Consider the following 229568-nt stretch of genomic DNA (forward strand, 5'->3'; position numbering starts at 1 on the left):
GCGCGCCTCGGCTTCCGTGAGCATAAACCGGCCGCAATCCGATAGCACGTTGCGCATCGAGGGCTCGTAGTCAAAACGGCCGACCTTCAGTTGCTGATAGTGGATGCCCTGCAGCTGCGGCTGGACGTCGTAGGCCGGTGCGAGGTTCCAGCGGCCGTCCCGCCACAGAAATGCGTGATTCTTCTCGTGATCGTCCGTATTTTCCATCGCGACGTTGAACACCATCCGCTTGAAGATCTCCCGCGCCTCCTCCTTCGGAGCCCGCGAGAAGCGACGCGCCGTGTCCGCAATATCTGAATAGGCGGCATTCGCGATATCCACGCCTTGCGCGATCAGCAGCGTCCGCGCGCTCGCGAAATGAATCCGGCTACCGGCCTCATCGCGGTCGAATCGCTCGACTAGCAGGACATTGCGGCCGCCAACATCCACGAGGCGCGAGTCGGCCACCGTTATACCGCACGCAGCTGCGAGACGAAGCGAGGCCTGTTCGATCGCGCAAACGTCGACCGAGTCCCCTTCCGCTGGAAACTTGGCGAGCCAGTGGCACCCGTCGTCCCGAATGATTGCCTTCGGACGCGCCCCCCCAGCGCTGGCGCCCGGTCGCAGCAGCCGGCGCATATCGTCATCGATCGGCATGTGTCGCTCGATTGCCTGAGCGGCGCTGAGCAACGCCGCAAGATCAGCCGTGTGCAGCGCCTGTTCGACAACGACGTTGTAACGGCCGGATTCGAGCGAGAAGGCCAGTGCACCGATGCGATCCTCGCCCGCAACCGCGAGGTAGTCGATCTCTGAGCTCCGTCGCAAACGGAACACCCGATCGATGATCTGCCGTCCCCAACGATCCGGGCCCGCGTCCGCGAAGATGGGGTGAATGTTGAGCCCCGCATCCGGCTCGAACTTACCAGCATGCAACGGAAGATCGGGGGACAACTCGAACGCGTCAGCACGCGCGAGCCATGCTGGCGCATACTCGAAGCGACACAGCCGGCCGCGAATGAGCTCCAGTACGCCGCAATGCACCGGGTCGGCGGAGGACTCCGGATAGATCCAGACGGACAGTTCGTTGTTCGTCCCGATCTCGATACTTCCATTCATCGCTGGGCTCCCTTACCGCCTGATTTCAGGTTCTGCAATTCAAGTGCGAGCGCCGTTTGGTCGGCGGCTGGATCGGCAATTCGGGGAGAAACTGTACCCGGCCGACCAGCCACAGCGCCATCGCATAGACCGAAATGGAAACGGTAGGGTCGCCCGCCTCCATCTTGCGCAGCGTCGGGACAGACACCTGCATGCGCTCGGCGAACGACTGCATGGTCTCGCGGCGGCGCTTGCGCGCGACCCGCAGGTTCTCCCCGAAATCCGCAAGGGCACGCTCCACGGGGGAAGGGAGCATATCGGCGGCGTTTGATCGTCTCGGCATGGAAATAATAATTCCCTTTTTTCCGTAAAATGGCAACTATTTTTTCCTTTTTGACGTTCCGAATTGTTGCGACGACCGCGCCGGCCGTCGAAGCCAGCAGATGAGCGCGACCGATGCCTTAAGCTGTTTTTAAGATCGACCTCCTAGCCTCATTTCGCGCCCCACCGGCGAACCCATGAAAGCGCACAAAGCGCTTCGCGTAAGTCACACGGGCGCTACGGCAAACTTCGTTTTCTTTCAGACAATGAGGTGCAGCCATGTCCTCAAGCCCCATTCGCTCACTCGGCGCGACCTGCCTGTTGTGCGCGCTGCCGCTCCTGGCACAGGCCACCGAACCCGAGCCGTTTTCAATGCCGACCCCACTCGGCCCGCAAATTCGTCACGATGGCTTCTCGATGCAGCGCATCAAGGCTGGCGGCATAGGCAACGGCAAAGCCGGCGCGTCAACGCTGTTCGGTCCGGAGATTTTGCCGAATTGGCAGCCGAAAACCGGAGATACCCCCGCGCGGCGCCTCCAGGGAAACCGTTTCGAATTTCGGTGAGCGGAATAATGGCTCGGCCCTGCGCTGCATGACCCCGCGCGCCCATCGATCCATCGGCCGCGCACAGATTTTCTGACTATACGGTCAACATCCTCAGGTCAGCGAGCGCAACGCCAGATTGATGACGTCGGCCAGTTGGCTCTCCTCGTCGACCACTTTGCTCATGACGCGCAACCCCTGCGTCACACAGAGTAGATATCGGCCGACCTCGCCTTCATCGAGCGACGCATCGAACTCGCCCGCCGCCTGGCCCCGGATGACTGCGGCGGTCAGCAGCGTTGTCGTGCGCCGGTGGAACGATTCGATCTTCTCGCGCAGCGCAGTGTCGTCGGCCTGCATCTCGAGCGTCGTATTCGTAATGAAGCAGCTGCGCTGCCCCGAGAGCGCATTGGTGATTTTGGCGTAATGCAGCAGCGCCTCGCGCAGCGACTCGGTTGGCGAGCCCTCAGCACTCAAGCGCTCGGCCAACCGCGCAATGACCCCATCCGAGTAATGCTCGACAGCGGCCAGCAACAGGCCATGCTTGTCGCCGAATACTCCATACAGGCTACCTCTGAGCACGCCCGTTGCCTCGCAAAGGTCGTCGATCGAAGTCGCGTGATAACCGTGGTTCCAGAAGGTCCGGCTCGCGCGGTCCAGTACTTCGTCGACGTCGAACTCGCGTGGGCGGCCGCGCGCTGCTCGTGGCTCGGCGCGAGATTTGCGGGATGGGATAGCGGTGGTCATACGGCGATAATATGACTCCTCAGTCAATAATTCAAGTCGCACCGCATCGCCGCAGGACAAAAATGACGCCATCCATTATTCGCTGAAAGGCGGTGAACCGCGGTCGGGCATCGTCACTTCAAACACATTCAATGTCATGGCAACGAGTGTGTAATAGCCCAGCAAGCCCACCAAATTGACTGTCGTTGTACGTCCAAGCCGTGAAAGCGCGGCCTCGAACGTTCGATCGGAAACGCGTCGGTTTTCGTAAAGTTCGGTCGCGAAAGCGAAGATCAGTTCATCGTCCTCATCGTCGAAACGCGGGGGTTCGCCTGCCCGCAACGCCTCGGCAATCGCTGGCGACACGCCCGCATCGATGGCTATCGGATAATGAATCTGCCACTCGGCCTGGGCATGCCAGCGCGCCGCCGTCACAAGAATGGCCAACTCCGAAAGACGTTTCGAGAGCCCCGTTTCGTAGCGACAGAACGCGCCCAGCCGCTGGGCGTGTTGTGCGAACGCAGGACTGGCGATCCACGCCAGAAACGGCCCGTCGAGATTGCCGCGCGGGCCGGAAAGGATCTCGCCAAGTACGGCTTGCTGCTCGGCACTCGCTGTCGCGGGATCGAATGCTGGCAATCTGGGGGCACGGACGGTCGGATCGTTCAACGTGATTCCCCCGTGATCGGAAGCGCGGCACCGCTCGATACCAGCGCTGCATCGATGGCATCCGCGAGTCGCTCGCCGATACGCTGAATGTCGTCGGATGTGCAAATGAACGGCGGGGCAAGCAGAACATGGTCGCCGAACTTGCCATCGACGGTGCCGCCCATCGGGTAGACCATCAGTCCGCGCGCCATCGCCTCACGCCGGATGGCCGTATGAACCTTGAGCGCGGGATCGAACGGCGCCTTTGTCTCGCGGTCCTGAACGAGTTCGATACCGACGAACAGGCCGCGCCCACGAATATCGCCGATGAACGGATGCTGCTTCCAGCGTTCGCCCAACAGCGAACGCAGCTGCTTGCCGCGAGCGCGGACATTGTCGAGCAGGCATTCGTCGGCAATCACACGCTGCACCTCGAGTGCCGCGGCACACGCCGTTGCGTGCCCCATGTAGGTATGCCCGTGTTGAAAAAACCCCGAGCCGCTGACGATCGCATCGTAAATTCGATCGTGCACCAGTACACCGCCAATCGGCTGATACCCAGCACCGAGCCCCTTCGCGATGACGAGCAGATCCGGCACCACCTCCTCGTCGTCGCAGGCGAACATTTGGCCCGTGCGTCCCATCCCACACATGACCTCGTCGAGAATCAGCAGTACGCCGTACTTGTCGCACACCGCGCGGATTTTCTTGAAGTACTCACACACTGGCGGGACGGCGCCGGCCGTGGCGCCAACGACGGTTTCCGCAACGAATGCGGCCACCGTCCCGGGACCCAGTGTCAGGATTTCTCGCTCCAGCTCGTCTGCCAGCCGTTGCGCATAGACGGTCTCGGACTCCTCCGGCCGCATCTCGCGGTAGGCGTAGCAGGGACTGACATGCTGCGTTTCGGCCAACAGCGGCAGAAACGGCTCGCGCCTCCACGCGTTACCGCCTATCGCGAGCGCGCCGAGGGTATTGCCGTGATAGCTTTGCCGGCGCGCAATGAAATGACGGCGCCGCGGCTCACCGAGCTCGACGAAGTATTGCCGCGCCAGCTTCAGCGCCGCTTCGATTCCTTCCGATCCGCCCGAGACGAAGTAAACGTGACCCAGCCCAGCGGGCGCCGATTCGACGAGCTTTTGCGCGAGCGCTTCGGCCGGCTCGCTCGTAAAGAAGGACGTATGCGCATAGGCGAGCGAGCGCGCCTGGCGTGCCACGGCCTCGGTCACGCGGCGATGACTGTGGCCAAGGCACGAAACGGCCGCACCGCCGCTTGCATCGATGTAACGTTGCCCTTTCGAATCGATGATCTCGATGCCGTCGCCCGTCACCGCGACGGGCAGCGTTTGCTTAGGCATCCTATGAAAGACGTAAGACATGGAGTAAGCCTCGTGTCATGAAATGTATGAGCGCTCGACGAACCGTTCGAACACGACATGACCGCTTCGATGAACGCGCATCGCGACGCCGCTGTTTTCGATACGCAGCAGGGTCGTAGCCAACGTGTTTTCTCCGTCGGGGTCGCGCGGATCGTCGCGATAGATCGGCAACCCCTCGGGAGCGCGATCGCGAAGCGTCCTTAGCAACGCTTCATCGTTCACATCGCTTTGCTCTCGGGGCAACAGCTGCGCCAGCCGCGCCAGCCGCGCCTGCCTGTCGCGTGACGAGGCGGTCACGATCTGTGCGTCGCCGGCATGTTCGGGATGGATCAGATGGTTCGCGTGACCGTACACGCCATGAACCTGCAGCACCGAGCTGCGGCGCGCCGTCGCTTCGACGCTGACGATTCGCGAATCGCCTGCGCACCCAACGGTATGGTGAAAGCCGCTCGCGGACGGCGTCGCCCGCAACAGCGAAAGCGCTGCATCGAGCGAATCGGCGTCCAGCACGGCGCGTGCCAGGATCATCCTCGGCACACCGGGGGCGGACTCGACGATGCGAACATTATTGATCGTCTGAGCCAAGCCCGCGCGCGTCACCGCAAACGTATGCCCTGGTAGCGAGCCTGGATAGCAAAAGCTGATAAAGCCCGGCCGGCCCGACGGCTTCACATCGACTAAAAAGCATCGTCCCGGCCCCAGTAAGTACGGATCGCCATCCTCGTTGTGGGCGATCGCCCGGTGCGATGCTGTGGCAACCGCCAGCGTCGTACAGCCGTCAGCCGTCCGGTGGATCAACTCGCCGCGGCAGTTCCAGATGAACAGATCGTCAGCGGACCACCCCAGCCCGCGCGCCATGCCGTCGAGTTCTGCGACGTATTCGGGAAACGCGGTTACCGCCGCGGCTCGCAACGCGGCCACGAACGGATGGCCGCGCCAACGGCGCAACTGCTGCCACGTTGGACTTTGCGCCATATAGGCGTCGAAATGAGGCCGGGCGAATTCGCCCAGACGACGTCCAATGCGGTGCGAATCGCCCTCGATCGAAAAGCATTCCAACTGCGACATAGCGGACATAGGCGAGAACAGGTTGCCGCGTTACGCGACGTGTTTGAGAAAGTTCTGCAAGCGCAGCGTCGGCGGGCGATCGAGCAGCGCGGTGGGCAGTCCATCCTCGATGATCCGCCCTTCGTCCATGAACACCAACCGAGTGCCGACACGCCGCGCAAAGCCAATCTCGTGCGTGACGACGATCATCGTCATGCCTTCGGTTGCGAGATCCTGCATAACCTTCAGCACCTCGTGTCGCAACTCGGGATCGAGTGCCGAGGTCGGCTCGTCGAACAGCATCAGTTTCGGCCGAATTGCAAGCGCACGCGCAATAGCGACACGCTGTTGCTGCCCACCGGAAAGCTCCGAGGGGTAGTGCCCGGCGCGCTCGGCCAGTCCCACCTTGCGCAGCAAGGCTAGCCCTTGTTCGCGGGCCACCGTACGCGTCGCACCGCGAACCTGTATAGGCCCGAACATGAGGTTTTCGAGCGCTGTCATCTGTGGGAACAAATTGAATTGCTGAAACACCATGCCGGCTTCGAGCCGAATACGATGGATATCCGCGCCCCGCCCTTTCACGCTGAGACCGTCGACGAGAAGATCGCCGCCCGAAATTTTCTCGAGCGCGTTGATGCAGCGAAGCAGCGTGGATTTGCCCGACCCCGACGGTCCGAGCACGACAACGACTTCCCCTGCATCGATTTTCAGATCGATACCGTTCAGCACCTGTACCGCGCCGAAGTGCTTTGTCACGGATTTGAATTCGACCATGCTCATAGCATCCGCATCCTTTTTTCGACGATTCGCAGAACGAACGTCATCGCGCCCGTCAGAACGAGATAGATGCAGGCCACTGCCGTCCATATCTCGACCGCGCGAAAATTGCCCGCGATAATTTCCTGGCCCTTGCGCGTGAGTTCGCCCACACCAATGACAATGAAAAGCGACGTGTCCTTCAGGCTCACGATGCACTGATTGCCGAGCGGCGGAATCAGGCGCCGGAATGCAAGCGGCCCCACAATTTTCATCAGCACGCGCGGCATGGACAAACCCATCGCCAACCCTGCCTCGGTCAGCCCGCGCGGAATCGAAAGGAACGCGCCGCGCACCACCTCGCCCAGATAGGCGCCAGAATTGACGGCGATCGCCACGATCGCCGCTGTCATCCCGTCGATCCGCACATGCGCCAAAAGCGGCAATGCAAAATAGAGAAACATCACCTGTACGACGATGGGCGTGCCGCGAATCAGCTCGATATAGGCTTGAGCAAGCACATTTAACGCGAGCGGCCCGTAAGCGCGCGCAAGACCCGCCAGCAGGCCGATCGCGAAACCACCCACGAGGCCCGCCACCGCGATCCATATCGTCAGCTTCACGCCTTCGAGCAGATCGGGAAGCGCTCCCCAGATCACCGACCAATCGAACTCCACGTTCATGCTCCCGTTGTTCGTGGACACAATTGCGCGCCCACATACATGACATAGCGCGGGAGAGACTTCGCCCGCCGCGGCTTCGTCGCGTTTTTGCAGATGCCGCGCGCCTCGCTCAGGACTTCGGCGGCTCGGCGCCGAACCACTTGCGATAGAGCGTCGCGTACCGGCCATCGGCTTTGATGCGCTTGAGCTCTTCGTTCACCTGCGAAACGAGCGAGCTGCCTTTCGGAAATCCGATGCCGTATTTGTCACCGCTGACCGGTGTACCCGCCACCTTGACCTTGCCCTTGCCCGCGGTATTCACGAAGAACTGAACGTTCGGCGTGTCATGCATCGCGGCATCCACGCGTCCGGCCTCGAGCGCCATATAGGCCTCGTCCGTATTCGGGAACTGGCGGATTTCCTTGGGCTTGAGGTGCGCCTTGATCCAGTCGATCGTCGCCGTTCCCGTTTTCGCGGCAATAACCTTGCCGTTGAGATCGTCGATCGAGCGCACGGCTGTGTCGTCTACGCGCACCATGGCGGCCAGACCGCTGTCGTAATACGGATCCGAGAAATCGATCACCTTCCTGCGCTCCTCCTTGATCGTCATGCCGGAGAGCGCGACATCGATGTTATGTGTCTGCAAGGCTGGGATGAGCCCCGCAAAGTCCATCGGTTGCAGCTTATAGGTCAAATGAAGGTCTTTCCCAATTTCGGCCCACAGGTCGATGTCGAAACCGACGTATTTGTCGCCCTGCTTGAATTCGAACGGCATGAACGACGTATCGGTGCCCACCGTCAGCGCTTCACCCGACCAGGCGGGGAGCGCCGCCGATCCCAACGCGAGCACCGCAATCAATGACATCAAGAACGAACGACCTTTCATGTTGGCCTCCACTGCCGGTTGAATAGCTGCGATCAAGGCGGCAAGGCAGCCTCGCGCATTTCGAACGACACACGCTGTAAGCGAAGTCGGCATCGCCGCATCCTCAACGCTTGATGTGCGATTCGCCCTCTTAACAACATATGTTGTCAGCGCGAATGCTATAACAACAAAAAGAATCGTCAAGGGGGATTTACCTGATAACCGCTGAAGCGAGGCGGTTGGTGTGACGATTTAGCTGTTTACAACAAACGTTGCAAACCGGCCCCCGATAGCTTGGGAGGGTGGTGGAGGTGTGAAAGGAAGCTGAGCAGGCCGGGCCGATCAGGCGACGTATGCGCCTTTGGCATGCAGCGCACGCTCGGCTGCTTCGAGCTCCTCGACGGCGTGTGCGCCCTCGAGCGCCAACAATTGCGCGACGAGCGATTCGGCAAGGGCGGTGGCCGCGAGCAGGGAGGGGAAAAACGATGGACTTTCGTGGGAAAAGATCAGCACCTGGGCTGCGTTGAGCGCGATCGGCGAAACGGCGCTGTCGGTAATCGCGACGAGGCGGCTGCCGTTTTCGAGCGCCGCTTCGGCTACACGCGCCGCTTCTGCCGAATACGGTGCGAAACTGATCACTATCGTCGCACTGTCGTGCCCGATGCTTCGTAACTGCATCTCGAGCGTGCCGCCTTCGCCGGATAACAATGAAACGGTCGGTCTGAAAAGGCGATAACCATAGACGAGACTGAACGCGACCGCATAGCAGGACCGGAAACCGGCGACATGGACGTGCTTGGCGCGCCGCAAAAGCCGCGCCGCCTGTGCGAGGCCGCGTTCGTTGTGTGCGGCAGTGGAAACCAGGTTATTCTGCTGCGCAACCAGCAGATCGTGAGCGAAGGTGTCTCTTTTCGCCCCCGCGACGAGCGATCTCGCCCGGGTGGTCATCGGCTCCGGCCGCCTGCGCAGGCGCGCAACGAACAGCTCGCGCAACTCGTTCCAGCCGGGAAAGCCGAGCAACTGCGACAAACGCACGAGGGAAGCGGGCTGGACCTGCGCACGCTCGGCCACCTTGCGCATCGACAAGACGGCGACCTCGTCCGCGTGATCGAGCAGGAACGCGGCACCGGTTTGAAACTGAGGGCTCAGCTCGGTGAAACGCGCGCGAACGAGCGCGGCGAGTTCGTCGAAAGTTTGCGGCATGCGGTGGTGTCCGAACGACTGGCGGCGGCAACAAATGTTACCACCGTCCGCCGCTCATGCGGGCGCCCCCCCGATCACAACACCGCCGCCATCCGCACATCCGACTTGTCCGCCGACGCGACGATCTTGCCGCCCACCCGGCTAAACGTGATCGTGACGGTCTTGCGGCCCACACGCAGGTTGCTCACTTCGAGCCAGTCGATCCCCTCGGGCAATGCCGGCTGCTCGATCAGAATCTGCTCGCGCTCGGCATCGATGGTCAGTCCAAGGCAGGCCTCGAGCATCATGAACGGCGCGCCGGCCGCCCAGGCCTGCGGCAGGCAGGCCACGGGATAGGCCGTGGGCGGCTCGCCGTGCTGACGCATGAAGCCGCAAAACAGCTCGGGCAAACGCATGTCGAAGTTGACGGCCGCCTCGAACAGCGCCTGCAGCAAGCGCACGGCCGCCGGTTTGTCGCCATAGCACGCGAGCCCGCGCGCGCACAACGCGTTGTCGTGCGGCCAGACGGAGCCGTTGTGATACGACATCGGGTTGAAACGCGGCTGGTTCGCGGCCAGCGTACGCACGCCCCAGCCGGTATGAAACTGCGTCGATTCCAGCTTGCTTGCCACTGCCTCGCCACGCTCGCGCGACGGCAGCCCGAATGCAAGCAGGTGACCGGCATTGGAAGCCAGCACGCGACACAGCTCGCCATGACCGTCGAGCGCTATGCCGTAAAAGTTCGCCTCGGGCATCCAGAACAGCGCTTCGACGCGCTCCCGCAAGGTTTCCGAGCGTGCGGCATAACGCGCGGCCGCATCGACGAGCCCGCGCCGTGAGGCAAGCTTCGCCATCGTGTCGAAAGCGGCGCAGGCGTAGGCCTGAACTTCGACGAGTGCGATCGGCCCGTCCGGCATCCGTCCATCGGCGTGGAACACCGAATCGTGGCTGTCCTTCCATCCTTGATTCGCCAACCCGCGATCGGAAGTGGACTGGTAATCGACGAGTCCGTGCGGATTTTTATCGCAGACGCCGGCCACCCACTGCGCGGCTCGCTCGAGCGCGGGCCACAGTTCGTCGATGAACGCCTCGTCGGCCGTACGCGCGAAATAGGCGCCGGCCAGCACGACGAAAAGCGGTGTGGTGTCGACACCCCCGTAATAAAGCGCGAACGGCACCTCCCCCGTTCCGGCCATTTCGCTCTTGCGCATCTCGTGCATGATCTTGCCCGTCGACGCGTCGCGAAAGGCGGAATCCTCGCGCGCCTGATATTCGGCCAGAAAGCGCAGTACACCGCGCGCCAGCCACGGCTGCAGCCAAAGCATCTGCAGCGAGGTCACGACCGCATCGCGGCCGAACGGCGTCGAAAACCACGGGATACCGGCGTACGGATAGGGGCCGGTCGGCAAATCGGTCGTCAGCAGGCCGAGGTCCGCGAACGACCGCTCGAGCCATCCGTTGAAAAGCGGGTTGCTCGTCCGGATGCGGGCCGTCGCCCGGCGCCGCTCGCGCATCGACAAGTGCGCGCTCGCCAGTGCGGCACGCACGGCGGCACGGCCCACGCGCGGGCGCACGGCATCGATTTGCGTCAGATGCGCCGGATGGCTGCTGTGCGGCGGCTGTGCGACCTGCGCACCCGGTGGCTCGGAACAGGTGGCCGCCGCGAGCTTGTGCGCATCGACCGCGACCGACAAATAAATCGACACACAGGCCTGCGCCGGGAGCGTGATCGAATAATCGGCCCGATCCTGCGCAAGCTGATCGGGCTGCGGTGCGAACGCAATCCGAACGGAGCGCTCGACACAATCGAGACCGGTATAGCTGTGCCGCACTTCATCGCGACTCACGAGAGGCGCCGCGATGGTGCCCCGCTTCGGCCGCGAGAGCCCACGCACCTCGAACATATCCTTGAAGTCGCAGCCGAACGAGATCGACAACGGCACGACCGCTTCGGTCGAGCCGTAGTTGGTAAGCGTAATCGCTTCGTAAAGTACCGTACCGGCGAGCACACGCATGCGGTCGACGTGGATGACGCCCTCAGGCGTGAATCCGCCACCCACCGGCGGCAGCGGCCGGTTCGTCAGATGTGCCGTGAACGAAGTGTTGTCGCTGCTGACATTGCCTGACAGCAGCGAAGGCGCCCGGCCGCCGAAGGTCAGGCGAAGCTGCGAAAGTGTGCGGGTGTCGTTGACGAAAAGCCCGTCGTCGAAACCGTTGATGTCGCCCAAAGGGTCGTTGACGACGAAAGTGTCGCCCGATTTCAGTACGTACTGGCTCGTGCGTGCGACGTAAGGGTGCTCGGGGGCAATGAACGCGCCGTCGGGCTGATGTTCGGTCGGACCGCCCGCTCGTGTCACTAAATCCGGAACTTCGGTATCCAGCATCGTGTGGCTCCTGACGTTAGCTCTTCTCGATTGTAGAAAGCGATACGCGAAGGCAAAGAACAAATGTGGGATGGCGCGCCGGCTCCGCCGTGGCGCAAGAGCGATGCCCGCTCGACTATGCCTGCTCGCGGATGAACGCCTCGACGTGTCGATTGAACGCGGCGGGGTGCGCGAGGTTCATGCCATGGGAGGCACCGCGGATCGTATGACGCCGCGTATCGGGCAGCCAGTCGACGAGCGCAGTGACGTTGCGGCGAAACAGCTCGGGACTCTTCTCTCCGTCGATCAGCAACGTCGGGCATGCGATCTGCACGGCGGCATCACGAGTGTACGCCGGCAACGGGTCGGCGAACTGGCGCGGCAACGTATCGGCATTGTCCATCGCCATCGTCCTGAAGGCCGGGGTGCTCTTCGCCCACGAGCCGACGCGGCTGACCGAATCGACGAACAGCTCCAGGCCGGCCTCGGCTTCGCCGGCCTCGATCAGCATCGCCGCATGAGCGCGCAGCGCGTTGACGGTCTCGGGCAGAATCGCGAGCGCCTGTCCGGGCGTCTGCAGCGGGCCGCCGGGATCGGCGAGCGTCAGCGTACGCAGGCGCTCGGGGTACCGCAACGCGAAATGAAACGCGACGCAACCGCCGCGCGAATGCGCGACCATGTGGGCCGGGCCCGCGCCGAGCTTGTCGATGAACTCGGCGAGCTCGTCCGCGTGACGGCTCCAGCTGAAAGGCACCGTGCCGGGCAGCCCGCCCAGCGGCCAGTAATGCGTGAGGCTCACCGCCACGCATCGAAAGTGCGCGGACAATCCGGCGAGCTGCGGCTGCCAATAACGGTAATCGCACAGCGAACCATGCACGAAGAGAAGCAGTTCGCCGGCGCCGCGTTCGACGTAAGGCATGCGCAAGCCATTGCCAAGTTCGATGAAATGCAAATCGGAAGCCGGTGCGAGCATGGAGGGACGGGAGGACATCGGGTCTGGCATCCGCATCAGTTGTCGAAGCGCAGTTCGGGCGACGCGTCGCAGCCTGCGGCGAGCACGGTGCCGGCGCCCTCGACGACAACGGCGTTCTGTCCGAACGTCATTTGCCCGTCGACGCGACTGTCGGCGCGGTAGGCGCTCAACGTATCGGTAGGCTCGTGAGGCCAGCGCGGATCGGGGGCGCCACTGAGTTGATCTATCGTCGGAATCGGGCAGCGCGTGCACGGCTTGACGAACCGCAATCCGATCGGACCGGCACCCGTCTCGAGCCGCAGCGTATCGATATAGTCCTCCTCATACGCCTCGATGCCGCTCAGCACGAGATTGGGTCTGAACCGATTCATCGGGATGGCATCGACGCCCTTCTTCCCGAGCCGCGCGTTGAGATCGTCGAGCGACGCCTGGCCGATCACGAGCAGCGGGTAGCCGTCCGCAAAACGAAGCGGTGCGATCGTGTCTCCGGTCCGGTCGCGATTCGCGATCCGTTGCGCGGCGGGATCGAAGCGTACGAGCCGCAACGGCACACCGAGGAACGCCGAGAACCACTGCGCTGCCTCGCCGCCCACGTCGAGCGCGTTCAACGTACTGCGCCAGACGGTGACTTCGATGCGCTCGGCATCGGACAGTACCGTTGCGTCCAACGGCGTACGAAACGGCGCTTGACCCGGCGCCCGAACGACGAGCTCGCCGCCCGCGAGCTCCGGCTCGATCAGCGCCATACGCGGCATCGTCCGCTGCGTCACGAACCGGCCGCTCGTATCGACGAGCATCCAATGCCGGTCGTATTCGAGCCCGTGCGCGAACATGCGCGCCTCGTCGAGCGCAATGCCCGCGCAGGATTTGATGGGATAAACGTTGATCTGGCTGATCGTTGCCATGGATGGATGTCTGCCTGGCCGCAATGCCGGTGAAAGCGGCGATGGTAACACCGCCGCGAGGCACTAGACCAAGCTGGCCGCCTGCGCATGCTGCATGCCAAGCACCCGTGCGCGGGCTCCGGCAAGCCGTTGCGGGATCAGCCGAACGCGGCGGCGTCGACGCAACTCGCGGCCGCGCTTGCTCCGCGTACGGCGCAGGTGAGCGGCTCGTGGGCGACGCGCACGGCGAGCCCGGTTTCCTCGGCGAGCCGCTTATCGAGGTTGGCGAGCAGTGCGCCGCCGCCCGTGAGGACCATTCCGCTATCGGCGATATCGGTGACGAGCTCGGGCGGCGCGTTTTCGAGCGCGAGCTTGATCGCAGCGACAACCGTACGAAGCGGTGCGGCCAGGGCTTCCGCCACATCGTGGTTCGAAAGCTCGATCGTGCGCGGCAGACCGTCGACGAGGCTGCGACCGATCGCGCGCGCCCGTTCGGTCGGCACGTCGAGCGTCGCGGAGCCGATCGTCTTTTTGACATGCTCGGCCGTTTGGTCGCCCAGCACGACGCCGTAGAGGCTGCGGACGTAGGACACGATCGCGGCATCGAATTGATCGCCCCCGACACGCACGAAGCCTTGATATGCGACACCGCCAAGCGACACCACAGCGACTTCGGTGGTTCCCCCGCCCATATCCACGACCATCGATCCGCGCGCCTCTCCGACGGGCAAGCCGGCTCCGACCGCGGCAGCGAGCGATTCGTCGATGAGGCTGACCTTGGCGGCTCCGGCGGCAAGCGCCGCCTCGCGAATCGCGCGCCGCTCGACCTGCGTCGCCGAGCACGGCACACAGATCGTGAACTCGGCGCGAAGGCCGAAAAGGGAGCGCAAACGGGCCATCTCGACGAACTCGCGGAACATTTGCTCGGCAGCGGCAAAGTCCGCGATCACGCCATGCCGCATCGGGCGGACGGCCTCGAGGTTCGTGGGCGAGCGTCCGAGCAGTTGCCTGGCCTCCTCGCCCACGGCCGCCACCCGCCCCGCGCCCGGGCTCGGCGTCTTCTGAAAACACACCACCGAGGGCTGATTCAGTACGATGCCCTTGCCGTGCATATAGATCAACGTGTTGGCGGTCCCCAAATCGACGGCGACGGGCCTGGGCAGCAGACGGCGGAAAATGTGATGCGACATCGTTGACTCTCTCATAGAGTGACAACAACGGCAAGCGAGTCTTCCAGCGGCAAAATTCGAGTCGCGCACGTTGTGCCGGGTAGGGTTCACCCGACAATCGCTTTACGGCAGCGGTACGTGACACCTTTAGGGTCGGTTGCACTTTTTGTTGTTGTGCGACGCAGCAGCCTCGTTACAGGTAGCCATTCCCCAACATGCTCGTGCCTTACTGCGTGCGCCGCGGGCACAGGCCCGCCGCGCATGGCATCCTTAGCGACTCGTCTTGTCCTGCATTTGTCTGACGCATATCTCATGCGCACTCTGTTTCGCCGCCTGCTCGTCCTTTTTTGCGTGCTCCGCTACGGCACGCGGCTAGTGCTCGCCGCCGCGCCGGGCAACCACAAGCTGCGCTGGATCGTCACCCTCGCCGCCCGTGTGCACGAGCGGCCCAGCGGGCGAGCCGCACTGCATCGCGCCATGCCTCAGCTCGGGCCGCTCGTGAGCGCCTATGCGGCAGGCGTGGCCGCCCAACCCGGGCAGGCGTTACAGACCGTCCATGACATGCTCGATGCCGTAGGCCGCACGCAGACGGAACTGAACACCCCCCTCACTGGGCAAGAAGCGCAAACCGCGTTGCGAGCGGCTATCGGCCGGCCGCTCGAGGAGGTGTTCGCCGCTTTCGATGCGACGCCGCTCGAGAGTGGGCTCGCCGTTCAGGTTCATGCCGCCCGCTTGCGGACAACCGATAGCGCGCGAGGAGAAGCGGATGTCGTCGTGAAGTTGTTGCGCGTACGTCAGGTCCGGCAGATCGGGGACGACCTGTCGGTACTGCAATGGCTCGCGCGTTTCGCGGAACGCTTTTTCCCCGCGGCGCGCGAGTTGGGTCTGCGCACGCTGGCCGAGTCTTTTGCGGCGGACATCGCGCGCCGCTTCGATTTGCCCATGGAAGCGGCGAATCTTTCGCAGACGGGCCGTCATTTCAGCAACGATGTGCGCGTGGCCGTTCCCAACGTTGTCTGGCCGCTCAGTAATGAGCGCGCGCTCGTGATCGAACGTATTGCCACCCTGCCTCTCCTCGATCTCGACGATTTGCGCCGGCATGGCGTGAATCTCGAACAGCTCGCCGAGAACACCGTCGCCATTGCAGTCGAACAAGCATTCGAGCACGGCTTCTTCCATGCGGCACTCACCGCCGAGCGCGCGCGTGTCAGCATCGAACCGGCGACACGCGGGCGGCTCGTCCTCGCGGACTGCACGATCATGTCGAGTCTGACGGAACCGGAGCGGGAGTTCTTCGTGCATGGCGCGACGGCGCTCTTCAAACGCGATTACGGCCGCGCTGCCGAGTTGCATCAGCACGCGGGACACATCGAGCCGCACGCACGGACAGAGCAGCTCGAAGGCGAATTGCGCACGCGCAGCGAAGCGCAATTCGCCTTGCCCGGCGGCAAACGGATGGCGGCGGGGTTGCTTCGCCATCTGCTCGAAGCGGTCGAACCGCTCGGCGGCGGCACGCCTTCGTCGCTGAAACTCGCAAGCGATTCTCTCGCGCGCGCCGAGACGCTCGCGCGCGCGCTCGCTCCCGCGCTCGATACTTGGAGCATCGCCGAACATGCCCTCGCCGCGCTCGCGCGCAAAGACTCCGATCATCGGGGATGGATCAAACGGCTTTCGCGCGAATTCCCGCACTTCGCGGCGATCGTGCCGCGACTGCCGCTCATGTTTGCGCACCACCTCGAGCATATCCAGCAGCGAGGCGAAACAACGGCCTCGCCCGCGTGGCTCGAACGGATGCGGCGCGAGCAACAGCGCACGCGCCGTCTGCTATGGGCGTGTGCGATGCTGGGAGTCGTGCTGGGCGCCGTGCTGACCTGGCTGCCGCATTGGCCCTGACGGCTCCCACGGGTGTCGCTACGCTTTGCGACGCGCCTGAAGCGAGCGGATGCGCTCCATCGCGGGTTTGTCCGCTGTGGTCCTGTCGTAGAGTTTGCCGAGATCGGCCTTGAGCGCCGTCCGAGAACCGCCGTCGAGATAGACCATGTGACCCGACGGGTAAAACGTAGCCGACAAGTTCTCGCGGACCTTCTTGTCGAGCAGCGGCATGACCTGCAAATCGATGACGGTCTGATAGAACGGCGTAACGAAATCGTAGACACCGTTGGCCGACAGTACCTTCAAGTCGACGTTCAATGCCATGACCGCCGCAAGGTCGCCGGCCGTATTGAGAATGACGTTGCCTTTGCCGTCGATGCCCTTTTGCGCGCCGGTCGGATCGGTATGCTTGAAATCCCAGTGCTTGAACGTCTGGTCGTTGAGATCGGTGAAGGCGGAAGTCGACGTGTACTTCAGCTGCTCGTTCAGATAGGTGTTCCACATCGTCGTGTAGACACCCGAGACGGCCGTCATGGTCGGATCGTTGCCGCCCGAGTTCGGATCGACCTGGCCGGCAATGCCGGTGTCGATGCCGGTCACGCGACCGTCGTATGCGCCCAATGCCTGGCCCTTGGCCTTGAGCAGCGACGTCAGAAAGAGCGAATTACCGCGGCTGTCGTAGCCCGCGATATCGAGCCCCCATGCAATCAGGGTCGCCTTGTCGATGCCCGTGTACTGCGAGAGTTTCTCGACGACGGCATCGTCGGTCTGCGGGAATTTACGCAACGCCGCGAGGTAATCGGTGCGCGCGAACTGGGCGACTTCCTCGAGAAAATCGACGAGCTTCGTCGGCGTCGGCGTCACGCCTAGCCGTTTGTGATACCAGGCATCGGCCGCTGCCGTCGGCAACGCGCCAACGGGGTTGCCGGCCTGTGCGTAATCGAGAATCGACGATTGAAGCGTGATGCCGTTCAGGTCGACGCCGTCTTCGTGCAGCAGATAAGCCAGCACGCAACTGCGCGCGGTGCCGTACGATTCGCCGAACAGATATTTCGGCGAATTCCATCGCTGGTTCTTCGTCAGATACCGCTTGATGAATTGCTTGATGGACCGCGCGTCCTGATCGACGCCCCAGAACTCCTTGTTCGTATGCGGAGCGACGGCTGCCGAATAACCGGTACCGACAGGATTGATGAAAACCAGATCGCTCTTGTCGAGCAGACTGTCGGCATTGTCCTCCAGTTGATAGGGCGCCGGCGGCGTGAAGTTCGGCATCGACGTCTTGATACGTTTGGGCGCAAACGATCCCAACAAGACGAAGACCGACGAGGAGCCCGGACCGCCGTTATAGAAGAACGTCACCGGGCGCGATTCCTCCGACTGGCCGTCTTCGGTGAAAGCCACGTAGAACATCTTGGCGTTCGGCTGCGACGTGCTCTCGTCGACGGTGACGAGGTGGCCCGCCGTCGCCGTGTAGGCGATCGAGCGAGCGCCGAGCATGATCGTGTGGTGGGTGACGGCAGCGGCTTCCGTGGTATCGGAGACGGAGTCATCAGGGCCATTGCCGTAGGCGACGGAATCGAAAAACGGCTCGTCCTCGCCCGCTGAACCGCCGAGGTGCAACGGACGCCCCAGCGACGCTCGGCCGGACGATGGCGTCTGGGCATTGTGGTGCGACGTTTGCGGACTTGCGGAACCGGTATCGGGGTTCATCGTGATCGCTCCATATCGAGTGAGCCGGCGCATCGCCTCGCGCGGCCGGCCGTGTTGGCCAACTGTTGTCTGTCCTTGCCTTCTGATCGACTCCATGCTTCTCGCACCGCGATGAAAAACCGTCCATTCATCGCAGCGAAACTTGATGCATCCCGCGCCATCACGTGCCGCCGGCACCGCCCAACGCCGTCGCGATCTTTTGGCCGTCCGGGCTGCCAAGCCCCGTGCAGGCATCCCAGCCACGCGCGGCCGCAAACGTACCGTTGTTGCCCTGCGTGATGTCGTGAAACGCGTCCGGATGGCTATAGAGCTTCGGCTGAACCCAGCCGACCGGTGTTGCGCGGGACGCGTTGATGCGGGCAATGAGTCCCGCGAAGAGCGGCGCGACGGCGCTCGTGCCGCCCACCACCGCCGATTGAGCGGCGACGAGCACGCGGTAGCCCGTGCTCGGCGAAGCGTCGGCGGCCACGTCGGGCACCCCGCGCCCGGTCAGGGAGCTCTGAGGCGAGCCGTCCGTGCGAACGACCTTCAGCCCGCTCTGCCACGTCGGCATCGGGAACCTCGCGCTGACGCCACCGCCCGTCGCGCCGCCCGCGGCTCCGTCGTTCCAGACGACTTCTTCTGCGATCGAAGCGCCGGTGCTGCCCGCGCCGCGCGCCACGAGGTGCGTTCCCCCGCAGGCCAGCGCGTATTGGCTGGACGCGGGGAAATCGACGACGTCCCCACTGCCCGCTTCGTCGCTCGATCCGCTGTCCCCCGAAGCCGCGCAAACAGTGACACCCAGCGCCGCGGCGTCCTTGAGCGTCTGATCGAATTGCGACAACGCCTGGGCCGTCCAGCTCGATTCGGGCGCCCCCCAGCTGATCGAGATGACGGAGGGCTTGTTTTTCGTATCGTGGATGGCCTGCTTGAGCGCGGCGACGAACCCGGCGTCGCTGTTGGGCGCGAAATACACGGCGATCTTCGCGCCGGGCGCGATCGCGCCGGCAATTTCGATATCGAGCGTCACCTCTCCATCGGGCCCGGAAGGATCGCCCGTGGGCGCGTTCGCGCCCGTGCCCACGGCCACGGAAATCACTCGCGGGTTCGGCCGCAGTCCCAATTCGTTGAAGTACTGCTCGAGGTCGGACGCCTGGTAGCCGCCGCCCAGTTCGATGAGGCCGATACATTGACCGCTACCGTCGCTGCCGGACGGGAAATCATAAATCTGCGCCAGTTGCAGCGGCGTGAAGCCCGCCGTGTGCGGCGCTGCGCGGCGCGGCCCGATGGGGGGCACCGACATCCGGAAATGAGGGCGGGCCTGCGGACGATCGTCGAGACCGAGCACGGCCGTCACCACCCCGCTGAGGTCCTGCGGAATGCTCACGCTGCCGGTACGGCCGCGAAAGCCGCCCAGCTCCGGATGCTCGTAATGCGCGAGCTCCACACCGAACGCTTGCTGAAAGCGCTCGACGGTGCCCTCCAGCGTGACGGCAGCGGCCGCGGCGTCGCGCTTTGCCACGCGCAGGCCGTATTCTTTCGCGAACGCCTCGACCTTCGCGAGATCGTCGTCCGCTGCACCGAACCGGGTGGCGAACGCTTCCCGCGTCAACGGCTCCTGCGTTTCGCCGCGCGCAATCTTTTGTACCGTCTGCTCCAGCGCGTGCTCGTCGCGCCGGCGCAATGTGACCACCACCTGCAGCATCTGGCCCGGATCGCATGGACCGAGACGCGTGGAACCCTCAACCGGCTCGCGATGGCTACCGACGAGCTGCTCTCTTGCTGTTGTCATGAATTGACGCTCCTCAGGAAGGATTACGTCGAAGCTCCGACCGAACCGCCCTGGCGCAGTTCCTCTCCGTTTCGGTAGGTGAGGCGCCGGTGGCCTGCGTTCGTCGCCGTCCGGCGCCCAATCGTCGGACGAGTGCTCAAAGTGTAGTGCATGCCGTGCGGATGAGGCATCGCATATGCTCGCGCCTGGCCGAACGGGAGATGGAATCGGGCGGTGCGCCGCGCCGGGCGGGCTCCGAGCAAAGATCAAGCGGGCGGCATATGATGCGAAGCACCCATTTACACGAGGAACCGGGACATGTCTCTTTCCATGTATCAAGCGTCCGTGCCTGTATTCGTCCGGGGGCTGACGAACCTGCGCGCGATCCTGACCAAGGCGCGCGCCCATGCCGAGTCGAAGAAGATCGACCCTGCCGTTTTGCTGGCGAGCCGCCTTTATCCCGACATGCATCCGCTCACCCGCCAAATCCAGATCGCGTCGGATGCCGCGAAGTTCTGCATCGCGCGCTTGGCGGCTGTCGAGCCGCCGAGTTTTCCCGATTCGGAAACGACGTTCGAGGAACTCGACGAGCGCATCGCCAAGACGATCGCCTATCTGGAGGATTTCGACGCCGCCAAGCTCGAAGGCAGCGATGAACGCATCGTCAAGCTGAACATGCGCGACGGCGTGCTCGAGTTCCCGGGGTTGAACTACCTGCTGCACTTCGCGCTGCCGAATTTCTTTTTTCACGTCACGACGGCGTACGACATTTTGCGGCACAACGGCGTGGAGATCGGCAAGTTCGATTACCTCGGCAAGCCCGGCCGCGTCTGAAGACCGCCGAGACGGCAAGACCCCTTCGAGCGCGGGGTTAAAGCATATCGTCTAATTCCGATATATGATTCGCCTCATGGTGATCCGGCTCTGTTGCCGGATCGCGATGGGGTGACCCGCTCGACATGAACATAGACATCGATGCCATTCACAAGGCGCTCGCCAATCCCGTGCGCCGCGAGATCCTGACCTGGCTCAAGGAACCGGAAGCGAATTTTCCGGACCAGGAGCTGTCGTTCGACCACGGCGTGTGCGCCGGACAGATCAATCTGCGTTGCGGCTTGTCGCAGTCGAGCTGCTCGGCGCATCTGGCGACGCTACAAGGTGCGGGGCTCGTTACTGTGAAGCGCATTGGCCAGTGGTGCTTTTTCAAGCGCAACGAGCCGGTCATTCGAGCGTTTCTCGATGCGCTCGGTACGGATTTGTGAATCGGCGAAACCGAAGCCGATGCGTCGAGCCGCCCCCGACCTGCACGAACGTATCCGACTCAACCCAACTTGACAGGCACGCGGCCACAAGCCCCGCCAAAGAAGAGGACTCCAAGTCATGCCAACACTTTTCGATCCGCTCGTCGTCGGCGATCTGACACTGCCCAACCGCATCATCATGGCGCCGCTCACACGTCAACGCGCGGGCGCCGCCCGCCTGCCGAACGCACTGATGGCCCAATACTATGCAGAGCGCGCATCGGCCGGACTCATCCTCAGCGAAGCCACCTCCGTCACGCCGCAAGGTGTGGGCTATGCGGCGACGCCGGGCATCTGGTCCGACGAGCAGGTGGCCGGATGGAAACAGGTGACCGAAGCCGTGCACGAGGCCGGCGGGCGCATGTTCCTTCAGCTCTGGCATGTCGGGCGGGTCTCTCACCCCATGTTCCTGAACGGCGAGTTGCCCGTCGCGCCTAGCGCGATCGCCCCCAATGGCCATGTCAGCCTCGTGCGGCCACAGCAACCCTATGTCACGCCGCGCGCGCTCGAGCTCGATGAAATCCGCGAGGTCGTTGCAGCGTTTCGCAAAGGCGCCGAGAACGCGAAAGCAGCGGGCTTCGACGGCGTCGAAGTCCATGGTGCGAACGGCTACTTGCTCGATCAATTCCTGCAAGACGGCACGAACCACCGCACCGACGCTTACGGCGGCTCGCTCGAGAACCGCGCGCGTCTGCTGCTCGAAGTCGTCGACGAATGCATCGCCGTATGGGGCGCCGGCCGCGTCGGCGTCCATCTCGCGCCGCGCGGTGACTCGCACTCGATGAGCGACTCGAACCCTGCCGCGACGTTCGGCTACGTTGCGGGCGAGCTGGGCAAGCGCGGCATTGCGTTCATTTGCGCGCGTGAATCGCTCGGCGAGAACCGGATCGGCCCGATGCTGAAGGAGGCATTCGGCGGCGTGTACATTGCGAACGAGAAGTTCACGCAGGAATCGGCCCAGCACACGCTCGACGCGGGCGAAGCCGACGCCGTAGCCTGGGGACAGCTCTTCATCGCCAATCCGGATTTGCCCGAGCGCTTCAGGCTCGGCGCATCGCTGAACCAGCCGAACCCATCGACCTTCTACAGTGAAGGCTCTGCCGGCTACATCGACTACCCGTCGCTCGAAACGGCCTAATCGCGACGGTTGCCGCCGCGGTGTGTGGCGGGGTGCGGTCAGCCCCGCGACACACCGGGCGAACGCGTCGATCGCCTCTCCAACTCCCCCCGCACCGACGCCTTGGCGCGCGCACCGCTTGCGATTGCCGAGCGGTTTGAGCATCATCGAGGTCTCGCCCTTTCGCCGCCCAATTCCAGTTAGCCGCCCCAACTGACGCAAAGGAATTGCCCATGACCTCCTCGACCCCAATCGTTTCGAAAGCCATCGTCACCGGCCACACGCGCGGCCTCGGCGCCGCGTTGTCCGAGACGCTGCTCGCGCGCGGCTTTGTCGTCCTCGGCGTTTCGCGAACGCGCCATACGTCCCTCGCGGCGCGTTTTCCCGATGCCGTCGAGGAAGCCGAAGTCGACCTGGCCGATACGGAAAACATCGAAGCATGGCTCGGCACGGGCGCGCTGCAACGCTTTTTGCGCGGCGCTGACCGGGTACTCCTCATCAACAACGCGGGCACGGCCGAGCCGATCGGCCCGCTCGACGCTCCCCATGCACGGGAAGTCGGGCGCTCGGTCGTGCTCAACGTCGCAGCACCGCTGATGCTGTCATGCGCATTCGCCGAGGCAAGCAAAGACGCCTCGGACCGGCGCATCGCGCATGTTTCGAGCGGCGCGGCGCGCAATGCCTATGCGGGCTGGAGCATCTACTGCGCGACGAAAGCAGCGCTCGATCACCATGCGCGAGCCGTGGCGCTCGGCGACGAGCGCGCGCTGCGCATCGCCACGGTCGCGCCCGGTGTCGTCGATACGGAGATGCAGGCCGCACTGCGCGAAACGGATCAGGCCGCGTTCCCCTCGCGCGACAAGTTCGTGGAACTCAAGCGCTCCGGCCAGTTGGCCTCGCCGCAGCAAGTTGCCGAGAAGTTCGCCGACTACCTGCTGAGCAGCAAGTTCGGCGACGCACCGACGGTCGATCTGCGCGATTTGCCGTCGTAGTGCAGTCTTCGCCGATACTTTCGTTTTTCGAACACGGGCCGCGCGAGCGCGGCTCGCGCCGATGCACCGCCAACAACGGAGTCTTTGCCCGATGAACCCCTCTCGCCGCACGTTCGTGATCGCCTGCATCGGCGCAGCATCCTCGCTCGGCCTGCAAGGCCGCGTGCTTGCCGCCGGATCGGCGCCGAAGCTCGAAGAAAGCGATCCGCAAGCGAAGCAATACGCTTATATGCACGACGCCTCGAAAGTCGATGTCCGCAGCAACCCAAATTACAAGGTCGGCCAAACCTGCGCGAATTGTTCTCTGTTCAGCGGCGAATCGGGTCAGGAATGGGGAGGCTGCCTGATTTTCGGCGACAAGCAGGTTGCCGCGAAAGGATGGTGCAACCAGTACACGAACACGTGATCGCTAAATGAGACAACAGGGCAATCGACAACTCGCCACTTGGCTTCAGCAAGCCATCGCCCTGCAGCAAAACGGAGCGCTCTCCGACGCCGAAGAGATCTACCGCGAAATCCTCGCGCAGCGCCCTCGCCATTTCGATGCCCTCCAATTACTCGGCGCGCTCGCGCTGCAAACCGGCCGCATCGAGGAAGGCGCCCAACTGCTGCAGCGGGCCATCGATATCGACGGCACTCGAGCGCCGCTTCATTCGAATCTCGCTTTTGCGCTCAACGCTTTGGGTCGGCCGCGCGACGCACTCGCCAGCGCGAATCGCGCGCTGGCGCTCAAACCCGGCTTTCCCGATGCCCTGAATAATCGCGGTATGGCGCTCGCGGCACTCGATCGTCCGGACGAGGCGCTCGCGAGTTTCGATCAGGCGCTGGCCGCGAAACCGGACTTTGCGGCAGCCTGGAACAACCGCAGTTGCGCGCTGCGCGACCTGGGACTCGCCGCCGAGGCTCTCGCGAGCTGCGATGCAGCGCTGAAACTGGGACCGAACTACGCGCAAGCCTGGAGCAATCGCGGCAACGCGCTGAGCGATCTCAATCGCCCGCTCGAAGCGCAGGCAAGTTACGCGCGCGCGCTCGAACTCGCACCTGATTTTGTCGATGCCTGGAACAACCTCGGGTTGACGTTCGTCGATCTGAACCGGCATGCCGACGCGCTCGAAAGCTATGAGCGCGCACTCGCGCTCGCGCCGCAGGCCGTCGAGACACGCTGGAACCGTGCGCTGTGCCTGCTCCAACTCGGCCGACTCGACGACGGATGGGCCGAATACGAATGGCGCTGGCAACGCAAACGGATCGCGGCGGGATCGCGTGCGTTCGACGCGTCGCAGTGGCGCGGCGATGCGCCGCTCGATGGCAAAACCATTCTGCTTCACGCCGAACAAGGTCTCGGCGACACCCTGCAGTTTTGCCGTTACGCGTCGCTCGTCGCGCAACGCGGCGCACGTGTGATCCTCGAAGTGCAGCCGGAACTGATACGGCTTTTGCGTGATCTCGATGGCGTGACCGAACTGATCGAGCGCGGCGCGCCGCTGCCGCGTTTCGATTACCACCGCCCGCTGCTGAGTTTGCCGCTTGCACTGCATACGACGCTCGACACCATTCCAGCGACCGTCCCTTATCTGCACGCCGACCATGAAGACGCGGAGCGTTTTCGCGTTCGGATCGACGAGGCGATGAATGGGGCGGATGCGGGCGCATTGAAAGTCGGGCTGGTCTGGGCGGGCGGCGCTCGTGCTCATGTGCCGGAGCTGCGCAAGAACGATGCGCGTCGATCGCTCGCCTTCGAACAGCTTGCGCCGATTCTCGATGTGCCTCATGTGCGTTTTTTCAGCTTGCAAAAGGGTGCCGCCGCCACGCAGCTTCGGGAAGCCCAGTCCGGACAGGGAGCGCTGCAAGCAGCGGCCCGACGCATCGTCGATTGGACCGACGATCTGCAAGATTTCGCCGATACAGCGGCGCTCGCGGCCAACCTCGATCTCGTCATCTCGGTGGATACATCGACCGCACATCTGGCAGGCGCGATGAACCGGCCCGTCTGGATTTTGAACCGCCTCGATACCTGTTGGCGATGGATGCTCGAGCGCGAGGACAGCCCGTGGTATCCGAGCGCACGGCTCTTTCGCCAGCCCTCGCTCGGCGATTGGACCACCGTGCTCGCAGCCGTGGCACGTGCACTGCGCGAGCGCGCCACGGCTGCCCGGTGACAGGCGACGTCAGCGGATCAAAACGCGGCGGCTAAGCCGCCCATTGGGCAAGACGGCTACCGAGTTCGCTGCTGGCCGTCGTCATCGGCGCACGCAACTCGTTGACCAGCAGTCCGAGTCCGGCCAGCGCGGCCTTCACGGGCGCGGGATTGGGCTCGGAACCGAGCGCCTGCACGAGCGGCGAGAGCTCGTGGAAGATGCGGCGGGCTTCGATGAGCTCGCCGCGCTCGCACGCGCGATACATCGCAACGAAACGATCGGTCCGAACATGCGCCGCTGCCGAGATCGCACCGCTGCCACCCATGCAAAGCGTGCTGAAAATGGCATCGTCGTTACCGGCCAGCACCTGCAAGCGCCCATCGGCAATCAGCGCCCGGGTCGTCTCGGCCGAGCCCGCGCAATCCTTGATGGCCGTGATGCGAGGATGGGCGGCTAGCGCCAGCACGGTATCGAGTTCGATGCGCACACCGGTGCGGTGCGGAATGTCGTAGAGAACCAGCGGCTTTTCGCTTCGATCCGCCAGCGAGGAGAAATGCTCGATGAGGGCCGCTTGCGACGGACGGATGTAGTACGGCGCCGAAATCAGCAAGCCCGCCAGAGGCAGTTCGTTGAGCCGCCTCACCGCCTCATGCAGTTGCGCCGTTTGATTGCCCGCGACGCCAGCGACAACGGGAGTATCCCCCGCCGCCCGAAGGACCGTATCGAGTACGGCTTCGCGCTCGTCCTGGGCGAGTGCCGCCGGCTCACCCGTGGTGCCAAGCGCAGCGAAGCCCGCCACACCTTGCCGGCGATACCGTTCGACAAGCGACGCGAGTGCGCCATGATCGACCGCACCCGCTGAAAAAGGCGTAACGAGCGCGATCCAGATACCAGAGAAATTCGACATGTTTTCTTCACCTCGATGAACTGACCGAAGAGAATCCGTCGAACGGCGAAGGGGTGGCGTAAGAAGTGAGGCGGCTAGTCGCTGTCCCGTCGATCGCCCGACGGCAACAGCGCGCCGGTCAGACGAGCAGCTGTTTTTTTGCTTTGGAAACCGCGCACGCCACCGCGTTCGCCGGCGCAAGGCGCGCAGCGAAGTCGTCAAAAGCGGCAAGGAGGGGGCGGCGATCGAAATCCATTCGACGCAGTGTACAGGGGACTGCGCCATCGAATCAATCGAAAGCTTGACTTCTTATCGCGGCAACGTAATATACGCAACGCGTATAAATCGATCGAGGAGCCCACGGCATGAGCGTTCCCCAGCAAGCCTTCCTGCGCGACGCCATGCGCCGCCTCAATATGACGCGCGACGCGTTCGCCAGCCGCATCGGCGTCAGTCGCCGCGCGCTCGACACCTGGCTCCTGCCCGACGATTCGCAGGAATCGCGCAGCATGCCCGAGATCGTCGAACGCTTCGTCTCGGAAATCGTCGAGCGTCGGGAGCAGTCGCCCGAATATACGCAAAGTGTAGATTCTCAATCGATCGCCAGCCAGATGCTGTTCGAGGGCAAGCCGCAGCTCCTCTCGGTCGATCAGTTCTCGCGCGATGCCGTGGAGGCACTGTTTCGCGTTGCCGACGTCATGCAGCCCATCGCGCAGCGCAAGAAGATTTCGCGCGTGCTGGAGGGCGCCGTGCTCGGCAATCTTTTCTTCGAAGCCAGTACCCGCACGCGCGTTTCGTTCGGCGCGGCCTTTTGCCGGCTCGGGGGCACGGTGTGCGACACGACGGGTTTCACGTTCTCGTCGATGGCCAAGGGCGAATCGATCTACGATACGAGCCGCGTCATGAGCGGCTATGTCGATGCGCTCGTGGTGCGTCATCCGGAGCAAGGCTCCGTGGCCGAATTCGCGCGCGCGACCAACCTGCCCGTGATCAACGGCGGCGACGGTCCGGGCGAACATCCGAGCCAGGCCTTGCTCGATCTTTATACGATCCAGCGCGAGTTTTCCCGCCTCGGCAAGATCGTGGACGGGGCGCATATCGCGCTCGTCGGCGACCTCAAATATGGGCGCACCGTGCATTCGCTCGTCAAGCTGCTCGCGCTTTATCGCGGTATCAAATTCACGCTGATTTCACCGCCGACTCTCGAACTGCCCTCGCATATCGTCGAGCAGATTTCACGCAACGGCCACGTCATCGAACAAACGCACGATCTGACCGCGGGGCTCGCAGGCGCCGATGTCGTCTACGCGACGCGTATTCAGAAGGAGCGCTTCAAGGACGAGTCTTTCGAAGGCTATACGCCCGACTTTCAGATCAACAAGGCCCTCGTGGATGCCGTCTGCGGGCGGGATACATTGATCATGCATCCGCTGCCGCGCGACAGTCGGCCCGGCGCGAACGATCTCGCGACGGACCTCAATCATGATTCGCGGCTGGCGATCTTCCGCCAGACCGACAACGGCATTCCCGTACGCATGGCGATTTTTGCGGTGCTGCTCGGGGTGGAGAATCAGGTGCGTCATTCGATGCGCGACGCCGCGTGGCGCCCGCCGGCCTATCTCGGCCCGGACGATGCGATCTTTCATGGCATCGATTGAGACGCCACGGATGCGCGAGGCAACTTGGCCTCTGTCCGTTAATTCCGGAGCAACCCGCAAAAGGGGCCGCGCCTCGGCCCCGCGGCCTGAGAGATCGCATTCAACGCGTCCGGTCGATCCGCCACTCGAAGCATGAGAACGATATTGCGCCTCATGTACTTCGCGAGTCGATGCCGATCGCGCTCCGGTAAGCGCTCGAGAACCGGCAACGCATGTTGCAGCGCCTCGCCGCTATTGAGGTGAACCCAGTCGTCCCCGGTGCGGTATGTTTCCGCAAGCGCGTTCGTCACCAATTGGGAGGCAAGTGTCGCGAAACGGGGATGGTCGTGCAGCGCGACTACATGCTCGCATAGCAATGCGAACCGGGCTCGCACGGGTTCGATTGCCTCTGTCAGGTCTGTGTCCGGAAGCTTATATTCGGCAACCGCTCGACCGACGATTTCCGCCCGCAGCGCCTTCGGCAACTCAGTGACACGGCCAAGCGCCGGCGATGCGGCGTCGAGCACTGTGCCCTGGGGGTTCGCGAATACCTGAATTTCGTTTTCGGCGGCGGCTTTGATCGTTGCGACGCGCTCTCTTACGTGCGGTAGAAGTCCGAGCGTCGCGCGACTCGTCATGGCCAACCTCGCCTGCGCGCCGAGATTCAGGTGATCCCCGACGGCAACGGCCACCTCATAGGGCAACCGGCCCTCCGGCCGCGCCGTAGCGCGCGACGACAACGGCGACAGCACCGCCGATCTCGACGCCGCGAAGCGGCTGCCGCGCTGCCCTGGCGTATCGGCCGAACGTTGCCCGGTGGGCGACGAAATATCGTCGCCGGCAATACCGGAGCGGCATCTCGATAGAGAGAGTCCCATGCTGAGTTCCCCGACGGTGTTCCATCGCGTTCAAAGATCCAATACATTGAACGGTCCGGACGACCTGCGCGCGAAGCGCGGCGAAAACGATTGCCTGCGCGCGAACGCCTGCGGCGCTCCGGCTCGGCAGGCTCGCTCCGGACCACGCGCGTCGCAAACGACGCTGCCCTTCGCCGGCGGGCAGACCGACGCATAGCCGCTCAGCAATTTTTCGAGCACTTGCTATAACAGTGGAAATCAGTCGCGCGCCGCACTTCCGCCCTTCGCTATCGGGCATTCGCTTTGCTGCACACCCGCTGGCCGACACCGTGCGGACGCGATACGCGCACACCTATTGCACGCGCGTTTCAGCCAGCTTACCGGAGCCCATTGACTGCTATGTCGAAGCCCACCGCTCCTCCACCATCCTCCCCCATGACGGATCCATCCGCCACGGCGGCGACGCATGCGGCGCTCCCCAATACGGCGCGCCGCCGTTTTCTACAAACAGCCGCCGCCGCGGCAGCGGCCGGTGCCGCGCCGCGACTGCACGCGGAGGATGCCGTCATGGCGCAACCCCCTACTTCCGCATCGGACACGACGCCGCAACGCAGCGCGCTCACACAGCCCGTCAAATTGACGATCAACGGCCACCCCTATCTGCTGCAACTCGAACCGCGCGTCACGCTGCTCGATGCACTGCGCGAATATGTGGGACTCACCGGCACGAAAAAGGGCTGCGACCGCGGGCAGTGCGGCGCCTGCACGGTACTGGCCGGCGGCAGGCGTATCAATGCGTGTCTGGCGCTTGCCGTCATGCACGACGGCGAAGCGATCACGACAGTCGAGGGGCTTGCATCGGGCGAGACGCTGAGCCCGCTCCAACAAGCGTTCATCGAACACGACGCGTTCCAGTGCGGATATTGCACGCCGGGTCAACTGTGCTCGGCAACGGCGTTGCTCGATGAATTCAAAGCGGGCAACGCGAGCGCGGCAACGCGCGACGTCCGCACGCGCCCCGCGGAACTCACCGCGCCGGAAATTCGCGAACGCATGAGCGGCAATATCTGTCGCTGCGGCGCCTATCCGAACATCGTGGCGGCAATCGCCGCTGTGCACACCGGCCGACGCACCAGTTGAGTGCGTCTGCGAGGGAGATTCGATGGAAGCCATTTCCTACGAACGGGCATCCGACGTTGCAACGGCGCTGCGCGCAATCCGCGAACCCGGCGCGGTATTCATCGGCGGCGGGACCAATCTCGTCGACCTCATGAAGGGCGGCGTGCAAAGGCCCCTGAAGCTTGTCGATATCACCCACATCGGCGCCGGGCTCGACACCATCGGCACGCTGCCCGATGGCGGCCTGCGCATCGGCGCGCTGGTGCGCAATAGCGATGCGGCCAATCACGCGCTCGTCCGCGAGGGCTATCCGCTGTTGACTGAAGCGTTGTTGGCCGGCGCTTCGGCGCAGTTGCGCAATATGGCCACAGTCGGCGGCAATCTGATGCAGCGAACGCGTTGTCCCTACTTCTACGACACCGCGTTTCCCTCATGCAACAAGCGTCTGCCGGGCAGTGGCTGCAGCGCGATCGATGGCCGTAACCGGGGTCACGCGATTCTTGGCGCGAGCCCACAATGCATCGCCGTCAATCCGTCGGACATGAGCGTGGCGCTGGCCGCGCTCGATGCCACCGTGCGCGTCGCGGGTCAAGACGGGGAGCGCTTGATACCGATCTCCGAATTTCATCGGCTGCCGGGGGACCGGCCCGACATCGACACGACGCTGCGCCCGGACGAGTTGATCACCGCGGTCGAACTGCCACAGCCCGCATTCACGCAACATGCGTACTACCTGAAGGTGCGCGACCGCGCCAGTTACGCATTCGCGCTCGTCTCGGTGGCCGCCGGCTTACGACTCGATGGCAAGACGGTATCCACCGCGCACATTGCGCTGGGCGGCGTGGCGCACAAGCCTTGGCGTGCGACGATCGCCGAACGGATGCTGACGGGCCGGCCATTTTCCGATGCGACGTTGCGCGAAGCGGCGGCGGCCGAGTTACGCGCAGCCCGACCGCTGCGCGAGAACCGCTTCAAGGTCGCACTTGCGGAACGCTCGATCGTGCGCGCGGTCGAGCTCGCAGCGCGCGGCGACACCGGCCGCACGGGAGCCACGACATGAACATCATCGGTCAACCGCTCGATCGCACCGACGGCGTGCTGAAGGTCACGGGCCAAGCTCAGTACGCTGCGGAATTTCCGGCCGGCCGGCTCGCGCACGCGGTGCTCGTCACGAGCACGGTCGCGTGCGGCTCGGTCGCATCGATCGATTCGAGCCACGCCCGCACCCTGCCCGGCGTCCTCCACGTGATGACGTCCCAAAACGCGCCGCGTCTACCCGGCAACGGACAGCCGAAGGTTTCGCCGCCTGCGCTGCGGCGACTTTCGCTGCTGCAGGACAACGAAGTCCACTATGACAACGAGCCCATCGCCGTAGTCGTTGCCGATACGCTCGAACATGCCGTGCATGCGGCAGATCAACTGCGTGTCACGTACCGGACATCGCCTGCCTCGCTCGACTTCGCGCTGGGCAAATCGACGGGACACCCACCCGCCTCGATGATCGGCGGCCCGGCGGACACGCAAATCGGCGATTTCGACGCCGGGCTCAAGGCCGGCAGGGTGCATGTCGACGCTGTCTATACGACGCCGATGGAGCATCACAATCCAATGGAACCGCATGCCGTTCTGGCCTCGTGGGATGGGCCGCGACTCACGCTCTATGACACGACACAAGGCGTCGCCAATGCGCAGCATGCCGTCGCCACGACGCTCGGCATGCCGCCCGAGCAGGTGCACATCATTTCGCCGTTCGTCGGCGGCGGTTTCGGTTGCAAGGGCTCGGTCTGGTCGCACGTGGTGCTCTGCGCCATGGCGGCACGCGAGGTGGGCCGCCCCGTGCGTCTTGCGCTCACGCGCCCTCAGATGTTCGGGCCCGTAGGCGGCAGGCCGCGCACCGAGCAGCACATCGTTGCGGCGGCGCGCGCCGACGGCACGCTGACCGCGCTGCGCCACGATACGTTCGCGAATACCTCGAAGATCGAGGATTGGACCGAGACCAGCGGCGTCGTGACGCGCATGCTCTACAACGTGCCGAATCTCGCCACGACGCACCGTCTCGTGCCGCTGAACGTCGGCACCCCGACCTTCATGCGCGCGCCTGGCGAGGCAACCGGTTCGTTCGCGCTCGAGTGTGCGATGGACGAGCTCGCCTATACGCTCGACATGGACCCAATCGAGCTGCGACTCAAGAACTATGCGGAAGTCTCCGCGCACGAGCACAAGCCCTGGTCCAGCAAGCAGTTGCGCGAATGCTACCGGCTCGGGGCCGAGCGCTTCGCTTGGGCACGGCGGCCCCGCAGGCCTCGCACGATGCACGCGGGCGATACGCTGATCGGCATGGGCATGGCGACGGCGACGTATCCGGCGCGACGCAGCGAAGCCTCGGCCACGGCGCAAATCCTGCCGGACGGTACCGCGAACGTCGTATCCGGCACGCAGGACATCGGCACCGGTACCTATACGGTCATGACCCAGGTGGCGGCGGACGCACTCGGCTTTCCGGTCGACCGCGTGCGTTTCGGCCTCGGCGACTCGACGCTGCCGCGCGCACCCGTGTCGGGCGGCTCGCAATCGGTCGCGAGCGTCGCACCGGCCGTGCACGAAGCCGCAAGTGCGGCACGCGCGCGATTGATCGAGCTCGCGCGCGCAGACCGCGATTCCCCGCTTTTCGGCGTTGCGGCGGAGGAACTGACGGTCGTCGATGGCTGGGTGGTCAATCGCGCGCGGCCCACGCAGCGCGACCCCGCCGCCGCACTGATTGCTCGCGCCGGATCGCGGCCGATCGAAGCCACCGCGACGGCCCGCAGCGGCGATGAGCGCGAGCACTTCGCTTTCGATTCGTTCGGCGCCGTATTCGTCGAAGCGCATGTCGATGCATCGCTCGGCACGATTCGCGTGCCCAGAGTCGTCGCCGTGTACGACGTAGGCCGGTTGCTCAACGCTAAAACCGGCCGCTCGCAACTGATCGGCGGCATCGTCTGGGGCATCGGCGCCGCGCTCGAAGAAGAGAGCGTGCTCGATGCGCGTTACGGCCGTTTCGTCAACGCCAACCTCGCCGAGTATCACGTGCCGGTCAATGCCGATATCGGCACGATCGATGTGACGGTGCTCGATGTGCCCGATACGCGGTTCAATTCGCTCGGCGCACGCGGCATCGGCGAGATCGGCATCACCGGTGTGGCAGCGGCCGTCGCCAACGCCGTCTATAACGCGACGGGCGTGCGAGTACGCGACTTGCCGATCACGCTGGACAAAGTCCTCGCACCGGTGACGGCCTGAGTCCGACCGGCCCGGGCTCGGCGGGTGCGAGTTCGCGGCCGCACGAGTCGCTCGAGCGGGCGTCGCCAGACCGCGGCTTCGCGCTTGCCAGCGTTTCTTGCCGCGGGTTGCCTCCGCCGCCCTTGCCACTACGGTTGCCGCGAGGTCTGCAGCCGCGCACAATCCAAGGTCACTTTGCCACCGGACCTGCCGATGACCTATGCCTCACTTGCCACCGGATTGCTGCTTGCGGCCGGGCGCGGCACGCGCTTCGATCCGCTGGGCCAGCAAAACAAGCTCCTCGCGCCGCTCGCCGATGGCACCCCTGTCGCGCGCGCGGCCGCGCACACGCTGCTGACGGTATTGCCGCGCGTCATCGCTGTCGTGAGGCCCGGTGCGGAAGCGCTCGCGCATCTGCTCAACGAGGCCGGCTGCGAAGTCGTCTTTGCGATCGACGCCGAGCGCGGCATGGGCGCGAGCCTGGCCGCGGGCGTGCACGCGAGTGCCGATGCGGACGGATGGGTCGTCGCCTTGGCCGATATGCCCTGGATCTTGCCGGCGACCGTCGAGGCCGTGGCTCGCAAGCTCGGCGCAGGCGCGCCGATCGTCGCGCCGGTCTACGAGGGGCGCCGCGGACACCCGGTCGGATTCGGCGCGGTCTACGGCAAAGCACTTGCCGCGCTCGACGGCGACACCGGCGCCCGCGCTCTGCTTGCATCGCCAGGGCTGACGACGATCGCGGTGGATGATCCCGGGGTGCTTGCCGATATCGATACCCCCGAGGACTTGCGCCGCCGATGACGCGCAAGGGTAAGCATCGCTTCGACGCTTGCTCAGCCGACCATTTTCACGACGACCTTGCCGAATGCGCCACGTTCCAGATGTTGGAGCGCCTCGGGCAACTTATGGAACGAATAGGCGGTATCGACGACGGGTTCGATCTTCGCCGCGTCGACCGCCCGCACGAGGGCTTCGAGCGCGCGCCGGTGCCCGACACCGATGCCTTGAATGACAGGCCGCGTCAGAAACGAAGGTACGCTCGGCAGCGTCATGCTGAGTTCGCCGAGCACGCCGATCAGCGAAATCCGTCCGCCTTGCCGTAGCGCGCGCAGCGACGCGCCGAGGTTGTCCCCTCCCGCGAGTTCGAAGACATGATCGGCTCCGCGCCCGCCGGTCAACTCGCGCACGACTTCGTCCCAACGGGGATGCTCCAACCGGTCGATGCCGTGCGTCGCGCCGAGCGCGAGGGCGCGCGCCAGTTTGTCGCGGCTGCTCGAGGTCACGATGACCTCGGCGCCGTGCGCTCTCGCGAGTTGCAGTCCGAACAGCGCGACACCGCCCGTCCCCTGCACTACCACCGTCTGGCCGGCGTGCAATGCCCCTTTTTCGACGAGCGCGAACCACGCCGTCAGGCCGGCGCACGGAAGCGTACTTGCCCGGACCGCATCGAGCGAGCGCGGCGCGTGCACCGCCCAATCTTCGTATAGAACGACGTACTCCGCCAAGACGCCCGGCAGTTTGCCGCCGACGACACGCGCGTGCTCGGGCCAATCTCCATCGATCCAGCCCGCCCAGAACGTTCCGATCACCTCGTCGCCCTCGCGAAAACGCGTGACGTTTTCGCCGGCCGCGACGACCACGCCAGCCATATCGGAACCGGGCGTAAGCGGAAACGGCATCGAAGGCGCACCATCTTCGCCCGCGATTACGCCAAGGTCGCGATAGTTGAGCGATACGGCACTCACTCGGACCAGAATTTCGTTCGCAGCCGGCGTAGGGACCGGACTTTCTTCGATGTTCAGGTGTTGCACACCCGGTTGCGCGACCACCCACTTCTGCATCGTGCGACTCATACCGACTCCTCGTTACGTTGATGGAATGCGACCAGCTTAGCGGCGAATAACGGGAACTAGTGGTGCCATTTTTTCCGCTTGTTGTAGACTTTATGTAACCAATAGGACATGTACCGAGGCTCACCATGACCGATCGTTTGGCGGGTATCGCCCCATTCGTGCATGCCGTCGAGGCAGGCAGCTTCGCGCTCGCCGCCGAGCGGCTGAATCTGACGCGCTCAGCGGTCGGCAAGAGCATCGCGCGGCTCGAGGAACGGCTCGGCACGCGGCTCTTTCAGCGCACCACACGCTCGCAGAGCCTCACTGAAGATGGCGCGGCGTTTTACTCGCACTGCGCGCGTGCGCTTGCCGAACTCGAAGCCGGCGAAACTTCGCTCGCGGCCGCCCGGCATGAACCGCAGGGGCGCCTGCACGTGGGCGTGCCGGTGTTGTTCGGGCGACGATGTGTCGCGCCGCTGCTGCTCGAGATGGCAGCGCGCTATCCGCGCCTGGAACTGCAAATAAGCTTTACCGATCGCATCGTCGATCTCGTCGACGAAGGTGTCGATCTCGTCGTGCGCAGCGGACGGCTTTCCGATGCGCCGGCCGACCTCGTCGCGCGCAAGCTGGGCGAGCAGACCATGGTGCTCGTTGCCGCCCCCGAATACCTGGCGCGGCATGGCACGCCGCGATGCGTCGCCGATCTGGCGCATCATCATGCAGTCGTCTACGCGAGCGGGCGCCGCGAAGCGCCATGGCCTCTTTCCGACCAAGGCGGAACGATGCGCGAGATCACGATGAAGCAACGGCTGCGCTTCGACGATCTTGAGACCATCGCCGAAGCCGCGAAGGCGGCCGCCGGCATTGCGCGGCTGCCGTGCTGGTTGATCGCGGACGCATTGCGTTCCGGCGAACTCGTCAAACTGCTGACCGATACACCCGGACCGCGCGTCGAAATGCATCTCGGGTGGCGCCGCACCCGCCATCTGCCCACGCGCATGCGCGTCGCCATCGATCTGCTGATGATGCGCGTGCCGCCGATGCTGACGATCGGAGCCGAAGCGGAGCAAGAGCGGGACCGGGACCGGGACCGCATCGTCTCGAAGGCCGGTCGGCGTAGCAAGGCGCGCCAAGCCGGCAATGCGGCACGCAGGCTTCGCGCGAATAGCCTATAAAAGAGGAGGCGACGACGCCGTTCATGCCTTCGGTTTTTCGTTCGACTTCCTCCTTTCTCGGGACCGCCCATGAGCTACTGGATGCACACCACACCGAATCCCGATCCGCTCGCCGATCCGACGCGCGACCCGGAGGGCGAACCGCTGGTTCCGCCACCCCCGGGCCATCACAACGACGAACCGCAACGCCCGGAAGGTCCGCCCGATAAAGATCCGGTCTGAGGCATTGCCGTCCCATTCGCTCGGAACGCGACGAGGGCGCGAACACGAATGAGTGTCGGTGCACTCTCGCGCCCCTATCCGTCATACCTATTGCGCTTTCCGCATCAGGGTTTCCCCGCCTGAATTGCACCAAAAAAGTGCCGATAAGACGGTCAGGCACGGCGTGCGCGGCCCAGGCACGTCACCGTGAACGACTCGACTGACCGGTGGAAATACAATGCGCAAGATGTCTTTGAATCAGAAGCTCGGCTCGATGGTGGCCGTGCTGTGGGTTGGACTGATCCTGATCGCCATCGCGGGGGTATGGCGCTACCACGAATCGCTGCTGCAGGACCGACGCGACCAGCTGAAATCGCTCGTCCAGCAAGGCGAGAGTGTCGCCAAGCATTACTACGAGTTGTCGCAGCAACACGTGATGACGGAAGAGGAGGCCAAGAAGCAAACGCTGGAGACGCTGAAAGTCATGCGCTACGGCCAGGACGGCTACTTCTCGATCAACGACTCGAAGTCCGTGATGCTGATGCATCCGATCAAGCCGCAACTGATCGGCAAGGACTTGTCGAACTTCACCGACCCGGCCGGCAATCACCTGTTCCTCGATATCGTGAAAGTCGGAAGCCAGGAAGGCGGCGGCTTTACGAACTATCTCTGGTCGAAGCCGGGCAGCGAAGAGCCCGTGCCGAAAACGTCGTATTCGCTGCGCTTCGCGCCGTGGGACATGTTCATCGTGACGGGGATGTACATGGACGACGTCAACGCCGCCTTCAAAGGCGCCATCATCCGATGGGCGCTGATCACGGGCGTGCTCGGCGCGCTGGCAACCATCGCCATGGTGGTCGTCTTGCGCAGCGTGCGCCGCGAACTCGGCGGCGAGCTCGAAATCGCGATCGCTACGGCACGGCGCATGGCGCAAGGCGATCTGACGGTTCGCGTGCCCGTCAGCGGCAACGACGACGAAAGCCTCATGGCCGCACTCGCGCAAATGCAGAAGGGTCTGGCCGATGCCGTCTCGCGCGTGCGTAGCGGCGCAGAAAACATCAATGTCGGCGCCAGCGAGATCGCGGCGGGCAACACCGATCTATCGCAGCGCACCGAACAACAGGCCGCCGCACTCGTCCAGACCGCGTCGAGCATGGACCACATGACGGCCAACGTGAAACATAACGCGGATAGCGCGGCGCAGGCCGCGAACCTTGCGGAGCAGGCCGCCGATGTCGCGACCCGCGGCAGCAGCGTCGTCGACGATGTCGTCCGGACGATGAGCGAAATCACCTCGAGCTCGCAAAAGATCGGCGACATCATCGGCGTCATCGACGGCATTGCCTTCCAGACCAACATCCTCGCCCTCAATGCGGCGGTCGAAGCCGCGCGAGCGGGCGAGCAAGGCCGCGGCTTCGCCGTCGTCGCCTCGGAAGTGCGCAGTCTCGCGCAGCGCTCGGCAACGGCCGCGAAAGAGATCAAGGCGCTCATCGAATCGTCGACGAATACGGTCGACCAAGGCGCGGCGCTCGTCGCGAATGCCGGCTCGACCATGAGCGAGATCGTGCAGTCCGTGCGGCGCGTCAACGAAATTCTCGAGGAAATCAGCCACGCGTCGCGCGAGCAGAGCGCGGGCATCGAGCAGGTCAATCGCGCGGTGGGCGAAATGGATAAGGTGACCCAGCAAAACGCGGCGCTCGTCGAAGAGGCAGCCGCTGCCGCGCAGTCGCTGAGAGATCAGGCCGCGGTGTTGCGCGAAGCCATCTCCGGATTTGCGCTGCCGGCCTGAGGCAGCGCTCGCTTCTTGCCTGGCTGGTTTTAGCTGTGGCCGCCGCATTCGCGGCGGCCTTTTCATTGGCAGGCTCGGCTCCTCCGTTCCCCGCTCCCCTTCCCGTTCGCGCAAGGCGTCATCTTCGCCGTCCGCGCCAGCCTGAGTGCATCCCTCGTCGCTCCAATTTATTACATTTAGCCTACAATGCCTGGGCGTCGCGGAGCTGGCAATGTCTTGGTGCTGCCTCGCTCCGTATTTGTCTGTGACGGTTTCCCCCGTCTCGCTCATCGCCTGCCATTTCCCCGATGCCCCTGCTCCGCAAACGTCACGTCCCCTATGTATCGATGGAGAGAAACGCCGTACTCGTCCCGCGTCTGCCGGCATGGCGCTCGTCTGTGGTCGTCGCGCTGCTGACGGCAGGCTTCGCCACGCTCGCGGGGCGGGCGCTGTGGGTACAGATCGTCGAGCATGAATTCCACGTCGCTCAGGGCGAGAAGCGTCATCGCATCACGGTCGAGTCGCCGGGCATGCGCGGACCGATCGTCGATCGTCATGGCGCCCTGCTCGCCGTGAGCCTGACGACCTACGAGATCTGGGCCGAGCCTCGGCGCATGGGCAGCCGCGATCGCGCAAAGCTGGCTCGGGCACTCGGCATTGCTGCCGCTGAACTCGAGCGCCGGCTTTCGACGGAGCGCGCTTACGTGCTGCTCGAGCGCCACGTCGACGCGACAACCGCCCAGGAAATCGACGAACTCGCCATCCCCGGCATTACACGTGTCAGCGCATCGAAGCGGTTCTACCCGGAGGGCGAATCCGTCGCGCACGTCGTCGGGTTCACGGATATCGACGATGCAGGGCAGGAAGGCATCGAATTAGCGGCCGATGCCATGCTTGCCGGCGAAACCGGCTCGCGCGACGTCATCCGCGACCGTCTCGGGCGCATCGTTTCCGAACTCGGTACACCCGTGCAACCGCGCAACGGCGGTACGGTTCGCCTGACTATCGATCGCCGCATTCAGCAGCTCGCCTACACCCAACTGAAAGCCGCACTGAGCAAGCACAATGCGCAAGCCGGCAGCGCCGTGGTGCTCGATGCGCAAAGCGGCGAAATTCTCGCACTGGCCAACGCGCCGAGCTTCGATCCGAACCGCCAGATGCACCGCACGGGTTCCGCGCTGCGCAATCGCGCGTTGACCGATACGTTCGAGCCCGGCTCGACTGTGAAGCCGCTCGTCGTCGCGCTCGCGATGGATACGGGGCTCGCGCAGCCGGACACGCTCGTTCATACCGGGCCCGGTTATTACACGATTGGCCCGAACACGATTCACGATACGTCGAATCATGGAACCATCACCGTCGCGCAAGCGGTTTCCAAGTCGAGCAACATCGCGTTGGCGAAGCTCGCGCTGAACCTGCCGGCCGAGCGGATATGGACCATGTACCGCGACTATGGCATCGGCTACCAACCGCCGCTGCCTTTTCCTGGGGTGGCCGCGGGCAAGCTGCGGCCGTGGCAGCGCTGGCGGCCTGTCGAACAGGCGACGATGGGCTACGGGTATGGTCTATCCACTTCCCTATTACAGATCGCCCAAGCCTATACGGCATTTGCCGGCGATGGCATGTTGCAGCCGGCGCGGCTGGTCGTCGCTGAGGGCGACGGCACGGGAGCCACATCCGGCGCCGCGGAAAAACGCCGCGTGACGACATCGGCCAGCGCGGCGGCCATTCGCGAGATGCTCGAAGCTGCCGCACGCACCGCAGGGGTCGAGGGCTATCGGGTCGGCGGCAAGACGGGCACCGCGTGGAAGCATATGGGGACTTCGTATGCGAAGGGCAAGTATCGTTCGCTCTTCGTGGGGCTGGCGCCCATTCACGCACCGCGCGTTGTCGTCGCGGTCATGATCGACGAGCCGTCGGGCGGAGCCTATTACGGCGGAGCGGTGGCTGCGCCGGTGTTTGCGTCGATTGCGGGTGGGGTGTTGCAGTTGTTGGGGGTGCCGCCCGATGCGTAGCGGGTCGACCAACAACGCCTTTCGGACGAACCGAATGGACGACGGGAAGAACCGTTGATTCTAGATAAATAAAGACAGCAATGCTCGCCACAACATCGCCGTTATCGGAAAAATCAAAATCGATTAAAAAAGTAAGTTTCTATAACGCAGTTGACCTATATTAACACCGAGCGGCTTAACAGCGCTCGACGATCCTAATTAGGAGACCATCACCTCAGAACACTTCACTGCGCCGCGCGTCAACATTTACATCCAGCAGTACTTCACTCGTGCCCCGCCAACTATAAGTGGGCAACGTACTAAATTAATCTGCGCGTTCGAATTTAAATAATCCAATAATATTTTCGCCAGTTCGTCGCGCCGCCTCTCCGGTCATATCGCCTATAAATCGCCGACCGGATTTTTATTATTATTAAAAAACCGGACCACCATTCTCCACGCTTCTCGGCCATTTCTCGAGAAACGACGATGATTGTCTTGGAGACAAATATGAAGAACCTAGCTTTGATTACGTTGGCTGCCCTGCTGGTCGCTCCTGCGGCTTGGGCCGAAACGAATCCCGCCAACGGGCCCAGCGGAGCGCATTTTGCAACTGCCGAACCGGTATGTACCGTGGACCAGGCCACCCAGGACGTCAGCTGTACCGGCGCCACCATCGGGGGAGTCGGCCACACTAATGCGACAGCGACTCTGTCGGCGACCTACTCGGGCACCGTACAGTGCACTAACCATGGCGGCCAGGTCGTCGATGTGAAGACGCAGACCACGGATTCCACTTCATCGGGAAAACTGACAGCTTCCAGGAACGGGCAACTGGTAGTGCCGCCGCTCGGTGCGACGGCACCGACCACCCAGGACTTACAAGCCTCTGCCACCTGCCCCAACGGGAACTGGACTAAGCAGGTGATAGCCGGCCCAACCCTGGCGAATTACGTGTATACGATCACCTTCGCGGGCTTCAGCGGGCCTTATTTCAGTCTCACCGGGCCTTGATCGACTTGGCATTCAGGCTTCAGCACTTGGACTGATACATGGCAACGCGACGCTCGCGAGAGCGTCCTGAATCATCGGGGATGGATGGGCGTGCCGGCATCCGCTGGCACGTCTGCAATCGGTGGCGGCACCGTCATTTCGTACGGTGCCGCGCCTGCTTTTTCTGGATCGTCGGATGCGTGGCCATGCGACAAGATGTTCACCTTGATTGCGGCGTGTGGCATGTCCCACATGTACCGCGCCATTTTTTGCGTGCAGGTCCAATGCTGTTGTTCAGTCTGCTGCTTACGGGATGTGGCGGAGGGGGTGCGGATTCCACCCCGACACCGAGCACCCTCGCCGCGCAAAGCACGTCGCCAGGGGAAGAGAGATCGGCACCTTCGGCCGTGAAGGACGAAGCTGCCGTACCGTCGGTAGAGTCTCCCAGTTTCGTGCAACTTAGCGCGCTACCGCACATGTCATCGCTCTCCGACCGTGAGAAAGCGGGGTTGCTCATGCTGTTGCCCTCCAAGTCGCCGGCGCAACGGCTGGCATTGATCAACATGTATCCGAGTCTGGTCAAGCTGCCGGAGCAGCAAAAGGAGCTGTTGCTGGACCAACTGGAAAAAATTGTCCCGGTCACGGTCGGTCAGCGTCAATGACCGCTTTCCGGTGAGCGGGCGTTGTGTCTTTATCGGCCCATGAACCAAAACATGGCGAGCGCTGCCGTTGCCATGGCGATCGTTGCAATCCAGCCTGTAACGCGCAGACGCAACGGAATCACGAAGTTCCCCATGACCTTCGGATTCACCGCCATGAACATGATCAGTGCCATGATCGGCACGGACACCACGCCATTGATAACAGCGCTCCAATAAAGCGCCTTGACTGGATCGATCCGTGTAAAGCCCATAGCGAGACCGATGAGGGTCGACAGTACGATGATGGCGTAAAAGCGTTTGGCCAACCGGGGTTTCAGGGCCAGGCTATTGCGCCACTTGAACGTACCCGCCATTGCATAAGCGGCCGATCCGGCGAGTACCGGAAGGGCCAGCAGGCCGGTACCGACTATTCCCAGACTGAACAGGGTGAACGCGAACCGGCCCGCGATGGGCTTGAGGGCGACAGCGGCCTGCGCCGACGTCTGGATGTCAGTCACGCCGTGTGCGTGCAGAGTGGCAGCAGTCGTCAGGATGATGAAAAAGGCGACGATATTCGAAACCCCCATCCCGATCCAGGTGTCCATCCGGATGCGACGCAAGCTGGCCGGGCCCTGCCTCGGCGCATGCTTGAGCGCACGCTGGCCCGCTTGGCTCCGCATCTCTTCCACCTCCTGCGAAGCCTGCCAGAAGAACAGGTACGGGCTGATAGTCGTACCGAGCACCGCGACTATCGTAGTGAGGTAATCGCGCTTCCATGACAGTTGGGGAGCCAGAGTCCGAATCACCACCGTCTGCCATGGGATTTGAACGACGAATACCGTGGCAACGTAAGCGAATAAAGCGAGCGTGAGCCACTTCAGGACGCGAACATAACTGCGATAGGGCACGAAGACCTGCAGCACGACGGACAATACGCCCAGTGCAACGGTGTACACGTGGGTTGGACCGCCGACCACGAGGTTCAATGCCGCCCCCATCGCGCCTAGGTCGGCGGCAATGTTGATCGTATTGGCGACCAGGAGCAGAAGGACCGAGCCATAGAGCAGCCATGCAGAATAGTGCCGCCTGATATTGGTTGCGAGGCCATGACCACTTACCCGTCCCAGGCGAGCGCTAATGACTTGGATGGCCACCATCAGCGGATAGGTGATGAGGGCGATCCACAGCATGTTGAAGCCGAACTGCGCTCCCGCCTGCGAATATGTCGCAATGCCGCTCGGGTCGTCGTCCGCGGCGCCGGTCACGAGCCCGGGGCCGAGCTTCTCCAGCCACGACGTCACTTCGGGATCCGGCTTGTCCGACTGGTCGATGTCGATGTCCATGTTCGCCTCTGTAGGCAACAGTGATCCGGCAGCGAGCGATGCGTGGCGCTGGTGCCCCGATGGGTGAGCTTTCCATCGGGAATCGGGAACTCACTAGGTCCAAGCAATCTACAAACCAGGCCCCGGCGCGACGCGATCGCCCATCAGTTCGACAATGAAGTCGACAAAAGCTCGGGTCTTTGCCGGTACGTGATGCCGCGATGGGTAGTAGACGTACAAGGGAAACCGCTCGTCTGCCCATTCGGGAAAGAGATTGATCAGTCGGCCGTCGGCAATCAGGGGCTCCGCACCGAGCAGCAACATCTGCGCAATTCCGGAACCGGCGAGGCATGCGTTGAGCAGCGCGCCAGGATCGTTGACCGTGAGGCGTCCCCGGGTGTCGACCGCGATGCGTTTTCGCCGTCGATGGAATTCCCACGGGAACGGCTTGCCTGTCTCCGGGTTGCGAAACTCAAGGCATCTGTGGCTGCGGCTTTCAAGGTCCTCGGGTTTTGCCGGCCGTCCTCGGCAAGCGACGTACGAAGGCGCCGCGACCGTAACAACGCCGGTATCGAGCAGTTTTCTGGCGATCAGGGTAGACGGTCGGGGTTCGCCGAATCGCACGGCGAGATCGAAGCCATCCATGACGAGGTCGCCAAGATTGTCTCGCGCGATGAGCTCGATTTCGAGTTCGGGGTGCGCGTCCATAAACGCATCCAGACGTTGTCCAAGAATGGTCCGGTAAACGACGGGGTCCAGATTGATTCTCAACTTCCCACGCACAGCGGAGGTGCCACCCGCTGCCGCAGCGGCTGCTTCCTCCAGCCCGGCGAGATGGGGCATGACCTGCTCGTAAAAACGGCGGCCCTCTTCCGTCAGCGAAATGGAGCGCGTCGTTCGGTTGAAAAGGCGGATATTCAGCCTTTTTTCCAGCCGCGCAATCGCCCGGCTGACGCCCGGTGGCGTCATTCCTATTGCTTCCGAAGCGGCCGCAAACGTCCCCGCATCCACTACGGCGGCGAACACGCTGATGCTGCCGGAGAGCTTCTCGCTAATGGATCTCATGGGTGCTCGAGTTAAAGGCCGGTGGCAGATCGCGACCGACCAACCGAAGGGCAATGCGCCATCGCTGCACCGTAGAGCGGCGCTGGTCATCTATGTCGAGCATGCCTCATTCATGACTCGTTGTCACTTATCTGATGTCATCCATGTCATTTTGTTTTGTTCTGGGGTCGACCAGAATGCGTCTCACCGAGACATCGGGTCCCTCACCATGGAGAACGAGCAATGTATGCAATAACAGGAATCACCGGTAACGTCGGGGGCGCACTGGCCCGTGAGCTACTGGCCGTTGGTCAGCCCGTGCGTGCCGTTGTGCGGGACGCGACGCGGGCAGCGTCGTGGGCGGAGTGCGGTTGTGAGATTGCGACGGCCTCCATGGAAGACGCTTCATCGCTCGCCGCCGCATTCGACGGCGCGACGGGCGTTTTCATTCTGCCGCCTCCGGAGTTCGATCCGGAGCCTGGGTTCCCTGAAGCGCGGAAGGTGATCGAGGCTGTGGCTGCCGCGCTTCTGACGGCTCGACCTGGAAAGGTCGTTTGCCTGTCGACGATCGGCGCGCACGCTGATGAGCTCAATCTGCTCACTCAACGCACGCTGATGGAGCAGGCACTGCGCGAGATGCCGATGCCGGCGACGTTTCTGCGGCCAGCTTGGTTCATGGAGAACGCCGCATGGGATGTTGCATCCGCACGTGACCATGGCGTCATCGCCAGTTACCTGCAGCCGCTCGACAAGCCTGTGCCGATGGTCGCCACGGCGGACGTGGGCCGCGTTGCGGCCGAACTGCTTCGGCAGACGTGGCGCGGTGTGCGCGTCGTCGAGCTCGAAGGCCCGCGTCGGGCGAGTCCCAACGATCTGGCCTTGGCATTCGCCCGCGTGTTGGGCCGCAAGGTACGCGCGGAAGTCGTCGAAAGGCAGACGTGGGAAACGCTGTTCATCGCGCAGGGCATGAAGCATCCCCAATCACGCATGCGTATGCTGGACGGATTCAATGAAGGCTGGATTGATTTCGAAGGCCGTCCCGACGAAATCATGCACGGCCATGTCGAGCTGGAGAGCGTCCTGAGGGAGCTTGTAGAACGTCCGGTTTGAATGCTTGCCAGCGTCACGCCCGGAACGCAATAGACGTTCTATCTGTTGTCCTTCAGCCTCGACGTTAGCAACGCATATTTTTCCGGCGAGGTATCCGCCAGCGCCGCTTCGCGAGTGCAAGGAGTATCGTCGTACGGCACCGGTTCGGCGAACTGGCTCACCGTGAGATCCCACTTTTTCCCGTCGATCAAATTGTAGAAGTGAGTACCGCCCGAGGTACGCGTCGTGAGAATCTCCCCACCGAAATGGTCCTGCACGACGAGCGCGGTGACGCTGCAATGATTCTGCGCGGGATTCGATGGTGACCACGCATTGGTCGGGCTTGACGTGTCCGCCGACCACACGCGTGAGATGACTCGATACAGATCGAGGGGCGTCGCAAACGTCTTCGATGCGTCGGGCATTTAATTGTCCTCTTTCATTGCAAAAAATTTGTTGTTCATCTCCAGCCAGGCGAGCACTTCAGCCGCGTTCCCATGAGGCGGAAACACCGGATAGAAAACATGCTCGATCACGCCGTCGTTAATGATCATCGTCAAACGCTTCAACAGTGTCATGCCCATAGCGGTGAAGGTCGGCAGCGAAAGGGCCCTCGTCAACAAGAGACGGTCGTCCGACAGTAGTGGGTAGCTCAGATGCAGACGCTCGACAGCCCCTCTTTGATCTGGCGTACGTTGCGTCGAGAGACCAAAGATATAGGTTGCGCCGGCTGCCTTCATGTTCGCCGCGTGATCGCGAAAGGCACACGACTGCGGTGTACATCCCGGGGCGCCGGGGATCGACAACCATCCATCGGGCACCGGCTCGTCCGGACGTTTTTTCCGGGGGTAGGCGTAAATAACGGCGCGGCCTGCGAGTCGACTCAGGTCGACCGCGGCTCCATCCGTCGAGTTCAACCGGATACTGGGCATGCGCAGCCCCTTCAGGTGACTTGCTCCACCGTCGTCTATAGGTGCCGGCATCGTTGACCAATCGATGTTCATCGGATCTTTCATGTTCATCTCACTAGTTGAGCCGACGCTTGACGGGGCGACAACGAAAAAGCCCCGTCGTTGCCGGCGGGGCTTTTTCGCGCATATTGCTGAAAATTGCTAGCCTATGCACTTCCCCGACGGCAGTCCCATGTGGGCATGCGCATGATGGGGAGTCGCAATTGCAAAGGATGTGATGGCTTGCATGGGTAACGAGTGTGCCTTCAGTCTCGGAACTCGTCAACGAATGCATTATGTGGCGTTCGTGCTTAAAATCAGGTCCGCTCGCGACCACCGCTGAGCGCCATGAGCCCCATCTAACCATTCGAACAGCGCAGAGCGCGCATGCTGACATCCTTCAGTTGCTGCGTCGCCGGTTATCTCCCCCTATGAAACGCTTTCTGCTGCCAGCCGCCCTCTTCGCTCTTTCCGCCACGCTGCACGCCGCCGGCCTGCCGGCAAGCATCGCTGCCCAGTTGCCAACGGGCTACGAGCCGATGCTTTTCCGTGCAGGGCCGCTGATCGAAGGCGGCCGGCGAAGCTTGCTCGTCGTTGCTCACCGGCGCGACGACTCTGTGAGCAGCCCATCGCCTCGTCCACTGCTGATCTTCGAGGAACAAGCAAGCAATCGGTACCGGCTCTCCGCGCGCAACGATACGGTTGTGCTGCGCGCCAACGAGGGCGGCCAATGCGATCCGTTCGACAGCGACGACGGGCTCGCAGCCAAGGGCCGCTACTTTACGGTGCAAAACGGCGTCGCGTGCGGCGCACACTGGACCGACTTCATCACATTCCGCTACGACGCCCAGCACCGCGCATGGCTCTTCGATAGCGAGATCGTCACATCGTCCGATCCGCTCAACGGCACGCCGGACAAAACCGACGTGATGCACGCGGATCATGCGAAGCCGGTTGCGTTCGACACTTGGCGCCCAGCACGTTGAAGCGACGCGATGCATGACCAGCGCTGCAGGATCGTGCATGCGAGTGCCCTGTCCGCGCTCTCACAATTCAATTCGGGTTCGGTCTGGCAGGCACAGCCAATGCTGGCTTGCATCGTGTCGTCGCCCACTGTGGAGCATCGCTAAGGGCACGCCGGTCGGCGACTCGAGGCACCCGTCCAGATCGGCCACCAAAATGGCGAGCGTTTCCGCATCTCAAGGGCCTAGGATGGGAAACCTCGTACACCGCTTCCATCGCTGCGGCGGAGCCAGGGGTTACGCAGATGCGGTCCCGCGGCTCATTCCGATGAGCACTCCGCAAGGAGACGGCATATGAACGTAGTAAATGCAAGGATCAGACTAAGCGATCCGAAACCCGTCGCAATGTTCAGCCAAGCCGAGCGTTCGCATTCGGGTGCAGATAACCCTGATGCAGCGAGCAAGGCCGCACCGCCTGCGCGGGTCAAACGCCTTGCGCTTTACGTTGCGTCGGCGAGCGCATTGGCTGTCGGGCTCATGGGTCTCGTCGTGTACGGCGGTGACCAAGTGCTCGGGATCATCCGAGCCGCGTCGCGAGCGCAACATACGGCTTGGTCGGGTCAAATCGCACAACGATCATCGCCTCCCGCTCGCGCAGCCGCGGTTGCCAATGCTGAGGCGGCGCTCCCTACGCCTTCCGCTCCGTCCGCTCAACGCCCCGAATCTTCTTCCGATTCCGCTGAGCCGCCGTCGGTTACACGAGGGCGTAGTCAAGCAAGCGATGCCGCGACACAGAATCGCCATCATTCGGCGCCGCATGTGAGAGCAATCGCGCCGCATGCACCCGGAGTCACTCAATCCATACCGCCAACAAAACGAGCGTCTTCGTCCGATCGTGTCGCGAGACCATCGCCACCTCCTGGCCCGGGAACTGCAATTGACAGTGCGGAGTTCGAGCCACCTGTGCCTGCCGCTTCGTTCGATCAACCCAGCGCACCTTCTCCGAATCCTCCTTTACTGAAGTTGGATCACGAACAGCTTGCAGGCGGTGACGACGCGGGCGGTTCGGGCACAGGCGGCTCGGATGCTGGCGCAGGCGGTCCGGGTGCTGGCGCAGTTGGTTTGGGTGCAGGTATGGGCGGTTCCGGCGCAGGTGGTCGAGGCGGAGTCGGTGCAGGCGTAGGCGGTACGGCTGCAGGTTCAGGCGGTACGGGCGCAGGTGCTGGCGGTACGGGTGCAGGTGCTGGCGGTACGGGTGCAGGTGCTGGCGGTACGGGCGCAGGCGCAGGCGCTGGCGGTACGGGCGCGGGTGCCGGCGGTACGGGCGCAGGCGCAGGCGCTGGCGGTACGGGCGCGGGTGCCGGCGGTATGGGCGCAGGCGCAGGCGCTGGCGGTACGGGCGCGGGTGCCGGCGGTACGGGCGCGGGTGCTGGCGGTACGGGCGCGGGTGCTGGCGGTACGGGCGCGGGTGCTGGCGGTGCAGGTGCGGGTGCGGGTGCGGGTGCAGGCGGTGCAGGTGCGGGCGGTGCCGGTGCGGGCGGTGCCGGTGCTGGCGCAGGTGCTGGCGGTGCTGGCGCAGGTGCTGGCGGTGCTGGCGCAGGTGCTGGCGGTGCCGGTGCTGGCGCAGGCGGCCACGGCGGCGGTCACGGTGGCGGCGGCCACGGTGGCGGCTCGAGGTAATCGGCTGCATTGTTTTGAGCCGCCCTTTATGCGAGACGCAAATCAGGGCGGCTACCGGAGGGGATTGTCGGTGCCCGTCCTTTTCGATTCGATGAGCACCACTGTCACAGAGTTGGAAGCCAATCCGGGCAGCTGCAAGGCACGCCCGAATCGAGCGTTGCCTGGAACTCCCGCGGCGCTAGTGCGAGAACCCCGACGCAGTTTCGCTGAGACTCTTGCCTTTAGTCTCAGGGGCGAGCCATTGGGACACCCCGGCCCCGACTGCCGCGATGCCGGCCGCGATCAGGATGGTCACCGAAGGCCCGAGATTGTTCATCGACCAGGGCATCAGGAACGTGCCGAGCCCGGCCCCGATCCGGCTGAAGGCGGCGGCAAAGCCCGTCCCGATCCCGCGGATTTCAGTCGGGAATACCTCGCCAGGATAGATGCAAGTCAGCGTCCCGCAGCCCGCGTTGAAGAACGAGAACGCGAGGAACAGGCCGAGCACGACCGCCCCGGGCGCGTTCGCCCATATGCCGAGAATCGCGAGGATCACGGTGATGATCCACTGCGGCGGTACCGTCAGAACACGACGACCCGCCTTGTCGATCATCAGAACCGTGGCAACACTGCCGGCCAACGCAACTGCGGATAGCCCGACCCCTCCGGCGAGCCCCCCGCCGAGGCCGAATTTCTGCAGCACGCTGTCGGCGAATGTGGCGATCGCGAAGTACGGCGTGACGACGCAAAAAAAGAACATCGACACGAACAGCGTGACTCGCCAATACCGGCGGGAGAAGAGCATCCCGAAACCTCCTCCCGAGTGAACGATCTCGTGTTCGACGTCGGCCATGTCGGACGCGCTGTTCATATATCGGCGAGCGACGGAACGGGCCTGCTCGATACGGCTCTTACTCCACAGCCAGCGCGGCGATTCGGGCATGCCGATCCGGCCAAGGAACAAAGCTATCGCAATATACGTGCTGGTGCCGAGGATGTTCCGCCATCCGAGGTGCGTATACCGATCGAGCAGATAACCCACGACGAAGGCGAACATGAAGCCGGCGTACCAGGCGATGAGGGTCAAGCCCATCAGCCGCCCTCGGATACGGGACGGGGAGAATTCCGACAGCAGCGGCCAACCGACGGAATATTCCGCACCGATCGCGATACCCATCAGCAGTCGCACCATCAACAATTGCAGCGGTGACGTGATGAAGAACTGCATGGAGCCGACGAAGAACTGCATGAACGATGCGATCACGAACAAGCCCATGTCGAGCAGGAACAGTGGTTTGCGGCCGAACTTGTCTCCAGCCCATCCGCCCAGCGGCGAACCGATGAGGATCCCGAACAACGCGCCGGCTGCGATCAGTCCCTCCCAGACCGGCGATATGGCGAGCTCCGCGGTCATCTTGCCGGACACCGGGCCGACGATCCCGAGAATATAGCCATCCAGAAACGTACCGCCGGTCAGAACAATGATCATCCGGATCATGAAGCGTCGTTTGAACGCTGAGGATGTCTCGTCCCCAGGCGCTTCGGCCAGAACAGTAACTCCCTTCTCTAAAGAAGTCATACGTATCTCCTTTTATTACGACATGTACATACCGATTGGGCGGCGCTGCGTCGAGTCTATGGACGGGGGAGAGTCGAGCTTTCACGCTTACGTCTGCAAATCGGCCGTAAACGACACTTGGCGCGTACGTTCAATGTCGTGTCGGGAGAAGACAATCGTGACCCGGATCGGATCGAAGTGGACTGTCGAGTTTCGTGCCATTGAATACGACTGGGACGCTGCGTCGGCGACAGCGAAGGCGAACGGCCGGCACGACTGGGCCGTCGCTCTTCGCAGCGGTCGGTGCTGAAACAAGGTGCTCACGTCGGAAACCGGCCGGATATCAGACAATCCGCCTCTTCGACAACGAGCTCATGCAGTTAGCGCGGGCCGGCCTACGACGCTGCGATGGCCTCGTTGACGAAGTCGGTGTACTTGCGCAGGGGACGGCCGAGCATGGCTCGCAGGCGATCCGCTGCGCCGTCCGCGCCGTGCATGCCGAACTTCTGAATCCCGGCCATCATCAAGCGCATGTCGTACGCAAGCCAGGACGGGCCGAACGAGGCCATCTGTCCTTCGAAGGCCACCACGTCGTCTCCGCCGTAAGTCACTTCGCGACCGAGCGCGGCACTCCAGATTTTGGCCACCGACTCTCCAGTCAACCGCTCGGGCCCGACCAACTCCAGCGTCACGTGCGGTGACGGCGCGAGCTCGCGGTCCCGGCGCAGCAGTTCGGCGACGGCGATGTCCGCGATATCTCGCGCATCGATCATCGCGACGCCCGTCGAGCCGATCGGCATCGGATAGACGCCGTAACTCTGGATCGTCTGCTGGACCATGCGCTCGTTCTGCATGAAGTAGGCAGGTCGAAGGACGGTCGCCGGAATGTCCAGGCTCTCGATCATTCGCTCAACCGTGTACTTGCCGGTGAAATGCGGCACGTTGGTGAACTGGTCAGCGTGGATGACCGACAGGTAGACGACGCGCTCGATGCCAGCCTCGCGAGCCAGGTTCAGCGCGACGAGGGCTTGCGTCACTTCGTCGGGCGTGACGGCGTTCAGCAAAAACAACGTGCGCACCGACGACAGTGCGGCGCGCAATGAGGCCACGTCGGTCAGGTCGCCGACGACTTCCGTGACGCCCGCCGGAAACAGTTGCTTTCCGGGCGTGCGGACGAACGCGTTGACCTGGGCGCCGGCGGCGGCCAGACCTTGGACAACGAGGGAACCGATGGTGCCGGTGGCACCGGTGACGAGAATGCTCATGGAAATCTCCAGGGGGTATGTGACGAGTTCAGGGATCGGTCGGCGCGAGACGTCCGCGACGACATCGGAGTTGCGATGACGAGAAGATACGTCGTTGCGCAACTAAAACGAAGATGCCAGAATCAAGACGCATCGTTTCAAATTTGGAACACCATGGACCTGAATGCATTGACCGACTTCGCGCTCGTCGCAACGAATGGAGGACTGGGAAAGGCGAGCCGTGCGAGCGGGAGATCGAAGGCGACCCTGTCCCGGCGCATCGCAGATCTGGAGGAGCAACTCGGGTTGCGACTCATCGAGCGCGGCGCCCGGGGGCTCAAGCTCACGGAAGCCGGCCAGATGCTGATGGATCGCACCGAAGGGCCGATGCACGAGGTGCTCGAAGCCATGACTTCGGCTCGCGAGGGCTTGTCGGCACCGCGCGGACGCTTGCGGGTCGCTTCCCCGGTGCTGTTCTCCCAGCTTGCGATGGGCCGCATCTCCGCCGCGTTCTGCGCGGCCTATCCGGAGGTCACGTGCGAGATCGTGGCGGAGGATCGCCTGGTCGACCTGTTCGAGGAGCAGTTCGACGCCGCGATTCGTATCAATCCGGGCCCGGACAGCAGCCTCGTGGGCCGGTGCTTCGCCAAAGACCGGCTGGTGGTCGTGGCCGCGCCCTCAGTGCCTGTACCAACCCGCGGCAAGGTCAGGCCCGTTCCCGCGATCGTTTCCTCGAGCTTTCAAACCGGGAATTGGACGCTCGACGACGGACGCCTGCTCCTGGAGCCGATCCCGAGGCTGATACTGTCCTCATTCATGATGATTCGCGACGCTGCAATTGCCGGTGCAGGCGCCGCGCTGATACCGCAGTCGATTGCGTGGAACCAACTGACTCGCGGAGAGTTGGTTCAGTGGGGCACGGTTTCGGGCGCGGACGTCGCGCTCTGGGTCCTGCATACATCGCGACGACTTCCCGCGCCGAAGGTTCGGGCGTTCGTCGACTTCATGTGTGAGCAATATCCGGAGGGATCTCTCGTACTGAACGGTTAAGCGATCCAGATCGGACAGCGTGCGAAGCCCTCGAGGGCGGCGACGGGTTGCGCATGTGCGGTACCCTTTACCGCCGATGCGCCGCCGCTTCAGCCGCGGTATCGTGGTACTCGGTGAACCTTGTGATCTTTCCGTTCTCGATCGTGAACACGTGCGCCCACTCGTCTTCGTAGGTGCTCCCGGTCGAATGGACCTGCCAGCGCTGCGCGCCGAGCACCACGACCCTATCGCCGCTGGCGATGAACTCGAGCGGCTCGAACCGTTCAGCAGTCTGCATCGACGCAAGGGTCCCGAAGAACGCCGCGACTTCCTTGTGTCCATTTCTTCTGCCGACGAATGGGACGGTGTCCGTCGGCCCCGGTATGAACCAGTCGACGTTTTCCGATAGTGTCTGCAGCACGCCATCGATATCGGCCCTGCCGAACGCCGCGTACGCCTGCTGCACCAGTTGAACGTTGCTTTGCTCGCTCATCGCCCCTCCCGTCTTCGCTCGTTCACGGCCTTGCGCGGCGGACAATTCATCATAGTCGAACCACCGGGCCACACACGTTCGATTTGCGGACGAAGGATGTCGAACCCGACCCATGGCTCGAACGGCTCGCAGGCATCGATGTGGTAATCAACGCCGTCGGCATACTGGTCGAACGAGGCAACCAGATGTTTGACACTGTCCCCGGCAGAGTCCTATCGCGCTTATCGAAGCGTGTAGTCACGCGGGCGTGAAACGAGTAATCCAGATTTCGGCATTAGGCGCGCAAACGGGTGATACGCCTATTTCAAAATAGGTACTGATGCGCCCATGCAAAGATGGCGACAGATATTCGATGGATTGCATCGCTATCGATCGATACGAAATGCGCTCAGGTATTAACCGTGTACGGATCGAATCGGGCATTTTCCAGGCTGGGCAAGCGTCCGGCACCGGACAGACGCAGATTGGGAGTCGGCGCACAAATGCCCTGTTCGATCAAGCTCGCCCGCAATGACCGCAATCCCCTCGGGGAGTCCATCGAATCCGTTCGGAGAACGATTATGAAACTCGTTGCACACCCAACCCAAACCCAACCGCGCGCTGGAATTGCTCTCGCGATAGCGGTTTTTCTCGCGATAGCGGTATTCCCCAATCCTGCGAGCGCTGCCTCGCCAGCACAGACTCAAGCACCTACACGCGTCATGACCGTTGCGGTCCACAACCAGGTCGAAACGCGCATCGATAACCTTCACGTAAGGCTTCAGATCACCGCAGCCCAGGAAGAACTTTGGCAAAAGGTCGCGCAGGTGATGCGCGACAATGCGGGCAGAATGGACTCTCTGAGACAAGAGCGAACCACTAATACCAACAACATGAGCGCTGTCGACGATCTGAAGTCCTATGGCCAGATCGCCGACGCCCATGCGGATGGCATCAGAAAGCTCACTCCCGCGTTTCAGTCTCTGTACGACAGCATGTCCGACGCCCAGAAGAAAAATGCCGATCTGATTTTCCGGACTGGCCATCACCATTCCGCAAAGAAGGGGTGATTTCGACATACCGGTAACGAGAAGCGGACCGGCACTGCAATAAGGGATCCGGATCGCAACAGGAGAACATCATGAAAATCCCTGAAGTGCGAGCCACATACATGAGCTCGAAGAGAATCAAAACCATGACGGCCGCTGGCGCGTTATTGGTCATTGGCGGTATGTCCATGGCGCCCGCGTTTGGCGAGGACCATGGCAACCGCGAGGGCCAACTGCAGCATGGCGCGAATGACGGCTATCGGCATACCCATGACAATCCGGAGCAACATCGCATGGATAACAGTTATCGGCAAGACCAGCGGCATCCGTGGGATCACCGCAATCGCCAGGCTTATGAACATCTCAAAAATGACCACCGTCGCAACGACTACTACGGTGACGACTACGGCAACCGGGACTATGTGTATGCGCCCCCACCCGTGGTGTATGCTCCGGCGCCGGCACCAGGAGTAAACTTGTTTATACCGCTCGAGTTCCGGTAGGACGCACGACTGTCCGGGAGCGTTGTCCGCTCCCGTGTCGCCCTCTGAACTTATGACATCGAACCGCGGAGGTGCACGATGAAAGGGGTTATCACGCTGGTATCGGTGGCTGTGCTCGGAACTGTCCTGATCACGGGAACGCTGCATGCGCAGGGAACGCCACAATCCGTCACGGAGAAGCGCGTTGATGTCGTCCAACTGGCGACGGGGTATCGAGCCTCCAAGATCAACGGATCGCCCGTCTATAACCGCAACAAGGACAAAATCGGAACGATTGACGATTTGATCGTCAGCCCAACCGATCGGGTTCCCTACGTCATCATCTCGGTAGGAGGGTTTCTCGGTATGGGAACTCATCTCGTCGCGGTACCGTTTGGGAGCCTCCAGGTCGTCGATAAACAGATGCGGCTGCCGGACGCGACCAGGGAGTCACTGAAGGCATTGCCTGAGTTCAAGTACGCGCCCGAGTAATGCGGTTGTCGCCGGTTTCATGCGGCGCCGCTCACGCGGCCGTTGTTCGTCCGTTTATTTTGTGATGGTGCCCGAGCCAACGTAAGCAACTGACCGATGATGATCGGCAACATGATGCCGTTCAGATAGCCGTAACGGATAGGCGTCGAAAGCAGATCCGCCACGAAGCCGAGCTTGAACAGACCGACAGCGGCACAGAGGCCGCCGGAAAGGAGTGCGAGCGCGCTGGCAAGCATCACCGCTTGTGCGCCGCTGCGATGCATCGACGCCGTGACAGCTACCGCTATGAGCGCGACAAGCGCAGAGGCGGGCCCTAGCACGAGGATACGGCTCGGCCCGAACAACGCGTACGCGATCAAAGTGCTGCGACAAAGAACAGCGGGCCTGTGGGCCAATTCAAGCCGCTTGCGTCTGGCCGCGTTAGCTGCCCTTGCCGTGCTCGGAGTCTTCGCGCGGTTGGTGCGCCTCATCTCCGTGGCCGGGGAAGAAAACATTCATAACGGCCCGGACCCCTTCGGCGAGCGTCGCCTCCGCACCGATGCTTTCCGTTTCGCCAGACTTGGCCGGGTCGGCGCTCAAGCCGCGCCAATGCGTAAAAACGAGCAAAGGCTTTTCGGTCCATTCACCGTCGCCATACTTTGCGAAGGCGGTATCGCCACTTACAAGTTGAACCTCGTACCATCCATCGCGGACCGGAGCGTACTTGTCCAGCGCAAACCAGTCGGTTGGTTGGATTTCCATGAGTTCCTCACTGAGCTATCGCTGTCTGTCGATCGAAGGGCCGCGCCGGCCAGACTGGCCACTGCCGATGTCATCGCTCTGCGCCGGCGTTGGGCAGGCCATCGGGACGTGGCAAACGGTTAATTATAGAACTCGCCAACTTTGGGGCCACATGTGGCGAACCCCAAGTTCTCGATGCTGTGGGTCGGCTTCCCCTCGCCCGCTTATAATCCGGCATGACTCTCTCCATTCCCGATGTAAACCCTAAGAATCCCACCGGCTGCGCGACTCATCATCTGCCCATCGCGTACCCCTCAGCGGGCCATTCGCCGTCCACGCATTTCGAACGCACACGCCATGAGCGGCACGGGACGATCGTATGAAAATACCCAAAAGGCTCGCGCCGCTTCTCGACGAAGGACTCATCGACGAGGTTATAGGCCAGCTGATGAGCGGCAAGGAAGCCACAGTCTATGTAGTGCGCAGCGGCGACTCGACACGTTGCGCAAAGGTCTATAAGGACGCGAAGCAGCGCAGTTTCCGGCAAGCCGCGTCGTATCGGGACGGCCGCAAGGTCCAGAACAGCCGGCAGGCGCGTGCAATGGAAAAAGGTACGCGGTATGGCCGTCAGATGCAGGAAGAGTTGTGGCAGAACGCTGAAGTCGACGCGCTGTTCCGGCTCGCCAATGCAGGCGTACGCGTACCGCAGCCCTATATCTGCACCGATGGCGTCTTACTGATGGAACTGGTGGTCGACGGAACGGGCGGTGTGGCGCCTCGCCTCAACGACGTCGATCTGACCGAAGCGCGTGCCATCGAACTGCACGCGCTGCTGCTCAACCAGGTCGTCCGTATGCTCTGCGCGGGTGTGGTTCACGGCGACCTGTCCGAATACAACATCCTGCTGGCGGCGGATGGGCCAGTGATCATCGATCTGCCTCAGGCCGTCGACGCCGCTGCCAATAATGAAGCCGCCTCGATGCTCAAGCGCGATGTCGACAATCTGGCCGCGTACTTCGGACGCTTCGCACCGCAAATTCTCGCCACCGGTTACGGGACAGAAATTTGGACATTGTTCGAAGCAGGCCAGCTGCACGCGGATATCGAATTGAGCGGCCGCATCGAAGTCGATACGCGAGCCGTGGACCTCGATAGCGTGCTGCAGGAACTCGAAGACACACGTCTCGAGGAAGACGCGCGAATTCGACGACAGCAGGAACTGAGCGCAGGGTAATACCCCCGATACAGGAGTTTTCGGCGAAATGGCACGGGGACGCCGGTCGCGCGCCGTCAGCAAGGCTGAGCGCGGCCAGCGGGTCGGGCCGGATACGCGAACCGAATTCGAGCAGCGGCGCCACGAAGCGTCATTGGCCGAGCGTATTCATCGACCGGTTCGCACATCGGTCGCAAGCGACGCGTCGTCCACTTCCCCCTCGTTGTCAAAATCGCCAACCCGGACGGTGGGCCCATCTTCCGTACCGCCGATCAAGTCGACAAGCCAACTGCGCAGCGCCACGACCTTCGCGCAGTTGGCAAGATCGCGCGGCGAAACGAGATAAAACGCGCGATTGGTCGCCACCGACTTCTCGAACGGCGCGACGAACCGCCCGGCGCGCAGGTCGTCCTCGACATAGGCGCGCCTGCATAACCTCGACGCCACGCTCTCGCAAAAGTGCCGGACAGCATTATTTGAACGTGTTCGACCAGCCCGGGAGCCAGCCTTCAAGAAACTCCGCGAAGCCGGCAGCAGCCGGCGAGAGGTCTCGCGTCGCTGCCCGGTAGATGCAAACCGTGCGCAGGACCTCGGGTTCCTTGACTCTTTTCATCGACAGTCCGAACGATGCCGCCAAAGCGCCGACATAGGCCGGTGCCAGTGTGATCGCGAGCCCTTGTGCAGCAAGGCCCAGCGCAGTAGAGATGTTGTCGACGACGTCGATGGGTTCGACCCGCTCGCCTTCCGGCATGCTGAGGCGCATCTGACTGACGCTGTGCTCGTGGTCTCGTCCCGCTGCCACGAGCGCGGTCCGCCGAAGGTCGTTCCATTTAAGCGTTTTGCGGCGCGCGAAAGGATGGTCAGGGGAGCACCACAATACCCATAAGCTCTCGAAAATAGTCGTTCGCGACACGGACGAGTCCACGTATCGATCGGGACCGATCGCGAGATCCACATCGCCCACTGAAACGGCGCCAACCAGTTCGTCCACCGACAGATCGCGGATCCGAATCACGACTTTCGGGCGTTCGGCCTGATATTGACGGATCGCGGCGGGCAGCGCCGTGCTGGCGAGCACGAGCGGCGCGCCCACGCGAACCACGCCCGCAGACCGGTTTCGCACATCGCTTGCCGTGCTCTCCGCAGCGCTCACATGCCGCATGATGGTTTCGGCCGCCGGCAGAAAGTCACGACCGGCGCTCGACAGCCGCACCTGGCGCGTGGTTCGATCGAACACCTTGAACGAGAGAATGCCTTCGAGTTCCGCGATCAACTGGCTCACGGCTTGAGGGGTCATGCCCAGACGCTGCGCGGCGCCGGCGAAACTATGCAATTCCGCCACGCAAACGAAGGTTTCCAGTTGTCGGAACGTGAATCGTGTCAGCATCGCCGTCGCGAATTATCAAGTAAAAGTTGATTGTAGGTGAGGATTCATTGTTTGTCCTCAGCCGGCTGAATCGCCAAACTTCTCGCATTCCACGTGGGCCGCATGGTCTCGTGATGGCTGCTCAGGAGACACCCCTTGCTGGATTCAACGACTCACAAGGCGCTGGCGAGCGAACTGGACCGGGCCCAGCGCACGCGCATTCAATCGCGCCAGTTCACGCAGCGCTATCCCGACATGTCGATCGACGACAGTTATGCCATCCAGCGCGAATGGATTGCGCTGCAGTGCGCACAGGGACGCTCTGTCATCGGGCACAAGATCGGCTTGACCTCGCGCGCGATGCAACTGGCTTCTCAGATCACCGAACCCGATTACGGGACGCTCCTCGACAGCATGTTGCTGCGCGACGGGTCCGAGGTGTGCGCCGATCAGTTCATCGTTCCCCGCTTCGAAGTCGAATTCGCATTCATCCTGGCAAGGCCCCTGCGCGGGTGGAACGTCACGCTGTTCGACGTACTGAACGCAACGGACTACGTGGTCCCGGCCCTCGAACTGATCGATGCCCGCATTGAAATCCAGGACCGCGAGACGAAAGTGCCGCGACAGGTCCGCGACACGATCGCGGATAACGCCGCAAACGCAGCCATCGTCATGGGCGGCCGCCCGATGAAGCCCAACGATATCGACTGGCGCTGGGCGGGCGCGCTCCTGTTCAAGAACGGCGCGATCGAAGAGACGGGCCTGGGTGCGGGCGTGCTGGGTCATCCTGCAAACGGTGTGGCCTGGCTGGCGAGAAAGCTTGCGGCCTTCGACGAGGGCCTCGCCGCAGGAGAAATCGTGCTCGGGGGCTCGTTCACGCGACCGGTTGCCTGCGCCGCCGGCGACACCTTTCATGCGGACTACGGCGCACTGGGCTCGATCTCGGTGAAGTTCGCATGAAGACCGGCAACCCGTTCAAGGAGCGACTGCAACGCGCCGAGGCGCAAATCGGCCTGTGGGTCGGCCTCGCGGACCCCTATACGGCCGAAGTGTGCGCAACCGCCGGTTTCGACTGGCTGCTCATCGACGGTGAGCACGGGCCGAACGATCTGCGCAGCATGCTCGGCAGCCTGCAAGCCGTGGCGCCCTACGATGCGCACCCCGTGGTGAGGATTCCTCATGGTGACAAGGCGCTGATCAAACAAGTGCTGGAGATCGGCGCGACCACGCTGCTGGTTCCTATGGTCGACACCGCGGAACAAGCGCGTGAACTGGTGCGGGCGATGCGGTACCCGCCGGAGGGTGTGAGGGGCGTGGGCAGCGGCCTCGCCCGGTCCTCTCGGTGGGGCAGCGACAGACATTACCTGCAAAACGCCAATGAACGAGTTTGTCTGCTGGTGCAGGTTGAAAGCCGTGAAGGACTCGAGGCGACCGGCGAGATCGCCGCAGTCGACGGGGTGGACGGCGTGTTCGTAGGGCCTGTGGACCTGTCCGCCTCGCTGGGTTATCTGGGGCAGCCTGGGCATCCGGCCGTGATCGAGGCGATCGAAGTGGCCTTCCGCGCGATCCAGGCTGCTGGAAAGGCAGCAGGCATCCTGACGGTGGATGAACCGCTCGCTCGACATTACATCGCGCTTGGCGCGCGTTTCGTTGCGGTTGGCGTCGACGCGACGCTGCTCGCCCAGGCGACGCGAGCGCTCGCCGCAAGGTTCAAATCGGACGCAGTAACGACTTCGGCATCAACGGGCTATTGAGCGACGCGGTGAAGGCGGCGAATCGGGTCGAGTACCTGAATAGATAATTAGGTGTGCGAATGAATGGAGAGAGCAGAATGACGCTGGACGTTGCAGGCGTGCGTGTGTCGCCCGATCACTATATCAACGGCGAGCGCGTCGCATCGGCGCAAACCTTCGAGCTGTTTAGCCCGATCGACCAGACGGCGCTCGGGAAGGTCTGCGAGGGTGGCGACGAGGACGTTGACGCAGCCGTGCGCGCTGCGCTGGCCGCGTTTCCTGCATGGGCGGCGTTGAGCGCAGAGGCGCGCAAGGTTTATCTGGACCGCTTCGCCGAAGCGATCGGCAAGCGCGCCGACGAATTCTGCCGGCTGGAAAGCACCGACGCCGGTCTGCTGCTTTCGCGCATGCGGCACGGCGTGGTGCCGCGAGCGATGCTCAACATCACGTGGTTCGCAAAACATGCGCTCGATTTGCAGAACCGTTCGATCGAGACCTCACAGGCGCACCATCGCGTGAGGCACGATCCGGCAGGCGTCGTCGCCATCATCACACCGTGGAATTCGCCGTTGCTGCTCTCGACGTGGAAACTCGGTCCCGCGCTCGCGGCGGGCAATACCTGCATTCTCAAACCGCCAGAGTGGGCGCCGCTTACATGTTCGCTGCTTGCCGATGCCGCCGATGCCGCCGGCTTGCCGCGAGGCGTGTTCAACGTCGTGCAGGGGACCGGCGCGAAGACGGGTGCGACGCTGGTCAGCGATCCGCGTATCGGCCGAGTGTCGTTCACCGGCAGCGTGCCGACGGCGAAATGGATCGCTCAGGCAGCGGGTGCGAACCTCGTGCCGTGCAGCCTCGAACTTGGCGGCAAGAGCCCGTTCATCGTCCTGGAGGACGCCGATCTCGATGGGGCTGCTTCGACTGGCGCGCTGATGTATCGCAATGCCGGCCAGGTCTGTCTCGCGGGAACGCGCTTTCTCGTGCACGAGGCGGTGGCGGATGAATTCCTCGCGAAGATGCGGGCCTACGTAGAGAACCTCGTTGTCGGCGACCCGCGCGAGGAGACCACGGAGGTCGGGCCGATTATCCATCCGCGTCAGGTCGAGCGTGTCGAAGGCTTCGTGAAACGCGCAGTTGCGGCGGGCGCGAAGGTGCTTTGGGGCGGTGAGCGTCACGGCTTCGGCGCCCAGTACTTCCAGCCGACGATGATCGGCGCGGTGAATCAAACCGACGAGATCGTGCAAAACGAAGTCTTCGGGCCGGTGCTCACGATCCAGACCTTCCGCGACGACGACGAAGCGGTCGAACTGGCTAACGGCACGGATTACGGTCTTGGCGGCGTGTGCTATGGCGAGACCGACCATGCGGTTGCCGTCGCCGACCGTGTGCGAACCGGCTTTCTCTGGATCAACAGTTTTGGCATTCGCGATCTCGAAGCGCCGTTTGGCGGCATCAAGCGCAGCGGTGTCGGGCGGGAGGGCGGGGATTGGAGCTTCGAGTTCTTTTGCGACATCAAGGACGTCGTTATCCCGACGAAGCCGTTCCGCGCAAGCTTTAGCCATCGCTGAGGAGTTGAAATGGGTCAGATCGCAGGCTCGGCCATCGTGTCGCATCACCCTGGTTTGATGCAATGTGAAGAATTCCGGCGCGCCATGGGCGCCGGCGAGGACTCGGACCTGATCGCAGGTTACGCGCGCCTGAGAGGCAAGATCGAGGCGGCGAAGCCGGATGTGGTCATCGTGTTCGACAGCCACTGGTTTACCACGGGCTATCACCTCGTGGATGGCGCGGCGCGTTATAGCGGCACGTATGTGTCGGACGAAATGCCGTGGTACCTGCATGGCGTGCCGTTCGACTATCGCGGTCATCCGGAGCTTGCGCTGGCTATCGAAGCCGTGTCACGCGAGCGCGGCGGCTACAACCGCGCCGTGAACCATCCGCAACTCGAGCGTCAATATGCCACCGTGAATCTGGTCAAGCATTTGCGCTTCGAACTCAGCGACACGCCGGTGGTTTCGGTGAGCTCGTGCCAGAACTGCGAATGGCCGCACTTTCTGACTTCCGGCGAGGCCATCGGCGAAGCGATCCGGCGCAGCGGCCTGCGCGTCGTGCTGCTGGCTTCGGGCGCGTTGAGCCACAAATTCAACGGCATCGACTGGAAGCCGAATCACCCGCGCATTTTCCACGAAAGCAACGTCTCGTCGGAAGAAAACATCCGCAGCGACAAGGAAGCGATCGAACTGATGGCGCATGGTCGTCACGATCTGATTCTCGAACGTTGGGACGACGAATACCGGCGCAAACCGTGGGAAGCGTTCGGCGCGCACTACTTGCAAATGCTGGGCGCGCTCGGTGGCCGGGATTGCCGGATCGAAGGCGAGGCGCTTTCGGTGTACGAGAACGCGCGCGGAACCGGCAACATCCACGTCTGGTTCCCGGGCTGATTCAAACGAAACGGCGCCAGCCACGCTGGTTTGAACATTATCTTCGTGAGATTCGCAGATGCACTTCGAATTCCCTTTTACTGCTCTGCCCGCTGTCATGCAGGGTCCCCGCGTCGAGCGTCGTCGTGTGCTCATAGGCGGCAGCGCCTTCTGGGGCACCGTCGTGGAAGCAGGGGTCGACGCGGGCAAGCTGCGCCTCGACGATGGTCGCATGCTCGACGCGCACGAGCAAAGCTACCTGCCGCCGGTCGATCCCAGCAAGATCATCGCCGTGCATATCAGCTATAGCTCGCGAAGCTACGAAACGCGCAACAAGCAGCGTCCCACCGAGACGCCGACGTATTTCACGAAGCCTGCGACGTCGTTGAACGGGCACCGCGGCCAGATTCTCAAGCCTGCCGACTGCCAATATCTGAACTACGAGGGCGAGTACGCCGTCGTCATCGGCCGCACTTGTCGCAACGTAATGCCGGACGAGGCGTGGGATTACATCGCCGGCTTTTGCCCCGCGCTCGACATGGGCTTGCAGGACTTCCGCGACACCGACCAGGGAAGCATGCTGCGGGTCAAGGGAGCGGACACGCTTTTGCCGATCGGGCCGGGCATCGTGCGCGGCGTGAATCTGTTCGAACAGACGCTGCGCACCTACGTCAACGGCCGCGTCGTGCAGGAGGCTCACATCGGCGAAGAAACGATTTGGGGCCCGCACTATGTGATCGCCGACCTCGCGAGGCATATCACACTGGTTGCTGGTGACGTGATTCTGATGGGCACGCCCTGCCACTCCAGAAGTATCGATCCGGGCCAGGTGGTCGAGTGCGAGATCACCGGCATTGGGCGGATTACCGGCACCGTCGTGTCCATCGATGCGCCGCGCGCCGCCGCGCTCGGGGTGGGTCATGCGCCCACCGACTCTGCAGAGGTGCGTCGCGTCGCTCTCGGATTTGACGAACGCGTGCCCGCGTATCTGAAACAGAACCTGAGAGACAGCAAGGAGTACGTAGCATGACGCGAGTCTCAATCGTCGGCGCGGGTGCGATCGGTGGATTTATCGGCGCAAAACTCGCGGCTTCGGAGCAGATCACGGTGTCGGCGCTCGCGCGCGGACAAACCCTCGCCTCGCTCAAGGAACACGGCTGGCGACTGCGTACCGCCGATGGATTCCTGCAATCGCCTGTCGTTGCAAGCGATCGTGCTGAGGACCTTGGCCCGCAGGACGTCGTGGTCATCGCGGTGAAGGGGCCGGCGCTTGCGTCGGTCGCCAGCCAGATTGCGCCGCTGTTGGGGCCGGACACGACTGTCGTTCCGGCGATGAACGGGGTGCCGTGGTGGTTTTCCCACGGGATTGGCGCGCTCGACGGCCGGCGTTTGGAAAGTGTCGATCCGGGCGGCGAAATCGCGCGATCGATTCCCTTCGAACAAGTCGTGGGCTGTGTCGTTCACGCCAGCGCATCGACCTCGGAGCCGGGCCTCGTCGTTCACAAAATGGGTTACGGTCTGATTCTGGGTGCTCCGCAAGGCGGCCATAGCGAACCCGTGGCGGGCGTCGTGGAACTGCTGCGTCACGCGGGTTTCGACGCGAGCCAGTCGGAGAATATTCGTCAGGACATCTGGTACAAGCTGTGGGGCAACCTGACGATGAATCCCGTCTCGGCCGTCACCGGTGCAACGATCGACAAGGTGCTGGCCGATCCGCTGTTGCGCAGCTTCTGCTCGCGCGCAATGGAGGAGGCGTCCGAAATCGGCGCACGCATTGGCTGCGCGATTGCGCAAGGACCGGAAGACCGTCATGCGGTCACGGAGAAGCTTGGCGCGTTCAAGAGTTCCATGTTGCAGGATGTCGAGAGTGGTCGCGCTATCGAGCTCGATAGCATCGTCGTCGCGGTCCACGAACTCGGTTTGCAGCTTGGCATCGCGACGCCGAATATCGACGCGCTGCTCGGTATCGCCCGCGTATTCGGGCGCGCCCACGGCCTGTATCCGGAGGCGCACTGATGAGCAACACCAACGCAGCGCAATCCGTGTTCCGGAATTTCATTGCTGGCGAATGGGTGCTCGGCAGTCATGAAGCGCCCAATATCAATCCCTCCGACACGCGGGACACGATAGGCTTGTATACGCGCGCATCCGCGCAGCAGGCCGAAACGGCCATCGCCGCGGCGGCAGCGGCACAGCCGAGGTGGGCGGCCACCACGCCGCAACAGCGCTTCGACATCGTCGATTCAATTGGCAACGAAATCCTGGATCGACAGCAGGAACTGGGTGATCTACTCGCGCGTGAAGAGGGCAAGACGCTGCGCGAGGCGGTCGACGAGGTAGTCCGTGCGGGCCGGATCTTCAAGTTTTTCGCGGGCGAAGCACTGCGGGCAAACGGCGAACTCGTCGCCTCGACCCGGCCCGATATCGACGTCGAAATCACGCGCGAGCCGATCGGCGTCGTCAGCGTCATCGCGCCTTGGAATTTTCCCATCGCCATTCCCGCGTGGAAGATCGCTCCCGCTCTGGCGTACGGTAATGCGGTGGTCTTCAAGCCGGCGGATGCCGTTCCCGCGAGCGCTTGGGCCTTGAGCGAAATCATCAGCCGCTCGGGCTTGCCGGCGGGGACTTTCAATCTGGTGATGGCACGCGGCCGTGACGTGGGCGATGCGTTGATCGCGAATCCCCGCGTTGCCGGCGTGTCGTTCACCGGGTCCGACACAACCGGCCGCCGGGTTGCGGCGGCGTGCGTGGCGCGCCCCGGCGCGATGGCGAAGTTCCAGCTCGAGATGGGCGGCAAGAATCCGCTCGTCGTGCTCGACGACGCCGATCTCGACGTCGCCGTCGATTGCGCGGTCAACGGCGCGTTTTTCTCGACCGGTCAACGATGCACGGCATCGTCGCGGCTGATCGTAACGGCCGCGATTCACGATCGCTTTCTCGAAGCCGTGATTGCGCGGCTGCGTCAGGTCGTCGTCGGCGATGCGCGTGATCCGGTGACCGTGATGGGGCCCGTCGTCGACGCGGGACAGTGGCAGCAGGACATCGACTACATCGAGATCGGGCGCAGCGAAGGCGCAGAAGTGGTGTTCGGCGGCGCGGCGCTCGAAGAGGTCGCGGGCAAGCCGGGCTTCTACTTGCAACCGACGTTATTCGCGGGCACGCACAACGGCATGCGAATCAATCGGGAAGAGATCTTCGGTCCGGTGGCCAGCGTCATCAAGGTCGCTGATCTCGATGAAGCGATCGCTGTCGCGAACGACACCCTGTTCGGCTTGTCGTCCGGCGTCGTCACCAACTCGCTGAAAAGCGCCCGCCAGTTCAGGAAACCGCGCAGGCCGGGATGGTGATGGTCAACGCGCCGACCGCGGGTGTCGATCTGCATGTGCCGTTTGGCGGCCGTAAAGGATCGAGTCATGGCCCGCGGGAACAGGGACGCTACGCGGTTGAGTTCTTCACCACGGTAAAGACCGCATACGTGAACGCCTGAATGCGGCGGCGGCCTTCGGCGGCGGCACTGTCGTCGGTCTGAGGCGTCGCCTGAATCCAATCGAAATCGGAGACACATGTGAACCCATCCCCTGAGGACAAGGCGCTCAAGCGCACCTTGAAAGACAGGCATATCCAGTTGATCGCGTTGGGCGGCGCCATCGGAACAGGTCTATTCCTCGGCATTTCGCAGACGATCCGGATGGCCGGCCCGTCGGCGATTCTCGGCTATGCCATTGCGGGCGTGTTTGCCTTCTTCATCATGCGCCAGCTCTCCGAGATGGTCGTGGACGAGCCTGTGTCCGGCTCGTTCAGCTATTTCGCGGAGAAGTACTGCGGGGGCTTTTTCGGCTTTCTGTCGGGCTGGAATTACTGGGTGATGTGCGTGCTCGTGGGGATGGCCGAGCTGTCCGCCGTCGGCGTGTATGCGCAATACTGGTTCCCCGGCATGCCGGCGTGGGTATCGGCGGCCGTCTTCTTCGTGGCCGTCAACCTCGTGAACCTCATCGGCGTCAAGTCGTTCGGCGAGACGGAGTTCTGGTTTTCGCTCATCAAGATCGTCGCCGTGCTTGCGATGATCGGCTTTGGCATTTACCTGCTGATGACGGGCACGGCAGGTCCGCAGGCAGGTGTAGCGAATCTGTGGAACAAGGGCGGCTTTTTCCCGAATGGGATCGGCGGCTTGGCGATGGCGATGGCCGGAATCATGTTTTCGTTCGGCGGGCTCGAACTGGTCGGGATCGCGGCGGCGGAAGCCAGCGCGCCGGAAAAGACCATTCCCAAGGCGACGAATCAGGTCATTTACCGCATCCTGATTTTTTATATCGGCGCGCTGCTGGTTCTACTATCGCTCTATCCCTGGGAGCAGGCCGCATCCAGCGGTAGTCCCTTCGTGCTGATCTTTCACGCGTTGAGCAAGAACGGCGTTGCGAATTTCCTGAACGTCGTGGTCCTGTCCGCTGCGCTGTCGGTCTATAACAGCGTCGGCGTCTACGGCAGCAGCCGGATTCTGTTCGGCCTCGCGCAACAAGGTAACGCGCCGTCTGCCTTGCTGGCGGTGTCCAAGCGCGGCGTACCGGTAAAGGCATTGGGCGCTTCCGCGGTGGCGACTGGCATTTGCATCCTCGTGAACTACGTGATGCCGGGTAAGGCCTTCGGTTTCCTGATGGGCCTCGTGGTGTCGTCGCTGGTGCTCAACTGGTGCTTGATCACCGTCATTCATATCGCGTTCCGGCGCGCGAAGGCACGCCGCGCGGAAAAGACCGCGTTTCCCAGTATTGCCTACCCGTTCACCAACATCGCCACGCTGCTTTTCCTCGCCGCCATCCTGGTGGTGATGTATCTGAACGAAGATCTGCGCCTGTCGGTCGTTCTGATTCCGGCATGGCTGTTCGTATTGATTGTCAGTTATCGCGTTGGGGTTCAAAAGCAGTCGTTCGAGCCTTGGCCGAAGTATGGAGAGTGAAATGTTCGATCATGTACAGGCCTATGCAGGCGACCCGATTCTCAGCCTGAACGAAAGTTTCCAGCAGGATCCGCGCGCCAATAAGGTGAATCTCAGCATCGGCATCTATTTCGATGGCGATGGCCGGCTACCCGTGCTCGAGGCGGTGAGAAAAGCCGAGGCGCGGGCGATGCTTCGTATTCCTGTCAAGCCGTATCTGCCGATGGCTGGCATCCCCGCATTCCGCACGGGCGTGCAGCAACTGGTCTTTGGCTCGGCATCGCGTGCGCTCGACGATGGGCGCGTGGCCACGCTCCAGTCGCTCGGCGGATCGGGGGCGCTGAAAGTGGGCGCGGATTTCCTCAAGCGCTACCATCCGCATGCGCAGATCTGGATCAGCGACCCGTCGTGGGAGAATCACCGCGTGGTGTTCGAAGGCGCGGGCTTTCGTGTCAACACCTATCCGTATTACGACGGTGAGACCGGCGGGCTTCGTTTCGACGACATGCTGGCGGCGATCAAGCGGTTGCCGCCGCAGAGCATCGTGCTGCTGCACGCGTGCTGCCACAACCCGACCGGCGTCGATCTCACCCAGGCGCAGTGGAGCGCGCTGATTCCCATCCTCAAGGATCGCGAACTGATTCCGTTCGTGGATATGGCCTACCAGGGGTTCGGCAGCTCGCTCGACGAAGATGCGTTTGCCGTTCGCGCGCTCGCCGAAGCGAGTCTGACGTTCCTCGTGGCGAATTCCTTTTCGAAGAACTTCTCGCTGTATGGCGAACGTTGCGGCGGCCTGAGCGTCGTTTGCAAGAGCCGCAACGAAGCAGAGCGCGTGCTCGGGCAACTGACCTGCACGGTCCGCGCGAACTACAGCAACCCACCCACGCACGGTGCGAGCATCATTGCGCAGGTTCTCGAAAGCGACGAGCTGCGCAGCGAATGGGAAGCGGAGTTGCGGGTCATGCGCGAACGCATTCGGGCCATGCGCCATACGCTTCACGATGGCCTTGAAGGTCACGTCGACGAAGGCGCGCGCAAGCGCTATGTCGAACAATGCGGGATGTTCACGTACACCGGCTTGAGCGCCGACCAGGTGGATCGCCTGCGCGCGAAGCATGGCGTCTATCTGTTGCGCTCGGGTCGGATGTGCGTCGCGGGACTGAATGAGCACAACGTCTCGACCGTGGCCTCTGCGATTGCGGCCGTGATCAAGGAAACGGCGCAAGCTTGAGCGCATCACCCCACCATGTCGATCGGGTATCCGTGAAGCGGGCGCCGTCGATGTCGGGTGGCGACTGCAATCTGGTCGCCAGCCCGAGGCGCCGTTTCGATCAACCCCGACGAGGCTGCCCGCGAACCGTATCCAAGCCGTACAAGCGCTGCGTAGAATTTACCCGCCGCCAGGAAAACCTAGCGCGGTCGCCTTCGCCCGCAACTCGGCGAAGCGTCCCCCCGGTGGCGCAGCCGCTGTATCCGATGCCGAAGTGGGAGCGCTCTGCTGACTATGATCGACTCCGCCGAGCCCCGGTACGATGCCTGCCGTCGAGCACGCGACGCCGAACGTTCCCTGCGTGACGGCAATGGCAGGCGAGTCCGTTCGCGCAGCGTCGGTGAAGTCGAGCGCAAAAGCCATGTTGAAGGTGTTCGGGTCGGTTGCGCGCACACCCAACGGGTCGAGACCGAAACGCCATGCAAGCAGTTGATGAATCGAGCTGGGATCGAACGGGTAGCGCGATACGAGGTTCGCGCGCACGCGCGGCCCCAACAGCATGCACGGCACGCGAAATCCTAGCCGGCCATCATTGCCGAGGCTCCTTTCCGCCGTCGACACCGGCTTGACGGGCGGCACTGCATGCTCCATGAAGCCGCCCCATTCGTCATACACGAGAATCATCAGGGTCGTGCTCCATTGCGGTCCGGTGCGCAGCGCCTCGTAGATCTGGCCGAGCAGCACCTGCCCATTGCGCACGTCGGCATGGGGGTGATCGTCGTTGGATGTACCCTGCGCTTCCCCCGAGAAGCTCGGATCCACCATGCAGAACGACGGTAGGTTGCCGGACGCCGCGTCCGACAGGAAATCCGAGAACAACTTCGAGCGACCGACATAGCGCGTGCCGTACAGCGCAGTGAACGGGACATCGTGGAAGTAGTATGTCGATGAGACGTTCTTTGCGTCGAGCCGATCCCAGATGGTCGACAGCGACGACGTATCGCTGCTGTCGTCGAGACGATCGGTCTCGCCGCTATGCAGATAGAGACGATTCGGAAACGTGGCCGACAAGACCCCGCTCATGAAGTAGTCGCACACTGTGTATTGCGTCACGGCTCCTCGGTAAAAATCGAGATCGGCCTCGCCGAAGTAGCCAATGGGCAGCAGGTCGCCGCGCATGAGACTCGTGCCGGGCGTGAGCAGGAAGCCGTTCATCGCGCCGTTGGCCAATTGGACGCGCCCGCCTTCGTACGTATGGTTCGGGTCGGAGAACGAGCATGCCTGGAATCCGTACGCCGGGTTCGAGGTCAACGCGAACGACGATTGCAGCTGACCGAACGCGTCGGTGAACTGACGAATCTGCAGATGCTCGGCGTTCGGTACCCAGCCGAACATGTGATCGAACGAGCGGTTCTCCATCGTAACCAGAACGATGTGATCGACGCCCGAGGTCGCCGGGTTAGGCAATGCAGGCCGCGGAAGATTCGCGCGATCGGGCGGAATGCCGCTCGTCGCACCGGTGCTGCCGGACGACCCGCCGCCCCCTCCGCCGCAAGCCGACAACGCGACGGTACCCGCGAGCGCGGCGACTATCTTGCGGCGCACGGGATCGGGTGTATTCGAAGGTTGATGATTGTCCATGGCCTTATCTCCGTTGTTGTCAACACCGACCGGGTCGCCGACGCTTGCTCGGTAGCACTTCACGTACCCGCATCCAACCCGAGCGCTCGTGCTGCAGCGCAACGCGCGCGCTGGACAATGGCTGGTGACGTTGACTGTGATGGACGGCCGTATGAGCTAACGCAAGATCAAGGGACTTCCCTTCTTGCCACATAGTGCTCGACGAAACGGAGGATCGCCTTGGACCGGTAATCCCTCGCCAACCGGCAAAGGTGGTCGGCGAAAGGACGATAGCGCTCATCGAGCTCGCTCAGGTGCATGGCGTGTTGCACGATGGCACGCATGTCGCCCATTCGCGCCAGGTGGTGCAGCGCTTCCATTTGCTCCCGCGGCGGTACGACCAAAGTCCCCATGGACGGATCGGTTGCGCGTACAGCCGTTCGGCCCGCGTCGGCCGGTTGCGTCTCCGGCATCTCGTCGTTCCACTCGATGTTCAGCAGAGCCGCGATCTGTGACAACAACTCACTGAAATCGATCGGTTTCGATAAAAACGCGTTTGCACCGGCCGCCAGGCTGTTTTTCGCATGACTCCCCGACGCTCCGGCGGAGACCGCAACGATGGGCAGATCCCCGAACTCCGGCATTTCGCGCAGCCGCCGCGTGGCTTCGAGCCCGTCCATCCCCGGCATGACGACGTCCATCAGGATGAGTTCCGGCCGCCGCCCTTTGGCCTTCTCGAGCGCTTCCAGTCCATCGCCGGCCTCGATGGTGTCGAATCCGAGCTGACCGAGCAGATCGACCACCAAAGAACGGTTTGCCGCTACGTCATCCACTACCAGAATGGTCCTGCGTGGCCCCTTATAGCCAGTCACCGTCCATTCGGGCGCGGCGACAGGTGGCTGAGGCGCCACCACCGGGACGTTCAGCTCGAACGAAAACGTGCTTCCAACGCCGAGGCGGCTGTCGACGTGGATCTCGCCCCCCATCAAGCGCACCAGCTGCCGGCTGATCGCCAAACCTAGCCCTGTGCCGCCAAACCGGTGCTGAGCATCGCTCACCTGTTCGAATGGCCGGAAGAGCGCCTCCAGACGCGCTTCGTCTATGCCAATGCCGGTGTCCTCGACTTCGAACCGCAGCCGCTCGGGCGGCAGGCAACTGACGCGTAGGCGCACGGTCCCCTGTTCGGTGAATTTGATTGCGTTGGAGAGCAGGTTGAGCAGCACTTGGCGCAGCCGCTTTTCGTCGACCCGCACGCCCGCGGGCAGATCGGGGGCCATCTCGCACGCGAAGCCCAGGCCCTTTTCCGTTGCCTTCACCTGAATCGTCTCGGCGATGAAGTCGATGAAGCCGTCGAGCCGAATGTCGGACGGAACGAGTTCCGCCCTTCCGGCTTCGATTTTGGCCATATCCAGGAGGTCGTTGATGATCGCAAGCAGGTGTTCGCCGCTATGCTGGATCACCGCGACCCGCTCGATCTGGCGTTGACCGAGGCTCTTATCGCGCTTGAGGATCTGCGCGTAGCCCAGAATTCCGTTCAACGGCGTGCGCAACTCGTGGCTCATGTGCGCGAGAAAGCCGCTCTTGGCCTGGTTGGCCGCGTCGGCGCGTTCCTTGGCGATGGCCAGTTCGGCCGTTCGCTCGCGGATCATATCTTCGAGGTGCTCGCGATAGCGCCGCAGTTCCTCTTCGGCACGCCTTTGCTCTGTGATGTCGCGCGAGATGCCGAGCAGAAACTGCGGCTCGCCGCGCGCGTCGAGGATCGGGATTTTCATCGTATGCACGAGGCGCAGCCCGTGACGCGTGTGGGCCGGCTCCTCGGGCACGTCGACCATCTGCTGTGACTCCAGCACCTCACGATCCTTCAGCGCGAAGAAGGCTGCCTCCTCCGCCGGAAAAAGATCGTGGACGGACTTGCCGATCAGTTCCTCTCGCCGATACCCGAGCAGTCGCTCTCCAGCCTTGTTGAATCGCACGAAGCGCAGCGTCGCTGCATCCTTGACGAAGATCACGTCGGGAATGTTCTCGATGATGCTGTCAAGGAAATGTTCGCTTGCTCGTGCAGCCGCTTCGGCGTGCTGTCGTTCGACGATCTCGGCCGTCTGGCCCGCAAGCGCCTTGCTGAGTTCGGCCGTGCGCTGTGCGACGCGCGCTTCGAGCTCGGCATTGAGATTCTTCAGCGCATTCTCGGCCTGCTTGCGCTGTCGTCGGTCTTCGAGGAACTGCTCGACAGCGCGCGCCATATCGGCAATCTCATCGCCGCCGTAAACGGGGACACCGGCTGACGCACCGTCGACCTCGCCGTGGCGCAGAAAGTGGCTGACCCGGCGCAGCCGTTCCACGACGTGGCGACCGAGGAACGTCCGGGCAATCAGCCAGGCAAGCAGCAGGCTCACCGCAACTTCGCCACCCACCCACCTGCGCGTGCGGTCCAGGTCCGCAGCCAGATCTTGAACCGCTTTCCGATAATCGCGCGTGAAATACTCGGACTGCTCGTGCGCCGCTGCGGCCAAAGCGTCGGCCTGGCGGCGCAGATCGTCATCGAGGCTGGCCAATGACGCCCCGGGGCGCGGCGCAGCGGCCGGCGCGACTGCGGCGACCAGCGCGGTCTCGCGGACCTGCGCCTCGATGTTGACCGTATTGCGGAAGCGCTGACTCGATCGATGTAGCGCCAACGCGTCGACACCGACGTTGCCACCCGTGGGGGTGGTCGCGGAAGCGAGGCGGTCCACCAGGCGGTCGAAGGACGCCAACTGCTCCATGATATGCCGATGTGTCTCGCGCACCGAGCCCACGGCATCGTCATTCGACAACTCCAATGCGAGGCGTTCGATCATCAGAGTGCGCTGTGCCAGGTCCTGTGCATCTTCCTGGCGAGCCAGCCGCTGTTCCGCCAACTGGCGGATGGCGTAAACCGAACCGGCCAACGAGTAGATGGTCGTGGCACCGACCACCACCACCAGGGTGGCGAGGCAAGAAACCACGAGCGTGAACTGCGCGGTGAGGGACCGTGGGAGCTGAAGTTTCACGGGCGTTGCCAGATGCGGCGATAGACGTCGCGATAGCCGTTGTTCGGGTCGTAGAGCAGGCGATCGCCGCCGTCCGCTGCGACGTTGTCCGCCGTCACGAGATGCACCGGAAACACGTATCCGGTGACGCGCTGCCCGGCAAAGAGCCGGTTCAACTCGTCGATCAACTGCCAGCCGTGCAAATTCACGGGTTCCGCCACGGTGCCCGTCTGGAAGCTGCCCGTTCGGATGCGCAGGAAGGCGGACTCGCTACCGTCGCCGGCCGACAGCATGGCCATGGCAGTGCTCGGCATTTCAGCCTGGGTCAGCACCGGGGCGGCGTAGTCGAAGTAGATGTTGTTGACGGCGAGCGCATATGTCCAGCGCTTGCCATACCGCTCGAGCAAGGCGCGTGTCGTACCCGCCATCAATTCCTGGCTGCGCGCAATCGCCACGTCGCGCACTTCGAGCAAGGTGCAACCGCTGCACGCGCGCACGACGGCCGCCATTTCATTTGCCTTACTTTGCGCGATTTGGAAATTGGAGTCCGTGAAGATGACGACTCCCGCATGCCCGCCGGACTGGACGATGGCCGCCAGCGCGGTCACGCGCGCGACCTCGAGCGGATCCGTCGTCACGTTCATCGCCACGGGCGTGCCGGACACCGGGCCGGCCTGGGCCGCGACATGCCAGCCGACGATTGGAATCTTCCGCTCGGCAAACGGCCGCAACCCGGGCAGCAGGGCGCGTGCGTCGCCACCGACGATGATAAGCCCGTCCGGACGACTTGCCAGCGCGCTTTCAAGCGTCTTCAGCCGCTGATCCGGCATGCCGGCGGAGTCGAAGATCTGCACACTCCAGCCGATGACCTTGGCCGCCTCCAGCACACCGTCGATCACGCCGACGATGCCGCCGTTGCGCAAATCCTCGGCAACGATGGCAATCCGTTTCCCGGGTTGCGCCCGCGGCCCCGTGCGCGGCCCGCTCCAGGGCGCGGCCGGTTGCGCCGCGGCATCGACGACGCGTTTCGCCGCGGCCAGGTAGTTCTCCCCGGCGACCGACGTCCCGGGTACGGATGCAGCCGGCGTACCTTGCGCCGCAGCTACCGAAAGCATGCATGCGCATACCCACGCAACGAGCCAGCCCCTCATCGTTTTCCCCAAGGCCCCGACGCGATTCGCCGACCGCGTTCTCAATGTACCGAAATGCCGCGCAGGTAACCCTGCGAATCAGATACTACACCGCGCCCGCCGCGTACCATCGGAGATGCGTGCGCCGCCTCGCATGAGAATCACGACGGTTGGCCGGTTTCGATTTATGAAGAGAACTGTGGCGATGCTATGGCGATGAACCGAAAAACGCCGCAACAGCGACTTCGCTTCGCGGGCGTCACCATGCAATCGCGATGCGTCATTCAAGGTGCCGTGGATGCGCGAGAAAGAATCGCACCATCTCGGCGCTGGCATCGGGGCCAGCGGCATCCGTGTAGGTCCCGCGGACGCTGCCACCGGCCCACGCATGCGGGGCACCGTGGATGATCCAATACTCCGCATCGATGCCGTTGGCAGCCGTCAGGCGCCGCCGCGTGCATGCGCGCCCCGGGCGGTCCAGTGGCTCGGCGACGGGGGACGTGCTAGCGCTGAATGCCCGCACGAGCTCGCTGCCGTTGGAGGGATGAACCGTCTTGTCCGCGTCGCCATGAAAGACGATCAACGGTCGCTTCGGCATCGTCGACCCATCGTGACCGTCGGCGCCTTGCGCACGCCGTGCCCCCACGGCCCCCTTCATCGCGGCAAGCGCCGACGGCACGTCGTGAGCGCAGCCATATGGCAGACCCGAGTGGATTCCCGCTGCGGCATACAGTTCCGGATAGGTGTGAATCATCACCGCGGCCATCGCGCCGCCCGCCGACAGACCGGCGACATAAACGCGAGCCGGATCGACGCTGTGATTGGCTATCACGTCGCGCGTGATTCCCGCGATCAACGAAGGTTCGCCCCGGTCCCGCTGCTGGTGGCCCGGCTTGAACCAGCTCCAGCAGCCGGACGGATTCGCCCGCTTCGATTGAATCGGATAGGCAACGAGGCAGTGGTGACGTTCGGCGAACGTGTTCATCCTGGTGCCAGCCGCGAAATCGTCCGCGTCTTGCGTGCAGCCGTGCAACATCACGATCAGCGGCAATGGCGCCCCTCGGTACCCGCTCGGCACGTAGAGCTTATAGTTCCGCTGCCCGGCGTTGTTGACGTACGTGAGCGAACTGAAATGCCCACGGTCCTCCACATCGGCCTGCCTGGCGACATGCGGGCGGACGAACCCCTCCGTTGCTCCCGCGCGTGCGGATGGGGTCGCGTCGAGCGCGTCGACAGGTGGCTCAGGCGCCGCGCGCTCAGCGCTGCCATCGCCCCCGCGCAGCGCTCGCTGAATCGCCGCGGTAGCTTCAAGCGGCCCTGCGGTACGCAACAGGTGCATCGCCTCTTGCATCGACGAAAGGAAATCTTCATTCATCTTCATCATCGTTGTCCGTATGGTGGTTCGAGCAGCGGGCCGGGCTAGCTGATCCTTCCTGCCAACGCTGCTTTGACCGAGGGTGAAGCGTGGAATGCGCCGAGCACCACGACCGACGCGATCGTGGCTAGCGCGAGTTCAGGCGTAACATCGGAAGCAATGCTGGCCAGCCCCAGCACATGAATGTTGAGGCGCTGCTTGGCCGCTCGCGCCGACTCCAGGTCCTGCCTGGAAAAGTGCTGTAGACCCAGTACCAGCGCCCGGCGCGTAACCGTTTCATTCACGGTCTGGGCGTGGACCGCCAACTGGTTGCGGATCGCCGTTCGAATCAGATCCGTGCGATTCGAGTAAAAGCCTTCTTCGACCAGCAGATCGATCTGACCGAGGTCGACAGGGCCCAGATTGATGGTGATCTTTTCCGTCTCGCCACCCTTCGGACGGGGCGGCTCCGCGAGTGCTGGGGGGGATTTGCCAGGTCTCATTTCTCCATCCGGTTACCATCCAATGGGATGGTTATAAGATGGGCAAGCCGCCGTGTCAATGTGCGAATACGGGGCCAAATATCTTTTTAGGGAGACGTAGGATGAAACGGGTACTCGTGATTGCCTTCATCGCTACCTTTAGCGCGGCTGCGATGGCCGCCACTTCCATGGGATCCTATTCGAGGAACGGCAGCGACCAGCAGGACGCTTGCCGTTCCGCAATCGCTGCTTCGGAGCAGGACAGGGTCAATTGGCTATCCCAGGGATGGACCTTCGCAGGGACGTCAAGCTGCACCTGCTCCGGGAGTGGAACAAGCTGGACTTGCTCAGTCAACGCGACCTATTTCCGCCGATAAACGCAGAGCGAGGCAGCCCCGCGACAGCATTGCGGCTTGGACAAGGCGCGGGGCTGCATGCAACCGGCAATCGTCGGCTGTCGAACTTTGCGGAGGGTTCCCGTCAGCGGCGGAATGGATGATGACATTGGCCCGATCACTGCACATCGGCGGCGCGCATTGCGCGGTATTCCCTCCGCACGATATCCATGAGCTCCGCCACCGAAGTCAACGCGCTCTTTTGCTCGTACGTCACGCGGCCTCGCTGCATCAACATGATGCGATCCGCAATATCGAGCGTCTGCGCATAGTTGTGCATGATCATGATGATCGACAGCCCGCCTTTTTCCTTCAACCGCATCAGGAGGTCGATGATGAGCCCCGCCTCACGCGCACCCATCGCGGCGAGCGGCTCGTCGAGCAACAGGATCTTCGCATTGGAATAGACGGCGCGCGCCACGGCAATGGCCTGCCGCTGGCCGCCTGAAAGGCGCTCCACGGGCAAATCCACCGAAGGCACGTGCACGCCGACATCGTCGAGACACTGCGCCGCGCGCTCGCGCATCTGCTTGTGATCGACCAGCCTGAACGGTCCGCGCCTGACGATTTCGCGGTTCAGAAACATGTTGTGATAAATGCTCAGCGAATTCGCGAGCGCGAGGTCCTGATACACGCATTCGATGCCGAGCGAACGCGCATGATCGACGGAACGCAGAAGCGTCTCCTGACCGTCGATGTAAAGCGTGCCGCTGGTTTGTTGATGAAAGCCCGTCAGTATTTTGACGAGCGTCGACTTGCCCGCGCCATTGTCGCCGAGTATGCCGAGAATTTCGCCGCTGCCGAGCGTAAGCGAAACGCCGTCGAGCGCAGTCACCGCACCGAAGCGTTTGACGAGGCTCTCGCCGTGCAGTGCGAGCGGCGCATCGGCGGCCGCGTTCGCGCCAGGCGAAGCGGTTTGCGATTCGTCCATCAACTCCCTCCCTTGCGGCGAATGCGTCCAACATGAATGTTGAAGATCATCGCCGCGAGAATCGCGGCGCCAAGAATGATGTTGAACGTAAAGGCGTTGATGCCGATCAGCGTGAACCCGTCGTTGAGAATGCCGAGCACAGCAGCGCCGATGAGTCCGCCCACGATCGTGCCCGAGCCGCCCGTGAGCGGCGTGCCGCCGATCACGGCGGCCGCCACGGCAAGGAACATGATCTGGTTGCCGCCCGCCTGCGGGTCGATCGAGGTAATGCGAAAAGCCTCGAGCATGCCGGTGAAGCCGGCCAGCACCGCCGCGAGAACAAAGTTGCCCAGGCGCAGCCGGTTCACGTGAATGCCCGCCTCGCTCGCGCCGAGTGCATTCGCACCCGCCGCCTGGGTATGCAGACCCCAGCGCGTATGCCGCAGCAGCACGTGCATCGCGAAAGCGATCGCCACCGTCCAGACGATCTCGCTGTAGCCCCACGCGCCCATGAACTCGGAGAACATGGGCGACCCGGGTGTGGCGGCGGGCGTGCCGTGCGAAACGGTGAGCGTGATGCCGTTGATCAGAAACAGCGTGCCGAGCGTGGTGACGAACGACGGCAGCCGCAGCCAGACCGTGACCGCGCCGTTGACGAAGCCGACGGCCGCCGAGGCCACGAGCCCCGCGATCACCGCAAGCCACATCGGCGCACCGGCTTCGTTCGCAAACACCATCATGAACGGCGCGAACGCGAACACCATGCCCGCCGAGAGATCGATATCCCCACCGATCATCAACATGATTTCGCCGAACGCGATGATCGCCACCGGCGCAATGAACTGCGAAAGGTTGACGAGGCTCGCGTTGGTGAGCAGGAAATCGTGGTTCGCGAATTCGAAATAGGCGGCCAGGAGCACGGCCACGAGCAAAATGCGCAGCTCGGCCGCCCATCGCGATGCGAACGGAACGCCCGCGCGCCGTGCCGCGCGGGCCGCTTCGATCTTGCTGGTTTCGTTCACTGTATTCATTACGACCTGATGGCACCCTTCATCGGAACGATTTGCGGCTTGGTGGTCTTGCCTTCATAGCGTGTCGAGGTATTCAGATACGGCTCGACCGTATCCTTCGTCACGAATTTGAGGCCGGTGTTGATGTCGGCCGGTCCCACCAGTCCGCCCGAAGCGAGGAATACGAACGCCTCCATCACAGTATAGAAACCCTGCACGTAAGGTTGCTGATCGATGGTGAAGTCGAGGAAGCCTTCATGGATATGCTGGATCGTGGCCGGAAGCAAATCGAAGCCGCCGCCGTGCACACCCTTCGATGGAAGATTCGACTCCTTCATTACCTGGGCAACGCCCTGTGTACTGCCCGCGTCCACGGCGAACATGCCCTTGAGATCCTGGTGGCCTAGATAAAACGCCTTGATCTTCGAAAGCTCCTCGTTGACGGTCGCGCCGGTAGCCACGGTCTGGATATCGATCTTCTTGCCGGACTTCTTGATGGCGTCCTGCGCACCGTCCAGACGCGGCTGGATATTGAGCTGCCCCGGTGTCGCGATGAAAAGCGCAACCATTCCGCTGTCGATGAGACTGACGATGCGTTCGCCCATCTGATAGCCGGATAGATAGAGGTCCTGCCCGATATAGGCGAGGCGGGGATTCTTCTTGCCGCGCGGCGCATCGGCGTTATAGGCGAACACCGGAATCCCGGCATCGAGCGCGGCCTGGATGGGCTTGTCGAACGCGCCCGGATCGACGATTGGCACGGCGATGGCGTCGGCCTTGGCGGCAATCGCCGAATTCACGGCGCGAACCATTTCGCCCGCGTCCGAATTGGCCGAGCCCGTCCACTGATAATCCATGTTGAGCAACGCGCAGGCGTCCTGAATGCCGTACTGCGTCGGCACGAAGAACGGGTTCGTGGTGACGTGATTGACGAACACGATCTTCCATCTCTTGTGCGACGGGAAAGCCGCCTCGGCAGCCTGCGCGGTGCCGATCAGCCCGCCCGCCCCGCCCAGTGCGCCCATCAGCGAAAGCGCAGCGCCCAACCCGGCCCCTTGCATCAGTCCGCGCCGCGCCGCGCTGAAACCCTCACCGCCGTGTTCCTGGTCGTCATCCCGTTCGTGTGCCATCTCTTCCTCCAGTTCTTTACTTCGTGGGTCGATATGATCGGCGTCGAGCCGATCGCATGCAGATGCCGGATGGCACCGGGAGCGCCGTTGGATTGAGCTTGACCGGGGCATGCACAACTGCAACCTCGGTCGGAGGCGTTCGATGATGCGCCGCGTGGTACCGGCAAAATGTTAGTGCAGTGCGGCTGTGCCTCCTAATCCATGTAAACCCGTAACTAGTCGGACTATTTTGAAGCTGTCGTCGAAATCGATTTGACTGTTCGATCGTGCGTCGCGCGGCGTTACCGAAAGGCTTCTGTAGTCTCGCCGCACCCGCTGACTACGAAAATCGCCAACTAGTCCGACTACTAGGCGCTCAGCCGAGGGACCTTGCGTTCGGCCGCATCGGCAGGTCACCTGTCCTTGTTTTCATCGGAAAACGTACTAACGTTCAAATGGCGGCCAAGAGCCGTCCATACCTAAAAGGGAGACATACGCCCCCGGGTGCTGCCGAACCACGGCCGGCACGGGCGAGGGGTGCCGATCATGAGTACTGCCGCCCGCTTTCAGGTCGAATACACCCGCTATCTCGACCCCGACGGTAACGCGACGCAACCGCTGCCTGCGTTTGCAAACGAAACAGCACTGCTCGTCGAACTATATCGCGCAATGACACTGACGCGAACGTTCGACAACAAAGCAGTTGCGCTGCAACGCACCGGCAAGCTGGGCACGTTTGCCTCATCGCTCGGGCAAGAGGCCATCGGCGTCGGTGTGGCGGCCGCCATGCAGCACGACGATGCGCTTTTTCCTTCCTACCGGGATCACGCCGCCCAATTGTTGCGCGGCGTCACCATGACTGAAAGCCTGTTGTATTGGGGCGGCGACGAGCGCGGGAGCGATTTTGCCGCTGCGCGTTACGATTTTCCGAATTGCGTGCCGATCGCGACGCAGGTCTGTCATGCCGCAGGCGCGGCTTACGCGTTCAAGTTGCAAAAGACGCAGCGCGCGGCGGTCGCGATCGTCGGCGACGGCGGCACATCCAAAGGCGATTTTTACGAAGCGATGAACATGGCCGGCATCTGGCAGGCGCCGCTGGTCATCGTCGTCAATAACAATCGTTGGGCCATTTCCATGCCGTGCGAACGTCAGACGGCAGCCGGCACGCTCGCGCAAAAGGCCATTGCGGCAGGCATCGAGGGCCAACAGGTGGACGGCAACGATCTCATTGCCGTGCACGACGCGATGCGCCGCGCACTCGACAAAGCGCGGCGCGGCGACGGCCCGACGCTCATCGAAGCGCTCAGCTACCGGCTCGGCGATCACACGACGGCCGACGATGCGACGCGCTATCGCGATCCGGAAACAGTCGCCCAACAATGGGCGAGCGAGCCCATTGCACGTCTTCGCAAGTACCTCGTGCAAGCCGGTGTCTGGGACAAGACGCAGGAAGAAGCGCTTTCGCGGGCCTGCCGCGAGCAGGTCGAGAGCGCGGTCGAAGCTTATCTCGCCGTGGCGCCGCCGGACGTCTCGGCCATGTTCGAGCATTTATATGCAACGCTGCCGCGCGCGCTCGACGAACAATTGGACACGGCACTGCGATTCGCGAACGGCGAGAGCGCGGAAGACGACCATGTCTGAGTTGAATCTCGTCGAAGCCGTCAATCGCGCCCTCGCCCACGAGCTGGAGCACGATCCATCGGTTGTGTTGCTCGGCGAGGATATCGGCGCGAACGGCGGCGTATTTCGCGCCACGCTCGGATTGCAGGCGCGTTTCGGCGCCGAACGCATCGTCGATACACCGCTGGCCGAAACGGCGCTTGCCGGCACCGCGATCGGCATGGCCTCGATGGGCTTGCGTCCCGTCGTCGAGATTCAATTCAGCGGGTTCATTTATCCGGCGATCGACCACATACTCAATCATGCCGCGCGATTGCGTCATCGCACACGCGCGAGGCTCACGTGTCCGCTCGTGATCCGCTCGCCCTGCGGCGCGGGCATCCATGCACCCGAGCACCATTCCGAGAGTCCCGAGGCGCTGTTCGCGCACATGCCGGGGCTGCGGGTCGTCATGCCCTCCTCGCCCGAACGCGCCTACGGTTTGCTGCTGGCCGCCATACGCGATCCGGACCCCGTCGTCTTTCTCGAACCGACCCGGCTCTATCGGCTCTACAAGCAAGCGGTCGAAGACGACGGTACCGCTGCGCCACTCGACACATGCTTCACATTGCGTGAAGGCACCGACGTGACGCTCGTCAGTTGGGGCGCCATGCTCCATGAAGTGCAAATGTCCGCCGACGTCCTCGCGGCCGAGGGCGTCGAAGCGGAGATCATCGATGTCGCGACACTGAAGCCGCTCGACATGGAAACCATCGTGGCCTCCGTGGCGAAGACCGGACGCTGCGTCATCGTTCATGAGGCGCCCCGCACATGCGGGCTCGGCGCCGAAATCGCCGCGAATCTCGCGGAGCGCGGGCTCTATTCGCTGCTCGCGCCGATCGAGCGTGTCACCGGCTACGACGTGGTCGTTCCGCTCTTTCGGCTCGAGGCCCAATACATGCCGAGCGTCGCGCGCATCGTGAGCGCGGTCCGAAAAACGCTCGAGGCATCCACATGAAAGTCTTCAAGCTCCCCGACCTCGGCGAAGGCCTGCAAGAAGCCGAGATCATCGAATGGCGTGTCCACGAAGGCGACGACGTGAAAGCGGATCAACCGCTTCTCGCGGTCGAAACGGCCAAGGCGATCGTCGATATTCCTTCGCCGCAAGCGGGCCGCGTCGCCAAGCTGTTCGGCAAGAAAGGCGACATCATGCACCTGGGTGCGCCGCTCGTCGCGTTCGAGGGAGCGAACGACGATACGGGCACGGTCGTCGGCGAGATGCCGCAGATGCAACCGACGCAGCCTTCGACATCTTCCACGCGTCCGGCACCCGCGGGACACATCGCGCGCGACGTATCGATGCGCGGTATCGTCGGGGCCGGCGCGGGCGCCCGGGCTCCCGCGATCAAGGCGACGCCGGCCGTACGCGCGTTGGCCCGCACGCTCGACATCGATTTGGCGATGGTCACGCCGTCGGGCCCCGATGGCGTCGTGACGTCAGCGGACGTGCAACGCACGGCAAAGCTGCTCGTCGAACTGGGCCCGCCCGAGGAGTTGCGCGGGGTGCGGCGCGCGATGGCGCAAAACATGGCGCGCGCCCAAAGCGAGGTGGCCGCGGCTACCGTCATCGACGATGCCGATATCGATGCCTGGCCGCCCGGTACCGATGTCACGATCCGGCTCATTCGCGCGCTCGTGGCCGGATGCCGCGCAGAGCCGGGACTCAACGCGTGGTTCGACGGCCGCGCGGCGCGCCGCCATGTGCTCGCGCATATCGATGTCGGCATTGCCGTCGATCTTCCGGACGGCCTCTTCGTGCCCGTGCTGCGCGACGTGGCACATCGCGATGCGGCCGACTTGCGCACGGGCCTCGATCGCTTGCGCGCCGACGTTCAAGCGCGCAAAATCCCGCCCGAGGAATTGCGCGGCGCAACCATCACGCTGTCCAATTTCGGCATGATCGCAGGCAAATACGCCGCGCCGATCGTCGTGCCGCCAACCGTGGCAATCCTCGGTGCGGGTCGCATTCACGACGGCATCGTGGCGGAAAACCGCCAGGCTGTCGTGCATCGAATCTTGCCGCTCAGCCTGACGTTCGATCACCGCGTGGTGACGGGCGGCGAAGCGGCACGGTTTCTCGCGGCGGCAATCGCGGATTTACGGGCGCTCGACTGACCACTATTCGGGACGCCGTTTAGGCCGAATTTGCCGCCTCCATCGCAAAAAGCGGCAGGGTTCGCTCCCCGCCGCCTTTTGGGGATTGGGCGCCCGGCCGGCACGGCTCTTGCAGAGATCGATCTATGCGGCCTGCATTTCCCCGCATCCTTTTCAATTCGCTCGTGCGAGGTCGATATGTTAGGAACCATTTTGCTCGTCGTGCTGATTCTCCTTCTGATCGGCGCTTTTCCTGCCTGGCCGTATAGCCGCGGCTGGGGCTATGCACCTACCGGTGGTCTGGGCCTGTTGCTCGTCATCGTGATCCTGCTCGTGGTGTTCGGCCAGATATAGCGCTGCAAGCCTGGTTTTTTATTCGCTGACTTGCGTGCCGCGGCATCCTATCCGCCCGCGGCACGCGCAATGCAATGAGGTGCGCGAAAGACCATTGCGTCTCGAGGAGAACGAAATGCACTTCGTTGCGCTCGCAACCGACTATGACAACACGCTCGCCACGGACGGGAGGGTAGTCGAACGCACCTGGTCGGTGCTGGAGAAACTGCGGCAATCGGGCCGGCAGTTGCTGCTCGTGAGCGGACGCGAGCTCGACGATCTGAAGTCGATTTGCCCGCGCCTCGATCTCTTTGCGCGTGTCGTCGCCGAGAATGGGGGCGTGCTCTACCAGCCCGATGGCGGCGAAAAGCGGCTGCTTGCCCCGCCGCCGCCCGATGCGTTCGTCGCCGCGCTGAAGCAACGAGGCCTTCGCGATTTCAGCGTCAGCGAAACGCTCGTCGCGATGATGAAGCCGAACGAGCGGATCGCACTCGAGGCGATTCGCGATCTCGGGCTGGACTTGCATGTCGTCTTCAACGGCGATGCCGTTATGATTCTTGCGCCCGGCGTCACCAAGGCAACTGGCCTGATGGCCGCCCTCGATGAACTGGGCCTTTCGCCTTTGAACGTCGTCGGCGTAGGCGACGCGGAAAACGATCACCCCCTGATCGACGCGTGCGGATTTTCGGTGGCCGTCGGCAATGCGCTGCCCGCGCTCAAAGCCCATGCGAGCATGGTCACCCAGGCTGCCAACGGCCAGGGCGTCGAAGAGCTGGCACGAGCGTTGATCGACGACGATCTGAGTTCGCGTATCTCCAACGTCGAACGCTGCCGGGTGCTGCTCGGCCATCGCCTCGACGACGAGGAGCGCTCGCCGGTTCACCTCGGCGCCTACGGCACGATCGCGCTGTTGGCCGGGCCCTCGGGCGGCGGCAAATCGACGGTGACCGCCGCGGTGCTCGAACGGCTCGCGGACGCCGGATACCAGGCCTGCATCCTCGATCCGGAGGGAGACCATTGCAGCGAAGGCAGCCTCGTCGCGCTGGGCGATCCGCATACCGTGCCCTCGATCGATAACGCATTGCAGTTGCTCGAGCGGCCCGAACAAAGCGTCGCCGTCAATCTGCTGCGCGTGCCGCTGCCCGAGCGGCCGCAGTTTTGCGCGAACTTGCTGCTGCGGTTGCAAGCGCTGCGGGTGCGGACCGGACGACCGCACTGGCTTGTGTTCGAAGAGGCGCATCAGCTCTTTCCTGCGGGCTGGGACCCCGCGGACACGTCGCTGCCGATCGTGCTCGAGACTGCGCTGGCCGTTACGGTCCATCCGGACCAGGTGGCTCGTCCATTCCTGCGGCAAGTCAACACCATGATTGCCACGGGCGCCAAGCCCGCCGCAACGATGAACGCGTTCGCCGAGGCGGCCGGCGTTGCAGCGCCGTCGCTCGCGCTACCCTCGGATGCGCTCGAGCGGGGACAAGTGCTTGTCTGGGAAACGATGCGGCAAGCCGCTCGACCCTACCTGGTGCAAGTCGAGCCCGGCTCGACGCAGCGCCGGCGGCATCATCGCAAGTATGCGGAAGGCTTGTTGATTCCTGAACGCAGCTTTTATTTCCGGGGTCCCGAAGGCAAGCTCAACCTCCGCGCGCACAACCTCGTGCTGTTTCTCGAGATGGCGGATGGCGTGGACGAGGACACCTGGCGCTTTCATCTCGAACGCGGCGATTATTCGCACTGGTTCGGGGAAGTGATCGGCGACGACGAGCTCGCGCAGGAAGCCAAGACGGTCGAACGAGAAACATCGCTCTCGCCCGACGAGAGCCGTGCGCGCATCCGGGCCGCTGTCGAAAAGCGGTATACGCAGCCGGCCAATCCGTCGTTGCCGCCGCTGCGGGCATCGTGACGTGAGTTGCGGCGCTATCCGACTACGCGACTATTCGACCATCTGCCAATGGGTCGCATCCGCGCCCGAGCGCCGGGCCAGTTCGGCGAAGGCCGAGACTTTCGCATCCTGGTCGAACGGTTCGCGCCATCGCACGAGCAAGCGCTCTTCGAACTGCTCGTCACCGCGCCGCCAGGCCGCGCCGCGCCGCGTGACCGAGCAACCGTGAGCCGCCAACTCGTGAACGAGCCGGGACGGACATTCGCTGCCCGCCCCGTACTCGACGGTGAGCCACGCGCTCTTGCGGCGGTGCATGCGCTGTTCGACGTAGTGCAGTCCCCATAGAACGGCCACGCCCGGTACGATCGCGCTGGCCGCCAGCCGATATTGCCCGCCGCCGATACATAAGCCGACGATCGTCACGAACCACAACGTGGCCGCGGTCGTCACTCCGGTGACGAGTCCGTCTTTGCGCATCACCGCGCCCGCGCCGATGAAACCCATGCCCGTCAGTACCCCGAGCGGCAAACGCATCAAGTCGAGCGTCGGAAACGAGTCCGGATGCTTTCCGGCCTGCGGCAGCAAAGCGTTGACTTGCAGCATCGCGATGCAGGAAGCGAGGCACACGAGAATCGTCGTGCGCAGGCCGGCGGTCTTTCCCGATTCGCTGCGATTGAAGCCAAAGATAAACCCGGTTCCGAGCGCAAAGACGAGCCGGATCGCAACAGCTTCCCAATCGAGCACGAGCGGCATCGTATCCATGGCGAGCGCAAGCGCCTCCTTCTGTCGATTCCACCGACCGTCGAGCAAGCGCCGGGCCCGTTCGACCGCCCCGGGGGGTGCGCTGCCTTGCTCGATTGCCAGGCTCCGGCAACATCGACTCATCGCATTGCAAGTCTTACGCAAGCATGCTGCGCAGCCGCAACCCGCCGCACGGACGTGCTTTCGGTGAGAAGCGGTACGTTGTTTGCGGTGCCCTATCGGTACCGCAGCCCCGCGCCTCGTCGGCATCGGGCTGGTTTATTCCCAACCATTCGAGGAGCCGTTATGAAGCGTTCGTTCTTGGCTTTGGCCTGCTGCGCGTTGTCGATCCCCGGGCTCGGCAATGCGCAAACCGAGGCCGCGTCGACAACGTCGGCCAATCCGCTACCCGAACCCGATCGCAACTTCGTACAGGCGGCAACGAAGTCGTCGTCGACCGAAATCGACGCGGGCAAGCTCGCGCAATCGCATTCGAACGACAAGGATGTGAAATCGTTCGCACGTCACATGATGTACGACCACACGAAGATGACGGTGCAGCTCAAGGCAGCGGCGCCTCACGATGTGACGGCGCCGAAGGACAACTCGGACACCGAGCTGCTCGATTCTCTACGCGGGCTCAAGGGTAAGGAGTTCGATCGAGCCTACATCAGCAAGCTCGGAGTGAAGGGCCACGAGGAAGCAGTCGCCGCCTTCAAGAAGGAAATCGAGAGTGGGCAGAACGCGGATCTCAAGAAATTCGCGCAAAAAGAGCTTCCCGTAATCGAAAAGCATTATCAGATGGCCGAATCCCTCGCCAAGAAAAAAGGCGTGAGCGAATAACCGATCGACTGCCCGCACTGGGCGCAGCGGCCGGCACGCGATACGCGTGCCGGTCCGCATCGCTTTACTCCGTACTCGTCCATTCGACGTTGGCACCGACAGAGCGCAGGTTCTCGACGAAATGCGGATGCGCGCGCCGGATCGGCAGGGCGTTCTTGATGACCGATTGCCCTTCGATGCTGGCTGCCACCATGAAAAGCGCGATGGCCACGCGGATGATATAGGGGCTCTCCACCTTGGCCGGCGTGAGCGGGATACCGCCGAACGTGATGAGCCGATGCGGGTCCGAAAGAAACACGTGCGCGCCGAACTTCGATAGCTCGACAGACCAGCCCATTGCACCGTCATACACCTTGTTCCAGAACATGGCGCTGCCTTGCGCGCGCACACCGAGCGCAATGAAGATCGGCAGAAGATCTACGGGCAGATACGGCCATGGCGCCGCCTCGATCTTGGTCAGGATGTTGGGCGTAAACGGCTTGCGCACGCGTAGCGGCCCGTCGCGCCGGGCGCGCGACCAGCCATCGCGATGGACGACATCGATGCCGAACTTGGCGAACGTCCTGTCGATCAACGGGAACTGCTCGGGCGCACTGTTTTTGACCGCGATGTCGCCGCCCGTGATCGCGCCCAGCGCGAGAAACGTGGCGATCTCGTGGAAATCCTCGTCGAATCGGAACTCTCCGCCGCCGAGCTTGCAGCCACCGGAGATGGCGAGCCGCGATGTGCCGATACCGTCGATCGGTACGCCCAGCATCGCGATGAACCGGCAAAACTCCTGCACGTGCGGCTCGGATGCGGCATTGACCAGCGTCGACGTCCCCGATGCGGCCGCGGCGCAGAGCACGAAGTTCTCGGTCGTCGTCACGGAGGCGTAATCGAGCCAGTGATCGTTCGCGCGCATGGCGGCGTCACTGCGTACGATCAGCGAGCCGTTCGTGCGCTCGATGCGCGCGCCGAACCGTTCGAACACCTCGACGTGCGGATCGATCTCTCGTACACCGAGCGTGCAACCCTTGACGTCGTTTTCGAGGCGCGCCACGCGAAAGCGTGCAAGCAGCGGCGGCACGAGCATGATCGACGAGCGCATCTCCTCGGGCAGGTGATGGCAACCCGGGTCGAACACGGTCGCGCGATGATGGAGTTCGAGCACCCCGGTTGCGAAGTCCATCGAGACCTCGCTGCCGAGCGTGCGAAAAATATCGAGGATCTTCCTGACATCGGTGATGTCGGGCACGCCGATGAGCCGCAACGGCGCATCGGTCAGCAAGGTGGCGCAAAGAATAGGCAGAACGGCGTTCTTGTTGGCCGAAGGCGTGATTTCGCCGCGCAGCGGAAGGCCGCCGTGAACGATAAGGTCAGACATATTGGGGATGAGCGGTGAACGAGCGAAAAAGGCCAAGGCGCATATCATGCCATCGTCGGGCGGCGGCCGGTCCGAAATCGGGCATCTCGGCTCGATCGCCGCGAGTCCGCGCGAATCGTTCGAGCTGCTCAGGTTCGTATCGCTGCGATCCACATGCTTTCGCATCAAGCACTTACATGGACTCCCGGCGGGTTATACACAGGTTTGCCCCCAATATCTGGGGATAAGTCTCGTCGGTCTTGGCGAAGCTCGGTCAGCCAGCCGGCCGCAGGCCAGCGCCTCCCGGCCGGTGCGTTAAACTGGCGCCTCCCGCTCTCTTCGCCCACCGATTTGCCCGTCTTCACACTTGCCGCGCCGGTCACGGCCGAACTCGAAATCCGCAAAAGCCGCTTCATCGCGCATGCGCTGCCCGTCGCCGATCGGGACGCGGCAATGGGGGCGCTGCGGCAGTTGCGCGATGCGCATCCCGGTGCTACACACGTTTGCTGGGCGCTGCTCGCCGGAGGGCAGTCCGGCATGTCGGACGATGGAGAGCCGTCCGGCACGGCCGGCCGCCCGATTCTCGAAGTCCTGCGCCATCACGATCTCGATAGCGTGCTCGGCGCCGTCGTTCGCTACTACGGCGGCGTCAAGCTCGGCGCGGGCGGCCTCGTGCGTGCCTATACCGATGCCATTGCCACCGCGCTGGGAGGGGCGCAGCGCGTCGAGCGCATCGCTCAGGCACGGTTGGCCGTCGAGCTCAGCTATGCGGACGAGGCACGCGCGCGACGGTGGATGGAGCAGCACGACGTCGTCCTCGTCGAGAGCCGCCATGGTGCGCAGGTGTGGCTCGCCATGCAGATGCCGGCGAGCGAAATCGAGGCCGCGCGCACTGCGTTGCGCGACCTCACGCAGGGCCGCGCCGTGTTCCCCGAAGACTCCTGATTGCGCTGCGCTCGTCGGGCTGTGCGGCCCGAACGCCGCTCTGGGCAAGGCTTGCGGCCCGTAATGCAGCGTTACCGATCTCGCAAGCCGCTTTCACCTGTGTCAGCGCGTGGCCCCTACACTGGCTCCGTGGTCAAAACAACGCACATGGAGTGCAAGGAGTAGCGCGATGAACAAGAAGCTCGTGGGAGCATTGATCGGCCTGACGGTATTGGGTGTCTCGAGCGCGGCATCCGCGCACGTCGATCTGGCCATCGGCGTCGGCATCCCCGCGCCGGTATATGTGGCTCCGCAACCCGTCTACGTGGCGCCGCCGGCACCGGCCTACGCGGCACCCGTGGCGGTAGGCTATTACCGCGGCGACGACTGGCGCGCGCGCGAGTGGCGCCGCCGCGAATGGCGCGAGCATGAATGGCGCGAACACCAGTGGCGCGAACGCCGTTGGGGCGGTTATTGACGATCAACGGCTCGCTCGTGCAGGCGGACTGGCGAGCCAATGCACGCTGAAAAGCCGGGCCTCGTCTGTCCAGACGGGACCCGGCTCGAATCCCGTCGATACCGCAAGTGCGCGGAAGCCATCGATCGTGAACTTGTGCGAGTTCTCCGTGTGAATGCTCTCGCCCTGATCGAACGCAAAGGCATGTCCGCCGAGCCTGACCGTCTGCGCGCAACGGCTCACGAGATGCATTTCGATACGCTGTCGGCGCGGCTCGTAAAACGCGTAATGCGCGAAACGGCTCAACTCGAAATCGGCTCCCAGCTCTTCGTTGGCACGCCGAAGCAAATTCAAATTGAACGCGGCGGTGACGCCTTGCCGATCGTTATAAGCGCGGTGCAAGACGTCCGGGTCCTTCACGAGATCGACACCGATCAAGAGGCCGCCGCCTTGGAGCAGGTGCGCCGCCCGACGTAGAAAGCCGCGCGCCTCGTCCGGATCGAGGTTGCCGATCGTCGAGCCCGGAAAGAACCCGACACGGCGCTCCGATGCGGCCTCCAGGTCACCGAGCGCGCCCTCCTGCATATAGTCGGCTCCCACCGGGTGTACGTGCAGCCACGGATAGTCGGCATGAAGTCGGCGCGCCGCACCCTCGAGATGGTCCGCTGAAATATCGATCGGAAAGAAACGGCGCGGGGCATGCGCGGGCTCGAATGCATCGAGCAAGCGCCGGATCTTCGAGAGCGATCCTGCGCCGAACTCGACGATGTCCGCGCGCGGACCGATACATTCCGCGATCGCACGAGCATTGCGCTCGAGGATGGCGAACTCCGTCCGAGTCGGGTAGTACTCCGGCAATTCACATATCCGATCGAAAAGCGCAGATCCGGCCGCATCGTAGAAATACTTCGGTGCCACACGCCGCGGCTTCACGGACAGGCCGGCCAAGAGGTCGCGTTCGAAGGCGTTGCTTGCACCGCGCGGTTGCCGAACGTCGCCGACGAATGCCGCGGCGCCCGAGCCGGCGCCGGTCAGCCCCGACGTGTCAGATGTCTCGAACAAGGCGTACTCCAGAGAATTGCCAGCGCGCCGCCGGCGGAAAGAAGTTTCGGTAACTGCGACGGGCATGACCCGGCGGTGTCGCGATACTGCTGCCGCGCAAGACGAGTTGCCCCACCATGAATTTGCCGTTGTATTCCGCTGCAAGGCCCGCCACGGGGCGAAAGCCCGGATATGGATCGTATGACGAGCGCGTCCATTGCCAGACGTGGCCCATCATCTGGTCGATGCCCGGTGCATCGAAGGCTGCCTCCCATTCGAACTCCGTCGGCAATCGCGCGCCGGCCCACTCGGCGTACGCCGCGGCTTCATAAAAGCTCAGCTGCGACACCGGTGTTTCGGCCTTCATCGGCTCGAGACCGCCCACGCCGAATACGAGCCACTCGTCCACGCTCGCCGCATCCGATGCGGCGCCCTGCCTGCGCTGCCGCCAATAGGCCGGCGCGTGCATCCCTTCGCGCTGCACCATCGCCCATCCGTCCGAGAGCCAGAGTTCAGGCCGCTCGTAACCTCCGTCCGCGATAAAGGCAGTGTAGTCGCCGCATGTGACGAGTCGATGCGCGATTTCGTAGGGACGTAGCAAAACTTCATGTCTGGGTGCCTCGTTATCGAAGCAAAAATCACCGCCCTCATGACCGATCCTGACAACGCCGCCGGGCCGGGACAGCCATTCGATCGGCCCGGCATGCGTCGTCGGCCAAAGCGGCGTGCCCACGTCGGGGTTCCGATAAGCCGGCATGAGAGGATTGCACGAGAATGCGTGCAGGGCATCCGTCACGATCAGTTCCTGGTGTTGCTGTTCGTGATGAAGTCCAAGCGTCACGATCGGCTCGATCGTCTCGAGCAAATCGGGCTCGGCGCGGTCGAGCACCGCCAGCACTGCTTCATCGACATGCAGCCGATAGGCATGCACCTCGTCGAGCGACGGTCGAGTGAGCATCCCACGCTGTGCCCGCTCATGGCGAGGCCCGAGCGCTTCGTAATACGAGTTGAAGAGAAACGGATAGCGTTCATCGAAAAACCGGTAACCCGGGACGTGCTGCGCGAGCAACACCGTTTCGAAGAACCAGCTCGTGTGGGCCAGATGCCATTTGGTGGGGCTCGCGTCCGTCATGGACTGAACCTGTTGATCCTCCGCCGAGAGCGGGCGGGTCAGTTCGAGGCTGTATCGGCGGACTTCTTCGAAGGCCTGCCGCAGCTGGGATACATCGCAGCCCATCGGCTTTCGCTCCTTCATCAAGGCAAACACGGTCCGATCCGCGCTACCGGCGCGGCCGATCGTATCGGTGGCGGCCACCGCTTTTGCATGCACTGTACTTTACTCGTGCGAAGCTTGCACGGCATGGGAGCGCGGCTTGCGCCGCGCCGAGCCGGCCGAGGCCAGCGGCGGCGGCGCGTCGCGCTTTCGGAGCGCAACGCCTTCGCGTCCGAGCCACTGCTTCAGGCGCTGAGCGTCGAAAGGCGCCTGTACTTTCTGGTCGTTGTCGAAGTAGCAATAGATATCCCTCGGCGTACGTGTCAGGCGTGTCTTCGCAATACGTCTTGCGTCGCGCGGCTCGCTTCCGCGTGCCCATGTGGCGATACGTCTGGCCCAGCGTTCGAGCGCGGCGTCCGAATAAGCGCCGCTGTATAGCGTTTCGGTGCCATGCAGACGCAAATAGAGAAAATCGGCCGTCACGTCTTCCGTATAGGGCCAGTCGGCCACGGCGTCGGAGACGACGAGCGCAACGCCATGCCGTCGCAGTATTTCCGGAAACTCGGGCGTGCAAAAACTACGGTGCCGGATTTCGACCGCATGGCGTAATTGCCCCGCCCGTCGCGTTTCGCACCATGGCTTCTTCACGCGCGCATCGTGTCGTTTCGCAAGCGTTACGGCATCTTCCACCGTTGGAGGGAGCAGCGCGAGAAACCGCTCGAGCCGTGTCGCCTCGAATGGGAAATTCGGCGGAAACTGCCAGAGAAACGGGCCGAGCTTGTCTTCGAGGGCGAGCACGCCGGAGGCGAAGAAATTCGCGATCGCGGGCAGTGCCGACTCGTCGCGAAAACGCAGCATATGCGTGAGATACCGTGGCCCTTTCACACTGAATACGAAATCCTCGGGCACGGCATCATGCCAGCTCCGATAGCTGTCTATCGTCTGTAAGGAGTAGTGCGAGCCGTTGATTTCGATCGTATCGACGGCTCGCGATGCGTACGCGAGCTCGCTCGCCTGGCGCAATCCTTTCGGATAGAAGACGCCGCGCCAACCGCCGTAGCGCCAGCCGGAAATGCCGATATGAATTGCCATCGCTCGTTCATCAGACCTTTGCTTCATATGGTCGAACGAGCAAGCACCGTTCCTATTCCAGTCGCGATGCCGATAAATGTTCGATTGGCCGCGCGGCCTCGGGGGCGCGCGCAGCCAACGATGGCGCCTCTATTGAACGATTCTCGTGACGCCGCGTCCGCGCGGATCGGCCGCCGGCTCCGGCGTATCGCCGTTGATCTCGATGGCCTGGATGTCGCCGTTGAAGCCCTGCTTCTGCAAGACATAGCCCATGTCCTGCAATTGCTTCGCGAGTTCGCCCTCGATCGGCTTGTACGGCTCCCAGAAGATCGTGTTGGGCGGCAGCAACTGGTGGTGAAAGCGCATCGCCGCAACGGCATCGGGCAACGGCATCTTGAAGTCATAGACGTTGCTGACGACCTGGAAAATCGACGTGAAGATGCGCGAGCCGCCCGGTGTGCCGATGACGAGCGCCACTTTGCCGTCCTTCGTCAAGATCGTCGGCGACATCGACGACAACGGCCGCTTCTTCGGCTCGATCGAATTCGCATCGCTGCCGACCACGCCGAACATATTCGCCACGCCCGGCTTGGCGGAGAAGTCGTCCATCTCGTCGTTCAACAGAATGCCCGTGCCGTCCGCCACAACGCCCGATCCGAAGTAACCGTTGATCGTGTAAGTGTTCGATACGGCGTTGCCCCATTTGTCGATCACGGAGAAGTGGGTCGTCTCCGCTTTCTCCGGCATCGAGGTGCCGAGGCCCGGCTGCACGCTCTTCGTATCCGATGGCTTGTCCGGATTGACTTCGGCAGCGCGCTTGGCGATGTAATCGTCGGAGATCAACTGCGCAACGGGCACCTTGAAGAAATCGGGATCGCCGAGATATTGCGCGCGATCGGCGAAGACACGTTTTTCGATTTCCGCGACGAGGTGTATGTACTTCGCCGAATTGAGCGGCACGCCCTCGAACTTGTCCTTCAAATCGGCCTTCATTTTCAGCAACTGCACGAGCCCGATGCCGCCCGAGCTCGGCGGCGGCGCCGTAATCACGTGATAGCCGTTCCAGTCGGCTTGCACCGGCTGGCGCCATACTGCCTTGTATTGCTGCAGGTCGCGTTTCGTGATGAGGCCGCCGTCCGCTTTCATCGAGGCCGCGATCAGATCGGCCGTCTTGCCGTCGTAGAACTCTTTCGCGCCTTTCTCGGCGATGCGCGTGAGCGTCGCAGCGAGTTCCGGCTGCTTGAACGTGACGCCGGTATTCAGCCCGCCGAAATATTTGCCGAAGTTCGTTTTATCGCCGAAGTCCTTCGCCGCATTATCCCGACGCTCCTGCAATTGATCGCTGACCGCGAAGCCATCGCGCGCGTAGTGGATGGCCGGTGCGAGGACCTGCTTCCATTTCAGTCGGCCAAAGCGCTTTTGCGCCTCCCACATTCCCTCCACGGTGCCAGGCACGCCGACCGCGCGCGGGCCGACGAGACTCATGCCCTTGATCACGTTGCCGTCCTTGTCGAGGTACATGTTCTTCGTCGCCGCCAGCGGGGCCCGCTCGCGGTAATCGAGGAAGTACGGCTTGCCGTCGACGAAGAGCGTCATGAACCCGCCACCGCCGATGTTGCCTGCCTCGGGATAAGTCACGGCCAGGGTGAAGGCGATCGCCACCGCCGCATCGACGGCGTTGCCGCCTTCCTTGAAGATCTGTTCGGCCGCATCGGCGCTGAACTCATCCGCGACCGCCATGGCCGATGCCGTCAATACGGGTTTCGTCGTACCGGTCTTGGCGACGGCCGGTACGCTTTCCATCAGGCCGAGCGATGCCGTTGCCAGCGCAACGACACTCCACCCTGCTGCGGTGGCCTTGATGCGGCTGATTGAACTCATGAAGTCCCCTCCTTGTAAATCATCGTATGCACGCGCTTATATCACGCGGAAATGGTTTGCGAAACGACGAAGTTTCGTAGTCGCATTCCGTGGCGGCAGTTGACGGCTTGGAGCACTCCCGCGGCCTGACTCGCCTTGGCACGCTGACGCCGTCGCAGAGTCCGCGCTGAGCAACCACCCCGAGGGCAAAACGGGTCTCGCCGTCGCAAAAAAAGTACTATTTGAACCAGACAATTACGCAAACGGTCTCCGGCTAAAAGCCGCGAGCACTGCAAGTGACTGGCGGCCCGCTGGTGGATAATTCGCGGCATCGGCACTCGTCAGTCATCTGGGCGTTGTCCTTTCGGAGCCATCATCCATGTACACGCACACCGTTTCCGCTCACCACGGCTCGCAATGGATCGTGGAGGGATGGGCGCTGTTCCGCGTGCGGCCCGCAGTATGGGTCGCGCTTGGCGCAATCGACCTCGTCGTCACGGTTTTGCTCAGCATGATTCCGGTGATCAGCGATCTAACGCCCGTATTCACCGTTTTATGGGCCGGCGGCATGTGCGCCGCGGCCGAAAACTGCCGCACGCTCGGAACCGTACGCGTGGCCGATGCGTTCAACGGCATTCGACGTCACGCTCAGCCGCTCTTTGCCGCCAGCCTCGTCGCACTGGCAGCCGCGCTCGTCTGCGATTTCGCCGCAAGCCGCATGGCAGCATCGTTCAATGCGCTCGCACTCGCTGCCCCCGGTGCGGCAAGTGCAAGCGCGCCGTGGCTCGCCGCGTTACTCTATGCGGTAGCCGTCATCGGCGCCGCGCTCACGCTTTGGCTCGCGCCGGCGCTGATCGTGCTCGAACGCATGCCGCCGCTGGATGCGCTCAAAGCGAGCGCGGTCGCGACCTGGCGCAATCCGCTGGCGGCGCTCGTGTATGGAGTATTCATCGCGGGCCTGGTCGGCGCCGCGCTGGTCACACTCGGCATCGGCCTCATCGTGCTTGCGCCGCTCGCGTATCTGTCGACGTTTGCGGCTTACCGCGATCTGTTCGCGAACCGGCGAACCGGCGCGGATACGCCGGCTTGAAAGTTCAGCGCAAGCCCCACATATCGACGTCATGACGCCCTCTCTCGCTCACGAGGCGCTCGCCGAATTCCACCCCGCGGTCGCCGCGTGGTTCGAGCGCACGTTCGATGCGCCCACCGAGGCACAGTGCCGTGCATGGCCGCCTATCCGGCGCGGCCGCTCGACGCTTGTCGCCGCACCGACCGGCTCGGGCAAAACGTTGACGGCTTTTCTATGGGCGCTCGATGAACTCGTGCGCGACGGGCTCGCCGCGGGCGGCGCGCTGCCGGACGCAACGCTCGTCGTCTACGTCTCGCCGCTCAAGGCGCTGTCGAACGACATCCATGCCAATCTCGAGCGGCCCCTGGCCGGTATCGCGGAAGAACTGGCCCGACTCGAGCTGCCGCCCGTCGATATCCGCACGGCGGTCCGCACGGGCGACACGACGCAACGCGAACGCTCGGCGCAACGGCAGCGGGCCCCGCACATCCTCGTCACGACCCCCGAATCGCTCTACGTGCTGCTCTCGTCCGACTCGGGCCGCCGAATGCTCGCCACGACGCGCACGGTCATCGTCGATGAAATCCACGCTGTCGCCGCCACCAAGCGCGGCAGCCATCTGGCGCTCTCGCTGGAACGGCTCGACGCGCTCTGCAAGCGTCGTCTGTCGCGCATCGGGCTGTCCGCCACACAAAAGCCGATCGAGACCGTCGCGCAGTTTCTGGTCGGGCAGGGCCCGCATGCGCAGTGCGCGATCGTCGACGTGGGCCACAACCGCCCGCGCGATCTCGCGCTCGAGTTGCCACCCGTCCCGCTCGAAGCCGTCATGGCCAACGAGGTCTGGGAACGTGTCTACGACAGACTCGCCGAGCTCGCGGCGGCGCATGCCACGACGCTCGTCTTCGTCAATACCCGCCGCATGGCCGAGCGCGCCGCGCGTCATCTGACGGAGCGGCTCGGCCAGGATGCGGTCGCGGCGCATCACGGCAGCATGGCCAAGGAACACCGGCTCGATGCCGAATCGCGGCTGAAGCAGGGTGCCCTGCGTGTGCTGGTCGCCACCGCCTCGCTCGAGCTCGGCATCGATATCGGCGACGTCGATCTCGTGTGTCAGCTCGGCTCGCCCCGTGCCATCGCGCCTTTCCTGCAACGCGTGGGCCGCTCGGGACACCATGTCGGCGGCATGCCGAAAGGCCGCCTTTTTCCGACTTCGCGCGACGATCTGGTCGAGTGCGCCGCCCTGATCGATTGCACGCGGCGCGGCGAACTCGATGCGCTCGTCATTCCGCGTGCGCCGCTCGACGTGCTCGCCCAGCAGATCGTGGCGGAGGTGGCCTGCGAGGAATGGAGCGAGGATGCGCTTTTCGAGTGCTATCGCCATGCCGCGCCGTATGCAACGCTCACGCGCGAACGCTTCGACGCCGTGCTGCGCATGCTGGCCGAAGGCTACACGAGCCGTCATGGGCCGCGCGGTGCGTACGTGCACCGCGACATCGTGAGCGGCACGCTGCGTGCGCGCCGCGGCGGCAAGCTCACTGCCGTCACTTCGGGCGGCACCATTCCCGATAACGCCGACTATGCGGTGCTGCTCGAGCCGCAAGGCATCAATATCGGCACCGTCAACGAAGACTTCGCGGTCGAAAGCCTCGCCGGCGATATCTTTCAGCTCGGCAACACCGCCTATCGCATCCTTCGTGTCGAAGCCGGACGCGTGCGCGTCGTCGATGCGGCGGGGCAAGCTCCGAACATTCCGTTCTGGCTCGGCGAGGCCCCCGGGCGCAGCGACGAACTGTCCGCCGCCGTTTCGCGCCTACGCGCGCGCATCGACGCGTTACTGAGGTCTCCTGACGATACGGCGCAATCGCCCGTAGCACCCACGCTCGTGGATGAAGCAGTGAAGACGCTCATGCGCGAGCTGACCGTGAGCGAGAGCGCCGCGCGGCAGATCGTCGAGTATCTGGCCCGCGCCCGCGCCGCACTGACGGCATTGCCCACGCAGGACACCGTCGTGATGGAGCGATTCTTCGACGAGTCGGGGGGCGCGCAACTCGTCATCCATTCGCCGTTCGGCAGCCGGATCAATCGCGCGTGGGGGCTCGCCTTGCGCAAGCGCTTTTGCCGCACGTTCAACTTCGAGCTGCAAGCCGCGGCAACCGAGGACGCCATCGTCCTCTCGCTCACGAGCGCCCATAGTTTTCCGCTCGACGAAGTCTGGCGCTATGTGCATTCGAATACGGCCGAGCATGTTCTGACTCAGGCTCTGCTCGATGCACCGCTATTCAACGTACGCTGGCGCTGGAACGCGACGACTTCGCTGGCGTTGCCGCGCTTCACCGGCGGGCGCAAGACGGCACCTCAATTGCAGCGCATGAAAAGCGAGGATTTGCTGGCGGCCGTCTTCCCCGATCAAGTGGCGTGCCTCGAGAACATCGCCGGCGAGCGCGAACTGCCGAATCATCCGCTTGTCGATCAGACGATCGACGACTGCCTGCACGAAGCGATGGATTGCGACGGCTGGGTTGCGTTGCTGCGTCGAATCGAAAGCGGCAGCGTCTCGCTCGTGACGCGCGAGCTCGCGGCGCCGTCGCCGCTCGCCGCCGAAATTCTCAATGCACGTCCCTACGCATTCCTCGACGACGCTCCGCTCGAAGAGCGCCGTACGCAAGCGGTACTCTCGCGCCGTTTCAGCGAGCCCGACAGCGCCAACGATCTCGGCGCGCTCGATGCGCAAGCGATCGATACGGTGCGCCAGGAAGCATGGCCCAGCGTGCGAAACGCCGACGAGATGCACGAGGCGTTGATGACGCTCGCGTGCGCGAGCGAAAGCGAAGTTCGGTCGAACGACGGGTGGGCCGCGTGGCTCGCGGAGTTGGCGCGCTCGGGGCGCGCAACCCGGATGCAGATCGCGCAAGACGACGCGCTATGGATGCCGCTCGAGCGGCTTGCCGCTTTTCGCGCGGTCTATCCCGACGCTGTGTATGAGCCGCGCCTCGTCGTTCCGGCGCAGTTCGATGTGGGCGGGTCGGCCGGCGACGCGCTCGTCGAGATCGTCCGGTCACGTCTGAGCGCCCTGCCGCCATCCACCGTTGCCCAACTGGCGCGCCCGCTTGCTCTGCCCGCCTCGGCCGTTGCCGGGGCGCTCGTCGCGCTCGAAGCACAAGGCTACGTCATGCGCGGCCGCTTTTCACCGGGCGCGAACACAGACGAATGGTGCGAGCGACATCTACTCGCACGGATTCATCGCTATACGATTCGGCGCTTGCGTCGCGAGATCGAGCCTGTCGAGCGTGCCGATTTCATGCGTTTTCTGTTCGAATGGCAGCGCGTTGCGCCCGACGCGCGCGGTATGGGGTCCGACGCGCTCGCGGCCACGCTCGAGCAACTCGAAGGCTTCGAGGCGCCCGCCGCCGCGTGGGAAGAAGACATCCTGCCCGGCCGGATTCGCGACTACACGGGTACGTCGCTCGACGCGCTATGCCGCTCGGGCCGGCTCGTATGGGCCCGGCTCGCGCAAGCGTCCGCCCGCGTATCGAGTACACCTGTGCGCTCGACGCCGATCGTGCTGCTCGCTCGCCGCCATCTGCCGCTCTGGCAGGCGCTGAGCGAGCCGCCTCCCGCCGATGCGTTGTCTGCCCGCGCCCGCGCCGTCTTCGAAGCACTCGCGCGACACGGAGCGATGTTTTTCGACGAGCAGCTTCACGAGACGCGCTCGCTGCCCATCGAGCTCGAAGCGGCCCTCGGCGAACTGGTCGCAGCCGGCCTCGTCAATGCCGACAGCTTCGCGGGACTGCGCGCGCTGCTGCAGCCGGCTGCGGCACGCCAGCGCACCGCGCGCCATGGGCCTCGGCGCGGCGCGCGACACGGGGCGTTCATCGGCGGCATGGCGGATGCCGGGCGCTGGGCGTTGATCAGGCGGCCACCCGTCGGAGAGACCGCGGCCGCGGATGCGCCCGGCATCGGCGATGCACGGCACTCGAGCGCCGCATCGGCGGACGTACTCGAACATGTCGCCATGACATTGCTGCGACGTTACGGCGTCGTCTGCTGGCAGCTGCTCGAGCGCGAGCCGTCGTGGCTGCCGCGCTGGCGCGAGCTGCTGCGTACCTTCCACCGTCTGGAGGGGCGCGGCGAAGTACGCGGTGGCAGGTTCGTCAACGGCCTGTCGGGCGAACAATTCGCCCTGCCCGAAGCGATTCCGGTCTTGCGCGAAACCCGAAAGTGTTCCGTCGACGGCACGTTGGTCTGCGTGAGCGGCGCCGACCCGCTCAACCTCGTCGGTACCATCTTGCCAGGCGACAAGATCCCTGCGCTCGCGGGGAACCGCATCGTCTTTCGCGATGGCGTGCCGATTGCGACGCTGATCTCCGGTCATTTCGATTTCCTTGCGGCGCTCAGCCCCGACGAACGCGAACGGGCGCGCGGGCAATTGACGCGCCGCGTTTGAAGCGCACGGGCCATCGACGCATTGCGGCGCCCAACCCCGACAAAAACGTGTTTCCCCCTAGGGCAAACGCGGGGGTCTATCAATTTTCGGCACTCGCGGCCGTTATCAAGCTGGTAAGCCCCCGGCGCGCCCACGCGTGCCCGGAATCGGGGCCGCAACCCTTGTACCGACAGGTCCAACCTCGAGGAATGCCTCAATGGCCGCAGATCATCACTCGATCGACGAACGCACCAATCTGACCAGCTCGAACAAGTTCGAACTCCTGCTATTCCGGCTCGGCGCGGCCTCCGGCGACGAAGGCGATCCGCACGAACTCTACGGCATCAACGTATTCAAGGTGCGCGAGATCATGACGATGCCGGCCGTGACGCCGATCGCCGGTTCGTCCGTTCACGTACTCGGTGCGGTCGATATCCGCGGCCAGATCATCCCTGTGATCGATCTGCCGCGGCTCATGGGATGCAACCCGACACGGGGCCTCAACATCCTGCTCGTCACCGAATTCGCCCGCTCGACGCAGGCGTTCGCGGTCGAGGAAGTGGACGACATCGTCCGCCTCGAATGGAATCAGGTCCTTTCGGCCGAAGCGTCGGCAGGCGCCAGCTCGGTCACGAGCATCGCCCGCATCGACGGCAATACCGGCGACTCCCGGCTCGCGCAGGTGGTCGACGTCGAGCAGGTGCTGCGCGACGTGTTTCCGGCGCAGCATCCGAGCGTCGACCCGCAGGAAGTCGGCGCTGCCGTGACGGTCAAAACCGGAGCGAAGATTCTGGCGGCCGACGATTCCGGTTTCGCCCGCAAGCTCATCGAGCAAAGCCTGGCCGCGCTCGGCGCCGAATACATCATCGCCAAGACGGGTCAGGAGGCGTGGGACATTCTCAACAAGATCTCCCGCGAAGCGCAAGACGAAGGCGTGCGCGCACGCGACAAGATCGCGCTGGTGCTGACCGACCTCGAAATGCCGGAAATGGACGGGTTCATGCTGACACGTCAGATCAAGGCCGACGAACGCACTTGCGACATCCCCGTCATCATTCACTCGTCGCTGACGGGCACGGCCAACGAGGCGCACGTCAAAAACGCGGGTGCGACGGGGTACGTGGCGAAGTTCCAGGCGGGCGATCTGGCATCCGCCATCCGCCAAGCCCTGGCGGCCTGAGCGCGAACGGCAGGCATTTTCCTTGCGGGGCAAGCCTGCGTCGCCACCGCCGGCTCGCCTCTCCCGCCGCATGAGTCCCTCGCCGCTTTTCGTCGTTTCGCCTCATCTCGACGATGCCGTTTTCAGCTGCGGCATGCTGCTCGCGATGCACCCGGGCTCGATCGTCTGCACCGTATTCGCGGGCGCACCGCGGCCCGCTCTGTCCACACCGTGGGACCAGGCCTCGGGCTTTGCCGATTCGGACGCCGCATTGGAAGCGCGTAGGCGCGAAGACGATCGCGCGCTCGCATCGCTCGATGCCTGGCCGATCCGGCTGGCGTTTACCGACAGCCAATACCGCCAAAGCCCGGCGATCGAGACCGTGAGCGCGGCGCTTGACGAGGCATGGCAACGAAGCGGCCGTCTCGCCTTCGTCGCGCCGATCGGCCTTTATCATTCCGACCACGTACTCGTTGCCGACGCCTGCTGCGCATTGCTCGACTCGGCAAAGATTGCCTCGCTCATCGCATACGAGGAAGCGATCTATCGGCACATCGGGCGTATCGCGCTCGAGCGCCGCGGTTCGCTCGCGTCGAGGGGAATCCTGACGACACCCGACACCGACGAGATTCTCATGCCCGTCCGAAGCGCGCGCGCCGCCGCGCAAAAATGGCGCAGCGTGCGAGCCTATCGAAGCCAGCTGCGCGCGCTCGGCGACGCCCATCCGAACGATCTCGTCGAACCCGAGCGCTATTGGCGTTTATCGCTCGCGCGCAGCGTGTATCGGCGCGCCGACCGAAGCTGCTGAAGCGCCTGCCGTCGGCCGAACGCCGCCAGCTCGGCCTCCCGCACCTGCTCGCACATTCGCACGACGGCGGCGCCCACCGCACGGCGCCTGCGCATAGCCCATCCGATATCGCGCAGCAAAGCGGCAGCATGTCTGAGGAAATCTCGTTCGCCTGCTCGTAGTGCGGCGAATGCGCGGAAGCTCGCGCTCAACGCTTCGCCGCGCGGCAGGCGCAGCCATGCCACGAGCGCCGCGTTGCGCGCGAGCATGCGCCGGCGCAACGGTGCGTCACGCGCAGCCGATGGCCGGTGCACGGTCACGACGGAATCGCAATAGACGATCGCGTGGCCTGCATCGAGCACATCCAGCGCAACGAGCGCTTCCTCGCCGCCGATGAAAAGCCGCGGCTCGTACCCGCCCACTTTCCGGAATACCCCCGCGCGAAATACACAGGCCCCGGCCATGTAACCCACGAGCGCCGGTCCGGGCAAGCCAGCCCGATCGAGCGGGCTTGCCCGCATGCGCGCGCAGGTCGGATCGAGCTCGCGCGATTCGCCGACGAGCACTCGCCCGGAAATCACCGCCACGCGCGGCGCTGAATCGAGTATGCGAACCGCTTCGTCGAGCGCACCGGGTTGCCATTCCGTGTCGTCGTCGCTGAAGGCGATGTAGTCCGTTCTTGCGAGCTTCGCGGCACGATTGCGCCCCGCCGCGCCGAGGTTGGCGCCGCACTCGATCACCTGAACGTCGGGAAAGCGCTCGCGCAGCGCGGTCGCCGTGCCGTCCGTCGAACCGTTGTCCGCCACGATGACGGGCGGTGCTTCGGGTAGCGAAAGCAGATGCGACACCGTACGCGTCACTTCGGGCAGGCGGTTGCGGGTCAACACGACTACGGAGATTCGGTCGTTCATCTCGGCTCTCGCTCCTTGCGGTTCCCGCTGGGAACGACATCGCGGCAGCAAGAAGTGCTCCAGCGATTCCCGCCATCCGGCGGCCGGCAAAGGTGCGTCCTAATTACATCGTTCCGGTAAGAGCGGCGGTGGACGTTCGTTGAGTAAAGAACACAGAAGCGATGCGCCGCTTGACCAGCGCTTCTGAAGCTTTGACCGGATGCGATTGGCACAAGGCATGCTCGGGGGCGGGAGACGGCCTCGCGTGTGTACCTGCCAGGGAGGCCATCGGCGAAATGCCCTGCACCGTCTCCGTATGAAGGACACCAAATGAAAATCGCACTGGTCAGTGAACATGCTTCTCCGCTCGCCATCGCGGGCGGGGTCGACAGCGGCGGCCAAAACATCTATGTCGCCAACGTCGCCCGACAACTTCGGCGTGCCGGGCACGACGTCGATGTGTTCACACGGCGCGATCGCGCCTTGCTGCCTGCAATTTCGGACATGGACGGCGTGCGGGTGATCCACGTGCCGGCCGGTCCCCCGACGCAAATGCCGAAGGAAGCGCTCCTGCCCTATATGCCTGCCTTCGCCGACTTTCTGCTCGGCTTTTGCCGCCGCGAATCGAGGCCTTACGACGTGATTCACGCCAATTTCTTCATGTCGGGTCTGGCGGCGCTCAAAGCGAAACACGCGCAGCGCATCCCGCTCGTCATGACGTTCCACGCGCTCGGCAAAGTGCGCAGGCTCCATCAGGGCGCCGACGACGGCTTTCCCGACGAGCGCTTTGCGATCGAAGAGCAACTCGTGCGGGAGAGCGACATCGTCATAGCCGAATGCCCGCAGGATGCCGCGGACCTTCGCGAGCACTATGCGGTCGATCCGTCACGCGTGGAGATCGTCCCCTGCGGCTTCGATACCGCCGAGTTCGCGCCGATGGAGCGCGAACTCGCGCGCAAGATCCTCGGCTGGCCGAATGACCAGTTCGCCGTGTTGCAACTGGGCCGGATCGTGCGACGCAAGGGCATCGACAATGTCGTTCGCGCCCTGGCGCTGTTGCGCAAACGCAGGGATGTCAATGCTCACCTGTACGTCGTGGGCGGCAACGCCGATCTACCCAACGAAATCGCCACACCGGAAATCGCGCGCCTGCGTGGCGTCGCCGCGGAGTGCGGCGTGGCCGAGCACGTGACGTTCGTCGGGCGGCGCGGGCGAGCCCAGCTGCGTCAGTACTATGGCGCGGCCGATGTGTTCGTGACGACGCCATGGTACGAGCCGTTCGGCATCACGCCACTGGAAGCGATGGCATGCGCGCGTCCGGTGATCGGCGCGGACGTGGGCGGTATCCGCTATTCGGTCGTCGATTCCGAAACCGGCTTTCTCGTGCCGCCGCGCGACCCGATGGCCCTGGCCGAACGGCTCGCGCAGCTCGCCGCCGATCCGGCCCTCGGCGCACGCATGGGCGAAGCGGGGCTCGCCCGCGCTCACCGCGAGTTCACGTGGGCTCACATCGCGGCCCAACTCGAAGCCGTCTATCGCCGCGTGGCGCGCATCCCGGCAGATCTCCCGGTAACGGATCTGCGCCGCGAACGGGCGAAGAAGCAGCAACGCGGCGCACGCGCGGCCGCGGGCCGCGTTTGAGCATGACGCCGCCATGCTCAAGCCCGCAGTATTGCTCGACAAGGACGGCACGTTGCTCGAAGACGTGCCTTATAACGTCGATCCCGCGTCGATGCGGTTTGCGCCCGGGGCGGCCGATGCGCTGCGGCTTTTTGCGGAGCACGGCGTGACGCTCGTCGTCGTCAGCAATCAAGGCGGTGTCGCGCTCGGACGTTTTCCTCACAGTGCACTCGATACGATGCAAGCTCATCTGCGCGATATGTTCGCCTCGTGCGGCGCCGTGCTCGCCGGCGCCTACTGGTGCCCTCACCATCCGCACGGCCACGTCGCCCCTTATGCCGGCCCCTGCACCTGTCGCAAGCCGGCGCCCGGTCTTTTGCTGCGTGCCGCGCGCGAGCACGGTCTGGATCTCGGCACTAGCTGGTTCGTCGGCGACATCCTCGATGACGTCGAAGCGGGCACGCGGGCCGGCTGCCGAACGGTATTGATCGACAACGGCCACGAGACCGAATGGCGCGATGGCCCGCTGCGGCGGCCGACGCTGCGCGTGCACGACATGCGCGAGGCGGCGCTTGCCATCGTCGATTCGCTTCAGCAACAACACTCCCGGGCGCATGCCTCCATCGAGCCAGCGAGGGCCGCAGGATGAACGCACTGCCGTTTTCGGTGGCACCCTCGTCGGCGCACGCGCATGCGCGCGAATCGACTGCGTCGCGCTGGGGCCCCGAGGTCAAGCGCATTCTGTGCGTGCGCCTCGATCACATGGGCGACGTGCTGATGACGACGCCCGCTCTGCACGCTTTGCGCGCGGCGGTACCGGGTCGGCATCTGACGCTGCTGACATCGAAGGGGAACGCGGGGCTCGCGCCGTTCCTCGGCGATGTCGACGAAGTGCTCGGCTACGATGCGCCCTGGCACGGCTGCAAGGACACGCTCGATCCCGAGCCCGATCTCGCGATGGTGGACGCGCTGCGCGCGCGCCACTTCGATGCGGCGGCGATCTTCACCGTCTACAGCCAGAATCCGCTGCCCGCCGCGATGCTCTGCTACCTAGCGGGCATACCGCGGCTGCTGGCGCATTGCCGCGAGAACCCGTATGGCCTCCTGACCGACTGGGTCTGCGAAACGGAGCCGCAACACGGCGTACGGCACGAAGCGGAACGACAGTTGCAATTGGTCGCTCAGGTCGGCGCGACCTGCGGCGATACGCGCATGCGCTTCGACGTGAGTGCTCAGGCACGACGCACGCTCACGCGCCGGCTCGCGGCGCGCGGCATCGCGGCACGCGGCCCGTGGTTCGTCGTTCACCCTGGTGCGAGCGCCGCGTCGCGCCGCTATCCGCCGGAACGCTACGGCGAAGCGGTAGCCCGGCTGGCACGCATGAGCGCACTGCCGATCCTGCTCACCGGCAGCGCCGACGAACGCGAACTGATCCGGTCCGTCATTTCTGCTGCAGGGCCCGCGGCGCTGACGCGCCTGCACGATCTGTCAGGACAACTGAATATCGGCGAACTCGGTGCACTGGTCGAGCGCGCTGCCGTGCTGGTCAGCAATAACAGCGGCCCCGTCCATCTCGCCTCGGCGCTCGGCACGCCCGTCGTGGATCTGTACGCGCTGACCAACCCGCAGCATACGCCGTGGCAAACCGAACACCGTGTGCTCTTTCGCGACGTCGACTGCCGCTGGTGTTATCGCAGCGTCTGCCCGAAAGGCCATCATGCCTGCCTGCTCGGCGTGCCGGCCGCCGAGGTCGCCGCAGCCGCACTCGAGCTCGCGGCCAGACGCACTGCTTCGATGCCCGCCCCCGATGCCGTTCGGTCGATAGCGACTCCCCCTCCCCCGAACGTGTGTCATCGGATTTTTGACGATTGACGAGTGACAGCCATGCATACTCTGGGAATCAATGCCGTTTATCACGACAGCGCCGCGGTGATCGTGCGCGACGGGATAGTGCTTGCCGCGGCCGAAGACGAACGCTTCACGCATGTGAAGCATGGGAAGCGTCCAGTACCGTTCTCGACCTGGCAACTGCCATTCGATGCGATCGATTATTGCTTGAAGGAAGCCGGCATCTCGCTGGCCGACGTGGATCATGTGGCCTATTCCTACGATCCGGCGCTCCTGCCGATCATGCCCGCGGCAACGCGCGCCGGCCGTGCCTCGATCGCGCTGCCGCTCGAACCCGGTTTGGAGCAACCGGGCGATCCGAATACGTCGCCATGGGATCCGCTTTTTTTGAGCTACATCGTCAACGCGCGGGCACAGCTCATCGACGGCGCGCCGCACCACCTGGCCAAACGTTTCCGGGCGGCCAAGGGCGGCCATCGCTTCGCCTGGCACTACGTCGAACACCATCTCGCCCATGAGGCCAGCGCGTTTCTCGCCGCGCCGGGGGGTGATACGGCCGTGCTCACGATGGACGGCCGCGGCGAAGGCGTGACGACGAGCCTCGGCCAATACGTCGGCGGGCAATACAAGCGTATCAAGCAAGTCGAGCTGCCGCATTCGCTCGGGCTGCTCTACGAGGCCGTGACCGACTGGCTCGGCTTTTTACACTCCTCCGACGAGTACAAGGTCATGGCGCTCGCCGCGTTCGGCAAGCCGGTCCATGCCGACGTGTTCCGTGAAATCGTCCGTTATCGCGGCGATGGCAGCTACACCGTCGAAGCGCCACGCCTCGTCGAACGCTTCGGTGCGCCGCGCGAACGGGGCGGACCGCTCGAGGCCCGGCACTACGACATCGCGGCATCGTTGCAGTGCGTGTTGCAAGAGACGGTGCTGCAGTTGGCGCAGTGGCTGCATGAGCGCACCCGTCTACCCCGCCTCGCCATGGCCGGAGGCGTTGCGCTCAATTGCGTGATGAATTCGTTCATCCGCGATCGCGGCCCGTTCGAGGAGGTCTGGGTGCAGCCGGCCGCGGGCGACGCGGGCACGGCATTGGGCGCGGCGCTCTGGATCGACTCGCGCGAGCGCAGCCGCCAGGGCGACCACGAACGCCGGTGGACGATGGATCATGCCTACTTGGGCCCCGCTTATTCCGATGCTGAAATCGAGGGGTTTTTACGTTGGTCGAAACTGCCGTTCAGGCGCTTGACCGATATCGCCGGCGAGACGGCGGAATTGTTGGCGGCCGGCAACGTCATCGGCTGGTACCAGGGCCGTACCGAGTTCGGGCCGCGGGCGCTCGGCGCACGCTCGATTCTCGCGTCGCCGATCGATCCCGGCATGCAGGCAAAACTCAACGAGATCAAGGATCGCGAAGATTTCCGCCCCGTCGCGCCGGTCGTGATGGAAGAGCATGCGGCCGACTGGTTCGTCGGCGCACGCAAGGCACCTTTCATGTTGTTCATCTTCGATGTCCGGCCCGATCGCGCCGAGCGGATTCCAGCGGTCCGTCATGTCGACGGCACCGCCCGCATCCAGACCATCAACCGAACGCAGCATCCCCTCTACTACGACCTGCTCGCGGCATTTCACGCGCGCACGGGCGTGCCGATTCTCGTCAATACGTCGTTCAACACGCGCGGGGAGCCGATGGTCAATTCGCCGCGCGACGCGCTCGAGTCGTTCTGGACGTCTCCGCTCGACGCACTCGTGATCGGACCGTTTCTGATCACGAAGGCCAAGGATGCTGCGAACGGGAGGGCCGGGTGAACGTGCGCGATCCGCAAGCCCACGCCGCCCCGCGCGTCGTGGCGCCGCCCGGCCTCCCCGCGTCGATGCCCGAGATATCGGTGGTGGTGCCCACCTGGCGGCGACCCGATCTGCTCGAACGGTGCCTGAATGCGCTCACGCATCAGACGCTCGCGCCGCACCGCTACGAGATCGTCGTCTGCGACGACGGGCCGGATGACGCCACCTTCGAGCTGACGCAGCGCTTCGCGCGCGCGCAGAGCGAACGCGGCTTGCGCATCGACTACCTGCCGATTCGCGCGACACAAGGTCCGGCCGCCGCGCGAAACGCGGGTTGGCGGCACGCGCGTGCGCCGGTCGTTGCTTTTACCGACGACGACACGATACCCGACGCGCACTGGCTCGAACGCGGCCTCGCCGCGCTGACCGACGGCGTGGGCGCTGCGGCCGGCAAGATCGTCGTGCCACTGCCGCCTCAGCCGACCGACTACGAAGCCGATGCGAGCGGGCTCGAACGAGCCGAGTTCGCCACCGCCAACGCATTCGTGCGTCGCGACGCACTCGTTGCCGTCGGGGGATTCGACGAGCGCTTCACGGCGGCATGGCGCGAGGACTCCGACCTGCAATTTGCGCTGCTTTCCATCGGAGCGCGCATCGCTCAGGCAACCGATGCGCTCGTGCTGCATCCGGTCCGCCCGGCACGATGGGGTGTCAGCCTCGCGCAGCAGAAGAAGAGCCGCTTCGAGGCGCTTCTTTACAACAAGCATCGCGATTTGTACAAGCGCCGCATCGCCGCCAGGCCGCCCATCGACTATTACGTCACGGTGGCGGCAGCGCTCGTCGCGCTGGGCTGCGCCGCGGCCGGTGCGCCGTGGGCCGCCTGCGGTGCCGCGCTGATCTGGCTTGCGCTGACGACGCGGTTTTTCGCCCTTCGTATGCAGGGGCGCTCTCGCGCCTGGCCACATATCGCCGAAATGGCCGCGACATCGGCGCTGATTCCATTCCTATCGATCTACTGGCGTCTTCGCGGCGCCTTGAGCTACCGAACATGGTTCCTCTGAACGACACTGCGCCAGCCGTGCCGATTTTTCCGGCGCCGAGCCGCGTCGCGATATTCCGCGCGCTCCAATTGGGCGACATGTTATGCGCCGTGCCTGCGCTACGCGCGCTGCGCGCTGCCTGGCCGCAGGCCTATATCACGCTGATCGGCCTGCCGTGGGCGACGCAATTCGTGGAGCGCTTCAGCTCGCTCGTCGACGAACTCGTCGTCTTTCCGGGCGCACCCGGCTTTCCCGAGCAGGAGGAAAGCGAGGCCGGCCTGCCGTCGTTTTTCGCGGCCATGCGCCGGCGCCGCTTCGATCTGGCTATTCAGATGCATGGCAGCGGCGGCCCCGCCAATGCGATCGTCGGCCAGTTGGGCGCGAGAGCGTGCGCGGGCTTCATCGAGCCGCACGAAGCGCCCGCACCTGGGCTCCTGGCATGGCCCGACGCGCTACCGGAGCCGCGTCGATACCTGGCCCTCGTGCGGGCGCTCGGGCTTCCCGCGGCCGACGATACGCTCTGGTTTCCGCTCACTGCGCAGGATCGCGCCGAGTATGCCGCGCTCGAAGCACTGCACGGGATCGAGCCGGAGCGGCTCGTCTTGCTGCATCCCGGAGCGCAGCTGCCGTCGCGCCGATGGCCGGCCGCCCGCTTCGCCGAAGTCGCCGATGCCCTCTCGGAACAGGGCTGGCAAATCGCGATCACGGGTACGTCGCACGAAGCGAACATCACCGCGGCGGTACTGGGCGCCATGACGGCCCCGGCGCTCCATCTCGCAGGCGCCACGTCGCTTGGCGGATTGGCCTCGCTCGTCTCGCATGCGCGGCTCGTCGTCTGCAACGACACGGGCATTTCGCATTTGGCGGCCGCCATGTGCACGCCAAGCACGGTCATCGCCTCGGGCAGCGACACGCGCCGTTGGGCACCGCTCGATCACGCGCTTCATCATGTGCTGGCGGACTATCCGCCATGCCGCCCCTGCGCGTTTCGCGAGTGTCCGTACGAGCACGAGTGCGCGCGCAACGTCAGCGTCGAGAGCGTCGTGAGCGAGGCGCTCGCTCAACTGGCGCATCGCATGCGCACGCGCCGGGGCGCGCCCGGCGTGCTGCACATGCGCGGTACACCCGCGAGGGAGGAAAGGCATGCGAACTGAGCGCAGACTGCGTGTGCTGACCTGGCACGTGCACGGCAACTATCTCTATTACCTGACGCAAGCACCTCACGATTTCTGGCTTGTCACGCGCCCCGGCAATCCGCCGGGCCATGCCGGGAGGACAGGCGTGTTGCCCTGGGGCGACAACGTTCATGAGGTCGACGCACAGGAGGTTGCCGCACGCGAATTCGACGTTGTGTTGTATCAGCATCGCGAGCACTGGGAGACGGACCGCCTCGAGGTGTTGTCCGACGCTCAGCGCGCGCTGCCGCGCATCTATCTCGAGCACGATCCGCCCCAGCGCAATCCGTTTTGCGAACGGCACTGGGTCGACGATCCGAGCACGCTCATCGTTCACGTGACGCCGTTCAATCGACTGATGTGGGATTGCGGCGATACGCCGACGCGGGTCATCGAGCATGGCGTCGTCGTGCCCGAGGGTGTCCGTTATACGGGCGAACTCGAACGCGGCATCGTGGTCATCAACAATCTCGCGAGCCGCGGGCGCCGGCTCGGCGCCGACATCTACCGAAGCGTGGCCGAACGCGTCCCGCTCGATCTCGTCGGCATGGATGCGCAAAGCGCCGGCGGGCTCGGCGAAATCGGCAATCTCGATCTCGCCGCGTTTTGCGCCCGCTACCGGCTTTTCTTCAACCCGATCCGTTGGACGAGCCTCGGGCTCGCGATCGTCGAAGCGATGACGATCGGCATGCCCATCGTCGGGCTGGCGACAACCGAGCTCGTCACCGTAATCAAAAATGGCGAGACCGGCTTCATCTCGACCGATGTCGATTCGCTCGTGCAAGGCATGCAGTGCCTGCTGCGCGATCGCGGCGAAGCCAGGCGGCTCGGCGACGGCGCGCGCCGCGTCGCGCTCGAGCGCTTTTCCATCGGCCGCTTCGTCGAAGACTGGTGTCGCGTGCTACGCGAGGTCACCGCCTAACCGGAGAAAGGACGTGAAGGAACTCGATCGAAAGCGAATACTCGTGACAGGCGGTGCGGGCTTTCTCGGCTCGCACCTGTGCGAGCGACTGGTCGACGCGGGCCACGACGTGCTCTGCGTCGATAACTTCTTTACCGGCACGCGCGAGAACGTCGCGCACCTGTTGCCACGCGCCAACTTCGAATTGATGCGCCACGACGTGACGTTTCCGCTGTATGTCGAGGTCGACGAAATCTACAACCTCGCCTGTCCTGCGTCGCCCGTCCATTACCAATACGATCCGGTACGCACCACGAAAACCAGCGTACATGGCGCGATCAACATGCTCGGGCTCGCAAAACGGGTACGCGCGAAGATCTTTCAAGCGTCGACGAGCGAAGTCTATGGCGATGCGCGCGTACACCCTCAAAAGGAAGACTACTGGGGCCACGTGAACCCCATTGGCCCCCGCTCCTGCTACGACGAAGGCAAGCGCTGCGCGGAAACGCTCTTCGCGGACTATCACCGTCAGTACGGGCTCGAAATACGCATCGCCCGCATCTTCAATACGTACGGTCCGCGCATGCACCCGGCGGACGGGCGTGTGGTCTCGAACTTCATGGTTCAGGCGCTGTCGGGCGAGCCTCTGACGGTCTACGGCGACGGCTCGCAAACGCGCTCGCTTTGCTATGTCGACGACATGATCGATGCGTTCATGCGCCTCATGGATGCGCCAGACGGGACGTGCCATCCGGTCAACCTCGGTAACCCGCACGAGGTCACGATGCTGGAGCTCGCCGGGCACGTGCTGCGCGCGACGGACTCGTCGAGCGAGATCACATTTCGGCCGCTGCCGATAGACGACCCGTGGCATCGGCAGCCCGACATTTCCGCGGCGCGCGCATTGATGGGCTGGGAACCGACGACGACGCTCGACGCGGGATTGCGCAAGACGGCCATGCACTTCCGGGAAAGACTGGTGTCGGGCGTGACGCCGAATTGACCGACGACAATGGGTCTGTCAGTAGGCACCGAGCACGAACAAACCGATGTCGGTCGCGTAGGACACCCGCTGTTCAACGGTCAGCGGGAAGTGTCCGGACTCGCTGTCGCTGCGCAGAAGTACGTCGCGCTGGCGCCCCCGTTCGACGTCCTCATGCTGAAGCGCCGCAACGAGTTTTGCAGCCCCCGCCGCTTCGACCCGATTGTCCAGGTACGCAGTCGTGGCCATGATGTTCCCGGCAGCATGGACCCCGGGAAGATTGCGATATACGTCGATCTTCAATTTTCCCTCGAAGCCCTCGCGGGTCGAGACGGTGCCCAGCTCGGGGACGTTACCGGGTCCGTTGGCCGTGAATTCGTGACCGAACGTATCGACCATCGGGTATTCGAGCAGCAACTTGCCCGACAGGTTGGGATCCTCGACGCCCGCGAGCCCCACCGTGGCACCGCCCCGACTGCGGCCGGAGCGTGTCAGTTGCGCTTCGCTCGTGTAGCCTTCTTCGATCAGCTTCTTGGCTGCGGCGTTCACTTCGTCCGCCGCGCCGTCCCAGACGTCCGCGTATGCGAGGACCGTGTTGCGCCGCTCGACCAGCCCATGAACGTCCAGATCGTGAAAAAAGAAGGTGGGGGCGGCACGGACTTCATACCCGCCATACGACACGAGTTTGGCGATGTGTCTATCGTCGCGGCTCAAATCCTTGCGGTGAATGACAATGACCGGTACCGTCCGGCCACCGGGATTGGGCGCATACAGCAACTCGACCGCGATATCGGAAGACGGGCCGGACGCCGCCGATAACGAGGGGATCGGGGCGGCGCGGCCTTCGTGCGTCACCCGCCACGATTGCGGGCGTCCGCTCGCCCACGGCACGGCTTCGACGAATACTTCGTCATGACCCGCACCGGCTTCGGCAGCATGGCCGAATATTGCAGGCAGGCCCGAAACGCTCGAAATCTTGCCGTCGATCGAAAAGATGACGCCGGGCTCGCCATCGTCCAGCGGCACACGCAGCAGCTCTTCGGTCATCGCATTGGCCATGCGCGTGACGTGTAGAGTCTCGTCTATCAGGTACATGCCGGTAATGTCCTGGCCCGTTTCGGGCGCGGCAAGCGTTGCTGTGCCCCAGTCAGGTTCGATCGTGCCTTGCGCGCGCAGTATCCGGCGTTCGCGCTGCGCGCTGCCGCGCACCATCAAAAGCCATTCGTCGCCATGCTTGTCGAAGTCCACGACTCCACGAGACGAATCGATGATTTTTTTCCAGGAAGGCGCGCCGCGCAACAAGTCCTCTTTGGGCGTGGTGAAGACGGTCTGCTCATGCGACACGCCATATCGCGCGGTACCGAAAGCATGGTCTCCGATGATCCGGATGTCCAGGTTATCCATGGGACCAACGGTTGCATCAGCTTGCACGCCATTGCCGAAGACGGGCACGTCGTCTTGCATGTCTGTACCCACCACATGCCGGAAAATGCGCTTATTGCCATAGCGGTCCGTGCGGGCCAAATCCTCGTCGCACGGCGCACAGCGCTGATAGACGAACATCGAATCGTCGAGCCACGCGATACTGCCGTTGCTGATATCCGGCAACGAGCGCTCGAGTATGGACCCGGTTGCGGTTTCGACGACCGCCAGTTCCAGCACTTCGTTACCGTACGACAGCGGCACAGCGACATATTTGCCGTCGGGTGAAACGCTCGATTTCAGTCCCCAAGGCGAATAAAAAGTCCCCCTTCTCTCGCCGCCAACGCGGTTCGTCTCCGGGTCGAAAACCAATCTTTCGTCGCCGTCCAAGCCGGTGCGCATAAACAGTTTCTGCCTGCCTTCCCCGGTTGGCGTGCGCCAATAGAACTGGCGTCCGTCGCGCCATACGACGTTCTCGGGAATCGCAGCCGCTTGCGCCGCCGCATCGCGCATATCGCGCTCGAGTTGCGGCCGCGCCGGCGAGCCGTCCAGCTTCGCACGCGTATAGCCGTTCTGTGCCTGCATCCACCCGACAAGTTCCGCGTTCGAACTCGCGTCGACCGCGCCGGCTTCATTCACTTCGTTCATCCAACGATAGGGATCGTCGACAATATGGCCGTGCAGTGCGAAATGCGCCGACTCATCTCGTCGGGCGGCCGGCGTATCTCGTAGTGCGACTGTTCTTCCGCTCAACGTCAATGCACCGTCCTCATCGACCGACAATTCTTCTGCGCCGATCCGCGGTGTGCCACGCGGTCCCAGCGTCAGCGCGCGATCGCCCACGTAAAATGTCCGGCCATCGCGCATGAGCCGCGCGAGATGATCGAGGACATAGGAGGCTCCGAGCGGCGCACTTGCCGTCCCAGCGTTTGCATCCGCACCGGACCTGTCGGATGGGCGCGGGAACGACGGCATGCCGGGCGGACCACTGAATGCCGGACGCGGCGTCTGCCGAGCCGGGTTTCGAGGTTCCCCCGCCTTTATCGGCTCGTTGCCATCGCCAAAGCGCGCTGGGTCGATTCGCATGATCTTTCTCTCCTGAACCTTTTGAATTCTGACTCGCGCAACACGCTTGCGCGTCCCGACCGGACTCTACGCGGTCGGTGGCCGTACGGAGATACTCGAAACGAAGCGCTTCGTGTGTTGGCGAAGGAAACGACCGAAGCGAATCCAGCGCGAAGCAAGGGAAGGTCCGAATCCGCCGTCCGAACGGTAGCCGTGCGGCCCGTCCTCGTCAGGCATGCGCAGCGAGCCGCTGAATCTCTTCGGCCAGCGCGTCGATCTGTACGGGCTTGACGAGATGCGCATCGAATCCGGCGCGCTGCGTACGCTGGCGCGTCGCGCCGTCGGCATGGCCCGTCAGCGCAATGGCGGGCGGCGGTGTCGCGGTATGCCGTCTGGCCAATTCGCGAATGCGCGACAACACGTCGCATCCGTCCTCATCGGACAACGTGACATCGCATACGACGACCCCCGGCCATTGCGAGGGCGCAGTGCGCTCGAGCCGCGCAAGCGCATCGGTGCCGGTCCCGGCCAACTCGACCGTCGCGCCGTTCGCGACGAGCGCGGCTTCGAGCGCGTCGCGCGCCTCCTCGTCATCGTCGATCGCAAGCACCGCGATACCGTCGAGCGGAAGCAGACGCCGTGCTCCGGCGGCCGGGCCTGGCGCGCGCTCCGTGTCCGGCTTCGTCAGGACCCAAGGGGCGACGGCCGGCACGACGGGTACGAGCGGCAATGCAGCGACATAGGCCACGCGCGCCTCGAATGGCCTCGGCATGAACGTGCCGCCGGCGGCCCCGAGCACACGCTCGGCCTCCATGGCCTGCTCGTCCGTCAGCGGCGCGGGCTCCGCGTGGGCACCGAGCACCACGAGCCAGACGACGTTCTCCATGCGTTGCGCGCGCAACACGACGCGTTCGCCGGCCCACGCATGCTCGATCTCGTTGGCACACAACATCGCCACCGCGTGCTCGATCTCCTCGATCTCGCCGGTGACGGGCAGCGTCGCATCGGCGACGTCGGTCTCGAACGCGACACCGCGTGCTGCCGCCTTTGTGGCGACGCGTGCCGCAATCACGGCGGCGAGCTCGCCGATCGGCAGCGGGTGCGCGGCAAGCTTGCGCTGCGCGTGTTCGAGCTCCCCCTGTTCGCGCTGCAGTGCCCACATGCGGGCGTAGACGCCGTCGCGCCGCCCGAGCAGTTCATTGTGCGTGCCGTGTTCGACGATGCGTCCGTGCTCCATCACGAGAATCTTGTCGGCATCGACGATCGTCGAAAGCCGATGGGCGATCACGATCGATGTGCGCCCCTCGGATAGCCGACGGAACTCGTTCTGGATTGCGCGCTCGGAGCGCGTGTCGAGCGCGGACGTGGCTTCGTCGAAGACGATGATGGGCGGGTCCTTCAGGAATGCGCGCGCGATGGCGATGCGTTGGCGTTCGCCGCCGGACAGCCGCAGGCCGCGTTCACCGACTCGCGTGTCGTAATGATCGGGCAGCCGTTCGACGAACTCGTCGAGCTGGGCCGCACGCGCCGCGCGCACGATATCGGCACGGGTCGCTCTCGCCCGCCCATAGCCGATGTTGTAAGCGATGGTCTCGTTAAAGAGCACCGTGTCCTGCGGCACGATGCCGATCGCCTCTCTGAGCGTGCGGCGCGTTACGTTCGCCACATCCTGGCCGTCGATGGAAATGCGCCCACGGGCCGGCGCGTAGAGCCGAAAGAGGAGCCGCACCAGCGTCGACTTCCCGGACCCGCTGCCCCCGACCACAGCGAGCGTGCGGCCCGGTGTCGCCCGAAAAGTGACCTCGTGCAGGATCTGCCGCGCGGGGTCATAGCCGAAGTCGACGTGGTCGAACACGATCTCGCCGGCGCCCACGACGATCGGTTGCGCGCCGGACGCATCGCGATCCTCCAGCTCGTCCACATGTTCGCCGTGCTCGTCGCCCGCGAGCACCGCGAACATGCGCTCTACGTTGACGAGTGCGTCGTTGGTTTCGCGGAAGACGAAGCCCAGCGTGTTCAGCGGCATGCAGACCTGCACGATATATGCGTTCACGAGCACGAGATCGCCGACGGTCATCCGCGCCGCCGCCACATACTGCACGGCCAGCAGCATCGTGGCCGCGATGCCGAGACAGACGATCGCACTCTGGCCGAGGTGCAGTGCCGTGAGTGCGCGCTGATTACGCAGGCGTGCGAGCACCCACCCCGCGAGCACGCCACGGTACCGCTCGGTCTCGACCTCCTCGGCGGCAAAATACTTCACCGTGTCATAGTTGAGCATGCTGTCGACGAGGCGACTGTCCGCCGCCGACTCGAGCCGGTTGACCTCGCGCTGCACGGTCATGCGCCGGCGCGTGAAGATCATCGTGTAGGTCGAGTACGCCACCAGCGTACCGGCAATGATCCAGATGAACGTCGCGGTGAAGTTCAGCACCATGATGCCGATGATGCTGGCAATCTCGATCAACGCCGGCAGGATCGTGAACAAGCCGACGCCAAGCAGGTAGCCGATGCCATCGGTTCCTTTCTGCACGTCGCGCACGATGGAGCCCGTCTCGCGTTTGGCATGGAAGCGGGCGCCGAGGCGATGCAGGCGCGCGAACGTGCGCTCGGCGAGCGAGGCCACCGTGTGCTGAGTGACGGTACTGAAAACGACGTCCCTCGCCTCGCCGAATGCGTCGCCTAAAAAGCGCAGCAGCGCGTACGCGAGCACCAGGAAAACGGGAATGAGCGCGAGCGGCGTGCGGTGGCCGAGATCGTCGACGAGCGAGCGCAGTGCCAGCGGGACCGATACGCCCGCGAGCTTCGCCGCGATCATCAGCGCGGTGGCGCCGAGCGTCTCTTTCCGGTAACGCCAGACGGCCTGCCACAGGTCGCCGGCAATGCGCCGCTTGAGCCTGGCGCGGGCGGCAGCGGGGTCTCTCACTTATTCACTCGAACAGCGTCGTCTGTTTCGGTTACGGCGATCATAGCGGCCTATCCATGCCCGTACACGCAAAATTGCAAGCTTGCGCTGTCGTCGGTGCGCTGCAATGGGCGTTCCCGGGTGCGTCGGAAGCGCTTCGAGGCATGGTGCTTGCGGGTCTTCCCATGCGTGCGAAATCCGACGCGCATAGGAAAAACCTTTCGATGGAGGAATCACGATGAAATCCACGACGAAGACCTTACTTGCTTCGGCGCTCGCCATCGCATGCGCGAGCGGCGTGTACGCGCAAGCAGCCGGCGGCGGCCCGGCGGGCACGGGCGGCGGCGCGGGCGGCAACTCGACCGGCGCGGTTGGCGGCCCGGGTGCGGGCGCCTCGCCGGACGGCAGCACGCTCAATACGCCGTCCAAGCGTCAACACATGCGAAGCAACCGGGACCGGGGCGGCTATGGTTCGCCTGGCACAACGGGCATGGGCGCGGGCAGCAACTCGACGATGCAGCCGCGCAGCACCGACGAACAGACCCCGGACACGACCAACGGCACATATGGTCCGAAGACGCCTCAGAGCCCGCCGGATCAAGGTCATGAGTGACGCATGAGTTCCCGGAGGCCCGGCGCGCGATGCGTCGGGCCCCGGCGTCGAACCGGGGCGTCCCTGCGGACGCGCCTGTAAACTGTAACTCGATTGCCCCGGCAGCTCAGCTTTCCCCGTGCAGGCCCCTCGCCGCGACCGTACGTGCGAGTTGCCGCTTGGCGGCGTCATAAACGCATTCGGGCGTGAACCCGAATTTGCGTTGAAGGTCCTGCATCGGGGCGGATGCGCCAAACGTGTGCATCCCGATTCGAGCGCCCGTGCGCCCCACGTATCTGTCCCAACCGAGCGTCGCTGCCTGTTCGACCGCCACACGCGCTTCGACTTCAGGCGGCAGCACGCTGTCGCGATAGGCCTCGTCCTGTCGCTCGAAGATATCCCATGACGGCATCGAGACGACGCGCGCCGCAATGCCTTCGCGTGTCAGCCGCTCGTACGTTTCGATGCATACCGATACCTCGCTGCCCGTGGCGAGCAGCAGTACCTGCGGGGCGCTCGCATCGGGTGAATCGGCGAGCACATAGGCGCCGCGCCGTACACCGTCCGCCGACGCGTAACGCGTCCGGTCGAAAGTCGGCAACGGCTGGCGCGACAAGACGAGAGCGGTGGGGCGGTACGGTTGCGACAGCGCAATACGCCAGGCTTCGCTGACCTCGTTCGCATCGGCGGGGCGCAGCACAGTCAGCCCCGGAATGCCGCGCAACGAGGCGAGTTGCTCCACCGGTTGATGTGTGGGGCCGTCCTCGCCCAGTCCGATCGAATCGTGGGTGAATACGTAGACGACCGGTACCTCCATGATCGCTGCCAACCTGATCGGCGGCTTCATGTAGTCGCTGAAGATGAGGAACGTTGCAGCGAACGGCCTCAGGTTCGAAAGCGCGAGCCCGTTACAGACCGCCCCCATCGCATGTTCCCGGACGCCGAAATGCAGATTGCGCCCACCCGGATCGTCGCGACTGAAGCTGCCCGCGCCTTCGAACTTGAGCACCGTTTTCGTCGAAGGCGCCAGGTCGGCGGCGCCGCCGATGATCCACGGCACGCGCGCCGCGATGGCATTGAGGACTTTACCGGACGATTCGCGCGTCGCAGCGCCTTTCGTATCGGGGTCGAACGTCGGAATATCGGCATCCCACCCGTCCGGCAACGTATGCGCTTCGATCAGCGAGAGCTCGCGAGCGAGGTCCGGATAGCGCTCGGCATAGGCTTCGCGGCGCTGCTCCCATTCGCGCCGCGCCGCCTCGCCGCGGGCGCCGATGCCCTGCGCAAACCGTTCGCGCACACCGGGCGGCACGTAGAACTGCTTGTCTTCCGGCCAGCCATAAGCGCGTTTTGCCAGCGCGACTTCCTCGGCACCCAAGGCTTCGCCGTGCGCCGCGGCGGTATCCTGCTTGTTCGGCGCGCCCCAGGCGATGACGCTCTTGACCACGATCAGCGTCGGAGCGTCGTTCGTCGACTCTGCCTGCGTCAATGCGGCATCGAATGCAGCCGTGTCATTGGCGTCGTCGACATGCAGCGTATGCCATCCGTAGCCGCGAAACCGCGTTTCCACATCGTCGCTGTAGGCAAGGTCCGTGTGGCCTTCGATGGTGATGCGATTGCTGTCATAGATCCAAATCAGATTGCCGAGCCGCAGGTGACCGGCCAATGATGCCGCCTCGTGAGAAACACCTTCCATCATGTCGCCATCGCCGGCCAGCGCATAGACCCGGTAGTCGAAAAGATCGAGGTCGTCGCGGTTGAAACGCGCGGCATACCACCGTCCCGCTATCGCCATGCCGACGCTGTTGCCGAGACCTTGGCCGAGCGGCCCCGTCGTCGTTTCGACGCCGGTCGTCATTCGATACTCGGGATGTCCCGGCGTTTTGCTGTCCAATTGCCGAAAGTGCTCGATGTCCTGGAGCGAAACAGCGGGATCGTCGGTCGCCCGGCCCTCGTCGTCGACCGCCTTCACGCCGGCGAGATGGAGCGTCGCATAGAGCAGCATCGATGCACGTCCTACCGAGAGCACGAACCGATCGCGGTTGGCCCATAACGGCGTTTGGGGGTCATAGCGCAGATGGTGCTGCCAGAGCTCGTACATGACCGGCGCGAGCGCCATCGGCGTGCCGGGATGCCCGGAGTTCGCCTTTTGCACTGCATCCATGGCCAGCGTGCGAATGGTGTCGATCGCCAACCGATCGAGTCTCGGGTCTCGTTGCATGGGGGTTTTCCTCGCAAGGCAGTAAGCGGACTGATCATAGGAGTGCAGCAACGCATGTACCTATCGGCCACGGACAGCCGGCCGTCGCGCGTCTCCCAGCCCGGCAATGTGTGCAGCGTCGGTGCAGGTTTTTCATGGCCGCCCCGAGCCCCGCCGCATCGCGCGTCCAGCGTTTCATGGAACGGCGGTTGCTGGATACCGGATATGTCCAACCCGCGCACAAGGAGGCGTACATGGCGCAACATCCAGCGCATTCGCAGCATCAGCGGCATTCGGGACAACCATCGCCAGTCGAGATTCAAAAGGCGCTCGCCGGCGTCGATTACCCGACGACCCGCGAGCACCTTGCCGAAGTGGCGCGATCCCACCATGCCGATCGCGAGATCGTCGAGCTGATCGATAACCTGCCCGATAAGGATTACGACAGCCCGGCCGCGGTATCGAAGGCGATCAGCCGGCAACACTGAGCGCCGGCCCGCACATCGATTCGATTAACAGAATGGAGAAAGTTATGCCCATCTCAACCGATCCACTAGGCAGCAGAGGTGAAACGCGCATCGTCGGCAAAGGCAGCGAAACGGCCGAAGGTCCGGGGCCCTATGTGATGGCGGCCAGCACCCTGGAAGGCGACAAGGTCATGTGCTCCGACGGTAACGAAGCCGGCAAGATCAAAGAGATCATGCTCGACGTCTACACGGGACGCATTGCGTACGCCGTGATGTCCGTGGGCGGCTTCCTCGGCATCGGCGACAAGCTGCTCGCATTGCCTTGGAAGGCCCTCACGCTCGATACGGACCGCAAGTGCTTCCAACTGTCCGTGTCGTCCGACACCGTCAAGAATGCGCCGGGGTTCGACAAGGACCACTGGCCGGCCATGGCGGACGTCGCGTGGGCCAGCGAACTTCATGACTATTACGGGACCGCGCCGTATTGGGGTTCGGGCGTGAGCGACCTGGATAGCGATCTCGACATGCCGAGCGGCACCGTTCCCCGGGACGAGCCTCACCACTGAGTAGCCGGCAGCCGTGGGACCGCCGCCGTTGCGGCGGCGGTCCGAGCTGCGTACGTTCATCCGCCACCAATGCCCTGCAACACGCGGCCAGTCCCGCCGCAGACTGTGCAGGGTTGTCCCTCTACAGTGCCGGTGCCGCGGCATGCCTGGCACGGCGTTTCGCCGACACCTGGTGCGTCCGGGGGGCCCTCATCTCCCGGATGTTGTTCGTTGGTGTCTTGCATGAGCAGTTCTCCTAAAAGACCGGCGCCCAGCCGCCGCGTGTAACGCAGCAAATGCCGGACCGCGAGATCCGCGTGCGGGCACTCCGCATAAATCACCGTTCCGCCACCGTTTATTCATACCTCCGATATATGACGACCCATATTCGGATTGTCATGTTGTTATTCCATGCCACGCGAACGTTACTGCTCGGCGACAAGCAATTCGTTCTTATTGACATCCTTGACATCGGTCGAAATGACGCTTTGGTAAAATTCCTACCTCGCAAACCAAACAGGTTCGCTTCGGAGAAATCCATTCCATATTGCGAAGTTCCACGAGGGGTATTAGTATTGCTCCAGCAGCGAATCCGAGCTTGAGCGCGCGTCATCAGCGCGATATCCGAAACAATTACCCGCTCAGCCCGCGCAATCGCACGCCCGATCTGTAATTAATACCTCCTCTTACATTATGGGCAGCGAAAACGTTTCAACTCGTAGCACTAATTGGTTATAAAGGTCGCATGACCGTATTTAATCGATCGATTGAATGTTTTGCGATTTTCACCCGTCGCGGTGCGCGACGATGTGGCTGAAAGGCAGTCCGCCGCGCAAAACCGATTCCGTCGCTCTCCTGGCAGATCGGCGAAAACGAATAGATGGTTTGGATTTACTGGGAGTGAGAGCATGTTGAGCCCACATGAATTTGCCACCTTGATTCTGGTCCGCGATGCCCCCGACCAGATCGAGGCACACCGCGCCGAACTCGGCACGTTGCTCGAGCGCGAACTCGTCGCGCTCGACGAGGCGGAGCGCGGAATTCCGCGGCCCCGCATCACGCCGAACGGAAACTCAGTCCTCGAGGCATTCGCGCGAATGCGATGACCGCCGGGCGCCGTCCGGCATTCCTTTGTACATCACACAATCTTGGAGAACCCTATATGGCAAGAAGAGTTGCCCTCGTTACTGGCGGCATGGGCGGAATCGGCGAAGCTATCAGCGTCAAGCTGCATGACGCCGGCCATACCGTCATCGTGACTTACTCGCCGAACAATGCGAATGCGGACAGCTGGCTTGCCAAGATGGACGCGAACGGGCGCCAGTTTCGCGCCTATGCCGTGGATGTCGCCGACTACGAGTCATGTGTGCGCTGTGCCGCCCAGATCCGCTCCGAAATCGGGCCGATCGACATCCTCATCAACAACGCCGGCATCACGCGCGACGCCAGTTTCAAGAAGCTCGACAAGGGTGCCTGGGATGCCGTGGTGAGCACCAATCTCGATTCGGTCTTCAACATGACGAAGCAGTGGTACGAGGACATGACGGCCCACGGGTGGGGGCGCATCGTCAACATTTCGTCTGTGATCGGCTGCAAAGGCGGTTTCGGGCAAACGAACTATGCGGCGGCCAAGGCGGGCATGCATGGGTTTACCAAGTCGCTTGCGCTCGAATTGGCCCGCAAGGGAGTGACGGTCAATACCGTATCGCCGGGCTTCATCGCAACGCGTATGGTCATGGCGGTACCCGAGGACGTCTTGAAGACCAAGATCCTGCCCGAGATTCCCGTCGGCCGACTCGGTCAACCCGAGGAGGTGGCCGCGTTGATTGCCTATTTGTGCTCGGACGACGCTGGTTTCGTCACCGGGGCCAACATCTCGATCAACGGTGGACAGCATCTGCAATAGCGCCGCGATGCCTCGCGGCATCGTTGCCGCACGTCGGTTCCGCCCCCGTCCGGCGCCGCGCCAACACTCCTGACGCGGACAGCCACCGGACGGAATTTGCCGCGCGCCACGCGTTACGTGCGCGCGGCTTTTTCTTGGCTTCACGAAGACGTTCGTCGATGGCCGCCACCTAGTGGGAACAGGGGTTGCTGGCTCGCCGACGCACCCCATCGTTGCTGCGAGCGCGCCGGTGACAGGCGCTCGGGCCCAATCGCCAAGGACCGCATATGTCGCTTTCCCTCGCCCGGCGCATCGCAGCGGCCAGCCTTACGGCCACCCTGTCCGCGAGCCCGGTTGCGCTCAGCGTCTGTTACGGCGCGCAGCCGATCGAGGCGTCGCCCTACTCGAGCGCTGTCGCCCGGCAATCGCCTCCGATCGCGGCATCGCAGGTCAACCCGCACGCCCAGCCCTCTCCCGTCGAGCCGGCATCTCCGTTCGCGCTGTACGGCGAGCTCTATCGCGCGGTGGAGCTTGCCCGGATTTTTCCGGATAGCAAGACGTTCGCCGATATGATCCCGAACGCACCGCCGCAGCAGATCGTCGCCGAGTTCGCCGCCCAGCGGGACCAGCCCGGGTTCGATCTGCGCAAGTTCGTGGAAGCGCGGTTCAGCGCCCCGGCCGGCAGCGATAGCCACTATGCAACGGATCCGAACCAGAACGTCGTCGCGCACATCGACACGCTCTGGAACGTGCTACGCCGCGGCCCAGACCGCGTCGAGAGCCGATGGTCGTCTCTGCTGGCGCTGCCTCAGCCCTATCTCGTCCCGGGTGGCCGCTTCGACGAAATCTATTACTGGGATTCGTACTTCATCATGCTCGGCCTCGAACAAAGCGGCCGGCACGACTTGGCGAAGCAGGAGCTCAAGAATTTCGCCACGCTGATCGACCGCTACGGTCACATCCCCAACGGCAATCGCACCTATTATCTGAGCCGCTCGCAACCGCCGTTCTTCGCGCAGATGGTCGGGCTCATCGCGAGCGAGGATGGCGACCGTGTCTATCTGGATTCGCTGCCGGAACTCAAAGCCGAATATGCCTACTGGATGGACGGCGCGGACAAGCTCGCGCCCGGCCACGCTTATCGCCACGTCGTGCGGCTACCCGACGGCACATTGCTCAATCGCTACTGGGACGACCTCGCGCTGCCGCGCGACGAGTCGTATCGCGAGGACGTGGCGACTGCGGCCGCCACCCCGCAACGCGGCGCGCCCGACCTATGGCGCAACCTGCGCGCGGGCGGTGAGACGGGCTGGGATTTCAGCTCGAGATGGTTCGCCGACAATGCCACGCTTGCGTCGATCGAAGTGACGGAACTGATCCCCGTCGACCTCAATTCGCTCATGTACGGTCTCGAGAAGACGCTGGCCAAGGCGTACCGTCTCCAGGGCGATGCCGCGCATGCGGAGAATCTGGAGGTGCGGGCGAGGACACGTGCCGAAGCGATTCGCCGCTGGTTGTGGGATCCCCAGATCAAGGCATTCGGCGACTATCAATTCGTCGAGCGCACACTCACCCATCGATTGACGGCTGCCGCCGTCTACCCGCTGTTTGCAGGCGTCGCCACGCGCGACGAGGCGCACGAAACCGCCGAGACGATCCGGCGAGGACTGCTTCGGCCCGGCGGCATGGCGACCACGCAAGTCAAGACCGGCCAGCAATGGGACGAACCGAACGGCTGGGCGCCGCTGCAGTATCTCGCGGTGACCGGGTTGCGCCGCTATGGCGAGGACGAGCTTGCGCGCACGATCGCGACGCGCTGGATTCGCACCAATGTCGCCGCCTATGTCCGCACGGGAAAACTCGTCGAAAAATACGATGTGAGTGCCGATGCGTCGGCCGCCGGTGGTGGCGAGTATCCGTTGCAGGACGGCTTCGGCTGGACCAACGGCGTGCTGCGGGTGCTATTGACATCGTATCCGAACGCTGTCGACATCGCGGCTGCGAAACCCTCGAGCGCCGCAGCGTTTGTCGCGCCCATGCGCGCTTCCATGAAGCGCGATCGGCGCTGACCGCCTTCGGCACAGCGACCGGTTTTTTCGCCGTATGTAGCGATTGCAGCGATGCTGCAAAAAGGCGCTTCAAAACTTATCCGGCGGCAATGGATCGGTCGCGAAAGACGCGAGCCTCTTCACGCAACCATGCGGTGAAAAGACGAAGCCCTTTCTTGGGGCGAGTTGAAGACGGCACGACGAGGCGGTACGCAAACCCCGGCAGACACGGACCATCGATCCGACGTAGGCGGCCCCTGCGCAGTTCCTCATCGATGAGCACGTTGCTGCACATCAACGGCCCGAGCCCGCACTCGGCGGCGTAGAGCGCGAGCATCTCCTCGCTGTACCACGACATGCGAAAGTGAACGGTTTTATCGTGGTCGACCCGCGCGAGCCAGGCCGACCAGTCGGGCGCATTCAACGCGCTGTTTGCCCACTTGTAGGCGAGCAGCGGATGTTTGCGGAAGTCTTCGATCGTCGGATTCCGGCCCTCCGGACAAATACCTCGATCGGCGACCGCCAGATAACAATCTTCCAGAATCAAGGCATCCCGTGGATCGTCATTGACGGGCCCATACCGGATAGCGAGGTCGATGGACTCGGCCCGCAGATCCACGATATTTTCCGAACCGTGGAGGTGCACCACGACTTCCGGGTGGATCGCGTTGAACTGCGACAGCCTCGGCATCAACCAGCGCTCGGCGAACGCTCGCGTGGCCGAGATCTGAATCGAGTCGTCGTTGGTCGGCGTATTGACGATCTCGAACGCCTGGGCCATGTGGTCGAAGCTGTCCCTGAGCAGCGGGTAGATCGTCTTGCCGACCGGCGTAAGCGTAACGGCCCGCCCCGTTCTTTCGAAGAGTTTGTGGCCGATCCGCGCCTCGAGCTGACGGATTTGATGGCTCACGGCCGTGATCGTGACGGAGAGCTCGGCTGCTGCAGCGGTGAAGCTTTGATGGCGGGCGGCCGCCTCGAATGCGCGGATCGAATTGAGCGGTGGCAACTTGCGCATGGCGAAACGCCCTCATTCCGAAGTCGGCCGGTTACGGTGAGTGCATTCTACCGAAGCCGGCCCGCGCTTAGCAGGCATCCGGCAGCGCGGCAACAAGGCATTCAGTAAATTGCATAATGCGCGTCGGTCGGCAGCATGCCGTTGACTGCGGTGACATCCTGCGGACAGGCCGACATCACGACGATGCAGTCCATTTCCGCGCGCAGGGCGACGTGCTGGCCAGCACGACTGACCGGCGGCGCGAATTCCAGTTGCCCGTTCGCGTGCACCGGCACGTTCATGAAGAGATTGAGCGGACACGGCGTATCGTGTGCCTTCAGGCCGAGGCTTGCGAGCGCAGTGGCGAGGTTGTCGGTGCAGTTGTCATGGTGGCCCTCGACGCCCAGCTGCGCGTAGCGGTGCCGGTCGCAGGCTGCAATCAGCGTGTCGTGCACGCCGGGCGTCGTGTCTTCGATCATCGTCAGGATGGGCCGCCGATGATTCGTGAGGAGCGTGTCGCCCACCTTCGGTACCGTCCTCAGCATCGATGCCCGGCTATGCTCCATCGACATCGATTCGCCGATGTCATCCCCATTGAACGCCCAGGTATCGATAACCTGATGACCGTGTGTGTTGATCACCTTGATCGTCGCGCCTTTGGCGAGCCGGACCGCCACGCCGCTACGCGCGGGAATGCGCAAAGGCGTGCCGTCACGGCCAACCGTTGTCGTATTCATGTGCTGTTTCTCCACGAGAAAATTCAGAGGCTCCTGCTTCGATGCATGGTGTTCAGCTGCTGGCAGTCTCCCGAACATCAGCCAACTGGCGAACCAGTTCGGGGACGGCGGCAAAGGCGTCCGCCATCGACGCTCGATGTCGTTCGTCGCCGAATTCCTGATAGCTGATGCTGATCGCGTGGCTTTCCTCGACACCCAGGTAATGCGCGCAAGTGAGGATATGGGTATCGAGGTGATTCATCTTTTCGCGTACGCCGCCGGGCCCGAATCCGAACTCGCCGTGCGAGCTGAGCATGACGAGCTTCTTGCCGCTCATGATCGGCGCGAGCGGAAAGTCGCCGCGAGCGAGGTCGAACGTAAACGTCTTGCCCACGCGGATCACCTTGTCGAACCACGACTTCAGCGCGGCCGGCATCCCGTAGTTGTACATGGGCGTGCCGATGACGATCACATCCGCACGGTCGACTTCGTCGATCAGTTCGTCGGACAGGCGCAATGTCTCGCGCTGCGCCGGCGTCCGATCCTCCTCGGGTGTGAAGGCAGCGGCAATCCATTCCTCGGTAATGAACGCAGGAGGATTGGCTCCGACATCGCGGGTAATGATAGTGGCGTTTGGCTCCAACTGCTTCCAGGCGTCGACGAAGGCGCCCGACAGCCTGCGGCTGAGCGAGCGGTCACTGCGTGCGCTTGCATCGATGTGCAAAAGAGTGGTCATAGGGTGCTCCTTTTTGTTGCCGAACGAAAGAGATGGATCGATCCGGAACACCGATTTAGCCACGACGTGTTCGCGCGCACGATTGATGAATTTTTTGGGCCAGTTGAGAAAATCTCAACGACGCGGGTTGAATGGCGGGTCTTTCGTTTTTCTCAACCCCGGTTGAGAAATCATCGGTTTCGCCGTTTATTTGTCTTCGCTCCAATACGTACTCAACGATTCAGCGTAGCGTTCGAAGAGGAGACAGCCGTGTCGAACAATCAGATGTTGCAAGCGCAGGAGCGCACCGGTAGCACATTAGATGTGCATGGTATCGAACCCGTGCCGTACGAAAGCAGAACCTCGGGGCAGCTCGACCAGTTCTGGATCTGGGCCGGCGCAAACGTCGCACCGATCAATTGGGTGCTCGGCGCGATCGGCATCCAGCTCGGCTTGAGTCTCGTCGAGACGCTTCTCGTCATCGTGATCGGCAACGTGCTCGGTTGCGCGTTGTTCGGCGCCATGTGCGTGATCGGGCATCGCTGCGGCGTTCCCCAAATGGTGCTCTCGCGGCTGGCATTCGGCCGGCGTGGCGCTTGGCTTCCCACCCTCATGCAGGTGTTGATGCCGATGGGCTGGGTGGCGATCAATACGTGGATCGTGCTCGATCTCGCCGTTGCGGCGCTCGATCGCATGGGTATCGGCGGCGGCATCGAACTCAAATATGCCATTGCCGTCGCAGTCATGGTGATTCAAGTCGGCATCGCGACATGGGGTTTTCACGCGATCCGTTATTTCGAGCGGTACACGATGCCTTTCGTGCTGGCCATCATGGTCGCGATGACCGTGCTCGCCTTCACGCACGTGGACATTCACTGGCATGTGTCGACGGCACATGGGATCGGCAAGCTATCCGCGATGAGCAAGCTGATGACTGCGATCGGCATCGGGTGGGGAATTTCGTGGCTCGTCTACGCATCGGACTACACCCGCTTCACGAAGCCGACGTTGAGCAGCCGGCAGGTCTTTCGCGCAACGTCGCTCGGCATGTTCCTGCCGACGGTCTGGCTCGCGCTATTGGGGGCGGCGATCGCGTCGGCAGGCACGAGCACCGATCCGTCCCAGCTCATCGTCGCCGCGTTCGGTGCGATGGCGCTTCCGGTGCTGCTCGTGCTCGTCCACGGCCCGGTCGCGACCAATATCGTCGTCATCTATTCGGCCGCGCTTGCTACGCTGTCGCTGGATCTGCGCGTTCCGCGGTGGGCCGTTTCCGTCGGCTCCGGCATCGTCGGGCTTCTGATCCTCTATCTGTTCCTGCGCTCAGGCACGTTCGCGAGCACATTCGAAGACGCGATGGTGTTCTTCGTCGTATGGATCGCACCGTGGGCCGGAATCGTCCTCGTGGATTTCTTCGTGATCCGTCGCGGCAGCATCGATGTCGATGCGCTATACCGCCACCACACCGTCAGCGGCTGCGGAGACATCAAATGGTCCGGTGTCGTCGCGTTGTCATTGGGTGTGTTCGCAGCGTGGCTCTTTCAGATCGGGAGCATCGAATCGATGCAAGGACCCATCGCCATCGCGAGGGGCGGTATCGATCTTTCATGGCTCGCCGGTCTCGCCGTCGGTGGCGGAAGCTACTACCTCCTTCATCTCGGCCGGCGCCAGATTCGCTCGTCACAGGCGCCGCTCGTCGACAACAGGAGCTCGACATGAACCCCGTGCGCATGGACAACATGACGTGGATGGAATACGAGCAGCGCGTCAAAGCCGGATCGGTCGTATTTCTCCCGTGCGGCGCGACGGAACAACACGGGCCCCATCTTCCGCTCGGCACCGATGCGTTGCTCGCGAGCGCGATCTGCGAAGACGTGGCACGCGAGGTGGGCGGTATCGTGGCGCCGGCAATCTCATACGGCTATAAATCGCAACCGAGAAGCGGCGGCGGTCAGCATTTCTGCGGCACGACCAGCGTCGACGGCGCGACATTGAGCAGCTTGATCCGTGACGCGGTACGCGAATTCCACCGCCACGGTGTCAGGCGTCTCGCGATCGTCGTCGGACATTTCGAGAACCAGTGGTTCGTCACCGAAGGGATCGAACTCGCGATGCGTGAGATCGGGGAGCACGGCGGCATGGAAGTCATGCGGGCCGAGCATTGGGAGTTCTGTCGCAAGGAAACACTCGATGCGGTTTTTCCGGATGGCTTTCCCGGCATCGCGCTCGAGCACGCCGCGGTGATCGAGACGTCGATGATGCTGCATTACTATCCGCAGTTGGTCTCGCTCGACCGAATCCCGGGGCACGGCCCCGCGCAATTCCCGGTCTACGATATGTATCCGGCCCGTACCGCGTGGGTTCCGTCGAGCGGCGTCCTGTCGTCCGCGAAGGATTCGACGAGCGAGAAGGGGCGGTTGCTGGTCGCGGACGTGGTCGCCGGCATGGCGACGGCTGTACGCCATGAGTTTGTTCTGGACGAGCAACGGCGCACGCAGTCCGCGCTGTAGCGCCGTTGCGCGTCATGGCTCGGTGTCGGTACCTCGTTCGAAGGGACTGTCGACGCGATCCGGCGAGATATCCGCATCTTCCTCGAGCGTCGAGTCGCCGTCCGCCGACGCTCGCTCGCCGGTTCCGGCCCGATCGGTATCACTTGCGAGTTCGGCATCTCCCGTCTCCAGCGCGTGCTCGTCGAGTTCGGTATCCCGATCGAAGTCGTGCCGTTTTGCCCCGGCAATGTCGCTGCCGCTGTCGGAAGAATCGCTCGGGCCGAGCGCGCCGGTATCGCGGCCCTTTTCCGCCCCGCTTTCATCGCGTTCCGGGAGCGGATTGTCTGGATCGAGCGTGCTGCTCATGGGCTTTCTCCTATCGAGGTGAACGTTCATCCAGCAAGTCAGCATCGAGCGCGCCTGCCCCCCGCGGCGAGGCCGGCACGATCGATGCGGCATGAATGAGTTGCGACTCTCACTAGCTCAGGAGGCACCTCATGAAAGCACACGCCGGCCGGTCGCAGGACGAACGCGTTGCGACGCGAAAAGGCCGATCGTTGCCGTCTCTCGAACCGCCTGGAGGGAAGATGGCCGAGGAAGGGACACAACCCGACGAGACGCATAGCAGCGGACAACTGTCGGAAGCTGGAAAGGCGGTCTGGCGCACCGGCAGCGGGATCGACGGCGGCGGGAAAACTCGCCGTTGACACCGCATGAAGGAACGATCGTTGCTTGAACGGTCATCGCGCCGGCCGTGACCGGCGCGAGCGCGCGCAGGCGAAATTTGCAGCGTGCGGCAGATTCGATACGACACTGAAAAGGAGGACGCCATGCGTACTCAGAAGTCTTCATCCACGACCACACCGTCGATGGGCGCCCACATCGTGGGCAAGGGCAGCGAAACCTCAGCGGGTCCGGGGCCCGAGGTGATGGCTGCCAGCACACTCGATAGCGACAAGATTCTCAGCACCGATGGCGAGGAAGTCGGCAAGGTCAAGGAGATCATGCTCGATGTGCAGACCGGGCGTATCGCTTATGTCGTGATGTCGTCGGGCGGTTTTCTCGGGATAGGCGACAAGCTGATGGCCATTCCGTGGAGCGCGTTGACGCTGGACACGACTCGCAAGTGTTTTCTGCTTTCGCTGTCGTCGGAACGCGTGAAAAACGCCCCGGGCTTCGACAAGGATCATTGGCCGACGATGGCGGATCGGACGTGGGCGACTTCGCTGCACCAGTACTACGGGCGTGAGCCGTACTGGCAGCAGCTCGGGGCGGACGACGAGTACGAGCGCGGGCGCGGTGTCGGCGCGGAAGATCTCGACCCCGATGCGCCGGAGTCCGGCGGGGTCAAGCTTTGACCGCTTGTGACGGCTAACGGCCCCTCGTGATCGTCAGTCGATCATTGGGGGCTCGCGGCCTCGCTCGCGTGCTTCCCCGCTCTTGATTGCGACGCGCCCTCCGAGGCGCCCGCAGCCGGCGCGGCCCGTTTCGCAGCCGATGCGCCCGCCGTCCCAACGGCGCCTTGCGTACCGGGCTTACGGGCCGCACCGGACGAATCGCCGTTCATCACCGTCCCCTGGGCAGCAGCAACGCCCGCCCAAAGCAATGCTATCCATCGCGCCGCTCGCGCATACGCTTTCATTGAACACTCCCTCGGCGAAAATCCGACGCATGACCCGGGTCACTTGCTCGCCGCCGTCTTTGCAATCGCGCTCCGCAGCTCGCGAACCTCGCGCGGCGTGACGGGCGCTGCCTGATTGCCCCAGGCGTTGCGCACGAACGTCAGCACGCGCGCCATTTCCGTATCGGTGAGCTTGCCGCCGAACGCAGGCATCTCCTGAGGCTTCGGTCCATCCTGGGTCTTGGCAGTCGATCCTCCCTCGATCAACAGTCGTACGAGCGAGGTCGTCTCCGGTGCCAGCACCACCGCACTACCGGCAAGCCGCGGGTATTTACCCGGCTCCCCCATTCCGTCGTCATGATGGCAACGCGCGCAGAAACCCCGGTACAGTCCCGCGCCCGGCTGATTGATCGCACCCGTGCGCAACACATCGACGGTACGCTGACGTTTGGCCGGATCGGTGTCGGCAAGCCCATTGCGCCGCCGCGGCACAAGCGTCTTCAGGTAGGTCGAGATCGCCTCGAGATCGGTATCGGTGAGGTATTGCCCGCTGTTCTCGATGACTTCGACCATGCTGCCGAAAGCCGCCGCACCGGCGCCGTGTCCACGCTTCAGGAAAGATGCGATATCCGCCTCCGACCACCGCCCGAGCCCGGAAGCCGGGTCGCCCGTCAGGTTCGGTGCGAACCAATGATCGACGGTGCCGCCCGTCAAGAACAGGGGGTCCTTGTCGCTATAGCCGCGCTCTTCGTAAGCCGGGCCACGCCCCGTATGGCACGCCCCGCAGTGTCCGAGCGCCTGTACGAGGTAGGCACCGCGATTCCACGCAGCGCCACGATTCTCGTCCGGCTTGAATCGCTCGTGCGGCGCAAAGAACTCGTTCCAGAAAACGAGCGCCCAACGTTGATTGAACGGGAACGGCAACTGCGTTTGCGGCGGCCGCTTCGGCACCGGCTGCACGCCGTGCATGAAATAGGCGTAAAGCGCCCGCATGTCGTCGTCGCTGATCTTCGCGAACGACGGATAAGGCATCGCGGGATAGAGATGCTTTCCGCCCGGCGCAATACCGTCGCGCACAGCTCGAACGAAATCCTCGTAGCGGTATCGGCCGATTCCAGCCTCCGGATCCGGCGTGATGTTGCTCGACCAGATGATGCCGAACGGCGAGCGCACCGGCAGCCCGCCCGCGAATGGCGCTGAAGGCTGCGGCGGATTCCCCGCAGGCGCCGCCGTATGGCATCCCGCGCAATCGGCCGCTTTCGCCAGATACGCGCCGCGCGCGACCAACTGCGAATCGGCACTCCCGGGGTGTGCGGGCGCCGGCGTGGGCGCAGCAGGCGCCGCGTCGGCAAGCGCCAGGCGCGACGGCAAGACGATCCCCGCGGCGAACGCGAGCATGAACGCCACGCCGCGCGCAGCCCGGGCCAGTTGCAGCGCGCAAACCGCTTCGCCCAGACCCCGATCGAATTGCGCCGTTCCCTTGTTCATGATTTCAACACCCGGAAACGAGGGCGACGGCAACGTCGGTTGCCACGAGCGCGAAGAGAAACAACAGGCTGGACATGAACCCGACCTTGGCAACGAACGCCTCGCCGTTCAATAACGTCCGGTCGGCGCGCGGGGGCGCTTCGTTCGCTCGATCGGCGAGGCGGCGCCAGTTGCGCCAAGACAAGCATGCTCCCGCGACGCCCACCACCAGCGCAGCGGCACTGATGCCGACGACAGCGCGAAGCGCCGCGCCCGCATACGATGCGCGCATCGGCGCATCGTAGGGAAAACAACTTTGCGCAACGAGCGCCTCCGCAATACAGACCTGCAGCGTCCATGCCGCCGGTGCGGCAAGTATTGCAACGAAAACGCGCCACGGTGCCACGGGCGTCTCGCCGATCACACGTTGTTCATTCGCGCTGTCTGCCATCGGAGCCACCATCGACGAACCGTTATCCGATCCAATAAGGTGTCAAATAGATCGTAGTGAAAATGAAGAGCCATACCACGTCGACGAAATGCCAATACATGCTGCCGATCGTCAACGCCGCGCACCGTCGCTCGTCGAAATATCCGAGCGCCGTCCATGCATCCAGCAAGGCGAGCACCACGAGGCCGATCAGCACGTGCGCCATATGAAAGCCGGTGATCGTGAAATAAAGCGACCCGTACAGATTGGCGAGCGGCCCGTATGGGTGACCATGCCACTCGTGGAGCTGAATGCCTACGAATACGATGCCGAGCACAATCGCGATCGTCATCGATACGACGGCAGCTCGCAGACGCGCGCGGCGCACCATGCGCTCGCAATACCAGACGAACCCGCTGCTCGACAGCAGAATCAACGTATTGATTGCACCGAGCGGAAGCTTGGGCAAACCCTCGGGCGGCCAATGCCGCGTGGTCTGCACCGCGAGGTACAGATAAGTGAAGATCAGATAGCCGAACAACGCGCCCTCGGTCGCGATCAGCATCAGACAGCCAAGCCAGCCGCTGGAACGATTGCCGGCACTACCCACGGGTACGCTGGTGCCGGCTGGTCGCAGCGTCGCCGCGGAGGCGCTCTCGGCCTCGCTCTGCTCGGCCCCGTCCCACGCGGGTCCCGAACTTCCTGCGAAAGAGCGTGGAGGCTGTTCCATGTCAGTGCCTCGCGACGGGTTCGGGCTCGCGCTGCATCAATCGGCGTTCGGGCCACAGCCAAACGACGATCGTTGCGGCGGCGCCAAGCAGCGCGAGGCCGGCGAAATACCAGGCATGTAATGCCAGCCCCGCGAAGAAGAGCGCTGCCGTGAGGCCGAGCCAAAACGGCGCGTACGAGTCTTCCGGCATCTTCAGAATCACATACGGTGCGGCTTCGAGCGCGGTCGTCCCAAGCGCCTCGCGCCCCTGATCGAGGATATAGCCATCGGCGAGGCGCGAGCGCGGCGCTTCGCCGGCATCGCCGCCTTCCCCTTGCATTCGCCCTTCCCACAGCGGATGGCGGCTGGCGATCGTCGGCACGACGGCGAAGTTGTAAGGCGGTGGCGGCGAAGGAACGGTCCATTCGAGTGTCGGCGCATCCCAGGGATTGTTGCCTGCGATCGGTCCGCGCTTGCGGCTATACAGCACATCGACGACGAACACGGCGATACCGAGCGCAAAGATGAACGAGCCGATCGACGTCAGCAAGTTGACGGTCGTCCAGCCCATATCGGCGCCGTAGGTATAGATTCGCCGCGGCATGCCGAGCAACCCGGCGATATGCATGGGGAAGAACCCGAGATTGAAGCCGACGAACATGAGCCAGAACGTGATCCGTCCAAGCCGCTCGCTCATCATCCGTCCCGTGAATTTCGGAAACCAGAAATAAATGCCACCGACTACAGGGAACACATTGATGCCGATCAGGACGTAATGCAGATGCGCGACGACGAAATAGGTATCGGTCAACTGCCAGTCGAGCGGCACGGCAGCCGTCATCACGCCCGAGACGCCGCCGATCACGAACAGCAGTACGAAACCGGCGAAGTACAGAAACGGCACGCGAAAAACGGGGCGTCCCGTCCAGATCGTCGCAATCCATGCGAACGTTGCGACGGCGCTCGGAATCGAGATCACCATGCTGGCCGCGCCGAAAAACGACAGCGCGAGCGGCGGCAGGCCGGTAGCGAACATATGGTGGATCCAGACGACGAAGCCGATCACCATCGTCGCGACAGTCGATATCGCCACGGGCCCGTAGCCCACGAGCGGCCGCCGGCAGAAGACGGGCAGCGCGTCGGAGACGATGCCCATGGCCGGCAGCACGACAACATAGACCCACGGATGCGCGAAGATCCAGAACATGTGCTGCCATAAGAGCGCATGCGAGCCGGCGGTGACATCGAAAAAATGCGTGCCGATACGGCGATCGAGCCACAGCATGAGGAACGCGAGGCTCACGGACGGCACCGCGAAGAGATTGGCGCCCGATGCGGTCAATGTGCCCCATACGAGCACCGGAATGCGATCGATCGACATGCCCGGCGCGCGCATTCTCAGCAGCGTAACGACGAAATTGACCGCCCCCACCGTCGTCGAAATGCCGAGCAGCACCATGCCCAGCGAATAGACATCGATGTTCGGCCCGACATCGTAGGTCAAGTCCGATAGGGGTACGTAATTGAACCAACCCGCATTCGGCGCCTCGCCGAGCGGAAAGCTCGCATACAAGAAGATGCCGGCGAACACGAAAACCCAATAGGAAAACGCGTTGAGCCGCGGGAAAGCCATATCGCGCGCACCGAGTACGAGCGGCCACAGGAAATTCGAAAAGCCCGACAGCACCGGCGATGCATAGAGAAAGATCATCGTGATGCCGTGCATCGTGAACAGTTGGTTGTACTGTTCCGGCGTGAGCACGGTCGCGTTCGGCTGGGCGAGCTGCACGCGCATGACGAGCGCTTCGACGCCTCCCAGCAACAGAAAGAGAAACGACGTCACCAGATAGCGCAGGCCGATCGTCTTGTGATCGACAGTGGAAAACCAGCCCCGCCACCCACGCCGCGTTTCCCAGATTTCGGCAAGGCGCTCGGCACGGTCGGCATCGATGGACTCGCGCACGAGCGGCCTCGAAAGCCGCATGGTTTCCGGCGAATCGCCGGACAATGCAGGGGCGGGCGTATCGGACATCGGCTATCTCTCGCTTGTTCCTCGTTGAGTCCCGGTTCAGTGAAGCGTCGCCAGATAGGCGGACAGCGCGCTCGCATCCGAGGCGGACAGCGCCATCGAAGGCATCATCGAATCGGGCTTGATGCGCTGGGCATGCTGGATCCAATCGAGCCGATTGGCAGCGGTGTTGGGCAACTGCCCGGCGGCGATCAACCGTCTCGAGCCCAGATGCGTGAGATCGGGCGCTTGAGCGCCCGCCGCATCGGTGCCGCGAACCGCGTGGCATCCGGCGCAGCGCTCGCCGAACAGACGCTTGCCTGCATTGATCGCAGCCGACTGAGCGGCAGGCGACGCGCCGCGCGCCTGCGCCCGCCGCCATGCATCGAATTCCGCCTGCGGCTGCGCGACGACCTCGAACGCCATATGCGCATGCTGGGCGCCGCAAAACTGCGAGCATTGCCCGCGATAGACGCCCGGCGCATCGGCCTCTATCCACTGCTCGTTGATCTGGCCGGGGATCATCTCGGTCTTGCCGGCCAATTGCGGAACCCAGAAGGCATGGATGACGTCGGCGCTGCGCAGCTTGATCTGAACCGGTACGCCGACGGGGATATGAATTTCGTTCGCAGTTGCGAAGCTGCGCGAGGCATCGTCGGCATACGGGTACTCGACCTTCCACCACCAGTCATAAGCCGTGACATCGATTTGCAGCGCGGGCGCCACGCGCGGCGCGGCCACCGATTCGAGCGTCGCCATCACATAGATCAATGTGGCGAACAACGCGAGCGACGACACCCCCGTGCCGATGTAGATCCACGACATGCCCCCCGCTTCGGCCCCGATCGCATCGGGCCGCCCGCTCCGGCGCCGACGCATGAGCGCGGCTACGAGCAGCGCGGCCACGACGATCATGACCGCGCTCACGAGCGCGATGAGCGCCCACTCGAGCCGTTGCGTCGGCAAGCTCGCCGGCCCGGCGGCATGCGCCAGGTATTCGAGCGGCGCCGTCTTCATCGCTCAGCGTGCGGGGGGACGGCCTGTCGGTGCGGCAGTGCCTTTGTCTTCGCTGCCCCCGGTGCCATCCTCGCTGCCGTTGGGGGTGCTGTCGCTTTTATCGCGATCCTTGCCCCCTTTATCGTCTTTCGAACCGATCTTCGTCGTGCCGCCGACGGCGGGTGGGTCGCTGGCGGGAAAGGTATCCTCGACCGACTTGTCGATGAGGTCCTCCTCGTGCTTCGACTGCTCGCCCTTCTTGCTCGTATCGCTGCTCATGGCAAATCCTCCCTCGTCAAGGATCCTGCGATTCGCGCATGGCACATGCCTGACGACACGCGCAACGCAGCCGTGCATGACCATTGCCATCGTCTGTAAAAGTTGACCACCGGCAGCCTGTAACTCGCGGATCGGCGCCGGGGGCCACGCAGTGCGCCGCATCGTTCATGCCCGGGCCGCCTCGCGCGCCCCTGGCCTCGCGGCGGGGCCTCCCGCTGGGCCGGCGCAGCGGGGCCGGCCCAGCGGGGCATGCCCCTTGCGTGTCGGTGGCGTTGGGTAAGCGTTTACCGATTCCGCTGAAAATGAGCGTTGCCGACCACTCCACACGCCGTGCTGACTCCCCGAAGGCACCAAGCCGCGACAACACACCGATCGCGGCCGTCCGCGCGCACGCCTTCACGATACCGACCGATGCGCCCGAAGCCGATGGCACGTTCGAATGGCATGCCACGACGCTCATCGTCGTGGAGATCGACGCAGGCGGTTGCACCGGTATCGGATATACGTACACCGATGCCTGCGCCGCCGCATTGATTCGCGAAACGCTCGCCCCCGAGCTGCTTCATGGCGACGCGGGCTGCGTGCGTGCGCTCACGCAGCGGCTTTGGCGCCGCGTGCGCAACATCGGCCGCGCCGGCGTCGCCGCCACGGCCATTTCGGCCGTGGACTGCGCTCTGTGGGACCTGCAAGCGAGACTCGCCGGATTGCCGCTCGTACGATTGCTCGGCGGACCGATACGCGAAGCCGTACCGGTCTATGGCAGCGGCGGCTTTACGAGCTATAGCGACGTGCAGCTGCGAGAGCAATTCGAACGATGGGTGGGGGAGAACGGCTGCCGCGCCGTCAAGATGAAAGTCGGCAGCGAGCCGGCCCGCGATCCGGAGCGCGTCGCATGCGCGCGCGCGGCGATCGGCGACGCCGCCGCGCTGTTCGTCGATGCGAACGGCGCGCTTTCTGTCAAATCCGCACTCGATTGCGCGCAGCGCTTCGCCGAATGCGACGTCACCTGGTTCGAGGAACCCGTTTCTTCCGACGATCTCGCCGGGCTGCACGCGGTGCGACGCCGTGCACCGCCGGCAATGGACATCGCGGCGGGCGAATATGCCTATAACCCCGACGATTTCCGCCGCATGCTCGAAGCGCAGGCAGTCGATGTAATGCAGGCCGACGCGAGCCGATGCGGCGGCGTGAGCGGCTTTCTCAAAGCGGCCGCGCTCTGCGACGCATGGCATATCCCGTTGTCCGCACACTGCGCCCCGGCGCTGCATCTGCACGTCGCGGCCGCGGCACCTGGCCTGCGTCATGTGGAGTGGTTTCACGACCATGTGCGCATCGAAGCGATGCTGTTCGACGGCGCGCCCGTCGCGCGCGACGGCGTCATCCGGCCCGATCTCTCGCGCCCGGGGTGCGGCCTCGAATTCAAGCACCGCGACGCGCAACGTTTCGCGGTATGAAGGAGCCGACAACCCGATGAACGGATCGAACCACGGATGGCTTGCCGCCTTGGGCGTCGTGGCGCTCGCTGCCGCGGCCGCGTCGCATTCGAAGACGAACCAACGCCGGCTCCCGCACCGTGCCGGTCGCTCAGAAAACGACACCTGCGATGGCGCCGTGCCCGCACCGAGCCAGGCGCGGCACGACGAGCGCTCCAGGCGCGTTCCCGCTTCGCAAATCGCCACGCATATTGCCGCCGCACGCAGCTTCAACCGCAGCTCGGCATTGCTTGCCTGGTCGGCGCTGACCGATTCGGCCATCGAACACTATCGCGGCTCCTATGCCAACCCGGCGATGTTCGTTCCGCTCGCGGCCGGCGCGCTCTGTCTCGCTGCCGGGGTACATGGCGGCACGGATGAAGCGCCCAGCACGCACGGGCTACGCCGCGCGATTTATCTGGCCGCTGCCGGCGTTGGCATCGCCGGTACCGGCTTTCATCTTTATAACGTGACCAAACGTCCCGGCGGCTGGAGCTGGCACAACCTCTTTTACGGTGCGCCGCTCGGCGCGCCGATGGCGCTACTGCTGTCGGGCGCGCTCGGCGCCGTCGGCGAGACGCTGCGCGACGAACCGCTCGAGGACCCGCGTCTGTTCGGGCTGCCCGCCGGCAAGGCGCTCGCGTTATTGAGTGCGGTCGGCTTGGTGGGGACTGTCGGCGAAGTTGCGTTGCTGCATTTTCGGGGCTCGTTTCAGCATCGGGCCATGTATGCGCCCGTCGCCGTGCCGCCCGTTGCGGCAGCGTTGCTGGCTCGCGCGGCGCTCGGCGAGCCGCGCGTACGTTGGTGGACCCGCGCGTGGCTGCGCGTCACCGCCGCGCTCGGCGCGCTGGGCGTGGCGTTCCACGCACGCGGCGTGGCGCGCTATCACGGCGGCTGGCGCAACTGGTCGCAAAACGTATTGAGCGGACCGCCCCTGCCCGCCCCGCCGAGCTTCACTGCGCTCGCGACGGCCGGCCTGGCCGCGCTTCGCCTCCGGGAGACCGAGCGATGAACCCGAAACACCCCCTTGCGTCGCCCTACCCCGGCTACGACGTACTGAAGCTGCGCGACACCCCGTCGTGGGACGATGTCACGCGTGCCGTCATCGATGAACGCCTCGCCCAACCCAACGCGCCGCGCTTTTGCAACGACACGCAATGGCGCGCATTGCAGGCGCTGTGTGCCGTGATCGTTCCGCAATCGCTCGACCCGTCGGTCGACGTTGCGCATCGGCGCTTCGCAGCGCCGCGGATACCGGTAGCGGGCCTCGTCGATACGCGGCTCGACCAGGATACGCGCGACGGATATCGCGACGCACGCCTTCCCCCACTGCGCGAGGCATGGAGAATCGCGCTCGCCGCGATCGATGCCGAATCGCAGACGTTGCACGGCGCCGCATTCGCCGATATCGACGAAAACGCGCAATGCGATGTCCTTCGCCGCATGCAGACGGGCGAACTGCAAAGCCCTGCATGGCAGGGCATGGGCAGCGACGTTTTCTTCCGCTTGCGTCTGATGGTCGACATCGCCTCGGCTTACTACTCGCACCCGCACGCATGGAGCGAGATCGGCTTCGGCGGGCCCGCCAATCCGCGCGGGTACGTCCGCATGCAGGCGAACAGACGCGATGCGTGGGAGCCCGTGGAGGCCCGCCCGGGACAAGAGGAGAACGCGCGTCGGGAGAACGGCCGTGTTCGATGAAGCCATGCACACGCCGCGCGGCAAAAACGGCCGCGCGCCCGACGTCTTCACGATCGGCGGCTGGGTGCCGATGCGCGAGTATCCTCAGGACGAGCCCGTGGATTTCGCCATCGTCGGTACGGGTGCGGGTGGCGGCACGCTCGCCTGCCGGCTTGCCGAACTCGGGTTCTCGGTCGTCGCGTTCGATGCCGGCGCATGGTGGCGTCCGCTCGAGGAGTTCGCATCGGACGAAACGCATCAGGCCAAACTCTATTGGACCGAGGAGCGCATCTGCGACGGCGACGATCCGCTCCAACTCGGCAGCAACAACAGCGGGCGAGCCGTCGGCGGCAGCACGGTGCACTTCGCAATGGTCTCGCTGCGCTTTCGGCCCGAATGGTTCAAGTCGCGCACGTTGCTCGGTTATGGCGCCGACTGGCCGCTCGATTGGCGCGAGATGTGGCGCTATTACACGGAGGTCGAAGAGGCCCTCAAGATTTCGGGGCCGGTCCGCTATCCGTGGGGCCCGCCCCGACCTCGTTACCCCTACCGCGCCCACGAACTGAATGCGCCCGCGCTGGTGCTGGCGCGCGGCGCCGAAGCGCTCGGCATCGATTGGACCCCGACGCCGCTGGCCACGCTGTCCGCGCCGCGCGGCCGGGCGCACCCGTGCGTGTATCGCGGATTCTGCGTATCGGGCTGCGCGACGAACGCGAAACAGAGCGCGCTCGTCACCTGGATTCCGCGCGCCGTGGCCGCCGGCGCCGAGATTCGCGATCTGGCGATGGTCGGGCGTATCGATGTCGGCAGCGACGACCGCGTGACCGGTGTCGAATATTGCCGCGAAGGCCGCTGGCAGTTCCAGCGGGCACGCAACGTCGTGGTCGCCGGCTATGCGATCGAGACGCCGCGATTGCTGCTGATGTCGGCGACGTCCCGTTTCCCGGAGGGGCTCGCGAATCGCTCGGGCCTCGTCGGCAAAAACCTGATGGTGCAGGCGAATCAAGCAGCGTGGGGCGTCATGGACGACGAGATTCGCTGGTACAAGGGGCCGCCGTCGCTCGCATTGACCGAGCATTGGAACTACGAGGACAAGGGCAAGGATTTCTTCGGCGGTTATTGCTATATGAGCCAGGGGCCGCTGCCTCATGTATGGGCCTACGTTCAAACGGGCCGTGGGCTCTGGGGCGAGGCGTTGCACGAGGAGATGTCGAAGTACAACCATCAGGCCGGGCTGAAGATGGTGGGCGAGACGCTACCGCAAGAGCGCAACCGCGTCACGCTCGCCGAGGAAAAGGATGCGCTCGGATTGCCTATCGCTCGCGTCACGCATTCCCTATGCGAGAACGACAAACGGCTCATCGGCCACGCGCTCGACTATATGAGCGATGCGCTCGTTGCCGCCGGCGCGAAAGAGGTCTGGCGCCAACTCGACGACACTTGCCATCTGAACGGCACCGCCCGCATGGGCGACGATCCGCGCACGAGCGTCGTCAATGCGGACTGCCGAAGCTGGGATATCCCCAATCTCTGGATCTGCGATGGCTCCGTTTTTCCGACGGTAGGCGGCGTCAATCCGTCTCTGACGATTCAGGCCATCGCGTGCCGCACGGCCGACCGCATCGCCGCCATGCGGGGACGCGGCGAACTATAGGGCCTGTTCGCGCTGATTACAGGCCCAGATCCGAGCGGCACGATCGTTGCGTCGTCTTGTCTTATGTAGCAGGACGCAACTTCCAGCGGAGGACTGCATCGTGGAAAACAACGAACACAACCCGACCCAGAGTCAGCAAAACGAGATCGCGGCGAAGAGCCCCGCCAAGACTCCAGCAGCCGGCGGCGCATCGCCGGACGCCGCAACGCAGGCACGCGAGTTCGGTTCCGCGCGACACGCCACATCGGCACAGACCGTCGCGGCCAAAGAGCCTGCGCCGCTGCCCGCTCTCCACCGGCAAGCGTCCGAAGACACGGGCGACCCCGTCGCGCGGGCCAATGCCCGAATCCATTCGGTCGACAATGCGGGCATGGCCGCAACCGACGATACGGTCGACACCGACGGCAAGGGTCTCGAAGCGCGACGTGGCGCTTCGCAATGGCAAGACAACGTCATCTATTCGAACGCCTCGCTCGACGACAGTATCCCCGTGCCGTCCGAAGGACTCGTCGACTGGGACTCGCGCATGGGCGGGACAATGCCCGTTATCGCCACGCGAGCCGGCTGGCAGGTCGTCCCTCGCGGGACCATCGCTATTCCCGATCGCCATGGGACGCACGCCGAGCAAGTCTTCACCCTCGATCGCATCGGCAACTGAGCGCGGCGACGAACGCCCCCATCAACGGACGAAACGGATATCTCGATGCTCGGCTCTCGCATACCGAAAGTAGTCGTCGTCACAGGCGCGAGTGCGGGCGTCGGCCGGGCCGCGGCGCTCGAATTCGCGCGGCTGGGCTCCGATGTGGCGCTGCTCGCGCGCGACCCGGGCGCGCTCGAACAAACGGCCGAGGAGGTGCGCGAGCGCGGTGTGCGCGCGTTGTCAATCGCGCTCGACGTCAGCACCGCGGAGGCCGTCGAAGCCGCCGCCACGCAAATCGAATCCACGCTCGGCCCCATCGACGTCTGGGTCAACAACGCGATGGTGACGGTGTTCTCGCCCGTCGCCGATATCGCCCCGGCCGAATTCGCGCGCGTGACCGAAGTCACCTACCTCGGCTACGTCTGGGGCACGATGGCCGCGGTGAAGCGCATGAGCGCGCGTAATCGCGGCGTGATCGTGCAAGTCGGCTCGGCGCTCGCCTATCGCGCGATTCCGCTTCAATCGGCCTACTGCGGCGCGAAGTTCGCGATTCGCGGCTTCACCGATGCTCTGCGTTGCGAGTTGCTGCACGACAAAAGCCGGGTCCGCGTAACGATGGTCCAAATGCCGGCACTCAACACGCCGCAGTTCGACTGGGCACTGAACCGCATGCCCGGCGCACCGCGTCCGGTACCGCCTATCTATCAGCCCGAGGTCGCCGCACGCGCCATCGTTCACGCCGCCACGCATCCGCAGCGCGAGTTGTGGGTAGGGCTGTCTTCGATCAAGGCGATCGTTGCGAACAAGCTAGCACCGGGTTGCCTCGATCGGTATCTCGCGCGCAACGCCTATGAGGCACAGCAGCGCGACACCGCGGCGGACCCGGCACGTCCCGTCGATCTTTGGCAGCCGGTGGCCGGCCGACATAGAACGCGCGGCGCATTCGATGCGCAAGCCAAAACGACGAGCGCCACGCTGTGGCTCGATACGCACCGCGGCGCCGCGCTGAGCGCCACGGTGGCCGTCGCGCTCGCCGCGATGCTGTTGCGGCGGCGCGCCCATTGACGATCGATCAGGAGTCCTATCAGGAGTCCTTCTTGCCCGGCAAGACCGACGCCATGACTTGCTTGGCCGTATTGACGAGCACGCTGCCTTCGCGCGGGTCGCCTTCCATCAGCGTGCGCATGAACTGACGCGCCTGCGTGAGCGTGATATGCGGCGGCAACGGCGGTACTTCCGGGTCCGTCTTCACCTCGAGCACGACAGGCTGCGACGCCGATAGCGCTTCGTCCCATGCCGGGCCCAACGCCTCGGGGCGATCGACGTAGATGCCCTTCAGTCCGATCAGCTCGGCGAAGCGGTGGTACGGCACGTTGGGCAGGACCTGGGACGCGTCGAACTTCGGATCGCCCTCCATGACGCGCTGCTCCCACGTCACCTGGTTCAGGTCCTCGTTGTTGAGAACCATGCAGATCCAGCGCGGGTCGGCCCACTGCTTCCAATACTTCGAGACCGTGATCAACTCGGCCATATTGTTCATTTGCATCGCGCCGTCGCCGACCATCGCAATGACCGGCCGCTGCGAGTGCGCGAACTTCGCGGCGATGGCATACGGCACGGCAGCGCCCATCGATGCCAAGCCGCCCGAAAGCGAGCACATCATGCCGCGGCGGATCTTCAGATCGCGCGCAAACCAGTTCGCGCAGGAGCCTGAGTCGCTCGTCAAAATGACGTCGGGGGGCAGACGCGGCGACAGCTCGGTGAATGCGCGCTGAGGATTGACACCTGTTTTCGTCGTTTCGCCCGCACGCTTGTCGAGCGTCGCCCACCAGTCCTCGGTCCAGTGCGCGATACGCTTTTGCCAGGCGTCGTCGTCCTTCTGGTCGATGAGCGGCAACAGGGCGCGCAGCGTCTGCGCGGCATCGCCGACCAGGCTGACCTCCATCGGATAGCGCAGGCTCAGCATGCCGGCATCGATGTCGATCTGCACGCCGCGCGCGTCGCCCTCTTTCGGCAAGAATTCCGAATACGGGAAGCCCGAGCCGATCATGAAAAACGTATCGCAATTCGTCATCAGCTCCCAGCTCGGCTTGGTGCCGAGCAAGCCGATGGAGCCCGTCACCCACGGATATTCGTCGGGCACGACGGCCTTGCCGAGCAGCGCCTTCGCCACGCCGGCGCCGAGCTTCTTGGCCATTGCGATGACTTCGTCCGTTGCATTGAGCGCCCCCGCGCCCACGAGCATCGCCACGCGGCTGCCCGCGTTCAGCACATCGGCGGCCCGCGCGAGGTCGGCGGGCGCCGGCACGACGCATGGCCGCGAATAGCCCACGCCCGAGTGCGCCGTTCCGTGCTTGCGCGCCGGCGGGGCGTAATCGAGTTCCTGCAGATCGCTCGGCAAGATGATGGCAGTGACCCGCCGTTCGGCAAGCGCGATGCGTACGGCCCTATCGACCATGTGCCGCACCTGGGCCGGCACGCTCGCTTGCTGCACATAAGCGCCTGCGACATCCTTGAGCATGGACGCGATGTCGATTTCCTGCTGATAGTGCGCGCCGAGCCCCGCACGCGCTTGCTGGCCGCAGATGGCCAGCACCGGCATATGATCGAGCCGTGCGTCGTAGAGTCCCGTCACGAGGTGCGCGGCACCGGGCCCCGAAGTCCCGATGCAGACACCGAGCTCGCCCGTGAACTTGGCATGCGCGCTGGCCATGAATGCCGCCATTTCTTCGTGGCGTGCCTGAATGAATTCGATCTTTCCCTCAGCGCGATTGAGCGCGCCGAACACCCCGTTGATGCCATCGCCGGGGTATCCGTACATTCGCCGCACCCCCCATTGATGCAATCTTTCGACGATGAAATCGCCTACTGTTTGCGCCATGCCTGCCTCCGCTATGCGTTGAACCCTGAAGCAGTGTCCGGCGCCGATCGGCACCCAGGGCGCCGGACACTAACGCAAGAAAAGGCTGCAAAAAGCGGACCCAGCGGCGGCGGCTTTCCCTGCCTCAGCGGGATTTGTCCATGCCCAGGCGGTCGCGCATCTCGCGCGTGATCCTCTGCCGCGCTTTCGCATAGTCGGCCCACGGATCGGCCCGCAACGTGTCCAACCTTTCGTGAAGATTCGTGACGGTCCACTGAGCACCACCCGTCGTCTGCTCGACCTCTTCCCATGCTAGCGGCACCGAGACGCCCATCCCCGCGCGCGCACGCGGCGAATAAGCGACGACCGTGCTGGAGCCCCGGTTGTCGCGCAGATAGTCGACGAAGATGCGGCCGCGCCGGTTCTGCGCCCCCATCTTCGCGCTGAAGCGATCGGGCAGCGTGGCGGCCATGTGCTGGGCGGCCGCCTGCGCAAACGCCTTGACGTCGTCCCACCCCGCCTGTTTCGCGAGCGGCACGACGACGTGCAGCCCCTTGCCTCCGCTCGTCTTGCACCACGAGTCGAGCCCCAGTTCCTGCAGCAGCGAGCGTGTCAGCAGCGCCGCCTCGATCATGCGATCCCAGCCCAGCTTCGGATCGGGGTCGAGATCGAACACGACACGGTCGGGCTTTTCGATGTTGGAGGCGACGGCGTTCCAGGTGTGCAGCTCCACGGTCCCCATTTGCGCCGCACCGACGAGCGCTTCGACACTGTCGATCGTCAACAGCGGCGGGTGACCGGGATCGAGTCCTTCATGCTGTGTGATATGCGGAATCTCGAGCCGGCTCGTCGTGTGTTTTTGAAAGAAAAGCTCCCCTTCGATACCCCCGGGCGCCCGCACGAGCGCAAGCGGCCGGTCCTTCAAATGAGCGAGCATCCAGGGCGCGACCCATTCGAAATAACGCGCGAGATCGCCCTTGCGAAATCCCGAAGTGCCGTCGATGACACGGTCCGGATGTGAAATTCGCACACCGGCGACGGTCGTTTCATCGGTCGATGTCGAGGAGCGGCGCGAGCTTGGATGAGCCGACGCCCGCCCCGAGGTGCCACGGTGCGCCTTGCGGGCGGGCGTTGGGGCTGACGGTTCACGCGTTTGCGAACCCACTTGGTCTCCTTTGCGCGGCGTCTCTTGCGCGACCTCGTCCGCAGGCTTGTCTTGCCTGAGGCTGATGAACGATGCCTGACGGACGATGCGCTCGCTCGTCCATTCCGAAAAGTTACATTCCGCGACCAGCTCGGGCTTGACCCAATGCACGCGCGTCCGACTGCGCTCGCGCGGCATTTCGGCAAACGGCATCTCATCGGTCTCGCGCTCGTCGAGGGCCTTTTTGATGGTACGCAGCGTCGTCGTGTCGAATCCCGTGCCCACGCGCCCCGCGTAGTGCAGCCGGCCATTGACGTCATGGACGCCCAGCAGCAGCGCGCCGAAACCGGTACGGCTGCCCGACGGCTCGGTGTATCCGCCGATCACGAACTCCTGCCGCCGCCGGCAGCGCAGCTTGATCCATGCGCCGCTTCGCGTCGAGGTATAGGCGCTGTCGCGCCGCTTGCCGATGATTCCCTCGAGCGCCATTTCGCAGGCACTGCGCAAGAGGTCGTTCGCGTCGAGCGCGAAATCCTCGGAAAACCGTATCGTTTCCTGTTCGGGCTCCTCCATCAACGCACGCAACAAAGCGCGCCGCTGCACGAGCGGCACCTTGCGCAGATCGTAGCCATTGAGGTAAGGCAAATCGAACAGGAAAAAGACGATCTCCTGGGGTCGATTGGCATCGAACGCGTTTTGCAGCGCCTGGAAACTGGGCACGCCGCGCGCGTCGAGTACCGTCGCTTCGCCATCGAGCCACGCCGTTTCCACGTCGAGCGCGGCCAACGCTTCGATCTGTCGGCTGAACTTGTCGGTCCAGTCGAGCCCGCTGCGTGTGAACACTCGCACAGGCTTCGATCGATCCTTGCGATCGATGCGGACCAGCATGCGGTAGCCATCGAACTTGATTTCGTACGACCAATCGTCGCCGGTCGGTGCCGAATCGACGAGTGTCGCCAATTGCGGCTTGAGCGCGGCGGGCAACGACGCCTTCGTCGCGCCTTCGATGGCCGGCGAGCGGGCGAGCTCACGCAGCGACTCCGAGCTGCGTGTCGCAACGATATCGGGCCGTCCGCTTTTCTTTTCGCCCGCGTGCGGCGCCTTGGCGGGCACCGCGAGCCGACCGGCCGGCTTCGCCTCGCGCGCCGTCCTGGAGCGTGCGGTCGTCCCGGCTTTGCCGCGGCCTCGCGCCTTGTCATGACCGTTACCGAGCACGCTTCCCGGACGCTCGGCGATCACATCGAATTCCGCTTCGCTGCGGGCCTCCTCGTCGCGCTCCTTGATGAGCAGCCACTGCTCCTTGTCACCGCTGCCGCGCATACCGCTGCGTACGAGCGCCCAGCCGCCGTGAAGCTTTTGGCCATCGAGCCTGAACTTGAGCCGGCCGGCCTCATAAGCCTTGCGCGCCTCCTTCGGCCCCCCGGCCGGTTCCCAGGTGCCGCGATCCCAGACGAGCACCGTCCCCGCGCCGTAGTTGCCTTCGGGAATCTCCCCCTCGAACGACCCGTATTCCACAGGATGGTCCTCGACATGAACGGCGAGCCGCTTCACGGAGGGATCGAGGCTCGGCCCTTTCGGCACCGCCCACGAATGAAGCGTGCCGTCGAGTTCGAGCCGAAAGTCGTAATGCAGGCGCCGGGCGTGGTGCTCCTGGATCACGAAAGACAGTTCATGCTGTCCGCGGCGCGCGCGCGATGCGCCGGCCGGCTCCGGCGTCTCGCCGAAGCGGCGCTTTTTGCGGTAGGTATCGAGGTTTCCGGCCATGCTAGCGATCCCGACGGTGGGTGAGATGGATCGGCCGGCACATCATCGCGATACAGACGACGATCGATGCGCCAGTGCCCTTGCTACGCGGCATGCTTGCCGCGCCCGCGTCCCAGGCTGCGCTTGAGCAGTTCGGACAAGTCGACGACGTCGGCGGTTGCGCGCCGATGCGCGGGTGCCTTGGCCGCTTCGCTGATCTCGCGCGTCTTGCCCTCGCGCACCTTCTTGTCGACGAGCGCGAGGATTTCATCGCGAAACGTGTCGTGGTACTCGCCCGGATTCCACGATTCGGTCATGTCCTCGATCAGCTTCTTGGCCATCTCGACCTCGCGTGCATTGACGCCCGCTTTCTTGGCGTCGGTGGGCGGCAGGGCGAGTTCGTCGATAGCCAGCACCTCTCCACCCCAACGCAGCGTGTTGAGCGCGAGCACCGGGCCGGCGGGAATCAACGCGGCCAGATGCTGCTTGTTGTGCAGCACGACACTGGCGATGCCGATCTTGCCCGTCTGCGCGAGCGCTTCGCGCAAGAGCGCATAGGCCTTCTTGCCCTGCCGTTCCGGAACGAGGTAATAGGGCGTATCGAGATAAAGGAACGAGACGGAATAGGCCTCGACGAACGAAAGAATATCGACGGTTTGAGTCGACTCGGGGCTCGCCGCGCGGATTTCCTCGTCGGCGAGCAGCACGTAATGTCCTTTTTCGTACTCGAACCCGCGCACGATGTTTTCCCGGGGCACCTCCTTGCCCGTGCGCTTGTTGATCTGCTTGTAGCCGACCGGATCGGCCGTTTCCTTATCGAGCAGGTTGAAGCTCGTACGTTCGGGCCGCGTGGCGGGATGCAGTTGCACCGGCACGTTCACGAGGCCGAAGCTGATGGCACCTTTCCAGATGACGCGTGACATGGCGGCTCCTTTCGCGCTACGGGCGATTCTTGCCTTCAAGCACGAAACGCGCCGCCGCGCATCACGTGCCCGGCATCGGCGGACTCGTCATCGGAACGTGGCGAGCAACAGCGTCGCCACGAAGATGACAACGAAGATGAAAAAGAGAACCTTCGCGATTTCGGCCGCCCCCGCCGCGATACCCGTAAAACCGAATATCGCGGCGATGACCGCAACCACGAAGAAAACGATGGCATAGCGGAGCATGATCTTTTTCCTGGAGGAACGATGCGGGTGTCAACGCTGCGCGGGCTGCGCGCGCGAACCGTGCTCCGGGCCGGACGCTGCTTGCGCGGCTGCACTGCCACGCGAGGCGTCTATTGGTTCGACGTCTTTCGTCGGATCGAAATCGGCCCAGCGTCCGTGCTGCCAGCGCCCATGCGCACGCTCGATCTCGAGGCTGCCCGCCTCGCGCAGCACGCGGGCCACCGTTTCCTGGTTGTCGGGGCTCACGTGTACCGCAACGAGCACGCCGGAACCATGGCCCTGATGCAGAACCTGCCGCTCGGGCACCTTGCCGCCGCCTCGCGTATGCGTCATCGCACCGATGAGCGAGCCGATGTACGCGCCGACGCCCGCTGCAACGATAAGGACAACGAACGGAGCGGAAATCACGGAGAAAAGCGCCACGCCGACGGCGGCGCCCAACGCGGCGCCAATCACACCGCCTTTGCCGGCACCGACGGAACTGCGCGAGGCCTGCCGGTCGGCATATTCGTCGCCACCGACGGGAAACCGGGCATGCTGGCCCGGCGGATTGACGAAAAACAGCGTGACGTCTTCCTGAACGATTCCCGCGTCGAAGAGACGCGCGGCGGCGGCTTCCGCCTGGGCAAACGTGGTAAACCGACCTGCGACGATCAGCGACATGGCGTGACCTCCAGTGTGGTTGGCAGTTCTTATCGAGCACCGGTTCCTGGAACCGCTTTCGGCGCCCGACCGTCAGCGGCGCGGCGCCTCAGGCGTCTTCCATCCTGAACAGGCCGCTGCGCAGCACGACGGCCGCGCCGTCGTTGGCCTCGATCGCGCGCGTGCACACCGAACGAATGCGCTCCGTTCCTTCATGATAGGCACGCAGAATGTCTTCGGGCAACGCCGAACGGGCGCCGAAATGATCCTCGAGCGCTTCGGCCGTCACAGCGCAGGCGAGTTCCACGCCGTCGACCACCGCAGCGAAGCGCACCACCATCTGCGCTCCGTCGAAAACGGGTTCCTCGTCGGGGTAGTCGATACGCATCAATGCCTCTCCATGTGGTCCCCGATGCGGCTCCGGCCGCCGCGCGCAGCATCCATTCACGCCGTCAAGAGGCGCGCGCACCGTGCCGCGCCAGTTGCTCGATGATCTTCCGGTTGAACGCGGGGATATCGTCGGGCTTGCGGCTCGTGATGAAGTTGTCGTCCTCGACCACTTCCTCGTCGACCCAGGTTGCGCCGGCATTGCGCAGGTCGTCCTGCAAGCTCGGCCAGCTCGTCATCGTATGTCCGTTGACGATACCGGCGGAGATAGGCAACCAGGCGCCGTGGCAAATCACCGCCACCGGCTTATGGGCCTCGTCGAGCGCGCGCACGAATGCCTGCGCTTCCGGGACAGTCCGTATCGCGTCGCTGTTGACGACTCCACCCGGCAAGATGACGGCGTCGTAGTCTTCGGGCCGCACCTGGTCGAACGTCGCGTCGACGGTCACCATCGCACCGCGCTCGACATGCTGGAAGCCTTGAAGCTGTCCAGGCTTCTTCGAAATGACATGGACGAGCGCCCCCGCTTCGGAGAGCGCGCGCTTCGGCTCGATCAATTCGGCTTCTTCGAAGCCGTCCATCGCCAGCATTGCAACCTTGCATCCTTGAAGCGTCTTGCTCATGAGTCGAACTCCTCGAACAGGTGATGAACGTCTCTCATTCCCGCACCTCATCACCTCTTGCGAGCAAGCCCGGTGCCAGCGTCACTTTTCCCTCGTTTCCTCACTCATTTCTTCAATTCGGCGGGCAATCCTTCAAGCAGGTCGGCCATATCGTCGGCATGTTCCTCTTCCACGGCAAGTATCGATTCCATGATGCGGCGCGACGTGGGGTCCTTTTCTCCGAGGTAATCGATAATTTCGCGGTAGCTGTCGATCGCGACGCGCTCGGCCACCAGGTCTTCGCGGATCATCTCGACGAGCGATCCCCCCTCGACGTACTCGGCATGGCTGCGCGAGAGCAACCCCTCCGGCGAGAAATTCGGCTCGCCGCCTAGTTGCACGATGCGCTCCGCGATCTGATCCGCGTGGCCCAGTTCCTCTTGCGCATGTTGGAGGAATTCATCGGCAACGCTTGTCGAATGGATCCCTCTCGCCATGAAATAGTGGCGCCGGTAGCGCAGCGTGCAGACTAGCTCGGTCGCTAGTGCGTCGTTGAGCAGCTTGAGCACCGTCTCGCGGTCAGCCTTGTATCCGGCCGTGACGGCGCCCTCGGAAATGTGTTCTCGGGCTCGCTTGCGAATCTCTTTGACGTCGGTCAGAAACGGTTGTTGAGCCATGGTCCTCTCCAGGGATTGCGCGGTTGTGTGAAGGAAAATCGATGACGCGCCGGCAGGTGCGCCATCGGCGGTCGGTCGCTATGGGCAAGGCGCGCACTTTCGTCACGCATGCATCACTCGTGCCAGCGGGAAGACAGCGGGCTGAGCGCGGCGGCACGGACGCTGCATGCGGGGGTGGGAGTCGAACTCGCGTGAATCGATTCCCCCTGATTGTCAGAAAGGCGTACCGATGGTCCATTCGTCCACACCTCATTCATCGACGCGTCGCCGCTCCGGTCACCCACCCCGGCAACGCCACGCCGAGGCATCGAGCCGCAAAAAGCGCAAATCGCCCCACCGCTGGTCGCATCACGTCATGGAGACGAGCGACGCACTCGATCTCGAGTCGGGGATTTTCAAATCGGGCACCGCCGAGGAGATCGCGCAGTCGCTCAAACGCTCGTCGCTCGCGAGCCGCCGACGCCGCGGCACACCGTTTCAATCCGCAATGTCGATGCTGAACTTCTATTTGAATCGCGCAGGAAGGAATTTGCCGAAGACACGTCGGCGCGTGCTCGAGAGCGCGAAGGGAAAGCTGCGCGAAGCGTTCGGACGCGCGCGGTAGCCGCTCCAAGCGGGCGGCCGCGCGCCGCGCATCATTCGCTCGAATCCGTCGGGAACACGTCCGGCTGCGCAAGCGTGCGGTAAGGAGGCTTGCCGGCGGGATCGTCCATCATGTCGTCGATGACGCGTTCGACGTCGGCCGTCTTCGCCAGCTCGGACAGGAAGGTCTTTTTATCGAACCCCGGTCCAACGCACCCCTGCACGTAGACGAAGCGGCGTTGCAGGGTCAACCACAGCGTCGTCTTTTCCTTCCAATGAGTGGCGGATTCGATGTTCGCGAGCCGTCGCTTGACCGCCTCGGCGATTTCCTTGTCATAGAGGTAGCCGTTCGAGAGCCGGCACCGCCCCTCCCACCAGCAGCTGTTGCCGCGTTCGACACGCCAGTGGCTCTCGGCTCGCCACTCGCTTTCCGTTTCGAGCGGCCCGAGCGGTTCGGGGCAGTGGGCAACCGCCTGCGAAATCGAAAGGAACGGATCGTTGCCGCGATTGAGTCGTTGGGTGTCCTGGGCGTGCGCCGCCGCACTCGCCAATGCGAGCGCCAGCGCACAGGCCGCGGCAGGGCGGCGCGGGCTCATGCGCTCGTGAATTCCAGCACACGCAGGATCAACTGCGGTGTCAGCGGCTTGGCGCAGTGGGCGTCGAAGCCGGCCTCGCGCGCGCGTTCGCGGTCCTGCGACGACGCATAGCCGCTACAGGCGATCAGCAGCATGTCCGCGGTGCTTGGATCGGCGCGCAACCGCCGCGCGAGCTCCAGCCCATCGAGCCCGGGCATCGCGATATCGAGCAGCGCGGCAAACGGCTGCCATTCGCGCGCGATTGCACACGCCTCGAGCGGATCGCTCGTTGCACGGCATTCGAAACCGTCGGCATCGAGCAAAAGTTGCAACGCTTCGGCCGCGTCGCGATAGTCGTCGACGACGAGCACCCGGCGATGATGCGCCATCACCGGCCGGAACGTTCGCCAAAGAACGACGTCTTCGCTTGAATCGGCCTTGCTGGGGTCGGTCACGAGCAGCTCCCTTGTCGTACGTCAACACCGCGCGAACATCTGGCACTGCAAAATACGAACCTGCCCGGCCCCCAGTGCGCTTCGGCATGCACATTGCTCCCGGTTCTGGCACGATTGACGTCGTACGAGCGCGGCATCCGATAAACAAAGCAACCAGGAACGAACCATGTCGATCTCCACAGCGGCACCGCGTGGTGCCCTCGCCGTCTTTCTGAGCGCTGCCATGCTCCCGCTTGCCGCCATCGCGCAAACACCGTCACCGCTCGCACAGTGGCAGTACTCGTCCGGCATCACGCTCGAACAAATGTTCCTGCCGCAACTGCCTACCTGGCGGATTCGCGTCGGCCCGTCGGTCAGCTTTCAGCCGCGATATGACGGGGCGAGCAGCTACCACATACTCGCGGGGCCAAGCATCGACATTCGCTACCGCGATCGCTTCTTCTTTTCCACGGGCGAAGGCCTGGGTGCCAATGTGGTGACGGGGCCGAACTGGCGTGCCGGCATTGCGTTGTCCTACGATCTCGGCCGGCGCGCGGCCGACGATCTCGATCATCTGCACGGTATGGACAATATCAATCCGGCGCCCACGATGCACCTGTTTGGCGAGTATGTCGTGTCAAAAACCTTTCCGCTCGTCGTCCGCGCCGACGTGCGACGCGCCATGGGCGGCGATAACGGTTGGGTGGGCGATCTCGGCACTTATATGCCGATGCCGGGAAGTTCCGAAAAATTCAATTGGTTTGCCGGTCCGACCGTCACGTTTGCCGACTCCCGCTATATGAACAGCTGGTTCGGCGTCAACGCCAACGAATCGGCCCGCTCGGGTCTGCGCCAGTATCACGCTTCGGCCGGCGTCAAGTCGGTCGGGTTCGGCGTAGCCGCCACCTGGATGGCGAACAAACATTGGCTCGTGACGGGTAACGTCGCATATCAGCAACTCGTCGGCTCGGCCGCCAACAGCCCGATCGTCCAGCGCCGCGGCTCAGGCGTCGTCGACTTCGCTGTCGATTATCAATTCTGAGCAGGCAATGACGATGCGTCGTGCGCCTCGCGCTGCTCGAGCGGCGAGCCACCCAATGACTGGTAAAGCGCCGCCGTGTCGGCAAGACGATCCGCCTGAGCCTTCGTTCGGTCGAGACCTGCCGCGAGCGCCTGACGCTGAGCATCGATCAGCGCGAACTGGCTGATCCCACCGGCCGCGTAGCGAGCCGAGGCGACGTGCAGGCTCGCCTCGGCTTCGCGCGACGCCGCGTCGCGCATATCGAGCGTTTCGGCATCGCTTTGCAATGCCTGCAACGAATCGGCCACCTGTTGCAGTGCCTGCAGCACCGTCTCGCGATAATCGGCCAGCGCCGCCTGGTAGGTGGCCTGCGCCGCCCGTCGCTGCGCCCGCAGCGCGCCGCCGCGAAAAATCGGCTGGGTCATGCTCAGTCCGATGCTCCAGACGTTGAACTGCTTCAGGATGTCCCGAATATGCGTGCGTTCCGATCCCGCGCTCGCCGCAATCGAAAACTGCGGAAACAGATTCGCCGTGGCCACGCCCACGTCCGCGCTCGCCCGATGCAGCAAGGCTTCGGAAGCGCGAATATCGGGCCGCTCGCGCGCGAGCGTCGACGGCAATGTGACCGGCACGGTACCGGGCAGGCGCAATTCGTCGAGCGCGATATCGCCCATATCCGCCTCGGCGCTCGGCAGCCCGACCAGCACGGCGAGCCGATGCTCGGTCTGCGCGAGTTGCGCGGCGAGCGGCGGTATCGTCGCGCGTGTTTGAGCCAATAGCGTGCGCTGCGCGTGCACATCGAGCTCGGACACTCCGCCGGCGCCTTGCCTTCGCTCCATGATCCCGAGCTGCTGCGCTTGCGCGGCTGCGAGCTGTCGCCTCAAGGCCAGCTGCTGCCGCAACGATGCCCGGCGAATCGCCGCCGACACCACGTTGCCCGCCAATGAAAGCCGCGCCGCATCGAGCTCGAATGCCGCATAGTCCACCTGCGCGCGCGTTCCTTCGAGGGCACGCCGGTTGCCGCCGAAAACGTCGAGCAGATAGGTCACGCTGACCGACGCGTCGTAGAGCGTAAACGGCGGCGGGCTTGCCGTGTTGGCCAGCCCGAACGAGGCGAGATCGACTTTGCGGCGCGTCGCCGATAAGCCGGCATCGACGCTCGGCAGCTCTGTCTCCCCTGCTTGCGCGCGGTAGTCCTCCCGCGCGGCGATCAGGCGAGAACGCGCAGCCTCCACTGTCGGGCTCCGATGCAAGGCTTCGTCCACGAGCCGGTCGAGTTCGCCCGATCCAAAGCCCCGCCACCACGCGCGCGGTGCGGCGTCCGAGCGGACGAAGCGCTGCGCGCCGCCGCCCGGCCCCCTTGGATCGGCTGTCTCGCTCGGCATCGGCTCACGCGTATACCCTTGCGCGCGCGGTGCGGCCGGCGAATGGAAATCCGGGCCGACGGTGCAGGCACTCAAAGCGAGCAACGACAGCATGACGAGGCGTGGCGTCATCGTGGAGCCCCTAATCGAGCGTACGCCGATAAAAGCGCACCGCAACGCCCATGACGAGCAGCGTAAACAGCGCAAGCGGCCAGACCGAAGGCCACATGTCGGACCAGCCGATGCCTTTGAGCAGGATTCCGCGTACGAGCCGTGTGAAATAGGTGAGCGGCAGCAGATCGCCGATGAACCGCGCCCAGACCGGCATGCCCGCGAACGGAAACAGAAATCCGGACAACAGGATGCTCGGCAGAAAATAGAAGAACGTCAGCTGCATGCCTTGCAACTGGTTTTGCGCGAGCGAAGACAGCGTGATACCGACGGTGAGATTCGCCGCGATGAACAGTAAGGCCGCGACGTAGAGGGCGATGAGGCTGCCGGCGAACGGCACATGAAAGACGAGGCGCGCGGCAGCAAGAATGATCGACACCTGCAGCAGACCGATGAAGATATAAGGCACGATCTTGCCGGTCATGACCTCGAGAGGCTGCACCGGTGTCGCGAGCAGATTCTCCATGGTGCCGCGCTCGCGCTCGCGCGTGATCGCAAGCCCCGTCATCATGACCATGGTCATCGTCAGAATCACGCCGATCAAACCCGGCACGACGTTGTACTGCGTGATGCCTTCGGGGTTGTAGAGCCGATGCACCTGAATTCCGAACGCGGCGGGACGTCCGTTCAAATGCGCGAGCGCCCCCGTCAGATCCTTGTCGACCACCGGTTGCACGAGATTCGGCAATGCCTGCAGCGCGGAGCCGGTCGCGACCGGATCGGTCGCATCGGCTTCAACGAGCAACGACGGATGCTCGCCGCGCAGCAGCCGCCGAGAGAAATCGACAGGTACGCTGACGACGAACTGCACGTCGCCGCGAGCGAGCGCGCGGCGTCCCGATGCCTCGTCGGGAAGACTCTCGACCACATCGAAATAATCGGAATGCTTCAACGCCGAAATGAAACTGCGCACGAAAGGACTTTGATCGGACACCACGACCGCGGTCGGCAAGTGCTTCGGATCGTCGTTGATGGCGAACCCGAAGAGTGCCAGCTGAATGACAGGAATGCCGACGATCATGGCGAACGTCACACGGTCCCGCCGCAATTGCAGAAACTCCTTTTGCACGATGCTCCACCATCGCACGAACGAGAAGCGGGCAACGCGCGGAGAGGGGGCGGCATTCATGGCCGGGAGCCCCCGGCGTGCGCCTCGTTGTTCGGCGCACGCGTCATGAGATAGATGAAGACATCTTCCAGACCGGTCGCGATCGGTGCAACGCGATAGCGCGCATGCCCAGGTTGCGCGCCCTCTTTCTCGATTTCAGCGAGGGTTGCGGCCAGCGCCGCGCGATCGCTTCCGCTCACGTGCAGAGCAGAGCCGAAGACCACGGTCTGGTCCACGCCCGGCTTCGCTTTCAACCGCTCGGACAGCGCGGTCAGCCCTTCCCCCTCGATCGTCCAGGTGCAAAGGTGCTGTGCATCGATCACTTCGGCCGCGCTGCCTTGCGCGAGCAGCGTACCGTCCGCGATATACGCGAGTTTGTGGCACCGTTCGGCCTCGTCCATGTAATGGGTGCTGACCAGAACCGAAATGCCGCGCGCCGCCAGTCGATGCAGCTCCTCCCAAAACTCCCGCCGCGCATTCGGATCGACACCGGCCGTCGGCTCGTCGAGCAACAGCAATTCCGGTTCGTGCAGCATGCAGGCCGCCAGGGCCAGCCGCTGTTTCCAGCCGCCCGAAAGCGCCCCCGCGAGTTGATCGGCGCGCTCGGCAAGACCTAGCGATTCGAGCGAGCGCTCGACGGTCTCCTTGCGGTTCGGCATTTCGTAGACGCGCGCAACGAAATCGAGGTTCTCGCGAATCGAGAGATCCTCCCAATAGGAAAACCGTTGCGTCATATAGCCGACGTGGCGCTTGATCTGCGCGCTCTCGCGAACGATGTCGAAACCAAGGCATGTGCCGCTGCCCGAGTCGGGTGTCAGCAGACCGCACATCATCCGGATCGACGTGGTTTTGCCGCTTCCGTTCGGGCCGAGAAAGCCGAAGATTTCGCCGCGCCGCACCTGCAACGAGACGTCTTTGACGACATGCTTGGCACCGAATCGCTTATTGAGCCCACGCACGTCGATCGCGTAGTCGTTTGCCGGCGCGCTCATCGCAGACGCACCTCCACAGGCTGGCCCGGGTGCAGCTTCGGGGCATCGGCCACGGCAGGACGTGCTTCGACCATGAAGACGAGCTTTGCGCGCGTCTCGTTGCTATAGATGACCGGCGGCGTGTACTCGGCTTCGCGCGAAACGTAGGTGATCGTCGCCGGCACATCGGCCGCGCAGCCATCGCAATGAACCATGACCTCGCGGCCCGCCGCGAGCCCGCCCACGACCGGCTCCGGCACGAAGAACCGTACCTTGACGTTCTGCGGCGGCAGCATCTGGACGACCGGATTGCCGGCTTGCACCCATTCGCCGATGCGATAAAGCGTGTCGTAGACGATGCCGGCCTGCGCGGCGACGACGCGTTTCTGATCGACCTTCCACTGTGCCTCTTCGACGCTGGCTTGGGCCGCCTCGACCTGGGCTTTTTGTGCCCCGATCTGTTGGGCTCGCGCGGGCAATCTGGCAACCGCGACCTGATTCGTCAACTCGCGCACCTGCGCGGCGCTTGTGTCGGCCAGCGCGCGAGAGTCGTCGAGCTGAGCCTTGGCGATGCCGCCTGCGCGGTACTGCGCTTCGTCGCGCGTCAGTTGTTGAGCGGCCTTGCGCGCATTCGCGACGGCCTGTGCGAGCTGCGCCTTCGTCACGTTGACCTCCGGGGCGCGCTTGCCGCTCGACAGGTCGGCCAGTTGGGCTCGAGCCGCACTCAACTGCTGAGCGGCCTGATCGAGCGCCGCCGTCTCGTAAGTGGACTCGAGCGCAAAAACGGTCGCGCCGGCCGCGACCTCCTGCCCACGGTGCACGCTCAATTGTGCGAGCGTGCCCGATTGCGACGATGCGAGGTACACGAATTCGCCTTCCGCGTAGCCCTGCCAGCTCACAGGACGCTCGCGCGTGCACCCGCCCGCGGCGAGGCCCAACGCCATCACCCACACGCCGAGCATCGACCGATGCCGCCCGCGCAGGCTGCGCCGCGACGTCGCGAAGGGCTTCATGTGCGGCTCCTTGCCGGCTTGCTCGCGCCGCGGCCTCGCGCAGCCGCAGGCGGTTGCAAGCCGCTCGTCAGCAACGCCGCGACGTGCCGCTGCAGCGCAGCACGGCCGAGCTTGGGCATCTTGTGCAGCCCTTGCCATATCGTCGCGGTCGCAAGCGGCAGCATGACGAGCCCGAGTATCGATAGAAAAAGAAACGGCGCCTCGATGTCGGGATTCACCGTGCCGGCTCGCTGCGCGGCTTGGATCCGGTGCGCGAAACGCCGGAGGTTGTCCATCGGAATACGTGCAAGCAGCCGCTCGCGCAACAGGCCCCCTTCGTTGACGACTTCGCGCAACCACAGGGAGGGCAACCACGGCATGCGCCCTGTGACGTCGAACAGACGGTCGGCAAGCTGATGCGCGAGTTGCGCCGCATCCTCCTCGTAGTCCGCCTCGCCGACTTGCCAGACGAAGTGAATAGCGCGTGCGATGCGCTCCTCGACGACGATATCGAGCAACGTTTCGCGATTCTTGAAGTAATAGTGGACCATCGCCGAAGTCACGTCCGCCGCCGAGGCGATCTGCGCCATCGTCGTCGCGGCGATGCCTTGCGCGGCAAAAAGCTCGGTCGCGCGATCGAGGAGACGTTCGCGTCCGTCGAGATCGGGCGCGGCGCGGCGCCGCCCCCGCGTCCTGGGTCTCGGCGCGCCGGATGCAGTCCTGTTCATGCTTCAAATTTAATTCATGCGTTAGTTAATTTCAAGGTCGATTGCTGCAATACGACCCATGCAGGCCGCAAACCCTTCCTATTCGACCGCGTACCGTGGAATCGAAATATGGACGGTGAACCCGCCCGCCGCATCGGGACCCGCCGTCACCGTGCCGCCCAAGCGGCGCACGCGGTCGCGAATACCGGCGAGGCCGGATGGCGGCGGCCGGTCCTTGCGGAACTCGGTGTCATCGCTGCCGCCCGCCGGCGCGGTCGTCCCGTTGTCGCTGATCTTCAGATCGCAAATCGAGGCGGCGCAGATCAGCGCCACTTCGACCGACGTCGCGCCCAACGCATGGCGCATCGCATTGCTGAGGCTTTCCTGCACGATCCGGAACAACGCTGTCGAAGCCGCTTCGCTGAATGTGACGTCCTGCGTTTCGGTCACGAGCGAGACATGCAAATCGGAGCGCTGCCGACAATCGTCGATAAGCCATTCGAGGGCGGGCACGAGCCCGAAATCGTCGAGCGCGGCGGGGCGCAAACCCGCGGCGAGGCGCCGCACCGAGACGATGGCGCGATCGACGGCATCGCGTAGTTGCGCGGCACGGGCAGTGTCGTCGGCAAGCACGGTGGCGAGCCCCATCTTGAGCGCCGTCAACTGCTGGCCGAGATCGTCGTGCAGTTCTCGCGCGATACGTTTTTTCTCTTCCTCGCGCGCAGCCTCGATTCGGGCCGCGAGCTCGCTCGCGTATTGCAACTGCCGCAGCTCGTTGCGCTCGGTCATGTCTCGCGTGACTGCCGCGAATCCGATCAACTCGCCTCGCTGCCCGTAGACAGCGGTGATGATGACGTTGGCCCAAAACCGCGAACCGTCCTTGCGCAGGCGCCAGCTCTCGTCCTCGGTGCGCCCGTGGGCGGCCGCGGCCGCGAGTTCGGCCTGCGGCTTGCCGGCCACGATGTCTTCCATCGGGTAAAAGCGGGAAAAATGCTGGCCTATGATTTCCGATGCGCCAAATCCCTTGAGACGCGTCGCACCCGCGTTCCAGCTCGTGACGTGTCCCTGGGGGTCGAGCATGAAGATGCCGTCTTCGACGGCATCCATGAGCCGCCTGAGCCGCTCTTCGCTTTGCTGCGTCCGCTCTTCGTGGCGGCGGCGCTCGGTCATGTCGCGCGTGATCTTGGCATAGCCCGTCAGCACGCCCTGCTGGTCGCGCAAGGCCGTAATGACGACGTTGGCCCAAAAACGGCTTCCGTCCTTGCGCAAACGCCAGCCCTCGTCTTCCCAACGCCCATGCGCGGCCGCGCGCGCGAGCTCTTCGTCCGGATAGCCGCGCGCGACGTTCTCGGGAGGATAAAAAACGGAAAAATGGCGTCCGATGATTTCGTCGGGAAGGTAGCCCTTGATCCGCGCCGCACCGCCATTCCAGGTCGCAACGTATCCGTCCGCGTCGAGGAGAAAGATCGCGTAATCGTTGATCGCTTCCACGAGCGAGCGATAACGCTCGTCGCCCGACACACGGTCGATCGACGAAGCCGCGCGCCGGCCATGCGTGAAGTGCGGGCGTGAATCCACGGAGACTCCCGGGCAGAGATGTCGCCAGTCTAATCTCCAGCACAATGCTTGCCAACCGGCCCCATTGGCCGAAGCTGTAAGCGGTGTCCGACACGGCCGCCCGAATGCGCACAGCAATTGCATCCTGCACCGATTTGCAACCGCGCGGGTTTGGGCCAGACTGCATGTATGAAATCGAACCTGCCGCCACCGGCCTTGAAGGTGTTTCTCGTAGAGGATCACCCCACCATTCGCGAGCGCATCGCCGAACTCGTCCGCTCCGTCGCCGGGACGCAAGTCGTCGGCATGGCCGATGAGCCCGATGCCGCTTGCGCCGGCATCGGGCTCACGCAACCGGACATGGTCGTGCTCGATTTGCAGCTCAAATCGGGAACGAGCGGATTGGCCGTGCTCGAGTGGCTGCGCGAGCATGCCCCGGGCATTGCCGCCATCGTGTTGACGAACGCGATCTACCCGCAAATGAAAGCCGCGTGCTTGGAGCTCGGCGCACGCCTGGTCCTCGACAAATCGTCCGAAGCCCTGCGTGTGCGGGACGCGGTGCGCGAGCTCGCTCACCGCTGAGGTTGTAGGCGAATCCCGACAATCGGCGCGCTTGCCGCTTACGCCAGATTCAGCCCGACCTGATTTCAAAGACATCCGGTGAAGCCGATACTGGATCCAACACCAACGTAACCGCGACACCGATACAAACGCCGCCGGCATGACCGGACATCGAGTGCCAGGACGCGGCCAATGCGGATGCGCTACGGAGATACGCGATGTCGGACCACACAACGAAAGACGCACGCGCGAGCGAGGTCGAGGAAATCGTGCAGCTCGCACGCGATGCCGGTCTGCTGGTGACTCTCGATGGGCGCATCGGGCGCGAGACCTATCAGAGCGTCGGGGGCTCGCTCGCATCGTTTCTGCGCTTCGTCGATGCGCTACGCCGCGCGCTGGCCGAGAAAGAGCCAGTCTGAATCCCCGGATTTATTGCGGCATCTATTGCGCATAGACGAGTCCAGCGGGCGCTGAATCGATTGACGCAAGTCAATGCGGTCCGCTCTTTCCGGATAGCCATCATCTGACGCCTTGCGACGTTCGCCTGGCGGCGCGATGAACGCAATGTCGGTGGCGCCGACGATCTTTCATCCCACCCTCCTTTTTCGGCCATATCGGCCATTGCGTTCCGCCATTGGCAGGCGGCCGTAATTCGCGCACAATTTCGCCCAAAGTCGCCGCTGACCGCGCAGGTCATCGGAAACACGCGTGCAATTGATCGATCACGGGCCTCGCTCGGCCGTTCGAAGCCGGACCACCAAAAAATATCGCATGCCAGACGTTGCTGCCTCGCCGCCCCCCGCCGCACCGCCCGGTCGCCTCCGAGGCCTGTCAGGCCGTTCGCGCGAGCCTCTTTTCGCAGCGGTCGTCGCGGCTTGCCTCGTCTTCCTGATCACCGCCGTGGCCACGACGCTCGTCCGGCAACGCCTGCTCGATTCGGCGCAAGAGCGCTTCGACATGACGGCGAGCCGCCTGACGGTGGACCTGCATCGCGAACTCCAGATGTGCACCCACATCGTGCGAGGGGCTGCCGGCTTCATCGGGGCGCAGGATACGATGCCCGGCACCGACGCGTGGGAGCGCTACATCGCCCATCTGGCGCTCGACGACGCCCCGCCGTGCGTGCGTACACTCGGCTATGCGAACGTGTCGAGCGGCGAACTCGCGACGGGTAGCGCCGCGAAAGTCATGCTCATGTGGCCCCGGCGTCCCGACGGCACGGGGCAATTGCAGCTCGACACCCGCGCGGACACGCTCCCCGCACTGCAACGCGCTGCCGATTCCGGGCAAGTCGTACTGAGCGTCCATGCGAGCCAGAAAGACGACGATATCGACAGCGCCGATCACGCGCAGCGCGCACGCGTCGATATGTACCTCCCTGTCTACCGCAATGCGCCCATGCCGATGACGGGTTCGACCCGTCGTGCCGAGCTGGCGGGCGTCATCCTGGCGCAAGTCGATACCGAATATCTGTTTGCCAGCGTCGCGGCCCGATCTCCTCGCGTCGATATGCGCGTCGCCGCCGGCACACCCGCGGTCGCACTCTACCCGCCCGCGGCATCGCTGCAGGACTTCCCCATGCCGTCCGGCTCGCCCGCACGCTTTCAGCACACGGACAAGCTGCATTTCGGCGGTCAACTCGTCAGCGTCAGCTATGCGAGCGACGACCCGCTGCTGAGCGCGCCGCTCGGCTTCGCCACCGGCGCGTTCATCGCGTCGGGCCTGCTCGCGGCGCTGATCGCGGGCGCCACCGCGTTCGTATTCGCGTATCGCCGCGGCGAAACCCTTGCCACCGCCGGGTTGGCACGCTCGCTCTCGTCGCTCAACGAAGCCCGGATGATGGCCATCGTGCGGGCCTCCTCCGAAGCGATCATCACACTCGACGAGGCTCAGCGCATCGTCATCTTCAACCCGATGGCCGAGCGTATTTTCGGATGCTCCGCGATGGACGCCATCGGCAGTTCGCTCGACCGCTTCATTCCCGAGCGCTACCGCGACATGCACCGCAAACACGTCGAGCAGTTCGGCGCGACGGGCGTCACCGAACGCCAGATGGGGCGCCAGCGCGTGCTCACGGGATTGCGCGCCAACGGGGAGGAATTCCCGATGGAAGCGTCGATTTCGCAGATTTCCGACGGCGACGGACAGCGCAAGTTCTACACCGTGATGTTGCGCGACGTCACCGAGCGGGTCAAAGCCGAGAACGAATTGAAGGCATCGCGCCAGGAACTGCGCGAACTCTCGGCCAACCTGCAGAATGTGCGCGAAGACGAGAAAACGCGTATCGCGCGCGAGCTGCATGACGATCTCGGGCAGCAATTGACCGCACTGAAGATGGATATCTCGTCGGTCCAGCAAGTGCTGGGCGCGCAGGACGGGGTGCCGTCCGCCGTGCTGACCCAGTTGCAAGGCATGCGCCGCATCATCGATACGACGGTCGGCTCCGTCCGGCGCATTGCGGCGGATCTGCGGCCCGTGATGCTCGACGACCTTGGGCTCTTACCCGCCATCGAATGGCTGCTCAATGATTTCACGACGCGCTACAGCATCGAGGTGGCGCGCCGCATCGAGCCGGGCGACGTGCTTTTTTCGCGCAACGGGGCAACGGCGCTGTTTCGCATCATGCAGGAGGCACTGACGAACGTCATCCGCCATGCCGAAGCCACGCGTGTCAGCGTCGAGTTCACGGTCGCGAACGATCGATGCCGGCTTCGGATTGCCGATAACGGACGCGGCGCCGCCCCGGAAGACACCGAAGGCCACGGGGAAAAGACTTTCGGGCTGTTGGGGATTCGCGAGCGCGCCCACATGCTCGGCGGCTCCGTCGAAATCCAGACAGCCACCGGGCGCGGGTTCGCGATAACCGTCATACTGCCGCTTGCAGCAATACAACAGGAAGAGGCGCTGCCATGACCAGAGTTCTATTGGCCGATGACCACACGCTCGTGCGCGATGGTCTGAGGCACATTCTGCAAAACACGAGCGGTTTCGAAGTTGCCGGCGAAGCCTACGACGGCCCGACCACCGTCAACCTCGTCAGAGGCACCCCGGCCGACGTGCTGGTGCTCGATCTGTCCATGCCGGGACCCCGCACAGGCGTCGAGCTCGTCAAACAGATCAAGGACGAGACGCCATCGCTGCGCATACTGGTACTGACCATGCATGCCGAGCAGCAGTACGCCGTACGCGCATTCAAGGCCGGCGCTTCGGGCTATCTGACGAAGGAAAGCGCCAGCACGGAACTCGTCGCGGCAGTCACGAAGGTCGCCGCGGGGGGCGTCTACGTCAGCCTGTCGATGGCCGAACGCCTGGCGCAAAGTCTGAACGAGCCCACCGACATGGCGCCCCATCAGCGCCTTTCGGATCGCGAGTTCGACGTCTTCCGGCGCATCGCGGCCGGCCAGACCATCACCGAGATCGCCCACGAGCTGTGCGTCAGCGCAAAAACCGTCAGCACCTATAAAACGCGCATCCTCGAAAAGATGCAGATGCCGCACGAAGCGGCGCTCGTGCGCTACGCGATCCAACACAAACTGTTCGACGACAGCGACCAGATATGAGCGCGAACCGGTTCCGCCAAGCGCACACCGGCACAATCGACGCCCCATCGGGGCCCGGTAGGAAACGTCCTACAGGGCGCTTCGTCAACACCTACGCGATCTTCTTATTTGGCCGATTTGCAGCCGCCTGACGGGCGATGATACTGGTGAATATGAGCTCACCTACGTCATCTCCTTTGAAGGTCTTCGTCGTCGAAGACTCCATGCTCGTGCGCAAGCGGCTGGCCGAACGGATTCAGCCGCCCGCCGGGGCGGGGCTGATCGTCGGCGAGGCGGAGGATGTCGAGGCGGCGCTTCGCGGCATCGCAGCAAAGGAACCCGATGTGGTCATCGTCGATCTGCGGCTGACGGATAGCCACGGCATCGATCTTCTGCACGCGTTGCGCGACCGTACGGATCCCATCGTCACCATCGTGCTGACCAACTACGCGAGCGATGTTTTTCGCGAAGCGAGCGCCGCCGCGGGCGCCGATTACTTCTTCGACAAGACCACCGAATTCGATCGGGCGATGGAGACCATCGCGCGGCTGGCCCAGGAAAAAAACGAGGACGCGGCAGGCTGAAACGCCGCGAGCCGCGCCGGCCTGCGACACGCGGGGCCGCCCCGATTCCCGCGTCGCCAATGTACGCACCCGCAGGCGCTCAGGCACTTGCGGCGCCGGATCCGAGCGGCATGCCGTCGCAACCGGCCAGCTTGCGCTCGGCGTGATCGAACGCGGCGCGCACCGCGGCTTCCGGATCGTCGTCCGCGCAGTGAGGCATCGGCAAAAGCTGGCCGCTGCGCGTCACGAGATCGAGCCTTGCGTCGAAAACCATATGTTGATTCGCCGAAAGCTCCTCTATCGCGAGGTGACAGCTTCCGAGCATGCGGCTGAACCGTTCGAGACGCAGCAGTTGTACCGCAGCCTCGGCTTCTATCCGCGCGTTCCCGGGAAACCCGAGATACACGATCTGCATGCCGATGCCCATCACCGCCTCCTCGTTCAATCGATTGCGCCGTGCCCGCATAGGACAGCAGCTACGACACAATCTTCGCGCGCGCACGAAAAGACACGTTGACCTGGGTCAACGGCAAACGAGTACCGTGCGTGGAAGGATAGGCGGCGATAGTGACGAATGGGCGGTGCGGGTGTGCGGCGCCGTGTCCCCTGCGCCCCACCCCGTGTCCGACGTCGCGCGAACTCAGGACGGCGAATGCGTTGCGTCCGCCGGCGCGACCGGCCGCACGCAATAGGCGGCTGACGCTTGTGCGGCAAGCGGGCGTACGCAGTAAGCCGCCTCCGCCGCTTTCGCCATCGGCCGCACACAGTAAGCCGCCGACGCGCTCTCACCGAGCGGTCGTACGCAGTAACCTGCCTGCGACCCTTTCGCCATCGGTCGCACACAGTAAGCCGCATCCGCCGCCTTCGCCATTGGCCGTACACAGTAAGCCGCCGACGCCCCCTCGGCAAGCGGGCGCACACAATAAGCCGCATCCGCCGCCTTCGCCATCGGCCGTACACAGTAAGCCGCCGACGCCCCCTCGGCAAGCGGGCGCACACAATAAGCCGCATCCGCTGCCTTCGCCATCGGCCGCACACAATAAGCCGCCGACGATTCGTCGGCAAGCGGGCGCACGCAGTAGGCGGCCGACGCCGTTTCGTCCAGCGCCTTGACGCAGTAGGCGGCCGTCGCACCAATGCCTTCGTTCGCTTCTCCGAACTCGCGCATCATCAGCGCCTCGCTGGCCGTCGCCTGTTGTACGCGTTGCGGCTCGTGCTCCGCGCCGCCGATGCCGAGATACGGATCGTGATGGAGCATATGCCCGAAGATCGCTTCGCAGTCCGAACCGTAGCGCTGCGTATCGAGAATGTGCATGTGCCAAAACTCGTCGACGGCCTCGCTCGGCACCACGGGCATGTCCGGATACTTCGCGGCCAGCTTGAGAAACTGCCGATAACCGATTTCCGCGCGGCGGACTTCCTCGACGCGCGCCTCGTCACGATGCCGATGCAGCAGCTTCGCTTTGATGCGCTCGAAATCGAGCTCGTCGATGGCTTGCCACATGGCCGCTGTTTGTTTTTTCGATGGTTGTTGCATGGTCTTCCTCGTCATGAATGAAACGAACGCCGCGAGTTCGATTCCCGCGTGTCCCTCGGTGAAAGCCCCGACGCGCTGCCGAGGCCGGATTGGGCTGGCTGACCCAGGAAAACCCTCATGTCGCCAGCTGACAAAGGGCGGCTGAAGAAGTAGCCCTGCACTTCATCGCAGCCTTCCTTACGTAGAAAATCGATTTGCGCCTGCGTTTCCGCGCCCTCGGCGATCACCGTCAGGCCGAGCGAATGACCGAGCGCGATCACCGCGCTCGTGATCTGGGCATCGCAGTGGCTGTCCGGCAAAGAGCTGACGAACGAGCGATCGATCTTGACGGTATCGATCGGGAATCGATTCAGATAAGCCAGCGACGAATAGCCAGTGCCGAAGTCGTCGATCGACAGCCGTACGCCGGTCTTCTTGATGCTGTTCAACCAGCGCACGGCCTGTTCCGGATGGCGCATCACCGTGCTCTCGGTCAATTCGAGTTCGAGCCTGTCGCCCGGCAGCCCGGCCTTGCCCAGTGCATCGAGGATGCAGTGCTGCAATCGCCTGTCCGCGAACTGACGCGCCGAGACATTCACCGCGACGTGAATATCGCCGAGACCGCCGTCGCGCCATTCCGCTGCCTGGCGGCACGCCTCGCGCAACACCCATTCGCCGATCTCCACGATCGTGCCCATTTCCTCGGCAAGCGGGATGAAATCGCCCGGCATGACACGCCCAAGCGTCGGACTGTTCCAGCGAATCAGCGCCTCGACGCCGGTGCAGTGGTTCGAGCTCAAATCGACGCGCGGCTGATAAAAGAGCTCGAACTCGTTGCTGGCAACGGCATGGCGCAGGCAGGCCTCCATCTCCACGCGCTTTTGCAGCGACATGCTCATTTGACGCAAATAGAGCTGGTAGGTGTTCTTGCCGCGTTGCTTCGCGCCGTACATGGCGATATCGGCATTCTTGAGCAGCGTTTGCGCATCCGCTCCGTCCGCCGGGAACGAGCTCACACCGATGCTCGCGCTCACCTGCAACTGCACACCGCTCAGGCTGAATGGCTGGGCCAGCGCGGTCTGAATGCGCTCGATCGTCGCAAAGACGCTGCGGGAGCCGTCGCATCGATCGCTCAGCGCAACGATGAACTCGTCCCCGCCCAACCGGGCGATCATCTCCGCTTCGCGCACCTGTGCGCTCAGGCGCTCGGCCACCGCGCTCAACAGCTGATCGCCGATGTTGTGGCCGAGCGAATCGTTGATGTCCTTGAACCGGTCCAGATCGATGAAGATCACGTGAAGCGCGGTGTTCTCCGCGTCGGCGCGGGCCAGCGCCGCATCGAGATGATCCTTGAACATCAGGCGGTTCGGCAGTCCGGTCAGTGCGTCGTGGTTGGCGAGAAACTGCAAATTGTTCTCGGCATTGCGCCGCTGCAGGAAATGGCTCATCTGGCTCGAGATGGAGCGCGCCATCGCCAGCGCCTGCGACTCGACGTGGCGTCGCTCCCGCGAGTAGAACTGCGCTACGCCGAGCACTTCGGTGCCTGTCACGAGCGGGAACGAAAACGTCGTCGCGATGGAATCGTCGCCGAGCCTCGCAAACGAGGTGCCGCTTTGCACATGGCGCCTCGCCGACCAATGCGGCATGGCCGGCACCTCGGTCGCATCGACCTGCTGCGCGCGCTCGCGCAGCCACGAAGCGAGTTCCGCTACCGTCACCGAATGCACGGCCCGCAATTGCTTCCGATGCCCCGCTGCCGTGGGCCAGAACGCGCCGGCCTCCCAATCCATGCCCGTCGTCAGCAGTCCGATCAGCTGGTGCAGGACATCGCATTCGTTGGTCGCCGTTGCGAGTTGCAGCGTGAATGCGTGTTCGAGCTCGCGAACGCGATCGATCGATTTCTGCCGCGTGATCTCATGCGCGGTACCGCGCAATTGCCGAGTCCCGGCGGGCCCGCACGCGCGACCGATCATGCGCAGCCAGCCCCGGCGGCCGCGCGGCGACCGGTAGCGGCACTCGAACTCGAACGGCTCCCGCGTCTCGAGCGTGTTGCGCAAGCGCGCGAGCAGTGCGTGCCGGTCCGCCGGTTCGATCGCACGAACGAATCCGACCAGCGTCGGCTTGCCATGGCATCCGATCAAACGCGCCATTTCCTTCGAAAGGTGGGTGGTGTGCTCGTCGAAGTCCACGCGCCAGTCGCCCAGCCGCGCGATGTGTTGAGCCTTTTCGCGCGCCGCTTCGCTTTCGCGCAGATCGGCCGTAATCGCCTCTGCCAGTTTCACGGCTCGTGCGCGCGCACTCGAGAGCGCATGCGCGAGCACGGACAGCAAGACGCTGATGACGAGACCCGACACCAGCGCGAGCTGCGGCATGAAGCGCTGCGATCCGATCAGCGCGGGAACATCCGCGGAAAAAACGATGACCCACCGACGGCCCGCGAACTCGCCGTACGTTTGGCGGGACAGCCTGTCGTGAGTGCCGGCCGATGCGCTGGCCGCGCCGATTTGCGAGGCGAGCGCACCCGTCAACGAAGGCCCGTCCGCACTGTCGTAGAGCAGGCTGAGGGGTGCTGACGCCGCCTCCTGCTCACGCAGACTGCCCGCATCGTAGATGCGGTATCGCAGGGTTCGCAGCGTTTCCCGGCTGACCAGCCCGGCCATCATGCCGTTGATCCGGATGCCGGCGCCGACCGAGCCGAGATAAGCGAGCCGGCGCTCGGCCACGGTGCTCGCGGGCAGCCCGCGGCGATAGACAGGCAAGCGCATCGCCAGACCGACTTCTTCGGCGCCCCGCTCCGCGAAGATGCGCCGTCCGCTGCTGATCGACATGCCGGAATCGCGCATCTGTTGCAACACGCCGCCGCGGCCGGCCTTAGCTTCGATATCGACGCCGAGGACGTCGCGATTCGCTGCGAGCGGCTCGACGAACGTCAGGATTTCATGCGCCTCGCCGGTGCCCTTTACACGTACCCTGAAGTCGACTCCCGCATCGTGCAGCAATGGGTCGACGCGCTCATGCGCCTCGAAGCCGGGCAGATCGGCGGTGCGGACATACACCGAGTAATTGAGCGTTTGGAAACCAGGATAACGTCCCGGCAGATCCAGACCGTTCACAAAATTGCGAAATTCACTACGGGTCACGGTGCCGTCCGCGCTAAATAGGGCGCGCATCGTGACAAGCACGTCGGAATAAAGACGAACACGCGTTGCAATCTGTTGTTCGACGTTACGTGAATCGTTTTCAAATCGCAGTTTCGCTTCTCGATCGACGAGCGCATTCAAGAGCGAATAGACCACCACGGCCGCCCCCACGCCCAATATCAGGGCGCCCAGGGCGAATCCGCCGGCGTAATGCTCGCGGCAAAAGCTCCGCGCACGTTTGAACATCATGTACACCGCAGCCCCCCGGCCGACGAGGCCAGCGCGGCGCCTCGCATTGCAAACATTCGCCGCTCGTTCAAAGCGACATTTTTACCGATTTAAAAAGACGGCTATTCTGCAAGCTGTTAATAAATTAGCCGGTGCGGCTTGATTGTCTTTGCTCGAAGAATATAGGTTTCCAGGCGTGTTACAACGAACAGAAACCCTATTAACCTAAACCCCAAAATATTCTGTTTTTGGTTGCGAGGTTTAATCTAGATCAAAGAACTGTCTTTTGCGCATAACGTATGCAGCAAAAAATACCGGGGCTCAAGCATAAAGAAGGCGGCTTGGCCAATGCAGCGAATATAGAAAACGCCGCTGTGGCCAAAACCGCCGGGAACGTGACCTCAATATGGCAAACGCGTCAATCAATCTCCAAGTCCAATCTTGCCTGCGCCCGCTTGGGCCAGCACGATTGACGCCACCTGGTCCGTCGCATCGAGGTGCGCGATCCCACCGGCGCCGGGACCCTTGCCCGTCGGCGATGACGACAGATCGACGGACTGGCCGTTCACGAGCGAGCCGCTATCGGTCAGGTGCCCCGAATCGCCAAAGCGCTTGACGAGGCTCTGCGTGCTGACCCCGTTCGTTTCGAATGCATTGTTCTGCGACGTGATGTTCGAGTCGACGCCAACGCCGAGGTTGTATTGAAAGCGGTTGGCCTGCGACGAACTGTCTTGGTAGAGGTTGTTGGCGACGTCGACGTTGCCGAAACGCACGCGCGGATCGCGCTGCGACACGCCCGCGAACAGGTTGTGGTCGATCGTGACGTTGAGCTTCCCCTTGTCGCTCGTCATGCCGTCGCTCGAGCCGATCAGAATCGACTTGTTGTGGCTCAGGAATTGATTGTTGGAGACCGTCGCATAGTTCGCGCCGTCGGTGAAATCCAATTGATCGCCGCTGATCGCGCCGGCTGGCGTCGTGCCGTCCTTGAACGTGTTGTGGTCCACCCACAGGTTCTGCGTTCCCTTGGCCTCGATGCTGTACACGCGCCCATGCGGATTGCCTTCCGCGTCCTTGCCCGGGAAAAAATCGAACGGCGACGTCATGTTCAGGTTGCGGATCATGATGTTGTGCTGGTTGCTGACATTGAATCCGCCGCCGCTGATGCCTGCGTCTTTACCTATGCCGATGATCGTCGTGTTGGAACCCACGTTGAGCATGTCGTGCGCGAGTTGAGCTTTCTCGTTGGCGAAGTCGCCTTTGCTCATTTCCTTGCCGTTGCTGTCGGCATTCAAATTGATGTTGCCTTTGATCTGGATGATCTTGGGCGTCGAGTTCGAGCCGTTGGTCGCATTGTTTCCGCCCAATGCGGCGACGAGCTGATCGCGCGTCGATACCGTGAATACGTGGGCTTTGTCGGCCTTCGATCCGCCGGTCACCCCGCCGTTCTGTGCTCCCCAGCCATGTCCGGCCGCGAGCGTTTCGCGCGAGTGATCGCCCGGCGTCGCGGCGGAGACCGACTGGGACGACGGCGTGCTGGATGACGCCGTGCCGACGCTCGAAGTCTTGCCCGACACCGCCGACGACGGGTCGTGTGCGTCGACCTTGTTATGAGAATTTTGTACTTCGCGCGACTGATGCCCATGGTGACCGTTGCCATGCGCGTCGGCGCTCGGGCCCCGTCCGGACTGGGACATCATCCTCAAGATGTCTTCGAGTTGCGCTTCCACTTTAGCGAGCAGTGCCTGGGTATTTTGCTGCGGACTTTCGGCTGCGGTACGTTCATGCTTGAACGACGTTGCAGTGGGTCCCAGTCCATCGACGCGAGCGTTGATGCTTGACATGGTTCTTGCCTCGGTTGCGTACGTTGAAATACGGTGCGACCGTAGATCACTGGGTCCCACCGATGTGGAAACGCGGATATCCGGCTTTCGCATCGCGCGCGTCGTCCGAAGGCCCTCATGGCACGCTCGGGCAGCCGTTAGTCTTACCCTTTGGTTCCATGGTACGAAGCACCCGCGTCGGCCACCGAAACGAGCCGCGAATTTCCGATGCCGCGTGCGAAACAGCGGAAAACCTAGAAGAGGTGGCGCACGCCGAGGGAAACGACGGCTTGCCGTGTGGAGCCGGACGCCGGAAGGAGGAATATCTGCGCCTGCACACCTGCGCTGGCGCGCAAGTAAACCGCATGGAAATAGATGTCCGTGCGTTTCGAAAGCGAATAATCGGTGCCCGCGACGATCTGACTCCAGGCGTGGCTCGCAAGCGTCGATCGCGCATAACTGGCGGATAACGAAAGCGCATAGTCGACCGAGTACTTGACGCCGCCCTCGGTCGTGCGCAACGACGTGCTCTGGCCGTGGGAATGGAAGCCAACCGCGGTATAAACGGCATGCAGATAAGCCGGGCCGAGCTGGTAGCCCGCGCCGACACCCGACACCGTCAGCTTGTCGAACGTCTGGAACCGCGGCAGCAAGCCTTGCTGAGCGGTACCGATCAGCGGCGTGCCCAAGACCGTCGTGCCGATACCCGACACCGCGGTGAAGTCGTGGATTTCGACATAAGCGGCGCCGGCCTTGAACGGCCCATGACCATAGGTGAGCCCGAAGCTCGCGGCGCTATGCGAAGCGAAGTTGCCGGGCTGCCCGCCAAATGCGTAGAGCGCGCCGAGTTGAAACCCCGCCATATCCGGCGTCACATAACGGACAGCGTTATCGATGCGCTCGGCGCCGAGCCGGTCGAGATCGCCGAGATGAAAGGCGAAGACGGACGGGGTCAACGTACCGGAGGCGAACGCCGTGAGGTTCGTGCTCATGAAATCGTATTGGCGCCCGAACGTGAGTGTACCGAAGCGCTCGCTCGCGAGGCCGACCCACGCCTGGCGGCCGAACTCCAGCCCCCCTTGGGACAGCCGTCCATCGTTGAGCGTGAAACCGTTTTCGAGCCGAAAGACCGCACGGTAGCCGCCGCCGAGATCTTCCTGTCCCCGCAACCCCCACCGGTCCGATTGGCCGATGCCGCTCGTCTGGGCCCACGCGTGATGGCCTGCTTCGTTCGTCACGAACGCCACGCCACCATCGACGATTCCATACAACTGGACGGTACTCTGGGCATGCGCGCACGCGCTCGCCAAACCGCAGACCGCGGCACTCATAGCCCAGCGCTTCATGAGGAGCCCCCATCCGGAATTTTTCGTTTTATCGATCGATGGCGTACCGCGTAGAGTCATCGACACATTCGGACTCAGCATAGGCGATTCTCGATAACGGCGATAGCTGTTCGACGAAACTGCTTGCGCCGCCTCCGATGAACACGGACGAGCCTCGCGCTGAGCGCGCTTACCGCACGCGCGCATCTCCCGAGATGAAGTCGAGGAACGTCCTCACCTTCGGCGAGAGATACTTTCGGTTCTGATAAACGCCGTAGAGCTGCGAATCGAAGACGCGATACCCGGGCAGCACGGCCTCGAGCCGTCCCGCCTGGATATCCCGCGAAACGAGAGCGTTCGGCAGTAATGCGAGGCCCATGCCTTCGAGTGCCGCGAGGCGCATCAGCGATTCATCGTTGCTCTGAAGTACCGGGTCGACTTTGACTGTTTCGCGGCCATCGGGTCCTTCGATGTCGAGGCGGTTGACGTCCGGCATCAACGAATAGGAAAGCATGGCGTGCGTGCCGAGATCGGCCGCACGAGTCGGCCGCCCCGCACGGTCCAGATACGCGGGAGCGCCTACGATGTAAAACGTCACGGGAGCGATCGGCCGCGCGATCAGCGACTGCCCGAGCGCCATCGGGTTCGTGACACGTAACGCAAGGTCGATCCGCTCTTCGACCAGATTGACGAATCGTCCCGACAGGTCGACGTCGAGCCTCACTTCCGGATAACGGGCGCGGTAATCGTTCAGCACACCGATGAAATCCGGGTTGGCCATCCATACCGGTGCACTGAGCCGAAGCGTGCCGCGCGGCGCCGCTCTCGATTGAGCGACGCTCGCCTCGACATCTTCCAGATCGTCGAGCATTTGCCGCGCGTGATCGAAATAGACCGTGCCTGCTTCGGTCAGGCTCAGGCGGCGGCTCGTCCGGTTGAGCAGCAATGCACCGAGGCGCCGCTCGAGATGCATCACGTGTTTGCTCGCCATCGCGGGCGACATGTCGAGCCGCCGCGCCGCCGCGGCAAAGCTCTTCAGCTCGACAGCCAGACGGAACACCTGCATGCTCGTCAATGTATCCATCCGATCGTCAACCAGGAGTAAATGATGGATCAATCATAGCCGAGTTGATCCGCGCGCCGCCCCACCGTATCGTTCGCCACAGGTCGCAACCGGAATGCCCGCGAATGCCGTTGGATGAGCGTGCCTCCGGTGCACTTCCTCCTTATCGCTTCATTTCCGGCCACCATCATGATCAATCCGAGAACCGCCCCTTACGCCGCGCTGCTTTTACGAATCAGCCTCGGCATTCTCTTCCTCGCCCACGTCGGCCTGAAGTTTTTCGTATTTACGATACCCGGCTTCGTCGGTTTTTTCGGCTCGCTCGGATTGCCCGCTATTGCCGCCTATCTGACGATCGCCCTCGAGCTCGTCGGCGGCATCGCGCTGATCTTCGGTATCTATGCTTCGTGGGTGGCGATACCGCTCGCCATCGAAATGCTCGGCACCATCGTCATGGTGCACGGCGCGAACGGGTGGCTCTTCACGAACAAGGGCGGTGGATGGGAATACCCCGCCTTCTGGGCCGTCGCGCTCATCGCGCTGTTCTTGCTCGGCGACGGCGCGCATGCGCTGCGGCCCGCGCCGCAACGAGGCTGAAACCGCCCGGCTCAGCGCATGTTTCCCGTATGCCCGAGCGAATAACGCCCGGGCTGCGGCCATACCGTGAGCCCGTGAGGCTCCATCCCGACGGCGATCGAGCGCACCGCGCCCGTCGCCGTATCGATCGCATAGGCCACATCGTCGAAGCGGCCGGACAGCCATAGCGTCTTGCCATCCACGCTGACATTGCCCATATCGGGGCTTCCGCCGCCTGGAATCGGCCATGTCGCCACCACCTTGCGCGTAGCGAAATCGATGACCGACACGCTGCCCTTGCCGTGCTTCATGCCATGGACATGGCTCGAGCCGCGATTGGCGACGTAAAGCTTCGTGCCGTCCCGGCTTGGGTACAGGCCGTGCGTACCGAGCCCGGTGGGGATGAACTCCAGCTCCTTGAAGCTGTCGCCATCGACGACATGCACGCCATCCGCCGTCATGTCGGCCACATAAAACACCTTTCCGTCGGGCGCGATGCGCACGTCCTGCGGCATGCTCTTCTTGCCGAACGTGATGTAGCCGAGCACCTTGCGGCTCGTCATATCGATTTTGGCCAGCCCATGGCCGAACTCGCAGGTGAAGACCGCGTATTTGCCGTCGATCGAAAAATCCGCATGATTGATGCCCTTGCATTGCGGGACATCGAGGCTCGAATGCAGCGCCATCGTATGAGGGTCGCGAAAGTCGAGCCGCGCATGGGCCTCCGCGACGACGATCGCTTCCTTGCCATCGGGGGTGAAGTACATGTTGTAAGGATCGTCCACCGCGATGGCCGCGCCGGGCTTGCCGGTCTTCGGATCGATCGGCGTCAACGTTCCATCGGTCCGCTCCTCGGCGTTGTTCGTCACCCACAGCGTTTGCAGGTCCCATGACGGCACGATGTGCTGAGGACTGCGGCCGACTTTGAATTTATCGACGACTTTGAAGGTGGCCGGATCGATCACATAGACGTCGTCCGAACGCAGGTTCGGCACATACACGCGCGTCAATGCGCCGGCAACCGCTTTGCTGAGGTGAGCGCTGCCCGCTTCGCTGTAAAGGTTGCGCGGATCGACGACCGGCGGCATGCCAGGCACGGTCGTCACCGCCGGCTGGGCGCTTGCGGCGAACGCCGAGGCGCCGCTCGACAAGCTCGCCAAAACGACGCAAGCGGCGCCGATCGAAGCGCGGACTGACAGCAAGGTAACGCGGGCATCACGGTTCTGGCGCATAGGGAAGTCCGTTGTCGAATGTCGAAAAGCGAAGCGATCGCAAAACCCCAAAAAAAACGAATCGAAAAACCCGGGAATCAAGACCCAAGCAAAACCCGAAGCCGGCGAAAGCGCAAGCCGGCGCAATGTCGCTACTGCTTGCCCGTCGCTTTTCTGATGGCTTCGACGGTGCGTGCCACGATTGCATCGGTGCCGAGCCGCCCGAGCTCCGCGCTCGCGCGTCGCGGGTCGCCGCCATAGACGCCGTCCGCCGGTCCCGGTTTGGCCGCACGGCGCAGCGCGTCGGTGCGGACCATCTGCGGTGCGACGGCCAGCAACAGCGCCGTGTCGGCAAGCCCGGCATGCGTGCCGATCTCATCGTCGCGATAGCCATGTTGACGAAGAATTTGTGCGTAGCCCTCCGAACTCGTGCCGTAGTACTCCGGTGGCACCAACGCGTGCGCGCTGCCGCCCCAACGGCGGTTGAGGCTCACCACCGCCTGTTTGATGTCGTTCTGATATCCGCCATGATCGCCGAGGAATACGACGTTCCTGAAGCCATGAATCCGTAAGCTGTTCGCCGCGGACTCGAGTGTCTTCTCGAACACCTCGTCCGGCACCGTGATCGTGCCCGCAAAGCGCATATGGGAGGTGGGGGGGGCGTAGCTTCCCTCGGGCACATAGGCAATGACCGGCGCCACGAGCGCGTTGCCGAGCGCCTGCGCGATTCGCGCGGCAAGCACCTTCACGCGCGCGTTGTGCTTGCCGAGCGCAACGTACGGCCCGCTTTGCTCCGTGCCGCCGATCGGAATGATCGCGGTCGTCTTGCCGGCTTTCACAGCGTCGCGCAACTCTGTCCAGGTGAGATCTTCGATCTGCACGGTATCCGGCGTTTGCGCGTGTACCGCACGCATTGCAAGGAGGATTGCGGCGAAAACGAAAGCGTTTTGTAAAAAACGATGCATGACGCAAGCCTCGAGTGAAAGTCCGCATTAAAGAGCCATCGGCAAACGTAGCGGCGATTATCGCCAAATACGTAACGGTGATTTCTCAAAATAGGAGTTAACCCTTAGCGTTTGGCTCGCTAGACTGCAGTCATCGGTTCAAGCAGTTGCATCGGCAATAACCGATAGGACAATCAAATCGGAGGTTACTTATCATGAAATCGCTCATTCAAGCCGCAGTCATCGCCACGCTCATCGCCGCGCCGGCTCTTTCTTTCGCTCAATCGGACGCTCCGGTGTCCCGCGCTCAAGTCAAGGCGGAACTCGCGCAGTTCGTGCAGGCCAACCCGCACACGGCATTCGGCAAGGATCCGTACTACCCCGATAACGTGCAAGCCACCCAAGCCCGCATTGCCCAACAAGACGGCAACGTTGCGACTTCGTATGGCGGCACGGTAGCAGGTTCGTCGGCATCGGGCAGCCGCGCTGTCGGCCCGGCATTCAACGCTGTCTATTTCGGTCGCTAATACCATCGATCGGGCGCCCGGCCGCACCGGCAAAGGCGGCGCCCGAAATCGTTCGGCCCTACTGATCGGCGCCGGCCCGATCGTCGACGAAACGGCGATCGGGCCGGTGTTTGCCATCGGTACCTCCGCCGCCGGACATCCGGCGGTTTCGCCTGGCCCCCTTTGGCCGGGCGCTTTTTCGTTGCATACGCGCAATAGTGTTTTGAAAGCGCGGACGCGGCACTCGCGGCATAATTCGCGGGTGCGGCCGCCGGCCGACGCCCTCGCTCCGGACAACTCCCGATGCTCCACGATCTCGTCGCGCGCTACGGTCCCATGCTCGTATTCGTCAACGCGCTGGCCGCTGCACTCGGACTGCCGGTACCGGCGATGCCGACGCTCGTCCTGTTCGGCGCATTGGCCGCCATGCATCCCGGCTCGCTCGGCATCGCGCTTGGCCCCGTGCTCGTGCTCGCCGTCTGCGCGACGCTGATCGGCGACAGTCTGTGGTTCTATGCCGGCCGCATCTACGGCGGCACGACGCTGAAGACGATATGCAGGCTGTCGCTTTCGCGTGACACCTGCGTACGTAAAACGGAACGCTTCTTCGGGCGATGGGGCGTACGTGTGCTGACCGTTGCGAAACTGATACCGGGCCTCTCGCTCGTGTCCGTGCCGATGGCAGGCGCGATGGGCACTTCGTATCGGACGTTCGTCGCGCACGATGGCGTCGGTGCCGCGCTTTGGGCCGGCATAGGGCTCGCACTCGGTGTAGCGCTCTCGCCGCAGATCGACTATCTGCTCGTGGCAGCGGGCCGGTTCGGGCGTGCCAGTGCGCTCTTCGCCGTCGCTTTCCTTTCGCTCTACGCGCTGTGGCGATGGGCACGCCGCCGGGCATTGCTTCGCGCGCTCGAATCGGCGCGCATCGATGTCGATACGCTGCATGCCCTGATGGAGTCCGGCGCGGCGCCGACGATCTTCGATGTCCGTTCGGATGAGACGCGCAGGCTCGATCCATTCGTCATTCCGGGTGCCCGCTTTGCCGACGAACGCGAGCTCGATGCCCTCATCGCCGGGTACCGCCCCAATCAAAAGCTCGTGATCTATTGCTCGTGTCCGAACGAGGTGACAGCGGCATGGATGGCCAAGCGGTTGGTCGATGCGGGCTTCGTCGACGTATTGCCGCTGAGGGGCGGTCTCGATGCGTGGCGCAATGCGGGGCTTGCCGTGTCGCCGCTGCCGCTCGAGGCGGCCGCCTCGCCGTTCAACGATGCGCCGCTCGGCGGGGGCGACCCGAAGATCGTCTGATGCCGCCCGCTCGCGGACGTTGCGCGGCGCGCGGCACAGACGATGCGATGGCAGACGCTTCGCTCAGCGCGACTCGCTCAATTGCTTGCGTCGCACCTCGCCCTGACGCGCCAGCATCCAGCCCGGATATTCGGCGGGCATTGCGCTGACGCTATCGAGGACGGCCAGCTCTTCGGCACTGAGTTCGACCGAGGTGGCGGCGATATTGTCATCGAGCTGATCGACACGCTTCGCGCCCACGATGACGCTGGTCACCACTTTTTGATGGAGGAGCCACGCGAGCGCGATCTGCGCGACGGATACGCCCTTTGTTTCGGCGATGCCGCGCATTGCCTCGATGCAGTCATAGCCGCGCTCGAGCTGCACCGGGGGGAAGTCGAAGGTCGTGCGCCGGCTGCCTTCCTCGGCCTTCGCGTGACGACCGTATTTGCCGCTGAGGAACCCGCCCGCGAGCGGGCTCCAGACCATGAGGCCGAGGCCTTCGCTCGCCAGCATCGGCACGATCTCGCGTTCCAGATCTCGCCCCGCGATCGTGTAGTACGCCTGCAGCGATTCGAAACGGGCAAGACCGAGGCGCTCCGCTATCCCTAATGCTTTGACGATCTGCCAGGCCGCCCAATTCGAAACGCCGACGTAGCGCACGTGCCCCTGCTGCACGAGGTTATCGAGCGCGCGCACCGTTTCCTCGATCGGGGTCGCGGGATCGAACCCGTGCACCTGGTAAAGATCGATGTAATCGGTCTGCAAGCGGCGCAGGCTTGCTTTGACGCCATCCATGATGTGATGGCGTGATAATCCGCGCGAATTGATGCTTTTCGTGCCGGTCTCGCCGAACACCTTCGTTGCGACGATGACGTTCTCGCGCGGCGTATCGAGATTCTTCAGCGCCGTGCCCGTCATCGACTCCGATACGCCATCCGAATAGACATTGGCGGTGTCGATGAAATTGATGCCCGCATCGATCGCGCGGCCGATCAGCTTCTCCGCGTCGGCTTGCTGCAACTGCCCGATCTGCCCCCAGATGCCGCTCGTACCCCCGAACGTCATCGTGCCCAGGCACAGCTCGGATACGAATAGACCTGTGGAGCCAAACTTTATGTAACGCATGACCCGATTCCCTCCATACACGCTTCGTTCATGACATCGCCGCGCCGCACGGCTGGCCCGCCTGGCCGGAGGCGGGACGCATACGCACGAGCCGCGGCGCGCAAAGTATGATCCCGATGCCGCACGGCCTCGATACCCGATCGTCTCGGATTCTTGCCTGATTCTCTCGATGCGGTGCGCGAAAGCAGCGCTGCCGTGCGTCCATCAAAGCGACTGGCGCTGAACGGGCGCGCCGGGCTTGCCGGACACTCTCGGCGCGATGACGAGGTAGCGGCGCACATCGCCGGGCGCGCTTGCACCGGGGGCAACGATCTCGCGAATCTGGCCGACAGCGTTGACGACCGCGGAGCCCGCCGGGTTCGTCATGAATGTCGCGAGCGGCTCGATGCGACCGGTACCGTCGGCATGCTCCGTCAGCCCGAGCACATAGGCCTGCTTGGGCTCGAGTCCTGTCACGGCAGCCTGGAGCACCTGCAACAGGCCTTGATCGAAGAGCGCGACCGTCGTTCGCGCCGGGCCGCCTTGCACCGGTACGAGTTCGAGATGCGCCGCGCTCGCGGCAAGGCCGAGCGGCTCGGTGTTCTGCGTGCCGTCGCCGCGCGGCACCGCTTCAGGCACGTAGGCCACCGCTTGGGGTGCCTGGCCGACCGGGACCGTCGCCACGACCTTGTTGGTCGCCGTATCGATGACAGCCAGCGCATCCGCATTTTCGAGGCCGACATAAAGACGGCTACCGTCGCCCGACGGCCAGAGGCCATGCGGCAGACTGCCGACGGGAATCGTCGCCACCTGCGAAAAATCGTCGGTGCGGAATACCTTCACCTGATTCAAGCCCCCGACCGTGACATAGGCGAACATTTCGCCGCCGCGACGAACGATGTTGACATGGTTGGTGATCGGTCCCGTGTCGAGCGTGGCAAGGACCTTGAACGGCGGCCGCGCGTCGAATACCTGGGTCTTGCCGAGATCTTTCAGTGTGAACCACACTTGCGTGCCATCCGGCGTCGCCGCGATGTTCGGGCAAAACGGGCTTGCCTGGCGCACCTTGCCGACGATCTCGTGATCGGCGACGGAGATCACGTCGGTCTCCGGATTGAACGACGAGCAGACGTATCCGTACTTTCCATCGGGCGAGAAGATCTGCATGCCCGGGCCGGCCGGCACCCTGATTCTCGTCTTCTCCTCGAAGGTCTTTCCATCGAGCACGGCGATATAGTTTTCGCCTCGCACCGTCACCCACACCTCGCTGCCGTCGGGCGTGAAAAAAGCCTCGTGCGGCGAACGGCCGACATAAGTGATGTGCTTGACGGCATTCGTCTGCGTATCGATGAACGCGACCGAATTCGAACCGATCGAGACGACCGCGAGCGTGCGATGATCGGGCGAAAAGCCCAGGCCGTGTACCAGTACCTGGCCCCGGTAAAGCGGGGACAAGTTCTTCGGCGCCGGATCCCCGAGCCGAATCGCGCCGACGAAACGATTGGTGACCGGATCCACGATCGACACGGTATTGGAGAACTGCTCGGCGGCATACACCCGGTCGCGATGCGTGATCGGCACATCGGGGCTCGACGCGGAACCCGGCACCTGGCCCGCCCACGCGAGTTGTGCGACAACAGCAGACATGGCGCAAGCGAGCGCGCGAAAACAAAGACCGTTCATTTGGACTCCTCAATGGCTGTGCCCGTGGGCTGGGAATGTTCGTGGCGGCCAGGCGCCGCCGATCGAGCCGGCTCGGATGCAAATCCGCCCTGGTCGGGCGCCGGTGCAGGCGCGGGCAGCGCCTCGCCGAGCGCGAGCCGCATGGCGACGATTTCCTGCTGCTGCTCGACGACGATCTCTTGCGCGATCCGCCTCAATTGCTCGTTGCGCCCGTGGCGCAACTCCGCCTGTGCCATGTCGATCGCGCCTTGATGGTGAGGAATCATCGTCTGCACGAAGTCGCGATCGACGTCGCCGGCCGGCTTGACGGACATGCCCTCCATCATTCGGGTCATCGCCCGATCGTTTTCCGCGAGGAAAGCGGATTCCTCCGAGCTGGCGGCAAATTTGCCGGCAGCGAACGCGGCACTGCCGAGCGCCAGCGCCGCTGCGAGAAGTGCAGTTTTTTTCATGAAAGTCCCGATGAATGCAAAGCAAAAACAAAGCGAACCGTCACTGGGCGAACTGCACGAGGTGCGGGGATATTCCATCGTCCGCGCGAATTTCCTCGAGGGCGTGCCCTCACACGTCCCGGCTTCATCCGCGTCGAGTGCGACACGCGCGCCGCGGCCCTGACTCGAATTTGAATCGGGCGGAATAATTGGGCCGCCGGCGGCGTTTGCCTCGAATAGAACAGGAATCCGAGCCAACATGCCTAAAGCCGCTGACCGGCAAGTCCCATGAACCACCGTGACGAGTTGATGGAGCACATCCCCCGACTGCGGCGGTATGCGCGCGCGCTCATTCACAACCGGGAACTCGCCGACGACCTCGTACAAGACACGCTCGAGCGCGCGCTCGGCCGCCTTCATCAGTTCGAGGCAGGCACCGATTTACGCGCGTGGCTCTTCACGGTCATGCATAACGTTTTCGCCAGTCAAACCCGGCGGGCCGCATCGCGCGCGCATTACGTCGAGGCCGACGAGCAGCAACTGGGACAAGCCGAATTCGCGGTGCCGGGCGGCCAGTTGCGATCGCTCGAGATGCGCGATCTCGACTATGCGCTTCAGCGGCTGCCGGCAGAGCAACGCGAAGTGGTACTGCTGGTCGGCCTGGAAGAGATGAGCTACGCGGACGTCGCGCTGACGCTCGGCGTGCCGATCGGTACGGTCATGTCCCGACTGTCGCGCGGCCGTGAGCGGTTGCGAAACCTCATGGCAGGCGCTCAGCCCGTCGAAAAGCTGAAGGTGGTGCGATGACCGGTAAAACGAACCCGATCGGTGACGAAGTACTTCACGCGTATGTCGACGGCATGCTGTCGGACGAAGAGCGTGCGCACGTCGACCAGGCGATTGCGCGCGACCCGGCGCTTGCCGCTCGCGTGAACGACTATTTCGCGCTCAATGCGCTGCTTCGCGAGCGCTACGACCGCGTCCTCGGCGAACCGGTACCGAAGCGCCTACGGCCGGCCGCGCTGCAGCGCAGGCGTACAACGGCCAATTGGCCCTGGTTTGCGGGTCTTGCCGCCGCACTGCTGATCGGCATCGGCATCGGGGCGGAAGGCGGCATGCGGTTGGGCTACGAACGCACCCCATCGGTTGCAGGTTCGAACGAGACAGGCGCCGTTCGAGCCGATGCAAGCCAGACGTTCGCGCGCCGCGCTGCCATCGCGCACGTCGTTTACATGCCGACCGTGGAGCGGCCCTCGCAACTCGGTGCGAGCCACGAGCAGGACTTCGTACGATGGCTGTCCGCCAAGCTCGGCACCGACATTCATCCGCCGATATTGTTACGCAGCGGATATGAGCTGATGGGCGGCCGTCTGCTGCATGACGCCGACGGCGAGATGGCAATGTTCATGTATCGAGACGCGCAGGGCCGGCGGGTGACGCTATCGATCTCGCACCGAAAAGCGAGTGCCGATACGACGGCCTTCGCGCTGTATCGCGACGGCCCCGTCAATGTTTTTTACTGGGTGGATGGCGATTTCGGCTATGCGATCTCGAGCGGGATCGATCGGCCGGCATTGCTCGCCTTGTCGCACGACGTTCACGAACAGTTGCGCTCACGGCCGTCCGCCGCGAAGCAGCCGAGCCCGGGTTGAAAAGCGCTCCGCGCTGAATCGGCGCGTGCAGCGCCGACTATCGCGACGACGCAACCTTGCCGTTTCGTCGCGGCTCCTTCGCCGCCGCACCGCCGGGGGTCTCGAGGACCGGCGCGGCGCCCGCTCCCGTCGGCACCGGAAAGTGGACGCCGGCGCGCTGGGCCGCGGCCACGATATGCGCCTCGATCGCACGCCCCGTGCGATTGGCATCGCGCCGCCTCAGCGCCTCGACGATCGCCGTGTGTTCGCGATGCGTCGAGAGCGCGAGCTCCCGTTGATAGAACGGCAGCCGCTGGCTTTCCTGCATGATCTCCGCACTGTTGCGCAATATCGATTCGATAGCCGAATTGCCGGCCAGCGCAACGATCCGCATGTGGAATTCGAAATCGAGCGCGGCCGCCGCCTCGAAATCGCCCTCGACGAGCGCGACGCGCAACGCCTCCACGTTCTGATCCAGCACGGCCAGATCCTCGTCGCCGACGGCGAGTGCCGCCAGCCGCGCCACGAAGCCTTCGAGCGCATAGCGCATCTGATAGGTATCCGGCAGCGAGACCTGATCGGCGAACCGCCAACGCTGAGTCCGGGCGGCCCGAGCGCGGCTGACATAAACGCCTTTGCCCGCGCGGATCGTCACGAGCCCGAGCGCCTCCAGCGTCGAAAGCGCCTCGCGCAACGAAGCGCGGCTGATTTCGAGTTCCTCCGAGAGCTGTCGCTGGGCAGGCAGCAGACTTCCGACGGGATAAATCCCTTGCTGAATGCGCTCGCGAATCGTGGAGATCGCGGCCTCGGTGACGGTTTGCGGAATGCTGTTCATGCGCGGCGGGTCGGATTTCAGGCGGTCAGACCGGTAGTGTATTACGAGCGGGCAATCGCCGCCGCAACCGCGCGGAGCAACGTTCCGTCGACGGGACCGATCCGAGGCGCGGGTTAACCCCCTTCGATCGGACCTTGACGCTCGCATATTGGGTTTCTAATATCCGCAATAACGAGTCCGGTCTGACCAGTTCGACCAGTCTGGCCACCGCGCCGTTACCGACTCATTATCGAATGGAGGCAGACTGTGTCGCGATTTCTGAATTCCCTTTTCGGGCGCGTGGTCATAGCGCTCATCGCCGGCGTGGCCATCGGTGCGCTGTTCCCGCATGCCGGCGAAGCGCTGCGTCCGCTCGGCGACGGCTTTCTCAAACTCATCAAGATGGTGGTCGGGCCCATCGTCTTTTGCGTGGTGGTGAGCGGCATGGCCAGCGCGGGCGACCTTCGCAAGGTCGGGCGCGTAGGCGGCAAGGCCATCCTCTACTTCGAGGCGATGACGACGATCGCGCTCGTGATCGGCGCATTGCTGGCATGGTTCATCCATCCCGGTGCGGGAATGAATATCGATCTGCGTACCGTCGACGCGAGCGCACTCAACACTTACACCGAGCATGCTAAAAGCCTGAAGGACGTCGGCGGCTTTCTGCTGAAGATCATCCCCGACACGATCGCCGATTCGTTCGCCAAGGGCGACATCCTTCAGGTTCTCGTGTTCTCGGTGCTGTTCGGCTCCGCCCTGTCGCTGCTTGGAGACAAGGCGGCACGCGTGTCGGGCTTCATCGACGATCTCGCCAAGGCGCTCTTTTGCGTGATGGGTTTCGTCATCAAGCTCGCGCCGCTTGGCGTGCTCGGCGCCATTGCGTTCACGACCGGCAAATACGGCATCACGTCGCTCAAGCAACTGGGTCTGCTCGTCGCCGTCTTCTATTTGAGCTGCATCGTGTTCGTCTGCGTCGTGCTCGGCGTTGCAATGCGTATCGCGGGTTTCAACATCTTCAAGCTGATACGCTACCTCAAGGACGAGCTGTCGATCGTGTTCGGCACCGCCTCGTCCGACGCCGTGCTGCCGCAAGTCATGCGTAAGCTCGAATGGCTCGGCATCAAGGATTCGACCGTCGGTCTCGTGATCCCCACGGGCTATTCGTTCAACCTCGACGGGTTTTCGATCTACCTCACACTGGCCGTTCTCTTCATCGCGCAGGCCACCAACACCCCTCTCTCGATGCACGACCTGATCGTCATCGTGCTCGTGTCGCTGGTGACGTCGAAAGGCGCACACGGCATCCCCGGCTCGGCCATCGTTATCCTCGCCGCGACGCTCTCCGCAATTCCCGCCATACCCGTGCTCGGGCTCGTGTTGATCCTGCCCGTCGACTGGTTCGTCGGCATTGCGCGTGCGGTCACGAATCTGATCGGCAATTGCGTTGCCGCAATCGTGGTGGCGGCCTGGGAAAACGACATCGACCGGGCACGCGCCAAGCGCGTGCTGGATGGCGAGTCTGGCCTCGAATTCATACCGCAAGCGCCGTCTGCCGGTGCCGTGCCCCACGCCCCCGCAGCAGCGCGCGCTGGCTGATCGCGGCGATCACCCCCGCCGCTCGGGACCGCTCAACTCTCAGGACATCGACATCCCATCATGGCTATCGTTTCGTTAGACCCGAACGCTCCGGCGTTCACCCGGCGCTATGTCAATCTGGCCGACCCCCGGCTCGGCGCGCAAGCGCTCGAAGCAAGCGACGAGTTCTTTGCGCCCAAGGACCGCATGCTCAACCCCGAGGCCGCCGTATTCATTCCAGGCAAATACGACGACCACGGCAAATGGATGGACGGCTGGGAGACGCGCCGCAAACGTACGACCGGACATGACTGGTGCATCGTCAAACTGGCGCGGCCGGGCATCGTGAAAGGCGTCGATCTCGATACCAGCCATTTCACCGGTAATTTCCCGCCCGCGGCTTCGATCGAGGCGACCTGCACTGAAGGCGAACCGGGATCGTCGAGCGAGTGGGTCGAGATTCTGCCGTCGGTCGCGCTCTCGGGCAATGCGCATCACTATCATGCGATCGAGGCGAACCGCCCGTTCACGCACCTGCGCATCAATCTCTATCCCGACGGCGGCCTCGCACGCCTGCGTGTCTACGGTCAGCCCCAGGTGGACTGGAGCCGGCTTGCGAACGCCGATACCGTCAACCTCGCGGCGATGGAGAACGGCGCCCATGTCGTGACGGCGAACAACCAGCACTTCGGGCTCGCCTCGAACATGCTGATGCCGGGACGCGGCGTCAATATGGGCGACGGGTGGGAAACGCGCCGCCGTCGCGAACCCGGCAACGACTGGTGCATCGTCGCGCTCGCGCATCCGGGCGAGATTCACCGCATCGAAGTCGATACGGCACACTTCAAGGGCAACTACCCGGACCGCTGCTCGATTCAGGCTGCGTTCGTCACCGGCGGGACCGACGAGTCGCTCGTGACGCAATCGATGTTCTGGCCCGTCCTGCTGCCGGAGCAACGGCTGCAAATGGACGCGAACCATACGTTTGCCGGTGAGATCGTCGACAACGGGCCCGTGACCCACGTGCGATTCAATATCGTGCCCGACGGCGGTGTCTCGCGTCTCAGACTGTTCGGGAGTCCGAAACGATGAACGTCCTCGAAATCGAGCCGCTCACGCGTGAAGCATTCGCGCCGTTCGGCGACGTCATCGAGCTCGACGGCGCGCGTCGCTTTCCGATCAACGCGGGCACGACCGAGCGTTATCACGATCTCGCCAACATCGATGTCGGCGATGCGGGTGGGCGCGTGCTCGTCAACGTCTTCCGCGCTCAGCCGTTTCGCTTTCCGATCGAGATTCGGATGATGGAGCGCCATCCGCTCGGCTCGCAGGCGTTCATACCGATTGGCGATGCGCCTTACCTCGTCGTGGTCGCCCCGCGCGGCACGCTCGACGCCGGACAACTGCGCGCATTCGTGACGCGCGGCTGGCAAGGCGTCAACTATGCCAAGGGAGTCTGGCACCACCCGTTGCTCGCGCTCGGGGACCGCAGCGACTTCATCGTCATCGATCGCGGCGGGGCAGGTGCCAATTGCGAAGAGGTTCAGTTGAGCGAGCCTTGGACGATCCCCGATGCAGTTGATGCAGTTGATGCGCTCGAGGCGTCGCACGTGAAGCAGGCGTCGAGCCTGCCCGAACACGCTCAGGTCTCGAGCGCCGCCCCGCGTGTTTCCGGCAAGGTGATCGCAGCGAGTACGACGACGCCGTAGGCGATCGCCGCGAATACGCCGATGGCCGAGCCAAGCGACATCGTCTGCGCGACGAGCCCGATCAGGAACGGGAACGTCGCGCCGACGGCGCGGCCGAAGTTGTAGCAAAAGCCCTGGCCGGAGCCGCGAATACGCGTAGGAAAGAGCTCGGTCATGAATGCGCCCATGCCGGCGAACAACCCCGACGCGAAAAAGCCGAGCGGGAACCCTAACGCCAGCAGCACTTCGTTGTTCATGGGAACGCGCGTATAGACGAGCGCGATCAGCATCGACGCCACCGAGAAAAGAATGAACGTCAGGCGCCGGCCGAAGCGGTCGCTCGAAAGCGCACCGCACAGATAGCCCGCGTAGGACCCGGCAATGACGACGGCGAGATATCCGCCGGTGCCGACCACGCTCAGATGCTGCTCGGTCTTGAGCCAGGTGGGCAGCCACGTCGTGATGGCGTAGTAGCCGCCTTGCGCGCCCGTTGCCAGTACCGCCACGCGCAGCGTCGTGAACCAGACTCCGCCGCCGAAGATTTCGAGGAACGAGGTGCGCTGGCCTTCGGCCGCTTCACGTTGCTGTTGCTGGCGGTGAATTTCGGGTTCGTCGACGAGCCGGCGGATCAGGATGACGAATGGCGCCGGCAGCACGCCGAGGGCGAACAGCACGCGCCACGCCGTATCGGCCGGCATCAGCGAAAAAACCAGCGTATAAAGCCCGGCCGACACCGCCCAGCCGATGGCCCATCCCGCCTGCACCATGCCGACCGCCTTGCCGCGATCGCGCGGGCGAATGATTTCGCCGATGAGCACCGCGCCCGCCGTCCATTCACCGCCGAAACCGAAACCCATCAAGCCGCGCGCGACGAGCAATTGCGTGTAGTTTTGCGTCAACGAACACATCAGCGTGAAAAAGGCGAACCACACGATGGTGATCTGCAACGTCCTCACGCGGCCGATGCGATCCGACAGAATGCCCGCGATCCACCCGCCGAGGGCCGACGTGAGCAACGTCACGGTGCCGATGAGTCCTGCTTCGCCTTTGGTCAACCCCCAGCTTGCGATCAGCGCCGGGATCACGAAGCTGAGAAACTGCGTGTCCATCGCGTCGAGCGCGTAACCGATCTTGCAACTCCAAAAGGCGCGACGTTCGCCTCGGCTCGTGTGTGCATACCAGCCGAAGAGGCCCGGTGACGCGGGCAAAGGCGCCTCGGGCTCCGGGACCGGTGCGCTACCGGCGTAGTGGGCTTCCGTAGTCATGACAGCTTCTCCGAACAATCAGCTTGATGGTGGCGTATCGGCTCACAGGATCGCGAGCGATGCATCGGGGATATCGGTCACGAGCATGTGCCCGGGCCTGTGTGCGATCGCGAACGGCAGCCGTGCGCTTTCGATCGCGCTTTGCGGGGTGACGCCGCATGCCCAGAAGAGCGGCAATTCGTGTTCGCGAACGGTGACGGCATCGCCGAAGTCCGGACGGCTCAAGTCGTCGATGCCGATGGCCGCCGGGCTACCGATATGCACGGGCGCGCCGTGCACGCCCGGGAAACGGCTCGTGATCTGCACCGCCCGCACCGCATGCGCCCCGCTCATCGGCCGCATCGAAACGACGAGCTGCCCACCGAACGGGCCCGCGGGCTGGTTGGCAATCGACGTGCGATACATCGGCACGTTGACGTTTTCCTCGATATGCCGCAAGGGAATCCGGTCCGACGCCAGTATCTGCTCGAATGAAAACGAACAGCCGATGGCGAAGACGACGAGATCGCTGCGCCAATGCTCGACGATGTCGCGCGGCTGCTCGGCCAGGACGCCATCGCGATAGACGTTGTAACCCGGTACGTCGGTACGGACATCGACGTCGCGCCCGAGGGCCGGCAGATGCCCTTGGCCGGGCTCGCCGACTGCGAGCAGCGGACAAGCCTTGGGATTGCGCTGACAAAAACGCAGAAAGTCTTCGGCATAGGCTTTCGGCAGAATAGCGAGGTTCGCCTGGGCGTATTCGCCGCAATGGCCTGCCGTCGGTCCGTTGAACCGCCCGGTGCGGATCTGCTGGCGGAATTCGTATGGCATGGAGATCTCGTGGTCGCGAAGCATGAAACGCAGCGTATGCGCGTCAAAATCGACGCGCCAGCGAATATTTGTGATCGTTTCCGTTTAGGAAAACTTAACGGAAATATCAGGGTCTTCCCGGATGGATTGCCGATGAGTCAAACCCAGTCGCAGCGTTGATGCTGCTCGGGCCTCCAATGCTGACAGGGCAAGGCACCCTTCTTTGGAAGGTTCGATGCACGCGGCCGGCGGGAATATCGGCTTCAGGCCAGCCCGCCGCCGGTGCACGGTCTTTGTCGATTTTTGGCGCATTCATAATGCAACAATGAACACCCGCTTTCTCGAAACCTTCGTTACGCTCGCCCAGCTCGAGAGCTTCAGAGCGACCGCGCGGGCGTTGCACGCCACGCCCGCCGCGATCTCGCTACGGATTCGCTCGCTGGAAGACGAACTCAAATGCGAGCTCGTCGATCGCAGCACGCCGAAGTTCCGCCTGACGCCCGCCGGGGTCGGCCTGCTCGGCTTGGCAGCGAACGTGGTCGACGCGGTGCGCGCGTTGCGGGAGGCGGCGGGACAGAAAGTGGTGGTGGGCGGCAAGTTGCGGCTTGGCGTGATCGAAACGGTCGTGCATAGCTGGCTCGCGCACTACATCGCGCATTTGAACGCCCATTTCCCGAAGCTCGAAATCGACCTGACCGTCGATACGAGTGCCGTGTTGCAACGGCGCCTGCTCAGCGGCGAGCTGGATCTTGCGATTCGCGTGGAGGGTATCGATAGCACGAAGGTCGTGTCGAGCGCCGTTGCAAGCTACCCGGTTCGGTGGATCGCACGCCGCGGGCTGCTTTCGCCGCGCAAATCGGGGCTTGCGCTGCGTGTGCTCAAACGTCCGTTGCTGACGTTCGGTCGCGGCACGGCCCCGCAGGTCGCACTCGAAAGCATCGTTCATGCGCTCGCGCGGGAACACGGGATAGCTCAGGAAACGACGCGTATCACTTGCTCGCCATCGGTTGCCGCGATCGTCCAGTTGATTCGCGACGGCTATGGAGTGGCTGCCATCCCACGTCTTTTCGTTGCCGATGCGCTGCGCAGCGGCGAATTCGTCGAATTGCCGCTGACGCCGATGCCCCCGCCGATCGTCGTCTCGCTGTGCCGGCCGGTGGATGCCAGCGTGACAGTCAACGCGGCTGTCAACGCTGCCCAGGATGCGTGCTCGACTTATTGCCGATCGTTTGCGAAGGATCTGATCGAGCCGCTTTGATCGGCAAGCCCGGCCTCACAGAATGAGTTGCCAGTACCCCACGTCGACCCAGCGCCCGAACTTGAACCCTACCTGCTCGAAGTGAGCGACTTTCCGAAAGCCGAAGCGTTCGTGGAGCGCTTGACTTCCCTCGTTCGGCAACGCTATGCCACCGATGACGACATGCGTGGTGCCCTCGCGCAATCGAGCGATCAGGGCCTCGTAGAGTTCGACACCGATGCCCTGCCCCGTATGCCCCGCGGCAACGTAGACCGAACTTTCGACGGAAAACCGGTACGCGCAGCGGCCCTTCCACTTGCTTGCGTAGGCGTACCCGACGATCTGACCGGCTCGCTCGGCGATCACCCAGGGCAGACCGGCCTCGGTCACTTCGCGGATGCGGGAACGCATCGCCTCCGCGGAAACGAACTCAGTCTCGAACGAGATGGTCGTGTTCTCCACGTAGTGGTTGTAGAGACTGGCGATCGACGCCGCATCTTCCGGTGTTGCCGAGCGAATCAAGTCAGTTCTCCTTGGCGGTTGCTGTTATTGCCGATAACGCTGAATTATCTACTCGGCAGCTGATGTGCGGAGAAAGGTTTCAGGCATCAAGTTTCCCGCCTATCGGCCGTTATCGGCGTTATGGGTGCTTGCCGATGCGACGAACCCAGTCCGGCATAATATGACATCCAAATTTTCATCGCAGCTCGCACGCCACGGTTCGGTTCCCGACAGCCTGCGTTTCACTGCTCCGCGCTAGCCCGGACCGGACTATGGAAGTCACGCTCATTCATTTGACCGCTACGAAGCGGCACCGTTTTGCCGCCGCTATCGCGGCGACCGTCCTGATTTGCGCCGCGCTATTCGTCTTGCCGCACGCGAAGGCTCAAGCCATCGTCGTGCAGCCGTTCATGGCCATCTTCGCGACGTCGGTGACGCTCACGGCAGCGCTGACCGCTTTTTTACTCTGGACGCAATATCGAGCATCGCGACGGTTCGTATTCGCAGTGCTCGCGAGCGCCTACGCATTCGCGAGCATCAGCGCGGCAATTCATTTGATCGTCTTCCCGGGGGTGTTTTCGGGCACGGGCCTGCTTCGCGCCGGACGACAAACCTCCATCTGGGTCTGGCTGCTGTGGCATGGAGGGTTTCCACTGTTGGTCACACTCGCGCTGGCGACGCGATGGCGGCCGCCGATCGACAATCGCTCGGAACACCGGCGTGGCGCCCTCGCACTCGTCGCATCGGTCTCGCTATCGATCGCATTGTCCGCGGTAGCCATCTTGGAGCGTGACCGGCTGCCGGATCTGGTTTCCAGCACGCAGTACTACCGGCATCTGACGCCCGGCCCCGCGCTGCTCATCGTCGAAGCGGTCTGCGCAGGCGCACTCGTCACGCACGCCATGGTCACGCGGCTAAAAACGTCGATGGATTTGTGGCTTGCCATCGCACTGCTTGCGGAGTTCATCGACGTAACGTTGACGCTCGCCGCGGGAGCGCGGTACAGCGTCGGCTGGTATGCGGCGCGCCTCGCATCGATGGCATCGGCCAGCGCGCTCCTGGGCATGCTGATGTACGAGACCAGCGGACTTTATAGAAAATTGGCCGAGGCACATCGTGCACTCAAAGAATCGTCGGTGCGCGATGGGCTCACGGGCCTGCTCAACCGGGCGTATTTCGACGAGCGCTATCGCCGTGAATTCGCGCTTGCGGCCGAGTCTGATCGTCCGCTCGGCGTCCTGCTGGTCGATGTCGATCATTTCAAGGCGTATAACGACGCATTCGGACATCTGGCCGGCGACGAATGCCTGCGGCGAGTCGCGCAGACGCTTGACTCGCAATTGCGGTATCCGGCCGGCTTCATCGCGCGATATGGTGGAGAGGAATTCATGGCCGTGCTGCCGGACTGCGATCGGCAAACCGGCCTGGCCATCGCGGAGCGGTTGCGCCGCGCGATCGCGGATCTGCAGTTGCCCGCGCCTTCGAAAAGCGCGCCGCATGTCACGGTGTCGATCGGGCATGCGTCGAGTCAGTTTCTATGCGGTGCCAGACCGCAAGCGTTGCTCGCCCATGCCGACGCCGCTCTCTATCGAGCGAAGGCCGGCGGACGGAACCGGGTGGAAGACCAAAACGGCGCGCGGGTGCTCGTGCCATCCGGCTCTCAGACGACGACCGATCCCAGCGAGGCGATGCACTCCCGCGTGGAGTCGTGAGGCGCTGCGAGCGGCCTCCGGCGGCTGGGTAACCGCCGGAGGCCGCTCGCAGCAGCGCAAAAACTGCCTGGCTTAGCTTGCTCCCGTCACCGTCGCACGAGTCCCATGATCAGCGTCACGAGGAAGATGACGACGAAGACGAAGAACAGGATCTTGGCGATACTCGCCGCGCCTGCCGCGATGCCGCCGAAGCCGAATGCAGCGGCAATGACCGCGATGATGAAGAAAACGAGAGCGTAATACAGCATGATCTGACCTCCGTTGGCTGTTGCGGGTCGTGCGCCCAAGCTGCACGCATCGCTTTTCCTCAAGCAAGCGACGTACCGCATATGCTCCGCCCCCCGCTCCGCCCCGGCTGATACAGGACATTCCAACGTTGCTCCGGCCCCCGCTCATTGCTCGAATCCAGGGAATAACGGCAAATTTGGCCTTTCCTTGCCTTTTGGTTATATGCAAACCACAGGCATAATGCGACTGGTGCACTGCACTGAATAGGGGTCGCATAATAGTTACGTTTTTCCTCCTACTTAATTGCGCCGCCTTATAGACCACGACCCCGTTTTAGGAAACTTGCATGAAACCGGCAAAGAATTCGCCGCGCGCCCGAATCGTCCGATATATGGTCTTCGGCGCAATCTCCATAGCTGTCGCGGTAATCACAGCATTCGGCTATCTGCGCTATGAGCAGCGCGGCGACGCGAGGCATCCGGCGCTGACCGGCATCGCCCTCCAGATGCGACGCGATCCCGCAGCCTGGACGCGGCAAGAGCGGGACGCATCGGAAATGTTGCGCGATATTCGCGAGGAGAAGGTTGCCGCAATAGGTGTGAGCCGTGACGCGATCCTGGTATCGACGCAAACGGGGGCTAAATACTTCGTGACCGATCACAATGGCGCGTTTTCAAATGCGCTGTTGCTCGGCGAAATGAAAGCGGGCGCCGATGCGCCTTATCAACTGGTCTGGCTGCCCGACGCAAACGTCCAAACCGGAATGGCTCGCTGGGCTGCCGTATTCGACAAGATTCGCGACCTCATTACCCTTTTGATGCCTCTGATGTTGATCGGCGGCCTCTTCTGGTTCATGCGCCGCGAAATGACGGGCGGCGCGCAATTGCTCGAAGAGTCGCCGACATTGCGCTTCGAGGACGTCATCGGCGCCGGCGAAGCCAAAGCCGCACTGGCGGACGTTCAGTCGTATCTGACCGACCCGGCGCGATTCACCGATATGGGCGTGCGCGCCCCCTGCGGCATTCTGATGACGGGCGGCCCTGGCGTCGGCAAAACACGCTTGGCGCAAGCGCTCGCGGGCGAATGCGGCGCAAGCTTCATCTCGATCACCGGCAGCTATTTCAGCGCGAAGTATTACGGTGTCGGTATTCAGAAGGTCAAGCATCTCTTCGAGCTGGCGCGTAAAAACGCGCCCACCGTCATCTTCATCGACGAAGCCGACGGCCTCGGCAAGCGCACCGATACCGGCGGCGGGCCGGCCGAAGCGGAAAGCAACCGCATCGTCAATCAGTTGCTGGCGGAAATGGATGGTTTCGCATCCAACCAGGGGGTGATCGTCGTCGCCGCGAGCAATCATCCCGAGAACCTCGACGAAGCGTTGCGCCGGCCCGGCCGGTTCGATCGCACGGTACAAGTGCGCCTGCCGGATCTCGAAGACCGCGCGGAGATTCTCCGCTTTTATGCGGCGAAGCTGACGTCCAAGGCGAACGATATCGACTTCGGCCAATTGGCCCGGCTGACGACGGGGCTTTCGCCCGCCACGCTGGCGATGATCGTCAACCAGGCGGGCCTGGTCGCTCGCAAAGCTGGCGCGAGCACCATTACGGCCGCGCATTTCATCGAAGCCATCAAGATCGCGCGCATCGGCGACGTCAGCGGCGCGGAACGCGCACTGTCGGAAGAAGAACGTACGCGTATTGCCGTTCACGAAGCGGGGCACGGTCTGGTGGCGGCTCTGCTCCATACCGGCGTGCTCGAGGAAATCACGATTTTGCCGCGGGGCGGGGCACTCGGCGTGGCACTGGTCACGAAAGCGCAAGACAAGCACCTCTATCGCGAGACGGAGATGCGCAACGAAATCCAGGTGCTGCTCGGCGGACGTAACGCGGAGTTGCTGGTGTTCTCCGAAGCGTCGAGCGGCGCCGCGCAGGATTTGCAGGAAGCTTCGCGGATCGGGCTCGACATGGTTTCGAAGTTCGGCTTCAACGCCGACGGAAACCTGTTCAGCCTCGCGGCGCTGCCGGCTCAATACGCGGGCTTGCAACTGAAGAATGCGATCGAACACGCGAATGTTCTGCTACGGGAACTCGACGATGCATGCCAGGCGTTGCTGCGCGCCAACGAACCGGTATTGCGGGCCATCGCCGAGCGCCTGCTCGAATCCGAAACGGTATCGGGCGACACCGTCGAACAACTGATTCGCGAGCATGCCGCTGCCTCGAGCCCCAGCGTGCATCTCGCTCAGGAGCCGGCCGCGGCGTAGGGGCCGCGCCTGAACCGCGTGCAGCCATCGGGGCTGCACGCGCCTCGCACCATCGAGACCGCATCTGCGAAAAACGGAACCTGTGCTCCGGACACCGGCCATTCACATGGCCAGGTCATGAGCAGGCGTATGTACATCGCGCATGGGTTCGATCATGTCGATCAGTCGGCGTAACGCCGGCAAATGCAGATCTCGACGCCATATCAGATGGATTTTCACGTCGCGATAGCGCGGCGGCAGCTTGTGGACCGTGACCATGGTGCGATTTGCCATGCTCTCGAGCATGCTTGCCGGCAGTAATGCAAGACCGGCGCCCGCGGCGACGCACGCGAGCATCCCGTGGTATGACTCCAGTTCGAAGATCCGCCCCGGTGCAGCCCCGTCCTCTTCGAACCATCGCTCGAAAATGCGCCGGTATGAACAATTAGAGCGGAATGCATAAACGCTCGTGCCAGTGACATCTCGCGCGCGCTCGATCGGACTCCGGTCTGCCGCGGAGATCAGAACGAGTTCCTCGTCGAACGCCTCGGTGCCAGTCAACGCCGGATGCACGACAGGACCATCGACGAATGCGGCAGCCAGTTGCCCACTCAATACGCTGTCGATCAGGTCACCGGAGCGCCCGGTGCTCAGATCGAGACTCACATCGGGATACCGCCGGTGGAACGCCCCAAGAAGGTGGGGAATGTGAACGGCGGCCGTGCTTTCGAGAGCGCCGAGAAGTAAGGGGCCCCGCGGCTCCTCTCCCGATACCGACTGACGCGCCTCCTCGGACAGATCGAGAATCCTGCGTGCATAGCCTAGAAAAGCGACGCCCGCCGCGGATAACCGAAGCCGCATTTTTTCCCGGATGAATAGTTCGGCTCCCAATTCCTCCTCGAGTTGACGCAGCCGCGTAGTTACATTCGACGGCACCCTGTGCAACCGCTGCGCAGCCGCCTGAACGCTGCCCGCATCCGCAATTTCTCTGACGATCAGTAGCTGAGCGAGCTCCACTTGTTCACTCTCCGAGAACAACACGTTCTCAATTATTCACTATTTGCAATTTCCAACAGATTCTATTCTTCCAAGCTGGCAAACACATCAGAGACAACGGTAATCCCCCCGCTTTTAACGCGAGGCAGAAGTAGAAGCTATGCTGCGGCCATGAGCCGCTGTTTCGGCGTCATGCCGCCCAGGCCCATGTTAGGGCGCTCGTGATTGTATTGCCACATCCATTCCGTCGCGAAGTGCTGCACGTGCGCGAGGTCGTCCCAGTAGTACTGCGATAGCCATTCATAGCGCACCGTACGATTGAATCGCTCCACGTAGGCGTTCTGCTGCGGCTTGCCCGGCTGGATGTAGTTCAACGCTATGCCATGCTTGGCTGCCCATTGCGTGATTGCGTCGCTCAGGTACTCCGGGCCGTTATCGCACCGTATCGCCATCGGCTTTCCCCGCCAGTCAATGATCTGCTCCAAGGCGCGGATGACGCGCGCAGATGGCAACGAGAAGTCGATCTCGATTCCCAATGCCTCGCGGTTGAAGTCGTCGATCACGTTGAACAGCCGGATACTTCGGCCATCCTTCAACTGGTCGTGCATAAAATCCATCGACCACACCGCATTCATCGACGCCGGAACGATCAACGGCTCCGGTGCCTGCCGTACGAGCCGCTTGCGCGGCTTGATGCGCAGGTTCAACTCCAGTTCCCGGTAAATCCGGTACACGCGCTTATGGTTCCAGCCGAAGCCCTTCACGTTGCGCAGGTACAGGAAACACAGCCCAAAGCCCCAGTTGCGATGATTGTGGGTCAGCCGTAGCAGCCAGTCGGCAATCTGCTCGTTCTCCGCACTGCGCTGCCGCTCATAGCGGTAGCACGTCTGGCTTATGCCAAATGCCTCGCATGCAAGCCGTATCGACACACCCCGGCTCGCTACTGCTTCTCTGGCCATCTCGCGGCGGGTAGATGGCCTCAGTCTTTTTTTGCTAGCGCCTCCGCGACGATCTCCGCCTTGAGCTTCTCTTCGACGTACATCTTGCGCAGTCGCGCGTTCTCCGCTTCCAGCTCCTTCATCTTGGCCATCAGCGGCACGTCCATCCCGCCGTACTTGCCGCGCCAGTTGTAGAAGGTCGCCGTGCTAATGCCCAGCTCCCGGCAAATCTCCGGTACCGCCACGCCAGCTTCCGCGCGCTTGAGCGCCTCCATGATCTGGCTATCCGTGAACTTCGACTTCTTCATTGCGTAGAACTCCCTTTGCTGGAAATTCTACTTCTGATCCCGCTTACTGGACGGGAGGATTACCCAACCATGATCAACCGTTCCGGCGACGGCCACGCGATCTCTCGCAACCCCGCCACTGGCGCTGTCATCGCCCAGTATCCGTTCGATTCCGAGGTCGAGGTCGAAGCCGCGCTCGCACGGAGCGAGCGCGCCGCCCGGGAATGGCGTGTCGCACCGGTTGCGCGACGCGCGCGCATCCTCGAGCAGATCGGGCAAGTATTGCGCGACAGGAAAGGTGAAATGGCAGCGATGATCGCCGACGAAATGGGTAAGCCAATTACGCAGGCGCGCGCCGAGATCGATAAATGCGCCTCGCTATGCGACTGGTACGCGACCCACGGCCCCGCCTTTCTCGAACCCGCGCCGACCATGGTCGAAAACAATCGCGCGCGGCAGGAATTCAGGCCGCTTGGATCGATTCTCGCGGTCATGCCATGGAATTTTCCGGTCTGGCAGGTTCTCAGGGGTGCGGCGGGCATGTTCCTCGCCGGTAATGCCTATGTGCTCAAGCATGCACCGAACGTGATGGGTTCCGCCTATTTGCTGCGCGATGTGTTGGCCCAAACAGAACTGCCGGGCGGTGCGTTCGAGCTCGTCAACATTCCGCCCGAACGCGTGGCCTCCGTCATCGCCGATCGGCGCATCGCCGCGATCGCCGTAACGGGCAGCGTCCGAGCCGGCGCGGCGATCGCGCGGCTCGCCGGCGAATCGGTGAAGAAGTGCGTGCTCGAACTCGGCGGCTCCGATCCCTTCATCGTTCTGGCTGACGCCGACCTCGAACAGGCAACGCGCTCGGCCGTCGCGGGACGCTTTCAGAATGCCGGCCAGGTTTGCCTCGCGGCGAAGCGGATCATCGTCGAGGAGCCCATCGCCGCGGAATTCGAGGCACGCTTCGTCGCGGCGGTTCGCGCATTGCGGGTCGGCTCGCCGCTTGACGAGCACACCTATATCGGGCCCATGGCGCGCTACGATCTTCGGGACGAACTGCATGAGCAAGTTCAACGCTCGATCGAGGAGGGCGCGAGACTGGTGCACGGCGGCCACAAGCTCGACGGAGCGGGCAACTATTACGCGCCGACAGTCCTGGCCGACGTCCGCCCCGGTATGACCGCTTTCCGGGAGGAACTGTTCGGCCCGGTTGCAGCCCTCATCGTCGCGCGCAACGCCCAGCATGCAGTCGAGCTCGCGAACGATAGCGAATACGGCCTCGGCGGCACCGTCTGGACGCGTAATATCGAACAGGCCAACGCAATGGCAGCTCAGCTGGATACGGGCGCCGTGTTCATCAACGGCGACGTCGCAAGCGACCCGCGGGTCACCGTCGGCGGCGTGAAGAAAAGCGGCTATGGACGCGAGCTGTCGTGCTATGGCCTGCACGAGTTCTGCAACATCCAGACTGTCTGGCTCGATCGTCGCTGAACGAGCGTCGCGGCACCCGTACAGCACGTGCCCGTGCTGTACGTCGGCGAATCCCGCCGATTGGTTCTACCCAATCCACGAGATCGTAATTGGACCTAAGGTCCAACATAAATTGGACGCATAGCCCATGCGCGAGCAGGCGTACTGTAACGCATCCGCGCCAGCGTCAATAGCGATTCGATGGAGAACTGGAGAATCATGGAAGACATCAAGCATCAAGGCGATATAGATTTGGAATCCTACTTTATGGGGTTCACTCCAAATCGACTTTTCAAGCGCAAGCCGCGGTTATTCGAAAGAGCGGAAGGCAACTACCTTTACGGGAGCAACGGCGAAAAAGTATTCGATGGGTTTTCCGGCTTATGGTGCTCGGGAATGGGGCATTGCCACCCGAAAATCGCCGAGGCGGTCGGCCGGCAAATGCGCGAACTGGATTACGTGGCCGCGTTCAACATGTCGCATCCGAAGGCGTTCCGGCTCGCCGAGCGCATCGGCGCAATGGCACCCGGTGATCTCAATCACGTCTTCTTCACCACCGGCGGATCGGATGCTGTCGATACGGCGCTGAAGATTGCGACCGGATACCATCGCCTCAAGGGCGATGCGACACGCTTTCGGATGATCGGCCGCGAGCGCGGATATCACGGCGTCGGGTTCGGCGGTATCTCCGTCGGCGGCATGGTCGCCAATCGCAAGATGTTCGCGACTCTGATGATCCCGGGTGTCGATCATCTGCCGCATACGCATAGCCTGCCCGACATGGCATTCTCGAAGGGTCAGCCGAACTGGGGCGCGCATTTGGCCTCGGATCTCGAGCGCCTCGTTGCACTTCACGACGCCTCGTCGATCGCGGCGGTCATCGTGGAGCCGATGGCAGGCTCGACGGGTGTTCTCGTGCCCCCTACCGGGTATCTCGAGGCGTTGCGCCGAATCTGTACGAAACACGGCATTCTGCTTATTTTCGACGAGGTGATTTGCGGTTTCGGCCGCATGGGCGAAAACTTCGCCGCCCAGCGATTCAACGTGAAGCCGGATATGATCACGTTCGCAAAGACCGTGACGAATGGAACGCAGCCGCTCGGCGGCGTCATCATGACCGATGAAATTTTCAATACCTTCATGACGACGCCGGAGCAGCAGAACACCATCTTTCACGGATACACGTACTCGGCCCACCCGGTTGCCGTCGCGGCGGCATGCGCTGCACTCGACATTTTCGAGGAAGAAGGCGTACCGGCTCGCGTGCGCGCTCTCGAAAGAACATTCGAAGAACTGATTCATTCGCTCAAAGGCGAGCCGAACGTGGTCGATGTTCGGAATATCGGGTTGGGTGCCGGTGTGGAATTCGCACCCATCGATGGAAAGCCGGGCCAGCGCGGTTACCAGATCACGGAAGCACTACTTGACCGAGGATTCTATTCCCGCTGGACCGGCGACAACGCGACCCTTGCACCGCCGTTCTTCTCGACCGAAAGCGAACTCGCGCAAATGATCGAAACGATGCGGCAAGTCATTCGCGAGCATGCCACGATGAACTGATCCGCACCCGACGATCGACGATCGACACTGCCGGGATGACTCAACCGGGTAACCTGGCAGTTCCTCTCGATGCACAAAGAAAAAAAGGCTCGCCGATGACGGCGAACCCTGAAGTGGGACTTCGAAACGACGCGCTTCTTGCCTGCAACGATTCAGGCCAGCGCCGCCTTCGGCGGCACGAACGATTCCAGCGGCGACGCAACATGACTCAAGAACGACTGAATCCGCCGATTCGTCGTACTGCGAAAGAATTCCTCCGGCGGCGCAACCTCGATGATCCGGCCGCCATCCATGAAGACGACCCGATCGGCGACGGCTTTTGCAAAGCCCATCTCATGGGTCACGCACAACATGGTCATGCCCTCCCCCGCAAGTTCGAGCATCGTCTCCAGGACTTCCCTGACGAGTTCTGGATCGAGTGCGGAAGTCGGTTCGTCGAACAGCATGACCTTTGGACGCATGCAGAGCGCGCGTGCAATCGCAACCCGCTGTTGCTGGCCGCCCGATAGCTGCGACGGGAGCTTATGTTCGTGGCCGGACAACTTCACTTTCATCAGATAGTGCTGTGCGATTTCCTCGGCCTCCCGCTTGTTCATGCCGAGCGCCTTGATCGGAGACAAAGTGCAATTGCGCAAGACGGTAAGGTGCGGATAAAGGTTGAAATGCTGGAACACCATCCCGACATCTTTTCTGATCGTCAGCTTCGACTTGCGATCGTCCCCCAAAGAGTGACCATTGACTTGAATCGCGCCGCTCTCATGGCTCTCGAGTCCGTTGATGCAGCGGATCAGCGTCGATTTTCCCGATCCCGACGGACCGCATATGACGATTCGCTCGCCTTTGCCGATACGAAGATCGATATCGTGCAGAACCTTGACGTCCCCGAACGACTTGCTCAGTCCCGCGATGGCGACCGCGTCCGTACCGCTTTCCGGTGCCTCGCCAGGCGGTCGATGCATTTCCTTTCTCACAACGTCCCTCCGTTCTCCAATCCACTCATTCATTGTTCCGCCCGACGTCGGGCGACGTACCCATCGAACGATGTAAGCCGCTCATCGCTTCATGATCGACAGGAAATACCGGCGTCACGACGCTCGTTTGAGCTGGAAACCGAACACTCTCCGGCGCCCGTTCGATTTCTCGCTGTGGCCGTTGAGCTTCCGCTCGATTGCCTCCACCAGTTTTGCCGCGGGATAGCTCAGCATGAAGTAGATCAGTGCCACTATTGCGAATATCTCGAAGTGCTTGAAAGTCGACGAGGCGAGAATCTGGCCCGTAAACATCAAGTCCTTCATCGTGATCACCGACACGAGCGCCGAGTCCTTGAAGATCGCGACGAAAAAATTCCCGATCGGCGGAATCACGATTTTCAGCGCTTGGGGAATCACCACATATGTCATCAGCTGCGTATTGGTCAGCGCCAGTGACACGCCAGCCTCCGACTGCCCCTTCGGTACCGCGGCGATTCCGGAGCGGAACACTTCCGCCATGTAGGCAGCGTAGTTCAGACTCAGGCCGAGAACACCGGCCTGGAACGGTGACAGCACCACATTCGCGTACGGCAATACGTAGTAGATGAAGAATAGTTGCAGCAGTAGTGGTGTGCCACGAATGAACTGAACGTAGCACGCCGCCAACATGCGGACGGGCGAAAACCGCGAGATTCTCGCCAAGCCGATCGCCAGGCCGGCAACCAACGCAATCAGGTATGAAACGACGGATACTTCCACTGTGACCAGCGCCCCTTCGAGAAGGGGGGGCAACAGGCTCGATAATTCGTTGAAAGCAAGCATGGCGATCTCTGACTCATTTGGAACGACGACGGATTTCGATCATTGAAGCTGGCTATCTAGTTCGCTCCTAGTTCGCTTCCTCGCCCAGCCCATGGTTTTTCAGAACCGTCCTCAATTGCCCTGAGTACTGCATCCATTCGAGCGCGCGGGAAAACGCCTCGTTCAGCTGCTGATCCTGCTGGCGAAAGATATAGCGGCTATAGTTGGCCGGAACCTTGACAGCACGCGGCTGATATTCCTTGACGATCTGGACGGGCCACTGCGGGTGGTCTTTGATAATGGATGCGACCACGGGCAAGTCATAGATACCTCCGTCCAGACGGCCGCTCGCGACATCTTCGACCAGCGATTCAGCATCTTTGTAGCCCTTGTACTGGACGCCTGCCGTTTTTTGGATCCACTCGGTATAGTTGGTCCCGAGGATGCTGCCGACGGACTTCCCTTTCATGTCCGCGATATTTTTGGCGGTGATCTTGCTCCCTTTCTTTACGACGAGGGTCTCCGCATAGAAGTACGTCGGGAAGCTGAACGCAACGAGCTTCGAGCGCTCGGGCGTGAAATGAATGGAGTCGCCGATCATGTCGAACCGCCCTGACAGCACACCGGGTACGAGGCCGTCGAACGGGACCGTCTGGATCGTCACTTTCTTGATTCCCAGCATCTTTGCGGCGTATTGAATGATATCGGCATCGATACCGCTGAATGCTCCGGTTTTGGCGTCCAGATACGAATAGGGCCAGTCGTTCGACGTTCCGATCACCAGCTCGCCTTTCTTCCGGATGCGATCGAGCGATCCATCGCCAACCGACGGTGAAATAGAAAATCCCTCGAATGCGCTCGACGAATCCGGTGTCGCAGCATTGGCATGACCGACGAATGCCGGAGCGATTGCCAACGCGGCGCTGGCAGCGATCAAAGCGATGCGTCGTCCCATTTTAAATCGATAGCCCTTCATCTCTTCTCCTCACATCTTCAATGAATATGCAAGCTCATGTCGGGCCGCCGCCCAGGCGAGCGCCGCCATGAACCAATTCCTCTGTTAATTCGGGTTCTGTAGCAGCCTTTACAGTACGCGTAGCCGGCGCTAACCTCTGAGTCCAATTCAAATTGTTCGATAGGTCCAAGTTGGCCGACTCACTCCTCGCCGATTTCCTGAACAGCAGGTTGCGCCGTGACAGCGCAACTCCGCTTCAGGCACAGATTTCCGCTTTGATCCGCGATGCAGCCCTGGGCGGCACGTTGAAAGCATCGGCACGCCTGCCGTCGTCACGTGTGCTTGCGGCCGCGCTTGGAGTCGCGCGCGTCACGGTAGTCAACGCGTACGACAAACTGCTTGTCGACGGCTATCTGCAGACCGATTCGACCAGTGGGACGTTCGTCTCCGACAAGTTGCCCGCCGCCTCAAGGCGCACCGTCCAAGGCACGCTTGCCCGCCCGCTCTCACGAAGAGGCGAACAACTCGTCCATGCGCCCGCCGGCATTCAGGAACGCAAGGGTGCCTTCGTGCCAGGGGTATGCGACACCAACTGCTTTCCGTATCAGACCTGGCGGCGCATCCAGAATCGCTATCTGGGAGCGCAACACTCCGACCTGATGGGGTACTCGAATCCGGGCGGGTATCTTCCATTGCGCCGGGCGCTGTCCGAGTATCTGCGTGTGTCCCGCGCCGTGCGCGCGGCGCCCGAGCAGATCATCGTCACGATGGGGACCAACCAATCCGTCGATCTCTGCTCCCGGATACTGACGGATGAAGGGCAACTCGCGTATGTCGAGAGCCCTTGCCACTGGGCGACCCCGATCGTGTTGCGGGCCAACGGACTCGAGGTCCTACCCGTGGACGTCGACCGTGAAGGGATGCAGATTGCGCAATGCACGCGTGCCGCACGGCTGATCGTTGCGACACCGTCGCATCAGTTTCCGATGGGCGTCACATTGTCCGACGAACGCCGCCGGATGCTCCTCGATGCCGCTGAGCGATGGGATGCGTTCATTCTCGAAGACGATTACGACAGCGAGTTCCGCTACGATCAACGCTCGTTGGCATCGCTCCAGGGCATCGACGAGCGTGATCACGTCATCCTGATGGGGACGTTCAGCAAGGTCATGTATCCGGGCATGCGCCTGAGTTACATCGTCGTCCCGCCCGATCTCGTGGACGCATTTGCCGCCGCATCGCTTCGGCTCTATCGACCCGGGCATCTTTCGTTGCAGGCATCGATGGCGGACTTCATCACCGACGGACATTTTTCAAAACACATCCGGTGCATGCGTGAAGTCTACGGCGCGAGGCGGTCTGAATTGATGAGATGCCTCGACCAACAGTTCGGCAGTGCATTGGAAGCATCCCCTAACGCGGCAGGACTTCACATGACGGTCCGAATCGATGGCTTGGCCGATTTCGATACCGCGATATCGCGCTCGCTCGAGGAAGGTATTTATCTACGACGCCTGCAGACGTTCAATCAGGGCACTACGCCGTTTCGCGACGGGTTCCTGCTCGGATTCGGTGCAATCGAATTCGAGGCAATCCGGCCGGCGGCAGAGACGTTCGCACGTGTGGTGAATCGTCTGGCCAGGTAGATCGGACAGCGTGTCGAGCTTCGGCATAGCCTCCCTCGTCCGATTCTGCAGCCGCGGCAAATGCCCGCATCGTCAGCGCAGCCATACGGTGAGCGCGTGGATCGCAAGCCCGACGCATCCCCCGACAAGCGTCCCATTCAGGCGGATGAACTGCAAGTCGCGGCCGATGTTGAGCTCGAGCTTCTCGACGACCTCATGTTCTTTCCATTCCTTCATCTTGCTCGCGATGAACATGCCCAGCTTCGGCCGGAAATGGTCGAGCAGACGCGGCACCTGTAAAAGCATCTGCTCGTTGATGACCTGCCGCATTCCCGCATCGCCCGCGAGCGCGGCACCGAATGCGCTCACGGCCCCCGAAAGCCTTGCCCGAATGCTCGACTGACCGCTCGCAATATCCGCGCGCAGCCAGGCGTTGAAATCTCGCCATAGCCCATCGACATAATCGGTCAGCACTTCATTAGCGGCCAGTTGGCGCTGATAGCCCCGAATTTGATCCCGAAACGCGGGATCGTCTTTCAGTCTCGCAATCAATCGCCATACCGCCCGGTCGAATTCGGCGCGCAACGGATGATCCGCATCCCGATCGACTTCGTCCAGCAGTCTGCCGAGAAAATCGAGCAGCTTCTCGATCGCATAGTTCGCTGTCGAGTCCTTCCATGACTTGAAATAGAGCGGAATTTTGTCGGCCAGAAATTCGGCCACCCGATGCTTGATGCTTTCGTCGTTCAGATACTTGCTCGTTGCCGTGAGCATCTGATCGAGCACGGCCTGGTGCCGGCCGTCGTGTGTGAGCGCTTGCAGGATTTGCCCCGCCAACGTCGACAAGTCGATATCCGCGAACTTGTCCGCCACCGTCTTTCTCAGGAACGCGCGCACTTCGGCGTTGTCGAGCAGCGTCAAGCCGTAGCTCAACAGCTTGACGGCACCCGAACCGATGAGATCCGCGTTCTTTTCGTCGGCCAGCCATTGCGCGACTCTCGCCGCCGGATCGACGGCCCGGATCACGTTCGTCACACGCTCCGTCGAAAAGAATTCGCCCTGAACGAAATCGCCGAGGTTATCGGCGATGCGATTCTTGTTCTTCGGAATGATGGCCGTGTGGGGGATGAACGACAGACCGAGCGGATGACGAAAAAGCGCCGTCACGGCAAACCAGTCGGCCAAGGCGCCGACCATCGCTGCCTCGGCGAATGCGCCGATGAAGGGCCATGCCGGGCTCGATCGAGCAAAGACGACCGAAACGCCATAGAGCACCGTGACGCCTATCAGCAGCCCCGTGGCGAGCCAACGCATCTGCCTCAGACGCAGGCGCTTGAGCTCGTCTTCGGCGCTCGACAGGCGCGCATAGATCGAATCCGTAGAGATCGACATCGTAGTAGCCACTTGGAACGCAAAGGACTTGTTCGAGTTGATGACAGGCGGGCGCTGGCCACCGGAACAGCCTAGCAGACTGGTGAAAAGCGCCTCGTTTTGACGACGGAGCGCTGGTTAAAGGGTTTCTCATGCGATTTGCCACTGAATTGCAGATGCATCGCCCAGGTTGCCGCGCTGGCGAGCGTGGCAGCCGGCACCTAGCCGCTGTGCGGCTGGGCTGTGGCGATTCATTGCACTGCTCCATGCGGCCCGCGGCCAATATTCGGGCCATTGGAGGTGTCAGGAAGTTTGTGTGCTGAGGTCGGTTAAAAATCTCAGCTGATGGCGGCGGTGAATCGCTCGCCGAACAGGATGGCGAACTGATTGACTGCTTGCCGCCAAGTGATAGGTGGCATCTTCCAATCCTTTTCGATGTTGCGCAAGGCCAGGTACAGCAGTTTGCTGGCGGCTTCGTCGCTGGGGAAGTGACCGCGGTTCTTGACGATCTTACGCAACTGCATGTGCATGCTCTCGATCGCGTTGGTCGTGTATATGATTTTGCGTACTTCCGGCGGATAGGCGAAGAATGGGATGACTTGTTCCCATTGGCGCTGCCACATCGCGGCGACCGTTGGGAATTTCTTGCCCCATTCGCTTTGCGAGAAGGCTTGCAGCGCCGCCTCAGCGGCTTCGGCGGTGGCGGCCTGATAGATCGGCTTGAGCGCCGCAGCCAACGGCTTACGGTCCTTCCAGCTCGCCAGATTCAGCGAATTGCGGATCAGGTGCACGATGCATGTCTGGATCTGGGCGGCCGGATACACCGCTTCGATCGCCTCGGGGAAACCGCGCAAGCCATCGACGACGGCGATCAGGATGTCGTGCAAGCCGCGGTTCTTCAGTTCGTTGAAGACCTTCAGCCAGAACTTGGCGCCTTCGGTTTGCTCGATCCACAAACCCAGCACTTCCTTACGGCCGTCGGCCCGAATGCCCAGCGCGAGGTACACCGCCTTGTTCTTGACCGTGCCTTCGTCGCGAATCTTCAGCCGAAGTGCGTCGAAATACACGATCGGATACATCGCTTCGAGGGGGCGTTGCTGCCACTGTTCGACTTCGGCCAGCACCTCATCGGTGACGGTCGAAATCAGGTCGGGCGACACCTGTAGGCCATATAGCTCCAGCAAATGGCCTTGGATCTCGCGCACGCTCATGCCGCGCGCGTACATGCTGATGACGTGGTCATCAAAGCCTGGCAGCCGGCGTTGATATTTGCCCACTAGCTGCGGCTCGAACGTCGCCTGCCGATCGCGCGGAATGTCCAGATTCAGTTCGCCGTTGGGCGTGAGGACCGTCTTGGGGCTCGTACCGTTGCGGTGGTTGGCGGCCTTGCCTTGCTCAGCCTCGTTCTCCAGGTGATGCGTGAGCTCCGCTGCCAGCATGCGCTCAGCCAGTCGCTTCTTCAGTTGCCCGGCCAGGCCCGATTCGCCGAGAACCGACTCGGCATCCTTGTTCTGAATCTGCGCCAGCAATTGATCGATCAGTTCGTCAGGGAACAGCTTCGGCGCCTTCGGGTTCTTGCTCTTCTTGGTCACGGTTGCTTCGGTCATAGGACGTAATTTCCGTTATCGTCTCATGACCTCGGCACACTAAAATTCTGACAGGCTCGGGCCATTCGGGTCGAGTTGCTTGCCACCATCGTCAACTTGAAGTGCCGGTCCACACGCTTGATGCCGCGATAGACCGTCTGCCGAATCCGACCGATCGTCTTGCCCCAACCGAAGTGCTCCTCGATGCGTTTGCGGATGACCTAGCTTGCCCGATACCCAGCGTGCCGCGGGGGTGCGCCCGTCGATTGCGCTAAACAACCCGTTGAGCCGCTTGAGCGCTTCATTCACGAGCAGCCAAATCGGCCGCAGCGGATGATTGGCTGGCACGACGTCATCCAGCTTTACCGTCGTGAACAGCGGTTCTTGCATCTCATCCATTCCGCGCACCGCACTCATCGCCTAAATCTCATCATAACGGCTGGGCCTCAGAGTAGCCTTGTTGAGCCTCGGCGAAACGCTATACCTCGCCAGCCAGCTTGCTCACCCCATTGTGAAGCGCCCAAAGCGGATAATACGGGTCGCCGAACATCCCCATCGGCGGGCCTCGAACGTGCCGCCTCGGCATCGAGCACTGCCGGTCCGACAATGTAGCGTCCGCACAGCAGCTCGATCTCAGCCAGTCGAGCATCCAGCGTCCGATCCCGCCTTGACGCGGTTGTTACCGCATGGGCACTGTACGGGATCGTTATCAAGCACACTGGCTCGCCCGTCTTCGTCCATGTCCGTGCCGGTCCCCTGGATCGGGTGCTCCCCCGGACAATTACCACACGTGGCCATCTCCTGATCGAGCGCAATACGCCGATCACCATCGAACATAGTCGATGCAGTAGCGATGACCTTGCCACCCGTGGTGGTCGGATCACCGTGGCAGACAGATGCTTTACTCATCGATGCAAATCCGAAGATCGTTTAAATTAGCGATGACATTAAAATGTCGATAATATACTTAACTCACTTCATCACAATCGATTTTAAAATGACCCTCGCTTGTTTGGCGGCATTCGATTTCGATCGATGAAGTGATTTTGGCCCGATCCAGTAAGTTATAGATAACGTTTTATCACGACTCTCCTCAACCAATTCATAGCAATCACCACCATAGGCTGACGGCCCCTCGCTGTCGGTTGCCGGACATGCAGGAAAAGCCTCGTATGCAACTTCACCAGAATCGACCTCCTTTTTCTTGACACTCGTCGTCGCACTAAACAGCATCAGCGACCCATCGCTGCTGTACCAATAAGGTTTGACCGCACCAGTATCCAAGGCACAATGACCAAGGTTCGCCTTACAAACGGTCAAGACATCCTCTGCGTCCGAACCCTTCACCTTCAGATAGTAGGTATAGAGTCCATCCTCCGTTACCTCTCCGAATCGCACCTTCGAATAGCGATTTTCAGGATAAAAAAATACTACCTGTTCGTCGACAAACGCTTTTCTGGGCTCCCGAGCATAGCCTTCCGCACCACACAAGCACAAGAAAACACATAGCAAACAAAACGTACCTTTCCGCAACGAATACATTATTTTCCGCTATGATAAGCAGCATCGCCTCCCCTGGTGCGATCGAACGTAAACACGCTGTTCCCCAGACGGCATCAGATACAACAAATTGCGCAGCCCGGCTGCCCCATGTCCACAGACAAAACCTCATGCTTTACGGTAATCGCCGATTGACCAAATGCGATCTCGGCCGTGAAAAACTGAGCAACAAGTAAAAAAACGACCAACAGTCTTTCACTCATATATCGGTGCACGAATAATCATGATCGGTTCGCGCTCGATCACTCGACGAAACTGACGCTGCGAAGAATACGCATGATTGCAGGCAAATAGTTCCCCTTCGGCTCCTCCAGCCTCATCGATTGACCGGTCCCGCAAACCGCCGCTTTCCCATGAAACAAGCAAAATGAATAAAATCGGACGCGCTGAGCCTCGTCACCATTAATTTGATCCGTCGTCCTCAAGAAACCAACAGCATTTATAGATCTTATCTGATAAATCCTAGAAACAGGAGGCAATATTTTTTTATCATTCTCATCCTCATAATACAACCCCCAAATTTTTTCTCGTTCGTTCCACTGCGCCCCAAAGTTCTGCGCAGCCTCATCAAATTCTCGATTAATCTGACACTCAAAGTCGATCGAAAATTTGTCGAGCGTGCTGTGCACCGGTGGTACATCAGTCCAATAAGAGGCATTTTTTGGCATACCGCTTTCCAAGTGTCCGCCATAAAAATCAGTAACACTGATCCCGCACCCTGGTTGTCCCATATTTACCGACAAGACTCGTCGCCCCGCCCCGGCACTCGCTTGAGCAAAGACAACACCGACGCAGCACTGCAGGATGCAAAATAGAGCTGTCATCGTTAGCTCTTTATCCATCTTTCAGCCTCTTCTTAGCCATTTTTCACAAATTTTGCTTCAAAACACTGATCATTGATCACTTCGCCCGCGATCGTCGATAAAGCTTACACTACGAAGGATGCGCAAAATTGCTGGCAAATAACTCCCCTTCGGTTCCTCCAGCTTCATCGATTGACCCTCGCCGCAGACCGCCGTTCTTTCATGAAAAAGACAAAACGAATAGAAGCGAACGCGCTGATCCTCGTCACCACTAACTTCATCGGTTGCCCTCAAAAACCCGGTTGCATTTGATGATTTCAATTGATAAATTCGAGAGACGGGTAATAACAGCTTTCTATCGCCGTCATTTTCATCATACAAAATCCAAATTTTCTTTCCTTCATCCCACCGAGTTCCATATGTTTGCGCTGCATCATCGAATTTCTGATCAATTCGGCATTTAAATCGAATCCCAAAATCGCCGAGCGTACTCTGCACCGGGGGCGTATCCGTCCAATAGCCAGCCGTCATCTTCATTCGACTCGCCAGATGTCCATCAAAGTAATTGATTACACTGATTGCGCAGCCAGGCTGCCCCATGTCCACAGACAAAACCTCATGCTTTACCGTAGTCGTCGATTGACAAAATGCGGTCTGAGCCGAGCAGACCTGAGAAAAAAACAAAATAATGGTTAGCAGTTTTCGTTTCATCTTTCAATCTCTCCTCGGTTGTCGAGCTTCATGAGACGTGTCCAATCAGGTCCGAACGTACGACTGAGGGCAGGCGATACCGGGGGCCGAGTAGACCAGTCGTGCGTGGTTTGGAAAATCCATCTCGGACCGATCCTGCGCGCACCACACTTGTTGGGAAGCCAGAAATGCCGTGACCAGTAAACAGAATCGAGTTACCGTCCTCACGTTTATCCTAGTGTTACCTTGGGGCCGTCGTAGCAACCGGAAGCCACACTCCATGCTGAATTGCCATACATCGAGTGACTCAGTACGTTCTACGCTTCGTTTCGATAAACATACTGCTACTTGCACTTCGTCTTATGGCACTTAAAAAAAGATTTCACTGCACCTGCGGTCTTGTACGGAAACGCCCCCTCTTGGTATCCATCCATCCCGGTCATTGCGCCATTATCGACAACACTCCTATTTTCGATTAACCGACCTTGCTCATCTGCGATGTATGCATATATTTGATAATACTTTCCGTATGCGTCAATTCCGCGAAAATTGACATCCCAATGAACAATGGCAAAAATATTTAGTTTACCCTTAAGATTCAAAAAAGAGAGTGAATCCACATTCGGCGCCCCACCTTCTATCGAGTATTTCGCGAATGTTGTTTTTTCGCATCCACTTGAACTCGGCCTGTAAATAGACAAACTTATCGTTTGATCGGTCTCATTTCTTTCGACCGAAATGATTGAATCCCTATAAATTTTGCTAGCCGAATATACACCCTCGGATGGGGATACTACCGGACAGGCAACAAGTTCGCTCGCATGCGCATGCGCCAGGGAGAAGGACGACACCACGGCATAGCACGCGAGGGATGCAAAAAAGCGTTTAGTTCGACTGTTGTGGTAGCCCCAAGAGCGGTGCAACTCTGTTGTATGCAAGAAGTCTTTCTGGATGTCCATGTTGTCCTCCGTTAATCTGCTATGTCACCGCCGCAACATCTCCTGTATCCGCCACCGAATTCACGTCGCGATTGACGGTCCAATAGACGAATGCGGATTCCACTCCATACTCAAGATTCGAGAGCAGGAGATCGGGATTAGTCACAAAATATTTCTGATCATCAGGGAAGCGTCGATTGTGCTCTGCATTGAACACTTCGCAGCTGGCCTTGAATGTAATTTGCATATAGCTGGCGCTGATCGAATATCCGAAGCGGTCGGTCAACTGAAACCATCGCCCCGGCATCACGAAGCGGTTGTTGCCGGTGGCCTCCCACTGCCGTGCAATCGCCTCGATGGCTTCGATGCGGCGGCTCGATCCCGCGCGTGGTCACGCACAAAGCACTCAACCAGATCACAAACCTAGCGCCGCCAATCGGGCGCGGATTGACGCCGCATTCTTGTAGGGAAACGTTGTCAAGCGCATTCGAAATCTGAGCCACTTCGCGCGTGAGCGCGCAAAGTAAAAGTGAGCCAGTGGTTAGTTCTTCGATGCCGGGACGTGGCCGGCTTTGCGTTGCTGTTTAAGTCGGTAGCTGTCTCCCTTGATCTGGATGATGTGGGCGTGGTGCAGGATGCGGTCGAGCATGGCCGCGGTTAGCGTGGCGTTGCCGCCGAAGGTCTGGTCCCATTGGGTGAACGGTAGGTTGCTGGTCAAGATCATTGAACCGCGCTCGTAACGCTTGGCCACGATCTGGAAGAAGTGGCTTGCCTGGTCCCCCGAAAGCGGCAGATAGCCGATTTCGTCGACGATCAACAGTCTGGGCCCGATAACGTTGTGCCGAAGCACGGCGTCGTAGCGTTCTTGGCGCCTAGCCGCTTCGAGTTGCAACATCAGATCGGCGGCCGTGATGAACTTGGTCTTGATGCCCGCTTGGGTGGCGGCGTATCCGATCGCGATAGCCAGATGCGTCTTACCGACGCCGGATGGGCCGAGCAGCACGGCGTTCTCGCCGCGTTCGATGAAGCGCAGCGTGGCCAATTCGTCGATGGCCTTGCGTGGAGCGCCGACGGCGAAACTGTAGTCGTAATCGTCGAGTGTCTTGATCGCTGGGAATCCGGCCATGCGCACCAGAGTTTGCCGCGATCGAAGCTGCCGCATCTCGCGCTCATGAGCCAGTGCGTGTTCGAGGAAATCGAGGAAGCTCCACTGCTTGGCCGCCGCATCGCTAGCGAGCGCGACGTAGCGCTGCATAAGCCCTTCGAGCTTCAGGCTTTGGCAGTGCCCGTCAATGCGTTCTTGCTGCAGATTCATGCTCGTACCTCCGTCAGCAATTGCTGATAGACGGACAAGGGATGCTGCAGCGATAACGATGAAGGTGCCGTCGGCCTTGCGGCCGGCGTTGCTACCGGTCGTGGCGTTGCGAATGCTGGCAGCCTGCGCAGCGTTTCTCTCTCGCGTTCTTCGAACAGCCTTGCCGGCGGCGCTCCTGTAACCGGATGCACCCGCTGGTTGGCAACGTCGCGCAGCCACTTGCCGACTTCCGCGTTGGCAGTGTCCACATCGAGCAACATGCCGGACTGCTTGAGCCAGCTGGACAACGGCACGTAGAAGTTGCCGCGCAGGTAGCGATGAAAGCGCTCGATCTTGCCCTTCGTGCGTGCGCGATAGGGCTGGCAGAGCCGGGGCATGAAACCGTAACGTTTCGCTAGATCGAGCAACCCCGGATGCCACCGATGCTCGCCTTTGCCATAGGCATCACGTTCGAGCACGATCGTCCTTGCGTTGTCGTACAGAATCTCGCGGGGCACCCCGCCGAGCGTTTCGAATAACGCGTGGTGGCAAGCGATCAGCGTTTCCGCCTTCTCGTTGGTAGCAAAGCGTGCCCAGCGCCAACGGCTAAAACCAAGCGTGGCGGTGAACGCATACAGCGGGTTGGCTCCACGACGAAACACAACGAAGTCGCATTGCATCTGCCGACCGGGCTCGGTTTCGAAGCGCACGATCGGATCGGGTGCCGGCGTGGGCTTATGCGCCTTCATGAAAGCTTGAATGCTGCGTAGCTGACCTTCGTAGCCAAGCGCACGAAGTTCGCGCAGCAGCGCTGGCGCGGCAATCGTGTCCGGCGCCGCCGCTTGCATCCGCTCGACGATATACACCTGAAATGGATCTAGCTTGGTCGGCCGCGGCTCACGCTGCTTGTAGCGAGGCACGTCGTGCGACGCCAAGTAGCGGGTAACGGTGTTGCGGGATACGCCCAAGCGCCGCGCGATCTCTCGCAACGACAACCCTTGGGCTTTGAGCACATGGATTTGCATCCACTGTTCCTTCTGGAGCATCGCCAGCCTTCGCGCGAAAAAGGCTGACTGTACTGAAAGGTGGCTCAGATTTACTTTGCGCGAAGTGGCTCAGTATTACTTTGCGCGCAACAACGTCACACGCTTTCCGTTGAGCGCGCCATCGTAGCCATCACCAAATGCTTTGGTTATAGCCGGCACCGTCCGGAACGTCGCCTGATCGTTCACGCTCCGCGCGTGCAAGCAGTAGCCGATCTGACGATGTAGATGAGATCACGCTGAACGATATCTGCCACGCGTCCTTCGGCGGGAGAGCCCCGGATCCACCTAGCGTAGCGCCGCGATACTAGTCGATCGAAACGGGTCCGCAGCAACTGTGCTTCAGGATTGTCGCGCGCTGTTCGACTGGCGCTGTTCGATTGGCAACTGCTGACGCTGTCATCAAACCATCGAAATTGTTGTCCCCCGGCTCACCAACGTGCATCCGCAGGTCGCACGGTGCCCATGCAACGCGGCAGGACTGCCGCCGATCAGGCTGGTTTCATCGCCTTCCGCAATGGTCTGCGTACCGTGCTGCTTGCATTCGACCGTGTCACCTTTGCGGGCGATCGGCTTGCCGTCCACGATGTCCGCATTCGAGCCCGCGGTGACGGTTCCTCCGTGCGGCGCCAGCGTGTCACCCACGACTATGACCTGACGAGCCATACGAGTTCCTTGTATCCGTGTTTCCAGTTTTCATGCTTGGAGAAGGCTGCCACTACAAACCGATCTCGCGGATACCGGACATACCGGTTTCCGCGTTCGAACTCCCCAGGTTTGTCAATTGCACGCTCCTTCACCGACTCGAACCGCTCGCCTGCTTCGTAATGTTCCGGAAGTGCGGAGCGAGTCATCAATCGCGTATCTGGTTGCGTAGAAGCCCCGTACTGTGCAATCCAGTAGCCAGTCTTCGGAACCAGTTGAGCACCGGTAACCGCTGGAGTTCCTGTGTCGACGGAAGGAACCGCATGGCCATCGGGAACGAATGAACGCCCCTCCCGCGTGCTGCTCTTGTGTGCTTTGGCCGGGGCGGTAACGGCCTTCGCTGCATTGATCAACGTTTGCACGTCGCCGTTCCATTTTGGCAGCGGCGCGGGTGGCAGGGGCAATATTTTGTCCAGATTGGGGAGTTTCAGACGGCCATCGAAGAGCTCCAGGACATCGCCAATTTTGCTGTACCGTTGAGCGCGTGCCTTGTCGATATGACCGATAAGGTTCTCTCCCCGTGTCAGTCCGTACCCGTCGAACTCGGTCGACAGGTTAATTGCGCAATCCGAGCAGCCCAGTTTGACACCTTCTTGCAGGACTCGAAGTGCGCGGGACTTTGATTCGGGTGTGGTATCCCGATAGACGTACGACAGTTTATCTGCGGCCGGCCCATAGCCTTGCGCTAAAGCGCACTCAAGCATTTTGGTGCCAACCGATAAATTGCCCCAGAACTCCCCCTCAGGATCGTCATGAACCGCCGCCATTTTGTCGCCAAGAAAGGTCATCGCGACCGGGCTACCCATGTCCGCCGCGCGCTGGAGGAACGCGTAGGCAGTTGTCGCGCTCCCGCCGTCGACTACTCCGTTCATGTGGTAGACACCCATTCGGTCGTAGGCGTCCGGCACACCCAGCGTCATTGCCTTCTCGACCCACCGGATCGCCTGCTCTGGATCGTGCTCCGGTACGCCAGGATCATGCCGAAGAATCAGCGAGGCCAGATTGAGCATCGCCTTCCAGTGCCCTCGTTCGGCAGCCTGCAGGTATAACCGGTACATCTTCCCGTAGTCGATGCTTCTCGCGTAAGGATCGTTCAGCGCCAAGGCCTGCTGAAACCACAGCTCGGCCTGGGGATCGGCAGCCGGAACCCGCTGCGCTTGATAATTGCAGGTGAACTCGGGCCGATGAGGATTGAAACGGGGCAGCTTTTCGTGCCGGGGCAGATCGGACATGACTGCGGTGGCTTTGGAAAGCATTGAATCGAGAAGCCCTGCATGGACGAGAGAGGTCCGCATGCAGCACACCATCAACACCGCGAGGCGTGCAACGCGGATCAGAGTCTTCATGGGCGCATCCATCAGTTCACCGCAGTTCGATCCGGCAACGGCACGTCGATCCATCCAATAAACATTGCTGAGGACCCGTGGTCTTCAAACGGGGGCAAGGAGTCCTGCGAACGCGTTTGCGTTCCACGCTCGCTTCGCAACAACTACTACAAAGTGATGACATGGATACCGGGCGAACCAGCTTCTGCATTCGGACTCCCCAGATACGTCCATCGCACGTCCTTCATTGCAACATCGATGAAGCGATCCCCGGGATGAGGAAACGACGTTCCCTCCTCGACGAACGCCTGCTGGTCCCAGCGGTTGTACAACACAGCCAGCGGATGATCGTCGAATACCCGAGCTTCCCAAATACCGCTCGCCGGACAACGCTGCTCTCCTGTGCATTGCAGTGCCACCGGCAACGACGGGACTTCCCGCAGTATTCCTGCGCCAGTCAGGTTCGCGAGGAATTCCGCGCGCTGCGGCGGGAGGCGGTACGCCTCGCCGAGGTAATACCAGCGAACGCTCTCCGGCGACAGCCAGTCGTGAGAAGGTGACTCGAACCGCTCGCCTGCTTCGTAGCGTTCCGGAAGTGCGGAGCGAGTCATCAATCGCGTATCTGGTTGCGTAGAAGACCCGTATTGTGCAATCCAGTAGCCAGTCTTCGGAACCAGTTGAGCACCGGTAACCGCAGGAGTTCCTGTGTCGACGGAAGAAACCGCATGGCCCTCGGGAACGAATGAACGCCCCTCCCGCGTGCTGCTCCTTTGTGCTTTGGCCGGGGGGGTGACAGCCTTCGCTGCATTGATCAACGTTTGCACGTCGCCATTCCATTTAGGCAGCGGCGCTGGTGGCAGGGGCAATACCTTGTCCAGATTGGGGAGTTTCAGACGGCCATCGTAGAGCTCCAGGACATCGCCAATTTTGCTGTACCGTTGAGCACGGGCTTTGTCGATGTGACCGACCAAATTGGTTCCAGAAGTGAGATCCATTCCTTCAAATTCGGGTGCGAGGCTGTTCGCGCATATCGCACTTCCCAGCTTGACACCTTCATGCATAACCTTCAGCGCGCGGAGCTTTGCCTCACTGGTGTTGGGTCGCGCATATATGAAGGCTAGCTTTTGAGCTGCGTCCCCATATCCCTGACCGACCGCGCATTCCAACATTTTCGTTCCGATCGGCAAATTCCCCCAGAAGCCTTCATCCGGATTGTCGTAGCTTCCGGCTAATTTATAGCCGAGATATGCCATTGCAGCAGGACTGCCCATGTCTGCCGCGCGCTGGAAAAAAGCGTACGCGCTGGTCGCATCCCCTCCCTCGATCAATCCATCAAGGTGATACTGTCCCATCCGCTCATAGGCATCAGGCACACCCAGCTTCATCGCCTTCTCGACCCATCGGATCGCCTGCTCTGGATCGTGCTCCGGCACGCCAGGATCATGCCGAAGAATCAGCGAGGCCAGATTGAGCATCGCCTTCCAGTGACCTCGTTCGGCCGCCTGCAGGTATAACTGGTACATCTTCCCGTAGTCGATGCTTCCCGCGTAAGGATCGTTCAGCGCCAAGGCCTGCTGAAACCACAACTCGGCCTGGGGATCGGCAGCCGGAACCCGCTGCGCTTGATAATTGCAGGTGAACTCAGCCCGGTGCGGATTAAAAAGGGGCAGTTTTTCGTGACGGGGTAGATCGGACATGGCTGCGGTGACTTTAGAAAGCGTTGGATCGAGAAGTCCTGCATGGACGAGAGAGCTCTGCATGCAAACCACGACCAACACCGTGAGGCGTACAATGCGCATCTGTATTTGCATGATCACTTCCATCAGGTTACTGCAGTTTCATTTGACGACGGCACATCGATCGATCCAACAAGGACCGTTGCTGAACGATGGTCTTCGAACGGCAGCAAGAAACCATTCATTGGCTGCGTCGCAGCGAGTTCAATGTCACGATTTTTTGCCATCAAGTAAGTCCAGCTTTTGAATACTGCCGGCAACGCCTTGGGGTCGCCGCTCCCAGAGGTGGTACCGCCTGACTGTAGCCCAAACACTCGCCGACGCAGATCGGCAGCATAGAGTGGTCCAGTAGCGGCGATATTGATCTCGCTGTCCACCGACATGCTGCGCTGATTCATGTTGGCACTGCCTACCGTGATAAAGGCATCGTCGATGATCATCAGTTTCGCGTGAATATAGATTTCGCGATAGGCCATGTTGCCCTTCGCATCCGGACCGCTCGTGCGTAGCCGGGCCACGCTCACCTGGAGGCCAAGGGTCTGCTGGAGTTGTTCCACGCTCGGGCGATCGAGAACCTGGCCTCCCTTGGGACCTTTGCGAGAGTTGGGATAGGACTGGGTGAGCTTCCCCTTGTCTGACAGCTTTCGCTGCTCCGGCATCGCCTCGATACCGTTAACTTTTTGCGCGTACCCCAATTCCGTCAAGGAATCGTAGGTACGTGGAATCATCTGATCCCGCTCCGGGTGGGGAATCACGATGAACAGGTGCAGTTTCGGGATCTCGGTAACCGGCTTGCCGGACTTCTTCATCCATGCATCGCAAAATGCCTTGCGGGTTTTGATGAGATGCCGAACGAACTCTGGGTAAAAGAAGTACTGGTTCTCAATGTAGATATAGTTGAGAGCACAACTGCTGGCCTGGAAATAAACTTCCTTGATCGATTTTTCGAGTTCGTGTGGCTGCGTCCGAACGATCTGCACAAGATGTGCAGCGCTGCCTGCGGCGGTCGGTATCTTCGCGGGCGGCGCGGGCGGCTTCTCGAACGGCAGTGGCTGTTCGAGCGCAGCTGCCCATCCGTTTTCGAAGTTATATTTCAGCTGCGCCAGCGAGGGCCCCCGGATCCTACACGCGTAGTCCTGGTAAGGTTTGGAGTGTTTGTAGACCGAGCCACTGGCCTTACCTTCCGCGAGCCTCTGGTGATCGGCCTCACCCTGCAGCCCTGCGGATGCCCAACATTCCCGGCGCGGGTCGTCCACCCTATGCTCCGAACTATCCCAGTAGTCGGTGACGGAGTTGAGTCCCATGACGTAGCCGATCGCCTTGCTGCCGTGGTCATAATCGTAGTCGATCAGGATTGGCTTCTGGTGATGCGACCCCGCCATTTCGAATCCCACTTGTTCGAGGCGCGCACGCGGATCCTCTTCCTCCCGCAAGGTCGGCGCCTGCATGCTGAGCAGTGCAATTACATCGTTGCGGGAGACGCTACGTAAGACGACGCTCAAATTGGGATTCGCGCCCGCGTTGCTGCGCCCGCCCGGCAGATTTCTCGCCCACCAAGCGACACAATAGTCCTGGCGCTCCTTGCTGTCATAGGGCGACGACAACATCAAGTTTCCTACGTAGGTATCCGAGTGATCGGTAAAGCCCGGCATGTTGGCGGCCCCCTTCCAGACCGCAGGGTTCGGTTCGTACCAGATGAGCAGGCGCACCTTGACGGGGTTTTCCTTACGCTGCGAGATCTCCTCAAGCAGTTCGCCATAGGTCTGGCCGCGTGGCCATGTTGCTTTGTCGCCACCTCGCACCAATTCCATCCCCGGATCGAAGCCCCAGCAGATGATGTCAGCGCTCGCCTTCGCTCCTTTCAAATCTTCCGCGATCTTCGCGAATCCATCTTCGGAATTGACGATGAAGCTCAGGGTATTGCCTCGCGTGATGGGAACCTTGTCCCTCCCTTCCAGGAGCCACTGAAGCGAGCCCGTTGCCATCCGGGTCTGTTCATCGACTGCAACTTTCGATGACTTGTGAGATTTGAGTGGAAAGTCTGCCACGTCTGTGTCCTTGATGATGAATGCGGCGCGTGCCATGCTCAGACCTGCCGTTCGCCCCGGTTGGATCGCTGGTCGAGATGATCCGGGTCGTCGTTGAGCGCGTCTTTGACGTCCAGATCGTATTCCGCACCATTGCTCAGCTTCGCCGTATAGGCGGGGGTGCCCGTCTCGTGGTTCTTCACGACGATGCGCCCGAATTCGTCCGTAACACCCTCCCCGATCTTGGCGCCGCCCTTATAGATGTCGTACGGTACATTGGCAACTGGATGGCCCTCACCTGCTAACGCCTGCAGAGCAAAGTGCAGTTGCTCCTTCTCCGGTGCCTGCGCTGGCATGACTGGAGTGCTGACGCTGTCGGGACCCACCAATGTGCGGCTCGCCGAATGCACTTCAAATCCGCCTGAAGTGCCGCTCTTGATCTGCCCCGCCGTCCAGCGGGTATAGCTGCCGCCGCCGTTGATCTCGACCTCCTGCTGGGCGCTGATCGTGATTTTGTTGGCCGTCACCGTCACATTCAGCTTTGCCAGTAGGTTGATGCTGTCCTTCAGTGCCTTTAGATCAATATCTCCAGCGGCTGCAACGAGCCGCATGCCGGCCCGGTACACAAAAAGACGCAATGAGTTGCGCATGCTGGCGAACAGGCTGCCACCCGCGCCGATCGACACGTTCTCGCCCGACGTGACCGCGACATGCTGGCCCCCGGTCACGTGCGCAGTAGCCGGCGTGGTCATCTCCAAACCGGCTGCGCCGGCGAGCAACAAATGCGGCTGGCTGAGTTCCGGAAATGCGCCCTTACCAGCGCCCGAACCCCGGATGCCGTCGGACTGCGATTTGAGCACATCCGCCACCTTTGTTTGGTCAGCGCCGTTGTCCTGCGCTTGGTGGTGCTGGGCGAGCTTGGCGAGTTCGTCGTGCAGCGTTTGCGCGTTCATGAGGCGCGATACAGGCTCGCTGACGTCGGCAATGTGCGCCGTCGCCTGCTGTCGTGCTTCGGTACTAACCAACATCCCCTTGCCCGAGCGAATCGCCCCAACCGCATCGGTGCGCAACTCGAACCCTTCCCCGCGCGCATCCTGCCGCCCCTGCCAATCCTCGATCCGCGTAATACTCCCGAGCGACAATTGACTTGCTTGATGATCGCTGCGCAGCTGGGTCTGAATGGCATCGGCCGTATCATCAAACACAAGATGATTGCTACGCCCGCCACCCCGGTTGCCGGTATCGCCAACAAGTTCACGACTACGAATGCCCGTCAGCGCCCGCTGATGCGGCAACCGCCACGCCGGCAGGTTCATCGCACTCCCCACGCGCCCCGTTACAAGCGGATGGTCAGGGTTCCCGTCAATCCATTGAACGACCACCTCGGACCCGATCCGGGGCAGCGCACTCATCCCTTGACTGCCGCCCGCCCAGCCGCTCGATACGCGCACCCACGTCGTGTCCTTGCCCTCTCGATCCCAATGGAACTGCAGCAGCACACGCCCGTACTCGTCGGTATATAAGCTCTCGCCCTCGGGGCCGACCACGATCGCCGTCTGCGGCGCCAAGATGCGTGTATCGACGCTGTTCAATCCGCGCATCGGCCGCCACGGCGTGGTTTTCTTCACGCACGTGAATCGGTTGCTGTACGTCGCCTGCGCGCCGACACCCTGAAGGTAGTTGTTCGTCGCAACGTGATGCGCAAAGGTAATCAGATATTCATCGTCGAAATGGCTGGCGCTGATCGAATATCCGAAGTGGTCGGTCAACTGAAACCATCGCCCCGGCATCACGAAGCGGTTGTTTCCGGTGGCCTCCCACTCACGTGCAATCGCCTCGATGGCTTCGATACGGCGACTGGTTTGCCACTCCCCATCTTCCAGGTCGCGGTGCGCATACTGGCCTGCATAGTCGTACCATTCCAGCTTCTGCCCGCGATCACTCGCCCATGCGTCGGTGCGCGCATCGACGAACCCGCCGCTACGCGCGTTCAAATGGGGCATGGCCTTGAAGTCGGTAGTCGACTCACCAATGTGCGTGGACGTGACTTGTTGAATGAACGACCACGACGCGATCCCGTCCGCTTCCTGTGAGCCGGCTTGGCTCTGGTAAGGAACCTTGGGGCTTTCACCGTCGATGACCGGCTCCTGGCGCCCCGGATCGGAGATGATCAGCTTGTGCTCCGTCGCCGTGTGCTCGTACCAGTAGCACAGCCCCAAGTGCTCCCAGCGGCGGTGGACGTAGTTATGGTCGTGCTCGCCAAACTGGCACGCCATCGTCATCGAAGGGTCCTTCTGATAGACCTTCCACTGCCAGACCGCCAGCGTGCCGTAATCGGAGAAGATCGTGGCAGTTTGGCCTCGGATATCTTGATCCAGGAACAGCCGGTTATTCTTGCGTAGCGTCAGGTACCGGGTCCACGGACCCATTTCGGCTTCGTAAAAAACGATGCCCCCGTCGCTCCGCACGAGCCGAAACGAAAAAATGTGTCCATTGAAATACCGATAGCTGCCATCGTTGCGCAGCAATTTCACCGCAATGAGCTTGCCGACGAACTCATTGGGATCGAGCTTTGCGTTATCCGACAGGATCTCGATCACGAACCGGAAATCGCACGAGAGCGATTCCTCACCTTCGAGGCGATTCACCAACAGGACCTCGTACGGCGCTTTGCCATCCGGGAACGCCAGCGTCAATAGCCGATTGTGCTGCATCCCCGTGGCGATCTTTCGCAGATCTTGAACAGACAAGTTCGTATTCATTAGCAAGCCTGACGAAGAAGTCGGCATTTAGAGTCGCGCGATTTTACATAGATTTTCTTCACGCCCAAATACCTCAAAGCATTGTTAGGAATGGTCGATCGTTCGCAAAGAAAATATTTCCGATCCATTCATGTTTTTCGGCAATAGTTGCTCCCTTACAGCCGGTCTTCACAATAGCGCCGATCCGCCTCTCACCGGCTCGCCTCGCCACAAAACGGCGCCGCTATGAGTGCTTGAGCCAATGACCAATTGAACGAAACTGTTGGTCGGCGCGTACGGCGTAAAGAAGCGCTCCATGACGCGTGCGAAGACGGCGACGCTGTGCGCGACGAAGCGTTGCTCGTCGATTTCCAGCGTGACCTCGAGCCCGCGCACCATCGCCGGCTGCGGCGCTCTCGCCATGAGGGTCATGACCGCCCGGTGCTTCAGGCCCGTGATGCCGTCGACGTGCTGCGCTTGTGAAGGCGAAAGTTGCGCGAATTGCTGAAACAGTTGCTTGAGGGCCGGCAACCCGGCCTGAGTCAACCTTAATGCGTGGGGCGTCTGCTGACCAATGAGCCGCCACAATGCACCGTTGGTACGAGAAAGCTGAACGACCGATGTGGGCACGTGGAGCAACGCGATTTTCTCGGTAGCGGATTTCTTGGCTGCCAGCCGCATGTCCCCACCCGATGCGCCGAACGGCAAGGAATGCGGCAAATCCCCATTGGTACACGTCACGTCGGCTACCAGTGTGTCCATCTCGGGCCCCGTCCTCACTCGAGCGTCGGTGCCGTCAAGACGCAGCGCCGCAGCGAGCCCGGTCTCAAGCGATGCGGGACCACTGCGCTGCATGAATGTCCACGTGGGGGATGCGTGACCGGTCATCAGCGCGGCCGACGAGCGCAGCCGAGTGCCTTGCTCGGTGCAAACTTGATCGACCGACCACACCTCGGTGTGTGCGTCGTTCTTGGCCTGCGCGTGGATCGGCCACACACCATTTTGCCGATCGTACTTGAGCGAGACGCCCTTTCTTTCGAATAAATTGACGACCGGTGTGCAGAACAACTTCAGGTGATCCGCCGATAGATGCGCGAGCTGCTGAGCGGCGCGCGAATTCGGCGGCACATCCGTTACCACCCAATGCAGCGTCAATTGTTCGGACTGCGGTTCGCCCGCCGGTTCGCCCTGTGCCGCCGCACACACCGACGCCAAATCGATGTCGACAAAATGGAAGCGCTCGGCATAAGCGAAGTATTCGCCAAGCAGCCCGAACGTCTGGCCGGGCTCTTTTGCATCTGTGACTAGCCAATCGTGCGGACCGAACCCCACCGGTGCAATGGCAATCGTCGGCAGCCGAGCCCAGCGTCCTTCACTGTCTTCGACATAAGCCCTCGCCGTGCGCAGCAGCATGGTATCCATCAGCGCCGCGACCACTGACGGTTGGCCGGCGAGATGGACCCGCAGCGTAGCCGGGGCAGCCACATCGAGGCCGCTACCGATCTTGGCAGAGCGGAAGGTCACGGAGAGCATGCCACTGGCATCGGGCGGCAGCTTGACGCTAAGCGGAGCCGTTGGCGTGGTCGCATACTGGGCTCGGGCGATTTCCACCGGCGCCAGCACGACGTTATACGTGGTTCGAAACAAACACCCGCCCTCCGTCGTCTTCAACTGCGTCCCACGCTCGATCCGGACGGATTCAGTCAAGCTATCGAACATCCCTGCCATGTCGAATTGTGCGACCGAGCACGACGGGAAGGGCCGAAGGTACTGCGCAAAGGTGCGTTCGATCAGTGCCTCGGACAACTCGGGATAGTCGTCATCGATTTTTGCGCTGTGGCGGGCGTGCAAAATGGCTGTCGATTGCACCATGCGTTCCACGCCCGCGTCATCCGAACGTCCATCGCTATTGATGGACAATCGGGTGGCCGCCTCTGGATTTCGCTGTGCGAACGCGCGCAAGTCCCGGCGCAGAATCTCCAGTTCTCGCTCGTAATAATGTCGAAGTAGATCGTCGTCGAACTCGCCGTGGCGTGTCGTCATCGGCACAGGTCTCCCTTTTCCATCACCCGAGAATCAAGTCGCTGCTGCGCGGCTTGCATCGCACAATCGGTTCGCCCGTATATTTCGAAAGGACGACCAGTTGAACAAAGCTATTGAGCTGCACGTAGTAACCGAGAAACATATTGATCATGCCCACGAACGTTGCGATGCTGGCACCGACGAAATGCTTCTCGTCGAGAGTCACGCGCAATTCAGTCCCTGGCACTGCCGTCATGGATGGGTTTCCCGGTAGCTCAATCGCGGCATCGCGCACCTCGACGCCCACGATCCCTTCGATATGCCGCGATGTCACGGCGGAGCGCCGTAGGTCGTATAACACCAATGCCGCCTTGAGCGCGTCGACACCCATATCGGCAAGCGAGAGATGATCGAGCGCAAGGTGCGTAGCAAACCTCAAATGCAACGCGTCGCTGCGTTCGAAGCGCAGCGTCTGCGTCGGACGGCGCAGCATGGCGGCACCGATCGACGGGCCATGCTCGTCGCTGTCCCGCAAGAACAAGTCGCCGCCCTCGAGCCCGATGGCGAGTCTGGAGGGCAGATTCCGGTTCGTGCAGGTCAGCTCGAGACTCAACGTATCGATGTGCGACGCCATCGGATCGAAATCGGTGTCGATGACCGAAATCTCCGTTTCGTAGCCGGGGCTTGCCAAGGCCACCGCTGGGTCGCGGCGGGTGAACCAGTAATGCACGGACCGTGGGTCATCGCCGTAGCGCTGCGAGAAAATCGGCCGGAACTCGATGACGCGGCTGCGCGTTTGCGTTTGGCGCACGACGTTCACTGAATCGATCGAATAAATGTCGTAAGAGGCCGCGTGGCTTGCATCCGCCACGACCGGATACGCGACTTCCTGGTGCGTCACGCGGATAGGTTCGCCGGGGCGGCGAAACACGTTGATGACAGGCGTCGAGAACAGGCGAAAGTGCGTGGCCGACAACGAGTCCAGCAGGCGCGCAGCGTGCGGGTTACCGTGGCCTTCCTTCAGCACCACGTACAGCGTCACGCTCCGGCATGGCCCCGCAGTATCGAGTATCGCGCCGAGATCGATGTCGGCGAAATCGTGTTTCTCCGGGAAGCCGAAGTATTCCGCCAGGGGACGGTATGCCGGGTGCGATCTCCCCGGATAGTCGAGCAGTGCATCGTTCTTATCGAATCCGGCCTGCGCGACGGGTACTGTCCGCAACGGCTTCCAGCTACCATCGCCATCAGCTTGCACATAGCCTGCCAGCGCATGAATGAATAAACCATCGGCGAGCGCCGCGATGAATGAGGATTCGCCATTCAAATGCGTGCGGACGGTACGCAGGACGAGCGATCGCAAATCCAGGTGCGGGGCCGTCGATTCGAATGTCATCGACACTATCCCCGCCGCGTTCAGCGGCAAAACGACAGGGGCCGCAGCCGCCGGCAGATAACGCGCCTCGCTGATCGCAAGCGGTGCAAGCGTCACGTCGTAGGCGGTCTTGAATCGACACTGAACACCGTTGATCGACCGGCTGACCAACTCCGTGCCACGTGCCAGCTTATGGGAGTTCGGCTTACCGCCTGTGGCAGCAGTGACGGAAAACTGCGCAATCGAGCATGACGGGAACGGGCGCAGATAATGCGGATGCATCACGTCCAACAGCGCCTCGACACACTGCGGATAATCATCCTTGAGCTTCTTGCCGATGCGAGCATCGAGCAGCGCTATCGCCTGGATCAATTGCTCGATGTGCGGATCGTCGCCGTGCTCGTCGGCCGGCAAAAGGCGTCCCGCAATCTTGGGATAGCGCTGTGCAAAGCCCCCGGAATAACGGCGCAAATGCGATAGCTCGCGCTCGTAGTACGGCAGTAATTCTTCCATCTGGGTCTCAGGATCAGTGTGCTAGCCGGCCGGTGCGGCGCTATCGTGTTCGTGGCCTTCTTTTAGAGCCTCTTCGGGCGTGCGCGGCTGACCGAATATTGCAGCGTGGACGGTTGCAGCATGGCGTCGAAGTTGACCGGCTCCGAGGCCGGATGCACGACCAGCATTGCCTTGATGGCGAAGCACAGCAGGTTCGTGGACTGCACGTTCACTTCCAGTTCGACCTCGACGTGCTTGAGCCTGCGCTCGTGGCGTTCGATCGCGCGTTGAATCGACTTGCAGATGGTCTCCCGGTCGTCGTGACTGGCGAGACTAAGCCCTGCGAAATCGTTGAGCCCATAGGTCAGCACCGACCGCTGGCATTCGTCGAACCCGGCGAGGCGTTCCTCGGTGAATGTAATTCGGGCATTCAGAAGAGACTCGATATGGC

General features: G+C 62.9%; 202 protein-coding genes and 7 pseudogenes (2 of these 209 only partly in view). 93 read left to right on the forward strand and 116 right to left on the reverse strand.

From position 1 onward, the window contains the following. Nucleotides 1-1095: the 5' portion of a type II toxin-antitoxin system HipA family toxin gene (locus ACR9ZC_RS04520; protein WP_481579295.1), read on the reverse strand. 195 nt of this gene lie to the left of the window's left edge; the window shows 1095 of its 1290 coding nt (coding positions 1-1095); its start codon is at nucleotides 1093-1095; its stop codon lies off the left edge, out of view. Between the two features lie 25 nt (nucleotides 1096-1120). Next, the gene (locus tag ACR9ZC_RS04525) at nucleotides 1121-1453 is read right to left on the reverse strand and encodes a helix-turn-helix domain-containing protein (protein ID WP_481579296.1); all 333 of its coding nucleotides are present in this window, start codon (nucleotides 1451-1453) and stop codon (nucleotides 1121-1123) included. Between the two features lie 359 nt (nucleotides 1454-1812). Between ACR9ZC_RS04525 and ACR9ZC_RS04530 the strand changes: the two genes are divergently transcribed. Continuing rightward, nucleotides 1813-1959, forward strand: a complete 147-nt coding sequence (locus ACR9ZC_RS04530; protein WP_481579297.1) for a hypothetical protein — start codon at nucleotides 1813-1815, stop codon at nucleotides 1957-1959. A 93-nt stretch (nucleotides 1960-2052) separates the two neighbouring features. Here ACR9ZC_RS04530 and ACR9ZC_RS04535 read toward each other — a convergent pair whose 3' ends face one another. From ACR9ZC_RS04535 to mreB, 12 genes are all read right to left on the reverse strand, one after another. Beyond that, nucleotides 2053-2685, reverse strand: coding sequence for a TetR/AcrR family transcriptional regulator (locus ACR9ZC_RS04535; RefSeq protein WP_481579298.1), 633 nt, complete (start codon nucleotides 2683-2685; stop codon nucleotides 2053-2055). Between the two features lie 75 nt (nucleotides 2686-2760). Next, nucleotides 2761-3339: a carboxymuconolactone decarboxylase family protein gene (locus ACR9ZC_RS04540; protein ID WP_481579719.1), complete on the reverse strand. Its 579-nt coding sequence runs from the start codon at nucleotides 3337-3339 to the stop codon at nucleotides 2761-2763. Next, a complete protein-coding gene (locus ACR9ZC_RS04545) occupies nucleotides 3330-4691 on the reverse strand; it encodes an aspartate aminotransferase family protein (RefSeq protein WP_481579299.1) in 1362 nt (453 codons plus the stop codon). The genes ACR9ZC_RS04540 and ACR9ZC_RS04545 overlap by 10 nt, the downstream gene beginning before the upstream one ends. A 15-nt stretch (nucleotides 4692-4706) precedes the next feature. After that, on the reverse strand, nucleotides 4707-5759 hold the full coding sequence (locus ACR9ZC_RS04550) for a C45 family autoproteolytic acyltransferase/hydolase (protein ID WP_481579720.1): 1053 nt from the start codon (nucleotides 5757-5759) through the stop codon (nucleotides 4707-4709). Nucleotides 5760-5789: 30 nt separating this feature from the next. Continuing rightward, the gene (gene glnQ, locus ACR9ZC_RS04555; RefSeq protein ID WP_481579300.1) at nucleotides 5790-6518 is read right to left on the reverse strand and encodes a glutamine ABC transporter ATP-binding protein GlnQ; all 729 of its coding nucleotides are present in this window, start codon (nucleotides 6516-6518) and stop codon (nucleotides 5790-5792) included. Next, the gene (gene glnP / locus ACR9ZC_RS04560) at nucleotides 6515-7171 is read right to left on the reverse strand and encodes a glutamine ABC transporter permease GlnP (protein ID WP_331574145.1); all 657 of its coding nucleotides are present in this window, start codon (nucleotides 7169-7171) and stop codon (nucleotides 6515-6517) included. The genes glnQ and glnP overlap by 4 nt, the downstream gene beginning before the upstream one ends. 115 nt (nucleotides 7172-7286) lie before the next feature. Continuing rightward, nucleotides 7287-8042, reverse strand: coding sequence for a glutamine ABC transporter substrate-binding protein GlnH (gene glnH, locus ACR9ZC_RS04565; protein WP_481579301.1), 756 nt, complete (start codon nucleotides 8040-8042; stop codon nucleotides 7287-7289). A 321-nt stretch (nucleotides 8043-8363) separates the two neighbouring features. Next, on the reverse strand, nucleotides 8364-9224 hold the full coding sequence (locus tag ACR9ZC_RS04570) for a MurR/RpiR family transcriptional regulator (protein WP_481579302.1): 861 nt from the start codon (nucleotides 9222-9224) through the stop codon (nucleotides 8364-8366). A gap of 74 nt (nucleotides 9225-9298) precedes the next feature. Then, nucleotides 9299-11587 carry an amylo-alpha-1,6-glucosidase gene (locus tag ACR9ZC_RS04575; protein WP_481579303.1) on the reverse strand — a complete coding sequence of 763 codons (2289 nt, stop codon included), beginning with the start codon at nucleotides 11585-11587 and terminating at the stop codon, nucleotides 9299-9301. 115 nt (nucleotides 11588-11702) lie between these two features. After that, entirely contained in the window at nucleotides 11703-12539 is an 837-nt protein-coding gene (locus ACR9ZC_RS04580; protein ID WP_481579721.1) for an alpha/beta fold hydrolase, read from the reverse strand. A 35-nt stretch (nucleotides 12540-12574) separates the two neighbouring features. Continuing rightward, entirely contained in the window at nucleotides 12575-13444 is an 870-nt protein-coding gene (locus tag ACR9ZC_RS04585; RefSeq protein WP_481579304.1) for an MOSC domain-containing protein, read from the reverse strand. Between the two features lie 137 nt (nucleotides 13445-13581). Continuing rightward, nucleotides 13582-14628 carry a rod shape-determining protein gene (gene mreB / locus ACR9ZC_RS04590; RefSeq protein ID WP_414720347.1) on the reverse strand — a complete coding sequence of 349 codons (1047 nt, stop codon included), beginning with the start codon at nucleotides 14626-14628 and terminating at the stop codon, nucleotides 13582-13584. 276 nt (nucleotides 14629-14904) lie between these two features. Here mreB and ACR9ZC_RS04595 point away from each other — a divergent pair, with 276 nt between their 5' ends. After that, nucleotides 14905-16485 (forward strand): ABC1 kinase family protein, encoded by a 1581-nt coding sequence (locus tag ACR9ZC_RS04595; protein WP_481579305.1) that lies wholly within the window; start codon nucleotides 14905-14907, stop codon nucleotides 16483-16485. Nucleotides 16486-16503: 18 nt separating this feature from the next. Here ACR9ZC_RS04595 and ACR9ZC_RS04600 read toward each other — a convergent pair whose 3' ends face one another. Both ACR9ZC_RS04600 and ACR9ZC_RS04605 read right to left on the reverse strand, forming a co-directional pair. Further along, nucleotides 16504-18177: a S10 family peptidase gene (locus tag ACR9ZC_RS04600; protein ID WP_481579306.1), complete on the reverse strand. Its 1674-nt coding sequence runs from the start codon at nucleotides 18175-18177 to the stop codon at nucleotides 16504-16506. 160 nt (nucleotides 18178-18337) lie between these two features. Then, complete coding sequence (locus ACR9ZC_RS04605) at nucleotides 18338-19948, reverse strand: S53 family peptidase (protein WP_481579307.1); 1611 nt, start codon at nucleotides 19946-19948, stop codon at nucleotides 18338-18340. A 297-nt stretch (nucleotides 19949-20245) separates the two neighbouring features. On the opposite strand from ACR9ZC_RS04605, the gene ACR9ZC_RS04610 reads away from it, so the two are divergent. The 6 genes from ACR9ZC_RS04610 (at nucleotide 20246) to ACR9ZC_RS04635 (ending at nucleotide 25496) form a co-directional block, all read left to right on the forward strand. Beyond that, nucleotides 20246-20761, forward strand: coding sequence for a DUF1993 domain-containing protein (locus ACR9ZC_RS04610; RefSeq protein ID WP_331570729.1), 516 nt, complete (start codon nucleotides 20246-20248; stop codon nucleotides 20759-20761). 125 nt (nucleotides 20762-20886) lie between these two features. Continuing rightward, nucleotides 20887-21189: an ArsR/SmtB family transcription factor gene (locus ACR9ZC_RS04615; protein WP_481579308.1), complete on the forward strand. Its 303-nt coding sequence runs from the start codon at nucleotides 20887-20889 to the stop codon at nucleotides 21187-21189. Between the two features lie 118 nt (nucleotides 21190-21307). Then, nucleotides 21308-22366 carry an alkene reductase gene (locus tag ACR9ZC_RS04620; protein ID WP_481579309.1) on the forward strand — a complete coding sequence of 353 codons (1059 nt, stop codon included), beginning with the start codon at nucleotides 21308-21310 and terminating at the stop codon, nucleotides 22364-22366. 212 nt (nucleotides 22367-22578) lie between these two features. Next, a complete protein-coding gene (locus ACR9ZC_RS04625) occupies nucleotides 22579-23337 on the forward strand; it encodes an SDR family oxidoreductase (protein WP_481579310.1) in 759 nt (252 codons plus the stop codon). A gap of 91 nt (nucleotides 23338-23428) precedes the next feature. Next, nucleotides 23429-23743, forward strand: a complete 315-nt coding sequence (locus ACR9ZC_RS04630; protein ID WP_481579311.1) for a high-potential iron-sulfur protein — start codon at nucleotides 23429-23431, stop codon at nucleotides 23741-23743. Between the two features lie 7 nt (nucleotides 23744-23750). Then, nucleotides 23751-25496, forward strand: a complete 1746-nt coding sequence (locus tag ACR9ZC_RS04635; protein WP_481579312.1) for a tetratricopeptide repeat protein — start codon at nucleotides 23751-23753, stop codon at nucleotides 25494-25496. 31 nt (nucleotides 25497-25527) lie between these two features. On the opposite strand, the gene dapA is transcribed toward ACR9ZC_RS04635, so the two are convergent. After that, complete coding sequence (dapA, locus tag ACR9ZC_RS04640; RefSeq protein ID WP_481579313.1) at nucleotides 25528-26382, reverse strand: 4-hydroxy-tetrahydrodipicolinate synthase; 855 nt, start codon at nucleotides 26380-26382, stop codon at nucleotides 25528-25530. Between the two features lie 344 nt (nucleotides 26383-26726). Here dapA and ACR9ZC_RS04645 point away from each other — a divergent pair, with 344 nt between their 5' ends. After that, nucleotides 26727-28019, forward strand: a complete 1293-nt coding sequence (locus ACR9ZC_RS04645) for an aspartate carbamoyltransferase (RefSeq protein WP_481579314.1) — start codon at nucleotides 26727-26729, stop codon at nucleotides 28017-28019. A 38-nt stretch (nucleotides 28020-28057) separates the two neighbouring features. Here the strand turns inward: ACR9ZC_RS04645 and ACR9ZC_RS04650 are convergent, their stop codons facing one another. Next, nucleotides 28058-28876, reverse strand: a complete 819-nt coding sequence (locus ACR9ZC_RS04650; RefSeq protein ID WP_481579315.1) for a hypothetical protein — start codon at nucleotides 28874-28876, stop codon at nucleotides 28058-28060. A gap of 414 nt (nucleotides 28877-29290) precedes the next feature. On the opposite strand from ACR9ZC_RS04650, the gene ACR9ZC_RS04655 reads away from it, so the two are divergent. From ACR9ZC_RS04655 to ACR9ZC_RS04670, 4 genes are all read left to right on the forward strand, one after another. Beyond that, on the forward strand, nucleotides 29291-29995 hold the full coding sequence (locus tag ACR9ZC_RS04655) for a 2Fe-2S iron-sulfur cluster-binding protein (RefSeq protein ID WP_481579316.1): 705 nt from the start codon (nucleotides 29291-29293) through the stop codon (nucleotides 29993-29995). A gap of 22 nt (nucleotides 29996-30017) precedes the next feature. Further along, nucleotides 30018-31034: an FAD binding domain-containing protein gene (locus ACR9ZC_RS04660; protein WP_481579317.1), complete on the forward strand. Its 1017-nt coding sequence runs from the start codon at nucleotides 30018-30020 to the stop codon at nucleotides 31032-31034. Then, nucleotides 31031-33253 carry a xanthine dehydrogenase family protein molybdopterin-binding subunit gene (locus tag ACR9ZC_RS04665; protein WP_481579318.1) on the forward strand — a complete coding sequence of 741 codons (2223 nt, stop codon included), beginning with the start codon at nucleotides 31031-31033 and terminating at the stop codon, nucleotides 33251-33253. The genes ACR9ZC_RS04660 and ACR9ZC_RS04665 overlap by 4 nt, the downstream gene beginning before the upstream one ends. Before the next feature lie 192 nt (nucleotides 33254-33445). Then, nucleotides 33446-34033: a nucleotidyltransferase family protein gene (locus ACR9ZC_RS04670; RefSeq protein ID WP_481579319.1), complete on the forward strand. Its 588-nt coding sequence runs from the start codon at nucleotides 33446-33448 to the stop codon at nucleotides 34031-34033. Between the two features lie 32 nt (nucleotides 34034-34065). Here ACR9ZC_RS04670 and ACR9ZC_RS04675 read toward each other — a convergent pair whose 3' ends face one another. Beyond that, complete coding sequence (locus ACR9ZC_RS04675; RefSeq protein ID WP_481579320.1) at nucleotides 34066-35085, reverse strand: zinc-dependent alcohol dehydrogenase family protein; 1020 nt, start codon at nucleotides 35083-35085, stop codon at nucleotides 34066-34068. A gap of 125 nt (nucleotides 35086-35210) precedes the next feature. Here ACR9ZC_RS04675 and ACR9ZC_RS04680 point away from each other — a divergent pair, with 125 nt between their 5' ends. The 6 genes from ACR9ZC_RS04680 (at nucleotide 35211) to ACR9ZC_RS04705 (ending at nucleotide 41857) form a co-directional block, all read left to right on the forward strand. Continuing rightward, the gene (locus ACR9ZC_RS04680) at nucleotides 35211-36239 is read left to right on the forward strand and encodes a LysR family transcriptional regulator (protein WP_481579321.1); all 1029 of its coding nucleotides are present in this window, start codon (nucleotides 35211-35213) and stop codon (nucleotides 36237-36239) included. Nucleotides 36240-36308: 69 nt separating this feature from the next. Next, entirely contained in the window at nucleotides 36309-36461 is a 153-nt protein-coding gene (locus ACR9ZC_RS04685) for a hypothetical protein (protein ID WP_173255593.1), read from the forward strand. Nucleotides 36462-36687: 226 nt separating this feature from the next. Continuing rightward, entirely contained in the window at nucleotides 36688-38229 is a 1542-nt protein-coding gene (locus tag ACR9ZC_RS04690) for a methyl-accepting chemotaxis protein (protein ID WP_481579722.1), read from the forward strand. A 287-nt stretch (nucleotides 38230-38516) separates the two neighbouring features. After that, a complete protein-coding gene (locus ACR9ZC_RS04695; protein WP_481579322.1) occupies nucleotides 38517-40223 on the forward strand; it encodes a peptidoglycan D,D-transpeptidase FtsI family protein in 1707 nt (568 codons plus the stop codon). 489 nt (nucleotides 40224-40712) lie between these two features. Further along, nucleotides 40713-41216, forward strand: a complete 504-nt coding sequence (locus ACR9ZC_RS04700) for a hypothetical protein (RefSeq protein WP_481579323.1) — start codon at nucleotides 40713-40715, stop codon at nucleotides 41214-41216. 455 nt (nucleotides 41217-41671) lie between these two features. Beyond that, nucleotides 41672-41857 (forward strand): hypothetical protein, encoded by a 186-nt coding sequence (locus ACR9ZC_RS04705; RefSeq protein WP_481579324.1) that lies wholly within the window; start codon nucleotides 41672-41674, stop codon nucleotides 41855-41857. A gap of 29 nt (nucleotides 41858-41886) precedes the next feature. Here ACR9ZC_RS04705 and ACR9ZC_RS04710 read toward each other — a convergent pair whose 3' ends face one another. Further along, nucleotides 41887-43179 carry an NRAMP family divalent metal transporter gene (locus ACR9ZC_RS04710; protein ID WP_481579325.1) on the reverse strand — a complete coding sequence of 431 codons (1293 nt, stop codon included), beginning with the start codon at nucleotides 43177-43179 and terminating at the stop codon, nucleotides 41887-41889. A gap of 108 nt (nucleotides 43180-43287) precedes the next feature. Then, nucleotides 43288-44223, reverse strand: a complete 936-nt coding sequence (locus ACR9ZC_RS04715; protein WP_481579326.1) for a LysR family transcriptional regulator — start codon at nucleotides 44221-44223, stop codon at nucleotides 43288-43290. 222 nt (nucleotides 44224-44445) lie between these two features. On the opposite strand from ACR9ZC_RS04715, the gene ACR9ZC_RS04720 reads away from it, so the two are divergent. Continuing rightward, nucleotides 44446-45312, forward strand: a complete 867-nt coding sequence (locus ACR9ZC_RS04720) for an NmrA family NAD(P)-binding protein (protein ID WP_481579327.1) — start codon at nucleotides 44446-44448, stop codon at nucleotides 45310-45312. 38 nt (nucleotides 45313-45350) lie between these two features. Here the strand turns inward: ACR9ZC_RS04720 and ACR9ZC_RS04725 are convergent, their stop codons facing one another. Then, the gene (locus ACR9ZC_RS04725; RefSeq protein WP_440562680.1) at nucleotides 45351-45716 is read right to left on the reverse strand and encodes a YunG family protein; all 366 of its coding nucleotides are present in this window, start codon (nucleotides 45714-45716) and stop codon (nucleotides 45351-45353) included. Next, complete coding sequence (locus tag ACR9ZC_RS04730; protein ID WP_481579328.1) at nucleotides 45717-46307, reverse strand: peroxiredoxin; 591 nt, start codon at nucleotides 46305-46307, stop codon at nucleotides 45717-45719. Nucleotides 46308-46672: 365 nt separating this feature from the next. Here ACR9ZC_RS04730 and ACR9ZC_RS04735 point away from each other — a divergent pair, with 365 nt between their 5' ends. Both ACR9ZC_RS04735 and ACR9ZC_RS04740 read left to right on the forward strand, forming a co-directional pair. After that, nucleotides 46673-47227, forward strand: coding sequence for a hypothetical protein (locus ACR9ZC_RS04735; protein ID WP_481579329.1), 555 nt, complete (start codon nucleotides 46673-46675; stop codon nucleotides 47225-47227). A gap of 1110 nt (nucleotides 47228-48337) precedes the next feature. Further along, nucleotides 48338-48883, forward strand: a complete 546-nt coding sequence (locus ACR9ZC_RS04740; protein WP_481579330.1) for a hypothetical protein — start codon at nucleotides 48338-48340, stop codon at nucleotides 48881-48883. 178 nt (nucleotides 48884-49061) lie between these two features. On the opposite strand, the gene ACR9ZC_RS04745 is transcribed toward ACR9ZC_RS04740, so the two are convergent. After that, nucleotides 49062-50441 carry an MFS transporter gene (locus ACR9ZC_RS04745; RefSeq protein WP_481579331.1) on the reverse strand — a complete coding sequence of 460 codons (1380 nt, stop codon included), beginning with the start codon at nucleotides 50439-50441 and terminating at the stop codon, nucleotides 49062-49064. 374 nt (nucleotides 50442-50815) lie between these two features. Continuing rightward, nucleotides 50816-51685 carry an NmrA/HSCARG family protein gene (locus ACR9ZC_RS04750; RefSeq protein ID WP_481579332.1) on the reverse strand — a complete coding sequence of 290 codons (870 nt, stop codon included), beginning with the start codon at nucleotides 51683-51685 and terminating at the stop codon, nucleotides 50816-50818. 153 nt (nucleotides 51686-51838) lie between these two features. Between ACR9ZC_RS04750 and ACR9ZC_RS04755 the strand changes: the two genes are divergently transcribed. Then, nucleotides 51839-52714 (forward strand): LysR family transcriptional regulator, encoded by an 876-nt coding sequence (locus tag ACR9ZC_RS04755; protein ID WP_481579333.1) that lies wholly within the window; start codon nucleotides 51839-51841, stop codon nucleotides 52712-52714. 67 nt (nucleotides 52715-52781) lie between these two features. Here ACR9ZC_RS04755 and ACR9ZC_RS04760 read toward each other — a convergent pair whose 3' ends face one another. Next, nucleotides 52782-53186, reverse strand: coding sequence for a nuclear transport factor 2 family protein (locus ACR9ZC_RS04760; RefSeq protein WP_481579334.1), 405 nt, complete (start codon nucleotides 53184-53186; stop codon nucleotides 52782-52784). Nucleotides 53187-53746: 560 nt separating this feature from the next. On the opposite strand from ACR9ZC_RS04760, the gene ACR9ZC_RS04765 reads away from it, so the two are divergent. The 3 genes from ACR9ZC_RS04765 (at nucleotide 53747) to ACR9ZC_RS04775 (ending at nucleotide 55188) form a co-directional block, all read left to right on the forward strand. Further along, the gene (locus ACR9ZC_RS04765; protein ID WP_481579335.1) at nucleotides 53747-54235 is read left to right on the forward strand and encodes a Spy/CpxP family protein refolding chaperone; all 489 of its coding nucleotides are present in this window, start codon (nucleotides 53747-53749) and stop codon (nucleotides 54233-54235) included. Nucleotides 54236-54306: 71 nt separating this feature from the next. Beyond that, nucleotides 54307-54717, forward strand: coding sequence for a hypothetical protein (locus ACR9ZC_RS04770; protein ID WP_481579336.1), 411 nt, complete (start codon nucleotides 54307-54309; stop codon nucleotides 54715-54717). Between the two features lie 78 nt (nucleotides 54718-54795). After that, nucleotides 54796-55188: a PRC-barrel domain-containing protein gene (locus ACR9ZC_RS04775; protein ID WP_481579337.1), complete on the forward strand. Its 393-nt coding sequence runs from the start codon at nucleotides 54796-54798 to the stop codon at nucleotides 55186-55188. A gap of 77 nt (nucleotides 55189-55265) precedes the next feature. Here the strand turns inward: ACR9ZC_RS04775 and ACR9ZC_RS04780 are convergent. Together ACR9ZC_RS04780 and ACR9ZC_RS04785 are read right to left on the reverse strand one after the other, a co-directional pair. Then, nucleotides 55266-55553: pseudogene (locus ACR9ZC_RS04780) on the reverse strand (SulP family inorganic anion transporter); the annotation flags it as partial. 55 nt (nucleotides 55554-55608) lie between these two features. Further along, the gene (locus tag ACR9ZC_RS04785; RefSeq protein ID WP_481579338.1) at nucleotides 55609-55929 is read right to left on the reverse strand and encodes a hypothetical protein; all 321 of its coding nucleotides are present in this window, start codon (nucleotides 55927-55929) and stop codon (nucleotides 55609-55611) included. Between the two features lie 358 nt (nucleotides 55930-56287). Between ACR9ZC_RS04785 and ACR9ZC_RS04790 the strand changes: the two genes are divergently transcribed. Then, nucleotides 56288-57142 (forward strand): PA4780 family RIO1-like protein kinase, encoded by an 855-nt coding sequence (locus tag ACR9ZC_RS04790; protein ID WP_481579339.1) that lies wholly within the window; start codon nucleotides 56288-56290, stop codon nucleotides 57140-57142. Nucleotides 57143-57289: 147 nt separating this feature from the next. Here the strand turns inward: ACR9ZC_RS04790 and ACR9ZC_RS04795 are convergent, their stop codons facing one another. Both ACR9ZC_RS04795 and ACR9ZC_RS04800 read right to left on the reverse strand, forming a co-directional pair. After that, nucleotides 57290-57568 carry a hypothetical protein gene (locus ACR9ZC_RS04795; protein WP_481579340.1) on the reverse strand — a complete coding sequence of 93 codons (279 nt, stop codon included), beginning with the start codon at nucleotides 57566-57568 and terminating at the stop codon, nucleotides 57290-57292. 25 nt (nucleotides 57569-57593) lie between these two features. After that, on the reverse strand, nucleotides 57594-58508 hold the full coding sequence (locus ACR9ZC_RS04800; protein ID WP_481579341.1) for a LysR family transcriptional regulator: 915 nt from the start codon (nucleotides 58506-58508) through the stop codon (nucleotides 57594-57596). A gap of 135 nt (nucleotides 58509-58643) precedes the next feature. Between ACR9ZC_RS04800 and hpaH the strand changes: the two genes are divergently transcribed. The 9 genes and pseudogenes from hpaH (at nucleotide 58644) to ACR9ZC_RS04845 (ending at nucleotide 68801) form a co-directional block, all read left to right on the forward strand. Next, a complete protein-coding gene (gene hpaH / locus ACR9ZC_RS04805) occupies nucleotides 58644-59447 on the forward strand; it encodes a 2-oxo-hept-4-ene-1,7-dioate hydratase (protein WP_481579342.1) in 804 nt (267 codons plus the stop codon). Continuing rightward, complete coding sequence (gene hpaI, locus ACR9ZC_RS04810; protein ID WP_481579343.1) at nucleotides 59444-60241, forward strand: 4-hydroxy-2-oxoheptanedioate aldolase; 798 nt, start codon at nucleotides 59444-59446, stop codon at nucleotides 60239-60241. The genes hpaH and hpaI overlap by 4 nt, the downstream gene beginning before the upstream one ends. Before the next feature lie 77 nt (nucleotides 60242-60318). Further along, nucleotides 60319-61785, forward strand: coding sequence for an aldehyde dehydrogenase family protein (locus tag ACR9ZC_RS04815; protein WP_481579344.1), 1467 nt, complete (start codon nucleotides 60319-60321; stop codon nucleotides 61783-61785). 9 nt (nucleotides 61786-61794) lie between these two features. Next, on the forward strand, nucleotides 61795-62661 hold the full coding sequence (locus tag ACR9ZC_RS04820) for a DODA-type extradiol aromatic ring-opening family dioxygenase (protein ID WP_481579345.1): 867 nt from the start codon (nucleotides 61795-61797) through the stop codon (nucleotides 62659-62661). A gap of 211 nt (nucleotides 62662-62872) precedes the next feature. Then, the gene (locus tag ACR9ZC_RS04825) at nucleotides 62873-63670 is read left to right on the forward strand and encodes a fumarylacetoacetate hydrolase family protein (RefSeq protein WP_481579346.1); all 798 of its coding nucleotides are present in this window, start codon (nucleotides 62873-62875) and stop codon (nucleotides 63668-63670) included. Then, nucleotides 63667-64656: a 2-dehydropantoate 2-reductase gene (locus tag ACR9ZC_RS04830; RefSeq protein WP_481579347.1), complete on the forward strand. Its 990-nt coding sequence runs from the start codon at nucleotides 63667-63669 to the stop codon at nucleotides 64654-64656. Before ACR9ZC_RS04825 ends, ACR9ZC_RS04830 begins: the two co-directional genes overlap by 4 nt. Then, nucleotides 64656-66127, forward strand: a pseudogene (locus ACR9ZC_RS04835) (aldehyde dehydrogenase family protein). Before ACR9ZC_RS04830 ends, ACR9ZC_RS04835 begins: the two are co-directional and overlap by 1 nt. Nucleotides 66128-66205: 78 nt before the next feature. After that, nucleotides 66206-67591, forward strand: coding sequence for an amino acid permease (locus ACR9ZC_RS04840; RefSeq protein WP_481579348.1), 1386 nt, complete (start codon nucleotides 66206-66208; stop codon nucleotides 67589-67591). A 1-nt stretch (nucleotide 67592) separates the two neighbouring features. Beyond that, nucleotides 67593-68801: an amino acid aminotransferase gene (locus ACR9ZC_RS04845; protein ID WP_481579349.1), complete on the forward strand. Its 1209-nt coding sequence runs from the start codon at nucleotides 67593-67595 to the stop codon at nucleotides 68799-68801. Nucleotides 68802-68960: 159 nt separating this feature from the next. Here the strand turns inward: ACR9ZC_RS04845 and ACR9ZC_RS04850 are convergent, their stop codons facing one another. The 8 genes from ACR9ZC_RS04850 to ACR9ZC_RS04885 form a co-directional block, all read right to left on the reverse strand. Then, nucleotides 68961-70421 carry an alkaline phosphatase family protein gene (locus ACR9ZC_RS04850; RefSeq protein WP_481579350.1) on the reverse strand — a complete coding sequence of 487 codons (1461 nt, stop codon included), beginning with the start codon at nucleotides 70419-70421 and terminating at the stop codon, nucleotides 68961-68963. Between the two features lie 167 nt (nucleotides 70422-70588). Next, nucleotides 70589-73426 (reverse strand): ATP-binding protein, encoded by a 2838-nt coding sequence (locus ACR9ZC_RS04855; RefSeq protein ID WP_481579351.1) that lies wholly within the window; start codon nucleotides 73424-73426, stop codon nucleotides 70589-70591. Next, nucleotides 73423-74556 (reverse strand): substrate-binding domain-containing protein, encoded by a 1134-nt coding sequence (locus ACR9ZC_RS04860; RefSeq protein ID WP_481579352.1) that lies wholly within the window; start codon nucleotides 74554-74556, stop codon nucleotides 73423-73425. Before ACR9ZC_RS04860 ends, ACR9ZC_RS04855 begins: the two co-directional genes overlap by 4 nt. A 259-nt stretch (nucleotides 74557-74815) precedes the next feature. After that, nucleotides 74816-75916, reverse strand: coding sequence for an extracellular catalytic domain type 1 short-chain-length polyhydroxyalkanoate depolymerase (locus ACR9ZC_RS04865; protein WP_481579723.1), 1101 nt, complete (start codon nucleotides 75914-75916; stop codon nucleotides 74816-74818). 38 nt (nucleotides 75917-75954) lie between these two features. Further along, on the reverse strand, nucleotides 75955-76392 hold the full coding sequence (locus ACR9ZC_RS04870) for a CopG family transcriptional regulator (protein WP_440563947.1): 438 nt from the start codon (nucleotides 76390-76392) through the stop codon (nucleotides 75955-75957). Between the two features lie 492 nt (nucleotides 76393-76884). Further along, nucleotides 76885-77697 carry an ATP-binding cassette domain-containing protein gene (locus ACR9ZC_RS04875; protein WP_440559665.1) on the reverse strand — a complete coding sequence of 271 codons (813 nt, stop codon included), beginning with the start codon at nucleotides 77695-77697 and terminating at the stop codon, nucleotides 76885-76887. Next, nucleotides 77697-78707, reverse strand: a complete 1011-nt coding sequence (locus tag ACR9ZC_RS04880) for an ABC transporter permease (protein ID WP_481579353.1) — start codon at nucleotides 78705-78707, stop codon at nucleotides 77697-77699. The genes ACR9ZC_RS04875 and ACR9ZC_RS04880 overlap by 1 nt, the downstream gene beginning before the upstream one ends. Beyond that, nucleotides 78707-79816 carry a sugar ABC transporter substrate-binding protein gene (locus tag ACR9ZC_RS04885; RefSeq protein WP_331567802.1) on the reverse strand — a complete coding sequence of 370 codons (1110 nt, stop codon included), beginning with the start codon at nucleotides 79814-79816 and terminating at the stop codon, nucleotides 78707-78709. Before ACR9ZC_RS04885 ends, ACR9ZC_RS04880 begins: the two co-directional genes overlap by 1 nt. Before the next feature lie 525 nt (nucleotides 79817-80341). On the opposite strand from ACR9ZC_RS04885, the gene pdhA reads away from it, so the two are divergent. From pdhA to ACR9ZC_RS04910, 5 genes are all read left to right on the forward strand, one after another. Next, nucleotides 80342-81436: a pyruvate dehydrogenase (acetyl-transferring) E1 component subunit alpha gene (gene pdhA, locus ACR9ZC_RS04890; RefSeq protein ID WP_481579354.1), complete on the forward strand. Its 1095-nt coding sequence runs from the start codon at nucleotides 80342-80344 to the stop codon at nucleotides 81434-81436. Next, nucleotides 81429-82412, forward strand: a complete 984-nt coding sequence (locus ACR9ZC_RS04895) for an alpha-ketoacid dehydrogenase subunit beta (protein ID WP_481579355.1) — start codon at nucleotides 81429-81431, stop codon at nucleotides 82410-82412. Before pdhA ends, ACR9ZC_RS04895 begins: the two co-directional genes overlap by 8 nt. Continuing rightward, entirely contained in the window at nucleotides 82409-83569 is a 1161-nt protein-coding gene (locus ACR9ZC_RS04900) for a dihydrolipoamide acetyltransferase family protein (protein WP_481579356.1), read from the forward strand. Before ACR9ZC_RS04895 ends, ACR9ZC_RS04900 begins: the two co-directional genes overlap by 4 nt. Nucleotides 83570-83746: 177 nt before the next feature. After that, nucleotides 83747-83902, forward strand: a complete 156-nt coding sequence (locus ACR9ZC_RS04905) for a DUF3309 family protein (RefSeq protein WP_173257158.1) — start codon at nucleotides 83747-83749, stop codon at nucleotides 83900-83902. Between the two features lie 115 nt (nucleotides 83903-84017). Next, nucleotides 84018-85778: an HAD family hydrolase gene (locus tag ACR9ZC_RS04910; RefSeq protein ID WP_481579357.1), complete on the forward strand. Its 1761-nt coding sequence runs from the start codon at nucleotides 84018-84020 to the stop codon at nucleotides 85776-85778. A 30-nt stretch (nucleotides 85779-85808) separates the two neighbouring features. Here the strand turns inward: ACR9ZC_RS04910 and ACR9ZC_RS04915 are convergent, their stop codons facing one another. Beyond that, nucleotides 85809-86519: an MgtC/SapB family protein gene (locus ACR9ZC_RS04915; RefSeq protein ID WP_481579724.1), complete on the reverse strand. Its 711-nt coding sequence runs from the start codon at nucleotides 86517-86519 to the stop codon at nucleotides 85809-85811. A gap of 285 nt (nucleotides 86520-86804) precedes the next feature. On the opposite strand from ACR9ZC_RS04915, the gene ACR9ZC_RS04920 reads away from it, so the two are divergent. Beyond that, nucleotides 86805-87341 (forward strand): DUF4142 domain-containing protein, encoded by a 537-nt coding sequence (locus ACR9ZC_RS04920; RefSeq protein ID WP_481579358.1) that lies wholly within the window; start codon nucleotides 86805-86807, stop codon nucleotides 87339-87341. A 64-nt stretch (nucleotides 87342-87405) separates the two neighbouring features. Here the strand turns inward: ACR9ZC_RS04920 and ACR9ZC_RS04925 are convergent, their stop codons facing one another. After that, on the reverse strand, nucleotides 87406-88707 hold the full coding sequence (locus ACR9ZC_RS04925) for a UDP-N-acetylglucosamine 1-carboxyvinyltransferase (protein WP_481579359.1): 1302 nt from the start codon (nucleotides 88705-88707) through the stop codon (nucleotides 87406-87408). A gap of 330 nt (nucleotides 88708-89037) precedes the next feature. Between ACR9ZC_RS04925 and ACR9ZC_RS04930 the strand changes: the two genes are divergently transcribed. After that, the gene (locus ACR9ZC_RS04930) at nucleotides 89038-89631 is read left to right on the forward strand and encodes an IMPACT family protein (RefSeq protein ID WP_481579360.1); all 594 of its coding nucleotides are present in this window, start codon (nucleotides 89038-89040) and stop codon (nucleotides 89629-89631) included. A gap of 169 nt (nucleotides 89632-89800) precedes the next feature. Next, entirely contained in the window at nucleotides 89801-90088 is a 288-nt protein-coding gene (locus tag ACR9ZC_RS04935) for a hypothetical protein (RefSeq protein WP_331566720.1), read from the forward strand. A gap of 3 nt (nucleotides 90089-90091) precedes the next feature. Here the strand turns inward: ACR9ZC_RS04935 and egtD are convergent, their stop codons facing one another. From egtD to ggt, 4 genes are all read right to left on the reverse strand, one after another. Then, a complete protein-coding gene (egtD, locus tag ACR9ZC_RS04940) occupies nucleotides 90092-91129 on the reverse strand; it encodes an L-histidine N(alpha)-methyltransferase (RefSeq protein WP_481579361.1) in 1038 nt (345 codons plus the stop codon). Continuing rightward, nucleotides 91113-92363: an ergothioneine biosynthesis protein EgtB gene (egtB, locus tag ACR9ZC_RS04945; protein ID WP_481579725.1), complete on the reverse strand. Its 1251-nt coding sequence runs from the start codon at nucleotides 92361-92363 to the stop codon at nucleotides 91113-91115. The genes egtD and egtB overlap by 17 nt, the downstream gene beginning before the upstream one ends. Nucleotides 92364-92444: 81 nt before the next feature. Next, nucleotides 92445-93413, reverse strand: coding sequence for a DUF72 domain-containing protein (locus tag ACR9ZC_RS04950; RefSeq protein WP_481579362.1), 969 nt, complete (start codon nucleotides 93411-93413; stop codon nucleotides 92445-92447). A gap of 129 nt (nucleotides 93414-93542) precedes the next feature. After that, a complete protein-coding gene (gene ggt, locus ACR9ZC_RS04955) occupies nucleotides 93543-95273 on the reverse strand; it encodes a gamma-glutamyltransferase (protein ID WP_481579363.1) in 1731 nt (576 codons plus the stop codon). A gap of 358 nt (nucleotides 95274-95631) precedes the next feature. Here ggt and ACR9ZC_RS04960 point away from each other — a divergent pair, with 358 nt between their 5' ends. The 4 genes from ACR9ZC_RS04960 to ACR9ZC_RS04975 all read left to right on the forward strand — a co-directional run bounded on the left by ACR9ZC_RS04960 (nucleotide 95632) and on the right by ACR9ZC_RS04975 (nucleotide 102711). Continuing rightward, on the forward strand, nucleotides 95632-96342 hold the full coding sequence (locus ACR9ZC_RS04960) for a BPSS1780 family membrane protein (protein WP_481579364.1): 711 nt from the start codon (nucleotides 95632-95634) through the stop codon (nucleotides 96340-96342). Nucleotides 96343-96373: 31 nt separating this feature from the next. Beyond that, nucleotides 96374-100765 (forward strand): DEAD/DEAH box helicase, encoded by a 4392-nt coding sequence (locus tag ACR9ZC_RS04965; RefSeq protein ID WP_481579365.1) that lies wholly within the window; start codon nucleotides 96374-96376, stop codon nucleotides 100763-100765. A gap of 196 nt (nucleotides 100766-100961) precedes the next feature. Next, nucleotides 100962-101924 (forward strand): chemotaxis protein CheW, encoded by a 963-nt coding sequence (locus ACR9ZC_RS04970; RefSeq protein WP_481579366.1) that lies wholly within the window; start codon nucleotides 100962-100964, stop codon nucleotides 101922-101924. A 70-nt stretch (nucleotides 101925-101994) separates the two neighbouring features. Then, the gene (locus ACR9ZC_RS04975; RefSeq protein WP_481579367.1) at nucleotides 101995-102711 is read left to right on the forward strand and encodes a PIG-L family deacetylase; all 717 of its coding nucleotides are present in this window, start codon (nucleotides 101995-101997) and stop codon (nucleotides 102709-102711) included. Here ACR9ZC_RS04975 and ACR9ZC_RS04980 read toward each other — a convergent pair. Further along, complete coding sequence (locus tag ACR9ZC_RS04980; RefSeq protein ID WP_481579368.1) at nucleotides 102654-103601, reverse strand: glycosyltransferase family 2 protein; 948 nt, start codon at nucleotides 103599-103601, stop codon at nucleotides 102654-102656. The genes ACR9ZC_RS04975 and ACR9ZC_RS04980 overlap by 58 nt on opposite strands. 309 nt (nucleotides 103602-103910) lie before the next feature. Here ACR9ZC_RS04980 and ACR9ZC_RS04985 point away from each other — a divergent pair, with 309 nt between their 5' ends. From ACR9ZC_RS04985 to ACR9ZC_RS05020, 8 genes are all read left to right on the forward strand, one after another. Then, the gene (locus ACR9ZC_RS04985; protein WP_481579369.1) at nucleotides 103911-105221 is read left to right on the forward strand and encodes a glycosyltransferase family 4 protein; all 1311 of its coding nucleotides are present in this window, start codon (nucleotides 103911-103913) and stop codon (nucleotides 105219-105221) included. A 13-nt stretch (nucleotides 105222-105234) separates the two neighbouring features. After that, a complete protein-coding gene (locus tag ACR9ZC_RS04990; protein ID WP_481579370.1) occupies nucleotides 105235-105849 on the forward strand; it encodes a D-glycero-alpha-D-manno-heptose-1,7-bisphosphate 7-phosphatase in 615 nt (204 codons plus the stop codon). After that, nucleotides 105846-107072 carry a glycosyltransferase family 9 protein gene (locus ACR9ZC_RS04995; RefSeq protein WP_481579371.1) on the forward strand — a complete coding sequence of 409 codons (1227 nt, stop codon included), beginning with the start codon at nucleotides 105846-105848 and terminating at the stop codon, nucleotides 107070-107072. Before ACR9ZC_RS04990 ends, ACR9ZC_RS04995 begins: the two co-directional genes overlap by 4 nt. Before the next feature lie 12 nt (nucleotides 107073-107084). Further along, the gene (locus tag ACR9ZC_RS05000) at nucleotides 107085-108854 is read left to right on the forward strand and encodes a carbamoyltransferase family protein (protein ID WP_481579372.1); all 1770 of its coding nucleotides are present in this window, start codon (nucleotides 107085-107087) and stop codon (nucleotides 108852-108854) included. A 65-nt stretch (nucleotides 108855-108919) separates the two neighbouring features. Then, the gene (locus tag ACR9ZC_RS05005) at nucleotides 108920-109894 is read left to right on the forward strand and encodes a glycosyltransferase family 2 protein (RefSeq protein ID WP_481579726.1); all 975 of its coding nucleotides are present in this window, start codon (nucleotides 108920-108922) and stop codon (nucleotides 109892-109894) included. Continuing rightward, a complete protein-coding gene (locus ACR9ZC_RS05010; RefSeq protein ID WP_481579373.1) occupies nucleotides 109882-111027 on the forward strand; it encodes a glycosyltransferase family 9 protein in 1146 nt (381 codons plus the stop codon). The genes ACR9ZC_RS05005 and ACR9ZC_RS05010 overlap by 13 nt, the downstream gene beginning before the upstream one ends. Next, nucleotides 111017-111970, forward strand: a complete 954-nt coding sequence (locus ACR9ZC_RS05015; RefSeq protein WP_481579374.1) for a glycosyltransferase — start codon at nucleotides 111017-111019, stop codon at nucleotides 111968-111970. The genes ACR9ZC_RS05010 and ACR9ZC_RS05015 overlap by 11 nt, the downstream gene beginning before the upstream one ends. Nucleotides 111971-111983: 13 nt before the next feature. After that, entirely contained in the window at nucleotides 111984-112952 is a 969-nt protein-coding gene (locus ACR9ZC_RS05020) for a UDP-glucuronic acid decarboxylase family protein (RefSeq protein ID WP_481579375.1), read from the forward strand. An 18-nt stretch (nucleotides 112953-112970) separates the two neighbouring features. On the opposite strand, the gene ACR9ZC_RS05025 is transcribed toward ACR9ZC_RS05020, so the two are convergent. Both ACR9ZC_RS05025 and ACR9ZC_RS05030 read right to left on the reverse strand, forming a co-directional pair. Continuing rightward, complete coding sequence (locus tag ACR9ZC_RS05025) at nucleotides 112971-115439, reverse strand: prolyl oligopeptidase family serine peptidase (RefSeq protein WP_481579376.1); 2469 nt, start codon at nucleotides 115437-115439, stop codon at nucleotides 112971-112973. Between the two features lie 208 nt (nucleotides 115440-115647). Beyond that, a complete protein-coding gene (locus tag ACR9ZC_RS05030) occupies nucleotides 115648-118344 on the reverse strand; it encodes an ATP-binding cassette domain-containing protein (RefSeq protein WP_481579377.1) in 2697 nt (898 codons plus the stop codon). Between the two features lie 217 nt (nucleotides 118345-118561). On the opposite strand from ACR9ZC_RS05030, the gene ACR9ZC_RS05035 reads away from it, so the two are divergent. Beyond that, entirely contained in the window at nucleotides 118562-118936 is a 375-nt protein-coding gene (locus ACR9ZC_RS05035; protein ID WP_331566687.1) for a hypothetical protein, read from the forward strand. A gap of 106 nt (nucleotides 118937-119042) precedes the next feature. On the opposite strand, the gene tkt is transcribed toward ACR9ZC_RS05035, so the two are convergent. Beyond that, the gene (gene tkt, locus ACR9ZC_RS05040) at nucleotides 119043-121136 is read right to left on the reverse strand and encodes a transketolase (RefSeq protein WP_481579378.1); all 2094 of its coding nucleotides are present in this window, start codon (nucleotides 121134-121136) and stop codon (nucleotides 119043-119045) included. 233 nt (nucleotides 121137-121369) lie between these two features. Between tkt and ACR9ZC_RS05045 the strand changes: the two genes are divergently transcribed. The 5 genes from ACR9ZC_RS05045 to treF all read left to right on the forward strand — a co-directional run bounded on the left by ACR9ZC_RS05045 (nucleotide 121370) and on the right by treF (nucleotide 126081). Next, a complete protein-coding gene (locus tag ACR9ZC_RS05045; RefSeq protein ID WP_440563613.1) occupies nucleotides 121370-121603 on the forward strand; it encodes a DUF2795 domain-containing protein in 234 nt (77 codons plus the stop codon). A 44-nt stretch (nucleotides 121604-121647) separates the two neighbouring features. Then, nucleotides 121648-122148 carry a PRC-barrel domain-containing protein gene (locus ACR9ZC_RS05050; RefSeq protein ID WP_481579379.1) on the forward strand — a complete coding sequence of 167 codons (501 nt, stop codon included), beginning with the start codon at nucleotides 121648-121650 and terminating at the stop codon, nucleotides 122146-122148. Nucleotides 122149-123035: 887 nt separating this feature from the next. Further along, nucleotides 123036-123233, forward strand: a complete 198-nt coding sequence (locus tag ACR9ZC_RS05055; RefSeq protein WP_173257184.1) for a hypothetical protein — start codon at nucleotides 123036-123038, stop codon at nucleotides 123231-123233. Between the two features lie 56 nt (nucleotides 123234-123289). Continuing rightward, the gene (gene phbB / locus ACR9ZC_RS05060) at nucleotides 123290-124033 is read left to right on the forward strand and encodes an acetoacetyl-CoA reductase (RefSeq protein ID WP_481579380.1); all 744 of its coding nucleotides are present in this window, start codon (nucleotides 123290-123292) and stop codon (nucleotides 124031-124033) included. A gap of 266 nt (nucleotides 124034-124299) precedes the next feature. Continuing rightward, a complete protein-coding gene (gene treF, locus ACR9ZC_RS05065; RefSeq protein ID WP_481579381.1) occupies nucleotides 124300-126081 on the forward strand; it encodes an alpha,alpha-trehalase TreF in 1782 nt (593 codons plus the stop codon). A 76-nt stretch (nucleotides 126082-126157) separates the two neighbouring features. Here the strand turns inward: treF and ACR9ZC_RS05070 are convergent, their stop codons facing one another. From ACR9ZC_RS05070 to ACR9ZC_RS05080, 3 genes are all read right to left on the reverse strand, one after another. After that, nucleotides 126158-127075: a LysR substrate-binding domain-containing protein gene (locus ACR9ZC_RS05070; RefSeq protein ID WP_481579382.1), complete on the reverse strand. Its 918-nt coding sequence runs from the start codon at nucleotides 127073-127075 to the stop codon at nucleotides 126158-126160. Nucleotides 127076-127176: 101 nt separating this feature from the next. Then, entirely contained in the window at nucleotides 127177-127791 is a 615-nt protein-coding gene (locus tag ACR9ZC_RS05075; RefSeq protein ID WP_481579383.1) for a DUF1989 domain-containing protein, read from the reverse strand. Between the two features lie 52 nt (nucleotides 127792-127843). After that, entirely contained in the window at nucleotides 127844-128506 is a 663-nt protein-coding gene (locus tag ACR9ZC_RS05080; protein WP_481579384.1) for an FMN-dependent NADH-azoreductase, read from the reverse strand. Nucleotides 128507-128755: 249 nt separating this feature from the next. On the opposite strand from ACR9ZC_RS05080, the gene ACR9ZC_RS05085 reads away from it, so the two are divergent. After that, nucleotides 128756-130201, forward strand: coding sequence for a purine-cytosine permease family protein (locus tag ACR9ZC_RS05085; RefSeq protein ID WP_481579385.1), 1446 nt, complete (start codon nucleotides 128756-128758; stop codon nucleotides 130199-130201). After that, nucleotides 130198-130992, forward strand: a complete 795-nt coding sequence (locus ACR9ZC_RS05090; protein WP_481579386.1) for a creatininase — start codon at nucleotides 130198-130200, stop codon at nucleotides 130990-130992. Before ACR9ZC_RS05085 ends, ACR9ZC_RS05090 begins: the two co-directional genes overlap by 4 nt. 12 nt (nucleotides 130993-131004) lie before the next feature. On the opposite strand, the gene ACR9ZC_RS05095 is transcribed toward ACR9ZC_RS05090, so the two are convergent. Next, on the reverse strand, nucleotides 131005-131337 hold the full coding sequence (locus tag ACR9ZC_RS05095) for a chemotaxis protein (protein WP_481579387.1): 333 nt from the start codon (nucleotides 131335-131337) through the stop codon (nucleotides 131005-131007). Between the two features lie 131 nt (nucleotides 131338-131468). On the opposite strand from ACR9ZC_RS05095, the gene ACR9ZC_RS05100 reads away from it, so the two are divergent. Both ACR9ZC_RS05100 and ACR9ZC_RS05105 read left to right on the forward strand, forming a co-directional pair. Continuing rightward, nucleotides 131469-131678, forward strand: coding sequence for a hypothetical protein (locus tag ACR9ZC_RS05100; RefSeq protein ID WP_481579388.1), 210 nt, complete (start codon nucleotides 131469-131471; stop codon nucleotides 131676-131678). Nucleotides 131679-131801: 123 nt separating this feature from the next. Next, nucleotides 131802-132329, forward strand: a complete 528-nt coding sequence (locus tag ACR9ZC_RS05105; protein WP_414720216.1) for a PRC-barrel domain-containing protein — start codon at nucleotides 131802-131804, stop codon at nucleotides 132327-132329. A 323-nt stretch (nucleotides 132330-132652) separates the two neighbouring features. Here ACR9ZC_RS05105 and ACR9ZC_RS05110 read toward each other — a convergent pair whose 3' ends face one another. From ACR9ZC_RS05110 to ACR9ZC_RS05135, 6 genes are all read right to left on the reverse strand, one after another. Next, a complete protein-coding gene (locus ACR9ZC_RS05110) occupies nucleotides 132653-133990 on the reverse strand; it encodes a cytochrome c (protein WP_481579727.1) in 1338 nt (445 codons plus the stop codon). Between the two features lie 94 nt (nucleotides 133991-134084). Continuing rightward, on the reverse strand, nucleotides 134085-134510 hold the full coding sequence (locus ACR9ZC_RS05115) for a hypothetical protein (RefSeq protein WP_481579389.1): 426 nt from the start codon (nucleotides 134508-134510) through the stop codon (nucleotides 134085-134087). A gap of 22 nt (nucleotides 134511-134532) precedes the next feature. After that, on the reverse strand, nucleotides 134533-135219 hold the full coding sequence (locus ACR9ZC_RS05120; RefSeq protein ID WP_481579390.1) for a cytochrome c oxidase subunit 3: 687 nt from the start codon (nucleotides 135217-135219) through the stop codon (nucleotides 134533-134535). A 1-nt stretch (nucleotide 135220) separates the two neighbouring features. Continuing rightward, a complete protein-coding gene (gene ctaD / locus ACR9ZC_RS05125) occupies nucleotides 135221-137182 on the reverse strand; it encodes a cytochrome c oxidase subunit I (RefSeq protein WP_481579728.1) in 1962 nt (653 codons plus the stop codon). A gap of 84 nt (nucleotides 137183-137266) precedes the next feature. Then, nucleotides 137267-138223 (reverse strand): cytochrome c oxidase subunit II, encoded by a 957-nt coding sequence (gene coxB / locus ACR9ZC_RS05130; RefSeq protein ID WP_481579391.1) that lies wholly within the window; start codon nucleotides 138221-138223, stop codon nucleotides 137267-137269. A 3-nt stretch (nucleotides 138224-138226) separates the two neighbouring features. Continuing rightward, nucleotides 138227-138481, reverse strand: coding sequence for a hypothetical protein (locus ACR9ZC_RS05135; RefSeq protein WP_331569182.1), 255 nt, complete (start codon nucleotides 138479-138481; stop codon nucleotides 138227-138229). A gap of 302 nt (nucleotides 138482-138783) precedes the next feature. Between ACR9ZC_RS05135 and ACR9ZC_RS05140 the strand changes: the two genes are divergently transcribed. From ACR9ZC_RS05140 to ACR9ZC_RS05165, 6 genes are all read left to right on the forward strand, one after another. Next, nucleotides 138784-139935: an enolase C-terminal domain-like protein gene (locus tag ACR9ZC_RS05140; RefSeq protein ID WP_481579392.1), complete on the forward strand. Its 1152-nt coding sequence runs from the start codon at nucleotides 138784-138786 to the stop codon at nucleotides 139933-139935. 16 nt (nucleotides 139936-139951) lie between these two features. Beyond that, nucleotides 139952-140965: a hypothetical protein gene (locus tag ACR9ZC_RS05145; RefSeq protein WP_481579393.1), complete on the forward strand. Its 1014-nt coding sequence runs from the start codon at nucleotides 139952-139954 to the stop codon at nucleotides 140963-140965. Continuing rightward, on the forward strand, nucleotides 140962-141654 hold the full coding sequence (locus tag ACR9ZC_RS05150; RefSeq protein WP_481579394.1) for a gluconate 2-dehydrogenase subunit 3 family protein: 693 nt from the start codon (nucleotides 140962-140964) through the stop codon (nucleotides 141652-141654). The genes ACR9ZC_RS05145 and ACR9ZC_RS05150 overlap by 4 nt, the downstream gene beginning before the upstream one ends. Before the next feature lie 4 nt (nucleotides 141655-141658). Next, nucleotides 141659-143287, forward strand: coding sequence for a GMC family oxidoreductase (locus ACR9ZC_RS05155; RefSeq protein ID WP_481579729.1), 1629 nt, complete (start codon nucleotides 141659-141661; stop codon nucleotides 143285-143287). Between the two features lie 100 nt (nucleotides 143288-143387). Then, on the forward strand, nucleotides 143388-143945 hold the full coding sequence (locus ACR9ZC_RS05160; protein ID WP_481579395.1) for a DUF3005 domain-containing protein: 558 nt from the start codon (nucleotides 143388-143390) through the stop codon (nucleotides 143943-143945). A 45-nt stretch (nucleotides 143946-143990) separates the two neighbouring features. Further along, a complete protein-coding gene (locus tag ACR9ZC_RS05165; protein WP_481579396.1) occupies nucleotides 143991-144992 on the forward strand; it encodes an SDR family oxidoreductase in 1002 nt (333 codons plus the stop codon). 19 nt (nucleotides 144993-145011) lie between these two features. On the opposite strand, the gene ACR9ZC_RS05170 is transcribed toward ACR9ZC_RS05165, so the two are convergent. From ACR9ZC_RS05170 to ACR9ZC_RS05205, 8 genes are all read right to left on the reverse strand, one after another. Beyond that, on the reverse strand, nucleotides 145012-146808 hold the full coding sequence (locus ACR9ZC_RS05170; protein ID WP_331573876.1) for a thiamine pyrophosphate-requiring protein: 1797 nt from the start codon (nucleotides 146806-146808) through the stop codon (nucleotides 145012-145014). A 124-nt stretch (nucleotides 146809-146932) separates the two neighbouring features. Continuing rightward, complete coding sequence (ligD, locus tag ACR9ZC_RS05175; RefSeq protein WP_481579397.1) at nucleotides 146933-149695, reverse strand: DNA ligase D; 2763 nt, start codon at nucleotides 149693-149695, stop codon at nucleotides 146933-146935. An 83-nt stretch (nucleotides 149696-149778) separates the two neighbouring features. After that, nucleotides 149779-150597, reverse strand: a complete 819-nt coding sequence (ku, locus tag ACR9ZC_RS05180; protein WP_481579398.1) for a non-homologous end joining protein Ku — start codon at nucleotides 150595-150597, stop codon at nucleotides 149779-149781. 87 nt (nucleotides 150598-150684) lie between these two features. Then, nucleotides 150685-150843 carry a DUF1328 domain-containing protein gene (locus ACR9ZC_RS05185; RefSeq protein WP_331573870.1) on the reverse strand — a complete coding sequence of 53 codons (159 nt, stop codon included), beginning with the start codon at nucleotides 150841-150843 and terminating at the stop codon, nucleotides 150685-150687. A 30-nt stretch (nucleotides 150844-150873) separates the two neighbouring features. Then, nucleotides 150874-151506: a hypothetical protein gene (locus ACR9ZC_RS05190; RefSeq protein ID WP_481579399.1), complete on the reverse strand. Its 633-nt coding sequence runs from the start codon at nucleotides 151504-151506 to the stop codon at nucleotides 150874-150876. 88 nt (nucleotides 151507-151594) lie between these two features. Beyond that, the gene (locus tag ACR9ZC_RS05195) at nucleotides 151595-151873 is read right to left on the reverse strand and encodes a DUF1488 family protein (RefSeq protein WP_440559621.1); all 279 of its coding nucleotides are present in this window, start codon (nucleotides 151871-151873) and stop codon (nucleotides 151595-151597) included. A 64-nt stretch (nucleotides 151874-151937) separates the two neighbouring features. Beyond that, a complete protein-coding gene (locus tag ACR9ZC_RS05200) occupies nucleotides 151938-152495 on the reverse strand; it encodes a type 1 glutamine amidotransferase domain-containing protein (RefSeq protein ID WP_481579400.1) in 558 nt (185 codons plus the stop codon). A gap of 104 nt (nucleotides 152496-152599) precedes the next feature. Continuing rightward, entirely contained in the window at nucleotides 152600-153151 is a 552-nt protein-coding gene (locus ACR9ZC_RS05205) for a ferritin-like domain-containing protein (RefSeq protein WP_331568006.1), read from the reverse strand. A gap of 229 nt (nucleotides 153152-153380) precedes the next feature. Here ACR9ZC_RS05205 and ACR9ZC_RS05210 point away from each other — a divergent pair, with 229 nt between their 5' ends. After that, on the forward strand, nucleotides 153381-153755 hold the full coding sequence (locus ACR9ZC_RS05210) for a DUF3175 domain-containing protein (RefSeq protein WP_481579401.1): 375 nt from the start codon (nucleotides 153381-153383) through the stop codon (nucleotides 153753-153755). Between the two features lie 31 nt (nucleotides 153756-153786). On the opposite strand, the gene ACR9ZC_RS05215 is transcribed toward ACR9ZC_RS05210, so the two are convergent. Together ACR9ZC_RS05215 and ACR9ZC_RS05220 are read right to left on the reverse strand one after the other, a co-directional pair. Then, a complete protein-coding gene (locus tag ACR9ZC_RS05215; protein WP_331568008.1) occupies nucleotides 153787-154329 on the reverse strand; it encodes a hypothetical protein in 543 nt (180 codons plus the stop codon). Further along, nucleotides 154326-154763, reverse strand: coding sequence for a response regulator (locus ACR9ZC_RS05220; protein WP_173256999.1), 438 nt, complete (start codon nucleotides 154761-154763; stop codon nucleotides 154326-154328). Before ACR9ZC_RS05220 ends, ACR9ZC_RS05215 begins: the two co-directional genes overlap by 4 nt. 166 nt (nucleotides 154764-154929) lie before the next feature. Between ACR9ZC_RS05220 and ACR9ZC_RS05225 the strand changes: the two genes are divergently transcribed. After that, the gene (locus tag ACR9ZC_RS05225; protein ID WP_481579402.1) at nucleotides 154930-155784 is read left to right on the forward strand and encodes a MipA/OmpV family protein; all 855 of its coding nucleotides are present in this window, start codon (nucleotides 154930-154932) and stop codon (nucleotides 155782-155784) included. Here ACR9ZC_RS05225 and ACR9ZC_RS05230 read toward each other — a convergent pair. The 7 genes and pseudogenes from ACR9ZC_RS05230 to ACR9ZC_RS05260 form a co-directional block, all read right to left on the reverse strand. Further along, nucleotides 155775-157259: an efflux transporter outer membrane subunit gene (locus ACR9ZC_RS05230; protein ID WP_481579403.1), complete on the reverse strand. Its 1485-nt coding sequence runs from the start codon at nucleotides 157257-157259 to the stop codon at nucleotides 155775-155777. The genes ACR9ZC_RS05225 and ACR9ZC_RS05230 overlap by 10 nt on opposite strands. A gap of 10 nt (nucleotides 157260-157269) precedes the next feature. Then, nucleotides 157270-158427, reverse strand: coding sequence for an ABC transporter permease (locus ACR9ZC_RS05235; RefSeq protein ID WP_481579404.1), 1158 nt, complete (start codon nucleotides 158425-158427; stop codon nucleotides 157270-157272). After that, a complete protein-coding gene (locus tag ACR9ZC_RS05240) occupies nucleotides 158424-159398 on the reverse strand; it encodes an ABC transporter ATP-binding protein (RefSeq protein ID WP_481579405.1) in 975 nt (324 codons plus the stop codon). Before ACR9ZC_RS05240 ends, ACR9ZC_RS05235 begins: the two co-directional genes overlap by 4 nt. Continuing rightward, nucleotides 159395-160321, reverse strand: a complete 927-nt coding sequence (locus ACR9ZC_RS05245; protein ID WP_481579730.1) for an HlyD family secretion protein — start codon at nucleotides 160319-160321, stop codon at nucleotides 159395-159397. The genes ACR9ZC_RS05240 and ACR9ZC_RS05245 overlap by 4 nt, the downstream gene beginning before the upstream one ends. 65 nt (nucleotides 160322-160386) lie before the next feature. Next, complete coding sequence (locus ACR9ZC_RS05250; RefSeq protein WP_481579406.1) at nucleotides 160387-161097, reverse strand: TetR/AcrR family transcriptional regulator; 711 nt, start codon at nucleotides 161095-161097, stop codon at nucleotides 160387-160389. Between the two features lie 78 nt (nucleotides 161098-161175). After that, complete coding sequence (locus ACR9ZC_RS05255; protein ID WP_481579731.1) at nucleotides 161176-161865, reverse strand: sensor histidine kinase; 690 nt, start codon at nucleotides 161863-161865, stop codon at nucleotides 161176-161178. Then, nucleotides 161845-162606, reverse strand: a pseudogene (locus ACR9ZC_RS05260) (PAS domain-containing protein); the annotation flags it as partial. The gene ACR9ZC_RS05255 and the pseudogene ACR9ZC_RS05260, both read right to left, overlap by 21 nt. Before the next feature lie 216 nt (nucleotides 162607-162822). Here ACR9ZC_RS05260 and ACR9ZC_RS05265 point away from each other — a divergent pair. The 5 genes from ACR9ZC_RS05265 to ACR9ZC_RS05285 all read left to right on the forward strand — a co-directional run bounded on the left by ACR9ZC_RS05265 (nucleotide 162823) and on the right by ACR9ZC_RS05285 (nucleotide 167317). Then, on the forward strand, nucleotides 162823-163215 hold the full coding sequence (locus ACR9ZC_RS05265; RefSeq protein ID WP_481579407.1) for a response regulator: 393 nt from the start codon (nucleotides 162823-162825) through the stop codon (nucleotides 163213-163215). 197 nt (nucleotides 163216-163412) lie between these two features. Next, a complete protein-coding gene (locus ACR9ZC_RS05270) occupies nucleotides 163413-163613 on the forward strand; it encodes a hypothetical protein (protein ID WP_331573951.1) in 201 nt (66 codons plus the stop codon). Nucleotides 163614-163965: 352 nt separating this feature from the next. After that, the gene (locus ACR9ZC_RS05275; protein ID WP_481579408.1) at nucleotides 163966-166107 is read left to right on the forward strand and encodes a PAS domain S-box protein; all 2142 of its coding nucleotides are present in this window, start codon (nucleotides 163966-163968) and stop codon (nucleotides 166105-166107) included. Further along, nucleotides 166104-166754, forward strand: coding sequence for a response regulator transcription factor (locus ACR9ZC_RS05280; protein ID WP_331573955.1), 651 nt, complete (start codon nucleotides 166104-166106; stop codon nucleotides 166752-166754). Before ACR9ZC_RS05275 ends, ACR9ZC_RS05280 begins: the two co-directional genes overlap by 4 nt. Nucleotides 166755-166906: 152 nt before the next feature. Then, the gene (locus ACR9ZC_RS05285; protein WP_331573957.1) at nucleotides 166907-167317 is read left to right on the forward strand and encodes a response regulator; all 411 of its coding nucleotides are present in this window, start codon (nucleotides 166907-166909) and stop codon (nucleotides 167315-167317) included. 79 nt (nucleotides 167318-167396) lie between these two features. On the opposite strand, the gene ACR9ZC_RS05290 is transcribed toward ACR9ZC_RS05285, so the two are convergent. The 6 genes from ACR9ZC_RS05290 to ACR9ZC_RS05315 form a co-directional block, all read right to left on the reverse strand. Further along, nucleotides 167397-167741: an HPF/RaiA family ribosome-associated protein gene (locus ACR9ZC_RS05290; RefSeq protein WP_481579409.1), complete on the reverse strand. Its 345-nt coding sequence runs from the start codon at nucleotides 167739-167741 to the stop codon at nucleotides 167397-167399. A gap of 195 nt (nucleotides 167742-167936) precedes the next feature. Beyond that, nucleotides 167937-168833, reverse strand: coding sequence for a glycine-rich domain-containing protein (locus tag ACR9ZC_RS05295; RefSeq protein ID WP_481579410.1), 897 nt, complete (start codon nucleotides 168831-168833; stop codon nucleotides 167937-167939). Between the two features lie 11 nt (nucleotides 168834-168844). Further along, entirely contained in the window at nucleotides 168845-172201 is a 3357-nt protein-coding gene (locus tag ACR9ZC_RS05300; RefSeq protein ID WP_481579411.1) for a bifunctional diguanylate cyclase/phosphodiesterase, read from the reverse strand. A 401-nt stretch (nucleotides 172202-172602) separates the two neighbouring features. Then, nucleotides 172603-174021 (reverse strand): pectate lyase family protein, encoded by a 1419-nt coding sequence (locus ACR9ZC_RS05305; protein ID WP_481579412.1) that lies wholly within the window; start codon nucleotides 174019-174021, stop codon nucleotides 172603-172605. A 233-nt stretch (nucleotides 174022-174254) separates the two neighbouring features. Continuing rightward, the gene (locus tag ACR9ZC_RS05310) at nucleotides 174255-175346 is read right to left on the reverse strand and encodes a porin (protein ID WP_481579413.1); all 1092 of its coding nucleotides are present in this window, start codon (nucleotides 175344-175346) and stop codon (nucleotides 174255-174257) included. Nucleotides 175347-175515: 169 nt separating this feature from the next. Next, on the reverse strand, nucleotides 175516-176409 hold the full coding sequence (locus ACR9ZC_RS05315) for a LysR family transcriptional regulator (RefSeq protein WP_481579414.1): 894 nt from the start codon (nucleotides 176407-176409) through the stop codon (nucleotides 175516-175518). A gap of 168 nt (nucleotides 176410-176577) precedes the next feature. Between ACR9ZC_RS05315 and ACR9ZC_RS05320 the strand changes: the two genes are divergently transcribed. Further along, nucleotides 176578-176985: a DoxX family protein gene (locus ACR9ZC_RS05320; protein WP_331569065.1), complete on the forward strand. Its 408-nt coding sequence runs from the start codon at nucleotides 176578-176580 to the stop codon at nucleotides 176983-176985. Between the two features lie 11 nt (nucleotides 176986-176996). On the opposite strand, the gene ACR9ZC_RS05325 is transcribed toward ACR9ZC_RS05320, so the two are convergent. After that, nucleotides 176997-178196 (reverse strand): YncE family protein, encoded by a 1200-nt coding sequence (locus tag ACR9ZC_RS05325; protein WP_481579415.1) that lies wholly within the window; start codon nucleotides 178194-178196, stop codon nucleotides 176997-176999. Between the two features lie 131 nt (nucleotides 178197-178327). Then, entirely contained in the window at nucleotides 178328-179140 is an 813-nt protein-coding gene (locus ACR9ZC_RS05330) for a creatininase family protein (RefSeq protein ID WP_481579416.1), read from the reverse strand. A gap of 194 nt (nucleotides 179141-179334) precedes the next feature. Here ACR9ZC_RS05330 and ACR9ZC_RS05335 point away from each other — a divergent pair, with 194 nt between their 5' ends. Next, entirely contained in the window at nucleotides 179335-179646 is a 312-nt protein-coding gene (locus tag ACR9ZC_RS05335) for a DUF4148 domain-containing protein (RefSeq protein ID WP_331569061.1), read from the forward strand. Between the two features lie 282 nt (nucleotides 179647-179928). Next, nucleotides 179929-180933 (forward strand): DedA family protein/thiosulfate sulfurtransferase GlpE, encoded by a 1005-nt coding sequence (locus ACR9ZC_RS05340; RefSeq protein WP_481579417.1) that lies wholly within the window; start codon nucleotides 179929-179931, stop codon nucleotides 180931-180933. 63 nt (nucleotides 180934-180996) lie between these two features. On the opposite strand, the gene ACR9ZC_RS05345 is transcribed toward ACR9ZC_RS05340, so the two are convergent. The 3 genes from ACR9ZC_RS05345 to ACR9ZC_RS05355 form a co-directional block, all read right to left on the reverse strand. Beyond that, nucleotides 180997-182040: an aldo/keto reductase gene (locus tag ACR9ZC_RS05345; protein WP_481579418.1), complete on the reverse strand. Its 1044-nt coding sequence runs from the start codon at nucleotides 182038-182040 to the stop codon at nucleotides 180997-180999. A gap of 204 nt (nucleotides 182041-182244) precedes the next feature. Further along, nucleotides 182245-183702 carry a YncE family protein gene (locus ACR9ZC_RS05350; protein ID WP_481579419.1) on the reverse strand — a complete coding sequence of 486 codons (1458 nt, stop codon included), beginning with the start codon at nucleotides 183700-183702 and terminating at the stop codon, nucleotides 182245-182247. After that, complete coding sequence (locus ACR9ZC_RS05355) at nucleotides 183699-184154, reverse strand: DUF305 domain-containing protein (protein ID WP_481579420.1); 456 nt, start codon at nucleotides 184152-184154, stop codon at nucleotides 183699-183701. Before ACR9ZC_RS05355 ends, ACR9ZC_RS05350 begins: the two co-directional genes overlap by 4 nt. Nucleotides 184155-184421: 267 nt before the next feature. Between ACR9ZC_RS05355 and ACR9ZC_RS05360 the strand changes: the two genes are divergently transcribed. Together ACR9ZC_RS05360 and ACR9ZC_RS05365 are read left to right on the forward strand one after the other, a co-directional pair. Continuing rightward, nucleotides 184422-184940, forward strand: coding sequence for an RNA polymerase sigma factor (locus tag ACR9ZC_RS05360; protein WP_481579421.1), 519 nt, complete (start codon nucleotides 184422-184424; stop codon nucleotides 184938-184940). Next, the gene (locus ACR9ZC_RS05365; protein ID WP_481579422.1) at nucleotides 184937-185785 is read left to right on the forward strand and encodes an anti-sigma factor family protein; all 849 of its coding nucleotides are present in this window, start codon (nucleotides 184937-184939) and stop codon (nucleotides 185783-185785) included. The genes ACR9ZC_RS05360 and ACR9ZC_RS05365 overlap by 4 nt, the downstream gene beginning before the upstream one ends. A gap of 130 nt (nucleotides 185786-185915) precedes the next feature. Here ACR9ZC_RS05365 and ACR9ZC_RS05370 read toward each other — a convergent pair. Then, nucleotides 185916-186599: pseudogene (locus ACR9ZC_RS05370) on the reverse strand (FadR/GntR family transcriptional regulator); the annotation flags it as partial. Nucleotides 186600-186845: 246 nt separating this feature from the next. Here ACR9ZC_RS05370 and ACR9ZC_RS05375 point away from each other — a divergent pair. From ACR9ZC_RS05375 to ACR9ZC_RS05385, 3 genes and pseudogenes are all read left to right on the forward strand, one after another. Beyond that, on the forward strand, nucleotides 186846-188174 hold the full coding sequence (locus ACR9ZC_RS05375; RefSeq protein ID WP_331569048.1) for a C4-dicarboxylate transporter DctA: 1329 nt from the start codon (nucleotides 186846-186848) through the stop codon (nucleotides 188172-188174). Nucleotides 188175-188234: 60 nt separating this feature from the next. Further along, entirely contained in the window at nucleotides 188235-189245 is a 1011-nt protein-coding gene (alc, locus tag ACR9ZC_RS05380; protein ID WP_481579423.1) for an allantoicase, read from the forward strand. Then, nucleotides 189242-189742, forward strand: a pseudogene (locus ACR9ZC_RS05385) (ureidoglycolate lyase); the annotation flags it as partial. The gene alc and the pseudogene ACR9ZC_RS05385, both read left to right, overlap by 4 nt. A gap of 53 nt (nucleotides 189743-189795) precedes the next feature. Here the strand turns inward: ACR9ZC_RS05385 and ACR9ZC_RS05390 are convergent. Both ACR9ZC_RS05390 and ACR9ZC_RS05395 read right to left on the reverse strand, forming a co-directional pair. Continuing rightward, nucleotides 189796-191106, reverse strand: coding sequence for an MFS transporter (locus tag ACR9ZC_RS05390; protein ID WP_440559594.1), 1311 nt, complete (start codon nucleotides 191104-191106; stop codon nucleotides 189796-189798). A gap of 42 nt (nucleotides 191107-191148) precedes the next feature. After that, nucleotides 191149-191919 carry a putative hydro-lyase gene (locus tag ACR9ZC_RS05395; RefSeq protein ID WP_481579424.1) on the reverse strand — a complete coding sequence of 257 codons (771 nt, stop codon included), beginning with the start codon at nucleotides 191917-191919 and terminating at the stop codon, nucleotides 191149-191151. A gap of 304 nt (nucleotides 191920-192223) precedes the next feature. Here ACR9ZC_RS05395 and ACR9ZC_RS05400 point away from each other — a divergent pair, with 304 nt between their 5' ends. Continuing rightward, entirely contained in the window at nucleotides 192224-193156 is a 933-nt protein-coding gene (locus ACR9ZC_RS05400) for a LysR family transcriptional regulator (RefSeq protein ID WP_331569040.1), read from the forward strand. A gap of 15 nt (nucleotides 193157-193171) precedes the next feature. Here ACR9ZC_RS05400 and ACR9ZC_RS05405 read toward each other — a convergent pair whose 3' ends face one another. Continuing rightward, on the reverse strand, nucleotides 193172-193657 hold the full coding sequence (locus tag ACR9ZC_RS05405) for an arsinothricin resistance N-acetyltransferase ArsN1 family B (protein WP_481579425.1): 486 nt from the start codon (nucleotides 193655-193657) through the stop codon (nucleotides 193172-193174). Between the two features lie 251 nt (nucleotides 193658-193908). Here ACR9ZC_RS05405 and ACR9ZC_RS05410 point away from each other — a divergent pair, with 251 nt between their 5' ends. Beyond that, nucleotides 193909-195348 (forward strand): sensor domain-containing diguanylate cyclase, encoded by a 1440-nt coding sequence (locus ACR9ZC_RS05410; RefSeq protein WP_481579426.1) that lies wholly within the window; start codon nucleotides 193909-193911, stop codon nucleotides 195346-195348. 86 nt (nucleotides 195349-195434) lie between these two features. Here ACR9ZC_RS05410 and ACR9ZC_RS05415 read toward each other — a convergent pair whose 3' ends face one another. Then, nucleotides 195435-195596 carry a DUF1328 family protein gene (locus tag ACR9ZC_RS05415; RefSeq protein ID WP_173256962.1) on the reverse strand — a complete coding sequence of 54 codons (162 nt, stop codon included), beginning with the start codon at nucleotides 195594-195596 and terminating at the stop codon, nucleotides 195435-195437. A gap of 326 nt (nucleotides 195597-195922) precedes the next feature. Between ACR9ZC_RS05415 and ACR9ZC_RS05420 the strand changes: the two genes are divergently transcribed. Further along, nucleotides 195923-197839, forward strand: a complete 1917-nt coding sequence (locus tag ACR9ZC_RS05420; RefSeq protein WP_481579427.1) for an AAA family ATPase — start codon at nucleotides 195923-195925, stop codon at nucleotides 197837-197839. Nucleotides 197840-197941: 102 nt separating this feature from the next. On the opposite strand, the gene ptrR is transcribed toward ACR9ZC_RS05420, so the two are convergent. Together ptrR and ACR9ZC_RS05430 are read right to left on the reverse strand one after the other, a co-directional pair. Beyond that, on the reverse strand, nucleotides 197942-198835 hold the full coding sequence (gene ptrR, locus ACR9ZC_RS05425; protein ID WP_481579428.1) for a putrescine utilization regulator PtrR: 894 nt from the start codon (nucleotides 198833-198835) through the stop codon (nucleotides 197942-197944). A 137-nt stretch (nucleotides 198836-198972) separates the two neighbouring features. Then, a protein-coding gene (locus ACR9ZC_RS05430; protein WP_481579192.1) for an IS3 family transposase occupies nucleotides 198973-200060 on the reverse strand; the annotation gives its coding sequence in 2 pieces (ribosomal slippage) (nucleotides 198973-199799 and nucleotides 199799-200060; 1089 coding nt in all). A 69-nt stretch (nucleotides 200061-200129) separates the two neighbouring features. Between ACR9ZC_RS05430 and ACR9ZC_RS05435 the strand changes: the two genes are divergently transcribed. Next, a complete protein-coding gene (locus ACR9ZC_RS05435; protein ID WP_481579429.1) occupies nucleotides 200130-201521 on the forward strand; it encodes an aldehyde dehydrogenase family protein in 1392 nt (463 codons plus the stop codon). Between the two features lie 198 nt (nucleotides 201522-201719). Continuing rightward, nucleotides 201720-203060, forward strand: coding sequence for an omega-aminotransferase AptA (gene aptA / locus ACR9ZC_RS05440; protein ID WP_481579430.1), 1341 nt, complete (start codon nucleotides 201720-201722; stop codon nucleotides 203058-203060). Between the two features lie 152 nt (nucleotides 203061-203212). Here the strand turns inward: aptA and ACR9ZC_RS05445 are convergent, their stop codons facing one another. From ACR9ZC_RS05445 to ACR9ZC_RS05455, 3 genes are all read right to left on the reverse strand, one after another. Further along, a complete protein-coding gene (locus tag ACR9ZC_RS05445; RefSeq protein WP_481579431.1) occupies nucleotides 203213-204019 on the reverse strand; it encodes an amino acid ABC transporter ATP-binding protein in 807 nt (268 codons plus the stop codon). A 126-nt stretch (nucleotides 204020-204145) separates the two neighbouring features. Beyond that, nucleotides 204146-204853: an amino acid ABC transporter permease gene (locus tag ACR9ZC_RS05450; RefSeq protein ID WP_481579432.1), complete on the reverse strand. Its 708-nt coding sequence runs from the start codon at nucleotides 204851-204853 to the stop codon at nucleotides 204146-204148. Between the two features lie 67 nt (nucleotides 204854-204920). Beyond that, nucleotides 204921-205787 (reverse strand): ABC transporter substrate-binding protein, encoded by an 867-nt coding sequence (locus ACR9ZC_RS05455; RefSeq protein ID WP_481579433.1) that lies wholly within the window; start codon nucleotides 205785-205787, stop codon nucleotides 204921-204923. Nucleotides 205788-205978: 191 nt separating this feature from the next. Between ACR9ZC_RS05455 and pdxR the strand changes: the two genes are divergently transcribed. Next, nucleotides 205979-207433, forward strand: coding sequence for a MocR-like pyridoxine biosynthesis transcription factor PdxR (gene pdxR / locus ACR9ZC_RS05460; RefSeq protein WP_481579434.1), 1455 nt, complete (start codon nucleotides 205979-205981; stop codon nucleotides 207431-207433). Nucleotides 207434-207505: 72 nt separating this feature from the next. Here pdxR and ACR9ZC_RS05465 read toward each other — a convergent pair whose 3' ends face one another. The 20 genes and pseudogenes from ACR9ZC_RS05465 to tssE form a co-directional block, all read right to left on the reverse strand. Beyond that, nucleotides 207506-208804, reverse strand: a complete 1299-nt coding sequence (locus ACR9ZC_RS05465; RefSeq protein WP_481579435.1) for a DUF445 domain-containing protein — start codon at nucleotides 208802-208804, stop codon at nucleotides 207506-207508. Between the two features lie 317 nt (nucleotides 208805-209121). After that, on the reverse strand, nucleotides 209122-210390 hold the full coding sequence (locus ACR9ZC_RS05470) for an IS256 family transposase (RefSeq protein WP_481579436.1): 1269 nt from the start codon (nucleotides 210388-210390) through the stop codon (nucleotides 209122-209124). A gap of 23 nt (nucleotides 210391-210413) precedes the next feature. Next, nucleotides 210414-210642: pseudogene (locus ACR9ZC_RS05475) on the reverse strand (hypothetical protein); the annotation flags it as partial. Continuing rightward, nucleotides 210640-210777, reverse strand: a pseudogene (locus ACR9ZC_RS05480) (IS5/IS1182 family transposase); the annotation flags it as partial. The pseudogenes ACR9ZC_RS05475 and ACR9ZC_RS05480, both read right to left, overlap by 3 nt. 225 nt (nucleotides 210778-211002) lie before the next feature. Beyond that, nucleotides 211003-211278, reverse strand: coding sequence for a PAAR domain-containing protein (locus ACR9ZC_RS05485; RefSeq protein WP_481579437.1), 276 nt, complete (start codon nucleotides 211276-211278; stop codon nucleotides 211003-211005). Nucleotides 211279-211341: 63 nt separating this feature from the next. Then, nucleotides 211342-211911, reverse strand: a complete 570-nt coding sequence (locus ACR9ZC_RS05490) for a hypothetical protein (protein WP_481579438.1) — start codon at nucleotides 211909-211911, stop codon at nucleotides 211342-211344. A gap of 260 nt (nucleotides 211912-212171) precedes the next feature. Further along, complete coding sequence (locus ACR9ZC_RS05495; RefSeq protein ID WP_481579439.1) at nucleotides 212172-212771, reverse strand: hypothetical protein; 600 nt, start codon at nucleotides 212769-212771, stop codon at nucleotides 212172-212174. A 51-nt stretch (nucleotides 212772-212822) separates the two neighbouring features. After that, nucleotides 212823-213443 (reverse strand): hypothetical protein, encoded by a 621-nt coding sequence (locus tag ACR9ZC_RS05500; protein WP_481579440.1) that lies wholly within the window; start codon nucleotides 213441-213443, stop codon nucleotides 212823-212825. Nucleotides 213444-213766: 323 nt separating this feature from the next. Further along, nucleotides 213767-214381, reverse strand: coding sequence for a hypothetical protein (locus ACR9ZC_RS05505; RefSeq protein ID WP_481579441.1), 615 nt, complete (start codon nucleotides 214379-214381; stop codon nucleotides 213767-213769). Between the two features lie 19 nt (nucleotides 214382-214400). Next, nucleotides 214401-214646, reverse strand: a complete 246-nt coding sequence (locus tag ACR9ZC_RS05510; RefSeq protein WP_481579442.1) for a hypothetical protein — start codon at nucleotides 214644-214646, stop codon at nucleotides 214401-214403. Between the two features lie 255 nt (nucleotides 214647-214901). Continuing rightward, nucleotides 214902-215675, reverse strand: a complete 774-nt coding sequence (gene istB, locus ACR9ZC_RS05515; RefSeq protein WP_481579443.1) for an IS21-like element helper ATPase IstB — start codon at nucleotides 215673-215675, stop codon at nucleotides 214902-214904. Continuing rightward, nucleotides 215672-216700, reverse strand: a complete 1029-nt coding sequence (gene istA / locus ACR9ZC_RS05520) for an IS21 family transposase (RefSeq protein ID WP_481579444.1) — start codon at nucleotides 216698-216700, stop codon at nucleotides 215672-215674. The genes istB and istA overlap by 4 nt, the downstream gene beginning before the upstream one ends. 399 nt (nucleotides 216701-217099) lie before the next feature. Further along, nucleotides 217100-217363, reverse strand: a complete 264-nt coding sequence (locus ACR9ZC_RS05525; protein WP_481579445.1) for a PAAR domain-containing protein — start codon at nucleotides 217361-217363, stop codon at nucleotides 217100-217102. Then, nucleotides 217345-218748, reverse strand: coding sequence for an SEL1-like repeat protein (locus ACR9ZC_RS05530; RefSeq protein ID WP_481579446.1), 1404 nt, complete (start codon nucleotides 218746-218748; stop codon nucleotides 217345-217347). The genes ACR9ZC_RS05525 and ACR9ZC_RS05530 overlap by 19 nt, the downstream gene beginning before the upstream one ends. A gap of 146 nt (nucleotides 218749-218894) precedes the next feature. Beyond that, on the reverse strand, nucleotides 218895-220550 hold the full coding sequence (locus tag ACR9ZC_RS05535; RefSeq protein ID WP_481579447.1) for an SEL1-like repeat protein: 1656 nt from the start codon (nucleotides 220548-220550) through the stop codon (nucleotides 218895-218897). Continuing rightward, nucleotides 220550-222547, reverse strand: coding sequence for a phospholipase D-like domain-containing protein (locus ACR9ZC_RS05540; RefSeq protein WP_481579448.1), 1998 nt, complete (start codon nucleotides 222545-222547; stop codon nucleotides 220550-220552). Before ACR9ZC_RS05540 ends, ACR9ZC_RS05535 begins: the two co-directional genes overlap by 1 nt. Nucleotides 222548-222549: 2 nt before the next feature. Next, nucleotides 222550-225252: a type VI secretion system Vgr family protein gene (locus tag ACR9ZC_RS05545; RefSeq protein WP_481579449.1), complete on the reverse strand. Its 2703-nt coding sequence runs from the start codon at nucleotides 225250-225252 to the stop codon at nucleotides 222550-222552. A gap of 168 nt (nucleotides 225253-225420) precedes the next feature. After that, nucleotides 225421-227274, reverse strand: a complete 1854-nt coding sequence (gene tssF / locus ACR9ZC_RS05550) for a type VI secretion system baseplate subunit TssF (RefSeq protein WP_481579450.1) — start codon at nucleotides 227272-227274, stop codon at nucleotides 225421-225423. A gap of 22 nt (nucleotides 227275-227296) precedes the next feature. Next, nucleotides 227297-229138, reverse strand: coding sequence for a type VI secretion system baseplate subunit TssF (gene tssF / locus ACR9ZC_RS05555; protein WP_481579451.1), 1842 nt, complete (start codon nucleotides 229136-229138; stop codon nucleotides 227297-227299). Between the two features lie 62 nt (nucleotides 229139-229200). Beyond that, nucleotides 229201-229568 carry the 3' portion of a type VI secretion system baseplate subunit TssE gene (gene tssE / locus ACR9ZC_RS05560; protein ID WP_481579452.1) on the reverse strand. It continues 115 nt past the right edge of the window, so the window shows 368 of its 483 coding nt (coding positions 116-483); its start codon lies beyond the right edge, outside the window; it ends in the stop codon at nucleotides 229201-229203.

It is taken from the genome of Trinickia sp. HAY1-2D, assembly GCF_056754935.1.

Excerpts from the sequence above, each read along its gene's own strand:
- ACR9ZC_RS04900 (WP_481579356.1), top strand. The coding sequence starts at position 82,409 with ATGAAAGTCTTCAAGCTCCCCGACCTCGGCGAAGGCCTGCAAGAAGCC.
- ACR9ZC_RS04975 (WP_481579367.1), top strand. The coding sequence starts at position 101,995 with ATGAGTCCCTCGCCGCTTTTCGTCGTTTCGCCTCATCTCGACGATGCC.
- ACR9ZC_RS05485 (WP_481579437.1), bottom strand. The coding sequence starts at position 211,278 with ATGAGTAAAGCATCTGTCTGCCACGGTGATCCGACCACCACGGGTGGC.
- ACR9ZC_RS04895 (WP_481579355.1), top strand. The coding sequence starts at position 81,429 with ATGTCTGAGTTGAATCTCGTCGAAGCCGTCAATCGCGCCCTCGCCCAC.
- ACR9ZC_RS05225 (WP_481579402.1), top strand. The coding sequence starts at position 154,930 with ATGTCGATCTCCACAGCGGCACCGCGTGGTGCCCTCGCCGTCTTTCTG.
- ACR9ZC_RS04595 (WP_481579305.1), top strand. The coding sequence starts at position 14,905 with ATGCGCACTCTGTTTCGCCGCCTGCTCGTCCTTTTTTGCGTGCTCCGC.
- ACR9ZC_RS04740 (WP_481579330.1), top strand. The coding sequence starts at position 48,338 with ATGGGCGGTTCCGGCGCAGGTGGTCGAGGCGGAGTCGGTGCAGGCGTA.
- ACR9ZC_RS04710 (WP_481579325.1), bottom strand. The coding sequence starts at position 43,179 with ATGGACATCGACATCGACCAGTCGGACAAGCCGGATCCCGAAGTGACG.
- ACR9ZC_RS05415 (WP_173256962.1), bottom strand. The coding sequence starts at position 195,596 with ATGCTGTATTACGCTCTCGTTTTCTTCATCATCGCGGTCATTGCCGCT.
- ACR9ZC_RS05095 (WP_481579387.1), bottom strand. The coding sequence starts at position 131,337 with ATGAGCAGCACGCTCGATCCAGACAATCCGCTCCCGGAACGCGATGAA.
- ACR9ZC_RS04695 (WP_481579322.1), top strand. The coding sequence starts at position 38,517 with ATGCCCCTGCTCCGCAAACGTCACGTCCCCTATGTATCGATGGAGAGA.
- ACR9ZC_RS04735 (WP_481579329.1), top strand. The coding sequence starts at position 46,673 with ATGAAACGCTTTCTGCTGCCAGCCGCCCTCTTCGCTCTTTCCGCCACG.
- ACR9ZC_RS04720 (WP_481579327.1), top strand. The coding sequence starts at position 44,446 with ATGTATGCAATAACAGGAATCACCGGTAACGTCGGGGGCGCACTGGCC.
- ACR9ZC_RS04605 (WP_481579307.1), bottom strand. The coding sequence starts at position 19,948 with ATGACAACAGCAAGAGAGCAGCTCGTCGGTAGCCATCGCGAGCCGGTT.
- ACR9ZC_RS04785 (WP_481579338.1), bottom strand. The coding sequence starts at position 55,929 with ATGGAAATCCAACCAACCGACTGGTTTGCGCTGGACAAGTACGCTCCG.
- ACR9ZC_RS04545 (WP_481579299.1), bottom strand. The coding sequence starts at position 4,691 with ATGTCTTACGTCTTTCATAGGATGCCTAAGCAAACGCTGCCCGTCGCG.
- ACR9ZC_RS05420 (WP_481579427.1), top strand. The coding sequence starts at position 195,923 with ATGAAACCGGCAAAGAATTCGCCGCGCGCCCGAATCGTCCGATATATG.
- ACR9ZC_RS05530 (WP_481579446.1), bottom strand. The coding sequence starts at position 218,748 with ATGAAGACTCTGATCCGCGTTGCACGCCTCGCGGTGTTGATGGTGTGC.
- ACR9ZC_RS04985 (WP_481579369.1), top strand. The coding sequence starts at position 103,911 with ATGAAAATCGCACTGGTCAGTGAACATGCTTCTCCGCTCGCCATCGCG.
- ACR9ZC_RS05295 (WP_481579410.1), bottom strand. The coding sequence starts at position 168,833 with ATGCAACAACCATCGAAAAAACAAACAGCGGCCATGTGGCAAGCCATC.
- ACR9ZC_RS04960 (WP_481579364.1), top strand. The coding sequence starts at position 95,632 with ATGTACACGCACACCGTTTCCGCTCACCACGGCTCGCAATGGATCGTG.
- ACR9ZC_RS04965 (WP_481579365.1), top strand. The coding sequence starts at position 96,374 with ATGACGCCCTCTCTCGCTCACGAGGCGCTCGCCGAATTCCACCCCGCG.
- ACR9ZC_RS05350 (WP_481579419.1), bottom strand. The coding sequence starts at position 183,702 with ATGAACGGTCTTTGTTTTCGCGCGCTCGCTTGCGCCATGTCTGCTGTT.
- ACR9ZC_RS04800 (WP_481579341.1), bottom strand. The coding sequence starts at position 58,508 with ATGCTGACACGATTCACGTTCCGACAACTGGAAACCTTCGTTTGCGTG.
- ACR9ZC_RS05410 (WP_481579426.1), top strand. The coding sequence starts at position 193,909 with ATGGAAGTCACGCTCATTCATTTGACCGCTACGAAGCGGCACCGTTTT.
- ACR9ZC_RS05070 (WP_481579382.1), bottom strand. The coding sequence starts at position 127,075 with ATGCGCAAGTTGCCACCGCTCAATTCGATCCGCGCATTCGAGGCGGCC.
- ACR9ZC_RS04750 (WP_481579332.1), bottom strand. The coding sequence starts at position 51,685 with ATGAGCATTCTCGTCACCGGTGCCACCGGCACCATCGGTTCCCTCGTT.
- ACR9ZC_RS04600 (WP_481579306.1), bottom strand. The coding sequence starts at position 18,177 with ATGAACCCCGATACCGGTTCCGCAAGTCCGCAAACGTCGCACCACAAT.
- ACR9ZC_RS04745 (WP_481579331.1), bottom strand. The coding sequence starts at position 50,441 with ATGACTTCTTTAGAGAAGGGAGTTACTGTTCTGGCCGAAGCGCCTGGG.
- ACR9ZC_RS05215 (WP_331568008.1), bottom strand. The coding sequence starts at position 154,329 with ATGAGCCCGCGCCGCCCTGCCGCGGCCTGTGCGCTGGCGCTCGCATTG.
- ACR9ZC_RS05445 (WP_481579431.1), bottom strand. The coding sequence starts at position 204,019 with ATGCATCGACCGCCTGGCGAGGCACCGGAAAGCGGTACGGACGCGGTC.
- ACR9ZC_RS04700 (WP_481579323.1), top strand. The coding sequence starts at position 40,713 with ATGAAGAACCTAGCTTTGATTACGTTGGCTGCCCTGCTGGTCGCTCCT.
- ACR9ZC_RS05250 (WP_481579406.1), bottom strand. The coding sequence starts at position 161,097 with ATGAACAGGACTGCATCCGGCGCGCCGAGACCCAGGACGCGGGGGCGG.
- phbB (WP_481579380.1), top strand. The coding sequence starts at position 123,290 with ATGGCAAGAAGAGTTGCCCTCGTTACTGGCGGCATGGGCGGAATCGGC.
- ggt (WP_481579363.1), bottom strand. The coding sequence starts at position 95,273 with ATGAGTTCAATCAGCCGCATCAAGGCCACCGCAGCAGGGTGGAGTGTC.
- ACR9ZC_RS05115 (WP_481579389.1), bottom strand. The coding sequence starts at position 134,510 with ATGGCAGACAGCGCGAATGAACAACGTGTGATCGGCGAGACGCCCGTG.
- ACR9ZC_RS05535 (WP_481579447.1), bottom strand. The coding sequence starts at position 220,550 with ATGGAAGTGATCATGCAAATACAGATGCGCATTGTACGCCTCACGGTG.
- ACR9ZC_RS04915 (WP_481579724.1), bottom strand. The coding sequence starts at position 86,519 with ATGGATACGATGCCGCTCGTGCTCGATTGGGAAGCTGTTGCGATCCGG.
- ACR9ZC_RS05120 (WP_481579390.1), bottom strand. The coding sequence starts at position 135,219 with ATGGAACAGCCTCCACGCTCTTTCGCAGGAAGTTCGGGACCCGCGTGG.
- ACR9ZC_RS04550 (WP_481579720.1), bottom strand. The coding sequence starts at position 5,759 with ATGTCGCAGTTGGAATGCTTTTCGATCGAGGGCGATTCGCACCGCATT.
- ACR9ZC_RS04680 (WP_481579321.1), top strand. The coding sequence starts at position 35,211 with ATGACCGATCGTTTGGCGGGTATCGCCCCATTCGTGCATGCCGTCGAG.
- ACR9ZC_RS04990 (WP_481579370.1), top strand. The coding sequence starts at position 105,235 with ATGCTCAAGCCCGCAGTATTGCTCGACAAGGACGGCACGTTGCTCGAA.
- ACR9ZC_RS04625 (WP_481579310.1), top strand. The coding sequence starts at position 22,579 with ATGACCTCCTCGACCCCAATCGTTTCGAAAGCCATCGTCACCGGCCAC.
- glnH (WP_481579301.1), bottom strand. The coding sequence starts at position 8,042 with ATGAAAGGTCGTTCGTTCTTGATGTCATTGATTGCGGTGCTCGCGTTG.
- ACR9ZC_RS04665 (WP_481579318.1), top strand. The coding sequence starts at position 31,031 with ATGAACATCATCGGTCAACCGCTCGATCGCACCGACGGCGTGCTGAAG.
- hpaI (WP_481579343.1), top strand. The coding sequence starts at position 59,444 with ATGAAGACCGGCAACCCGTTCAAGGAGCGACTGCAACGCGCCGAGGCG.
- ACR9ZC_RS05185 (WP_331573870.1), bottom strand. The coding sequence starts at position 150,843 with ATGCTCCGCTATGCCATCGTTTTCTTCGTGGTTGCGGTCATCGCCGCG.
- ACR9ZC_RS04760 (WP_481579334.1), bottom strand. The coding sequence starts at position 53,186 with ATGAGCGAGCAAAGCAACGTTCAACTGGTGCAGCAGGCGTACGCGGCG.
- ACR9ZC_RS05075 (WP_481579383.1), bottom strand. The coding sequence starts at position 127,791 with ATGAATACGACAACGGTTGGCCGTGACGGCACGCCTTTGCGCATTCCC.
- ACR9ZC_RS04660 (WP_481579317.1), top strand. The coding sequence starts at position 30,018 with ATGGAAGCCATTTCCTACGAACGGGCATCCGACGTTGCAACGGCGCTG.
- ACR9ZC_RS04580 (WP_481579721.1), bottom strand. The coding sequence starts at position 12,539 with ATGCTCGCACCGGCTTCCGATTTGCATTTCATCGAACTTGGCAATGGC.
- ACR9ZC_RS04715 (WP_481579326.1), bottom strand. The coding sequence starts at position 44,223 with ATGAGATCCATTAGCGAGAAGCTCTCCGGCAGCATCAGCGTGTTCGCC.
- ACR9ZC_RS05495 (WP_481579439.1), bottom strand. The coding sequence starts at position 212,771 with ATGGATAAAGAGCTAACGATGACAGCTCTATTTTGCATCCTGCAGTGC.
- ACR9ZC_RS05195 (WP_440559621.1), bottom strand. The coding sequence starts at position 151,873 with ATGCGTATCGACTACCCCGACGAGGAACCCGTTTTCGACGGAGCGCAG.
- tssF (WP_481579450.1), bottom strand. The coding sequence starts at position 227,274 with ATGACGACACGCCACGGCGAGTTCGACGACGATCTACTTCGACATTAT.
- aptA (WP_481579430.1), top strand. The coding sequence starts at position 201,720 with ATGGAAGACATCAAGCATCAAGGCGATATAGATTTGGAATCCTACTTT.
- ACR9ZC_RS04920 (WP_481579358.1), top strand. The coding sequence starts at position 86,805 with ATGAAGCGTTCGTTCTTGGCTTTGGCCTGCTGCGCGTTGTCGATCCCC.
- ACR9ZC_RS05360 (WP_481579421.1), top strand. The coding sequence starts at position 184,422 with ATGAACCACCGTGACGAGTTGATGGAGCACATCCCCCGACTGCGGCGG.
- ACR9ZC_RS05285 (WP_331573957.1), top strand. The coding sequence starts at position 166,907 with ATGAGCTCACCTACGTCATCTCCTTTGAAGGTCTTCGTCGTCGAAGAC.
- ACR9ZC_RS05355 (WP_481579420.1), bottom strand. The coding sequence starts at position 184,154 with ATGAAAAAAACTGCACTTCTCGCAGCGGCGCTGGCGCTCGGCAGTGCC.
- ACR9ZC_RS04875 (WP_440559665.1), bottom strand. The coding sequence starts at position 77,697 with ATGGACGAATCGCAAACCGCTTCGCCTGGCGCGAACGCGGCCGCCGAT.
- ACR9ZC_RS04645 (WP_481579314.1), top strand. The coding sequence starts at position 26,727 with ATGAGCGTTCCCCAGCAAGCCTTCCTGCGCGACGCCATGCGCCGCCTC.
- ACR9ZC_RS05525 (WP_481579445.1), bottom strand. The coding sequence starts at position 217,363 with ATGGCTCGTCAGGTCATAGTCGTGGGTGACACGCTGGCGCCGCACGGA.
- ACR9ZC_RS04775 (WP_481579337.1), top strand. The coding sequence starts at position 54,796 with ATGAAAGGGGTTATCACGCTGGTATCGGTGGCTGTGCTCGGAACTGTC.
- ACR9ZC_RS05200 (WP_481579400.1), bottom strand. The coding sequence starts at position 152,495 with ATGAGCAAGACGCTTCAAGGATGCAAGGTTGCAATGCTGGCGATGGAC.
- ACR9ZC_RS05105 (WP_414720216.1), top strand. The coding sequence starts at position 131,802 with ATGCGTACTCAGAAGTCTTCATCCACGACCACACCGTCGATGGGCGCC.
- ACR9ZC_RS05465 (WP_481579435.1), bottom strand. The coding sequence starts at position 208,804 with ATGTCGATCTCTACGGATTCGATCTATGCGCGCCTGTCGAGCGCCGAA.
- ACR9ZC_RS04880 (WP_481579353.1), bottom strand. The coding sequence starts at position 78,707 with ATGAATACAGTGAACGAAACCAGCAAGATCGAAGCGGCCCGCGCGGCA.
- ACR9ZC_RS04820 (WP_481579345.1), top strand. The coding sequence starts at position 61,795 with ATGGGTCAGATCGCAGGCTCGGCCATCGTGTCGCATCACCCTGGTTTG.
- ku (WP_481579398.1), bottom strand. The coding sequence starts at position 150,597 with ATGTCACGCGTCATCTGGAAAGGTGCCATCAGCTTCGGCCTCGTGAAC.
- ACR9ZC_RS04790 (WP_481579339.1), top strand. The coding sequence starts at position 56,288 with ATGAAAATACCCAAAAGGCTCGCGCCGCTTCTCGACGAAGGACTCATC.
- ACR9ZC_RS04905 (WP_173257158.1), top strand. The coding sequence starts at position 83,747 with ATGTTAGGAACCATTTTGCTCGTCGTGCTGATTCTCCTTCTGATCGGC.
- ACR9ZC_RS04655 (WP_481579316.1), top strand. The coding sequence starts at position 29,291 with ATGACGGATCCATCCGCCACGGCGGCGACGCATGCGGCGCTCCCCAAT.
- ACR9ZC_RS05145 (WP_481579393.1), top strand. The coding sequence starts at position 139,952 with ATGAACGGATCGAACCACGGATGGCTTGCCGCCTTGGGCGTCGTGGCG.
- ACR9ZC_RS04970 (WP_481579366.1), top strand. The coding sequence starts at position 100,962 with ATGGCCGCAGATCATCACTCGATCGACGAACGCACCAATCTGACCAGC.
- ACR9ZC_RS04755 (WP_481579333.1), top strand. The coding sequence starts at position 51,839 with ATGGACCTGAATGCATTGACCGACTTCGCGCTCGTCGCAACGAATGGA.
- ACR9ZC_RS05055 (WP_173257184.1), top strand. The coding sequence starts at position 123,036 with ATGTTGAGCCCACATGAATTTGCCACCTTGATTCTGGTCCGCGATGCC.
- ctaD (WP_481579728.1), bottom strand. The coding sequence starts at position 137,182 with ATGCGGCTTTCGAGGCCGCTCGTGCGCGAGTCCATCGATGCCGACCGT.
- ACR9ZC_RS05275 (WP_481579408.1), top strand. The coding sequence starts at position 163,966 with ATGCCAGACGTTGCTGCCTCGCCGCCCCCCGCCGCACCGCCCGGTCGC.
- ACR9ZC_RS05265 (WP_481579407.1), top strand. The coding sequence starts at position 162,823 with ATGAAATCGAACCTGCCGCCACCGGCCTTGAAGGTGTTTCTCGTAGAG.
- ACR9ZC_RS05330 (WP_481579416.1), bottom strand. The coding sequence starts at position 179,140 with ATGCATCGTTTTTTACAAAACGCTTTCGTTTTCGCCGCAATCCTCCTT.
- ACR9ZC_RS04615 (WP_481579308.1), top strand. The coding sequence starts at position 20,887 with ATGAACATAGACATCGATGCCATTCACAAGGCGCTCGCCAATCCCGTG.
- ACR9ZC_RS05245 (WP_481579730.1), bottom strand. The coding sequence starts at position 160,321 with ATGGCGTTGGGCCTCGCCGCGGGCGGGTGCACGCGCGAGCGTCCTGTG.
- ACR9ZC_RS05080 (WP_481579384.1), bottom strand. The coding sequence starts at position 128,506 with ATGACCACTCTTTTGCACATCGATGCAAGCGCACGCAGTGACCGCTCG.
- ACR9ZC_RS05255 (WP_481579731.1), bottom strand. The coding sequence starts at position 161,865 with ATGACCGAGCGCAACGAGCTGCGGCAGTTGCAATACGCGAGCGAGCTC.
- ligD (WP_481579397.1), bottom strand. The coding sequence starts at position 149,695 with ATGGCCGGAAACCTCGATACCTACCGCAAAAAGCGCCGCTTCGGCGAG.
- ACR9ZC_RS04885 (WP_331567802.1), bottom strand. The coding sequence starts at position 79,816 with ATGGCACACGAACGGGATGACGACCAGGAACACGGCGGTGAGGGTTTC.
- ACR9ZC_RS05320 (WP_331569065.1), top strand. The coding sequence starts at position 176,578 with ATGATCAATCCGAGAACCGCCCCTTACGCCGCGCTGCTTTTACGAATC.
- ACR9ZC_RS04685 (WP_173255593.1), top strand. The coding sequence starts at position 36,309 with ATGAGCTACTGGATGCACACCACACCGAATCCCGATCCGCTCGCCGAT.
- ACR9ZC_RS05400 (WP_331569040.1), top strand. The coding sequence starts at position 192,224 with ATGAACACCCGCTTTCTCGAAACCTTCGTTACGCTCGCCCAGCTCGAG.
- ACR9ZC_RS05210 (WP_481579401.1), top strand. The coding sequence starts at position 153,381 with ATGGTCCATTCGTCCACACCTCATTCATCGACGCGTCGCCGCTCCGGT.
- ACR9ZC_RS05505 (WP_481579441.1), bottom strand. The coding sequence starts at position 214,381 with ATGGACATCCAGAAAGACTTCTTGCATACAACAGAGTTGCACCGCTCT.
- ACR9ZC_RS05165 (WP_481579396.1), top strand. The coding sequence starts at position 143,991 with ATGCTCGGCTCTCGCATACCGAAAGTAGTCGTCGTCACAGGCGCGAGT.
- ACR9ZC_RS05490 (WP_481579438.1), bottom strand. The coding sequence starts at position 211,911 with ATGTATTCGTTGCGGAAAGGTACGTTTTGTTTGCTATGTGTTTTCTTG.
- ACR9ZC_RS04860 (WP_481579352.1), bottom strand. The coding sequence starts at position 74,556 with ATGAGGGGCTGGCTCGTTGCGTGGGTATGCGCATGCATGCTTTCGGTA.
- ACR9ZC_RS04730 (WP_481579328.1), bottom strand. The coding sequence starts at position 46,307 with ATGAAAGATCCGATGAACATCGATTGGTCAACGATGCCGGCACCTATA.
- ACR9ZC_RS05390 (WP_440559594.1), bottom strand. The coding sequence starts at position 191,106 with ATGACTACGGAAGCCCACTACGCCGGTAGCGCACCGGTCCCGGAGCCC.
- ACR9ZC_RS05010 (WP_481579373.1), top strand. The coding sequence starts at position 109,882 with ATGGTTCCTCTGAACGACACTGCGCCAGCCGTGCCGATTTTTCCGGCG.
- ACR9ZC_RS05150 (WP_481579394.1), top strand. The coding sequence starts at position 140,962 with ATGAACCCGAAACACCCCCTTGCGTCGCCCTACCCCGGCTACGACGTA.
- ACR9ZC_RS05500 (WP_481579440.1), bottom strand. The coding sequence starts at position 213,443 with ATGAAACGAAAACTGCTAACCATTATTTTGTTTTTTTCTCAGGTCTGC.
- ACR9ZC_RS05000 (WP_481579372.1), top strand. The coding sequence starts at position 107,085 with ATGCATACTCTGGGAATCAATGCCGTTTATCACGACAGCGCCGCGGTG.
- ACR9ZC_RS05395 (WP_481579424.1), bottom strand. The coding sequence starts at position 191,919 with ATGCCATACGAATTCCGCCAGCAGATCCGCACCGGGCGGTTCAACGGA.
- glnQ (WP_481579300.1), bottom strand. The coding sequence starts at position 6,518 with ATGAGCATGGTCGAATTCAAATCCGTGACAAAGCACTTCGGCGCGGTA.
- ACR9ZC_RS05005 (WP_481579726.1), top strand. The coding sequence starts at position 108,920 with ATGCCCGAGATATCGGTGGTGGTGCCCACCTGGCGGCGACCCGATCTG.
- ACR9ZC_RS04825 (WP_481579346.1), top strand. The coding sequence starts at position 62,873 with ATGCTCGACGCGCACGAGCAAAGCTACCTGCCGCCGGTCGATCCCAGC.
- ACR9ZC_RS05305 (WP_481579412.1), bottom strand. The coding sequence starts at position 174,021 with ATGTCAAGCATCAACGCTCGCGTCGATGGACTGGGACCCACTGCAACG.
- coxB (WP_481579391.1), bottom strand. The coding sequence starts at position 138,223 with ATGAAGACGGCGCCGCTCGAATACCTGGCGCATGCCGCCGGGCCGGCG.
- tssF (WP_481579451.1), bottom strand. The coding sequence starts at position 229,138 with ATGGAAGAATTACTGCCGTACTACGAGCGCGAGCTATCGCATTTGCGC.
- ACR9ZC_RS05450 (WP_481579432.1), bottom strand. The coding sequence starts at position 204,853 with ATGCTTGCTTTCAACGAATTATCGAGCCTGTTGCCCCCCCTTCTCGAA.
- ACR9ZC_RS05270 (WP_331573951.1), top strand. The coding sequence starts at position 163,413 with ATGTCGGACCACACAACGAAAGACGCACGCGCGAGCGAGGTCGAGGAA.
- ACR9ZC_RS05345 (WP_481579418.1), bottom strand. The coding sequence starts at position 182,040 with ATGCGTTACATAAAGTTTGGCTCCACAGGTCTATTCGTATCCGAGCTG.
- dapA (WP_481579313.1), bottom strand. The coding sequence starts at position 26,382 with ATGTCGAATTTCTCTGGTATCTGGATCGCGCTCGTTACGCCTTTTTCA.
- ACR9ZC_RS05325 (WP_481579415.1), bottom strand. The coding sequence starts at position 178,196 with ATGCGCCAGAACCGTGATGCCCGCGTTACCTTGCTGTCAGTCCGCGCT.
- ACR9ZC_RS04570 (WP_481579302.1), bottom strand. The coding sequence starts at position 9,224 with ATGCCGCAAACTTTCGACGAACTCGCCGCGCTCGTTCGCGCGCGTTTC.
- ACR9ZC_RS05240 (WP_481579405.1), bottom strand. The coding sequence starts at position 159,398 with ATGAGCGCGCCGGCAAACGACTACGCGATCGACGTGCGTGGGCTCAAT.
- istA (WP_481579444.1), bottom strand. The coding sequence starts at position 216,700 with ATGCTCCAGAAGGAACAGTGGATGCAAATCCATGTGCTCAAAGCCCAA.
- ACR9ZC_RS05235 (WP_481579404.1), bottom strand. The coding sequence starts at position 158,427 with ATGAATGCCGCCCCCTCTCCGCGCGTTGCCCGCTTCTCGTTCGTGCGA.
- ACR9ZC_RS05280 (WP_331573955.1), top strand. The coding sequence starts at position 166,104 with ATGACCAGAGTTCTATTGGCCGATGACCACACGCTCGTGCGCGATGGT.
- treF (WP_481579381.1), top strand. The coding sequence starts at position 124,300 with ATGTCGCTTTCCCTCGCCCGGCGCATCGCAGCGGCCAGCCTTACGGCC.
- ACR9ZC_RS05335 (WP_331569061.1), top strand. The coding sequence starts at position 179,335 with ATGAAATCGCTCATTCAAGCCGCAGTCATCGCCACGCTCATCGCCGCG.
- ACR9ZC_RS05100 (WP_481579388.1), top strand. The coding sequence starts at position 131,469 with ATGAAAGCACACGCCGGCCGGTCGCAGGACGAACGCGTTGCGACGCGA.
- ACR9ZC_RS04950 (WP_481579362.1), bottom strand. The coding sequence starts at position 93,413 with ATGGCAATTCATATCGGCATTTCCGGCTGGCGCTACGGCGGTTGGCGC.
- ACR9ZC_RS04530 (WP_481579297.1), top strand. The coding sequence starts at position 1,813 with ATGCAGCGCATCAAGGCTGGCGGCATAGGCAACGGCAAAGCCGGCGCG.
- ACR9ZC_RS04635 (WP_481579312.1), top strand. The coding sequence starts at position 23,751 with ATGAGACAACAGGGCAATCGACAACTCGCCACTTGGCTTCAGCAAGCC.
- ACR9ZC_RS05470 (WP_481579436.1), bottom strand. The coding sequence starts at position 210,390 with ATGACCGAAGCAACCGTGACCAAGAAGAGCAAGAACCCGAAGGCGCCG.
- mreB (WP_414720347.1), bottom strand. The coding sequence starts at position 14,628 with ATGAGAGAGTCAACGATGTCGCATCACATTTTCCGCCGTCTGCTGCCC.
- ACR9ZC_RS04675 (WP_481579320.1), bottom strand. The coding sequence starts at position 35,085 with ATGAGTCGCACGATGCAGAAGTGGGTGGTCGCGCAACCGGGTGTGCAA.
- ACR9ZC_RS04630 (WP_481579311.1), top strand. The coding sequence starts at position 23,429 with ATGAACCCCTCTCGCCGCACGTTCGTGATCGCCTGCATCGGCGCAGCA.
- ACR9ZC_RS04815 (WP_481579344.1), top strand. The coding sequence starts at position 60,319 with ATGACGCTGGACGTTGCAGGCGTGCGTGTGTCGCCCGATCACTATATC.
- ACR9ZC_RS04850 (WP_481579350.1), bottom strand. The coding sequence starts at position 70,421 with ATGGACAATCATCAACCTTCGAATACACCCGATCCCGTGCGCCGCAAG.
- ACR9ZC_RS04925 (WP_481579359.1), bottom strand. The coding sequence starts at position 88,707 with ATGTCTGACCTTATCGTTCACGGCGGCCTTCCGCTGCGCGGCGAAATC.
- ACR9ZC_RS05310 (WP_481579413.1), bottom strand. The coding sequence starts at position 175,346 with ATGAAGCGCTGGGCTATGAGTGCCGCGGTCTGCGGTTTGGCGAGCGCG.
- ACR9ZC_RS04610 (WP_331570729.1), top strand. The coding sequence starts at position 20,246 with ATGTCTCTTTCCATGTATCAAGCGTCCGTGCCTGTATTCGTCCGGGGG.
- ACR9ZC_RS05015 (WP_481579374.1), top strand. The coding sequence starts at position 111,017 with ATGCGAACTGAGCGCAGACTGCGTGTGCTGACCTGGCACGTGCACGGC.
- ACR9ZC_RS05545 (WP_481579449.1), bottom strand. The coding sequence starts at position 225,252 with ATGAATACGAACTTGTCTGTTCAAGATCTGCGAAAGATCGCCACGGGG.
- ACR9ZC_RS05090 (WP_481579386.1), top strand. The coding sequence starts at position 130,198 with ATGAACCCCGTGCGCATGGACAACATGACGTGGATGGAATACGAGCAG.
- ACR9ZC_RS04535 (WP_481579298.1), bottom strand. The coding sequence starts at position 2,685 with ATGACCACCGCTATCCCATCCCGCAAATCTCGCGCCGAGCCACGAGCA.
- ACR9ZC_RS04980 (WP_481579368.1), bottom strand. The coding sequence starts at position 103,601 with ATGAACGACCGAATCTCCGTAGTCGTGTTGACCCGCAACCGCCTGCCC.
- ACR9ZC_RS05300 (WP_481579411.1), bottom strand. The coding sequence starts at position 172,201 with ATGATGTTCAAACGTGCGCGGAGCTTTTGCCGCGAGCATTACGCCGGC.
- ACR9ZC_RS04670 (WP_481579319.1), top strand. The coding sequence starts at position 33,446 with ATGACCTATGCCTCACTTGCCACCGGATTGCTGCTTGCGGCCGGGCGC.
- istB (WP_481579443.1), bottom strand. The coding sequence starts at position 215,675 with ATGAATCTGCAGCAAGAACGCATTGACGGGCACTGCCAAAGCCTGAAG.
- ACR9ZC_RS04845 (WP_481579349.1), top strand. The coding sequence starts at position 67,593 with ATGTTCGATCATGTACAGGCCTATGCAGGCGACCCGATTCTCAGCCTG.
- ACR9ZC_RS04865 (WP_481579723.1), bottom strand. The coding sequence starts at position 75,916 with ATGAAGATGAATGAAGATTTCCTTTCGTCGATGCAAGAGGCGATGCAC.
- ACR9ZC_RS04995 (WP_481579371.1), top strand. The coding sequence starts at position 105,846 with ATGAACGCACTGCCGTTTTCGGTGGCACCCTCGTCGGCGCACGCGCAT.
- ACR9ZC_RS04935 (WP_331566720.1), top strand. The coding sequence starts at position 89,801 with ATGAACAAGAAGCTCGTGGGAGCATTGATCGGCCTGACGGTATTGGGT.
- ACR9ZC_RS04575 (WP_481579303.1), bottom strand. The coding sequence starts at position 11,587 with ATGCTGGATACCGAAGTTCCGGATTTAGTGACACGAGCGGGCGGTCCG.
- ACR9ZC_RS05155 (WP_481579729.1), top strand. The coding sequence starts at position 141,659 with ATGCACACGCCGCGCGGCAAAAACGGCCGCGCGCCCGACGTCTTCACG.
- ACR9ZC_RS05230 (WP_481579403.1), bottom strand. The coding sequence starts at position 157,259 with ATGACGCCACGCCTCGTCATGCTGTCGTTGCTCGCTTTGAGTGCCTGC.
- ACR9ZC_RS04585 (WP_481579304.1), bottom strand. The coding sequence starts at position 13,444 with ATGGCAACGATCAGCCAGATCAACGTTTATCCCATCAAATCCTGCGCG.
- ACR9ZC_RS05540 (WP_481579448.1), bottom strand. The coding sequence starts at position 222,547 with ATGGCACGCGCCGCATTCATCATCAAGGACACAGACGTGGCAGACTTT.
- ACR9ZC_RS05205 (WP_331568006.1), bottom strand. The coding sequence starts at position 153,151 with ATGGCTCAACAACCGTTTCTGACCGACGTCAAAGAGATTCGCAAGCGA.
- alc (WP_481579423.1), top strand. The coding sequence starts at position 188,235 with ATGGCTATCGTTTCGTTAGACCCGAACGCTCCGGCGTTCACCCGGCGC.
- pdhA (WP_481579354.1), top strand. The coding sequence starts at position 80,342 with ATGAGTACTGCCGCCCGCTTTCAGGTCGAATACACCCGCTATCTCGAC.
- ACR9ZC_RS05025 (WP_481579376.1), bottom strand. The coding sequence starts at position 115,439 with ATGCGAATCGACCCAGCGCGCTTTGGCGATGGCAACGAGCCGATAAAG.
- ACR9ZC_RS04910 (WP_481579357.1), top strand. The coding sequence starts at position 84,018 with ATGCACTTCGTTGCGCTCGCAACCGACTATGACAACACGCTCGCCACG.
- ACR9ZC_RS04620 (WP_481579309.1), top strand. The coding sequence starts at position 21,308 with ATGCCAACACTTTTCGATCCGCTCGTCGTCGGCGATCTGACACTGCCC.
- ACR9ZC_RS05050 (WP_481579379.1), top strand. The coding sequence starts at position 121,648 with ATGCCCATCTCAACCGATCCACTAGGCAGCAGAGGTGAAACGCGCATC.
- ACR9ZC_RS05435 (WP_481579429.1), top strand. The coding sequence starts at position 200,130 with ATGATCAACCGTTCCGGCGACGGCCACGCGATCTCTCGCAACCCCGCC.
- ACR9ZC_RS05140 (WP_481579392.1), top strand. The coding sequence starts at position 138,784 with ATGAGCGTTGCCGACCACTCCACACGCCGTGCTGACTCCCCGAAGGCA.
- egtB (WP_481579725.1), bottom strand. The coding sequence starts at position 92,363 with ATGAAGGAGCGAAAGCCGATGGGCTGCGATGTATCCCAGCTGCGGCAG.
- ACR9ZC_RS04830 (WP_481579347.1), top strand. The coding sequence starts at position 63,667 with ATGACGCGAGTCTCAATCGTCGGCGCGGGTGCGATCGGTGGATTTATC.
- ACR9ZC_RS04725 (WP_440562680.1), bottom strand. The coding sequence starts at position 45,716 with ATGCCCGACGCATCGAAGACGTTTGCGACGCCCCTCGATCTGTATCGA.
- ACR9ZC_RS05340 (WP_481579417.1), top strand. The coding sequence starts at position 179,929 with ATGCTCCACGATCTCGTCGCGCGCTACGGTCCCATGCTCGTATTCGTC.
- tkt (WP_481579378.1), bottom strand. The coding sequence starts at position 121,136 with ATGCAACGAGACCCGAGACTCGATCGGTTGGCGATCGACACCATTCGC.
- ACR9ZC_RS05315 (WP_481579414.1), bottom strand. The coding sequence starts at position 176,409 with ATGGATACATTGACGAGCATGCAGGTGTTCCGTCTGGCTGTCGAGCTG.
- ACR9ZC_RS05455 (WP_481579433.1), bottom strand. The coding sequence starts at position 205,787 with ATGGGACGACGCATCGCTTTGATCGCTGCCAGCGCCGCGTTGGCAATC.
- ACR9ZC_RS04650 (WP_481579315.1), bottom strand. The coding sequence starts at position 28,876 with ATGGGACTCTCTCTATCGAGATGCCGCTCCGGTATTGCCGGCGACGAT.
- ACR9ZC_RS05045 (WP_440563613.1), top strand. The coding sequence starts at position 121,370 with ATGGCGCAACATCCAGCGCATTCGCAGCATCAGCGGCATTCGGGACAA.
- ACR9ZC_RS05170 (WP_331573876.1), bottom strand. The coding sequence starts at position 146,808 with ATGGCGCAAACAGTAGGCGATTTCATCGTCGAAAGATTGCATCAATGG.
- ACR9ZC_RS04870 (WP_440563947.1), bottom strand. The coding sequence starts at position 76,392 with ATGAGACCTGGCAAATCCCCCCCAGCACTCGCGGAGCCGCCCCGTCCG.
- ACR9ZC_RS04765 (WP_481579335.1), top strand. The coding sequence starts at position 53,747 with ATGAAACTCGTTGCACACCCAACCCAAACCCAACCGCGCGCTGGAATT.
- ACR9ZC_RS05365 (WP_481579422.1), top strand. The coding sequence starts at position 184,937 with ATGACCGGTAAAACGAACCCGATCGGTGACGAAGTACTTCACGCGTAT.
- ACR9ZC_RS05190 (WP_481579399.1), bottom strand. The coding sequence starts at position 151,506 with ATGTCGCTGATCGTCGCAGGTCGGTTTACCACGTTTGCCCAGGCGGAA.
- ACR9ZC_RS05135 (WP_331569182.1), bottom strand. The coding sequence starts at position 138,481 with ATGAGCAGCGATACGAGCAAGAAGGGCGAGCAGTCGAAGCACGAGGAG.
- ACR9ZC_RS05110 (WP_481579727.1), bottom strand. The coding sequence starts at position 133,990 with ATGCTCGCGTTCGCCGCGGGGATCGTCTTGCCGTCGCGCCTGGCGCTT.
- ACR9ZC_RS04705 (WP_481579324.1), top strand. The coding sequence starts at position 41,672 with ATGTCATCGCTCTCCGACCGTGAGAAAGCGGGGTTGCTCATGCTGTTG.
- ACR9ZC_RS04690 (WP_481579722.1), top strand. The coding sequence starts at position 36,688 with ATGTCTTTGAATCAGAAGCTCGGCTCGATGGTGGCCGTGCTGTGGGTT.
- ACR9ZC_RS05035 (WP_331566687.1), top strand. The coding sequence starts at position 118,562 with ATGAAATCCACGACGAAGACCTTACTTGCTTCGGCGCTCGCCATCGCA.
- ACR9ZC_RS04770 (WP_481579336.1), top strand. The coding sequence starts at position 54,307 with ATGAAAATCCCTGAAGTGCGAGCCACATACATGAGCTCGAAGAGAATC.